General features: G+C 71.6%; 195 protein-coding genes, 2 tRNA genes, 7 pseudogenes and 2 riboswitches (2 of these 206 only partly in view). Of the genes and pseudogenes, 94 read left to right on the forward strand and 110 right to left on the reverse strand.

Features of this window, described 5'->3' with window-relative positions:
• Positions 1–241, forward strand: partial view of a TetR/AcrR family transcriptional regulator gene (locus OHA72_RS01595; RefSeq protein WP_327006088.1) — the end only. Its footprint begins 320 nt before the window's first position; the window shows 241 of its 561 coding nt (coding positions 321–561); its start codon lies off the left edge, out of view; the stop codon is at positions 239–241.
• A 53-nt stretch (positions 242–294) separates the two neighbouring features.
• Here OHA72_RS01595 and OHA72_RS01600 read toward each other — a convergent pair whose 3' ends face one another.
• Positions 295–930, reverse strand: a complete 636-nt coding sequence (locus OHA72_RS01600) for an LPXTG cell wall anchor domain-containing protein (protein ID WP_327006089.1) — start codon at positions 928–930, stop codon at positions 295–297.
• Positions 931–1132: 202 nt separating this feature from the next.
• Between OHA72_RS01600 and OHA72_RS01605 the strand changes: the two genes are divergently transcribed.
• From OHA72_RS01605 to OHA72_RS01615, 3 genes are all read left to right on the forward strand, one after another.
• Positions 1133–2038 (forward strand): CE1 family esterase, encoded by a 906-nt coding sequence (locus tag OHA72_RS01605; protein WP_327006090.1) that lies wholly within the window; start codon positions 1133–1135, stop codon positions 2036–2038.
• Positions 2039–2090: 52 nt separating this feature from the next.
• Positions 2091–4112, forward strand: coding sequence for a helicase-associated domain-containing protein (locus tag OHA72_RS01610; RefSeq protein WP_327011962.1), 2022 nt, complete (start codon positions 2091–2093; stop codon positions 4110–4112).
• Between the two features lie 163 nt (positions 4113–4275).
• Entirely contained in the window at positions 4276–5361 is a 1086-nt protein-coding gene (locus tag OHA72_RS01615) for a winged helix DNA-binding domain-containing protein (RefSeq protein ID WP_327006091.1), read from the forward strand.
• On the opposite strand, the gene OHA72_RS01620 is transcribed toward OHA72_RS01615, so the two are convergent.
• A complete protein-coding gene (locus OHA72_RS01620; protein ID WP_327006092.1) occupies positions 5325–6221 on the reverse strand; it encodes a BadF/BadG/BcrA/BcrD ATPase family protein in 897 nt (298 codons plus the stop codon). The genes OHA72_RS01615 and OHA72_RS01620 overlap by 37 nt on opposite strands.
• Positions 6222–6307: 86 nt before the next feature.
• On the opposite strand from OHA72_RS01620, the gene OHA72_RS01625 reads away from it, so the two are divergent.
• The 7 genes from OHA72_RS01625 (at position 6308) to OHA72_RS01655 (ending at position 13761) form a co-directional block, all read left to right on the forward strand.
• Positions 6308–7234 (forward strand): MurR/RpiR family transcriptional regulator, encoded by a 927-nt coding sequence (locus tag OHA72_RS01625; RefSeq protein ID WP_442788487.1) that lies wholly within the window; start codon positions 6308–6310, stop codon positions 7232–7234.
• A 29-nt stretch (positions 7235–7263) separates the two neighbouring features.
• Complete coding sequence (locus OHA72_RS01630) at positions 7264–7986, forward strand: sugar isomerase domain-containing protein (protein WP_442788812.1); 723 nt, start codon at positions 7264–7266, stop codon at positions 7984–7986.
• Between the two features lie 16 nt (positions 7987–8002).
• Positions 8003–9421 carry an N-acetylglucosamine/diacetylchitobiose ABC transporter substrate-binding protein gene (gene ngcE / locus OHA72_RS01635; protein ID WP_327006094.1) on the forward strand — a complete coding sequence of 473 codons (1419 nt, stop codon included), beginning with the start codon at positions 8003–8005 and terminating at the stop codon, positions 9419–9421.
• Complete coding sequence (locus OHA72_RS01640; RefSeq protein ID WP_327006095.1) at positions 9421–10329, forward strand: carbohydrate ABC transporter permease; 909 nt, start codon at positions 9421–9423, stop codon at positions 10327–10329. The genes ngcE and OHA72_RS01640 overlap by 1 nt, the downstream gene beginning before the upstream one ends.
• Positions 10326–11141 carry a carbohydrate ABC transporter permease gene (locus OHA72_RS01645; RefSeq protein WP_327006096.1) on the forward strand — a complete coding sequence of 272 codons (816 nt, stop codon included), beginning with the start codon at positions 10326–10328 and terminating at the stop codon, positions 11139–11141. Before OHA72_RS01640 ends, OHA72_RS01645 begins: the two co-directional genes overlap by 4 nt.
• 40 nt (positions 11142–11181) lie before the next feature.
• A complete protein-coding gene (locus OHA72_RS01650; protein ID WP_442788488.1) occupies positions 11182–12405 on the forward strand; it encodes a glycosyl hydrolase in 1224 nt (407 codons plus the stop codon).
• 63 nt (positions 12406–12468) lie between these two features.
• On the forward strand, positions 12469–13761 hold the full coding sequence (locus OHA72_RS01655) for a glycosyltransferase (RefSeq protein ID WP_327006098.1): 1293 nt from the start codon (positions 12469–12471) through the stop codon (positions 13759–13761).
• Here the strand turns inward: OHA72_RS01655 and OHA72_RS01660 are convergent.
• Genes OHA72_RS01660 through OHA72_RS01675 form a run of 3 tightly spaced genes read right to left on the reverse strand, consistent with a single transcriptional unit; the run spans position 13739 to position 19260 of the window.
• Positions 13739–14965 carry an RNA polymerase sigma factor gene (locus tag OHA72_RS01660; protein ID WP_327006099.1) on the reverse strand — a complete coding sequence of 409 codons (1227 nt, stop codon included), beginning with the start codon at positions 14963–14965 and terminating at the stop codon, positions 13739–13741. The genes OHA72_RS01655 and OHA72_RS01660 overlap by 23 nt on opposite strands.
• 16 nt (positions 14966–14981) lie before the next feature.
• A complete protein-coding gene (gene pepN, locus OHA72_RS01670) occupies positions 14982–17903 on the reverse strand; it encodes an aminopeptidase N (RefSeq protein ID WP_442788489.1) in 2922 nt (973 codons plus the stop codon).
• Positions 17904–17913: 10 nt separating this feature from the next.
• On the reverse strand, positions 17914–19260 hold the full coding sequence (locus tag OHA72_RS01675; protein WP_327006101.1) for an MFS transporter: 1347 nt from the start codon (positions 19258–19260) through the stop codon (positions 17914–17916).
• Positions 19261–19397: 137 nt separating this feature from the next.
• Here OHA72_RS01675 and OHA72_RS01680 point away from each other — a divergent pair, with 137 nt between their 5' ends.
• Positions 19398–20750, forward strand: a complete 1353-nt coding sequence (locus OHA72_RS01680) for an FAD-dependent monooxygenase (protein WP_327006102.1) — start codon at positions 19398–19400, stop codon at positions 20748–20750.
• 201 nt (positions 20751–20951) lie between these two features.
• Here OHA72_RS01680 and OHA72_RS01685 read toward each other — a convergent pair whose 3' ends face one another.
• On the reverse strand, positions 20952–22421 hold the full coding sequence (locus OHA72_RS01685) for a multicopper oxidase family protein (RefSeq protein ID WP_327006103.1): 1470 nt from the start codon (positions 22419–22421) through the stop codon (positions 20952–20954).
• A gap of 130 nt (positions 22422–22551) precedes the next feature.
• Between OHA72_RS01685 and OHA72_RS01690 the strand changes: the two genes are divergently transcribed.
• Positions 22552–23205: a permease prefix domain 1-containing protein gene (locus tag OHA72_RS01690; RefSeq protein WP_327006104.1), complete on the forward strand. Its 654-nt coding sequence runs from the start codon at positions 22552–22554 to the stop codon at positions 23203–23205.
• 20 nt (positions 23206–23225) lie between these two features.
• Here the strand turns inward: OHA72_RS01690 and OHA72_RS01695 are convergent, their stop codons facing one another.
• Complete coding sequence (locus tag OHA72_RS01695; protein ID WP_327006105.1) at positions 23226–23594, reverse strand: nuclear transport factor 2 family protein; 369 nt, start codon at positions 23592–23594, stop codon at positions 23226–23228.
• 86 nt (positions 23595–23680) lie between these two features.
• On the opposite strand from OHA72_RS01695, the gene OHA72_RS01700 reads away from it, so the two are divergent.
• The 3 genes from OHA72_RS01700 (at position 23681) to yidD (ending at position 25687) form a co-directional block, all read left to right on the forward strand.
• Entirely contained in the window at positions 23681–24442 is a 762-nt protein-coding gene (locus tag OHA72_RS01700; protein WP_327006106.1) for a helix-turn-helix domain-containing protein, read from the forward strand.
• Positions 24443–24543: 101 nt separating this feature from the next.
• Entirely contained in the window at positions 24544–24966 is a 423-nt protein-coding gene (locus tag OHA72_RS01705) for a hypothetical protein (protein ID WP_327006107.1), read from the forward strand.
• Positions 24967–25228: 262 nt separating this feature from the next.
• Positions 25229–25687 carry a membrane protein insertion efficiency factor YidD gene (gene yidD, locus OHA72_RS01710; RefSeq protein WP_327006108.1) on the forward strand — a complete coding sequence of 153 codons (459 nt, stop codon included), beginning with the start codon at positions 25229–25231 and terminating at the stop codon, positions 25685–25687.
• 46 nt (positions 25688–25733) lie between these two features.
• Here the strand turns inward: yidD and OHA72_RS01715 are convergent, their stop codons facing one another.
• Positions 25734–26336 carry a hypothetical protein gene (locus OHA72_RS01715; protein WP_327006109.1) on the reverse strand — a complete coding sequence of 201 codons (603 nt, stop codon included), beginning with the start codon at positions 26334–26336 and terminating at the stop codon, positions 25734–25736.
• Between the two features lie 149 nt (positions 26337–26485).
• Here OHA72_RS01715 and OHA72_RS01720 point away from each other — a divergent pair, with 149 nt between their 5' ends.
• Both OHA72_RS01720 and OHA72_RS01725 read left to right on the forward strand, forming a co-directional pair.
• Positions 26486–28447 (forward strand): sensor histidine kinase, encoded by a 1962-nt coding sequence (locus tag OHA72_RS01720; protein WP_327006110.1) that lies wholly within the window; start codon positions 26486–26488, stop codon positions 28445–28447.
• Positions 28444–29109 (forward strand): response regulator, encoded by a 666-nt coding sequence (locus OHA72_RS01725; protein WP_327006111.1) that lies wholly within the window; start codon positions 28444–28446, stop codon positions 29107–29109. The genes OHA72_RS01720 and OHA72_RS01725 overlap by 4 nt, the downstream gene beginning before the upstream one ends.
• Here OHA72_RS01725 and OHA72_RS01730 read toward each other — a convergent pair.
• The 10 genes and pseudogenes from OHA72_RS01730 to OHA72_RS01775 form a co-directional block, all read right to left on the reverse strand.
• A complete protein-coding gene (locus tag OHA72_RS01730) occupies positions 29088–29852 on the reverse strand; it encodes an ABC transporter ATP-binding protein (RefSeq protein ID WP_327006112.1) in 765 nt (254 codons plus the stop codon). The genes OHA72_RS01725 and OHA72_RS01730 overlap by 22 nt on opposite strands.
• The gene (locus OHA72_RS01735) at positions 29852–30694 is read right to left on the reverse strand and encodes an ABC transporter permease (RefSeq protein ID WP_327006113.1); all 843 of its coding nucleotides are present in this window, start codon (positions 30692–30694) and stop codon (positions 29852–29854) included. Before OHA72_RS01735 ends, OHA72_RS01730 begins: the two co-directional genes overlap by 1 nt.
• Before the next feature lie 2 nt (positions 30695–30696).
• Positions 30697–31686: an ABC transporter substrate-binding protein gene (locus tag OHA72_RS01740; RefSeq protein WP_327006114.1), complete on the reverse strand. Its 990-nt coding sequence runs from the start codon at positions 31684–31686 to the stop codon at positions 30697–30699.
• Positions 31683–32752, reverse strand: a pseudogene (locus OHA72_RS01745) (agmatinase family protein). Before OHA72_RS01745 ends, OHA72_RS01740 begins: the two are co-directional and overlap by 4 nt.
• A gap of 50 nt (positions 32753–32802) precedes the next feature.
• Positions 32803–32918, reverse strand: a riboswitch (guanidine-I (ykkC/yxkD leader).
• Positions 32904–33647 (reverse strand): urease accessory protein UreD, encoded by a 744-nt coding sequence (locus tag OHA72_RS01750; RefSeq protein ID WP_327006115.1) that lies wholly within the window; start codon positions 33645–33647, stop codon positions 32904–32906. It overlaps the preceding riboswitch by 15 nt.
• A gap of 7 nt (positions 33648–33654) precedes the next feature.
• The gene (ureG, locus tag OHA72_RS01755) at positions 33655–34341 is read right to left on the reverse strand and encodes an urease accessory protein UreG (RefSeq protein WP_327006116.1); all 687 of its coding nucleotides are present in this window, start codon (positions 34339–34341) and stop codon (positions 33655–33657) included.
• Positions 34331–34990, reverse strand: coding sequence for an urease accessory protein UreF (locus OHA72_RS01760; protein ID WP_327006117.1), 660 nt, complete (start codon positions 34988–34990; stop codon positions 34331–34333). Before OHA72_RS01760 ends, ureG begins: the two co-directional genes overlap by 11 nt.
• Before the next feature lie 5 nt (positions 34991–34995).
• On the reverse strand, positions 34996–36705 hold the full coding sequence (locus tag OHA72_RS01765; protein ID WP_327006118.1) for an urease subunit alpha: 1710 nt from the start codon (positions 36703–36705) through the stop codon (positions 34996–34998).
• Positions 36702–37010, reverse strand: a complete 309-nt coding sequence (locus OHA72_RS01770) for an urease subunit beta (RefSeq protein ID WP_327006119.1) — start codon at positions 37008–37010, stop codon at positions 36702–36704. Before OHA72_RS01770 ends, OHA72_RS01765 begins: the two co-directional genes overlap by 4 nt.
• Complete coding sequence (locus OHA72_RS01775) at positions 37007–37309, reverse strand: urease subunit gamma (protein WP_327006120.1); 303 nt, start codon at positions 37307–37309, stop codon at positions 37007–37009. The genes OHA72_RS01770 and OHA72_RS01775 overlap by 4 nt, the downstream gene beginning before the upstream one ends.
• Before the next feature lie 196 nt (positions 37310–37505).
• Here OHA72_RS01775 and OHA72_RS01780 point away from each other — a divergent pair, with 196 nt between their 5' ends.
• From OHA72_RS01780 to OHA72_RS01790, 3 genes are all read left to right on the forward strand, one after another.
• Positions 37506–38429: an AAA family ATPase gene (locus tag OHA72_RS01780; protein ID WP_327006121.1), complete on the forward strand. Its 924-nt coding sequence runs from the start codon at positions 37506–37508 to the stop codon at positions 38427–38429.
• A gap of 47 nt (positions 38430–38476) precedes the next feature.
• On the forward strand, positions 38477–38758 hold the full coding sequence (locus tag OHA72_RS01785) for a YiaA/YiaB family inner membrane protein (RefSeq protein ID WP_327006122.1): 282 nt from the start codon (positions 38477–38479) through the stop codon (positions 38756–38758).
• 538 nt (positions 38759–39296) lie between these two features.
• A complete protein-coding gene (locus OHA72_RS01790; RefSeq protein WP_327006123.1) occupies positions 39297–40397 on the forward strand; it encodes a hypothetical protein in 1101 nt (366 codons plus the stop codon).
• A 537-nt stretch (positions 40398–40934) separates the two neighbouring features.
• Here the strand turns inward: OHA72_RS01790 and OHA72_RS01795 are convergent.
• From OHA72_RS01795 to OHA72_RS01805, 3 genes are all read right to left on the reverse strand, one after another.
• The gene (locus tag OHA72_RS01795; protein WP_327006124.1) at positions 40935–41996 is read right to left on the reverse strand and encodes a DedA family protein; all 1062 of its coding nucleotides are present in this window, start codon (positions 41994–41996) and stop codon (positions 40935–40937) included.
• A 171-nt stretch (positions 41997–42167) separates the two neighbouring features.
• Positions 42168–42392: a UBP-type zinc finger domain-containing protein gene (locus OHA72_RS01800; RefSeq protein WP_327011412.1), complete on the reverse strand. Its 225-nt coding sequence runs from the start codon at positions 42390–42392 to the stop codon at positions 42168–42170.
• A 29-nt stretch (positions 42393–42421) separates the two neighbouring features.
• Positions 42422–43993 carry a Na+/H+ antiporter gene (locus OHA72_RS01805; protein ID WP_327006125.1) on the reverse strand — a complete coding sequence of 524 codons (1572 nt, stop codon included), beginning with the start codon at positions 43991–43993 and terminating at the stop codon, positions 42422–42424.
• A 163-nt stretch (positions 43994–44156) separates the two neighbouring features.
• Here OHA72_RS01805 and OHA72_RS01810 point away from each other — a divergent pair, with 163 nt between their 5' ends.
• From OHA72_RS01810 to OHA72_RS01820, 3 genes are read left to right on the forward strand one after another with little or no spacing between them, the layout of a single operon-like run.
• The gene (locus OHA72_RS01810; protein WP_327006126.1) at positions 44157–45371 is read left to right on the forward strand and encodes a PP2C family protein-serine/threonine phosphatase; all 1215 of its coding nucleotides are present in this window, start codon (positions 44157–44159) and stop codon (positions 45369–45371) included.
• Entirely contained in the window at positions 45368–46957 is a 1590-nt protein-coding gene (locus OHA72_RS01815; protein WP_327006127.1) for a sensor histidine kinase, read from the forward strand. The genes OHA72_RS01810 and OHA72_RS01815 overlap by 4 nt, the downstream gene beginning before the upstream one ends.
• Positions 46954–47406, forward strand: a complete 453-nt coding sequence (locus OHA72_RS01820) for a response regulator (RefSeq protein WP_327006128.1) — start codon at positions 46954–46956, stop codon at positions 47404–47406. The genes OHA72_RS01815 and OHA72_RS01820 overlap by 4 nt, the downstream gene beginning before the upstream one ends.
• A 114-nt stretch (positions 47407–47520) precedes the next feature.
• Here the strand turns inward: OHA72_RS01820 and OHA72_RS01825 are convergent, their stop codons facing one another.
• The 5 genes from OHA72_RS01825 to OHA72_RS01845 all read right to left on the reverse strand — a co-directional run bounded on the left by OHA72_RS01825 (position 47521) and on the right by OHA72_RS01845 (position 53707).
• A complete protein-coding gene (locus tag OHA72_RS01825) occupies positions 47521–48882 on the reverse strand; it encodes a dipeptidase (RefSeq protein WP_327006129.1) in 1362 nt (453 codons plus the stop codon).
• A gap of 510 nt (positions 48883–49392) precedes the next feature.
• Entirely contained in the window at positions 49393–50457 is a 1065-nt protein-coding gene (locus OHA72_RS01830; RefSeq protein WP_327006130.1) for a M48 family metallopeptidase, read from the reverse strand.
• 75 nt (positions 50458–50532) lie between these two features.
• Positions 50533–51153, reverse strand: a complete 621-nt coding sequence (locus OHA72_RS01835; RefSeq protein WP_327006131.1) for a uridine kinase family protein — start codon at positions 51151–51153, stop codon at positions 50533–50535.
• Positions 51150–52673 carry a cobyric acid synthase gene (locus tag OHA72_RS01840; RefSeq protein WP_327011413.1) on the reverse strand — a complete coding sequence of 508 codons (1524 nt, stop codon included), beginning with the start codon at positions 52671–52673 and terminating at the stop codon, positions 51150–51152. The genes OHA72_RS01835 and OHA72_RS01840 overlap by 4 nt, the downstream gene beginning before the upstream one ends.
• Before the next feature lie 44 nt (positions 52674–52717).
• Positions 52718–53707, reverse strand: coding sequence for a cobalamin biosynthesis protein (locus OHA72_RS01845; RefSeq protein ID WP_327006132.1), 990 nt, complete (start codon positions 53705–53707; stop codon positions 52718–52720).
• Positions 53708–53827: 120 nt separating this feature from the next.
• Here OHA72_RS01845 and OHA72_RS01850 point away from each other — a divergent pair, with 120 nt between their 5' ends.
• The 10 genes from OHA72_RS01850 to OHA72_RS01895 all read left to right on the forward strand — a co-directional run bounded on the left by OHA72_RS01850 (position 53828) and on the right by OHA72_RS01895 (position 63172).
• A complete protein-coding gene (locus OHA72_RS01850; protein WP_327006133.1) occupies positions 53828–54367 on the forward strand; it encodes a DUF1444 domain-containing protein in 540 nt (179 codons plus the stop codon).
• Between the two features lie 164 nt (positions 54368–54531).
• Positions 54532–55350: a single-stranded DNA-binding protein gene (gene ssb / locus OHA72_RS01855; RefSeq protein ID WP_327006134.1), complete on the forward strand. Its 819-nt coding sequence runs from the start codon at positions 54532–54534 to the stop codon at positions 55348–55350.
• A 556-nt stretch (positions 55351–55906) separates the two neighbouring features.
• Positions 55907–55982: transfer RNA gene (locus tag OHA72_RS01860), tRNA-Arg, on the forward strand.
• 463 nt (positions 55983–56445) lie between these two features.
• Entirely contained in the window at positions 56446–57453 is a 1008-nt protein-coding gene (locus OHA72_RS01865) for an NAD(P)H-dependent flavin oxidoreductase (protein ID WP_327006135.1), read from the forward strand.
• Between the two features lie 65 nt (positions 57454–57518).
• On the forward strand, positions 57519–57974 hold the full coding sequence (locus OHA72_RS01870; protein ID WP_327006136.1) for a hypothetical protein: 456 nt from the start codon (positions 57519–57521) through the stop codon (positions 57972–57974).
• Positions 57975–58077: 103 nt separating this feature from the next.
• On the forward strand, positions 58078–58995 hold the full coding sequence (locus OHA72_RS01875; protein ID WP_327006137.1) for an AraC-like ligand-binding domain-containing protein: 918 nt from the start codon (positions 58078–58080) through the stop codon (positions 58993–58995).
• Positions 58996–59040: 45 nt separating this feature from the next.
• The gene (locus OHA72_RS01880) at positions 59041–60567 is read left to right on the forward strand and encodes an alkaline phosphatase D family protein (protein WP_327006138.1); all 1527 of its coding nucleotides are present in this window, start codon (positions 59041–59043) and stop codon (positions 60565–60567) included.
• 11 nt (positions 60568–60578) lie between these two features.
• On the forward strand, positions 60579–61793 hold the full coding sequence (locus OHA72_RS01885; protein WP_327006139.1) for a hypothetical protein: 1215 nt from the start codon (positions 60579–60581) through the stop codon (positions 61791–61793).
• A gap of 68 nt (positions 61794–61861) precedes the next feature.
• Positions 61862–62554, forward strand: a complete 693-nt coding sequence (locus OHA72_RS01890) for a DsbA family oxidoreductase (protein ID WP_327006140.1) — start codon at positions 61862–61864, stop codon at positions 62552–62554.
• 141 nt (positions 62555–62695) lie between these two features.
• Positions 62696–63172, forward strand: coding sequence for a GNAT family N-acetyltransferase (locus OHA72_RS01895; RefSeq protein WP_327006141.1), 477 nt, complete (start codon positions 62696–62698; stop codon positions 63170–63172).
• 301 nt (positions 63173–63473) lie between these two features.
• Here OHA72_RS01895 and OHA72_RS01900 read toward each other — a convergent pair whose 3' ends face one another.
• A complete protein-coding gene (locus tag OHA72_RS01900; RefSeq protein WP_327006142.1) occupies positions 63474–63995 on the reverse strand; it encodes a hypothetical protein in 522 nt (173 codons plus the stop codon).
• Positions 63996–64137: 142 nt separating this feature from the next.
• On the opposite strand from OHA72_RS01900, the gene OHA72_RS01905 reads away from it, so the two are divergent.
• The 3 genes from OHA72_RS01905 to OHA72_RS01915 are packed head-to-tail and all read left to right on the forward strand — an operon-like array spanning position 64138 to position 66918.
• The gene (locus OHA72_RS01905) at positions 64138–65520 is read left to right on the forward strand and encodes a ferredoxin reductase family protein (protein WP_327006143.1); all 1383 of its coding nucleotides are present in this window, start codon (positions 64138–64140) and stop codon (positions 65518–65520) included.
• A gap of 33 nt (positions 65521–65553) precedes the next feature.
• Positions 65554–66147, forward strand: a complete 594-nt coding sequence (locus OHA72_RS01910; RefSeq protein ID WP_327006144.1) for an FMN-binding protein — start codon at positions 65554–65556, stop codon at positions 66145–66147.
• Between the two features lie 3 nt (positions 66148–66150).
• Positions 66151–66918: an FAD:protein FMN transferase gene (locus OHA72_RS01915; RefSeq protein WP_327006145.1), complete on the forward strand. Its 768-nt coding sequence runs from the start codon at positions 66151–66153 to the stop codon at positions 66916–66918.
• A gap of 3 nt (positions 66919–66921) precedes the next feature.
• On the opposite strand, the gene OHA72_RS01920 is transcribed toward OHA72_RS01915, so the two are convergent.
• From OHA72_RS01920 to OHA72_RS01930, 3 genes are all read right to left on the reverse strand, one after another.
• Positions 66922–67281: a DUF1801 domain-containing protein gene (locus tag OHA72_RS01920; protein WP_327006146.1), complete on the reverse strand. Its 360-nt coding sequence runs from the start codon at positions 67279–67281 to the stop codon at positions 66922–66924.
• Between the two features lie 44 nt (positions 67282–67325).
• Positions 67326–68912, reverse strand: coding sequence for a serine/threonine-protein kinase (locus OHA72_RS01925; RefSeq protein ID WP_327006147.1), 1587 nt, complete (start codon positions 68910–68912; stop codon positions 67326–67328).
• Between the two features lie 90 nt (positions 68913–69002).
• A complete protein-coding gene (locus OHA72_RS01930; RefSeq protein WP_327006148.1) occupies positions 69003–69578 on the reverse strand; it encodes a GNAT family N-acetyltransferase in 576 nt (191 codons plus the stop codon).
• A 39-nt stretch (positions 69579–69617) separates the two neighbouring features.
• On the opposite strand from OHA72_RS01930, the gene OHA72_RS01935 reads away from it, so the two are divergent.
• Complete coding sequence (locus OHA72_RS01935; RefSeq protein WP_327006149.1) at positions 69618–70337, forward strand: M50 family metallopeptidase; 720 nt, start codon at positions 69618–69620, stop codon at positions 70335–70337.
• Between the two features lie 341 nt (positions 70338–70678).
• On the opposite strand, the gene OHA72_RS01940 is transcribed toward OHA72_RS01935, so the two are convergent.
• A complete protein-coding gene (locus tag OHA72_RS01940) occupies positions 70679–71758 on the reverse strand; it encodes an LLM class flavin-dependent oxidoreductase (RefSeq protein WP_327006150.1) in 1080 nt (359 codons plus the stop codon).
• Between the two features lie 149 nt (positions 71759–71907).
• Between OHA72_RS01940 and OHA72_RS01945 the strand changes: the two genes are divergently transcribed.
• Positions 71908–72555 (forward strand): hypothetical protein, encoded by a 648-nt coding sequence (locus OHA72_RS01945; protein ID WP_327006151.1) that lies wholly within the window; start codon positions 71908–71910, stop codon positions 72553–72555.
• A gap of 1304 nt (positions 72556–73859) precedes the next feature.
• Here the strand turns inward: OHA72_RS01945 and OHA72_RS01950 are convergent.
• Together OHA72_RS01950 and OHA72_RS64510 are read right to left on the reverse strand one after the other, a co-directional pair.
• A complete protein-coding gene (locus OHA72_RS01950) occupies positions 73860–75362 on the reverse strand; it encodes a putative bifunctional diguanylate cyclase/phosphodiesterase (RefSeq protein ID WP_327006152.1) in 1503 nt (500 codons plus the stop codon).
• Positions 75363–75520: 158 nt separating this feature from the next.
• A pseudogene (locus OHA72_RS64510) lies at positions 75521–76633 on the reverse strand (hypothetical protein); the annotation flags it as partial.
• A 662-nt stretch (positions 76634–77295) separates the two neighbouring features.
• Between OHA72_RS64510 and OHA72_RS01960 the strand changes: the two are divergent.
• Both OHA72_RS01960 and OHA72_RS01965 read left to right on the forward strand, forming a co-directional pair.
• Positions 77296–77556: a hypothetical protein gene (locus OHA72_RS01960; RefSeq protein WP_327006154.1), complete on the forward strand. Its 261-nt coding sequence runs from the start codon at positions 77296–77298 to the stop codon at positions 77554–77556.
• A gap of 154 nt (positions 77557–77710) precedes the next feature.
• Positions 77711–78547, forward strand: a complete 837-nt coding sequence (locus tag OHA72_RS01965; protein ID WP_327006155.1) for a DUF5753 domain-containing protein — start codon at positions 77711–77713, stop codon at positions 78545–78547.
• 2 nt (positions 78548–78549) lie between these two features.
• On the opposite strand, the gene OHA72_RS01970 is transcribed toward OHA72_RS01965, so the two are convergent.
• From OHA72_RS01970 to OHA72_RS01990, 5 genes are all read right to left on the reverse strand, one after another.
• Positions 78550–82248 carry an NIDO-like domain-containing protein gene (locus tag OHA72_RS01970; RefSeq protein ID WP_327006156.1) on the reverse strand — a complete coding sequence of 1233 codons (3699 nt, stop codon included), beginning with the start codon at positions 82246–82248 and terminating at the stop codon, positions 78550–78552.
• Between the two features lie 210 nt (positions 82249–82458).
• Positions 82459–83760: an ABC transporter substrate-binding protein gene (locus tag OHA72_RS01975; RefSeq protein WP_327006157.1), complete on the reverse strand. Its 1302-nt coding sequence runs from the start codon at positions 83758–83760 to the stop codon at positions 82459–82461.
• Between the two features lie 22 nt (positions 83761–83782).
• Positions 83783–84883, reverse strand: coding sequence for a branched-chain amino acid ABC transporter permease (locus OHA72_RS01980; RefSeq protein ID WP_327006158.1), 1101 nt, complete (start codon positions 84881–84883; stop codon positions 83783–83785).
• Complete coding sequence (locus OHA72_RS01985; RefSeq protein WP_327006159.1) at positions 84880–85767, reverse strand: branched-chain amino acid ABC transporter permease; 888 nt, start codon at positions 85765–85767, stop codon at positions 84880–84882. The genes OHA72_RS01980 and OHA72_RS01985 overlap by 4 nt, the downstream gene beginning before the upstream one ends.
• Complete coding sequence (locus OHA72_RS01990; protein ID WP_327006160.1) at positions 85764–87563, reverse strand: AMP-dependent synthetase/ligase; 1800 nt, start codon at positions 87561–87563, stop codon at positions 85764–85766. The genes OHA72_RS01985 and OHA72_RS01990 overlap by 4 nt, the downstream gene beginning before the upstream one ends.
• 316 nt (positions 87564–87879) lie before the next feature.
• Between OHA72_RS01990 and OHA72_RS01995 the strand changes: the two genes are divergently transcribed.
• Positions 87880–89133, forward strand: a complete 1254-nt coding sequence (locus OHA72_RS01995) for an IS110 family RNA-guided transposase (protein ID WP_327001770.1) — start codon at positions 87880–87882, stop codon at positions 89131–89133.
• Between the two features lie 17 nt (positions 89134–89150).
• On the opposite strand, the gene OHA72_RS02000 is transcribed toward OHA72_RS01995, so the two are convergent.
• Together OHA72_RS02000 and OHA72_RS02005 are read right to left on the reverse strand one after the other, a co-directional pair.
• Positions 89151–89915, reverse strand: coding sequence for an ABC transporter ATP-binding protein (locus OHA72_RS02000; RefSeq protein ID WP_327006161.1), 765 nt, complete (start codon positions 89913–89915; stop codon positions 89151–89153).
• Between the two features lie 28 nt (positions 89916–89943).
• On the reverse strand, positions 89944–90717 hold the full coding sequence (locus OHA72_RS02005) for an ABC transporter ATP-binding protein (protein WP_327006162.1): 774 nt from the start codon (positions 90715–90717) through the stop codon (positions 89944–89946).
• Positions 90718–91008: 291 nt separating this feature from the next.
• Positions 91009–91154: riboswitch (cyclic di-AMP (ydaO/yuaA leader) on the forward strand.
• 7 nt (positions 91155–91161) lie between these two features.
• Between OHA72_RS02005 and OHA72_RS02010 the strand changes: the two genes are divergently transcribed.
• The 3 genes from OHA72_RS02010 to OHA72_RS02020 are packed head-to-tail and all read left to right on the forward strand — an operon-like array spanning position 91162 to position 93388.
• A complete protein-coding gene (locus OHA72_RS02010) occupies positions 91162–92154 on the forward strand; it encodes a C40 family peptidase (protein ID WP_327006163.1) in 993 nt (330 codons plus the stop codon).
• 45 nt (positions 92155–92199) lie between these two features.
• Positions 92200–92946 (forward strand): methyltransferase domain-containing protein, encoded by a 747-nt coding sequence (locus tag OHA72_RS02015; protein WP_327006164.1) that lies wholly within the window; start codon positions 92200–92202, stop codon positions 92944–92946.
• 10 nt (positions 92947–92956) lie between these two features.
• Positions 92957–93388, forward strand: coding sequence for an Rv0361 family membrane protein (locus OHA72_RS02020; RefSeq protein WP_327006165.1), 432 nt, complete (start codon positions 92957–92959; stop codon positions 93386–93388).
• A gap of 50 nt (positions 93389–93438) precedes the next feature.
• On the opposite strand, the gene OHA72_RS02025 is transcribed toward OHA72_RS02020, so the two are convergent.
• The 3 genes from OHA72_RS02025 to OHA72_RS02035 all read right to left on the reverse strand — a co-directional run bounded on the left by OHA72_RS02025 (position 93439) and on the right by OHA72_RS02035 (position 96800).
• Complete coding sequence (locus OHA72_RS02025; RefSeq protein ID WP_327011414.1) at positions 93439–94362, reverse strand: sigma-70 family RNA polymerase sigma factor; 924 nt, start codon at positions 94360–94362, stop codon at positions 93439–93441.
• A 436-nt stretch (positions 94363–94798) separates the two neighbouring features.
• Positions 94799–95782 carry an NAD-dependent epimerase/dehydratase family protein gene (locus tag OHA72_RS02030; RefSeq protein ID WP_327006166.1) on the reverse strand — a complete coding sequence of 328 codons (984 nt, stop codon included), beginning with the start codon at positions 95780–95782 and terminating at the stop codon, positions 94799–94801.
• Between the two features lie 73 nt (positions 95783–95855).
• Positions 95856–96800, reverse strand: coding sequence for a glycoside hydrolase family 16 protein (locus OHA72_RS02035; RefSeq protein WP_327006167.1), 945 nt, complete (start codon positions 96798–96800; stop codon positions 95856–95858).
• 211 nt (positions 96801–97011) lie between these two features.
• On the opposite strand from OHA72_RS02035, the gene OHA72_RS02040 reads away from it, so the two are divergent.
• From OHA72_RS02040 to OHA72_RS02050, 3 genes are all read left to right on the forward strand, one after another.
• Positions 97012–98859, forward strand: coding sequence for a bifunctional metallophosphatase/5'-nucleotidase (locus OHA72_RS02040; protein WP_327006168.1), 1848 nt, complete (start codon positions 97012–97014; stop codon positions 98857–98859).
• Between the two features lie 135 nt (positions 98860–98994).
• Positions 98995–99789 carry an SAM-dependent methyltransferase gene (locus OHA72_RS02045; RefSeq protein ID WP_327006169.1) on the forward strand — a complete coding sequence of 265 codons (795 nt, stop codon included), beginning with the start codon at positions 98995–98997 and terminating at the stop codon, positions 99787–99789.
• Between the two features lie 13 nt (positions 99790–99802).
• Positions 99803–101914: a putative bifunctional diguanylate cyclase/phosphodiesterase gene (locus OHA72_RS02050; RefSeq protein WP_327006170.1), complete on the forward strand. Its 2112-nt coding sequence runs from the start codon at positions 99803–99805 to the stop codon at positions 101912–101914.
• Here OHA72_RS02050 and OHA72_RS02055 read toward each other — a convergent pair whose 3' ends face one another.
• The 4 genes from OHA72_RS02055 to OHA72_RS02070 all read right to left on the reverse strand — a co-directional run bounded on the left by OHA72_RS02055 (position 101915) and on the right by OHA72_RS02070 (position 108660).
• Entirely contained in the window at positions 101915–102295 is a 381-nt protein-coding gene (locus tag OHA72_RS02055; RefSeq protein WP_327006171.1) for a hypothetical protein, read from the reverse strand.
• Between the two features lie 84 nt (positions 102296–102379).
• On the reverse strand, positions 102380–103669 hold the full coding sequence (locus OHA72_RS02060) for a CehA/McbA family metallohydrolase (protein WP_327006172.1): 1290 nt from the start codon (positions 103667–103669) through the stop codon (positions 102380–102382).
• Between the two features lie 66 nt (positions 103670–103735).
• The gene (locus OHA72_RS02065; protein ID WP_327006173.1) at positions 103736–105037 is read right to left on the reverse strand and encodes an Os1348 family NHLP clan protein; all 1302 of its coding nucleotides are present in this window, start codon (positions 105035–105037) and stop codon (positions 103736–103738) included.
• A 248-nt stretch (positions 105038–105285) separates the two neighbouring features.
• On the reverse strand, positions 105286–108660 hold the full coding sequence (locus tag OHA72_RS02070; RefSeq protein ID WP_327006174.1) for a cyclic nucleotide-binding protein: 3375 nt from the start codon (positions 108658–108660) through the stop codon (positions 105286–105288).
• A gap of 98 nt (positions 108661–108758) precedes the next feature.
• On the opposite strand from OHA72_RS02070, the gene glpK reads away from it, so the two are divergent.
• Positions 108759–110240: a glycerol kinase GlpK gene (gene glpK / locus OHA72_RS02075; protein WP_327006175.1), complete on the forward strand. Its 1482-nt coding sequence runs from the start codon at positions 108759–108761 to the stop codon at positions 110238–110240.
• A 200-nt stretch (positions 110241–110440) separates the two neighbouring features.
• On the opposite strand, the gene OHA72_RS02080 is transcribed toward glpK, so the two are convergent.
• From OHA72_RS02080 to OHA72_RS02120, 9 genes and pseudogenes are all read right to left on the reverse strand, one after another.
• The gene (locus tag OHA72_RS02080; protein WP_327006176.1) at positions 110441–112315 is read right to left on the reverse strand and encodes a S1C family serine protease; all 1875 of its coding nucleotides are present in this window, start codon (positions 112313–112315) and stop codon (positions 110441–110443) included.
• Positions 112312–113781, reverse strand: a complete 1470-nt coding sequence (locus OHA72_RS02085; RefSeq protein ID WP_327006177.1) for a sensor histidine kinase — start codon at positions 113779–113781, stop codon at positions 112312–112314. Before OHA72_RS02085 ends, OHA72_RS02080 begins: the two co-directional genes overlap by 4 nt.
• An 8-nt stretch (positions 113782–113789) precedes the next feature.
• Complete coding sequence (locus tag OHA72_RS02090) at positions 113790–114530, reverse strand: response regulator transcription factor (protein WP_203847927.1); 741 nt, start codon at positions 114528–114530, stop codon at positions 113790–113792.
• A gap of 83 nt (positions 114531–114613) precedes the next feature.
• Positions 114614–115240 carry a PadR family transcriptional regulator gene (locus OHA72_RS02095; protein ID WP_327006178.1) on the reverse strand — a complete coding sequence of 209 codons (627 nt, stop codon included), beginning with the start codon at positions 115238–115240 and terminating at the stop codon, positions 114614–114616.
• Positions 115237–116055 carry a DUF4097 family beta strand repeat-containing protein gene (locus OHA72_RS02100; RefSeq protein WP_327006179.1) on the reverse strand — a complete coding sequence of 273 codons (819 nt, stop codon included), beginning with the start codon at positions 116053–116055 and terminating at the stop codon, positions 115237–115239. Before OHA72_RS02100 ends, OHA72_RS02095 begins: the two co-directional genes overlap by 4 nt.
• Before the next feature lie 61 nt (positions 116056–116116).
• Positions 116117–116911, reverse strand: coding sequence for a lysophospholipid acyltransferase family protein (locus OHA72_RS02105; protein WP_327006180.1), 795 nt, complete (start codon positions 116909–116911; stop codon positions 116117–116119).
• 4 nt (positions 116912–116915) lie between these two features.
• A complete protein-coding gene (locus tag OHA72_RS02110) occupies positions 116916–117677 on the reverse strand; it encodes a GNAT family N-acetyltransferase (RefSeq protein WP_327006181.1) in 762 nt (253 codons plus the stop codon).
• A gap of 268 nt (positions 117678–117945) precedes the next feature.
• A complete protein-coding gene (locus OHA72_RS02115; RefSeq protein WP_327006182.1) occupies positions 117946–118608 on the reverse strand; it encodes a cadherin-like domain-containing protein in 663 nt (220 codons plus the stop codon).
• A 135-nt stretch (positions 118609–118743) separates the two neighbouring features.
• Positions 118744–119793, reverse strand: a pseudogene (locus tag OHA72_RS02120) (Ig-like domain-containing protein); the annotation flags it as partial.
• Positions 119794–119828: 35 nt separating this feature from the next.
• Here OHA72_RS02120 and OHA72_RS02125 point away from each other — a divergent pair.
• The 7 genes and pseudogenes from OHA72_RS02125 to OHA72_RS02150 all read left to right on the forward strand — a co-directional run bounded on the left by OHA72_RS02125 (position 119829) and on the right by OHA72_RS02150 (position 128878).
• Positions 119829–120740 carry an ABC transporter ATP-binding protein gene (locus tag OHA72_RS02125; protein ID WP_327006184.1) on the forward strand — a complete coding sequence of 304 codons (912 nt, stop codon included), beginning with the start codon at positions 119829–119831 and terminating at the stop codon, positions 120738–120740.
• An 85-nt stretch (positions 120741–120825) separates the two neighbouring features.
• On the forward strand, positions 120826–121752 hold the full coding sequence (locus OHA72_RS02130; RefSeq protein WP_327006185.1) for a DUF2705 family protein: 927 nt from the start codon (positions 120826–120828) through the stop codon (positions 121750–121752).
• 188 nt (positions 121753–121940) lie between these two features.
• A pseudogene (locus OHA72_RS64515) lies at positions 121941–122090 on the forward strand (2-oxoglutarate dehydrogenase E1 subunit family protein); the annotation flags it as partial.
• 90 nt (positions 122091–122180) lie between these two features.
• A pseudogene (locus OHA72_RS02135) lies at positions 122181–125713 on the forward strand (multifunctional oxoglutarate decarboxylase/oxoglutarate dehydrogenase thiamine pyrophosphate-binding subunit/dihydrolipoyllysine-residue succinyltransferase subunit); the annotation flags it as partial.
• 62 nt (positions 125714–125775) lie between these two features.
• Positions 125776–125952, forward strand: coding sequence for a DUF6104 family protein (locus OHA72_RS02140; RefSeq protein ID WP_327006186.1), 177 nt, complete (start codon positions 125776–125778; stop codon positions 125950–125952).
• 201 nt (positions 125953–126153) lie between these two features.
• Positions 126154–127155 (forward strand): alpha/beta hydrolase family protein, encoded by a 1002-nt coding sequence (locus tag OHA72_RS02145; RefSeq protein WP_327006187.1) that lies wholly within the window; start codon positions 126154–126156, stop codon positions 127153–127155.
• A gap of 151 nt (positions 127156–127306) precedes the next feature.
• Positions 127307–128878, forward strand: coding sequence for an FAD-binding oxidoreductase (locus tag OHA72_RS02150; RefSeq protein ID WP_327006188.1), 1572 nt, complete (start codon positions 127307–127309; stop codon positions 128876–128878).
• Here OHA72_RS02150 and OHA72_RS02155 read toward each other — a convergent pair.
• On the reverse strand, positions 128837–129451 hold the full coding sequence (locus OHA72_RS02155) for a Pr6Pr family membrane protein (RefSeq protein WP_327006189.1): 615 nt from the start codon (positions 129449–129451) through the stop codon (positions 128837–128839). The genes OHA72_RS02150 and OHA72_RS02155 overlap by 42 nt on opposite strands.
• Before the next feature lie 73 nt (positions 129452–129524).
• Between OHA72_RS02155 and OHA72_RS02160 the strand changes: the two genes are divergently transcribed.
• Complete coding sequence (locus tag OHA72_RS02160) at positions 129525–130430, forward strand: alpha/beta hydrolase family protein (RefSeq protein ID WP_327006190.1); 906 nt, start codon at positions 129525–129527, stop codon at positions 130428–130430.
• Positions 130431–132157: 1727 nt separating this feature from the next.
• On the opposite strand, the gene OHA72_RS02165 is transcribed toward OHA72_RS02160, so the two are convergent.
• The 3 genes from OHA72_RS02165 to OHA72_RS02175 all read right to left on the reverse strand — a co-directional run bounded on the left by OHA72_RS02165 (position 132158) and on the right by OHA72_RS02175 (position 134715).
• Positions 132158–133111, reverse strand: a complete 954-nt coding sequence (locus OHA72_RS02165) for a zinc-binding dehydrogenase (protein ID WP_327011415.1) — start codon at positions 133109–133111, stop codon at positions 132158–132160.
• Complete coding sequence (locus OHA72_RS02170; protein WP_327011416.1) at positions 133108–134226, reverse strand: NAD(P)-dependent malic enzyme; 1119 nt, start codon at positions 134224–134226, stop codon at positions 133108–133110. Before OHA72_RS02170 ends, OHA72_RS02165 begins: the two co-directional genes overlap by 4 nt.
• A gap of 174 nt (positions 134227–134400) precedes the next feature.
• A complete protein-coding gene (locus OHA72_RS02175; protein WP_327011417.1) occupies positions 134401–134715 on the reverse strand; it encodes a S24/S26 family peptidase in 315 nt (104 codons plus the stop codon).
• A 70-nt stretch (positions 134716–134785) separates the two neighbouring features.
• Between OHA72_RS02175 and sodN the strand changes: the two genes are divergently transcribed.
• The 3 genes from sodN (at position 134786) to OHA72_RS02190 (ending at position 136248) form a co-directional block, all read left to right on the forward strand.
• Positions 134786–135190 carry a superoxide dismutase, Ni gene (gene sodN, locus OHA72_RS02180; RefSeq protein WP_327006191.1) on the forward strand — a complete coding sequence of 135 codons (405 nt, stop codon included), beginning with the start codon at positions 134786–134788 and terminating at the stop codon, positions 135188–135190.
• Positions 135191–135264: 74 nt separating this feature from the next.
• Positions 135265–135744 (forward strand): GNAT family N-acetyltransferase, encoded by a 480-nt coding sequence (locus OHA72_RS02185; RefSeq protein WP_327006192.1) that lies wholly within the window; start codon positions 135265–135267, stop codon positions 135742–135744.
• Positions 135745–135819: 75 nt separating this feature from the next.
• Complete coding sequence (locus OHA72_RS02190) at positions 135820–136248, forward strand: ATP-binding protein (protein ID WP_327006193.1); 429 nt, start codon at positions 135820–135822, stop codon at positions 136246–136248.
• Between the two features lie 306 nt (positions 136249–136554).
• On the opposite strand, the gene OHA72_RS02195 is transcribed toward OHA72_RS02190, so the two are convergent.
• Both OHA72_RS02195 and OHA72_RS02200 read right to left on the reverse strand, forming a co-directional pair.
• Positions 136555–137295, reverse strand: coding sequence for a FadR/GntR family transcriptional regulator (locus tag OHA72_RS02195; protein WP_327006194.1), 741 nt, complete (start codon positions 137293–137295; stop codon positions 136555–136557).
• 107 nt (positions 137296–137402) lie between these two features.
• Positions 137403–137798: a hypothetical protein gene (locus OHA72_RS02200; RefSeq protein WP_327006195.1), complete on the reverse strand. Its 396-nt coding sequence runs from the start codon at positions 137796–137798 to the stop codon at positions 137403–137405.
• Between the two features lie 74 nt (positions 137799–137872).
• On the opposite strand from OHA72_RS02200, the gene OHA72_RS02205 reads away from it, so the two are divergent.
• Both OHA72_RS02205 and OHA72_RS02210 read left to right on the forward strand, forming a co-directional pair.
• Positions 137873–138808: a diacylglycerol/lipid kinase family protein gene (locus OHA72_RS02205; RefSeq protein WP_327006196.1), complete on the forward strand. Its 936-nt coding sequence runs from the start codon at positions 137873–137875 to the stop codon at positions 138806–138808.
• A 381-nt stretch (positions 138809–139189) separates the two neighbouring features.
• Complete coding sequence (locus OHA72_RS02210) at positions 139190–139447, forward strand: WhiB family transcriptional regulator (RefSeq protein WP_033358446.1); 258 nt, start codon at positions 139190–139192, stop codon at positions 139445–139447.
• Positions 139448–139518: 71 nt separating this feature from the next.
• Here OHA72_RS02210 and OHA72_RS02215 read toward each other — a convergent pair whose 3' ends face one another.
• The 5 genes from OHA72_RS02215 to OHA72_RS02235 all read right to left on the reverse strand — a co-directional run bounded on the left by OHA72_RS02215 (position 139519) and on the right by OHA72_RS02235 (position 145289).
• The gene (locus OHA72_RS02215) at positions 139519–139980 is read right to left on the reverse strand and encodes a TFIIB-type zinc ribbon-containing protein (protein WP_327006197.1); all 462 of its coding nucleotides are present in this window, start codon (positions 139978–139980) and stop codon (positions 139519–139521) included.
• Between the two features lie 35 nt (positions 139981–140015).
• The gene (locus OHA72_RS02220; RefSeq protein ID WP_327006198.1) at positions 140016–140729 is read right to left on the reverse strand and encodes a sirohydrochlorin chelatase; all 714 of its coding nucleotides are present in this window, start codon (positions 140727–140729) and stop codon (positions 140016–140018) included.
• A 71-nt stretch (positions 140730–140800) separates the two neighbouring features.
• On the reverse strand, positions 140801–141511 hold the full coding sequence (locus OHA72_RS02225; protein ID WP_327006199.1) for a phosphoadenylyl-sulfate reductase: 711 nt from the start codon (positions 141509–141511) through the stop codon (positions 140801–140803).
• Between the two features lie 154 nt (positions 141512–141665).
• Positions 141666–143399 (reverse strand): nitrite/sulfite reductase, encoded by a 1734-nt coding sequence (locus tag OHA72_RS02230; RefSeq protein WP_327006200.1) that lies wholly within the window; start codon positions 143397–143399, stop codon positions 141666–141668.
• 390 nt (positions 143400–143789) lie between these two features.
• A complete protein-coding gene (locus tag OHA72_RS02235) occupies positions 143790–145289 on the reverse strand; it encodes a sensor histidine kinase (protein WP_327006201.1) in 1500 nt (499 codons plus the stop codon).
• A 22-nt stretch (positions 145290–145311) separates the two neighbouring features.
• Between OHA72_RS02235 and OHA72_RS02240 the strand changes: the two genes are divergently transcribed.
• Positions 145312–145758: a hypothetical protein gene (locus OHA72_RS02240; RefSeq protein WP_327006202.1), complete on the forward strand. Its 447-nt coding sequence runs from the start codon at positions 145312–145314 to the stop codon at positions 145756–145758.
• Here the strand turns inward: OHA72_RS02240 and OHA72_RS02245 are convergent.
• The gene (locus tag OHA72_RS02245; protein ID WP_327011418.1) at positions 145733–146761 is read right to left on the reverse strand and encodes an SIS domain-containing protein; all 1029 of its coding nucleotides are present in this window, start codon (positions 146759–146761) and stop codon (positions 145733–145735) included. The two genes, OHA72_RS02240 and OHA72_RS02245, sit on opposite strands and share 26 nt — an antisense overlap.
• Before the next feature lie 130 nt (positions 146762–146891).
• Positions 146892–148433 (reverse strand): MDR family MFS transporter, encoded by a 1542-nt coding sequence (locus OHA72_RS02250; protein WP_327006203.1) that lies wholly within the window; start codon positions 148431–148433, stop codon positions 146892–146894.
• A 100-nt stretch (positions 148434–148533) separates the two neighbouring features.
• On the opposite strand from OHA72_RS02250, the gene OHA72_RS02255 reads away from it, so the two are divergent.
• On the forward strand, positions 148534–149184 hold the full coding sequence (locus OHA72_RS02255; protein WP_327006204.1) for a TetR/AcrR family transcriptional regulator: 651 nt from the start codon (positions 148534–148536) through the stop codon (positions 149182–149184).
• Between the two features lie 22 nt (positions 149185–149206).
• Here OHA72_RS02255 and OHA72_RS02260 read toward each other — a convergent pair whose 3' ends face one another.
• Entirely contained in the window at positions 149207–149704 is a 498-nt protein-coding gene (locus OHA72_RS02260; RefSeq protein WP_327006205.1) for a GNAT family N-acetyltransferase, read from the reverse strand.
• Positions 149705–149715: 11 nt separating this feature from the next.
• The gene (locus OHA72_RS02265) at positions 149716–149931 is read right to left on the reverse strand and encodes a biotin/lipoyl-binding carrier protein (RefSeq protein ID WP_327006206.1); all 216 of its coding nucleotides are present in this window, start codon (positions 149929–149931) and stop codon (positions 149716–149718) included.
• A gap of 121 nt (positions 149932–150052) precedes the next feature.
• Here OHA72_RS02265 and OHA72_RS02270 point away from each other — a divergent pair, with 121 nt between their 5' ends.
• Both OHA72_RS02270 and OHA72_RS02275 read left to right on the forward strand, forming a co-directional pair.
• Positions 150053–151108: an AAA family ATPase gene (locus OHA72_RS02270; RefSeq protein ID WP_327011419.1), complete on the forward strand. Its 1056-nt coding sequence runs from the start codon at positions 150053–150055 to the stop codon at positions 151106–151108.
• 4 nt (positions 151109–151112) lie between these two features.
• Positions 151113–152960: a vWA domain-containing protein gene (locus OHA72_RS02275; RefSeq protein WP_327006207.1), complete on the forward strand. Its 1848-nt coding sequence runs from the start codon at positions 151113–151115 to the stop codon at positions 152958–152960.
• A 999-nt stretch (positions 152961–153959) separates the two neighbouring features.
• Here the strand turns inward: OHA72_RS02275 and rsrA are convergent.
• The 5 genes from rsrA to OHA72_RS02300 form a co-directional block, all read right to left on the reverse strand.
• The gene (gene rsrA, locus OHA72_RS02280; protein WP_327006208.1) at positions 153960–154244 is read right to left on the reverse strand and encodes a mycothiol system anti-sigma-R factor; all 285 of its coding nucleotides are present in this window, start codon (positions 154242–154244) and stop codon (positions 153960–153962) included.
• Between the two features lie 5 nt (positions 154245–154249).
• Complete coding sequence (locus OHA72_RS02285) at positions 154250–154852, reverse strand: sigma-70 family RNA polymerase sigma factor (RefSeq protein WP_033358435.1); 603 nt, start codon at positions 154850–154852, stop codon at positions 154250–154252.
• 415 nt (positions 154853–155267) lie between these two features.
• The gene (locus tag OHA72_RS02290) at positions 155268–155918 is read right to left on the reverse strand and encodes an alpha/beta hydrolase family protein (protein ID WP_442788693.1); all 651 of its coding nucleotides are present in this window, start codon (positions 155916–155918) and stop codon (positions 155268–155270) included.
• Positions 155915–156361: a WhiB family transcriptional regulator gene (locus OHA72_RS02295; protein ID WP_327006210.1), complete on the reverse strand. Its 447-nt coding sequence runs from the start codon at positions 156359–156361 to the stop codon at positions 155915–155917. Before OHA72_RS02295 ends, OHA72_RS02290 begins: the two co-directional genes overlap by 4 nt.
• 167 nt (positions 156362–156528) lie before the next feature.
• The gene (locus OHA72_RS02300; protein ID WP_327006211.1) at positions 156529–157248 is read right to left on the reverse strand and encodes an SOS response-associated peptidase; all 720 of its coding nucleotides are present in this window, start codon (positions 157246–157248) and stop codon (positions 156529–156531) included.
• Between the two features lie 90 nt (positions 157249–157338).
• Here OHA72_RS02300 and aroA point away from each other — a divergent pair, with 90 nt between their 5' ends.
• Both aroA and rsgA read left to right on the forward strand, forming a co-directional pair.
• Positions 157339–158652, forward strand: a complete 1314-nt coding sequence (aroA, locus tag OHA72_RS02305) for a 3-phosphoshikimate 1-carboxyvinyltransferase (RefSeq protein WP_327006212.1) — start codon at positions 157339–157341, stop codon at positions 158650–158652.
• A pseudogene (gene rsgA / locus OHA72_RS02310) lies at positions 158604–159622 on the forward strand (ribosome small subunit-dependent GTPase A). The gene aroA and the pseudogene rsgA overlap by 49 nt, the downstream one beginning before the upstream one ends.
• 9 nt (positions 159623–159631) lie before the next feature.
• Here rsgA and OHA72_RS02315 read toward each other — a convergent pair.
• A complete protein-coding gene (locus tag OHA72_RS02315) occupies positions 159632–160264 on the reverse strand; it encodes a DUF2087 domain-containing protein (RefSeq protein ID WP_327006213.1) in 633 nt (210 codons plus the stop codon).
• A gap of 52 nt (positions 160265–160316) precedes the next feature.
• Here OHA72_RS02315 and hisN point away from each other — a divergent pair, with 52 nt between their 5' ends.
• The 8 genes from hisN to fabG all read left to right on the forward strand — a co-directional run bounded on the left by hisN (position 160317) and on the right by fabG (position 170198).
• Positions 160317–161135, forward strand: a complete 819-nt coding sequence (gene hisN / locus OHA72_RS02320) for a histidinol-phosphatase (protein WP_327006214.1) — start codon at positions 160317–160319, stop codon at positions 161133–161135.
• Between the two features lie 82 nt (positions 161136–161217).
• Entirely contained in the window at positions 161218–162093 is an 876-nt protein-coding gene (locus OHA72_RS02325; RefSeq protein WP_327011421.1) for a hypothetical protein, read from the forward strand.
• 167 nt (positions 162094–162260) lie between these two features.
• A complete protein-coding gene (locus tag OHA72_RS02330) occupies positions 162261–165269 on the forward strand; it encodes a putative bifunctional diguanylate cyclase/phosphodiesterase (RefSeq protein ID WP_327006215.1) in 3009 nt (1002 codons plus the stop codon).
• Between the two features lie 109 nt (positions 165270–165378).
• Positions 165379–166623, forward strand: a complete 1245-nt coding sequence (locus OHA72_RS02335; RefSeq protein WP_327006216.1) for an aminotransferase class I/II-fold pyridoxal phosphate-dependent enzyme — start codon at positions 165379–165381, stop codon at positions 166621–166623.
• The gene (locus OHA72_RS02340; RefSeq protein WP_327006217.1) at positions 166623–167882 is read left to right on the forward strand and encodes an MFS transporter; all 1260 of its coding nucleotides are present in this window, start codon (positions 166623–166625) and stop codon (positions 167880–167882) included. The genes OHA72_RS02335 and OHA72_RS02340 overlap by 1 nt, the downstream gene beginning before the upstream one ends.
• A complete protein-coding gene (locus tag OHA72_RS02345) occupies positions 167879–168262 on the forward strand; it encodes a YybH family protein (protein WP_327006218.1) in 384 nt (127 codons plus the stop codon). The genes OHA72_RS02340 and OHA72_RS02345 overlap by 4 nt, the downstream gene beginning before the upstream one ends.
• A 29-nt stretch (positions 168263–168291) precedes the next feature.
• Positions 168292–169452, forward strand: a complete 1161-nt coding sequence (locus tag OHA72_RS02350; protein ID WP_327006219.1) for a thiolase family protein — start codon at positions 168292–168294, stop codon at positions 169450–169452.
• Positions 169453–169460: 8 nt separating this feature from the next.
• Positions 169461–170198, forward strand: a complete 738-nt coding sequence (gene fabG, locus OHA72_RS02355) for a 3-oxoacyl-ACP reductase FabG (RefSeq protein ID WP_327006220.1) — start codon at positions 169461–169463, stop codon at positions 170196–170198.
• 2 nt (positions 170199–170200) lie between these two features.
• Here the strand turns inward: fabG and OHA72_RS02360 are convergent, their stop codons facing one another.
• The 3 genes from OHA72_RS02360 to OHA72_RS02370 are packed head-to-tail and all read right to left on the reverse strand — an operon-like array spanning position 170201 to position 173464.
• Positions 170201–171493, reverse strand: coding sequence for a hypothetical protein (locus OHA72_RS02360; RefSeq protein WP_327006221.1), 1293 nt, complete (start codon positions 171491–171493; stop codon positions 170201–170203).
• A complete protein-coding gene (locus OHA72_RS02365; protein WP_327006222.1) occupies positions 171403–172800 on the reverse strand; it encodes an Hsp70 family protein in 1398 nt (465 codons plus the stop codon). Before OHA72_RS02365 ends, OHA72_RS02360 begins: the two co-directional genes overlap by 91 nt.
• Before the next feature lie 22 nt (positions 172801–172822).
• On the reverse strand, positions 172823–173464 hold the full coding sequence (locus tag OHA72_RS02370; RefSeq protein ID WP_327006223.1) for a Dps family protein: 642 nt from the start codon (positions 173462–173464) through the stop codon (positions 172823–172825).
• Positions 173465–173545: 81 nt separating this feature from the next.
• On the opposite strand from OHA72_RS02370, the gene OHA72_RS02375 reads away from it, so the two are divergent.
• The gene (locus OHA72_RS02375; RefSeq protein WP_327006224.1) at positions 173546–174406 is read left to right on the forward strand and encodes a hypothetical protein; all 861 of its coding nucleotides are present in this window, start codon (positions 173546–173548) and stop codon (positions 174404–174406) included.
• 57 nt (positions 174407–174463) lie between these two features.
• Here the strand turns inward: OHA72_RS02375 and OHA72_RS02380 are convergent, their stop codons facing one another.
• On the reverse strand, positions 174464–176782 hold the full coding sequence (locus OHA72_RS02380) for a tetratricopeptide repeat protein (RefSeq protein WP_327006225.1): 2319 nt from the start codon (positions 176780–176782) through the stop codon (positions 174464–174466).
• A 13-nt stretch (positions 176783–176795) separates the two neighbouring features.
• Positions 176796–176948 (reverse strand): hypothetical protein, encoded by a 153-nt coding sequence (locus tag OHA72_RS02385; protein ID WP_327006226.1) that lies wholly within the window; start codon positions 176946–176948, stop codon positions 176796–176798.
• A 148-nt stretch (positions 176949–177096) separates the two neighbouring features.
• On the opposite strand from OHA72_RS02385, the gene OHA72_RS02390 reads away from it, so the two are divergent.
• On the forward strand, positions 177097–178377 hold the full coding sequence (locus tag OHA72_RS02390) for an adenosylmethionine--8-amino-7-oxononanoate transaminase (protein ID WP_327006227.1): 1281 nt from the start codon (positions 177097–177099) through the stop codon (positions 178375–178377).
• Here the strand turns inward: OHA72_RS02390 and OHA72_RS02395 are convergent.
• Positions 178374–179744 (reverse strand): carbohydrate-binding protein, encoded by a 1371-nt coding sequence (locus OHA72_RS02395; protein WP_327006228.1) that lies wholly within the window; start codon positions 179742–179744, stop codon positions 178374–178376. The two genes, OHA72_RS02390 and OHA72_RS02395, sit on opposite strands and share 4 nt — an antisense overlap.
• A 253-nt stretch (positions 179745–179997) precedes the next feature.
• Here OHA72_RS02395 and OHA72_RS02400 point away from each other — a divergent pair, with 253 nt between their 5' ends.
• Positions 179998–181038: an IS30 family transposase gene (locus tag OHA72_RS02400; protein ID WP_442788399.1), complete on the forward strand. Its 1041-nt coding sequence runs from the start codon at positions 179998–180000 to the stop codon at positions 181036–181038.
• 346 nt (positions 181039–181384) lie between these two features.
• Here OHA72_RS02400 and OHA72_RS02405 read toward each other — a convergent pair whose 3' ends face one another.
• A complete protein-coding gene (locus tag OHA72_RS02405) occupies positions 181385–182014 on the reverse strand; it encodes a DUF1349 domain-containing protein (RefSeq protein WP_327006229.1) in 630 nt (209 codons plus the stop codon).
• A gap of 179 nt (positions 182015–182193) precedes the next feature.
• Here OHA72_RS02405 and OHA72_RS02410 point away from each other — a divergent pair, with 179 nt between their 5' ends.
• Together OHA72_RS02410 and OHA72_RS02415 are read left to right on the forward strand one after the other, a co-directional pair.
• Positions 182194–184839, forward strand: a complete 2646-nt coding sequence (locus tag OHA72_RS02410; protein WP_327006230.1) for a ricin-type beta-trefoil lectin domain protein — start codon at positions 182194–182196, stop codon at positions 184837–184839.
• Between the two features lie 250 nt (positions 184840–185089).
• The gene (locus tag OHA72_RS02415) at positions 185090–188356 is read left to right on the forward strand and encodes a GH92 family glycosyl hydrolase (RefSeq protein ID WP_327006231.1); all 3267 of its coding nucleotides are present in this window, start codon (positions 185090–185092) and stop codon (positions 188354–188356) included.
• A gap of 46 nt (positions 188357–188402) precedes the next feature.
• On the opposite strand, the gene OHA72_RS02420 is transcribed toward OHA72_RS02415, so the two are convergent.
• The 4 genes from OHA72_RS02420 to OHA72_RS02435 form a co-directional block, all read right to left on the reverse strand.
• Positions 188403–189068 carry a sporulation protein gene (locus OHA72_RS02420; protein ID WP_327006232.1) on the reverse strand — a complete coding sequence of 222 codons (666 nt, stop codon included), beginning with the start codon at positions 189066–189068 and terminating at the stop codon, positions 188403–188405.
• A 252-nt stretch (positions 189069–189320) separates the two neighbouring features.
• A tRNA-Met gene (locus tag OHA72_RS02425) sits at positions 189321–189394 on the reverse strand.
• Positions 189395–189517: 123 nt separating this feature from the next.
• Complete coding sequence (locus tag OHA72_RS02430) at positions 189518–192499, reverse strand: UPF0182 family membrane protein (protein WP_327006233.1); 2982 nt, start codon at positions 192497–192499, stop codon at positions 189518–189520.
• 61 nt (positions 192500–192560) lie between these two features.
• On the reverse strand, positions 192561–193586 hold the full coding sequence (locus tag OHA72_RS02435; protein ID WP_327006234.1) for a YlbL family protein: 1026 nt from the start codon (positions 193584–193586) through the stop codon (positions 192561–192563).
• 56 nt (positions 193587–193642) lie between these two features.
• Here OHA72_RS02435 and OHA72_RS02440 point away from each other — a divergent pair, with 56 nt between their 5' ends.
• Positions 193643–195007, forward strand: coding sequence for a zinc-dependent metalloprotease (locus tag OHA72_RS02440; RefSeq protein ID WP_442788492.1), 1365 nt, complete (start codon positions 193643–193645; stop codon positions 195005–195007).
• 300 nt (positions 195008–195307) lie between these two features.
• Here the strand turns inward: OHA72_RS02440 and OHA72_RS02445 are convergent, their stop codons facing one another.
• Together OHA72_RS02445 and OHA72_RS02450 are read right to left on the reverse strand one after the other, a co-directional pair.
• A complete protein-coding gene (locus OHA72_RS02445; protein WP_327006235.1) occupies positions 195308–195910 on the reverse strand; it encodes a hypothetical protein in 603 nt (200 codons plus the stop codon).
• Complete coding sequence (locus OHA72_RS02450) at positions 195907–196431, reverse strand: M48 metallopeptidase family protein (RefSeq protein WP_327006236.1); 525 nt, start codon at positions 196429–196431, stop codon at positions 195907–195909. Before OHA72_RS02450 ends, OHA72_RS02445 begins: the two co-directional genes overlap by 4 nt.
• A gap of 374 nt (positions 196432–196805) precedes the next feature.
• Here OHA72_RS02450 and OHA72_RS02455 point away from each other — a divergent pair, with 374 nt between their 5' ends.
• From OHA72_RS02455 to OHA72_RS02465, 3 genes are all read left to right on the forward strand, one after another.
• A complete protein-coding gene (locus tag OHA72_RS02455) occupies positions 196806–196961 on the forward strand; it encodes a DUF5679 domain-containing protein (RefSeq protein WP_425516560.1) in 156 nt (51 codons plus the stop codon).
• A 244-nt stretch (positions 196962–197205) separates the two neighbouring features.
• On the forward strand, positions 197206–198273 hold the full coding sequence (locus OHA72_RS02460) for a TOMM precursor leader peptide-binding protein (RefSeq protein ID WP_327006237.1): 1068 nt from the start codon (positions 197206–197208) through the stop codon (positions 198271–198273).
• 9 nt (positions 198274–198282) lie between these two features.
• A complete protein-coding gene (locus OHA72_RS02465; protein WP_327006238.1) occupies positions 198283–199635 on the forward strand; it encodes an ABC1 kinase family protein in 1353 nt (450 codons plus the stop codon).
• A 304-nt stretch (positions 199636–199939) separates the two neighbouring features.
• On the opposite strand, the gene OHA72_RS02470 is transcribed toward OHA72_RS02465, so the two are convergent.
• The 3 genes from OHA72_RS02470 to OHA72_RS02480 form a co-directional block, all read right to left on the reverse strand.
• The gene (locus tag OHA72_RS02470; RefSeq protein ID WP_327006239.1) at positions 199940–200323 is read right to left on the reverse strand and encodes a WhiB family transcriptional regulator; all 384 of its coding nucleotides are present in this window, start codon (positions 200321–200323) and stop codon (positions 199940–199942) included.
• Between the two features lie 118 nt (positions 200324–200441).
• Complete coding sequence (locus OHA72_RS02475; RefSeq protein WP_327006240.1) at positions 200442–201068, reverse strand: hypothetical protein; 627 nt, start codon at positions 201066–201068, stop codon at positions 200442–200444.
• 130 nt (positions 201069–201198) lie between these two features.
• Positions 201199–203316, reverse strand: a complete 2118-nt coding sequence (locus tag OHA72_RS02480; protein ID WP_327006241.1) for an ATP-dependent DNA helicase UvrD2 — start codon at positions 203314–203316, stop codon at positions 201199–201201.
• A gap of 76 nt (positions 203317–203392) precedes the next feature.
• Between OHA72_RS02480 and OHA72_RS02485 the strand changes: the two genes are divergently transcribed.
• Both OHA72_RS02485 and OHA72_RS02490 read left to right on the forward strand, forming a co-directional pair.
• Positions 203393–203638 (forward strand): mycoredoxin, encoded by a 246-nt coding sequence (locus OHA72_RS02485; protein WP_327006242.1) that lies wholly within the window; start codon positions 203393–203395, stop codon positions 203636–203638.
• A 39-nt stretch (positions 203639–203677) separates the two neighbouring features.
• The gene (locus OHA72_RS02490) at positions 203678–204295 is read left to right on the forward strand and encodes a hypothetical protein (RefSeq protein ID WP_327006243.1); all 618 of its coding nucleotides are present in this window, start codon (positions 203678–203680) and stop codon (positions 204293–204295) included.
• Here OHA72_RS02490 and nudC read toward each other — a convergent pair.
• The 10 genes and pseudogenes from nudC to OHA72_RS02540 all read right to left on the reverse strand — a co-directional run bounded on the left by nudC (position 204276) and on the right by OHA72_RS02540 (position 218362).
• Positions 204276–205181, reverse strand: coding sequence for an NAD(+) diphosphatase (nudC, locus tag OHA72_RS02495; protein WP_442788694.1), 906 nt, complete (start codon positions 205179–205181; stop codon positions 204276–204278). The two genes, OHA72_RS02490 and nudC, sit on opposite strands and share 20 nt — an antisense overlap.
• 2 nt (positions 205182–205183) lie before the next feature.
• Positions 205184–206515 (reverse strand): M16 family metallopeptidase, encoded by a 1332-nt coding sequence (locus OHA72_RS02500; RefSeq protein ID WP_327006245.1) that lies wholly within the window; start codon positions 206513–206515, stop codon positions 205184–205186.
• A complete protein-coding gene (locus OHA72_RS02505; RefSeq protein ID WP_327011423.1) occupies positions 206512–207807 on the reverse strand; it encodes a M16 family metallopeptidase in 1296 nt (431 codons plus the stop codon). The genes OHA72_RS02500 and OHA72_RS02505 overlap by 4 nt, the downstream gene beginning before the upstream one ends.
• 30 nt (positions 207808–207837) lie before the next feature.
• Positions 207838–209013: a S8 family serine peptidase gene (locus OHA72_RS02510; RefSeq protein ID WP_327006246.1), complete on the reverse strand. Its 1176-nt coding sequence runs from the start codon at positions 209011–209013 to the stop codon at positions 207838–207840.
• Between the two features lie 116 nt (positions 209014–209129).
• Positions 209130–210104: a hypothetical protein gene (locus tag OHA72_RS02515; RefSeq protein WP_327006247.1), complete on the reverse strand. Its 975-nt coding sequence runs from the start codon at positions 210102–210104 to the stop codon at positions 209130–209132.
• 45 nt (positions 210105–210149) lie between these two features.
• Positions 210150–210311 carry a hypothetical protein gene (locus tag OHA72_RS02520; RefSeq protein ID WP_327006248.1) on the reverse strand — a complete coding sequence of 54 codons (162 nt, stop codon included), beginning with the start codon at positions 210309–210311 and terminating at the stop codon, positions 210150–210152.
• A 111-nt stretch (positions 210312–210422) separates the two neighbouring features.
• Positions 210423–213836, reverse strand: coding sequence for an ATP-dependent helicase (locus tag OHA72_RS02525; RefSeq protein WP_327006249.1), 3414 nt, complete (start codon positions 213834–213836; stop codon positions 210423–210425).
• A pseudogene (locus OHA72_RS02530) lies at positions 213833–216950 on the reverse strand (ATP-dependent helicase). The gene OHA72_RS02525 and the pseudogene OHA72_RS02530 overlap by 4 nt, the downstream one beginning before the upstream one ends.
• 51 nt (positions 216951–217001) lie before the next feature.
• On the reverse strand, positions 217002–217568 hold the full coding sequence (locus OHA72_RS02535; RefSeq protein WP_327006250.1) for an LOG family protein: 567 nt from the start codon (positions 217566–217568) through the stop codon (positions 217002–217004).
• The gene (locus OHA72_RS02540) at positions 217568–218362 is read right to left on the reverse strand and encodes an LOG family protein (protein ID WP_327006251.1); all 795 of its coding nucleotides are present in this window, start codon (positions 218360–218362) and stop codon (positions 217568–217570) included. Before OHA72_RS02540 ends, OHA72_RS02535 begins: the two co-directional genes overlap by 1 nt.
• A 39-nt stretch (positions 218363–218401) precedes the next feature.
• On the opposite strand from OHA72_RS02540, the gene OHA72_RS02545 reads away from it, so the two are divergent.
• Both OHA72_RS02545 and OHA72_RS02550 read left to right on the forward strand, forming a co-directional pair.
• Positions 218402–219199 (forward strand): DUF3152 domain-containing protein, encoded by a 798-nt coding sequence (locus OHA72_RS02545; RefSeq protein WP_327006252.1) that lies wholly within the window; start codon positions 218402–218404, stop codon positions 219197–219199.
• Between the two features lie 111 nt (positions 219200–219310).
• Positions 219311–219445 carry a hypothetical protein gene (locus tag OHA72_RS02550; RefSeq protein ID WP_327006253.1) on the forward strand — a complete coding sequence of 45 codons (135 nt, stop codon included), beginning with the start codon at positions 219311–219313 and terminating at the stop codon, positions 219443–219445.
• Positions 219446–219451: 6 nt separating this feature from the next.
• Here the strand turns inward: OHA72_RS02550 and dapE are convergent, their stop codons facing one another.
• Positions 219452–220519, reverse strand: coding sequence for a succinyl-diaminopimelate desuccinylase (dapE, locus tag OHA72_RS02555; RefSeq protein WP_327006254.1), 1068 nt, complete (start codon positions 220517–220519; stop codon positions 219452–219454).
• 34 nt (positions 220520–220553) lie between these two features.
• Here dapE and dapD point away from each other — a divergent pair, with 34 nt between their 5' ends.
• Entirely contained in the window at positions 220554–221492 is a 939-nt protein-coding gene (dapD, locus tag OHA72_RS02560; protein WP_327006255.1) for a 2,3,4,5-tetrahydropyridine-2,6-dicarboxylate N-succinyltransferase, read from the forward strand.
• 42 nt (positions 221493–221534) lie between these two features.
• On the opposite strand, the gene dapC is transcribed toward dapD, so the two are convergent.
• Both dapC and fdxA read right to left on the reverse strand, forming a co-directional pair.
• The gene (gene dapC, locus OHA72_RS02565) at positions 221535–222647 is read right to left on the reverse strand and encodes a succinyldiaminopimelate transaminase (protein WP_327011424.1); all 1113 of its coding nucleotides are present in this window, start codon (positions 222645–222647) and stop codon (positions 221535–221537) included.
• A complete protein-coding gene (gene fdxA / locus OHA72_RS02570) occupies positions 222644–222970 on the reverse strand; it encodes a ferredoxin (RefSeq protein ID WP_239136063.1) in 327 nt (108 codons plus the stop codon). Before fdxA ends, dapC begins: the two co-directional genes overlap by 4 nt.
• 106 nt (positions 222971–223076) lie before the next feature.
• Between fdxA and OHA72_RS02575 the strand changes: the two genes are divergently transcribed.
• Positions 223077–224072, forward strand: a complete 996-nt coding sequence (locus OHA72_RS02575) for a GNAT family N-acetyltransferase (protein ID WP_442788493.1) — start codon at positions 223077–223079, stop codon at positions 224070–224072.
• Here the strand turns inward: OHA72_RS02575 and OHA72_RS02580 are convergent.
• The 3 genes from OHA72_RS02580 to mshB form a co-directional block, all read right to left on the reverse strand.
• Positions 224069–224533, reverse strand: coding sequence for a hypothetical protein (locus OHA72_RS02580; RefSeq protein ID WP_327006256.1), 465 nt, complete (start codon positions 224531–224533; stop codon positions 224069–224071). The genes OHA72_RS02575 and OHA72_RS02580 overlap by 4 nt on opposite strands.
• A 66-nt stretch (positions 224534–224599) precedes the next feature.
• On the reverse strand, positions 224600–225325 hold the full coding sequence (locus OHA72_RS02585; RefSeq protein WP_327006257.1) for a hypothetical protein: 726 nt from the start codon (positions 225323–225325) through the stop codon (positions 224600–224602).
• A complete protein-coding gene (mshB, locus tag OHA72_RS02590; RefSeq protein WP_327011426.1) occupies positions 225322–226170 on the reverse strand; it encodes an N-acetyl-1-D-myo-inositol-2-amino-2-deoxy-alpha-D-glucopyranoside deacetylase in 849 nt (282 codons plus the stop codon). The genes OHA72_RS02585 and mshB overlap by 4 nt, the downstream gene beginning before the upstream one ends.
• A 144-nt stretch (positions 226171–226314) precedes the next feature.
• On the opposite strand from mshB, the gene OHA72_RS02595 reads away from it, so the two are divergent.
• The gene (locus OHA72_RS02595; protein ID WP_327006258.1) at positions 226315–228411 is read left to right on the forward strand and encodes a S9 family peptidase; all 2097 of its coding nucleotides are present in this window, start codon (positions 226315–226317) and stop codon (positions 228409–228411) included.
• Here OHA72_RS02595 and OHA72_RS02600 read toward each other — a convergent pair.
• Positions 228392–229231 (reverse strand): hypothetical protein, encoded by an 840-nt coding sequence (locus tag OHA72_RS02600; RefSeq protein ID WP_327006259.1) that lies wholly within the window; start codon positions 229229–229231, stop codon positions 228392–228394. The two genes, OHA72_RS02595 and OHA72_RS02600, sit on opposite strands and share 20 nt — an antisense overlap.
• 35 nt (positions 229232–229266) lie before the next feature.
• On the opposite strand from OHA72_RS02600, the gene OHA72_RS02605 reads away from it, so the two are divergent.
• The gene (locus OHA72_RS02605) at positions 229267–229551 is read left to right on the forward strand and encodes a 4a-hydroxytetrahydrobiopterin dehydratase (protein ID WP_327006260.1); all 285 of its coding nucleotides are present in this window, start codon (positions 229267–229269) and stop codon (positions 229549–229551) included.
• A 53-nt stretch (positions 229552–229604) separates the two neighbouring features.
• Positions 229605–230686, forward strand: the 5' portion of a protein-coding gene (locus tag OHA72_RS02610; RefSeq protein ID WP_327006261.1) for a TldD/PmbA family protein. The gene runs 355 nt beyond the window's last position; only the first 1082 of its 1437 coding nucleotides appear in the window; it begins with the start codon at positions 229605–229607; its stop codon lies beyond the right edge, outside the window.

Raw genomic sequence — 230686 nt, forward strand, 5'->3', positions numbered from 1 at the left:
CGCGGCGGAGCCGGGTGAGCTGCTCGCGCACGCCGCGGAGATCTTCCGTGCCTGGCGGTCCCGGCTGGCCCGGCTGTTCACCGCGGGCGGGCTGGGTGCGGACGCCGCGGCGCGGTTCGCGGCGACGCTGATCGCGTCGACCGAGGGCGCGGTCGTGATGAGCAGGGCCGAGCAGAGTATGGAGCCGTTCGACCTGGTCGCGGCGGACCTGCTGGACCAGGCCCGACGGCTGTCCACATGAGACGGCGAGGGGGAGCCCGAAGGACTCCCCCTGACCGGTGCGACCAGACGTGACTACTCGGCGGTGAAGGTCACCCGACGGCGGCGGCGCAGGGTCGCGACCAGGGCAACGCCGCCGACGACCAGCGCGGCGCCGGTGCCGACCAGCGGCATCGTGCTGCTGGTGCCGGTGACGGGCAGGCCCGGCGTGGCCGACGTGGACGGCGAGGCCGGCACCGACTTCGAGCCGGACGGCGACGGGGACGCCGACGGCGACGGGCTCGGGCACGGACCGGTCAGCGCGACCCATTCGCTGGAGCCGGGCGACCGGTAGTTGTCGGCCCACTTGGCCTTGTAGGTGAGTTTCACCTTGGTCGCCGGCTTCTCCACGACGGAGGTGAACGTGACCTCGGTGAGCGGGCTGCCCGCGGGGCGGGCCGCGATGGTGCTCGGCAGGGTCGACTTCGACAGCGTCGACTTCGCTTCCTTGTCCAGCTCCAGCTTGATGTCGCCGAGCGTGACGACCGAGTTGTAGTCGTTGGTCAGCTTCCAGGTGATCTCATACTTGCCGTCGACGGACACGCACACCGCGGAGCCGGTCGCTCCCGTTGCGTGAGCACTGGCGGGCGAAGCGAACACGGTCGATAGCCCGACGGCCGCGGTTGCGGCGGCGGCGCCGACCACAACCCTCCTGAACAGCATGTTTCCCACGACTTCTCCTACCTGACGAAACTTGACGTCCGACAACATATGACCGGACAGGGCATAGCGACAGCCGTTGCAGGGCAGGGATTTTGGGACTGATCCTGATTAGTCCGATTCATCCTGGAAAATGTTGAAGATCGACTTCGGTCGCGGTGACGCACGGCGATCGGGTGGGTGGAATCGTGCTACTGCCCTACGCTGACGGGGCATGAGACGGGGACTGACACTGCTCGTGTTGCTGGTGCTGACCGCCTGCTCGGCAGAGACCACGACGAATCCGCCCGCCGCCTCGCCCGCGGCGGGAGGGCCCGGCGAGCACAAGCTGACCGTGACCGTGGGTGGCGCCGAGCGCACGTTCCTGCTGCACGTCCCGGCCTCGTACGATCCCGCCCGCCCCATGCCCGCGGTCGTCGCGCTGCACTACCGGCCGGGCAGCGCCACCGCGATGCGGGAGCTGACGGGCTTCGACGCCAAGGCCGACGCGGCCGGGTTCCTGGTTGCGTACCCGGAGGGTGTCGGCGGGCAGTTCAACGCGTTCGGCTGCTGCGGCGTCCAGGACGACGTCGGCTTCGTCAAGGCCGTCGCCGGCCGGCTCGTCGAGCAGTGGCACGCCGACCCCGACCGGCTCTTCCTGGCCGGCGTCTCCAACGGCGGCGACCTGAGCTTCCGGGCCGCGGTCGAGGCGCCGGGCGTGTTCGCCGCGATCGGCGTGGTCAGCGGCGGGTTCGCCGGCGGGCGGACCGAGGCGGCGGACTACCGGCCGACCGCCCCGGTCTCGGTGGTGACCCTCATCGGCGCCGCCGACCCGCAGGCCGCGACCTTCCACACCGGCGTGGACGCCTGGCGTTCCCGGCTCACCTGCGCCGCACCGCCCGCAACCCCGTCGACGACAGCGGCGCCGCCCGCAACGCCGGCGGAGCCGGCCCTGGACCCCGGCGTGCACAGGACCACCACCCACTGCCAGGACGGCAGCGACGTGGACGCATACGTCGTCGACAGCGGCGGACACACGTGGTTCGGCGCGACGGGCGGCGAGCTCAAGGACGCCACCGTCAAGGTCAAGGCCACCGACGTGCTGTGGGCCTTCTTCGCGGCGCACCCGCGGCGGCGCTAACCTTCGCTGGTCCACCGGTCCGGCTGTGAACAAGGACGCTGACGTGAAGACCATGCTCGACTTCCTGTCCGGGCTGGCGGCACCGCGGCTGGCCGAGCTCGTCGCGGCCCACCTGCCCGACGGGCCGGAGCCGGTCGGGCGCAAGGCCCTCGCCAAGTTCGCGGCGCTGCTGCTGGACCCCGGCACGGTGACGGAGACGATCGCCGTGCTGAGCCTGCCGGAGCTGCAGGTCGCCGAGGCCCTGTCGCTGCGCGCGGCCGGGACCCGGCGGTCCGACCTGGCGCGCCTGCTCGGCGTGGCCGCCGACGACGCCGACCTGGGCATGGTGCTCGGCCGGCTGGAGTGGCACGCGCTGGCCTGGCCCGACGGCGAGTGGATCCGCACCGCGCCGATCCATGAGGTGATCGTCGGCGGCTACGGGTTCGGGCCGTCGGCCCGCATCGAGCTCACCCAGCTGACGATCGACCGGCTGCAACGCATCGCGTACAACCTCGACGCGCCGGTCGGCCGGGACCGCGCGTCGCTGGTCGACGGGGTCTGCGCGGCGCTCGCCGACGCCGCGACGGTCAGGGCGAAGTTCGCCGCCGCGCCCGAGGCCACCAAGGACCTGCTGCTGTCCCTCGCCGACGACGACCCGTTCTACTTCGACCCGCGGCAGATGGGTGCCCTGCGCACCAACCGGCCGACGGCGCTGCGCTGGGCCGTCGACCACGGCCTGATCATGTGGAACCCGGCCGGCATGGCCGCGGTGCTGCCCAGCGAGGTCGGCGTCGTCCTGCGCCAGGGACTCCATCTGGAGGCGGGGTTCCGGGCGGACTTCGACCCGGCGCCGCCGCTGCAGGTGCCGGTGGAGGTCAGCGTCGAGATGGTGGAGCGGGACGGCGCCGCCGCGATCCGGGCCGCGCTCGCCCACGTCACCGCCCTGCTGGAGGCGTGCGGCCGTGCGCCGGTGCCGATGCTGAAGGACGGCGGGGTCGGCATCCGTGAGCTGCGCCGGCTCAGCAAGGCCATCGGCGGCGACGACCTCGACATGCGGCTGTGGCTCACCCTCGCCGGCGTCAGCGGCCTGATCGGCGTCACGGACAACCGGATCGCGCCGTCGGCGTACTACGACGACTGGTTGAAGCTCGACCCGCCCGCGCAGTACGGCGAGCTGCTCACCGCCTGGCTCATGATGGACGCCGCCCCGCTGGACACCAGCTCCCCCGCGCTGCTGCGGACCCAGCGCGACGAGGCCGTGAGCGTGCTGCGGCGCAGCCTCGTGTCGCTGCTCAACGGCCTGCCCGACGGCTTCGCGCTGCCGTCGTTGGAGGGGATCAACGCGCTGCAGATGTACATGCGGCCGCTGCTCACCGGGGCCGACGCCGAGGAGGCGTACCCGACGACATCCATGCTGTGGCGGGAGCTGGAGCTGATGGGTCTCGGCGCTCTGCACGCGCCCACCGGCCTGTGCCGGGCCCTCGCCGCGGAGGCGGGTCTCGACGGCACGCCGCGGCGCTCCGCGCTGCTCACCGCGCTGGAGCGGCTGATCCCGGCCGCGCAGCGCACGGTGCTGCTGCAGAGCGACCTGACCGCCGTCGCGACCGGCGCCCCGGCCGCGCCGCTCGCCGCGTTCCTCGACCTGGCCGCCGACCGGGAGTCCCGCGGCGGCGGCCACACGTGGCGCTTCTCCGAGGCGTCGGTGCGCCGGGCATTCGACACCGGCTCGTCCGCCGACGAGCTCCTCGCGGCACTGCGCGAGGCGGCCACCGGCGGCCGCGTCCCGCAGCCGCTGCAGTACCTGGTCACGGACCTGGCCCGGCGGCACGGGGCGCTGCGGGTCCGCACGGTCGGGTGCGTGCTGCGCAGCGAGGACCCGACGCTGCTCGCCGAGCTGCGGCGGGTGAAGAGCCTGGCGAAGCTGGGCCTCACCGAGCTCGCCCCGACCGTCTACGCCAGCGCCCTGCCCGCCGGGGAGACCCTGGCGGCGCTGCGGTCCGCCGGGTACGCCCCGGCCGGCGAGCACGCCGACGGCACCATCGCCTTCGACCGCGTCACGAGACACCGGGTCGTCCGAGACCAGGACAAGTCCTGACGGTCCGGGTCGCCCGGGACCAGGACAAGTCCTGACGGGTCCGGATCGCCCGGGACCAGGACAAGTCCTGACGGGTCCGGATCGCCCGGGACCAGGACAAGTCCTGACGGGTCGCCCGAGATCAGGACAGGTCCTGACCGCATCGGGTCGTAGCGTCATGGGCGTGATCCTCACCAGGCGGCAGCTCAACCGCACCTACCTGCAGCGCCAGCTGCTCACCACCACCGACGCCGAGCCCGACCCCCGGCCGGTCGAGGAGGTCGTCGCGCACCTCGTCGCGGTGCAGGCCCAGGAGGTCGACGCGCCCTACGTGGGCCTGTGGACCAGGATGCGCGGCCTACGGCACGACGAGCTCACGGCCGCGCTGACCGACGGGCGGGTCGTGCGGGGCGGGCTGCTGCGCCGCACCCAGCACCTCACCGCCGGCGCCGACTACCGCTGGCTGAAGCCGATGCTGCGGCAGCGGATGAGCAACGGCGGGCTGTCGCCGTTCGCCAGTGAGTTCGCCGGGCTCGAGGTGGCCGACATCGCCGCGGCCGGCCGGGACATCCTGCGCGGCCAGAGCATGACCCGCCCGAAGCTGGCCAAGCAGCTCGCCGAGCGGTTCCCGGGCCGCAAGGGCATCCCCTTGGCCTGGGTGGTGCAGCACCAGGAGAACCTGATCCACCCGCCGCCGTCCGGGGTGTGGCGCCGCCGCGGGCATGTGACCTGCGCGCTCGCCGAGGACTGGCTGGGCGGGCCGCTGGAGGAGGACCCGCCGGTGTGGACGCTGCTGTCGCGCTACCTCGCCTCGTGCGGGCCGGCGAGCGTCGCGGACCTGCAGAACTGGTCCGGGATGAAGCGACTCCAGAACGAGGTCGAGCGGGAGCGGCACCGGCTGCGGGTCTACCGCGACGAGCGCGGGCAGGAGCTGTTCGACCTGCCGGACCTGCCGGTGGCGACCGGTGAGGAGGCGGCGCCGGTGCGGTTCCTGCCCGAGTTCGACAATCTGGTGCTCAGCCACGACGACCGGACCCGGATCATCAGCGACGAGGACCGGGCGCGGGTGTGCCCGGGCTACTCGATGGTGCACCCGACGTTCCTGGTGGACGGGTCCGTGGCGGGACTGTGGTCGGTGACCGCCACGGCGCTGACCGTGACGCCCTTCCGGCGGCTGTCCGATGTCGACGCGGCGGCGGTACTGGAGGAAGCCGGCCGGCTGCGGGAGTTCCTTCAGGTCGACGTGACCGTCCGGCTCGACCAGGTCTGAGCGGCCAGCCTCGCGGCGCCGATCGCCGGGTCGTGGGCGGTGCCGACCTCGACGCCACGCCTGCGCAGCGTGTCGAGGACGCCTTCGCGGACCGGGGTCGGGCCGACGAGCAGTCCTCCCGCCAGTACCACCGCCGCGTCGGCAGCGTCGAGGGCGTCGAGGGTCGCGACCAGCCGCTCGACCGCCGCCGCGACGATCACCGCCGCGGCGGGATCACCCTCGGCGGCGAAGTCACAGACGATCGGGGCGAGCGCCGCGAAGGAGCCGAACGGCAGCCGCTGAGCCCAGTGGACCAGGTCGTCGGCGGAGGCGGCGCCGGCGTGCAGCGCGACCCGGACGGCGAGCCCGGAGGACGACCAGTGCCGCGCCGCGTGCCGGACCGCCTGGAGGCCGAGCCAGAGGCCGGAGCCCTCGTCGCCGAGGAGCCAGCCGAGCCCGTCGGCGGTGCGCACGACCCGCCCGTCGTCGATGAGGGCCGAGACGGCACCGGTGCCGGCGATGAGCACCGCGCCGGACGTCGCGGTGGTCCCCGCGGCGAACGCCGTCACCGCGTCGGCGACGACCGCGACGGGACAGGTCAGGCCGATCGCGGCCCACTGGGCGGTGAACGCGGCGGCGACGCCGGGGTCGGTGAGGATGCTGACCCCGGCGACTCCCACCACGCCCGCGACGACCCCGCCCGGGTCGTGCGGGCCGAGCGCTCCGCGGACCGCATCGCCGATCGCCACCGCGGCCGCCGACCCGACAGCGGACGGGTTGCCGGGACCGGCCGTCCCGCGCCCCAGGACCGTCCCGTCCGGCGAGACGACGACCGCTTTGGAGGCCGTCCCGCCGGCATCGACCCCGAGGATGAGCACCATGGCGATGATGGAAACATAGAAAATGCTTATTGACTAGAAGTTGAAGTGGTCGTAATTTTCATCGCCAAGACGCAACGATGAAAAGGATGACCGGAGTGACGGGTGAGAGTGGCGGGCTGCTAGGGCGGCTGCGCATCGAGGGGCCGACCATGCCGGAGGCCCTCGCAAAGATCGCGGAGATGATCCTCAGCGATCCTGAGACGGCGGCGCACGCCAGCATCGTCGACCTCGCCGAGCGGTCGGGCACGTCCACGGCGACCGTGACCCGGTTCAGCCGCACGCTCGGCTTCAAAGGCTACGCCAACCTGCGGGTCGCCATCGCGACGGAGACCGGCCGCGCCGAGCAGGCCCGCTGGGAGACCGACATCAGCGGCGACATCGCCCCCGACGACCCCCTGGACGGGGTGCTCGACGTCATCACCGCCGCGGACACCCGGGCGATCCAGGCGACGGCGGCCGGCCTCGACGTCGCGGCCGTCGAGCGGGTCGCGGCCGCCATAGCGACCGCCGGGCGCGTCGAGATCTTCGGGCTGGGCAGCAGCGGCACCGCGGGGCGGGAGATGGCGTTCCGGCTCGAGCGCATCCGCGTCCCCGTCTGGTACCGCTCGGACACCCACACCGCACTGACCAACGCCGCGCTGCTCGGCCCCGGCGACGTCGCGATCGGCCTGTCGCACTCCGGCCGGACCCGCGAGGCGATCGAGACCCTGGCCGAGGCCGCCGACCACGGCGCGCTGACCGTCGCGGTGACCTCCTTCGGGCGCTCGCCGCTCGCGGAGGTCGCCGACGTGGTGTTCACGACGTCGGTCCACGAGACCACCTTCCGGGTCGCGGCCCTCTCCGCACTGCACTCGCAACTGCTGGTCCTGGACCTCATCTACGTGGCGGTCGCGCAGCGCACCTATGAGCGGACCGCCGAGGCCCTCGAGCTCACGGTGCGCGCCGTCGACGCGCACCGGGTGCCCGACACGACCAACAACCGCAAGCGACCACGGAGGGAAAAGCCGCTGTGACCAGCATCGGAAGTGCAAGCTATGTCGAGGTGATCCGCGCCGCGATCGACCGGGTAAGCACCACCCAGGTCGAGCAGGTGGCGCAGGCAGCCGACCTGATGACCGCCACGCTGCAGGCCGGCGGGGTGATCCAGGCGTTCGGCTGCGGGCACTCCGAGGCACTCGCGATGGAGATCGCCGGGCGCGCCGGCGGCCTGGTGCCGACGAACAGGATCGCCCTGCGCGACATCGTCCTCTACGGCGGCGACGCCTCCGGCGTCCTCGGCGACCCGCAGCTGGAGCGCACGCCCAGCGTCGCGCACCGGCTCTACGACCTCGCCCCCGTCAAGCCCGACGACACCTTCGTCATCGCCTCCAACTCCGGCGTGAACGGCGCCGTGGTGGAGATGGCGCAGCTGGTCAAGCAGCGCGGGCACGCCCTCATCGCGATCACCTCGCTGGAGCACTCCTCCCGCGTGGACTCGCGGCACGAGAGCGGCATGAAGCTCAGCGACTTCGCCGACGTGGTCCTCGACAACGGGGCACCCTACGGCGACGCGTCGCTGCCACTGCCGGGCGGCGGCGCCGTGGGCGCCGTCTCCTCGATCACCGCGGCCCTGCTGGCCCAGCAGATCGTCACCGAAGTGGTGGCGCGGCTGCTGGCACTCGGCGTCACGCCGCCGATCTACCTGTCCGACAACGTCCCAGGCGGGCGGGAGCACAACGCAGCACTCGAAGCGCGGTACGCCGGGCGCATCCGGCGTACCGCTTAGGAGAGAAGGCCCAGTCATGAACCCATCACCCTTCGTCCAACCGTACCCGACGAGACGCACCGTCCTGCGCGCGGCGGTCGCGGCCGGCGCGACGCTGCCGCTGCTCAGCGCCTGTGTGACCAGCGGCGACGACGACAAGCCGGCCGCCGCGAGCGGCGCGAAGAGCGCGACGAACCCGCTCGGCGTCAAGGAGGACGCGGCCCTGGAGGTCGTCATCTTCAAGGGCGGCTACGGCGACGACTACGCGAAGAAGGCCGAGGGCCTCTACACGCAGAAGTATCCGAAGGCGACGATCGACCACAAGGGCATCCAGAAGGTGGGCGAGGCGCTGCAGCCGCGGTTCGTCGCCAACACCCCGCCGGACGTCGTGGACAACACCGGCGCCGGGCGCCTGGACCTCGCGACGCTGGTCGGCGCGAAGCAGCTGTCCAACCTGAGCGACCTGCTCGACGCGCCGTCGTTCGACGACCCGGCGGTCAAGGTCAGGGACACGCTGCTGCCCGGCGTCATCGAGGACGGCACGTTCGACGGTGCGCCGCTGGTGCTGAACTTCACCTACACCGCGTGGGGGCTGTGGTACTCCAAGCCGCTGTTCGCGAGCAAGGGCTGGACGTACCCCAAGACGTGGGACGAGATGTTGGCCCTCTGCGCCACCATCAAGGCCGCCGGTATCGCGCCGTGGACCTACCAGGGCAAGTACCCGGAGTACATGAACGACCCGCTGCTGAGCATGGCGGCGAAGACCGGCGGCACCGACCTCATCAAGGCCGTGGACAACCTGCAGCCCAACGCCTGGAAGGCCGACGGCCTGAAGGCCGCCGCCGAGGCGTTCGCGGAGCTCGCCGCGAAGGGCTACATCATGCAGGGCTCGGAGGCGCTGTCGCACACCGAGTCGCAGGCCGCCTGGTGCCAGGGCAAGGCCGCGTTCATCCCGTGCGGCTCCTGGCTGGAGGCCGAGCAGAAGGACGTCGCGCCCAAGGGCTTCGACATGGTGATGGGCGCGGTGCCGGCGCGCACCGGGTCCGACAAGATGGGCGCCGCGGCGATCCAGGCCGCCAGCAGCGAGGCGTTCATCGTGCCGTCGAAGGCGAAGAACGCCGCCGGCGGCATGGAATACCTGCGGATCCTGTTCTCGAAGCAGTCGGCGCGCAGCTTCGCCGAGTCCGCCGGCACGCTGCCCGCCATCGTCGGCGCGACGGACGGCCTGACGCTCAGCAGCGGCCTCGGCTCGACCCGCGACGCGGTCAACGCCGCCGGCAAGGAAGCCTTCACGTTCCGCTTCCGCACCTGGTACGCGCCGCTGGCCAAGGCCGTCGACGACGCGACCGGTGAGCTGATCAACAAGCGGGCCACGCCGGCCGAGTGGGCCGACCGCATCCAGAAGGCCGCGGACGCGATCGCCAAGGACAGCTCCGTCAAGAAGTACACCCGCTGATGAAACACGGTCGGCTCCGGTTCCTCATCGGTGCGCTGACGCCCGCTCTCGTGCTGCACGTCGTCTTCGTGCTGTCGCCGTACGGGCAGGCGTTCTACCTGTCGCTCACCGACTGGACCGGCGTGGCCGGCGAGGCGCACTTCGTCGGGGCGGGCAACTACGCCCGCCTCGGCGGCGACTCCCTGTTCCTCGACGCCGTGCGCAACAACGCGGTGATGCTGGTCTGCGTGCCGCTGGTGACCATCGCGCTGGGCCTGTTCCTGGCCAGCATGCTGCACCTCGGCGGGCGCAGCGGCCGGTCGTCCATCCGCGGGGCGGGCGCCTACCAGATCGTGTACTTCTTCCCGCAGCTGCTGTCGCTGGTCGTCATCGCGGTGCTGTGGCAGTTCGTGTACAACCCGACCAACGGCCTGCTCAACGGGGCGTTGCGGGCGTTCGGCCTGGACGGCCTGGCCCGCAGCTGGCTGGGCGATCCGCAGCTGGCGCTGCCGGCGGTGATGGCGGTGCTCATCTGGTCGTCGGTGGGCTTCTACATGGTGCTGTTCAGCGCGGCGATCGACGGCATCCCGAAGGAACTGTTCGAGGCCGCGCTGCTCGACGGCGCCAGCGGCTGGGCCACGTTCCGCAAGGTAACGCTGCCGCTGGTCCGCGACACCGTGCAGGTCGCCTTCGTCTACCTGGGCATCGGCGCCCTCGACGGGTTCGCGGTGGTGCAGGTGATGACCGCCGGACCCGGCGGCCCCGACGGCGCGACCGAGGTCATCGGGCTCTCGCTGTACCGCAACGCCTTCACCTACGGCAAGTTCGGCTACGCCTCCGCGATGGGGGTCGCGCTGTTCTTCGCCACCCTCACCCTTGCGATCCTCGCCCTGCGGTCGGGTCGCAAAGAGCGGCTGGAGCTGTCATGAAGCGGTTTCCGGTACACGTGGCGATGCTGCTGTGGGCGGTCGTCACCGCGCTGCCGTTGCTGTGGGCGATCGTCAGCTCCTTCAAGAAGGACAACGACATCCTCAACGACCCCTGGTCGCTGCCCACGGATCCGCAGTGGGGCAACTGGGCCAGGGCGTGGAGCCAGGCGAACATCGGCCGGTACTTCTTCAACAGCCTGATCGTGGTGGGCGGGGGCCTGCTGCTGACGATGCTGCTCGGCTCCCTGGTCGCCTACGCGCTGGCCCGCTACGAGTTCCGTGGCAACCGGGTCATCTACTACGTGTTCGTCGCGGCCATGTTCTTCCCGGTGTTCCTGGCCCTGGTGCCGCTGTTCTTCGTCGTGCAGCAGCTCGGCCTGCTCGGCACCTACCAGGGGCTGATCCTGGTGTACGCCGCCTACGCCGTGCCCTTCACGGTCTTCTTCCTGCACGCGTTCTTCAGGACGCTCCCCACGGAGGTGGCGGAGGCCGCGTTCCTGGACGGCTGCTCGCACGGCGCGGTGTTCTTCCGCGTCATGCTGCCCATGGCCCGTCCCGGTCTCGTCGCCGTCGGCATCTTCAACTTCCTCGGGCTCTGGAACCAGTACCTGCTCCCCCTGGTTCTCAACCCCGACCCAGATCGGTATGTCCTGGCGCAGGGTTTGGCCGCCCTGTCGGTCAGTCAGGGGTATCGCAGCGACTGGAGCGGTCTGTTCGCCGGTCTCACCATCGCAATGCTGCCGGTGCTCATCGCCTACGTCGCGTTCCAACGGCACATCCGAGCCGGTATGACCGCCGGCGCGGTCAAGTAAGGTCCGTCGAACTCCTTTCCCCTCAAGGAGGACTGTGCCCATGTCCATTGGTAAACGTCGATCTCTAGCGCTCGCGGCGGGTGCCGCGGTGCTCGTCGGGGTAAGTGCCGTGGCCGTCACCGCGGCCACCGTCGGCACCGCCAGCGCCGCGGCGAACAACTGCGGCTACCTGTTCGACGACTTCAACTACAGCTCGTCCTCCGACGCTTCGCTGAGCCAGCACGGGTGGGTGCCGCGCACCTACGCCGGCGGTCCCGGCGTGCCCGGCGCGACCTGGTCGGCCAACAGCATCACCTTCCCCACCAACGGCGGGCAGAAGGTGCTGCAGCTGCAGGCGTCGACCGACGGCACCGGCGGCGGCACCAACCAGGCCGAGCTGTACTCCTCGCAGAAGCGCTACCTCGAAGGCACCTACGCGAGCAGGGTCCGCTTCACCGACACGCCCGTCAGCGGCAACGACGGCGACCACATCAACGAGACGTTCTTCACCATCAGCCCGCTCAACGGTGACCTGGACCCCACCTACAGCGAGCTGGACATCTCCGAATACCTGCCGAACGGCGGCTGGGGCGAGACCGGCCCCATCAACTACCAGACGACCTGGTACACGTACAAGGCCGACCCCTGGTTCGCCGACAACGTCCACTCGGAGCAGCGGCGCAGCTTCGACGGGTGGCACGACCTGGTGGTCACCGTCGCCAACGGGCACGTCATCTACTACATCGACGGCGTGCAGGTCGGCGACCACTCCGGCAAGTTCTACCCCCGCCAGACGATGACCATCAACTGGAACCTCTGGTTCATCGACACGGCGGCGCACACCGGCGGGCTGTCGACCTACATCCAGCAGGTCGACTGGGTCCTGTTCGCCAAGAACCAGGTCCTCACCCCGTCGCAGGTGACCACCCAGGCGGGTGCGTACCGCTCGGCGGGCAACGCGTTCACCGACACCGTCGACTCGGCCGGCCCGTGCGTGACCCCCTCGGGTTCCGCCTCGCCGTCGACGTCGGCGTCGCCGTCGAAGTCCCCGTCGGCGTCGCCGTCGGTCTCCACCCCGCCGGCCACCAGCTGCTCGGCCGCCCCGGAGTGGTCGATCACCTCGGTGTACACCACGGGTCAGACCGTGAAGCACGAGAAGAGCAAGTACGGCGACCCCAACGGCCCCGCGTCGGGCCAGGGCAAGCACCTGTGGCGCGCCAAGTGGTGGACCCAGGGCTCCGAACCCGGCTGGACCGCCAACTGGGAGGACCTCGGCCACTGCTAGGAGTGTGAAAGGCGACAGTGCCGGCACCGAACTGTGGTGCCGGCACCGTCGTGTTCTGAAGACATGGCCCGTTTTCTGTTCGCGTCCATGCCCAGCGCCGGACACACGAACCCGCTCAAGCCCATTGCCCGCGCGCTGATCGGTGCGGGGCACGCCGTCGACTGGTACGCCGGACTGCGCATGCGGGCGGGGGTGGTGGACACCGGCGCCGCGTTCGTGCCGATGCACCCCGAGCTCGACCAGCACGGCGACACGTTCAGCGACGACCACCCCGGCCGTGCCGGGCGCACCGGCCTCGCCGGCATCAAGTGGGACCTCAAGCACCTGTTCATCGACCCCGTCCCGCGACAGGTCGCCGAGCTGCACGCGCTGCACAGCGCGCAGCGCTACGACGCGCTGATCGCCGACATGGGCTTCCTCGGCGCCGCCGCCTTCCACGAGCTGACCGGCGCCCCCTGGATCTCGGTCGGGATCAGCCCGTTGCCGGTCCCCAGCCGCGACACCGCCCCGTTCGGCACCGCGCTGCCGCCGTCGGCGTCCTTCGCCGGGCGGCTGCGCAACCGGGCGCTCTACGCGCTGATGGACGGCGTGCTGCTCCGCGACGTGCAACGGCACTGGCAGAGCGTCCGCGCCCGCATCGAGCTGCCCCCGACGTCCGCGTCGCCGTTCTCCAACATCTCGCCCGCCCTGCACCTGCAGAACGGGGTGGCGTCCTTCGAGTACCCGCGCTCCGACCTGCCGCCGCAGGTGCGCTTCGTCGGCTCCCTCGACGCCGGCCCGGCCGCCGGCTTCACGCCGCCGCCGTGGTGGCCCGACGTCACCTCGGGCGGCCGCCCGGTCGTGCACGTCACCCAGGGCACCGTCGCCAACGGCGACCTGACGACCCTGGTCACCCGCACCATCCGGGTCCTCGCGGACGCCGACGTGCTGGTCGTGGCGACGACCGGCGGCCCCGACCCGTCGGTGCTCGGGCCCCTGCCGCCCAACGCGCGGGCGGCGGCGTTCGTGCCGCACGGGGCGCTGCTGCCGTACACGACCGCGATGGTGACCAACGGCGGCTACGGCGGCGTGCAGACCGCGCTCGCCCATGGCGTGCCGCTCGTCGTCGCCGGCGTCACCGAGGACAAGCCGGAGGTCGCCGCCCGGGTCGCGTGGACCGGCGCGGGCCTGCGGCTGCGCTCGGCGGCCCCGGCCGACGAGGACCTGCGCGCGGCGGTGCTGCGGGTGCTCACGGAGCCGTCGTTCGCGGCCGGCGCCGGACGGCTCCGCGACGCCTACGCCCGCCTCGACACCCGGGCCGAGCTGCTCCGGCTGATCGAGTCCACCCTCGCGCCTAGCACTGCTCCGCGCGGGTGAGCAGGAGGGCGCGCTCGCGTTCGTTGCGGGTCATCGCGGCGGCCCGTTCGAACTCCGCGCGGGCCTCGTCGCGGCGGCCGAGCTTCAGCAGGAAGTCGCCGCGGACCGTGGGCAGCAGGTGGTAGCCGCGCAGCGACGCGTCGGTGCCCAGCGGTTCGAGCACGGCCAGGCCGGCGGCGGGGCCGGCGGCCATGCACACCGCGACCGCCCGGTTGAGCTCGACGATCGGTGAGGGCGGCAGCTGGGCGTACAGGGCGGCGATGCGGTGCCAGTCGGTGTCCTCGGCGGACGCCGCGCGGGCGTGGCAGGCGGCGATCGCGGCCTGCAGCGTGTACGTGCCGCCGCCGAGCTCCTCGGCCTTCGCCAGGGCGGCCAGGCCGCGGCCGATGAGGAGCCGGTCCCACCGGCCGCGGTCCTGCTCCAGCAGCACGATCGGCTCGCCGGACGGGCCGGTGCGCGCCGCGGAGCGGGACGCCTGGATCTCCATGAGGGCGACGAGGCCGTGGACCTCCGCCTCGGCGGGCATGAGCCCGGCGAGGACCCGGCCGAGGCGCATCGCCTCCTCGCACAGGGCGGGTCGCATCCAGTCGTCGCCGGCGGTCGCCGAGTACCCCTCGTTGAAGATCAGGTAGATCACCTCGAGGACCGACGCGAGGCGCTCGGTGCGGGCCGCCGCGTCCGGCAGCTCGAAGGGGACCTTCGCGTCGGCGAGGGTCTTCTTCGCGCGGCTGATCCGCTGGCCGACGGTCGTGCTGGGCACCAGGAACGCCCGGGCGATCTCGTCGGTGGACAGCCCGCCGAGCATCCGCAGGGTCAGCGCGACCCGGGCCTCGGGCGCCAGCACGGGGTGGCAGGCGGTGAAGATGAGCCGCAGCAGGTCGTCCTCGATGGTGTCCTCGAGCACCGCGTCGAACTCCCCGTCGACGGTGTCCGGCCGCAGCAGGTCGGGCATCCGGGCCTCGAAGCGCTCCCGGCGCCTGATCTGGTCGATCGCGCGTCGCTTCGCGGTCGTCATCAGCCAGGCGCCGGGGTTGCGCGGCACGCCCTCGGCCGGCCACTGCTCCAGGGCGGCCAGGAGCGCGTCCTGGGCCAGCTCCTCGGCGAGGCCGACGTCACCGACCATGCGCGCGACCCCGGCGATGACCCTGGCCGCCTCGATCCGCCAGACGGCCTCGATCGCCCGGTGCGTGTCCGTATGCGTCACGCCGCCAAAATAGCGCTCAGCCGTGCTCGCCGACCTTGCGGACCTCGACCTCGACGTCGTCGAACAGCGCGGCGAAGCGCTGCGCCCACTCCACGGCCTCGGCGTGGTCGCGGACCTGCACGATCGCGAACCCGCCGATGACCTCCTTGGCCTCGGCGAAGGGCCCGTCGACGACGGTCTGCTGACCGTTCTTGACGGTGATCGTGGCGGCCCCGGCGGAGCTCGGCAGCAGGCCCTCGGCGGCCAGCAGCACCCCCGCCTTGCTGACCTCGGTCATGAACTCGCCCATCCGGCCGAGGAACTGCGGCGTCGGCGCCCACTGCGACGGGTCGGCGTCGTTGAGCTTGTGCATCAGCATGTACCGCATCGTGTGTCTCCCTGAAGTCGTCGTGCCGTTACCAACGCGTCGAACGGTGGCCGCCGGCTTCGACACGGTCCTGGAAGTATTTCTGCTCGTCCGCCGCGTCGCCGATCTCGCGGCGCAGGACCGGGTGGAGCCCGTCCCGTGCGAGCAGTTCCCCGGCGAGTTCGAGGGATCGCCCGGCGTACCGGGGGAAGGCCTGCCGGACCACCATCCTCGCGAACAGGTGGTAGCGCCCCGACACCATGGCGGGCGCGTCGGCGAAGAACCGCTCCACGTAGGGGTCGGTGAGCGCCTCCTGACCGGGCTGCCAGAAGCCGGTGGCGGCGGCCAGGGCGATGCGGGGCCGCTCCTCGCGCACGATCCGCTCCCAGGCCTCGGCCTTCGCCGCCGGGTCGGGCCGGGAGGCGCGGGTCGCGGCGGCGCGCTCGGTGCCCCGGGTGCTTCGCGCCGCTCCTCCGCCGCGACGTCGGACTCGCCGGCGGCGCCGAGCGCGACGAGCCTGCCGAGCACCTCCCACCGCAGGTCCTGCGTGACGACCAGCCCGGACGGGCCGGCCGAGACGTGGGTGAGGGCGCTGCCGCGGGGGCCCGAGCGGTGGGCGGCGTTGGTGAGCACGTCCACGGGGTCGACGGCGAGCCAGTCCGCCAGCTCGGCGGTCTGCGCCGGGCCGGCGACGCTGGTCAGCGCGGTGGCGAGGGCGAACTGCCGGCCGCTGCCCGGCACCGACGCCGACAGCGCCGCCGCACAGATCGCGGCGAGCGGGCCGAAGGGCACCAGGCCGCGACGGGCCAGGCTGTCCCGGGCGAAGCCGAGGACCTCGACCAGCACGCCGGTCTCCGCCTCGCCGGCCAGGCCGGCCTCCAGCAGGGCCAGGAACTCCTGCGGCGGCAGTTCGCCGTCGTGGGTCGCGTCCATCGCCGCGGTCCACAGCTGCGCCCTGGTGAGCGGGTCCGCGACCGAGGGCAGGACCGACGGCAGCGCGGCAAGGCCCGCGGCGTCGAGGCGGAGCTTCGCGTAGGTGTCGTCACCGTCGTTGACCAGCACGACCGTCCCGGCGGGCAGGTCCGCGAACCCGGCCACCGCGGCCGAGTCCCCGTCCAGGACGGCGTCACCGTGGTGGATCGCTGCGCCGGTCGGGTCGTACGCCGCGACCCGGAACCGGTGCGGGCGCAACGGGTCACCGCTCTGCTCGACGCGCAGCCCCGCCGGCCCGGCGGCGGGGCGCAGGGTGTTGACCCCGGTGGTGCGCAGCCACAGGCCGGCCCAGCCGGTGAGATCCACTGTGGACACCTCGCCGAGGACGGCGAGGAAGTCGGCGAGGGCGGCGTTGCCGAAACGGAAGCGCTCGAAGTAGACGCGCAGCCCGGCGAGGAACACGTCGTCGCCGAGCAGCACCGAGAGCTGCCGCAGCGCCGCCGCGCCCTTGGCGTAGGAGATGCCGTCGAAGTTCAGGAACGCCTCGGTGGTGTCGGCGACGTCGTCGGGTGCGACCGGGTGCGTCGAGGGCCGCTGGTCGGCGAGCATGCCCCAGCGCTTGCGCCACACGACGAAGTCGGCGGCGGCGGCCGGGTAGCGCCCGGTCTCGGCGGCGACCCGCCAGCCCATCAGCTCCGCGAACGCCTCGTTGAGCCAGATGTCGTCCCACCACCGCAGGGTGACCAGGTCGCCGAACCACATGTGCGCCATCTCGTGGGCCATGATCACGAAGCGGCGCTGCCGCTCGTAGTCCGGGGCCACGGTCCGGAACAGCAGCTCCTCGCGGAAGTTCACCATGCCGGGGTTCTCGACCGCGCCGCCGCCGAACTCGGGGACGAACGCCTGGTCGTACTTGTCGAAGGGGTACCGCACGCCGAAGAGCTCGTGGTAGCGGTCGAAGCTCGCGGCCGTGGCGGCGAACAGGTCCTCGGCGTCACCGTCGAGCTGCGGCGCGAGAGACCGACGGCACAGCAGGCCGAGCGGGATCCCGTCGTGTTCGGCGGTCCTCACGTGCCACGGGCCCGCGAGCACGGTGAAGAGGTACGGCGCGAGCGGCTGGGTCGGCGCGAAGCTCCACCGCCCGTCGTGGACCTCCCGCAGCGGCGCGTTGCCCCGCACCGTCCACTGTGGAGGAGCGATGACGGTGAGGGTGATGGGCGCCTTCAGGTCGGGCTGGTCGAAGCAGGCGAACATCCGCTGCGCCCCGTCCAGGGGTGCCTGCCCGTAGAGGTAGGTCTCGCCGTCCTCTGGGTCGACGCAGCGGTGCAGCCCCTCCCCCGTGCGGGAGTACGGCGCGCTGAACGTCACCTCGAGCCGGTTCTCGGCGAGCAGGTCCGGCAGCGGCAGGCGGTTCCCGTCCATCGTCGCCGGGTCAAGCGGCCGTCCATTGAGGACGGCCCGGTCGACCCCGGCGTCCTTCACCTCGGCGAAGGTGGTGGCGCCGGGAGCGGTGCAGCGGAACTCGATCGTGGTGCGGGACAGGAACGTCGAGGGGTCGGTGACGTCGAGGGTGACCGCGTATCCCTCGACGCGGATGAGGCCGGCGCGGGCCTCGGCCTCGGTGCGCGTCAGGCTGCGGGCGCGAATCGGGCTGGGCATGCCACCGACGCTACCCGGGCACCCCGGCCTCCTGAGGAAAGACGGCGGCGGGTGCCTGGGCGCCGGCGGTGACCCGCCCGGCGAGCACCGCGCCCGCGACGGCGGGGAGCAGCGCGATCAGGAACGCCGCCAGGTAGGCGACCGGCCCGGCGGTGACCAGCGCCGCGAACACGGACCCGCCGACCGCGAGGACGACGGTGGTCAGCAGCGAGTCGGCGACCGACAGCGCCGAGCTGTTGACGCCCTGCTCGCCCGGCGGGGACAGCTGCAGGACCAGCGCGGAGACCGTCGGGGACGCCAGGCCCATGCCGAACCCGGCGACGCACCAGCCGGCCACGACCATCGCGACGGGCACGGCCGGGGCGACCAGCGCGACCGCGGACAGCACGCCGACGGCGATGCCGGACAGGCCGACCCGCAGCCGGGCGGCGGGGCTGAACCGCTGCCCCTGCCGGGCCTGGATCCAGGAGCCGGCCGACCACAGCAGCGCCCCGGCGGTGAGGGTGAGCCCGGCGAGCGACGGGCTGAGGCCGCGCTCGCGGGTGAGCAGCAGCGGGATGAACACGTCGGCCTGCATGAACGCGGCACCGGCGAACCCGCGCACCAGGATGACGCTCGGCAGGCCGCGGCGGCCGGTGAACGTGCCCGCGGGCAGCAGCCGCGGCCCGCAGACGGCGACGACCAGCAGCCCGGCGCCGATGAACAGGATCCCGCCGGTCTGGCCACCCCAGTGCAGCAGGACGACCCCGGCCGCGACGCCGGCCGCCCACGGGAGGCGGGTGTTCGGTGCCGTGCCGGCGACGCCGGGGATCGGGCGCAGGTGCGGCTGGATCACCGCGGCGACCGGGAGGGTCGCGACGGCGATGAGCAGGAAGACCCAGCGCCAGCCGAGGTGCTCCACGATGAGGCCGGCGACGGCCGGCCCGACGACCGCGGGCAGGACCCACGCCGCGGACAGTGCCGAGAAGACCTTCGGGTGCGTGGCGGCCGGATACGCACGGCCGACGACGACGTAGAGCGCGACGGTGATGAGCCCGCCGCCGAAGCCCTGCACGAGCCGGCCGGCGATGAGGGTCCAGATGCCGGGGGCGAGACCGGCGAGGAGCAGGCCGAGGCTGAACAGCACGACGCCGGCGAGGGTGGGGCCGGCCGGGCCGCGGCGGTCGCACCAGGTGCCGGCGGCGACGGTCGCGACGATCCCGGTGGCGAACGGACCGCCGAACGCGAAGCCGTAGAGGGCGACGCCGTCCAGGGCCTGCGCGACGGTCGGCATGGCGGCCGTCACCGCCACCGCCTCGAAGGCGACGAACGTGACGAGCGTGACCATGCCTGCAGTGAGGGCGCTTCTGGGCTGCACCCGGCAACGGTCGTACCTGAACCGCACTTCAAGTCAACCGGAAGTGACGGCCGTCATTTCATCGCCCGTTGACATGCACCCTCCCGCGGGGTCAACATGTGTTGGCCAACAGTTGTTGACTTCCTGAGGGAGACGCCATGAAAACCGTTGTCGTCGGTGCCGGACCGACCGGGCTGCTGCTCGCGGGTGACCTCGCCGCCGCGGGTGTCGAGGTGACCGTCCTGGAGCGGCGCAGCACCGACTCCAACCTGACCAGAGCGTTCGGGGTGCACGCGCGGACCATGGAGCACCTCGACGCCCGCGGGCTCGCCGACGAGCTCGTCGCGACCGGGCAGCCCGTGTCGAAGCTGCGGCTGTTCAACAGCCTCAAGGTGGACCTCGGCACGCTGCCGTCCCGCTTCCCGTACCTGCTCATCACCCCGCAGTACAACGTGGAGAAGCTGCTGGAGCAGCGAGCGCTGGACCTGGGCGCCCGCATCGTGCGCGGCGTGACGGTCACCGGGCTCGAGCCGGGCGCGGTCCTGGCGGACGGCGACACCTACGAGGCCGACACCGTCGTGGGCGCCGACGGCGTGCACAGCGCGGTCCGCGAGGCGATCGGCATGCCGTTCCCCGGCAAGGCGGTGCTGCGCTCGATCATGCTGGCCGACGTGCGGCTCACCGACGCGCCCTCGGACGTCCTGGCCGTCAACTCGGTCGGCGACGCGTTCGCGTTCGTCGCGCCGTTCGGCGACGGCTGGTTCCGGGTGTTCGCCTGGGACCAGCGCTCCCAGCAGCCCGACAGCGCGCCGCTGGACCTCGACGAGGTCCGCGACGTGACCCGGCGGGCGCTGGGCACCGACTTCGGCATGAAGGAGGCGCGGTGGCTGTCGCGGTTCCACAGCGACGAGCGGCAGGTCCCGCACTACCGCCAGGGCGACGTCTTCCTCGCCGGCGACGCCGCGCACGTGCACTCCCCCGCCGGCGGGCAGGGCATGAACACCGGACTGCAGGACGCGGCGAACCTGAGCTGGAAGCTCGCGGCCGTCGCCCAGGGCTGGGCCCCCGAGGGCCTGCTCGACACGTACCAGTCCGAGCGCCACCCGGTCGGGGAGCTGGTGCTGCGCAGCAGCGGCGGGCTGATCCGCCTCGCGATGCTGCACTCACGGGCGGCGCGGGCCGGTCGCGACCTGCTCGGCGGGGCGCTGCTGCACGTGCCGACGATCATGCGCAAGGCCGCCGGCACGGTGTCCGGCATCGGCATCGACTACCCCCACGCGCCCCGGCAGCCCGACCTGACCCTGCGCGGCGGTGCGCGGCTGTACGAGCTGCTGCGGGCGGGCCGGCACGTCCTGCTCGCCCCCTCGGCGCCGGCGGGCTACGACGACCGGCTGGTGCACGCGCTGAACGACCGTTTCGTCCTCGTCCGCCCAGATGGCCACACCGCCTGGGCCGGCACAGAACGGGATCTTCCGGTCGCGCTGCGGCGCCACCTCGGCCCGCCACGGTGATCCGCGACACGGCGAGTCCATGAAGCTCTTGACATGGGAGCGGTGATCCATGTGTCATGCCGATCACAAAGCGGTTCTCGTTGGGTTGCCGCCGCCGTCAGGCCGTCACCGCGGTCCGGACGACGGCGCTACACGGGGACGACGGAGCGCTTGCGAGACGTGCCGGGCCCCGCGCCGCCACGGGGGGCCCGGCACCTCGCTTCAGCCATGACCCAGCCTCGGCTTGTCGCCCTGCTCGACCACCACGAACTGGCCCATCATCCCCTCGTCCTCGTGCCGCAGGACGTGGCAGTGGAACATGTACGCGGTCGTCGGGTCGGCGTAGTCGGCGAACCTGGCGATCACCGAGTACCGCCGCTGCGGCTCCAGGAACAGGGTGTCCTTCCAGCCGCCCAGCTCCGGCGGGGGCGCGCCGCGGTCCACCGACAGCACCTGGAACTGCACGTCGTGGATGTGGAAGCTGTGCGGTGTGTCATGGCCGTTGGCGACGTTCCAGACCTCCACGGTGTCCTTGACGACGACGGCGTCGACGCGGTCCATGTCCATCCGGTCGTCGTTGATCTCCCGCCCCTGGAACGTGAACGTCCGGTGCTGCGCCGCCTGCGCCGGGTCCAGCCTGGGCACGCTCACCAACTCCCCGGGCATGGTGCCCGGCCTGAGCGCACCCGCCGCCCGCAGCTGCAGGACGTCGAAGGCGTCCCGGCCGCCCTGGAACCTGCCGAGGCCCGTCGCCCGGCTGCGCAGCTCGACCCGCTCCCCCGGCCGCATCGCCACGACGACCTCGGCCCGCTCTCCGACCGACAGCCGCAGGTGCCGCGCGGCGTAGGGCTTCTCCAGCAGCCCGCCGTCGGACGCGATCATCGTCATCGGCCGGTCGTCGGACATGACGAAGTCGTAGACCCGCGCGGTCGAGGCGTTGAGCAGCCGCAGCCGGACCAGCTCGGTCCGCACGTCCAGGAACGGGCCGGGCGTGCCGTTGACGAGGATCTCGTCGCCGAGGACGCCGACGTCACTGAGGAACCGGTCGCTCATGCTCAGCTGGCCGCCGTCGAAGCCCTTGTCCTGCACGACGACCGGGATGTCGTCGACGCCGTACTCGCGCGGCAGCCCGGCCGGCTCCCCGCCGCCGCCCGCCTCGTCGAGGATGAACAGGCCGGCGAGCCCGCGGTACACCTGCCGCTCGGTGAGATCGCTCGGATGCGGGTGATACCACAGCGTCGCCGCCGGCTGGTCCACCGTCCACGCGGCCTGGTAGTCGCCGCCCGGCGGGATCGGGTGGTGCGGCCCGCCGTCGACCCTCGCCGGCAGGTGCATGCCGTGCCAGTGCACCGTCGTCGGTTCATTGAGCCGGTTGTGGACGTTGACCGCGACCCGCTCGCCGCGCTCCGCCCGCAGCGTCGGGCCGAGGTAGGCGCCGTTGTAGCCCCAGGTGCGGGTCTCGGGGCCGTGGCCGAGGTCGCTGGCACCCGGCTTCGCGGTGAGGTCGAAGACCCTCCGGCCGTCGGCGTCGACGGTCGACGCGGCCAGCGGCGGCACCTGGAGCGGGCGGTCGAAGGCCACCTTGCCGACGGTGTCCACGGCCGAGCGGGTCACGAGCCAGGTGACCGCCGCGACGCCGCCCCCGCAGAGCAGGAGCAGCAGTCCGAGCCCACCGAGAAGCCACCTGCGCACCGTCGTCCCCCTCGCCTCATAAGTAGCGTTGCTACATGTAGCTTCGCTGCTGAAGGCGTTTCCCACATTGGGGGTTGTCCCTGAGCTTTTCCCGGATATCGCGGCGCCCGGCCTCCGCGATACTGGGCGGGTGGTTATCGACACCTACGTGACCTCGCTCGGCGCCGCGCTGCGCGGTCCCCGCGCCGCGAAACGCGAGCTGCTGACCGAGGTGCGCGACAGCCTGCACGACGCCGCCGCCCACTACGAGTCCACCGGCCTGCCCGGCGACGACGCGGCGCGGATGGCCGTGGACGAGTTCGGCCCGGTCCGCGAGCTCGCCCCCGACTACCAGCGCGAGCTGGCCCTCTTCCAGGGCCGCCGCACGGCGCTGTTCGTCGCCGGCGCCATCGCCGTGCAGCAGGTCATCTCCGAGGTGGCGTGGCGCTCCGCCGCGACCGGCTGGCACTGGCAGCCGGGCCGCGGCTACGCCCTGCTCGCCCAGACCGTCGACTACGCCGGCTACACGGTCGTCGTGCTGGGCCTGCTCGCCGCCCTGGCCTGCGGCATCGGCAGCCGCTACGTCACGGTCGGCAGCGGCTTCGTGCGGGCCACCGGCGTCGCCGCGATCGGCACCTGCGCCTTCTTCGTGGTGGGCGGCATGACCCTGTCGCTGCTCAGCCCCGCCTGGCACACCACGACCACCGACGCCTCGCCGCTGGCCCTGGCCTCGGCCGCCATCACCGCCGTCACGCCGCTGTGGATGGTGCTGTCGGGGCTGCGCTGCCTGCGTGCCGCCGGTTAGCCCCACGGCCGTGCCGCCGGTCAGCCCTGCGGCGGCACCCGGTCCAGGAAGCCCAGGACCTGGTTGACCCGGCCGTCGCCGGCCACGGTGACCACGTCGAACCCGGCGACCGGCGCGTCCTGGCCGGGCAGGCCCATCTCCCAGCCGAAGCGCGCCTGGTCGTGGTGGCCGTCGACGGCGCCGAGCCGGCTGATCACGAAGCCGGGGAACTGCGCCTGCACGCCCCCGATCATCCAGTCGATCTCCGCCTGGCCCTTCACCGCCGACATCGGGTCGACGAACGTCACGTCCTCGGTGAACAGGGCGTCGATCGCCGCCCGGCGCGCGGCCGGGTCCGTCTCGTTCCACACCTCGATGTACCGCTCGACCAGCTTCTCGTATTCGCTCATGCCGTCGAGACTGCCGCCGCCGGCGCGGCCGGTCGATTCCCTCCGAGGTAATGGCCGGGCCGCGGCGGCCCTCCTACGATCGGATCATGACGCAACCGGTCGGGGTACTGCTGCGCGAATGGCGGGAGCGGCGCCGGCTCAGCCAGCTGGAACTGTCGATCCAGGCGGAGATCTCCACGCGACACCTGAGCTTCGTGGAGACGGGCCGTTCGAAGCCGACGAGCGCGATGATCCTGCGGCTCACGGAGCACCTGGACGTGCCGCTGCGGGAGCGCAACACGCTGCTGCTCGCCGGTGGTTACGCGCCCGCGTACCCGGAGGGCCGGCTCGACGCCCCGCAGCTGCGGGCGGTGCGGGACTCGCTGCGGCAGGTCCTGACGGGTCACGAGCCGTTCCCGGCGGTCGTGGTGGACCGGGTGTGGACGATGCTGGACGCCAACGCCCCCGTCGGGCTGCTCACCGCCGGCGTGGCACCGGCGCTGCTGGAGCCGCCGGTCAACGTGCTGCGGCTGTCGCTGCATCCCGGCGGTCTCGCGCCACGGATCGCCAACCTGGAGCAGTGGCGCGCGCACCTGCTGGGCCGCCTGCAGCGCCAGGCCCGCGCCACCGGCGACCCTGCGCTGGACGACCTGCTCGCGGAGCTGACGGCGTACCCCGGCGGCACCGGACCCGCACCGGCGCCGCACGACGTGGTGGTGCCGCTGCGGATCCGCCACGACGGCACTGAGCTGCGGTTCTTCAGCATCACGGCGGTGTTCGGCTCGCCGATGGACGTCACGGTCGCCGAGCTGGCCATCGAGTCCTTCTTCCCCGCCGACGCGGCGACCGCCGAGGCGCTGCGCGCGTAGGGACCGTGGCACGTTTCTGGGATTCGGTGGGGTGCGGCCTTCCGTAACGTCATATGCATCGCAAGGCCACACCACACACCACCCACCAGAGGGAGCACCCAATGAGCGAGTACGACGGCGGCGACACCGGCTACGACGGCGGCACCGACTACGGTCACGTCGAGACCGGCGAGAACCACGAGGCGCTGGACCAGCTGCACCAGGTCAACGCCAGCGAGGCGGACTACCAGTCGCAGTTCGGCGTGTACGAGCAGGACCACGCGTCGGCCGAGTCGACCAGCTTCGACCAGGGCCACCACGTGGAGTACTCGAACCCGTCGGGCGAGCACTACGAGGAGTCGGACTACACCTCCTACGACCACAGCGAGGCCGAGGCCGACCACGTCTTCGCGGCCGAGGGCAGCGAGTCCTCGCACACCGCGGAGTACTCCGAGATCGACGCCCTCCAGGCCCGCCTGGACAGCGCGTTCGCCTCGGCGACCGAGCTGCACACCGACGGCGGCCCGGCCATCGCGGCCAGCTGACCCGTCCGCGACATCAGCACCAGAAGCTCCTGACGGTGTGGTTGACCACGCCGGCCCGCGGTATCAGCCCCGCGGGCCGGCGACCCACCAGAGCGACCATCGACGCACCTGGTTGTTCGACTTCGTTCGGGTGTCCGGGACTGTCCGGACATTCCCGGCCGCCCGAACGAAGTCGGCCATCCGGGTGCGTTTTGTCGTGCGCCACAGTAAGAAACGCGACCGGTCCTTGATCGCACCGGCGATCGGCCACACAATGCCGCCCATGGCGCGAATCGGAATCGGCGACGTCGTGGCGATCTGGCGGCACCGCCGCCAGCGCCGGCGCAGGCAGGACCAGAACAACCCGCACAACCAGCAGCAGCGGCAGCGGCGGCGCAACCGGGACAGCGACGGCTGTGACTGCGACCCGTGCGACAGCTGCGACTGCAACCCGTTCATGCTCGGCTCGCTGCTCGGCCTGATGGCGATCGCCGCACCGCGGCGGGCCCCGCGCCGCAGCACGACGGGCCCCGGCCGGGCCGGCGTCGTGGCCATCCGCGGCTACCAGCGGTGGCTGTCGCCGCACCTGCCGACGCACTGCCGGCAGATCCCCTCGTGCAGCAACTACGGCCTGCAGGCGGTGCAGCGCTACGGCCTCGTCGAGGGCTCACGGCTGACGGCCGCGCGGATCAAGCGCTGCAACCCCTCGACCCCGCACGGCACCAAGGACCCGGTGCCGTGAACGCGTCAACGGCCGACCGGTCGCACCCGGCCGGCCGTCGCGGCCGCTACACCCGCACCGGCGGGGCGGCGGTGTCCGCGCCCACCGGTGCCGCCGTGCGCACGGCGACCGCGAGCACCAGCAGGAGCAGGTACTGCACCAGCTCACCGGCCTGCGACGCGGCCGTCGGCTCGTCGCTGCCGCCGTTGAGGAAGCCGAGCAGCAGGTACATGACGGCGAACGCGAGCACGGCCCACCGCCGCCAGCCGGGCAGCCGCCGCCGGACCGCGACCAGGACGCCGCTGACCAGCAGGCTGAGCGTGCCGAGGATGCCGCCGATCGGGAAGAAGACGGTCATCGGGCCGTCGCTCTCGTCGCCGCGGATGAGCAAGCCGATGCCGCCGAGGGTCAGCGACAGCCAGGCGACCCAGTTGAGCGCCAGGAAGGCCCGGGCGACGCGGCCGTCGCCTGCCGGGTGCAGGGCGGCGAGCCCGAACAGGAGCACCGCCGTGCCGAAGAGCGCGACGGTCGCGAGGGTCTGCCCGGCGTACCAACCGCCGCCACCGACCGGCGGGTCGACGAATGCCTCGAAGGTCCAGTTGAGAAGCCACAGCAGGCCGACGACGATGCCGGCCGTGCCTGCGGTGCGGGCCTGACGGATGCGTTCCATGGGATGCTCCAATGCCACGAGGTGTGTGCCGTCGACGGTCCGCTCCGGCTGGCCCGCCGTCATGAGCGCGTGGCCCCATCCCGCTCCCATCCCCGCCTGGGTGCACGCTCCTATGGCCCTCGGGAACCCGGCGGCCGCATGATGTCGGCATGTCCGAACGTCCCCGCGGCCCGGCCGTGCTCGTGTCCGGCGTGGCGGCCTGGACCGCCGCCGTCTGGGGCATGTGGTTCGCCGGCGGGCTGACGTTCGCCGACTCGGGCGACGCGTACCTGTTCAACAACTCGGTGATGGCGCTGGCGTTCACCGCGTTCGGCGCGCTGGTGCTCACGTACCGGCCCGGGCACCGCATCGGGCGGCTGTTCGTCGTGTACGGGCTCTGCTACGCCGCCAGCCTCGCCGCCCTCGGCCTGCTGTCCGGCTGGCTGACCCCGACGCCGGGGTGGCAGAAGGCGGTCGACGTCTTCGGCATCATGGTCTGGACCCCGGCGCCGATGATCTGCCTGCCGCTGATCCTGCAGCTCTTCCCGGACGGGACCCCGCTGACGCCGCGGTGGCGCGCGCTCGTGCCGGTGACCGTCGCGCTCGGCGTGCCGTTCCCGTTCCTGATGGTCCTCGCCCCGGACGCCCTCGCCAACGAGCCGATCGCGGACCGCCGGCCGCTCGCCGGCCCGGCGGTGACCGAGCTCGCCGGCGCGCTGCTGCCGGTCAGTGTGCTGGCCATCGCCGCCGGAGCGCTGCTCAGCGTCGTCGTGCTCGGGCTGCGGGTGCGCCGCTCGCACGGGGTCGAGCGGCTGCAGCTGCTGTGGTTGCTGTGGGCGATCGGCGTGTTCCTGGTGCTCAACCTGCAGCGGGTGGTGACCGCCGACGGTCCGATCATCTTCGTGCTGTCCCTCGTCCTGGTCCCGGCCGCGGCGACCGTCGCGATCGTGCGGCACCGCCTGTACGACATCCAGGTCATCGTCAACCGCTCCCTCGTGTACGGACTGCTGACCGCCGGTGTCGCCGGGGCGTATCTGGGCATCGTCGCCCTGCTCGGGACCATCGCCGACGAGTACGACCTGGCCGGCCCGATCGTCGCCACGGGGGCCGTCGCCCTCGCCTTCGCCCCGGCCCGCAGCCGGGTCCAGGCCGCCGTCGACCGGGTGATGTACGGCGGGCGGGCCGATCCGGCGGCGGCCGCGGCCCGGGTCGGCAGCCGCCTCACCGGCGGCCTCGACGGGGTGCTGCGGGCCGTCTGCGAGTCGCTGCGGCTGCCGTACGCGGCGGTCAGCGCCGACGGGCGGCTCGTCGCCACCTACGGCGAGCTGCCGCAGCTGCGCCACAGCGTGCCCCTCGACCTCGGCGACGGCCCGCCCGCCGACCTGCTCGTGGGGTTGCGCACCGGCGAGCGCCGCCTCGCCGGTGCCGACCGCCGGGCTTTGGAGCTGCTCGCCGCGCCGATCGGCCTGGCCGTGCGGGAGGTGCGGCTGTCCGGGGAGCTGCGCGAGTCGCGCACCCGGATCGTCGCCGCCCGCGAGGAGGAGCGCCGCCGGCTGCGCCGCGACCTGCACGACGGGCTCGGCACGGCGCTGACGGCGGTGACCCTGAAGGCGGACGCGGCGCACAACGCGCTGCGGGCAGACACCGACCGGGCCGGGGAGCTGCTGCTCGGGGTCCGGCGGGACGTCACCGCCGCGATCGCCGACATCCGGCGGCTCGTCTACGACCTGCGCCCGCCGGACCTCGACGAGCTGGGGCTGCTCGCGGCGCTGCGCCAGCGCGCCCAGCAGTCGTGGGTGCGCGAGGTCACGGTCACCGTCGACGCGCCGGACACGCTGCCGGCGCTGCCCGCCGCGGTGGAGGTGGCCGCGTATCGGATCGCCACCGAGGCCGTCACCAACACCGTGCGGCACGGCGCGGCGACCGCCTGCCGGATCCGGCTCCGGGTCGAGGGCGGATCACTGCTGATGGAGGTCAGCGACGACGGCGCCGGCCCGGGTGAGCCGTGGCGGCACGGCGTCGGCCTGCGCTCCATGCACGAACGCGCCGCCGAGCTCGGCGGTACCCTCACCGCCGGCCCCACCGACAGCGGCGGCCGGGTGCACGCCGCGCTCCCCCTGGAGGGACCGTGATCCGGATCCTGATCGTCGACGACCACCCGCTGATGCGGGAGGGGATGCGCGCCCTCGTCTCGTCCTATGTGGACATCGAGGTGGCCGGGGAGGCCGCCGACGGCGAGGAGGCCCGGCGGGAGGTGCTGCGGACCGCGCCCGACGTGGTCGTCATGGACCTGCACATGCCGGGCACCAACGGCGTCGACGCGACCCGGGCGATCCTGGCCGCCGCACCGCAGACCCGCGTGCTGGTGCTGACCATGTTCGAGGACGACGACTCGGTGTTCGCGGCGATGCGCGCCGGCGCGTCCGGGTACCTGGTCAAGGGCGCCCAGCAGGAGGAGATCATCCTCGCGGTGCGGTCCGTCGCCGCCGGTCAGGCGATCTTCGGCCCGACCGTGGCCAGGCGCATCATCACGTTCTTCTCCGGCGCGCCGGCCGCCCGCGCCGAGGCGCCGTTCCCGGAGCTGACCGGCCGCGAACGCGAGGTCCTCGACCTCATCGCGGCCGGCCGCCCCAACCACGGTATCGCCCGCGACCTGGTGATCAGCACCAAGACGGTCAGCAACCACATCTCCGCCATCTTCGCGAAGCTGCAGGTCGCCGACCGCGCCGAGGCGATCGTGCGGGCCCGGGAGGCCGGTCTCGGCAAAGGTCGTCAGGCGACCGCCCCGGCGTGACTGCGGTGGTAGGTGCGGACCAGGTCCTCGACCCGGGCGCGCAGCGCGAGGAACTCCGGCGTCCGCTTGACCCCCAGGTCACGATCGTCGGGCAGGTCGACCGTGACGTCGGCGGCGACCCGGCCGGGGTCGCTGGCCAGCACGACGACCCGCCGGCCGAGGAACACGGCCTCCTCGACGTCGTGGGTGACCATGAGCACCGTCGTGCCCGTGTCCTGCCACACGCCGCGCAGGAAGACCTGCATGTCCTCCTTGGTCTGCACGTCCAGCGCGCCGAACGGCTCGTCGAGCAGCAGGACCTCCGGCTCGCAGGCGAGCGCCCGGGCGATCGCCACCCGCTGCCGCTGCCCGCCGGACAGCTGCTTGGGCAGCGACCGGCGGAACGGCTCCAGGCCGGTCTCCGCGAGGTACCAGTCGACCCGTGCCCGGCGCTCGGCCCGGGACAGGCCGAGCAGTTCGAGGCCGAAGGCGATGTTGTGCTCGACGGTGCGCCACGGGTAGACCGCGCCGGACTGGCAGACCAGGCCGCGCTCCGGGCCGGGGCCGACGACGGGTGCGCCGTCCAGGGTGACGGTGCCGGCGGTCGGCGCGACGAGGCCGGCGACGATCGACAGCAGCGTCGACTTGCCGGAGCCGCTGGCGCCGACGACGCAGACGAACTCGCCCCGGTCGACGGAGACGGACACGTCCTGCAGGGCGACCTTCGCGCCGAAGGTCCGCCCGACGCCGTTCAGGTCGAGCATCACACCCACCGTCCGATCCTGTTGCGGGCCAGGCGGAGCAGGACGTCGGTGAGGACGCCGGCGACCGCGATGACGACCAGGATCGCGAAGATCTTGTCCGTCTGGGTGAACCGCTGCGCGAGCAGGATGCGCTTGCCCAGCCCGGTGTCGGAGTTGACCAGCTCCGCGACCACGACGAGGTTCCACGCGGCGGCGAAGTTGACCCGCACGGCGTCGAGCATGCCGGGCAGCGAGTGCGGCAGGATCACCTTCCACAGCACCTCGCGGCGCCGCGCACCCAGCGTGTAGGCGACGTCGACGAAGTCCCGGGGCACCAGCCGCACCACGTCCGCCGTCATCAACATGTTGAAGAAGACCGTGCCGATGAAGATGAGCGCGATCTTCGGCTGCTCGTCGATGCCGAGCCAGATGAGCAGCAGCGGGGTGAACGCCGCCGCCGGGAGGTAGCGCAGCAGCCCGCTCAGCGGCTCCAGCAGCGCGTTCGCCGCGGCGAAGCTGCCCATCGCGACGCCGAGCGGCACCGACACGAGCACGGCGAGGCCGAAGCCGTACACGATGCGCTGCACGGTGGCCCAGGTGTCGGTCCACAGCTGGCCGCTGGCGGCCATGTCGCTGCCCGCCCGCCAGACGCTGCCCAGGCTCGGCAGGTAGCGGGCCGGCACCGCCTCGGTGGCGCCGAGGACCAGCCACACCGCGATCGGCAGCAGCACCGACACCGCGACCAGCACGAACCGGGTGCGGGCGGGCAGCGGCGAGCGGATCGCGAACACCGCCCGCGGCGGTCGCACCGTCCGCCGCCGGGGCAACGGTCCCCAGGACTTGGTGGTCCTGGGGACGGTCATCGTCACCGCACTGCCTTCACGAACTTGGGCTCGAACAGCCCGTCGAGCGGCGGTTTGGCGTCCACCAGCTTGGTGCTCACCAGGAACTCGGCGATCTTGTCCGCCTGGAAGTCGAGGTGCTTGGCGTCGCCGCCGGGCGTGAACGCCTCGATGTTCTGTTCCTTGGTGAAGATGGTGGTGCCGGCGTCGTAGGACTTGTAGTCCTCGTCGGAGACGCCGCCCTTCTTCGCCATGATGCTCACCGCCTCCGCCGGGTTGGCCTTGATCCAGGCGGTGGTGTCGAACCAGGTCTGCACGACCTTCTGCACCTCGTCGGGGTGGTCCTTGACGAACTGCGACTGGAAGGACAGTGCGTCGGGGATCGCGCCCGGGAAGTCCTTCGACGTGCTGATCGCCGTGCTGCCGGCGCGGCCGAGCGCGGTGGTGGTGAACGGCGCGAAGACGCCGACCGCGTCGACCTGCCCGGCGACGAACGCGGCCGCGGCGGCGTCGGTGAGCAGCGGCGTGAACGTGACGTCCTTCTCCGTGAGGCCGGCCTTCTCCAGCGCGAGCAGCAGCAGGTAGTGATCGACGGTGCCCTGTTCGGCGGCGACCTTCTTGCCTTTGAGCTCCGCCACGGTACGGATGCCCGGCCCGGCGATGATCTGGTCGTTGCCGGTCGAGTTGTCGTTGAGCAGCACGATGGTCTGCTTGGACCCGCCGGACACGGACGACAGGGTGTCGTTGAGCGTCTGGCTGTTGCAGCTGAGGTTGCCGGTGGCGAGGGCGTTGAGGCTGTCGGTGTAGCTGTCGAAGTACTTCAGTTCGACCTCGACGCCGTTCTTGGTGAACAGGCCCTTCTCCTGGGCGACCTGCCACGGGAACCAGCCGGGCCAGGCGCTGAATCCGAGGGTGATCTTGGCGCCCGCGGCGCCGGTCTTGTCGTCATCTGCGCCGCATGCGGCCAGGAAGGCGGTCCCCGCGACCGCGGTGAGGAACGAACGACGCTTCATGAGGCTCTCCTAGGAAGGTGGCCGGCGCGCACCAGGCAGCCGAGGGTGTCGCAGATGACGCGGGTCGCGATGAGCGCGGTGATCTCGGCGTTGTCGTACGGCGGCGAGCACTCCACGACCTCGATGCCGGCGAGGGGCCGCTCGGCGATCAGCTGGATGAACTTGAGCACCTCGCGGGGCAGGAAGCCGCCCGGCTCGGGCCAGCCGGTGCCGGGCACGAACGCCGCGTCGAGGCGGCCTCGATGCCCATCTCGACGCAGTCGGTGACGGTCATGATGGTGGTGCCGCGCTCCCGGCCGACCTTGACGCCCGGGCGGGGCGCCTGCCAGCCGCCGATGCCGATCTGCACGAGGTTCTTCGGCGGCACGTTGGGGATGTCCGTGGCGTGGAACCACGGGGTCGTGTGCATCCGCTCGTCGAGGTCGGTCTCCTGGGTGTCGACGTGCCGGTCGAAGTGGATGATGCCGAGGTTGCCCGTCATGTGCTGGGCGACGCCGCGGACCGTGGGGTAGCCGATCGAGTGGTCGCCGCCGAGCACGACCGGGAACGCGCCCGACTCGTAGACGTGGGCGACGGCCTTGGAGATCTGGTCGAACGTCTTCTCGATGTTCGCCGGGATGGTGAAGATGTCGCCGAGGTCCGCGATGGTGATCGACTCGCGGAGGTCGACGCCGAGCTCGAAGCTGTACGGCCCGTACAGCGCGGAGATCTTCCGGATGCCCTGCGGACCGAAGCGGGTCCCGGACCGGTAGGTGGTGCCGCCGTCGAACGGGGCGCCGAGCACGGCGACGTCGTATTCGCCGCAGCGGCGCACGTCCTCCAGGTAGGGCGCCTTCAGGAACGTGTTGATGCCGGCGAAGTGCGGCAACTCGCCGCGGGAGAACGTCGGGATGCGCTTGTCGACGATGGAGTCCGCGCCCGGCAGGCCGTATTCCAGGCCGCGGGCGATCTCTTCCTCCCACTTGGTGGTGGGCAGCTCGGCCTCGCGCTCGACCGCGTAGCGCGCCTCGGGACCGTAGTTGTCGTGCAGTTCGTGCTGGTGCGGATGGTGGTGGTTGAAGCCCATGGACAGACCCCCTCGGGGTGCGTCCGGCCCACAGCCGGACTGCGACGGCTGTCTCCCGGGCTTTTGTCCCGCCGTGGAACGCCCCGTTCCTGTCGTGTCACAGGGCGCCTGCACCTCTCGGACCAGCCGCCGGTTCGCCCGGCGCGGAACCCTAGGCGCGCCTCACCAGTGGTGAGTCGATGGCAGTAGACGCCTGCGGGGTTACTGCCGCTTTGCCCGTCCGTTGCGGTGATGTAACCAGCGCATCGGTGATCCGGCGGGTCTCGGTGAGATCCCGGCCGAGCACGGTGGCCACGGTCCCGCCCTTGGCCAAGGTCATCACCGCGCTCATGGGCGTCGCCGCCGGCGGGTGCCCGTGCGTGCTCACCACGGTCGCGAGCACCCGCGCGCCGCCCAGGCTCCGCACGCTCACGTCGCTGCGGTACAGGGGGCGCTTGTCGCGCCGCAGCACGGTGGACAGTGTGACGTCGCCGGGTGTCTCCCCGTGCCGCCCGCAGACCAGCTCCTCGCGCCAGATCAGCTCGGCCGTCCCGTCCAGGTCCACTGTGGACACTGTGGTGTGCCGGCAGCGGGCGGCGGCGATGAGCGGCTCGGGCAGCCAGAGCAGCCGCCCACCCTCGGCGACGCTGACGCTGACCGAGAGCAGCGACTCCTCGCCGAACCGGCCGGGCAGGGCGATGCTCGCCGCGACCGTGCGCACCACCAGGTCAGCGCCGGGGCCGACCTCGATCTCCATGGTGAGCTCGTCCCCGCCGAGCGGGGCGGCCGCGCCGCCGACGAAGTGGACCTCGTTCGGTCCCGTCCGGCGCGGCAGCAGCGGCGCCTCGCCCTTGAGCACCCGCAGCGCGGTGCGGCCGTGGTCGAGCTCGGCGACGACCCGCGCTGTTGCCTTCATGTGGCCATCACACGAGGCTCCGGACCCACTCCTGGACGGGCTTGGCGGCCGGGTCCTCCACCAGCGACAGGAACACCGTCGGCAGGGTGCCGCGCCGGGCGGCCGCGTCGCGCTCCATCACGCCGAGGTCGGCGCCGACGAGCGGGGCGAGGTCGGTCTTGTTGATGACGAGCAGGTCGGCGGCGGTGACGCCGGGCCCGCCCTTGCGGGGCACCTTGTCGCCGCCGGCCACGTCGACGACGAAGATCTGCCGGTCGATGAGTCCCTTGCTGAACGTGGCGGTCAGGTTGTCGCCGCCGCTCTCCACGAGGATCACGTCGAGCGGGCCGAGGCTGTCCTCCAGTTCCTCGATGGCGTCGAGGTTGGCGGAGATGTCGTCGCGGATCGCGGTGTGCGGGCAGCAGCCGGTCTCCACCGCGCGGATCCGTTCGGCCGGCAGGACGCCGTTGCGCAGCAGGAAGTCGGCGTCCTCGGTGGTGTAGATGTCGTTGGTGACCACGGCGAGGCGCAGGTCCGCGGACATCGCCCGGCACAGCGCCGCGACCAGGGCGGTCTTGCCGGAGCCGACCGGCCCGCCGATGCCGATGCGCACGGCCCGCTTCCCCGCCGGCAGCGCCGCGTGCGGATCGACGTCCGGGTGCGGGTGGGTGTGTGGGGTCTCGTCCAGGCCGTGGGTGTGATCGTCAGGATGCAAAGAGTCGTACCTCCCATGAGGCGTGGTCCTCGGCGGACACGTCCAGCAGCGGCCACGACGCCGCCGGGAGGTCCGCCGCGGGACCACGCGCGGATTCGGTGGCTGTCGCCGCGACCTGGTCGATGTCGCCGCCCAGCTCGGCCAGGAGACCGTGCACCTGGTAGGGGTCCAGCCCCAGCAGCCGGATCGCGGCGCTCGCCGGACCCGAGACAGCATGGTAGGCGCTGATCGTCGCGCTCTCCGACGGTGTGCACCCGGCCGCTTCCGCGACCACGCCGAACGCCACCGGCTGGTGCAGGCCGCCCCGGTGCGCGACGGCCGCCGACACGTGCGGCCCGGGCCACACCACGGCGGCGGCCCGGCACAGTGACCGGCCCTGCCTTCGCGACGCGAGGCGCAGCGCCGGCGACGGGGTCCGGGCGTCGAGCTCGTCCTCCAGCTCGTCCATCGCCTCCGGCCTCGCGCACGCCGCGGCGGTGAAGGCCGCCCCGACCAGGCCCGCGGTGTACAGCCGCCCGACCAGGAACCCACGCAGTTCGGCGAGGTCGCGGACCCGCTCCCGGACCACGGCCACCTCCAGCCCGCCCGAGTGCGCGTGGCCCCCGGACGGGAAGCGGCCGTCGGCAAGGAGGAGCAGTTGCGTGTTCATGCCCATTAAAAGAGGAAGTACCGCTGGGCCATCGGCAGCTCGGTGACCGGGTCGGGCTCGACGACCTCGCCGTCGATGCGGACGGTGAACGTGTCGGGCTCCACCTCGATCCGCGGCAACGCGTCGTTGCCCGGCATGTCGGCCTTGCCCGTGCCGCGGGTGTCGGCGACGGCGGCGAGGCGCCGCTTGAGCCCGAGCCGGTCGGCGAGCCCGTCGTCCAGGGCCGCCTGCGCGACGAACGCGAGGCTGGTCGCCGGTGCCGCGTTGCCGTAGGCGCCGAACATCGGCCGGGACAGGATCGGCTGCGGCGTGGGGATGGAGGCGTTGGCGTCGCCCATCGCGCCCCACGCGATCGCGCCGCCCTTGATGACGGCGTGTGGGCGTACCCCGAAGAACGCCGGATCCCACAGCACCAGGTCGGCGAGCTTGCCCACCGCGACCGAGCCGACCTCGTCGGCGATGCCGGTCGCGACCGCGGGGCAGATGGTGTATTTCGCGACGTAGCGCTTGACCCGCTCGTTGTCGGCCGCGCCGTCGCCCGGCAGCGACCCCCGGCGCCGCTTCATGACGTGCGCCGTCTGCCAGGTGCGCAGCACGACCTCGCCGACCCGGCCCATCGCCTGGGAGTCCGAGCCGATGATCGAGATCGCGCCCAGGTCGTGCAGCAGGTCCTCGGCCGCCATCGTCGAGGGCCGGATCCGGCTCTCGGCGAACGCCAGGTCCTCCGGCACGCTCGGGTTGAGATGGTGGCAGACGATGAGCATGTCGAGATGTTCGCTGAGGGTGTTGCGGGTGTACGGCCGGGTCGGGTTCGTCGAGGACGGCAGCACGTTCGGGTGCGACGCGACGGTGATGATGTCGGGTGCGTGCCCGCCGCCGGCCCCCTCCGTGTGATAGGCGTGGATCGACCGGCCGCCGATCGCCCGCAGGGTCTCCTCGACGAAGCCCGCCTCGTTGAGCGTGTCGGTGTGGATGTTGACCTGCACCCCCGACGCGTCCGCGACCCGCAGGCACGCGTCGATCGCGGCGGGCGTCGTGCCCCAGTCCTCGTGCAGCTTGAAGCCGCCGGCGCCGGCGCGCAGCTGCTCCCACATCGCCGGCTCCGACACGGTGTTGCCCTTGCCGAGCAGCAGCACGTTGACCGGCCACGGGTCGAGGGCCTCGAACATCCGCGCCAGATGCCAGGCGCCCGGCGTCACGGTGGTGGCCTTGCTGCCCTCGGCCGGCCCGGTGCCGCCGCCGACGATCGTGGTGATGCCGCTGGCCAGGGCCTCCTCCAGGATCAGCGGCGCGATCAGGTGGACGTGGCAGTCGATGGCGCCGGCCGTCAGGATCCTGCCGTTGCCGGCGACGATCTCCGTGGACGGGCCGATGACCAGCGCGGGGTCGACGCCGTCCATGATGTCGGGGTTGCCGGCCCGGCCGATGCCGACGATCCGGCCGTCGCGGATGCCGACGTCGGCCTTGACGATGCCCCAGTGGTCGAGGATGACCGCGCCGGTGATCACGGTGTCGGGGGTGCCCTCGGCGCGGGTCGCGCGGGACTGGCCCATCGACTCGCGGATCACCTTGCCGCCGCCGAAGACCGCCTCGTCACCGCCGGCGCAGTCGTCGCGCTCGATCTGGATCAGCAGGTCGGTGTCGGCGAGCCGGATCCGGTCGCCGGTGGTGGGTCCGTACAGGTTGGCGTAGCGCCGGCGGTCGATCTCGGTCACAAGGCTCCTCCGCCTTCTTTGTGGCGCAACCCGGGCACGATGCGGTTGCCGGCGAGGGGCACCAGCACGACCTCACGCGAAACGCCCGGCTCGAAGCGGACCGAGGTGCCCGCGGGGACACCGAGGCGGTGCCCCCAGGCGGCCTCGCGGTCGAAGGACAGCGCGTCGTTGGCCTCGGCGAAGTGGTAGTGCGAGCCGACCTGCACCGGCCGGTCGCCGGTGTTGTCGACGGTCAGCGTCAGCTCGGGCCGACCGGCGTTGATGACCACCGGGCCGTCGCCCGGGAAGATCTCGCCGGGGATCATGGGATCGGGTGGTGGACGGTCACCAGCTTGGTGCCGTCCGGGAACGTGGCCTCCACCTGCACCTCCGCGAGCATCTCGGGCACCCCCTCCAGCACGTCGTCACGGCCGAGCACGTGCCGGCCGGCCTCCATCAGGTCGACCACCGTGCGCCCGTCGCGGGCGCCTTCCAGCAGGAACGCCGTGATGATGGCGACCGACTCCGGGTAGTTCAGCTTCAGGCCGCGATCCTTGCGGCGTTGCGCCACGTCGGCGGCGACGTGGATCAGCAGGCGCTCCTGCTCGTGGCGGGTCAGGAACAACGACGACCTCCTGGTGTTCTTCGCGCGATGCTGCCAGGCGGATGTTTCCCCAGCATTACACGCCATTCTCTCTGTTTCCCGTTGCTTTCTTGAATTCCATTCATCATGCGGTTCCAGGCGTCCTTCTTTGGGGGCAACTTCGCCGTGTTAGGCTCCTGACCTGGACTGCCCCGCGGGTCTACCTAGAGAGTTGCGCATGAGCAATCACCGGTCCGTCGTCATCAACGGCGACCTCGGCAGTGGCAAGAGCACCGTTTCCGTGGAGCTCTCCAGCCGGCTCGCACTGCGTCGCATCAGCGTCGGTGACATGTACCGGCAGATGGCCGAGGAACGCGGCATGACCGCGCTGCAGCTCAACCTCCACGCGGAGCTCGACGACGCGATCGACAGCGCGGTCGACGAGCTGCAGAGCAACATCGCCAAGTCCGGCGAGCAGCTCATCGTCGACAGCCGCCTGGCGTGGTTCTTCTTCCACGACGCGTTCAAGGTGCACCTCATCACCGAGCCCAACGAGGCCGCCCGCCGCGTCCTGGCCCGCCCGCACAGCGAGGTCGAGCGGTATGCGACGCTCGAGGAGGCCAAGGAGCGGCTGCACGGCCGCAGCGAGAGCGAGCGGGTGCGCTTCCTGACCCGCTACGGCGCCGACAAGCTCCGCCTGCGCAACTACGACCTGGTCTGCGACAGCACCCGCGCCCGGCCCGACGACATCGTCGCGATGATCGTGGACGCGTTCGAGGGCCGCCTGGGCGGCGACATCCTCCGCGAGCGCCCGCCGCTGCTGCTGCTCGACCCGATGCGGATCTACCCGACGCGTGCCGCCGATCCGGCCGATCGCGCGTTCGTGGACGAGGTCGGCGACGCGGGGCCGAAGTCCCTGGAGCCGTTGACGATCGGGCACTGCGGCCCGGACTACTACGTCATCGACGGCCACCGCCGGCTCAGCGCCGCCGTGCAGAACGAGTTCCGGCTCGTCCCGGCGAGCCTCCTGGCCGAGGGCGAGGAGCAGGTCACCGGCCGGCTGAGCGCCAACGACTACTTCCGGGTGCACGTCACCGAGCAGGTCGTCGACGCGTGGCAGCGGGCCCATAAGATCGAGCTTCCGGTACCCGCCCTGAGTTGAGTAGGCCTACTCAGGCCTTTCTTCCCGGCGCTGCCGAGACTCATGGCATGACAACACCAGTGCCCTCGAAGACCACCACCGCATTCTTCCTGCAGTCCGCGGTCTCATTCGGGGTCGCGGTGGTCGGCCTCGGTATCGGCATCGCCTATCTGCCGGTCAACCAGTGGATGCGGGCCTTTCTCGGCATCGGCCTGCTCTACACCGTCACGTCGGCGTTCACCCTTGCCAAGTGCGTCCGGGACCACCAGGAGTCCACGGCGGTGGTTCAGCGGGTCGGCCAGGCCCGCCTCGACAAGCTGCTCACCGATCACGACCCGTACCGCGCGTGATTTCGCCCTGTTTGTGACGCCCGGGAGCGCTCCCCGGGCGTTGTCGTATGGAAGATCGGCTACGTCACACCCGCCATGACTAGGCCAGACGGCTATCTGGCTGTATGGTTCAGCGCAACGCAGCGACCTTGAACACAGCGTTATGTCCGTCGCGCTCGATCGAGTGATCTAGACCACTCTCGGCGCGCGCCGATATGCCCGATCCGGGGCTATCGTGCCGCTTTCCAGTCGTGCTATTTCTTAGGCACGACTTAAGAATGCTAAAGGTAACCACGACGGCACGCCGGAGGGTTTCACTCACCCGGCGAACCGTGGCATGCTTCGACCGGAAAACAGTTACGCAAGGTTGCGGGTGACATACCGTGCGCCGATCTTGACGGCATTGCCGAGAATGAATCGCGCCCGGTTTCTCGCAGGACATTTGCAGTCGATAGTAAGGAGCGGAATCACCAACCGAGCATTCACGCCGAAAAGCTCCGACAGGCCTGAGGCCGCGTCGACTGACGGATGTCGACTGATCCGGGAGGATTCCCCGTACATGAACATGCAAGACAACTCTTCGACCCCCGTGACCCGCAGCGCGTTACGCCGCACGAGTGTGGGCATCGTCGCCGCGGCGCTGCTCGCCGGCGGCGCCCTGAGCGCCTGCAAGAACCCGACGGAGACCGGCTCGGCTCCCCGCCCGACGGCCAGTCCCGTCAGCGGCAAGCCGTCCGCCTCGACCAGCGTCTCGCCGGTCGCCTCCGCGTCGGCCTCCGCGTCGGCCTCGCCGTCCAAGAGCGCCTCGACGAGCACCAAGCCGCCCGCGCCCGGTGGTAACGGCGGAGGCGTGCCGCCGACCTACACGGTCGCCGGCTACCCGGCCGCGCACAACACCGGCTACCCGCAGGGCCTGGCCGGCGACACCCGCAAGAAGGTGACGCTGACGCCGTACACCGGCCCGATGACCATCACGGTCGCCGGCACGGTCATCGACGGCAAGGACATCAACGGCCATATCGAGATCAAGGCCAAGAACGTGACGATCCGCAACAGCCGGATCCGCGTGGCCAACGTCCAGGCCGTCACGTCCACCGACGACAACGCGAACCTGCGCATCGAGGACACCGAGATCGACGGCCAGCTCAAGGACGCCTCGACCGGTGGCATCGCCCTCATCGGCCGGACCGGCTTCACCCTCCTGCGGGTCAACGCCCACGGCTCCGGCGACATCCTGCGCATCGACGGTCGCGGCACGGTCCAGGACTCCTGGCTGCACGACCCGGGCGGCACCGGCTCCGCCCAGCACAACGACGTCATCCAGTCGACGAACGCCGTCTACATCCGGATCCTGCACAACCGCCTGGAGAACCAGCACACCCAGACGTCGTGCATCCTGCTCAAGGCCGACATCGGTTCGATCAGCGACGTCATCGTCGACAGCAACCTGATGAACGGCGGCGGCTACTCGTTCTACTGGTACGACGCCAACTACAAGATCACCAACGGCAAGGTCACGAACAACAAGTTCATGCGCCAGTCGGGCGGTGGCTTCTGGCCCAAGGGCGGCTACTACGGCACCCAGGCCTTCCAGGCGTCGCAGCTCCCCTCGTGGAGCAACAACACCTGGAACGACAGCGGCCAGCAGATCAACATGTGACGTAGCGGGACCATCAGGTAGGGGCGCGGCGCCGATCTCGGCACCGCGCCCCTACCTTTTCGCGCTCCCTTTCGCGCTCCCTTTCGCGCTCCTTTTCGCGCTCCCCGGCCCCCTCACCGTGATCACGGAAAGCGGTCTGCCACCGACCGCGCGGGAATCGCGTCACGCCCAGGGTGCTGCGGCGCACGCTTGCCACAGTGATCGCGGAACTTCGGTGGCGCCCCGGGCCCAGTCGATTTCCGTGAGCGCGGGAAGCGGTTGCGAGCGGGGCGCGTTGGAGACGTCTGCGGGGGCGGGGCGCCTGGAGACCGTCGCGCCACGGCGGGCGTGGGGCGCCACGCGTCACAGCGAGGAAGCCGGCGCCCGCACGGGGAGAAGGTTCCCCCGGGACGGCAGGGGTGGAGCGGTCAGCCGGCGCTCTGCGGGACCGTTGACCTGGACGATGACCTGGTCAGCTGTTGTTCTGCAGGCCGTTGACCTGGACGAAGACCTGGTCAGCTGGCGTTCTGGAGGCCGTTGACCTGGACGAAGACCTGGTCAGCTGGCGTTCTGGAGGCCGTTGACCTGGACGACGACCGACTCTGCGGCGGCGACGGCCTCGGCGGCGACGAGCACCTCGATCGCGGCCATCGGCTCGGCGGCGGCGAGGGTCTCCATCGCGGTGCGGCGGCAGCGGCGGCGGGCCGGTTGCGGGGCCGTGGCGACGACCGGCATGCTCCCGGCCACCCGCATCACCCTGGCGACCAGGCCGATCTTCGAAGCGAGACCCGCCCCGACGATGGACCGCCCCGACAGGCGGCGGCCGTTGAACGCGCCCTCCGTCGGGCGGCCGGCCTTCGCGTCCTCGACCGCCGCAGACCCCACGCCGACCGCGGAAACCGCGCCGACTGCGGAGGCCGCGCTCATCCCGGAACCCGCCGCAACAGACCCCATGCCCGGCGCGGGCTCGGAGGCGAACGCGACGGCGACGGCCGGCTGGGCGGCGGCGGCGAGAGCGGCGCGCTTGCGCAGCCGGCCGGCCAGGCCGAGCAGCGGGGCGCCGGCCAGGAAGAGCAGTGCGGCCGCGGCGACCAGGGTCAGCGGCAGCCACGACGAGTCGGCGATCGCCTCGCCGCCGAAGTGGCCGAGCAGTGCGCCGTAGGAGGCCCAGAGCGTGGCGGCGACCACGTCATACGTGAAGAAGCGGCGGGTCGACACGCCGTTGCGGCCGGCGTAGATCGCGGTGATCATGCGGCCCGCGGGCACGAAGCGGCACAGGAGCACGGCCAGGAAGATGTGCTTGCGCATGGCTTCGTTGAGGCGCAGCGTGATCGCCCGGGGCTTGCGGCGGCGGGTGAGGCGCTGCGGGGTGTCGGCGTCGCGGCGGGCCAGACGGCGGCCGAGCAGGAAGGCGAGCAGGTCGCCGGAGACCGCGCCGAGGGCACCCGCGGCGACGAGGAGCAGCAGCTCGACGTGGCCGGTGGTGGACAGGATGCCGCCGCCGATCATCAGGGCCTGCGCGGGGACGACCGGGATGAACGCGTCGACGGTGAGGAGGATCAGGATCGTGGCATAAAGAACCCCGGGCGCCGCCACCAGGTCCATGACCGCGTCTACCATGTCCCGCTCACCATGGTCCGCCCCCTACCCCGTTGTCAGTCGACCATTCCCCGTTGACCATGGCAACACGAATGCACCCGACTCCATGCCCAACTGGAGATGATTGTGTCCGGCGTCTCCTTAGAAACCGCTGAGAACACGCATACCCGCAGGTAGGACGTCACGGTTAGGTCAGCCGATGGTCTCGTCCAGGTAACACCAGCGCCAGAACTCGCCGGGCTCGATCGACTGCATGACCGGGTGGTGGGTGGTGAGGAAGTGCTGGGTGGCGTGCCTGCGCGGGGAGGAGTCGCAGCACGCGACATGTCCGCAGGTGAGGCACTGTCGCAGGTGGACCCAGTCGGAGAAGCCCATGGCGATGCATTCCGGACATCCCTCGACGTCGGGGGCGTCCATCTTCTCCGCCGCTTCGATGTGCGCGCAGGTCACAGATCTCCTCGCTCCAGCAGTGACTCTTCCAGGTCCATGTCCCGCTGCGCCTGGCGCAGCGTCTCCTCAGGGATCTTGCCGGTGTCGCGGGCGCTCCGGAAGACCTCCCGTTCGGCGTTCAGCATCTCGCGTCGCAGGCGGGCGTACGCGGCGGACGGCGTTTCCCGGTCGGACCGGCCGAGGCGCTCCCAGGCAAGGTTGGAGCGGCTGAGCGCGACCTGCCGCAGCCGCTCGACCACGCCGTCGGGCGCGTCCTCGGCGACCTCCTCCAGGCGGGCCTTGCCGGCGCGGCTCGCCTCGTGCTGCACCGACGCCTCCGCGAGCGCGTCCTCCTTCTCGTCGTCGCCGGGCACCTTCAGCCAGCGGGCGACGGTCGGCAGGGTGGCGCCCTGCAGGACCAGCGTCGCCACGATCACACCGAAGGCCAGGATCACGAACAGCCCGCGCGGATAGTCGTCCGCCTGGATGCTCGCCGGCAGGGACAGCGCGGCCGCGAGAGTGACCGCACCCCGCATACCCGCCCAGGAGATGACGGCGGCCGCGGCGGACGCCGGGGCGGGATCGCGGCGGCGGACACGTGGGATGAGCCGGGCGAGGTACACCGTGGGGAACAGCCACACGATCCGGGTGACGATCACGACGCCGACGACCGCGCCGAGGCAGCCCATGACGAACCAGAACGACCGCTGCTCCACCTGCTCGATGAGCGCCCGGATCTGCAGGCCGACGAGGAGGAAGACCGCCCCTTCGAGCAGGAACTTCACCATTCGCCAGAAAGCGTCCATCTGCAGCCGCGATGCGGCGGACATCAGGGTCGGCATCCTGTGGCCGAGGGCGAGCCCGCAGACGACGACCGCGACGACGCCGGACGCGTGGATCCGCTCCGCCGGCAGGAAGACGAGCCAGGGGGTGAGCAGCGACATCGCGTTGTCGATGAGCGGGTTCTCGATGCGCTTGTGTATGTAGCCCAGAACAATGCCGCCGACGACGCCGATGCCGACGCCACCGACGACCGCGATCGTGGCCGCCTGGGTGATCGACCAGGCGTCGACGGCCTCGCCGACTGCGGCGGCGACCGCGACCCGCAGGGTGACGAGCGCGGTCGCGTCGTTGACGAGGCTCTCGCCCTCCAGGACGGTGACGATCCGCCGCGGCAGGCCGATGCGCCTGGCGACCGCGGTCGCCGCGACCGCGTCCGGCGGCGCGACGACGGCACCGAGCGCGAAGCACATCGCGAGTGGCACCTTCGGCAGGAGCATGTGCAGCGTCAGGCCCACGGCGGCGGCGGTGAAGAGGACCAGTCCGACCGCGAGCAACAGGATCGGGCGCAGATTGAAGCGGAACGCGGGAACCGAGGTCTCCAGCGCTGCCACGTACAAGATGGGCGGGAGGATGCCGAGCAGCACCACCTCCGGGTCCAGCTCGACCTCCAGGACGCCGGGGATGAAGGAGATCCCGATGCCGACCAGGACCAGCAGGATGGGTGACAGCACACCGATGCGGCGGGCCACCACTGAGGTGGCGACGACGACCGCGATCAGTCCGACGATGTTCTCGAGCCCGTGCACGCGCGAAAGCCTATCCAGCGGTAGGACGCAACAGGAGTGTGGTGACGTCGACCACTGCGACTGAGACACTGCACCCGCACGTGCAGCGAGCCGTCAGGTAGGGAAGGATCGTCCCCATGTGTGCCGCGCGACAACTACCCGCATCCGTGGCAGGGGTGTGAGCATGGCCGACGTCGGCACGACGATCGACCTTCGCAACCGGCGGCTGGGCCTGCGCACCGGCGAGCGCATCCGGGTGCTGCTCATCGAGGACGATCCCGGCGACGCCTTCCTGGTCCAGGAACTGCTCGCGGAGGCGGACGCGCCGTTCGACGTGCAGGTCGCGCAGACGATGCGGGAGGCTCGCCCGCTGCTGCGTGAGGTGCACTGCGTGCTGCTCGACCTCGGGCTGCCCGACGCGAGCGGGCTGGACGGGCTGCGGCAGGTGCTGCAGGACGCGGGGCGGGTCGCGGTGTGCGTGCTCACCGGCCTGGAGGACGAGCACCTGGGCACCGCAGCGGTCGCCGAGGGCGCACAGGACTACCTGGTCAAGGGTGCGGTCGACGGCACGGGGCTGTCCCGCGCCGTGCGATACGCCGTTGAGCGCAAGCGCGCCGACGAGCAGGCCCGGCTGCTGCGCGAGTCGGAGCTGCGGCAGGCGGAGTCGGCCCGCCTCGAGCGCGGGCTGCTGCCCAAGCCGATCATGGCCGGGGTCGAGGCCGACCTGTGGTCCATCTACCGGCCCGGCCGCGACCGGGGGCTGCTCGGCGGCGACTTCTTCGACGCGATCGGCGCCGACGGCACCCACCTGCACCTGCTGATCGGCGACGTGTGCGGCCACGGCGTGGACGAGGCCCCGCTCGGGGTGGCGCTGCGGGTCGCGTGGCGGGCCCTGGTGCTGGCCGGCGTGCCCGAGGACCACATCCTGGACTCCCTGGAGCAGGTGCTGGTGAGCGAGCGGCGCTCCGACGAGCTGTTCGCCACCGTCGCGGTCGCCACGGTCAACCTGGCCGAGGGCACCGCCCGGATCCGGCTGGCCGGCCACCCGCCGCCGATCGTGATCGCCGGGGACCGCGTCGAGCCGGTCGACGTGCGGCCGGGTCTCGTGCTCGGCGTGATGCCAGGTGTACCCCGTCCCGCCACCGAGGTGCGCCTCGGCGAGCCGGGCTGGCAGCTGCTGCTGTACACCGACGGCCTGATCGAAGGCGCCGCCACTCCTGACGCGTCCGGCGGGGAGCGCCTGGGCATCGAGGGCATCGTCGAGGTCCTCAACGACCCGGGCCGCGCGCAGCCCCGCGACCTGCCGGCCTGGCTCGCGGCGCAGGCGGAGGGCCACAACGGCGGGCCGCTGTCCGATGACATCGCCGTACTGCTGCTGGACCCGAGGAGTACGGGATGAATCCCACCAAGTGGTCGCTCTGGCGCCGCATCATCGCGCTGTGCGCGGTGGTCGCCGGCCTGCTCGGGCTCATCGCGGTGAGCGCCACCGTCACGGCCGGGGCCAACCGGGCCGACACGACGAAGGTGATGGACCGGCTCACGCCGGCGCTGGTCAACACCGAGCAGCTGTACGCGCAGCTACTGCGCCAGCAGACCAGCGCCCGCACGTTCCTGCTGACCGGCAAGGAGAGCGACCTCGACACCTACAAGACCGCCCAGCAGCTGGAGACGGAGATCCTCGCCGACTCGGAGCGGCTGCTGTCCGACGAGCCCGACCTGCTCGCCACCGTCCACGACATCGCGGCGGCAACGTCCCGGTACCGGCGGGAGATCACCGAGCCGCTGATCGCGCAGACCCGCCGTGACGGGCCGAGCGCGGAGCGTGCCACGCCGACGGACACCTCCAGGGCCGTCTACACCGCCGCCTCCGACCGGATCAACGAGCTGCGCACCGCGCTGAGCACCCGGCGCAACGTCGTTGCCGCCCAGGTCCGCTCCACCGGCAACACGCTGATCCTGCTGCTCGTCTTCGCCGGCATCGTGATCATCGTCGCCGGCACGGCCCTCGCGCTGCTGTTGCGGCGGCTGGTGACGCAGCCGGTCACCGAGCTGGCCGCCGAGGTGCGCATCGTCGCGGCCGGCAACTACGACCACGAGATCACCGGCGGCGGTCCCCCGGAGCTGGCGGCCCTGGCCGCCGACGTCGACACGATGCGCCGCCGGATCAACACCGAGCTGCAGGACGTCGTGGAGGCGCGCCGGCTGGTCGAGGAGGCCAACCGGATGCTCGAGCAGCAGGCCGCCGAGCTGACCAGGTCCAACCGCGACCTCGAGCAGTTCGCCTACGTCGCGTCCCACGACCTGCAGGAGCCGCTGCGCAAGGTCGCCTCCTTCTGCCAGCTACTGCAGCGGCGGTACGCGGCGCAGCTCGACGAGCGGGCGGATCAGTACATCGCCTTCGCCGTCGACGGCGCGCAGCGCATGCAACGGCTGATCAACGACCTGCTCGCCTTCTCCCGCATCGGCAGGCTCACCAGCGGCTTCAACGACATCGACCTGAACGCGGTGGTCGTCGACGCCGCAGAGCAGTTCGAGTCGCAGCGCGAGACGACCGGCGCCGAGATCACCTTCACCGAGCTGCCCGTGGTGCGGGGCGAGGAGCCGCTGCTCGGCGCGCTGTTCGGCAACCTGATCGGCAACGCCCTGAAGTTCCGGCACCCCGACCGCACGCCGCGCATCATCATCGACAGCCAGCGCGTCGGCGACGAGTACGAGATCAGCGTGGAGGACAACGGGATCGGCATCGAACCCGAGTTCGCCGACAAGGTCTTCGTCATCTTCCAGCGGCTGCACGCGAAGGACGCCTACCCGGGGACAGGCATCGGGCTCGCGATCGCGAAGAAGATCGTCGAATACCACGGCGGCAGGATCTGGATCGACCCGTCGCAGACCGAAGGTACGCTGTTCCGGTTCACGCTCCCCGTGCCTGTACTCGAGGACGCCGACGACGCCGCCGCCCCCTTGCTTGAGGAGTCCGTTTCATGACCGCACCCCGGGAATCGTCCCTGCCGATCGAGGTGCTCCTGGTCGAGGACGACCCGGGTGACGTGCTGATGACGCAGGAGGCGTTCGAGGAGCACAAGGTCCGCAACAAGCTCAACGTCGTCTCCGACGGCGAGGAGGCGCTGTCCTACCTGCGCCGGGAGGGGCCGCACGCGGACGCGCCGCGCCCCGACCTGATCCTGCTGGACCTCAACCTGCCGCGGGTCGACGGCCGGCAGGTCCTCCAGGCCATCAAGGAGGACCCCGACCTGCGCCGCATCCCGGTCGTGGTGCTGACCACGTCGGGCGCCGACGAGGACATCCTGCGCAGCTACTCCCTGCACGCCAACGCCTATGTGACGAAGCCGGTCGACTTCGACAGCTTCATCGCCGTGGTACGGCAGATCGACGAATTCTTCGTGAGCGTGGTGAAGCTTCCCCCGCGAGGGTGAGCCTTCCCGTTTCTCCAGCACTGCTGCACTTTGCGCCGTTGAACTATTGCGCCGCTGAACTTTGCGCCGCTGACCGGCCGGGTCTGCTCGTTCACCCGGCCGGTCCTGCCGTTTTCAGGCCGTGTGGGCCACCTTGGCGACCTTGGCCAGCAGGAGCGCCTCGGCGACGCAGACCCGCTCGAACTCGCCGAGGTGCAGGCTCTCGTTGGGCCCGTGCGCCCTGGTGCTCGGGTCCTCCACGCCGGTGACCAGGATCGCCGCCTTGGGGAACAGCTCCTGGAACGTCGCGATGAACGGGATCGACCCGCCGACGCCCATGTCGACCGGCGTCACGCCGTCCCACGCCTCGGTGAACGCCTGCCGCGCCGCCTCGAACACGGGCCCGGTCGCGTCGATCACGCACGGCTCGCCGAGCTGCTCAAGGGTCACGGTGAGCTTCGCGCCCCACGGTACGTGCCGCTCCAGGTGGGCGATCATCGTGTCGTACACCCGCTGCGCCGAGTCACCGGGCGCGATCCGCACACTGAACTTGGCCTTCGCGACCGGGATCAGCGCGTTGGGCGCGCCCTCGGTCGGCGGGGCGTCGATGCCGAGGATCGAGATCGCCGGCCGGGTCCACAGCCGCTCGACCAGCCGGCCGCTGCCGATGAACTCGACGCCGTCGAGCATCCCGGCCTCCTCGCGGAACCGGTCCTCGGGGTAGTCCAGCGGCGCCGACGCCGTGCTGACGAGCCCCTCGACGGCGACATCACCCGCATCGTCGTGCAGCGTCGAGATCAGCCGCGACAACGTGATCAACGCATCTGGTACGGCGCCGCCGAACATGCCGCTGTGCACGGCCTGCTCCAGCACCCGCACCTCGAAGAACCCGTTGACGATGCCACGCAGCCCCGTCGTCAACGCCGGCTGACCGACGTCCCAGTTGCCCGAGTCGGCGATCACGATCACGTCGGACGCAAGCTCGTCACGGTGCTCGCGCAGCAGGTCCTCCAGCGACTCGGAGCCGAACTCCTCCTCGCCCTCGATGAACAGCACCACGCCGACCGGCAGATCCTCGCCGAACGCCCGCAGCGCCGCGATGTGCGCCATGACGCCGGCCTTGTCGTCGGCGGTGCCGCGCCCGTACAGGCGGCCGTCGCGCTCCTGCGGCTCGAACGGCTCACTCAGCCACTGCGAGCGGTCACCGATCGGCTGGACGTCGTGGTGCGCGTACAGCAGCACCGTCGGCGCTCCGGGCGGCGCCGGCCGGCGGCCCAGCACCGCGGGCTGCCCACCCTTACGGACCAGCCGCACGTCCGGGATCCCCGCGCCACGCAGCAGCTCCGCAACCGCCTCGGCGGAGCGCTCGACGTGGCTGTGGTCGAACCCGGTGAACGCAATCCCCGGGATACGAACCAGCCGCTCCAGGTCGGCGCGGACCCCTGGCATCTCCCGCCGGATCGCGGCGCGGAGCTCTTCGTCGGTGAGCACAGTCATACCCGGAACTTACTGCGCCGCCGACCCGTCCGTGCCGCCGGACCCGTTTCCTGCCCCGGAACTCACCGCGCCGCCGGACCGTTCCTGCCCCGGACCCGCTGCGTCGCTGGACCTGTTCCTACCCGGGGACACACTGCCCCGCCAGCCCATCCGCGCCACCGGACCCGTTTCCTGCCCCGGAACTCACCGCGCCGCCGGACCCGTCCGTGTCGCCGGGCCCGTCCCAACCTCGGGACACATTGCGCCGCCAGCCCATTTGCGTCGCCGGCCCCGTCCGTGCCGCCGGCCCGTCCCAACCCCGGGACACACTGCGCCGCCAGCCCATTCGCGCCGCCGGACCCGCCCCTGCCCGGAACCCACCGCGTCGCCGGCCCCGTCCGTGCCGCCGGCCCGTCCCAACCCCGGGACACACTGCGCCGCCAGCCCATTCGCGCCGCCGGACCCGCCCCTGCCCGGGACACACTGCGCCGCCGGCCCATTCGCGCCGCCGGACCTGTCCCTATCCCGAACTCACTGCGCCGGCGGGCTGTCCGGGCCGTCGGAGCCGTTTCCGCGCATCCAGCCACGCACTCGGCCGGCACCGGCGCCGACCCAGTCGCCGACCTCCGACGCCCCGTCGCCGAGCTTGCGCAGCAGCGCCACCAGCGGGTCCTGCGACCGCGAGAACGCCTCCCGGTATGACGCGGCCGCCGCCTTGATCTCCTCGCTGACCGAAGCGTCCCCGTCGTCGGTACGGCGCGGGTACTCCCCACCGAGGATCCGCTGATACTCCCCGCTGTCGATCCACGCCCGCACCTCGGCCGCCCGCGCCACCGGCATCGGGTGCGACCGCGCCGTCACCATCCGGATCTTGATCAGGCTGTCCCGCAGGTCACCCGCGCGCTCGAACTCGGCGGCCTGCTCCAGGAACGCGGTCGTGTCCACCTCCGACAGATCCCCGCCGCCGGCCAGCTTCATCGACAGCCGCAGCGACGCCGCCGGGTCCTGGCAGGCCAGCAGCCCGGCCCGGTCCGCGGACAGCTCCGCCTTGCGCCACCATTCCATCAGCGCGGCCACGATCGCCCGCAGCACCATCGACCCGACCGGCAGCCACGCGAGCCGCACCGCCCAGTCCGTCAGGATCATCACCATCGTCCGGTACACGGCGTGCCCGCTGACCAGGTGCCCGAGCTCGTGCCCGAGCAGGCAGCGCAGCTCCTCGTCGTCGAGCAGCTCCAGGCAGCCCCGGTTGATCACGATGAACGGCTTCGACATGCCGATGCACATGCCGTTGATCGAGCGGCTGCTGTGCACATACAGCTCCGGCAGCTCCGCGATGTCCAGCGACGCCGCGGCCTCCGCCATCAGCCGGTGCACCCGCGGGAACTGCCGGTGGTCGACGCGGATCGCGTTGCCGAGGAACTCCAGCCTCCAGGCCCGCTCATTCCACAACGCGTGCAACGACTTCAGCGCGTCGTCGAACCCGCGCAGCTCGCGCAGCGCCACCAGGGCGCCCCTGTCCGCGGGGTGCTCCCACGCCCGGGAACTGATCCCGGTCAGCACCACCCGCCGTCGTTGCACGTCGTTCGTGGTCATCCGCTCCGCCTCCCCGTCGCACCCGGATCACGTCCGGCCGCCTCCCGGATCGTCCCGCACCTGCGCAACCGCCGTCTACCCGCCCGCAAGGATGAAGTACTCATTCTGCGGATCGTGCTCCTCCCCCGGCGCCCCGTCGACGTGCACGTCGACGGCCCGCAACGCCGTGCCGTCCCCGAAGAACCGGTCCTCCTCCGCCATCCACCGCTCCCACTGCGGCCGCAACGCCTCACCGTCCCGGATCAGCCCCCGCTCCAGCCGCAGCGCCTCGGGCGCGTGCACGCACACCGCCAGCGTCAGGTCCTGCGCCCCGGCGCTGCCGACCCCCTCCACGACCAGCACGTCCGGCCGCCGCAGCGGCTCCCACTCCTCACGCAGGCGCTCCGCGGCCCAGTCATATCGCCGGTACCGCGCGTCGCCGCCCTCCTTGAACGGCCCGAACACCCACCGCTCCAACCTCGGCCGCCATGCCATCAGCTCCGCCCACCCGTCGAGGAAGTCATCGGTGTGCAGCTCGGCGACGTCCACACCGGCGTGCCGCAACGCCCGCGACAACCGCCCCGCGAACGTGGTCTTCCCCGACCCGGCCCGCCCGTCGACAGCTACGAGCCGCACGTCCCCCAGCCATGCCTCCCTGCCGAGGACCTCCTTCGCCAGCCCGTCATACGTCCCCACCCGCACCCCGCCCACGCTCATCGCACCCCCCGCACGGCTGTGGACGCCGGTGGCACCGGCGCAGCAGGACGCAGAGCGGGCACGACCGTCGGCAGCCCGGCGGGGGCGCCGCCCTCGATGAGGCGCCACAGGGCCTCCGTGTCGAGGTGCTCCTCGACCAGGTCGCCCAGCACGTCCACGGTCCGCTCCCGCAGCGCGGCGAACGACGTGTCCGGCGCGACCTCGAACCCGTGCCGCCCGGCGAGACGTGCCGCCTCGACCAGGAACGCGCGGCGGAACCCGTCGGTCTCGAACGCCCCGTGCCAGTGCGTGCCGAACACGTTGCCCACCACCGCCCCCTCCCCCGTGCCGTCGGCCAGCCGGATCAACGGCGTCAGGCCGTCCGCCGCCCGGCTCACCACTCCGTGGTGGATCTCATAACCGTGCACCGGCTGCGATCCGAGCCCGGTCCCCGTCACCCGCCCGAGTGTCTTGCGGGCGGCGAACGTGACCTCGACCGGCAGCAGCCCCAGCCCCTGCACCGCACCGCGGCGGCTCTCCACGTCGTCGAAGATCCGCTCGGACAGCATCTGGAACCCGCCGCAGATGCCGAGGACCGGCCGGCCCGCCGCCGCGTGGGCCAGCACCGCGTCCGCCAGACCACGCTCCCGCAGCCACCGCAGGTCGTCCACAGTGGACTTGCTGCCGGGCAGCACGACGAGGTCCACGTCGGCAAGGTCGGCCGGCTCGACCGTGAGCCGCACCTGGACTCCCGGCTCCGCGGCGAGCGCCTCGGCATCGGTCGCGTTGGAGACGCGGGGCAGGCGGACGACCGCGACCCGCAGCCACTGCCCGCCGCGCGGCGGGGCCGGCCGGCCGAGGACCCGCCCGTCATAGGCGAGCGAGTCCTCCCCGTCGAGCCAGAGCTCACTGGACCACGGAACCACCCCGAACGTCGGCCGCCCGGTCAGCTCGGTGAGCGAGTCGAGGCCCGGCTGCAGCAGCCCCGAGTCCCCGCGGAACTTGTTGATCACGAAGCCCGAGACGAGAGCCTGATCGTCGGCGTCCAGGAGCGCGAGTGTGCCGTACAACGCGGCGAACACCCCGCCACGGTCGATGTCACCGACCACGATCACCGGCAGGTCTGCCGCGCGGGCCAGGCCCATGTTCGCCAGGTCACCGGCCCGCAGGTTGATCTCCGCCGGGCTCCCCGCACCCTCGCAGATCACCACGTCGTGCTTGGCCTGCAGCTCACGCAGCGTCTCCAGCACCGTCCCGCGCAGCCGGTCCTTGATCTCGTGGTAGTTGCGCGCGCCGATATGCCCGGTGGCCTGCCCGAGGACGACGACCTGACTGGTGCGGTCGGAACCGGGCTTGAGCAGCACCGGGTTGAACCTGACGCTGGGCTCCAGCCCGCACGCATACGCCTGCAGCGCCTGCGCCCGGCCGATCTCACCGCCGTCGACCGCGATCGCCGAGTTGTTGGACATGTTCTGCGCCTTGAACGGTGCGACGTCGACGCCGCGCCTGCGCAGCCAGCGGCAGATCCCGGCCGTGAGCATGCTCTTGCCCGCGTCCGAGGTCGTGCCGGCAACCAGCAGCCCGCTCACTCCGCCACCTCCGCCACGCTCCGGCGCCGCCTGGCGATGCTCCGCCCGGCTCCTGCCCTTGCCGCGCAGGCGAGCCCGAGTGCCGCCGCGCCGACGACCACGGACAGGGTCGCGGCCCGGCGCACGTCACGTGGAGCCGGTGGCCCGCCGTCGCCGAGGTGTGGCCGCTCCTCCACGCGGGACCCGTACACATTGCGGCCTCCCAACCGGATGCCGAGCGCACCGGCGGCGGCCGCCTCGCACTGCCCCGAATTCGGGCTCGGATGCCGCCCTCCGTCGCGCAGCCACACCCGCAGCGCCTCACCGGGCCGCCCGCCGACGACCGGCGCGGCGGCGACCGTCAGCGCCGCCGTCACCCGCGACGGCACGAGGTTGGCCAGGTCGTCGAGGCGGGCCGACGCCGTGCCGAACCTCGCATACCGCGCGGAGCGGTGCCCGACCATCGCGTCGAGCGTGTTGACCGCCCGATACCCGACGATGCCCGGCAGGCCCGCGACCGCGCCCCAGAACAGCGGGCCGACCACGGCATCCGACGTGTTCTCCGCGACGGACTCCACCGTCGCGCGCGCCAGCTCGGGCGCTCCGAGCGCCGACGGGTCCCGCCCGCAGAGATTCGGCAATTGCGCCCGCGCGGACTCCAGGTCGCCGCCGTCGAGCCGGTCGGCCATCACCCGCCCCTCCCGGGCGAGGCTGGCGCCGCCCAGCGCGGCCCAGGTCGCACCGGCGACGAGCACGGTGCGGGCGATCGGCCTGCGCCTCGTCAGCCAGGCCGCCACCGCCGCGAGGGCCACCGGGGCACCCACAGCCACCGCGGTGAACCGCGCTCCCGCCGGCCGCTCGTCGGCATACGTGTGGCGCTCGACCGCCCCCGCGAACCGCCCGAACCCCGCGACAGGGTGCCACCTGCGCGGATCGCCGAACACCGCGTCCAGCACACCGCCCAGCACCATCCCGATCGCGTCGGCTTGGAGTCTTCGATTCACCATGGGCCGGACACTACCGACCCCCACCGACAGTTTTTTGCGACGGCCCGCGGACGCCCTAGCAAGCAGATGGTGCAAAAACAAGAGCTTGTCTCACATCCGTCACCGTCCTACTTTGCAAGCGTGCAGCTCACGCTCCTCCCCGTCCTTGCACCACTTCGCGACATCCGCCGCGACGACGTGCACGCGCCCGTGCTCGACGAGTTCATGGGCGGTCTCGGAGTGGGCTACAGCTACGGTCCGCCGTATGGGCAACGCCTCGTCACCTGGGCCGACCTGCAGCGCATGGAGCTGCCGAGGCGGATGCTGCGCCGCCAGGCCGCGCACAACCTCGACAACCGGCTCGGCGCCGCGCAGGTCCACGGCCAGCCGCCCGCGCTGATGCTCCAGTTCGACGGCATCGCCTCGACGCTGCTGCTCGCCGAGCCGTTCTGGGCGGGCCTGGAGCGTGCCGTGCCCGGTGAGCTCGTGGTCGGCGTCCCGGCCCGTGACGTGATGATCGTGACCGGTTCGCAGTCCCCACCCGGCCTCGCGAAGGTCCGGCGCGCGATCGACAGGGTCTTCTTCGCCGGCGACCCGCATCTGCTGTCGCGCAAATTGCTGGTGCGCCGTCGCGGGGCTTGGGAAGTGTTCACCCAGAACCTCGCCCACGCCGCCTTCTGAGGTGTACACCCAACAAGCCGCCCGCACGTACCAGATCATCCGACGTGGCGCGACCCTGTCCACAAGCACCCAGTTATCCACAGATCCGGCTCCACCTCCGAGCGGCGACGACCCGATCTGACCGATGCTCCGTCCCGAGTCCACAACACGGGAGGGAGACGGACATGAACGAGACGACCGTGACCATGGTCGGCAACGTGCTCACCGAGCCCGAGTGCCGGCGGCTGGAGGAGAGCCGCCAGCTGGTCACCAACTTCAGGGTCGCCGCAACATCCCGGCGCTACGACCGCCACCAGGAGCGCTGGGTCGACGGCGACACGCTCCGGCTGCGCGTCACCTGCTGGCGCCAGCTCGCGGAAAACGTGATGCGCTGTGTCCACGTCGGCGATCCGGTCGTCGTCACCGGCAGGCTGTCGAGCCGCAACTGGGAGACCGAGGACCACGTCAAGCGCGTGGCATACGAGCTCGAGGCCACCACCGTCGGTCACGACCTGTCGCGCGGCCGGGCGAAGTTCGCCCGGGTCCGGGCGAGCACGTTGACCAGCGCCATCGACGACGAGCTGTCCGACGCACGGATCGCAGGTCAGTCGAGCACTCCGGTGACGGCACTCAATGACCTGCCCCGCCACCGCGACTATGACGCGGAGCTCGGCGGCTTCGTCACGACCGTCGAGGAGCCTCCGCAGGACGCCACCCGGGACCCGTTCGCGGAGGACGTCATGGCCGAGCTGGACAACGCGGTCAACGCCGCGTTCGACGGCTCGGCGTTCGCAGCAATGGCCGGCTTCACCGCCCCGGACGACGCCGCGGAGCTCACGACGCCCGACGCCGCACCGGACGAGGAAGCCGCACCCGTCGAGGAGTCCGACAGCTCGGACGACGACACCACTTCGGGCGACGACACCACCTCGGGCGAGTCCGACGAGGTGAGCGGCGGCCGCCGCAGGCGTAACCGGGGTGGCAGGGTCCCGGTGCCCGCCTGACCGCGGCAGGTGGGTCGTGACGCCGCACCATCCGGTGTCACGACCCACCATCAGATGCGGATCGCCCGACAGCTGGGCACGGCGCCGTGCCCAGCTGTGGAGTGGCCGCGTCCCAGCCGGAACGGCCCGCCCGCAGGCCGAGACGGCAGCGTGCCCGGCCTCGGGGAGGCGCGCGATCCGACCCCGCGCAGCGGCGTGCTTCTGTCTCGAAACGGTGCGCGACCTGGGCGCCGAGGCAGCTGCCCGTCAGATTTCGAAGGGTCCGCATCCCGGCGTCGCGACGGCGCCCAGCCCAGAACCGCGCCGGCGAGCAACGCGGCATCGGGGCGACACATCGCGGCAGCCGACGAGCACGTACAGGAGCTCCAGAGAGGGCGACAGACCAAGAGCGACCCGAACGACCCGAAGCGTGATCCCACCGCCACCCGCTGCGAAACCGGCGGCACACCAACGGAACCCGCTTGTGCCCGACGGCAATGAATGCTGTCCTGAGAGCGTCGATTTGGCTCCCCACAAGCGAATCCTCCGCCCCAGGCGGTAGCCTGTCCGACGACATGCGCTCGTAGCTCAGCGGATAGAGCAGGGGACTTCTAATCCCAAGGTCGTAGGTTCGATCCCTACCGGGCGCACCAGCTTGACCAGGCCATTTGCCTGGCCTGCGGAAGACACAGGCGGCATGCCGCCGTGCTCAGCCAAGCATTCGTAGGTGATGCTGACCAGGCATGCGTCCCGGCCGTTCACCTGGCAGCCGGTGCCGAGTCCGTGGACGGAGCCGAGCCCGAACACCACGGGGTGTTCCGTCGACGGTCCGGGCGGCGGCGCCGATCCGGTTGGATGCCTCCCCGCCGCGAACCGAGGCGATCACGGCCCCCGCCAAGCAGGCAATCACCAGCAGTGGTCGCCTTCGCGCACTGCTCCTCGGCACGGCAGGGGTCGGCACAAACCTGTGACAGGTTCTGAACGAGCAGGGGCCCGTCGCCCGGGTGGCGGCGGGCCCCTGGCAAGAATGTCAATGAGCCGACGTCTGCACGGAATGCAATGCGGGATGCGCGGTGGGCAACACCGCGGCGGCGTGGGTTCGGCACCGTGGACGGTATGGCACTCAGGACCAGGTTCACCGAGGCGTTCGGCCTCACCACCCCGATCGCGCAGGCCGGCATGGCGTTCGTGGGGATGACACCGGAGCTGCCGGTGGCGGTCAGCAACGCGGGCGCGCTCGGCTCGCTCGGGGTCGGGCTCATGCCGGCGGCCGCACTGACGCAGACGATCACCACGATCCAGGCGAAGACCGACCGGCCGTTCAACGTCAACTTCATCACCGTCTTCACCGAGCAGGCGCAGATCGACGCGGTGTGCGAGGCCGGGGTGGCGGTCGTGTCGTTCCACTGGGGGCATCCGAAGCGGGAGTGGATCGACCAGTTGCATGCCTCGGGCGTGCGGGTCTTCGAGCAGCTCAGCTCCGTCGACGCGGCCAAGCGGGCGGTGGACGACGGGGTCGACGTCGTCGTCGCGCAGGGGCAGGAGGCCGGCGGTCACAACGCCGCGACGCTGCCGGTCTTCGCGCTGGTGCCGCTGGTGGTGGACGCCGTCGCGCCGGCGCTGGTGCTGGCCTCGGGCGGGATCGCCGACGGCCGCGGGGTGGCCGCCGCGCTGATGCTCGGCGCGGACGGCGCCTGGGTCGGCACGCGGTTCGTCGCCACCGGGGAGTCGGACGCGCATGACGGGTACAAGAGCCGGCTGTTGAGCTTCGACGCCACCGAGACCGTCAGCACGTCGATGTTCGGGCCGGAGATGCCGGACTTCAACCCGATGCGGGTGTTGCGCAACCGGGTGGTACGGGAATGGCTCGACACCGCAAAGGAGCACGAGGAGGAGCACGAACCGACGGTCATCGGCGAGACGGTCCTCGGCGGGGAGACGGTGACCATGCACCGGTTCTCCAACCTGGTCCCGATGCGCGGGCTCACCACCGGCGATCTGGAGGAGATGCCGCTGCTGGCCGGGCAGGGCGTCGGTCTCGTCACGTCGCTGCTGCCCGCGGCCGAGGTCATCGCGACGATGACCCGCGACGCGGTGGCGATGCTCGGCCGGTACGGGGGTTAGCCGCACCATGGATCCGGTGGGCAGGGGGCGTGCCGCCCGGTTCGCGACGGCGAACAGTGAAGGGTATGACTCTCCTGACCACCGGCCGGCCGCCCGTCGCGGTGCGCGCCGCGTCCGGGCTGTGGCTCGCCGCCGTCGCCCTGGGCGCCCTCGAAACCGTCATCGTCGTCGGCGCGGACCAGGCCGGCGACAACCCGCTGCCCGGCGTGCTGTTCCGGTGCACCGTGTACGCCGCCGCGATCCTCACCACCTTGCGCATGCGTGCCGGGCGCCGGTGGGCGCGTCTCGCCCTCGCCCTGGTGCTCGGCATCGTCGGTACCCTGTCGCTGATCATCGAGCCCATCTCGTGGCTCGTGGACGGCAACTCGCTCAGCGCCGCCACCGGCGACGCGGACCTGACGTGGTGGGCGATCGCCGCGTCCAGGGCGCTGCACGTCGCCGCCGTCTGGGCCGCGGTCCCGCTGATGTTCACCGCATCGGCGAACGCCTACTTCCGGGCCACCGGCAGGAACTCCGCCTGATCCTCGTGCCGGCACGGTGTCGGAAGGCCGTCGCAACCATGTCCGATGGAGCGGAACCCGGCGTTGCATGGCGACGGGGAACGGGGCATAGGAGACGTGCGCGATGGACCACCACGGCTACTGGACGACGTCGGCGCTGGCACCGGCCGAGCAGTTCACGCATTGGCGCGAGCTGATCTGCGAGGCGTTCCTGGCGTTGACGCCCGAGTCGGATCTGCGGGGCGGGTTCGCGGGGTCGGTGACGCAGTGGCGGCTGGGTGAGCTGAGCCTGGCGCGGATCGAGTCGCAGCGGCAGACGGTGCACCGCACCGAGGCCGGCGTGCAGCGCGACCCGATCCGCGGCTACTACGCGAACCTGCAGGTCAGCGGCACGAGCCTGATGGCGCAGCACGGCCGGGTGGCGACCCTGCGCCCGGGCGACATCGCCGTGGTCGACGCCGACGAGCCGTTCCGCTTCGAGTTCGGCGGGGACTTCCGGCAGCTGTCGCTGTTCGTACCGGCGCGGACGCTGACGACGGCGGGACCGGTGCGCACCGCCACCGCCGTCGACACCACCATCGGGGTCGGCGCGGCCGTGCGGCACTCCTTGGAGACCCTGACCCGGGGCCCGCTGCAGGAGCCGACCGCCGCCCGGCTGGCCCTGCACGCGGCCGGGATGCTGTCGATCGCGCTCGAGCCGTCCATCCTGACTCCGGTGCGTTCGCCCAGGTCGTACCAGATGTGCATCGACGACATCGCGGAGCATCTGACCGACGAGGACCTGTCACCGGCGACGACCGCGCGGCGGCTGGGGATCTCGGTGCGCACGGTGCACGGGCTGTTCGCCGGGCACGAGGCGTCCTACGCGGCCACGGCGCGGCGGTTGCGGCTGGAACGCGCGGCACGGCACCTCGCCGACCCCGCGATGCGGCACCTGCGGGTCATCGACGTCGCCACCGAGGCCGGGTTCGGCAACGTGGCGAGCTTCCACCGGGCGTTCCGGCGGCAGTTCGGCCGTACACCGAATGCAGCCCGCGGCTAGCTGCAGGACACCGCACGTTCATCGATAGTGATAAAAGTATACGGCATGAAGAGGCTCAGCCGCCGCACGTTCGTCCTCAGTGGACTGGTCACCGCCGGGGCCGTCGCACTGCCGTTGACCGGCGCCCAGGCCGCCGTCCCGTTCCCGTTCAAGCTCGGGGTCGCCTCCGGCGAACCTGCCGCAGACAGCGTCGTGCTGTGGACCCGGCTCGCCCCGTCGCCGCTGAACGCCGACGGCCAGGGCGGCATGGCGAACGTCGACGTCACCGTCGACTGGCAGGTCTCCACGACCGACACGTTCGCCTCGCTCGTCGCGTCCGGCACGGTCACGGCCCGTTACGCCGACGCGCACTCCGTCCACGTGGTCGCGGGCGGTCTCGCCCCCGACGCCGAGTACTACTATCGCTTCCGCGCGCAGGGCCACATCTCCCCCGTCGGGCGCACCCGCACCGCGCCCGCCGCCGGCACCGTCGGCCGGGACCTGGTGATGGCGTTCGCGTCGTGCGCGCACTACGAGTCGGGCTACTACACGGCGTACCGCCGCATGGCCGAGGACCGCCCCGACCTGATCCTGCACCTCGGCGACTACATCTATGAGGGCGGCACCGGCACCGGAGGGGTCCGCGCGCACGCCGGCGCCGAGATCGTCTCCCTGGCGGACTACCGCCGCCGGTACGCGCAGTACAAGTCCGACCCGGACCTGCAGGCGGCGCACGCGATCGCGCCGTGGCTGGTGGTCCCCGACGACCACGAGGTCGAGAACAACTACGCGAACATGGTGCGCAACGACAGCAGCCCCGCGCTGACCACCGCACAGTGGACGGCCCGCCGTACCGCCGCCTACCGCGCCTACTACGAGAACATGCCGCTGCGGCCGAGCGCGGCACCGGCGGGCAACAGCATCCCGCTGTTCCGGCGCGTCCGGTGGGGCACCCTGGCCACGTTCCACATGCTCGACACCCGGCAGTTCCGCGACGACCAGGCCTGCGGCGACGGCTGGAAGGTGTGCGCCGCCGCGGACTCGACCACCAGGAGCCTGACCGGCGCGGCGCAGGAGGCGTGGCTGCTCGACGGGCTCGCCCAGCACTACGGCACCTGGGACATCCTGGGCCAGCAGGTGTTCTTCGCCCGGCAGTTCGACGCGAGCGGCGCCGCGAGCATGGACGCCTGGGACGGCTACCGCGCGTCGCGGGCCCGCATCCAGCAGGGCTGGCTGGACCGTTCGGTACGCAACCCACTGGTGCTGACGGGTGACGTACACGCGGCATGGGCCAACGACCTGAAGGCCGACTACGCCAACGGCAACTCCGCGACCATCGGCACCGAACTGGTCTGCACGTCGATCACCTCCGGCGGCAACGGCTCGGCGGCGACCGCGATCCCCAACGTCGCCACGAACCCGCACCTCAAGTTCCACTCCGGGCTGCGCGGTTACGTGCGGACCACGATCAGCCCCGCGCAGGTCCGCGCCGACTTCCGTGCCGTCACGACGGTCACCGAGCACGGCGCGGCCGCCACCACCCTCAAGTCGTTCGCGATCCTCGATGGCCAGCCCGGCCTCCGGGCCCTGTAGGAGTCTTCTCAATGGTTTTTGCAACGGCAGCCACCGCTCTGGCACTCGCCGCCGCGTCGATGACGTGGACGACGGCCAACAGCGTCGCCACCGGCGACCAGGACACGCCCGCCATCGCCGCCAACCGCAACGGGCAGGTCGCCGTGGTCTGGGAGGACGACCGCGACACCACCGCACCCGAGAACAACAGCCACTCCGACGTCTGGCTGCGGCTGTTCACCGACGGCGTCGCCAAGTACGAGCTGAAGCTGTCGGCCGGCGGCACCGCCGGCACCGGCTGGAAGCACGTCAGCCCCGACGTGGGCCTCGACGACAAGGGCAACGCCGTCGTGGTCTGGGCCGAGGACCCCGACGGCAACGGCGTGTTCAACATCGTCTACCGGGTCGTCTCGCCGACCGGCAGTGTCACGGCGTCGGGCCGGGCCAACGCCGACGCCGCCGGCGACCAGATCCTGCCGAAGGTCGCCGTCGACCCGGACGGCGCGCCGGGCACCGCGGCCGTCGCGTTCAGCGTGGTCTGGGAGGACGTGCAGGGCACCGCTTACACCGTGAAGGCGGCCGGTTACACCGCGCCGACGACGAAGGCCTACGAGGTGACCGCCTCGCAGACCACCGGCGGCCATCACCGGCCCGACGTGGCCACCTCGGCGTCCGGCGACGCGCTGGTCGTGTGGGACGAGGACGCCGACGGCAACGGATTCTTCAACGTCGCCCTGGTACGGCTGGCGAAGGCGAACGGGGCAGTCAACCTGACCCGCCGCTCCGCGAACAGTCTCGGCGACGGGCAGCAGCGCCACCCCGCGATCGCGGCGTCGTTCTCGGGCGCGTTCGCGGTCGCGTGGGAGTCCGACCACACCGGCACCGCCGGGGTGTGGACCCGCTCGTTCGGCGCCGACGGCACGCCGCGGCACGTGGAGACGCTCGTGGCGGCCGGCGGGGCCACCCCTTCGATCGGCATCGACGACCAGGCGAACACCGTGGTCGGCTACTCCACAGGCGCTTCCGCTGCCGCCGACGTCCTGGTCCGCGGCTTCAACCCCGACGGCACCGGCACCGGCCGGCTGGCGGCCCAGGTCCTCAGCCAGACGGCCACGGGTCGCCAGGAGCAGCAGTCGGTCGCGGTCTCGCCGTGGGGTGAGGTCAGCGTCGCCTACACCGACGACAACGACGGCAACACGTTCGACCAGGTCATCCTCGGTACGGGAGGATCGAACTCCGACTGGTGACCGTTCCGGCCTCGGCCTGGATCATCTGCGCGCGCTATTGTTGAACCGTCAACGAGTAAGGAGTGCGCATGATCCAGGTCGAGGTCTGGTCCGACATCGTCTGCCCGTGGTGCTACATCGGCAAGCGCCGCCTCGAAGGGGCCCTGTCCCGCTTCGACGGCGCCGTCACCGTCGAGTGGCGCAGCTACCAGCTCGACCCGTCGACGCCGGTCGGCGACCCCCGCACGGTCGGCGAGTCCCTCGCCGCGCGCAAGGGGCTGTCCGCGGCGCAGGTCAAGGGCATGTTCGCGCACGTGACCCAGATCGCGGCCGACGAGGGCCTCGCGTACGACTTCGACCGCGCCCGCACCGCCAACACCCTCGACGCGCACCGGCTGCTGCACTTCGCCAAGGCCCACGGCCTCCAGGCGGCGCTGCAGGAGCGGCTCATGCAGGCGTACTTCACCGAGGGCGCCGACATCGGCGACCAGGCGGTGCTCGCGGGCCTCGCAGGCGCGGTCGGGCTGGACGAGGTGGCGGCCAAGCAGGCCCTCGCCGACGGCTCGCACGAGGCCGACGTGCGCTCTGACATCGCGACCGCCCGCGCCTACGGCATCAACGGCGTGCCGTTCTTCGTCTTCAACGAGCGCATCGGCGTCTCCGGCGCGCAGCCCGTCGAGGTGTTCGAGCAGGCGCTGCGCCAGTCGTCCCTCACCGTCCTGGGCTCGCCGTCCGGGGCTTCTGACGACGCTGCCTGCGCCGACGGCTCCTGCGAGATCTAGGCGCACGTGCACTTGCGGGTGCGGATGGTAGAACGATCGGCAGAACAGTCAAGTGTCGCGTTGACGATGCACGTGCACCGCGGACGTGAATGACTGCGTTCAGGCCGGTACAAACGGCGCCGCCGGTTCTACGCTGCATTCATGAGCGCTGACGTGCTGCACGCCTACCGTATGCAGGTCGCCCGCGGGGTGCGCCGGTTGTCCACCGACGATACCGAGCAGGTGACGACGCTGCTGGAGCTGCTGGGCTATACGCAGGAGGGCACCGACGTCGCGGGGCGCATGCGCTCCTGGGTGGACCATCCCGACGGCGGCGCGTTCGTCTGGGACGAGCGTGGCCGCCTCCTCGGCGTCATCGCCGCGCACATCATCCCGTCGTTCGAGAAGGACGGGTCGTGGCTGCGGATCGTCGCGCTCGCCGTCGCCGATTCCGCTCGGGGCCGCGGGATCGGCACCAGCCTGGTCGCGGCCGCGGAGACGTTCGGCCTCATGCGCGGCTGCCACAGCGTCGAGGTGACCAGCCTGCGTACCCGTGAGGGCGCCCACGCGTTCTACAAGGCTCTCGGCTATCAGGACCGCTCAGACGCCGCGGGCCGCTTCCTGCGCCAACTCCCCTGACATGTCCTTTTTGCCCGCTATGTGATTTTGTGCAGGGCGGGTGAGATTAGCTCTTCCGGGTCCGTTCGATCGTGTTCGCCAACCTGCCCGGCCGGGCCGCCAACCCCGGTCGGGCCTCCTGCTTTCCGGGTCTTGCGGCCTCCAGGGCCTTTCGGCCCTCCAGGGCCTTTCGGCCCTCCAGGGCATTTCGGCCCTCCGCTGGCGGCGCCGGCCACGCGGGATCCGGGTGCTTCCCCGCCGCTGCGGCACCGCGGGCCGCGTCGTGGGCGCCTCCGTGAGCGGCGCGGTGACGTGGCGGGTGTCAGCCGTTGAGCTTGGTGGCGAGGGACCTGGCGACCTCCACGAGGCCCGCGTCCGCGGCAGCGGGCAGCTCGCCGCCGCCCAGGTTGGCGACGGAGAGCACCACGATCAGGTTGCTGACCCGCATCGTGATGATCTCGGGCTGGCCGATCGCCTGCACCCGCTGACGGATCGCCTGGTCGCCGACGTCGAGACGTTCATGGTCGGTGCCACCGACCACGTCGAGATAGCGGGACGCGAGCTCGGGGCCGCCGACCGTGCCCTTCTTCGACACGACGGTGAAGCCGACGTTGAGCTGGGTCTTGCCGTCCCCTGCCGTGCAGTTGTCGCCGTCGGCTTCGATCTTCGCCGCCGGTACCACCGCGGCGACCGCTGACGCGTCCAGCACCGCGCAGTCAGGGGCGGAGCGGAAGCGCCCCGCGTCGGTGAAGACACCGAGCGTGTACGCCACGCCCAGCCCTGTCGCGCCGAACGCGGCAACCACCGCCACGACGACCAGGGCAATTCGCCAGAACCGCTGCATCGAGCCAGTCTAGGGGCGCGCCTTCCAGGGGCACGTGCGAGCATCTTGTGCGCAGGTTGAAGTCCGGCTTAAGCCTATGGCCCTTGGCCAGCGGGTTCTGATACCACCAATGGCAGTGGAACCACATGAGACAAGATCAACTATGACCGTCCCTCGGCAACAACGCGCGGCCGGCAGCCTCGCCGCGCCGGCGGCACGACCCGTCGAGCACAACAGCGCCGGACGGTTCCTGCTGCGCACCCTCTTCTGGGGTGGCTTCGCGCTGGCCCTGCTGCCGTGGTGGCTGGGCACGAAGCCCGGCTCGATCGACACCACCGCGGAGGTCTTCCAGTCGGCCGGGCGGGTGACCGGCCTGATCGCCGGCTACCTGCTGCTGGTGCAGGTCATCCTGATGAGCCGGCTGTCCGTCCTCGAGCGCTGGATCGGCGCCCGGCACCTGGGCCTGTGGCACCGCGAGCTCGGTGGCTCGGTGCTGGTCACGATCCTCGCCCATGCGTCGCTGATCACCGTCGGCTACGCCTATGCGGACCGGGTCGGTTTCGTCAGCGAGCTCGGCACGATCCTGACCGAATACCAGGACATGGTCACCGCCTTCCTGGCAGCGGGCATGCTGGTGTGCATCGGCCTGCTGAGCATCCGCCGGCTGCGGCGGGCCCTGCCATACGAGCTGTGGTATTTCCTGCACCTGACGGCATACCTGGCGTTGCTGCTGGGCTTCGCGCACCAGTTCTCCAACGGGCAGGAGCTCTTCAAGCCGGGCCTCGGGCGGACGCTGTGGACGGTCTTCTACGTCGTCATGATCTGCGCCGTGGTGTGGGGCCGGGTCGTGGCGCCGCTGACGCTGAACCTGCGGCACCGGCTGCGGGTGGCGGACGTGGTCGCCGAGGGCCCGGACATGGTGTCGATCTACATCACCGGCAACCGCCTGCACGACCTGGACGCGCAGGCCGGGCAGTTCTTCCGGTGGCGCTTCCTGTCGCGGGGCCTGTGGTGGCAGGCGCACCCCTTCTCGCTGTCCGCCGCGCCGAACGGCCGCTGGCTGCGGCTCACCGTGAAGACCGTCGGCAGCCACACCAACGCGCTGCGCAACCTGCGCCCGGGCGTGCGGATCTTCGTCGAGGGTCCGTGGGGCGACTTCACCGCGAGCCGGCGGGTCAAGTCGCGGACCGTGCTCATCGCCGCCGGCAGCGGCATCGGGCCGATCCGCGCGCTGCTCGAGGAGCTGCCGCCCGGCGCCGTGGTGATCTACCGGGCGTCGGCCGTGCACGACCTGCACCTGCGGGACGAGCTGGAGCACCTCGCGGAGCTGCGGCACGCCACGCTGTGGTTCGTCGTCGGCGACCGGCGCGACCCGGGCCCCCGGCGCCTGTTCACCCCGACCGGCATGCGCGAACTGGTGCCGGACATCACCGAGCGTGACATCTACCTGTGCGGCCCGGACGGCCTGGTCACGCAGTCCCTGCAGGTGCTCCGGCGGCTGCGGGTGCCGCGGCGGCAGGTCCACCTCGACCCCTTCGAGTTCTAGAGCTGTGCTCCCGTTCCTGAGAGTTGGTCCCTCGTGAGACGCGCGATGATCGCCCTGATCGGCACCGCGGCGGGCACGGTCCTGCTGGTGAGTGCCAAGGCCGGCTTCAGCAGCCCGACCGACCGGCCCCTGAACCCACAGGCCGCTGGCGCGACCGGCCCCGTGCCGAGCGGCTCGGTGCCGCCACCGTCCGCCGCTCCCGGCGCCGCCGGGAGCATGCCACCGGGCAACGGCGGGGCGACCACCATGACCACCACGGCGGCGCCGCCCGCCGGCGGTGCCACGAAGACGACGAGCGCGCCGAAGCCGACCACCGCTGCGCCGAAGCCGCCACGCACGACCATGAAGGACGGCACCTTCGGCGGCAGCAGCGTCTACGTCGAATACGGGTCGGTCGAGCTGTCGATCGTCGTGTCCGGCGGCAAGATCACCGACATCAAGGTGCTGGACTCGCCGAGCGACCACTCGCGGTCCGTGCAGATCAACAACAGCGCCCTGCCGAAGCTCAAGGCCCAGGCGCTGTCCGCGCAGAGCGCGAACATCGACACGGTCTCCGGTGCCACCTACACCAGCTCCGGCTACAAGCTGTCCCTGCAGTCGGCGATCGACCGCGCGCTGCAGGCGTGACCCGTGCTGGTGCGGGTCGAGCACGTGATGGGGATGGCGGTCAGCCTCGACCTCGCCGATCCCCTGCCGGTGCCGGAGCTGGAACGCCTCGCCGACGAGGTCTTCGCCTGGCTCCGGCTGGTCGACACGACCTTCAGCACCTACAAGCCCGACAGTGAGATCAGCCGCCTCGGCCGTGGCGAGCTGCGGCGGGAGGACTGCTCGCCGATGGTGGGCGAGGTCCTCGACCGGTGCACGTCGCTGTGGGACGAGACACGGGGCTACTTCGACATCATGGTGGGCGGCAGGCTCGACCCGTCGGGCTACGTCAAGGGGTGGGCGGTGCAGCGCGCCTGCGACCGGCTGCAGCTGCTCGGCTCCTCGCACCACTGCCTGAACGCCGGCGGTGACGTCTTCGTCCGTGGCGCGGCGCCGGGACGCTCGGCGTGGCGGGTGGGGGTGCGCCATCCGTGGGAGGCACTGTCGCTGGCCTGGGTCCTGGAGGTCACCGACATGGCGGTGGCGACGTCTGGCACGTATGAGCGTGGTCTGCATGTCTACGATCCCTTCACCGGTGAGCCCGCGGCCGCCCTGCGCTCGGTGACGGTCGTCGGGCCGGAGCTCGGCACGGCGGACGCCTACGCCACGGCGGCCCTGGCGATGGGCGAGGCGGGCATCGACTGGCTGGCCCAGCTGCCCGGCCACGAGTGCGCGGTCGTCACCGAGGACGGCCGTGCGATGCGGTCCGACGGTCTGCCTGTGGTCGCTGACGGTGTGGTCGCTGACAGCTGAGGGCTACGTGACCGCGAGGTCCAGATACTCGACCAGGTGCTCATGGGTCGGCGCGGATCCGTCGACGGTGAAGTGCAGGTAACGCAGCCGCTTGCCGGTGCCCTGCAGCAGCCCGTGCGGATCGGGCAGGTCGGCGCCGTGCTCGAACCCGACCGACACCGAATCGGTGCCGGGGAAGATGGCCGCCACATAGCCCTGCTCGGGGTGGTGGAAGCCCAAGCCGTGCCAGCCGCTGTAGACCCGCTCGGTCAGCTCGGGCCGGGCCTCGACAATGACGTCCCGCAGGTGGCGGGCGAGTGCGGCGATGTCCGCGCAGTGCTCGGCGAGAAGTTGGTCGAGGCCCGAGGGCTCGGTCGCTATCATGCCGACACCTCACCACATGGGTACGACAATTCCAGCGACTTTTCCTACCAGTCGAACTCGGGTCCGCTGACCTGTCCGCCGGGCAGGATCGCCCGGTTCGTGTAGACCCATTTCTGCAGCACGAAGTACCGGTGGCCGCGCGGCGGCGTGGCGTCGAACGGCCCGCAGTCGTGGTTCGGGGCGAAGTCGGTGAACATCAGTTCCGTGCACGTGTGGGGGCCGTCCACGACCGCCCCGGAGTCGGCGTCCATCAGCGAGATCGAGATGTCGGCCTGGATGGCCGGCAGTGCCTGTGCATGCCCGACCATCCGGACCGCGACCCCGCTGGTCTGATGGCACGGCTGCGCCAGGAGCGGATGGCCGATGTCCCACGTGTACTGGTCGGCGCACTGCCAGGCGCTCCACACGATGGCCTCGACCGGACCCGCTGAACGCGTCGGCGCACCCGCACCGAGTCTCGCGCCGCCGGGTGTACGACTACCGCCCGCCGACGGCAACCCGCTCGGCTGTGGCTTCGCCGCCTGACCGTCCGCGCTCGGCGGCGGCGCGTCCGGCCGCTGGACCGCGGTCTCGGCGCTCGGCCGGTGCACGATCCGCCAGGCGGGCACGGCGACAACGGTGACCGCCGCCAGCACGACCGCCAGAACTGTCATACGTGAGCGCGAAGATGTCGGCGGCCGGGGCTTCGGCAGCGGCGGCTCGAAGGAGGGCAGCTCATGGATCACGGGTTGGGGCGGCAGTGGCTGGTCGTCGGCGGTGCGCTTGGCCACGACACGCAGCGTGTGCGCCAGTTCCTTCGCCGATGGGCGGCGGCCTGGGCGCTTGTCCATGCAGGCCTCCACGACCCGCCAGACCGCCTCCGGCATGCCCTCCACGCGCTGCGGCGACTCGTCGACGTGCCGGCGCAGGATCGCCCAGGCAGGACCGCCGGCGTAGGGCGGCCGTCCTGTGACGAGCTCGAAGAGCACCACGCCGAGGGCGTAGACGTCCGCGGACGGGGCCGGCCGCCCGCCGTAGACGGCCTCGGGCGCGATGTAGTTCGCGGTGCCGACGAGCGCGCCCGGCGTGGTCATGCTCGGCGTGTCGAGCACCCGCGCGATGCCGAAGTCGGTGAGCCGCGTGTGCAGCCGGCCGTCGTCGCGGTCGAGCAGGATGTTGTCGGGCTTCAGGTCGCGGTGCACGATGCCGCGCCGGTGCGCGGCCGACAGCGCGTCGGCGACCTGGGCGAGCAGTGTCGCGGCCGCGGCGGGCGCCAGGGTGCCCTGCTCGTGCAGGTGGTCGCGGAGGCTGCCGCCCTCGACGAGGTCCATGACGAGGCCGAGCGACGTGCCGACGGTGACCAGGTCACGGACCCGCACGATGTGCGGGTGGCGCAGCATGAGCAGGATCGCGCGCTCCTGGACGAAGCGGCTGACCGCCTTCGGCTCGGCCATGAGGTCTTCGCGCAGCAGCTTGACGGCGACCTCGCCGTCGCCCTGCAGTGCCCGGGCACGCCACACGGTGCCCGTGCCACCGCCGCCGATCGGCTCGATCAGCTGGTAGGCGTCACCGATGCGGTAACCGGTGAGGTCCTCGCTGAGCGACCGGAGGTGGTCGTCGGTGTCGTCGCGTGCTTCGGGGGGAGTACGCATCGGGGTATTCGTACAGAATGCAAGATGAAGGTCACAACCGTTACCAGGCATTACTCCCCGCAAGGGGGACTCTTTGGGCGTCGGAGACCTTTACAGCTGCCGATACATGATATGGAAGTCGACCAAACCGTGCTTCGTGCTGCGGAAACCGTCGGGGATCGTGCCGACGATGATGAAGCCGAGCGAGCGCCAGAGCCTCACGGCGACGGTGTTGGTCGAGACCACCGCGTTGAACTGCATCGCGGTGAAGCCGCGCTCGCGGGCCCGCTCGAGGCAGTGCTCGCCGAGCGCGCGGCCGAGGCCGCGGCCCCGCGCACGGGTCGACACCATGAAGCTGGCGTTCGCCACGTGGTCGCCGAGGCGGCCCTTGTTGGGGCCGACCTTGTAGGTGCCGAGCACCTCGCCGTCCTCGACCGCCACCCAGATCTCGAAGGGCGGCGGGAGCAGCCAGTGCGACCGGGCGTCCTGCTCGGTGGACGCCGGGTCGTTGTCGTAGCTCTCACCTGCCGCGACGACCTCGTGCCACACGTCCCAGACGCCGTGCCCGCCGCCGTGTTCGCCGTGCCCGCTGCCGTGTTCGCCGTGCCCGCTGCCGTGTTCGCCGGGCTCACCGCGGTGCTCGCCGCCGCCGTGCCAGTCGGTGTCGACAAAGCGCCTGATCTCCACGCTGTTCATTCAACACGTCAGGTGGCAGGCTCTGCATTCGTGTTCGATGAGTTGAGCGACGCATTCAGCCGGCTGCCCGCACCTCCGCGTGAGGTCGTCATCGCCACCGCCGTGGTGGCGCTGCTCGCGGTCCTGTTGCGACCAGCGTGGCGGGTCATGCGCAACTTCGTGACCATCGCACACGAGGGCGGCCACGCCCTGGCGGCGGTGCTGAGCGGCCGGCGCCTCTCCGGGATCCGGCTGCACTCCGACACCTCGGGCCTGACCCTGTCGAAGGGCCGGCCCAAGGGGCTGGGCATGGTGGTGACCGGCCTCGCGGGCTACATCACGCCGTCGCTGCTGGGGCTCGGCGCGGCCGCGATCCTCGGCGCGGGCCGCATCACGGTCCTGCTCTGGCTCCTGCTGCTCCTGCTCGCCGCCATGCTCATCATGATCCGCAACGTCTACGGTGTGGTCTCCGTCGTCGTCGCCGGCGCGATCATCTTCGGTGTCTCATGGTTCGGGTCACCGCAGGTGCAGGGCGCGTTCGCGTATGCCTTCTCGTGGTTCATGCTGCTCGGCGGGGTCAGGGCCGTGTTCGAGCTGCAGCAGTCCCGCTTCCGCCGCCAGGCACCCAACTCCGACGCCGACCAGATCGGACGCCTGACCCGGGTGCCCGCGATCATCTTCGTCGCGTTCTTCGTCATCGTCTCGCTGGCGTCGCTGGCGTTCGGCACCCGGCTCATGCTCGGACCGGTGTCAGACCTGATCTCCGGCTGAGCCCTGCCTCACATCGCTTATGCCGCTTGGCGGAGTCGGGGCGCTCGCGCCAAGCGCGGCTGTGTTCGAGCCGCGGCAGTCCCGACGCCGATCAGATCGGACGCCTGACCCGCGTGCCGACGGCCGTCCTTGCCGCGATCTTCGTCGCCGCGTCACTGGCGTCAGTGGCGTTCGGCACCCGGCTCATGCTCGGACCGGTGTCAGACCTGATCTGCGGCCGAGCCCCCGCCTCTCGGCGCTCATCTGCTCGGCGGGTTCAGGGCTGTGGTTGAGCTGCAGCGGTCCGGGTTCCACCATCGGATCGAGTGACTGACCCGCCCGCTGACGTTCGGCGGACGGGGTCACGCTGGGACGGGTGTCAGACCTGGTCTGCGGCTGAGCACCGCCTCGCCGACCCGGTGCGCCTCCTCGAGGTGTGGCCAGCCGGAGAGGATGAACTCGTCGACGCCCTCGTACTCGGCCAGGCGCTGCCGGATCTCCTCGGGGCTGCCCACCAGTGCCGTGCCGGCGCCCTCGCGGACCAGGCCGACGCCGGCCCACAGGTTGGGTGCGATGACGAGGCCGTCGGTCGTGCCGGCGTTGAGGGCCGTCATCCGGGCCTGGCCGACGGAGTCCATCCGGGCGAACCGGGCCTGCGCCGCCTCGATCCGCGCCGGGTCCATGCCACGCAGCAGCCGGTCGGCCTCGGCCCACGCCTGGTCGGCGTCGTCGCGGACGATGACGTGCACCCGGAGCCCGAAGCGCAGCGTCCGGCCGTGCGCGGCTGCCTTGGCTCGCATCCGAGCGACCCGCTCCGCGATCGCGGCCGGCGGCTCTCCCCACATCAGGTAGACGTCGGCATGCTGGGCGGCCACGTCCTCCGCCGCCGGTGAGGCGCCACCGAAGTAGATTGGAGGGACGTCGGCGAGTGGGGTACCGAGGCCGCCGCACTCGACGTGGTAGTAGTCGCCGTGGAAGTCGAACCGCTCACCCTTCCAGGTGTTGCGCAGCACCTGGAGATACTCGGCGGTGCGTGCGTAGCGGCCGTCGTGCTCGACGAAGTCGCCGTATGCCCGCTGCTCCTGCTGGTCACCGCCGGTCACGACGTTGAGGGCGAGCCGGCCGCCGGAGATCCATTGGAAGGCCTCAGCCTGCTGTGCGAGGAGGGTCGGCAGTGTGAACCCGGCCCGGAACGCGACCAGCATCCGCAGCGTCGTGGTGTGCTGCGCGATCGCCGTGCACATGACGAGCGGGTCCAGGCAGCCGGCGCCGACGGGCGTCAGCACCGAGGCGAACCCCGCCTCCTCCGCCGCGTGTGCCACCTCCGACAGGTACGCGACGGTGGGTGTCCGGACGTGTGCGGCGGCACCCGCGGCGACGGTCGCCGCGCCGACCTGATCGCCGTCGCCGGTCGTCGGCAGGAACCAGTGGAACGTCGTCATGCCGCCACCTTACCTACTTAAACGGTGTGTTTCACAGGTTGTTCGCCGAGACTGGGAAATGTAGCGCCGATCGATTAGAATGTGTGTACGAAAGTCGCTCTTGAGCTGGGGTTCTTGAGTCGCTTTCGTTGGCTGGGAGGAGAGCGCAAGTGACCGTGTCCACCGTCACCCCGGGGTCCGTTCCGTATGCGACCCTGTTGAGTTTCACGCGCTATGTCGGCCGCACCGGCCCGCGCAAGGCGAGCTTCGTGGGCGGCCTGCGCCGTCAGCGGGAGTCGGGCTCCGGCTTCAACCCGCACGGCCAGCTCGTCAAGGCACTGAAGGCGGACATCCGGTTCCGGACCGGCGGCACCTACCTCAACGCGGTCGTCGATCAGGTCAACTCGCGGTGGCGCCCGCTGTATGAGTCCGTCGTCCCCGGCGCGCTGCGCTACATCGAGTCACTCGGCGACCTGTCGCAGGTGGAGATCACCCCGACCCGCGACGCCCTCGGCATGCTGGGCAACCTGCCGGTGAAGATCAACCCACACTTCGGCCTGCGGTATGCGGACGGTCACGGCGAGGCCGTCCGGCTGCACTTCGACGAGGACCCGCCGCAGGACGAGGCAGCGGTTGCGACCCTGCACCTGATGACCCGCCACATGGACCTCGTCCTGCCCAACGCCACCCCCGTCCTCGTCGACCTGCGCCGCGGCGACGTCCTGCGCCCGGACCCGGCCCTCAAGCAGGGCGAGGTCGAGCGCTGGCTCGCCGGCGAGGCGGCCGCCTTCGCCGCGATGTGGGGCACCACCGCCTGACCGATCCGCTCCGATCCGCTCTGCTTGACGCGGCGGGCGAGGCACGCCACCCCTCTCGGGTGTGCCTCGCCCGCCGCCACGTCGCGTTCGCCGCTCTGGCGGTGTGCCGTGCGATGCCGCCGCAGCGACCGGTTGGGCCGTCACGCCCGTGGTCGCCGGACCACGCCTGGCCCGTAGGCCGCGCCTGCCGCCGGCATGACGAGTGCACCCCATCCGCTACCGCGACCAGCGCACCGGTCCGCTGCGGTCGGCGCGCCCAGCACGGCGCCTGCCGCCACCGTGACCAGCGCACCGTCCGCCGCGTTTCGGCTCGCCCGGCACGCCACCTGTCGTCACGGCGATCAGCGCCCGTCCGCCACCGTGACCAGCGCACCGTCCGCCGCGTTTCGGCTCGCCCGGCACGCCACCTGTCGTCACGGCGATCAGCGCCCGTCCGCCACCGTGACCAGCGCACCGTCCGCCGCGTTTCGGCTCGCCCGGCACGCCACCTGTCGTCACGGCGATCAGCGCCCCGTCCGCCACCGTGACCAGCGCACCGTCCGCCGCGTTTCGGCTCGCCCGGCATGGCGCGCCTTGCTTGCCGCCACCATGACTCGCCCGTCGCAGTCCGCTGCCGCGACCAGCCCGACCAGCCCGACCGGCCCACCCGCTCGCAACGTCTTGGCATCACCGCGATCAGCCAGCTGCTGCAGCCGGCCGCTCGCTCGCATGCCGCACCTTGCCAGACCACCAACAGCCCGCCGCGCGTCGTCCGGCGCCACCACCCGGCCCACCCGCGCACCACGCCGTGCCGCCGTCACCGCGACCCGCTCCGGCCGCCGCATCCGCACGCCGCGCCTCACCACCACCGCGACCGGCCGCTGCCGCGGTCGGCTCGCCCCGCATGCCGTGGCCTGCCGACATCGCGCCCAGGCCGGCGCGCCTTGGCCTTTCCTCGACTGTTCGATCGCGGGCCGACTGGCGGTGGGCGTCCATGATTCGGATGCTCTGGATGGGCCATCGTCGCGGTTCGCGTGCGGGTTGGCATGCCCGTAATAGAAAATCCAGCGCGGCTGCGGCCTTCGTGGTTCCGCGCAGCCTCCGGCGGCGCGACCGGGTAGCGCGGTCACCGTCCGTGCCGTACCCGGGGTGATGCCACGCCAGGTCCGAACTCACATGATCCAGCGCCGTCGAGGGCATCATTCGGTGCTACAACACCGTCGCTGGTTCAACCATGACGAATCGCCATATCGCAGCGCCCGTTTCGTCCGGATTCAGCCTCGCCATCGTGATTGAGGTCGCAGGTCCTCGGCGTCGGGAAGGCATCAGGAGTGAACGTCCGCGCGGGTGGAGATCGACGTGGCGGTCAGGGATGGTTCGGGGGTGCAGAGCGGGGCGATCTCGGCGGCCGGCAGGGGGCGGGCGAAGTGGAAGCCCTGGGCCAGGTGGTAGCCGAGCTCCAGCAACCGCGCCGCCTGCGCCGCGGTTTCGACGCCCTCGGCCACCGCTTCCAGGCGCAGCGCCTGGGCGATCTCGCTGATCGAGGTGGCGATCGCCTCCTGTTCGACGGTGCCGGTGACGCCGTCGACGAAGGACTTGTCGACCTTGAGGACGTCGACGGGGCAGGTGCGGAGGAGGCCGAGGGAGGAGTGGCCGGTGCCGAAGTCGTCGAGGGCGATCTTCACCCCGAGGGCGTGCAGGTCGCGGACGGTGTCCAGGGCGCGGCCGCCGCCGAAGACGGCGGTCTCGGTGATCTCGATGGTGAGGCGGGCGGGGTCGAGGCCGGTGTCGGCGAGGGTGGTGACGACGGTGGTGACGAAGGCGGGTTCGAGGAGTTGGCGGGCGGAGGCGTTGACGCTGATCTTCCAGGGGGCGTGGTCGCCGAGGTCGAGGGCCCAGCGGGCGCCCTGCGTGCAGGCCTGGCGAAGGACCCAGGCGCCGATGGCGACGATGAGGCCGGTGCGTTCGGCGACGGGGATGAAGGTGACGGGTGAGACGAGGCCGCGGGTCGGGTGGCGCCAGCGGACGAGGGCCTCGACGCCGCGGACGTCGCCGTCGGGGAGGCCGACGATGGGCTGGTAGAGGACGAACAGTTCGTCGCGGTCGAGGGCCTGGCTGAGCTCGGCGGCGATCTGGGCGTGCTCGACCGCGTGGGCGTCCAGTTCCGGGCCGTACTCGACCCAGCGGCTCTTGCCGAGCTCCTTCGCGGCGTACATGGCCATGTCGGCGCGGCGCAGCAGGTCGCTGGCGTCGCAGTCGACGGTGTGCCGGGCGACGCCGATGCTTGCCTGGATGAGCAGTTCGTAGCCGGCGGCGCGCACCGGGGCGGCCAGCGCGTCGATGAACGTCTCGGCGATGCGGGCGCTGTCGGCTGCGGTGGCGTCGGGCAGGAGGACGGCGAACTCGTCGCCGCCGAGGCGGGCGACGGTGTCGCCGGGGCGGACGCTGGCGCGCAGGCGTTCGCTGACCTCGACGAGGAGGGCGTCGCCGACGGCGTGGCCGAGGCGGTCGTTGATGGCCTTGAAGTCGTCGAGGTCGACGAGTGCGAGCGCCAACCCGGAAGAGCCCGGAGAACCCGAAGAACCCGAAGAACCCGAAGAACCCGAAGAGCCGGAAGAGCCGGAAGAGCCGGAAGAGCCGGAAGAACCCGAGGAGAAGGACTGCGCGACCCGGACCGCGCTGGTGGTGGCGGCGTTGAACAGGGCCCTGTTGGCCAGGCCGGTGAGCGCGTCGTGGGAGGCCTGGTAGCTGAGCTGGTCCTGGTAGCGGCGGGACTCGGTGATGTCGCGGGCGTTGCTGACGATGCCCCGGACGCTGGGGTCGTGCATGAGGTTGCTGCTGACCACCTCGAACCAGCGCCAGTCGCCGTCGGCGTGGCGCAGCCGCAGTTGCAGGGTGGCGGTGCCGGAGGGGGGGTCAGCCGGCGGGACTCGATCAGGTCGTCGGGGTGGATGCGGTCGCTGACGGTGGCGCCCGGGATCTCCTCGGCGGTCACGCCCCGGAAGCGCAGCAGGCTCGGGCTGGCGTACGTGACCCGCCCCGCGGCGTCGGTGATGGCGAAGATGTCGGCGGAGTTCTGCACGAGGGAGCGGAAGCGGCGTTCGTGCCTGCGCAGCTCCAGCATGCTGGCGTCGACGCGGGCGAGCAGGGCGGTGTTCTCGTAGAAGGAGACCAGCTGGCGGGCGACGACGAGGAGGGTGAGCAGCACGGAGCCGGCGACGAGGACGCGGGTGTGGCGCTGGTCGGGGCCGATGCCGGCCAGGACGAAGCCGTCGGCGACGATGACCGCCAGGTACGGCAGGAGGCTGAACGGCCGCGCCGGCGCGCGGGGAGCCGCCGGGGAAGGCACGGCGTGGCGCTGCACGAGCGCGGCCAGGGTGATGCCGGCGGCGCAGACCGGGATCGACAGGTGGCAGTCGTTGAGGTAGGGCCTGGACGCCAGCAGCGGCGCGACGGCGCCGAGGCCCGCGCCGGTGAGGACGGTGCCGCCGAGGACCCACAGGGCGGTGCGGTCCAGGCCGCCGGTGCCGGCGAGGGCGACCTTCGCGACGGCGAGCAGGCCGGCGAAGAGCAGCACCACGATGCCGAAGACGGTCCAGGCCGTGCCGGTGACCCTGGTCAGCTCCAGCGAGCCCTGTGCGGCGAAGAACCAGGCCATGAGGCCCGCCGCGCAGACCACGACGGCCAGGTCGAGGCCGAAGGTGATCATGCGACGGCGGATCGGCAGGCGCAGCAGGGCCCAGACGAGGACCAGGACGGCACCGAGGTACAGCGTCATCGTGAGGCCGCCGGAGCGCTGCGTCGGCGCGTCGGGGCCGGTGAGGCTGTCCACGGCGCTGCTGAGGACGCCGGCGAGCAGTATGAGCATGATGACGCCGAGGTGGCGCCAGAAGCGGCCGGCGGGGCCGGCGAGGCGGGCGGTGCGGAAGCACACGGCGGCGGCCAGGCCGGCGCTGAGCGGCACGGGGAGCCAGCCGATCGCGGGGTGGACGATCACGTGCGGCCACTGCGCGGCGAGCCAGCTGGTGCTCAGCAGCGCAAGGGCCACGGCGCCGCGCAGCGCCGGGTGCGACCGCACCGCCCGCACATCGACCGACATCGACAGAGCCCTCCACCCGCTCGGACGTGCTGGACATTCGGCCGGCCGTCGGCAGATCTGAGAGATTCCAGACGAATGTGCGAATTGCGCGATCCTCAGATACCGCAAAGCGACTTGATCAATCGGTAGCCGCACGGTCACACATCGACGGTTCCCAGTGCTAGGTTGACCGCAGCGTGCTTCCTCATCCTTGCGCTGCGTAGCGGCCTCGCCGACGAGAAGGGAACTCGATGACCGAGGGCCGGCACCACAGACGTCGCGACGACGACCACACGGAGGACGGGATCTATTTCCCGCCGCCGCGTGAGGTGCCACGCTCCCGGACAGCACCGCAGGTCAGGCCGGTTGACGCCTCCCCCTGGGCACCGACCGCGCCGGACCGACCGGCACCGCAGATCCCACCGGCCCCTCCACCGGCGGCATCACCGCCCGCACGCGAGCCACCACCCCGGCAGCAGGGCGGCGACGCACATCCCCCGGAGGCACCGGTCTACTACGCGCGCGCGTCCGACTGGACCGTCCGCCCCTCCCCCTGGGCGACGGTCGAGGACGACGGGCTCGCCGGTGAGGACACGTATGCACCGGCGGAGGTCGAGCCCCCACCTCCGCCGGTGCGAAAACCCAGAAAAACCTCAAAAGCGAAAAAAGCGGCCACGGTACCGGTGGAGCTCCCGCCCGCCGAGCAGCCGCCACTGCGGCTGCCGGTCCCGGATGACCGGCAGCCGCACCTACCGGCGCGCGAACCGGCACCGCGGCAACCCGTGCCGCAACAGCCGGCGCAGCGGCCGCCACGACGGGTGCCGGCCATCGAGCCGCCCCAGGTGAGCAGCGCGACCGCCTGGTGGATCGCGGCCGGCGTGATCGTGGTCGCCCTTGCGGTGGCCGCCGGCATCCTCGTCGGACTCAGCCTCGCCCGGCGGTGACCCCGGCGTACTGGCCGAGATCTTCCTGGCCGCGCACACCCCCCGGCTGAAGTCCCCAGGCTGAAATCACGGGGCTGAAGTCACTAGGTGCATTCGCCGCGAATCGGGTAGAGACGCCGCGTTGCCATCTGGACGCGATTTGGGGGAAGAGTCCATGAGTGGACCGATCGTGGGCAAGCGTCGCCTTCGAGCCGAGTTGCGACGGCTCCGGCGGGAACGTGAACTGACCCAGGACCTGGTGGCCGCCGAAATGGAGTGGTCACTGTCGAAGCTGATCCGGATCGAGAACGGCACCGTCGCCATCTCGGTCAGCGACCTGCGCAGCCTCCTGGCCTACTACCGGCTGCACGACACCCAGCTGGTCGACGACCTGCTGGAGCTGGCCAGGGCGGCGAAACGGCGGATGTGGTGGGACGAGTACCGTGCCGCGCTGCCCGGCTCCCTGCTCACCTACGTGGGGTTCGAGGCGGAGGCGGTGTTCGTCGGCACCTTCGAGCCGATGCAGTTCCCCGAGCTCATGCAGACCCGGCGGTACGCGACCGCGACGACCGCCGAGCAGAAGGCCGGCGATCACGAGCAGCGCGTCGAGTTCCGGCTGCGGCGGCAGAGCGAGCTGTTCGAGCGGGAGTCGCCGTCACGGTTCCAGGCGCTGATCGACGAGTCGGTGCTGCGCCGGCTGCCGCTGCACGACGACGAGGCCGTCCTCGTCGATCAGATCGAGCACGCGGTCGAGTTCGCGCAGCGCCCGTACACCGACGTCCGCGTCGTGCCGTTCAACGCCGGTCATCACATCGGGTGGGACGGCGCGTTCACGGTGCTGGAGTTCGGGGCTGACGACGGGATCCTGCACAAGGGCGGTCAGCTGCTCGAGGAGCCGGAACTGATCGCCTCGCACACCGAGGGGCTGCGCGGGCTGGCCGCGATGGCCCTGCCGCATGAGGCCTCGATCGACCTCATGCGGCAGGTGGCCGCCGAGCTGAAACGCGGGTGAGGTCAGCCGGCCGGCGGGTGGAACAGCACCCCGTTGCCGCTGACCAGCACCGGCTGGTTGTTGGCGTACTGGTAGGCGACGGTCCCGGCGGCGTTCTCGATCCCGACGGTGGCGTTGCTGCCCTGCTCGAACGCGTTGTCGAGGTCCTTGTACGCGAACGCGATGTCGCCGTTCTCGTAGAAGACCGCCTCGAAGGTGAGGCGCCGCGACGTGTTGCCGTAGATGAACACGTTGCGCCACTCGATGACGTAGGCCCGGTTCGGCGCCGCACCGGTGGTCGCGGTGCGGACGCTGGACTGGCCGTCCACGACCAGGTCCGACCAGAACGGGTAGACCGTCGCGTTGGGCACGAGCGTGGTCGGCAGCGTCGTGTGGTCGGCGTTGGCCGCGCCGGGGTTGACGAAGCTCGCCTTGCCGTTGGTGTCGACCCAGACGGAGTTGTACGCGGTGCCGTACAGCTTCACCGGGAACGGCGTGGTGAGCTGCACGATGCTGTCGTCCCCGGTGAGGGTCAGCGGCGTGTCGCCGTCGATGAACGTGCGGGGGCCGTCTGCGCAGGTGTAGCCGAACGCGTCGGCGCCCTGCGTCAGTGCCAGGTTGACGGTGGTCGTCCCGGCCACCACGTTGACCGGGGCGGAGGCCCCGCCGCCGCCGCACTGCCCGCCCGAGCCGACCGCGGCGGTCACCGTGTACGCACCGGCGGGCACGCCGGTGAACGTGTAGGTGCCGTTGGCGGCGGTCGTCTTCGTCGTCCCGCCCGGGGTGAGCGTCACCGTGGCGCCGGCGACCGGCGTGCCGGTGCCCTGGTTGGTCACGGTGCCGGTGACGTTGCCGGTCACCGGCGGCGGGTCGGCGCCGCCACCCGGCGACTTGAACAGCACGCCCATGCCGTTCTGCAGCGCCGAGGTGTTGTTGGAGAACTGGATGCCGACGGTGCCGCTGGCGTTCTCGATGCCGACGGTGGAGGACGCGCCGGCCTCGGCGGTGTTGTCGATGCCGGAGTAGTTGGTGACGACGTCGCCATTCTCGTACAGGATCGCCTCGGCGTTGATCCGCCGGGACGTGAACCCGTACTGGTAGGCGTTGCGCCACTCGACCACGAACTGCCGGTTGGGCGCGGAGCCGGTCACCGCGGTCCGCACGCTGGCCGAGCCGTCGACGACGAGGTCGGTCCAGTACGCGTACACCGACGCGTTCGGCGTGGCCGCCGACGGGATCGCGCCGTGCGTGGTGTCTGAGGTGCCCTGGCTGGCGAAGCTCAGCCGGCCGTTGGTGTCGATCCACGCCGAGTTGTACGTGGTGCCGTAGAACTTGAACCCGAACGGCAGCGACACCTGGCTGAGGTTGTCGTCGCCGGTGAGCGGCAGCACGGTGCCGTCGGCCGGCACGAACGCCCGTGGCGAGGCCGAGCAGATGTAGCCGTAGGTGTCCTGGCAGGAGGACACGTAGCCGGCGGTGTAGGTGGTGTCGGTCGCCGGCGCGGTGATGACGTGGGTCTGCGCCCCGCCGTCGGACCATGTGTTGAAGGCGTGCGGCACGTTGTTGTACAGCTGCGGCGTCGGCGCGCTGACCGTGTTCGTCGAGCCCTGGATGACGGTGCGGGTGAACGGCGCCGCCTGGCTCGTCGGGCCGACCGTCAGGTTCAGCCCGGCGGGGTTGCTGACGAACGTCAGGTCGACCGTCTTGGGCTGCACGTTGACGGTGGTGGTGCTGGTCAGCCCGCCCGAGTCCGTCGCCTTGAGCCGGAACTCCAGGTATGACGGGTACTCGTGGTCGGGTGCGGTGAGCGTGCCGCCGGCGACGCCGTTGAGCGTCTGCATCGGGTGCTCGTGGCACACGCCCGGCGAGGAGCAGTGGTGCAGCACGATCGTCCAGCTGAGCCCGGACGCGGGGATGGTGCCCTGCTGCGGGTCGCCGGCGTGGCCGGTGAAGCTGATCGTGTTGCCGACCGCCCAGGTGAAGCTGGCCGCGGGCGTGTCGATGACCGCGGTCGGCGCGTCGTTGCCGGCCGTGATCGTCACCGTCTTGTCGTTGGTGACGCCGAGCGTGTCGGTGACCCGCAGCTTGGCCGTGTACGTCCCGGGCGCGGTGTACGTGTAACTGGCGGTGACGCTGGCCGCGGCGTTGGGCGTGTCGAAGGTGCCGTCGTTGGTGAAGTCCCACTGGTAGGTGAGCACGCCCTGGTCGGCGGGGTCGGCGTCGGAGGACGTCGATCCGTCGAAGGTCACCGCGAGCGGCGTGCCGCCGGAGGTGCGGTTGGTGGTGATCGACGCGACCGGCGGCTGGTTGCCGGCGTAGTAGCGGATCCGGCGCACGGTGCCGCCGAGGTCCACGTAGTACAGCTCGTTGCCGGGGCCGATCTCCAGGTCGACCGGGTTGGCGGCGCCCGCGGCGAACGTGATGATGTTCGACGTGGACGGCAGGCCACCGGCGCCGGCGGGCATCATGGCCCAGATGCAGTCGCGGCTGTAGTCGGAGAAGAACAGCGCGCCCTGGTAGGCGGCCGGGTAGGGGCCGCTGCCGGGGTAGAACGCGACGCCGGAGGACGAGGAGCCGCCGCTGGGGCAGCTCTCGCCGGCCACGACCTTCGCGTTGTGGTTCCAGGAGAAGTACGGCTGGACGTTCGGCACCGACGGGGTGGCGCCGTACATCGGCTCGCACAGGTTGAGGTTGGCGCCGTCGTAGCCGCTCTGGGCGCTCGGGCCCTCGATGCACGGCCAGCCGTAGTTGCCGATGGTGCTGGCGACCGGGTTCTGCACCCGGTTGATCTCCTCGTACGTGTTCCAGCCGACCTCGCCGCTCCACACCTCGCTGGTGCCGGGCTTGATGGTGAACCGGAACGGGTTGCGCATGCCGTAGGCCACGATCCGGCGGGCATTGGTGTCCGCCGAGGCGAAGTTGGGGTTGGTCGGCAGCGCGGCGCCGGTCGCCGGGTCGATCCGGATGACGGTCCCGTTGAGGCCGGTCGGGTCCGCGGTGGTGCGGATGTCCTGGGCACGCAGGGCGCCGCCCTCGGCGGTGGGCGGGGTGAGTGCGGTGCCGGCGGCGGACGGCGGGTCGCCGCACCGGTTGGAGAACTGACCGTAGTCGGTCGCGCTGAAGCTGGCGCCGTCACCGGAGGAGGCGTAGAGCGCGCCGTCGGCACCGAAGTGCAGATCGCCGATCGAGTGGCTGGGGTACTGCTGGCACCAGTCGGTGATCAGTACCTGCTCGGCACCGGTCATCTGGTTGCCGTTGGCCTGCAGCCGCGAGAGCCGGCCGGTGACGACGCAGGTGCCGTTGTTGGCGTCCGGGCAGGCGTCGTTCCACTTCGGCGCGGTACCGCCGGGCAGCGCGTCGTAGGTGTACAGGACGTAGACCCACGGGTTGGTCGGGAAGCCCGGCGCCAGTGCGAGGCCGAGCAGGCCCCGGTCCCACTGGTCGTGGACGTTGGTGCGCAGGTCGGCGAAGACGTCCGGGGTGGTGTCCGCAAGGCTGTCGAAGACCTTGATGATCCCGCTCTTCTCGGCGACGAAGACGCGGCCGTCAGGCGAGAACTCGATGTTGGTCGGGTTGGTGAGCCCGCCGTACACGACCTGCTCCTGGAATCCGGCGGGCATTGTCGCCGCGGCGGCCTCGGTCGCGCTGGCCAACGGGACGAACACGCTCGCCGTGAGCACGGCGGCGAGGAAGGCGCGCACGGTACGTCGACGTATCGACATGAACCGTCCTCTCCTGGTGGGGTGGGCAGAGAGGCGGGAGTCCCGCTGAAATTGCGCCAGCCTACCGAGCGGTACGTCGTGAAAAAGTGTCGCGTTGCCGACCCCATGCGGCCCGACCCGCCGCGAATCGGGCCAGGTCCGGACAAGATCGACGGAAAACGACCCGTTCGGCCAGTCAGCCGAACGGGTCGTCCTCAGATCCCTGTGCGCCTACAGCTTCTCGTAGCAGGCCTTGTCGAGCTTGTAGTCCTTCGCGACGGAGCCGGTGAAGTAGTCCTTCATCAGCTTGATGTCGTTCGGGCCGCCGCTGCCGACGGTCGGGTTGTAGATGAGCGACTGGCGGAAGGTGCCATCCGCGCCGCCGGCGTAGTTGCCGGCGCCGTCGGGCAGCATGCCCTCGTAGTCGACCTTGGTGAGCGACTTGGCGGCCTTGAGCAGGCCGGCCCGCGTCAGGTCACCGTCGGCCTGGGCCTTCTTGAGCGCGGCGAGCAGCGGGTACGACCAGACCCAGCCGGACGTGTAGCCGTCGTTCGGCGTGACGGACGAGCCGAGCGCCTCCCGCATGGCCTTGTGCCCGGGGGTGTCCGACGCCCACGACTTCCACGGCGAGGACTGCAGGTAGAGCGCCTTCAGCGCGGGTGCGGCGGCGGTGGCCAGCAGGCCCTGGTTCCACGACGGGCTGGTGCCGATGAACTTGCCGGTGAAGCCGCGCTGGGCGGCGCCGCCGACGATCGCGGCCGCGTCCGCCGGCCCGGTGGTCAGGATGACCAGGTCCGGCTTCTGCGTGACGATGGCGGTGACCGCGCCGGCCTGCTTGTCGGTGCCGGAGTCGGTCTTCACATTGACGAACGTCATGCCCAGCTTCTCCGCGGCGATCTTCGCCCCGGCTGCGGCGTCGTCGCCGTAGTCACCGGCGAGGTGCACCGCCATGACGGTCTTGGGCTTGAAGGTCTCGTTGGCGTAGTCGACGGCGTTCATCGACTCGATGCAGTAGTTGGCGCCGGACTCGAGGATGTTGTCCTCGAACGCGTACGCCGACGTCCACGCGGCGGGCGCGGCGATGATGTTGTTGGCCTTCATGTCGGGCAGGATCGCGGCCGTGGTCGGCGAGCCGAGGCTCTGGGCGAGGGCGAGGACCTTGCCCTTCATCTCCTGGTACGCCTCGTTGTGGGTCTGCGGGTTGTACTTGTTGTCGCGGACGTAGGTCTCCGCGTCGATGTCATACCCGCCGACGCCGCCCTGGGCGTTGACCCGCTTCCAGAACGCCTTCTGCGCGTCGGTGATCGGCACGGCGAGGACGTGGAAGGGTCCGACCGTCAGGTCGGAGATGATGCCGAGGTAGATGCAGCCCCGGTCCTTGTGCTCGGATTTGGGGCAGGGCTCCTTGGTGATCCCGACGTCGGACTTCGCGCCCGACGAACCCTTGTCTTCCGTGCTGTCCCCGCCACGGCATCCGGCGAGTGAGCCGACGGTCAGCACCGCGGCGAGGGCAAACATGCCCAACCTCTTCATTGAGGAGCTCCTTACGACGAGGTCAGTACGAGAACGGCCAGGCTTTCCAGTAGTTGCGGAGCCGGATCCAGATGCCGAACAGCCCGCGTGGCTCGAAGATCAGAAACACGATGATCAACACGCCGTAGAGGACGGTCTCGAGCTGGTAGGCGTTCGGGGACTCCGCGGGCGAGTTGCTGATGAACGGCAGGAACGACGGGACCTCACGGATCAGCCGCGGCAGGAGCGTGATCAGGAAGGCGCCCAGGACGGCACCACTGACCGTGCCCGCACCGCCGATGAGGACCATGGCGATGTACTGCACCGACAGCAGCAGGTTGAAGGTCGTCGGGTCGAAGTAGCCGATCCCGACGTAGAGCAGCGCACCGGCACAGCCGGCGTAGAACGACGAGACGCCGAAGGCGATCGTCTTGTATCTGGCCAGGTTCACGCCCATCACGCCGGCCGCGATGTCGCGGTCGCGGATGGCGGTGAAGGCCCGGCCCACTCGCGAGCGCGCCAGGTTGCGCGCCGCGAGAGCCGCGATGATGAGCAGCACGAGCATCAGCAGGTAGAGCTTCTGATCTCTCGTGAGGAACGCGTCACCGGTGTTGAGGTCGTAGCCGAGCAGCGTCGGCGCCGGGGGCTGCCGGCCGATGCCGGGCCCGCCGGTGAGCGAGGACCACTCGTTGATGATGTGGCCGCCGATGAAGACCAGCCCGAGCGTGACGATCGCCAGGTACAGGCCGCGCAGCCGGGTGGCCAGGGGCGCCACCAGTACACCGGCGAGCGCGGCGACGATACCGGCGGCCGGCAGCCAGATCAGGATCTCGGTGACCCCGAACCCGACGGTCCGCGCGTCGGGGTCCCCGGCGATGGCCGCCGCCGTGTAGGCGCCGATCGCGAGGAAGAACGCGTGCCCGAGCGACACCTGCCCGGCGTAGCCGGTGACGATGTTGAGGCCGATCGCGCCGATCGCGGTGACGCAGGCCAGCCCGATCAGCTGGAGCAGCTGGTCCTCGACCAGCCATGGCAGCGCCGCACCGACGGCGAGCAGGATGCCGACCGCCACCTTCTTCGAGGTGGTGTCGAGCAGCGCCAGCTCCTGGTTGTAGGAGGTGCGCAGCAGTGGACGGTTTCTCATACCCTTTCGACCTCCCGGGTGCCGAACAGGCCGTAGGGGCGCACGAGCAGGACCAGGAACATCACCACGTAGGGCGTGACGACCGAGATGTTTCCGCCCAGCCACGGGAACGAGCCCTGGTAGGTGGCGGTGAGCTCCTGGACGGTGCCGACGGCCAGGCCGCCGATGACGGCGCCGGGCAGCGAGTCGAGGCCGCCGAGGATGATCACCGGCAGGGCCGTCAGCGCGATCAGCCACAGCGACTCGCTGACGCTGCCGCCGACCGCCGCGAACGTGCCGGCGACCGCCGCGAGGGCGCCGGCCAGCGCCCACGACAGCGCGAACACAGAGCCGACGCTGACGCCCTGGGCGAGCGCCGCCTCCTGGTCGTAGGAGGCCGCCCGCATCGCCAGGCCGGTCCGGGTGTACCGGAAGAACAGGAACAGCAGGGCGATGAGCACGGCCGTGGTGAGGACCATCGCCACGTGCCGCTGCTCGACCTGGACCCCGCCGGGCAGCTTCCACACCTTCAGCCCCCACGGGTCGCCGACCTGCCGCACGTCCAGGCCGATGGCGGCGTTGACGACGACCCGGACCGCGATGTCGATGCCGAGCGTGATGATCGCGACGGTGAACACCGGCCGGCCGATCATCGGCCGGACGGCGAGCCGTTCGACGCCCAGCGCCAGGCCGCCGGTGAGCACGGCGGCCGCGGCCAGGCCGAGGAAGAAGCCGAGCGGGCCGACCAGGTAGGTCACCAGGACCGCGCCGGCCAGCATGAACGCCGGCTGGGCGAAGGAGATGACCCGCGTCGCCTTGTAGATGATCACGAACCCGAGACCCAGCAGCGCGTAGACGCTGCCCGTGCCGATGCCACGCAGGACGCTCTCGACGAAGTCCTTCACACCTTGCTCCCGTACATGTCGTCGACGAGTGCGGTGAACGTCGACGCGACGGCGCCGCGGCGGACCTTCTGCGTCGCGGTGAGCTCGCCGTCTTCGTGGTCGAGTTCCTTGGGCAGCATCCGGAACGTCTTGATCTGCTCGACCGGGTTGTGCCCTGCGTTGACCGCGTCGACGACGCCCTGGACCAACGCGAGGACCTCGGGCTTGCCGGACAGGTCGCGGTAGGTGGTGTAGCCGATGCCGCGGCGCTGCGCCCACTCCCCGACGGTGTCGAGCTCGATGCCGATGAGTGCGGTCAGGAACGCGCGCCGGTCACCGATGACGATCGCCTCCTTGACGAACGGCGAGGCCTTCAACGCGTTCTCGATCTCGCTCGGCGCGACGTTCTTGCCACCGGCCGTGATGATGATGTCCTTGGAGCGGTCGGTGATCTTCAGGTGGGTACCGTCGACGAGCACCCCGACGTCACCGGTGCGCAGCCAGCCGTCGGGCGTCATCGCCGCCTCGGTCGCCTCCGGGTTGCGGAAGTAGCCGGCGAACGTGCCCGCGTGCCGGGTCTGGATCTCCCCGTCGTCGGCGATGCGCAGCTCGACCCCGCTGTGGGTCTCGCCGACCGTGCCGAGCTTGACCCGGCCGGGCCGGTTGGCGGTGCTGATCGCGGTGTTCTCGGTCATGCCGTAGACCTCGTACATCGGCACGCCGATGCCCATGAAGAACCGCAGCACGTCCGGGGCGATCGGGGCGGCGCCGCTGGCGGCGTAGCGGACCCGGCGCATCCCGATGCGCTCCTTGAGCGCCCGGTAGCACAGCAGCCAGCCGACCGCGTAGAGCAGGCGGCTGCCGGCGGTGTGCCGGCCGCCGTTGCGCTCCAGGGTGGCGCCGAGGCGGTCCGCGACGCGCAGCCACATCCGCGCGTTGGAGCGTTTGATCAGCGACGCCCCGGCGAGCCGGATCGTCACGCCGGCCATCATCTTCTCCCAGATGCGGGGCACCCCGAACAGGATCGTCGGCTGCACCTCGCGCAGGTCGGCCTGCACCGTGGCGATCGACTCGCCGAAGTGGACGGTGACCCCGGCGGCGGCGTTGAACCAGGTGGTGAAGACCCGCTCCGCGACGTGGCACAGCGGCAGGTACGACAGGGTCAGGTCGCGCGGTCCCGGCGGCGGGTCGGAGAAGCCGCCGCCCTCCACCAGCACCCGGATCGCGAAGTCCACGTTGGCCACGGTGAGCATCGCGCCCTTGGGCCGCCCGGTGGTGCCGGACGTGTAGATCAGGGTGGCGACGTCGTCGTCGCTGGACTGCAGCTCGACCGGTTCCGCGCCTTCGTGCGAGGCCAGCAGGTCGCTCCACGAGATGAGCTTCGGGTGCTTGTACCGGCCGCGGATGCCCCTGGGCTCCAGGTAGACGATCCACTCCAGGTCGGGGCATTCGTCCAGGACCGCGAGGGCCTTGTCCACCTGCTCCTGGTCCTCGGCGAAGAGGATCCGCGCGCCGGAGTCGGCCAGCATGTGGCGCACCTCGTCGGGCGGGTTCGTCGGGTACAGCCCGACGGTCGCCGCCCGCACCGCCACGGTTGCCACGTCGACGAAGAGCCACTCGGAGCGGTTCTCCGACTGGATCGCGACCCGGTCGCCGGGCAGGATCCCGAGCGAGCGCAGGGCCCGGGCGACCGTCTCCGCGGTGCGCCAGTAGTCGCGCCAGGTGATCTCGCGCCAGATGCCGCGGTGCTTCTCCCGCATCGCGACGGCGTCCGGCGTCCGCTCGGCGCGCTGTTTGACCAGATCGGCGATGGTCATGCGTCCTCACTTCGTTCCGGGCGCGTGACCCAGGGCTGCTCTGCTGATGACCGGCCCGAGACGCTCCGCTGGCCGGTCACTAGGGCACCATCCTTCTGACAGGGCCCTCTGAGAGGGTTGTTGTTGGAACTCGGCGAGAACTGAGAGACGGCCTGTGCCGGTCGCCCTTCGAGGGCCTGCATGACACCGCCGCTCTCGGTTCTTGTCGGGGCTGCCGACCGGCAACAGGGAGAAGCGCCGTAGAGCGCCGGTTAGTGACCACCCGGCAGTCAGCCCCGTTCGTCGAGTCACATCGCTGCCAAGCTGAGGAGAACCGTTGTCGCTCAACGTTGTTGGAGCTGAGTTCTTCGTCGGGATCGATTGGGCCTCGGCCACCCACGCGGTCTGTGTCCAGAACAGCGCCGGGCGGCGGGTCGCCGCGTTCACCGTGGAGCACACCGCCGTCGGTCTTGCCGGGCTGCTGCGCCGCCTGGCCGGTCTCGGGCACCCCGAGGCCATGCCGATCGGGATCGAACGACCCGACGGTCGGCTCGTCGACATCCTCCTGGAGGCCGGACACCCTGTGGTGCCGGTCAAACCCAACGCGATCAAAACCTGGCGGGACGGCGAAGTGTTGTCCGGCGCCAAGTCCGACGCGGGCGATGCGGAAGTCATCGCCGAGTACCTGCGGTTGCGGCACCACCGGCTGCAGCTGGCCACCCCGTACACGGCGCAGACGAAGGCGCTGCGCACCGTGACCCGGACCCGCGGGGACCTGGTCGACATGCGCGTCGCGGCCACCAACCAGCTCACCGCGCTGCTGGACACGCACTGGCCCGGCGCCGTGGCCGTCTTCGCCGACGTCGAGTCCCCGATCGCCCTGGACTTCCTGACCCGTTACCCGACCGCCCGCCACGCAGCGCACCTCGGCGCGAAACGCCTCACCGCGTTCTGCGTCAAACACGGCTACTCCGGCCGGCGCACCGGCGAGCAGCTCCTCGCCCGGCTGCGCGCCGCCCCAGCGGGGACTACCGACGAAGTCCTGTGCGAGGCCGTCCGCGACGCGGTGACCGCCCTCGTCACCGTCCTGCGCGCGGTCGTGGCCGCGTTGAAAACGCTCAGCCGCAGTGTCGTCGCCACACTCGGCGAACACCCGGACGCCGAGATCTTCACATCGCTGCCAAGGTCTGGTCAGATCAACGCCGCGCAGATCCTCGCCGAGTGGGGCGACTCCCGCGAAGCCTACGCCGGACCCGACTCCATCGCCGCGCTCGCCGGTGTCACCCCGGTGACCAAGGAATCCGGCAAACACCGAGCCGTGCACTTCAGATGGGCGTGCAACAAACGCTTCCGCGTCGCGGTCACCACCTTCGCCGACAACAGCCGCCACGACAGCGACTGGGCAGCAAGGGTCTACGCCGCCGCCTGCGCCCGCGGCCTGGACCACCCACACGCCATCCGCGTCCTCGCCCGAGCCTGGATCCGCGTCATCTGGCGCTGCTGGACCGACCAGACGCCATACAACCCCGACCGGCACGGCAACGCTGTACGACTGAACCAACCCACACAAACCACGTTGGTCGCTGCCTGAGGTTGACACAGGGAGTGTCATGCCGCCTCCACCTCCCCCAGGTAGGCACGCAGGACGTCAGGGTTGTTCTGCACCTCGGCGGGCGTGCCGGTGGCGACCGGCACGCCGAAGTCGACGACCATGACCCGGTCGGCGAGGTCCATGACGAGGCCCATGTCGTGCTCGACGAGGATCATCGGGATGCCGAGCTCCTCGCGGACGTCGAGGATGAAGCGGGCCATGTCCTCGGTCTCCTCCAGGTTCATCCCGGCGACCGGCTCATCCAGCAGCAGCAGCTTCGGCTCCATCGCCAGGGCGCGGCCGAGTTCGACGCGTTTCTGCACGCCGTACGGCAGCAGCCCCACCGGCAGGCGGCGCCACTGGGCCAGTTCGAGGAAGTCCACGATGTCCTCGACCACGGCCCGGTTGGCGATCTCCTCTCGCCGGGCGCGGCCGAGCCACGCGATGGCGGCGAGGGTGCCGTAGCGGATGTGGTGGTGCCGGCCGAGCATGAGGTTCTCCAGCACGGTCAGGTGCTGGAACAGCTCGACGTTCTGGAAGGTGCGGGCCACGCCCAGCTTGGCGACCTTGTCCGGGCGCAGTCCGGTGAGCTCGAGCTCGTCGAGCATCACCCTGCCTTTCTGCGGCCGGTACACACCGGAGATCACATTGAAGATCGACGTCTTCCCGGCCCCGTTGGGGCCGATGACGGCGAACAGCTCGTCCTTGGCGACGGTGAACGAGACACCGTCGATGGCTTTGACGCCGGCAAAGCTGAGCCGGACGTCTTCGAAACGCAGCACGGCGACTCCCGAAGGGGTTGTTGCGGCTCTATGACAGCCAGCGTTTGCGACGCTTGTAGTGCTTGACGTCGCGGAAGGACCGCTCGGCCCGTCCGAGGTAGAACTCGCGGATGTCGTCGTCGGCGAGCAGTTCGGCGGCGGGTTTGTCGAGCACGACCTTGCCCGTCTCCAGCACGTATCCGTGCTCGGCGATGGACAGCGCCATGGTCGCGTTCTGCTCGACCAGCAGCACGCCGGTGCCGGCCCGGTTGATCTGCACGATCAGGTCGCGGACCTGCTCGACCAGGCGCGGCGCGAGGCCGAGGCTGGGCTCGTCGAGCAGCAGGTACGCCGGGTCGGACATCAGGGCCCGCCCCATCGCCAGCATCTGCTGCTCGCCGCCGGAGAGGTATCCGGCGATGCTGCCGCGCCGCTGGGCGAGGACGGGGAAGAGGCTGTACATGCGGTCCATCGCCTCGGCCCGTCCTTTCGGGCGGGTGTGGGCGCCGAGCCGCAGGTTCTCCTCGACGGTCAGCTCGGCGAACGTTCTTCGCCCCTCCATCACCTGCGACACGCCGCGGCGGACCACGGCGGCCGGCCGGAGCCGGTGGATGGGCTTGTCGTCGAGCGTGACGGCGCCCTTGGTGATGGCGCCGTCGTGCACGCCCAGCAGGCCCGACAGGGCCCGCAGCAGCGTGGTCTTGCCCGCACCGTTCGCGCCGAGCAGCGCGACGATGCGTCCGGGTGGCACCTGCAGGCTGACGCCGCGCAGCACCAACATCACGTCGTCGTAGACGACCTCGAGGTTCTGGACACGCAACATGGGGGTGACGCTCCTCCGGGGGTGTTCGGAGTGGGCGAACTATGTGCATCGTCGGTGAATAAAGTTACGTGTATTTAACCGGGTATCAGAGCAGAATCAAGCCCCAATTGTGTGTCCGTCAACACCATCTTCTGTGGCGCATCACCGTCCGATGTGGACCGACAACTCGCCGTGATTCGGACTTTTAGGGTAATAGATATAGAACGACACGCGTGGGTTTCGCTTCGCTGGTGATCACGTTAAGTTAGGTCCGGCCTGCCCGGCAGTCCGTCGCCCACCCCGGGCGGCGCCGTGCAAGCGCCGCCGAGTCGAGCGCCCATGGCGCTGTCGAGCCGGGGACCCAGGTTCCTTGGGGTGAATCCGCGAAGCCGCGGTAGGGCGCACTCTTCCCGCCCGAACCCGTCAGCTAACCCGGTAGGCGGTCGGTGAATGAAGGGTCATCCCTTGTCCGCTGGACACCGCGCCAAGCGGTCACTGCTGCGTTCCCTGATCATCGGGGCCGTCGCGCTGGCCGTCGTGGCGCCTGCGAGCGTCGCCAAGGCCGATCCCACAGCTGCCGAGATCCAAGCCCAGCTCGAGAAGGCGGGCGACGAGCTCGAAGTCACGATCGAGGCCTACAACAAGATCAATGAAACGCTTGCCGCCACTCAGGCGGAGGCCGCCACCGTCCAGGCGAAGATCCAGCCCCTCGCGGACAGCATGGCCGCGGCCAACTCCGACGTCGACGTCATCGCCATCGCCGCGTTCAAGGGCTCAGGCAACATGGTGAGCCTCAACGTCATGCTCAGCGCGCAGTCGTCGGACACGCTGATCGACCAGCTCACCACGCTGCGGCAGATCAGCAAGCACCAGCAGCGCGCGATCGCCGAGTATTCGGAGGCCAAGTCGAAGCTGGACGACGAGAAGAAGAAGATCGACGACACGCTCGCCGCGGAGAACGCGCAGAAGGCCGAGCTGGAGACCAAGAAGAAGAAGATCGAGGGCGACGTCAAGAAGCTCGACGCCCTCAAGCGGCGCGCCGCCGCGGCCGGCAGCACCGGATCGACCGGTGTGAAGGTGTCCCTCGGCGCCGAATGCACGAGCCCGGCGAACTCCGCCGTCGCGTTCGCCTGCGCCCAGCTCGGCGAGCCCTACAAGTGGGGCGCCGCCGGACCGGGCAGCTGGGACTGCTCGGGCCTCACCATGGGTGCCTGGAAGGCGGCCGGCATCACGCTGCCACACAACGCCAACGACCAGTGGCGCTCGAGCAGGGTCACGCACGTCTCGCGGTCCGCGCTCTCGCCGGGAGACCTGGCGTTCTTCGGAGGATCGTCGCCCAGCCACGTCGGCATCTACATCGGCAACGGCAAGATGATCCACGCACCGACCACGGGCCGCAACGTCGAGGTCGCCTCGGTCGACCGTTCCAACACGACCGGCTACGGGCGCCCTCACTAGGAACCCCTCGTCACGCGCCAGGAGGCCATGCCCGCAAGATGGGGCATGGCCTCCTGGGATCCCGAGCAGTACGCCCGCTTCGCCGACGAACGGGCCCGGCCCTTCCACGAGCTGGTCGCGCGCATCCCGACCACCTCCGCCGTGGCGGTCGTGGACCTCGGCTGCGGGCCCGGCACGCTGACCGCGACCCTCGCCGCGCGGTACCCGGACGCGGCTGTGCTCGGCATCGACTCCTCGCCGCAGATGCTCGCCGCCGCAGCGCCTTTGGCCGGCCCGCAGGTGTCCTTCCAGCTCGGCGACATCGCCGGGTGGCGGCCGCAGCGCGGGTCGGTCGACGTCATCGTCGCCAACGCGTCGCTGCAGTGGGTGCCCGATCACGCGGCGTTACTGCCGGTGCTGGCCGCGGCCCTCGACGACGGCGGGACGCTCGCCTTCCAGGTCCCGACCGGCGGCCCGATCCTCGACCCGGGCATCCTCGACCCCGGCGTCCTGGGTCCGCGCGGCGCGACGCCGGTGCAGGAGCCCGCCTGGTACGTGCGGACCCTCGCCGCGCTGGGCCTCACCGTGGACGCGTGGGAGACCACGTACTTCCACGTCCTGCCCGGCGACGACCCGGTCCTGGAGTGGTTCAGCGGCACCGGCCTGCGGCCCTACCTCGACGCGCTGTCCGGCGCGGAGCTCGACGACTTCCGCGCGCGGGTCGCCGCCCGGCTGCGCGAGCGCTACCCCCGCGAGCCGTTCGGCACGATCCTGCCGTTTCCGCGACTGTTCGTGGTGGCGCAACGATCTTAAGATCTCGCCCGTGACCCAATCTCGCAGCCGCCGCAGCTCGGTGAAGATCGTGCTGATCGTCCTTGCCGTCGTGGTCGTGCTGTGCTGCTGCGGCGGCGGCGCGGGTGCCTACTTCTTCTTCGACGACCGCACGAAGGCCGCCCGCGAGGCGACGTCGGCGTTCCTGTCCGACCTCGAGTCGGGTGACCTCGCCGCGGCCTACGAGCGGCTGTGCGACGACACCCGGGCCCGTTACGAACAGTCATCGTTCGAGGCGGCGGTCAACCGGCGCAAGCCGGTCTCGCACGACCTGCACTGGGGTGGCTGGTACGGCAACGACAACGGGCTCGAGACCGCCAGGATCACCGCCGATGTGACCTACTCCACCGGCCCGAAGGAGGCCCACGCCGTCCCGCTGCGCAAGGAGGCCGGCGCCTGGAAGGTTTGCGGCAACCCCTACTGACACGGAGCAGCCCCCGACCGGGAAGGTCAGGGGCTGCGGGTTGCTGTCGGTCAGGCCGCCTGCAGGCCTTCGGCGCGGGCCAGCTCGCGGAGCCGGCCGAGGGCCTGGATCTCCAGCTGGCGGATGCGCTCGCGGGACAGGGAGAACCGGCTCGCGACCTCGGTCAGCGAGTGCTCGCGACCGTCCTCCAGACCGTAGCGGGCGCGCATGATGCCCGCGGACCGGTCGTCGAGGTGGTTGAGCAGGCCCTCGATGCGCTGGCGCTCCAGGGCGGCGAGGACCACGTCCTCCGGCGACGGTGCGTCGGAGTCGGAGACCAGGTCGCCGAGGCTGGTGTCACCGTCGTCACCGACAGGGGTGTCGAGCGAGACGGTGTCCTGGGACCAGCGCTTGAGCTCGTGGACGCGCTCGACGGGGACGCCGAGGGCGACGGCGAGCTGCTCGGGCTCGGGGTCGTTGCCGAGCTCGCGGGTGAGCTGACGCGCGACGTTGCGCATCCGGTTGACGTCTTCGACGAGGTGGACGGGCAGCCGGACGGTGCGTTCCTGCTGCGCTATCGCCCGGCTGATCGCCTGGCGGATCCACCATGTCGCATACGTCGAGAATTTGTAGCCGCGCACGTAGTCGAACTTCTCGACGGCTCGGACCAGGCCGGTGTTGCCCTCCTGGATGAGGTCGAGCATCGGCATGCCGGACCGCACGTAGCGCCGCGCGATCGAGACCACGAGTCGCAGGTTGGCCCGGATGAACCGGTCCTTGGCACGCTCTCCCTCGTCGACGAGGCGCTGCAGCTCCGCGGCGCTCACGCCGTCGGGCAGCTCCGCCACGTCCAGCAGGTGCTCCGCGTAGAGACCAGCCTCGACCGCCTTGGAAAGCTCGACCTCAGAAGCGGCGTCGAGCAGCGGCGTGCGGGAGATCTCATGCAGGTAGACACCAACCAGGTCACGCTCTTCGGCACCTGTATCGGGTCGCATCTCCACTTTCACGTTCTCCACCTTCGGGCCCCTCCCCGTCCATCCTTCGCCTTCCCCGTTTCACCCTGCTAAAACGGGTGCCCCCCGGGTATGCCCCCTACACAACAGTCACCTGGCCTGCCGAATTCCACCCTCGCGGGCGATTCCGGTGACGACCCGTGAGAGTTGCACCACTTACCTAGACGACTCGGGAGCTGATCCGGTTCGCTTCGGTTCCAACAAGTGATACGTGGTATTCCTGCCCGTCAGACGCCTAAACTCGCTGTGAGTTCCCTGGGAACGGCACCGACTGGGACCGGGGTCACCGCTGTTCATCGGCAAGAGTCGCCCGCATGACAGGCAAATGCGCAGGTATCCGCAGGAATCGACCTTCGTATCGATCGCCGCCAGGCTGTCCGTCGTCTGTCGAAATGCTGACGGGCTCGTCACACCCCGCCTACTGAGCGTGCCATTCCCGCAACAGCGCGACTTCTTCCTCTTCCGTGAGACCAGTGATGTGGCGTGTGTCACTGAATGCGGCGAGCGTATCGGCGGCCGTTTCCCCGAGGGGCCGGGTGCGAAGTCCGGCGGCAAGGGACGGGGTGGTGTCGCGGGTGAGAAACCCGGCGTATTCGGGCAACGGCAGCCACAACGGCAGCGACCGCGGGCCGGACCAGGCCACGACGTCGTGGGCGGTGAGGAAGTCCTGTGAAACCCAGGTGAGCGTCCCGCCGCCACCGAGTCCGGCTTGCAGACCGGCATGGAACTCCCGGCGGGTGATGGGGGTGCCGATGCCGTCGAAGGTGCCGGTCAGGCTCTCCTCGGCGGCGCGCACGGTCCAGTCGGCCAGGTCGCGGACGTCCACGTACTGGACCCGCTCGCCGGGGTCGCCCGGGGCGAGGATCTCGCCGCCGCGGGCGTGGCGGGCCACCCAGTAGTCGAAGCGCCCGGTCGGGTCCTCCGGCCCGACGATCAGCCCGGCCCGGTTGACGAAGACGTCCGCGAAGGCCTCCCGCACCAGCTCCTCGCAGGTGACCTTGCACCGCCCGTACGCCTCGGGGCTGGCGGCCGGGTCGTCGAAGCCGGGTTCGGCGGCCGGGAGCACCGGCCCGGTCGCCACGGTCTGGTCGGGGGTCGCGGCGTCGGCGTAGGCCGAGCAGCTGGAGACGAACGTGTAGTGGCCCACGCGGCCGGCGAGCGCGGCGACGGCGTGCCGGACGTGGCTGGGCTTGCGGGCGACGTCCACGACCGCGTCGAAGGTGCCCTCGATCGCGCCCAGCCCGTCGGGGTCGGACCGGTCGATCATCACGAACCGGGCACCGTCGACGGGGTCGCCGGACGTGCCGCGGGCCGCGCAGGTGACGTCGTGACCGGCGGCGAGGGCCTGCCGGGCGACCGCCCGGCCGAAGAACACCGTGCCGCCGAGTACAAGGATTCTCATCCGGCGATCCTTCGCCGCCGGACCCCGGCGGCGAAGCCCTGTTCGCTCAGAGCGGCAACGCCGGGAGCTGAACCTACGCGCGGTGCGACGGTGGCGGGCGGTGCGGACGGGTCTTGTGCACCACCAGGACGAACAGGGCGGCCGCGGCCATCACCGTCGCCGCCACCGCCAGCCACAGCGACCATCGGTGCCCGCTGGGCGTGCCGGGCAGCGCATTGGGCACAGTGGACGGTGGCACGGCGACCGCCGGCAGCGACGAGCCGGGCGCGAGGGCATAGACGCGCAGGAAATCGACCTGGAACTCCGCCGGCAGCGCCGTCGACGTGCCGGGGGTGGCGGACCCGCTGGTGGTCACCGCGAAGCCGAACCAGCGCTGGGCCGTGGACACGCCCGGGTCGGCGGCGCGCTCCTTGCCGTCGACGAAGACCTTGAAGCCCGCCGGTGACCACTCGATCGCATAGGAGTGCCAGTCACTGAACGGGCCGGGCAGTGCCTGCACCGAGGTGCCGGCACCTGAGCCGTTGCGCACCAGGGCCTTCTCCTCGCCGGGCTGGGCGCTGATCTCCAGCTGCGACGTGTGCTGGGCCACCTGCTGGTCGACGGGGCGCAGCATGGCGATCGACGAGATCCCCGCGCCCACCGGCACCCTGGCCAGGAACTCATACCGCCCGTACTGCTGGGCCGCGCCGAGGCAGCGCAGCTCCCCGGTGACGAACGCCTTGCCGCCATAGGCGCGCCGGTGCAGGGCGAGGTGCAGCTTCCCGCCGGAGACCGTGACCGCCTCGGGCCGGAAGTAGCTCGCCGAGGCGCCTCCGGCGGCGCCGTCGGAGACCCCGTCGGACGTGCCGTCGGAGACCCCGTCATAGGCCGCGCAGCCGGACGGCAGGGCGCCCGGGTCGTCGAAGGAGTCGGAGAAGACCGGCTTCCAGTCGCTCGGATCGACGGCGAGGACCGGCGCGGGGGCCACCCAGATCGCGGACGCGACGACGACCATGATGGTCGCGGCTCGCCTCAACATGGTGTCAGCCCCCTTCTTTCGAAAACCTACCGGATACCTTGCGTCCGCACAGCATTGCGGAGCGTCGACGAACGTGCGTACTTGGCGGCCCGATCGGATAAGGACCCTCGCATTCACCCGCATGCAATCTGTCCGTCTCCGGCAGACGCTCGTGCGGGATCGACAGCTACGGAAGGATGTCCGTCGACGCATGTCTTCCAAAGGAGAGATCATGGCCCAGCCTCGCGCCCGCGCGTGGCGGATCGCTCAGCACCTCGCGGTGCCGACGCTCGCCGTCGCGGTTGTCGCCTTACTGCCCTTAGCCAAGTCCGGCGCACCAGAGCAGTCCGACCGCTGGACACCGCTCACGCCGGCGAACGTGTCGTTCTCGCAGAAGACCGGGCCGACCACATCCGCGCAGCTGCTCGGATTCAACGACTTCCACGGCAACATCGACCCGCCGCTCGGCAGCGGCGGCCTCATCAACGGCACCCCGGCAGGCGGCGCCGAATACCTCAGCACCTGGCTGACGAAGCTGCGCGACGCGGCGAAGGCCGACGGCGTGCGCAACAGCGACACGGTCGTGGCCGGCGACAACATCGGCGCCACCCCGCTGGTCAGCGCCGCGTTCCACGACGAGCCGGCGATCGAGGTCCTCAACAAGATGGGCGTCGACATCGCGTCGGTCGGCAACCACGAGTTCGACGAGGGCGTCGACGAGCTCAAGCGCATCCAGTTCGGCGGCTGCCACCCCGTCGACGGCTGCCAGGACGGCGACGGCTTCGCCGGCGCGGCGTTCCCCTACCTCGCCGCCAACGTGACCAACAAGTCCAACAAGCTGCCGGTCCTGCTGCCGTTCACGATCAAGCTCTACGAGGGCGTCCCGGTCGCCTACGTCGGCATGACGCTGGAGGCCACGCCGGGCATCGTGAACCCGGCCGGCATCAAGACCGTCGACTTCCGCGACGAGGTGCAGACCGCCAACCAGTACGCGACGCTGCTGGGCTGGCTCGGCATCAAGTCGATGGTCCTCGTGATCCACGAGGGTGGCCTGCAGAGCAGCCCGCCCGCGCCGCTGGACCCGTCCGGCTGCGCCAACTTCGCCGGCCCGATCACCGACATCGTCAAGGGCCTCAACCCGGCCTACGGCGTCGTCGTGTCCGGCCACACGCACCGCTTCTACACCTGCCAGCTGCCGAACTCCTCCGGCGCCAACTCGCTCGTGACGAGCGCCGGCACCGCGGGCACCCTGGTCACCGACATCCGGGTGACCCTGGACCGCAAGTCGCGCAAGTTCGTCGACGCGTCCGCGACCAACGTCATCGTCGAGAACGGCGTGAAGAACGCCGACGGCACGTGGCAGAAGGACGCGGCGGGCAACTTCGTGCGCAACCCCGCGCTCGTCGACCCGAAGATCAAGGTCATCGCCGACAAGTACCGCGTGGCGGTGGCACCCCTGGCCAACAAGATCGTCGGCAGCATCACCGCCGACATCACCAACATCGCGCTGGCCAACGGCGAGTCCGCGCTCGGTGACGTGATCGCCGACGCGCAGCTCAAGTACACGGCGTCGGCCGGTGCGCAGATCGCGCTCATGAACCCGGGCGGCATCCGCCAGTCGCTGATCTACGCGAACTCCCCCGGCGGCGAGGCGCCCGGCCAGGTCACCTACGGCGAGGCCTTCACGGTCCAGCCGTTCAACAACCTGGTCGTCACGCAGTCGTTCACCGGCGCGCAGATCAAGGACGTGCTGGAGCAGCAGTTCGTCGGCTTCGGCGGGCAGACCGTCCAGCGCATCCTGCAGCCGTCGGCGAGCCTGACCTACACCTACAGCGCGTCGGCCCCGGCCGGCTCGAAGGTCAGCAACATCGCGGTCAACGGCACGCCGATCAACCCGGCCGGGACCTACCTGGTCACCACGAACGACTTCCTGGCCAACGGCGGCGACGGGTTCACCAACCTGGCGCTGGGCACCGGCCGGGTCTACGCACCGGGCTTCGACGTCGATGCCCTCACCGCGTACCTGACGCCCGGTCCGGTCGCTCCGGGCCCGGGTACCCGGATCACGAAGATTGCCTGATCCCTGCTCATGAACGGACCGTGTGGGCGGGCGGCGGGTTTTGCTCCTGCCCGCCCACACGTATGCTCGCAGGCGCCTGGACAAGCGCGGAACGCATGCGCAATCTGCACGACTGAGGTCGAAAGGTGTTGATCGGTGGAGCGACCGAGCTGGGCACCCGCGGATGTGGACCTCGACCGGCCGAGCGTGGCCCGCGTCTATGACTACTACCTCGGCGGCTCGCACAACTTCGCCGCCGACCGGGCGTTCGCCGAGCAGATCCTCAAGGTCATGCCCTCCGTGGCGCCGCTGACCCGCAGCAACCGCGCGTTCCTGCGCCGGGCCGTGACCATGCTCGCCGCCCAGGGCGTGCAGCAGTTCATCGATCTCGGCTCCGGCATCCCGACGGTGGGCAACGTGCACGAGCTCGTGCCCGGCGGCAAGGTCGTCTACGTCGACCACGACCCGGTGGCGGTGGCGCACAGCCGCGCGATCCTCGCCGACGTGCCGGGCACCGCCGTGGTCGCCGCCGACCTGCGTGCGCCCGCCGACGTGCTCGCCACGCCGCAGGTGCGGGGCCTGCTCGACTTCACCCAGCCGATCGCGTTCCTGCTCGCCGCGGTGCTGCACTTCGTCCCCGACGAGGAGCGCCCCGCCGACATCGTCGCCGGCTACGCGGCCGCGGGCGTGCCCGGCAGCCACGTCGTGCTGTCCCACGCGGGCATGGACCGGCCGCTCACCCCCGCCGAGCAGTCGGCCCAGGAGATGTACCGCAAATCCCCCACGCCGCTGATCCTGCGTCGCAGCCAGGAGGTTGCGAAGCTGCTGGACGGCCTGACGATCCTGGAGCCCGGCGTGGTCGCGACCTTCGACTGGCGGCCGGACCCCGGCACCGAGACCGCACCCGACGGCGACGCGATCGGCTTCGCCGCCGTCGCCCGCAAGGACTAGTGCCGCACTGATCATGACCGCCCTCAGCCCCACGCCGACGTCGTGGGACCGCCCGCACCGAGCCGCCGAGCGGCTCGCCCGCAGCTGGTCGCTGGCCATCGCCGGCACCAGCTACGTGTCGATGAACGGCCTGGAGGTCCAGGACTTCCTCACCGCCCTCTCGACGCGGCTCATCCACGCCCTCACCGCGGAGACCTTCGACCCCGACGACGTCCGCGAGGTCGGCTCCACGCTCGTCGCCGCGCACTTCACCGAGCCGACCACGCTCGAGCGCACCGTCGCCGTGATCAGCGAGCAGTTCGCGAAGGCGCCGATCAAGCGGGTCGCGGAGATCCAGGGCGCGCTCGCGGCCGGGTACGCCCAGGCGCTGCGCGACCGGGTCCTCGACGAGCAGGAGGAGATCCGCACCGCGGCGCTGTGGGCCCGGGCCCGCGCCGAGGAGAGCCGCCGGGTCAGCGAGGCCCGGTTCCGGGCCATCTTCGCCGGCGCCGCCATCGGGATGAGTGTCAGCACCGTCGACGGCCAGGTCATCGAGGTCAACCAGGCGCTGTGCGACATGCTCGGCTACAGCTCCGACGAGCTGCGGCTGATGACGTTCGACGACTTCGTGCACCCGCAGGACCCGCCGGTCGCCGCCGGCATGTTCGATGAGCTGCTCGTCGGCGGGCGCGACCAGTTCCGCATCGAGAAGCCGTACACGCACAAGGACGGCCACCAGGTCTGGACCGACCTGGTCGCCTCGATCATCCGCGACGAGGACGGCGAGCCGAAGTGGCTGGTCGCGATGTTCGAGGACATCACCGAGCGGTATCTGCTCCAGCTGCGCCTGCGCCACCAGGCCCTGCACGACCCGCTGACGCAGCTGCCGAACCGGACCATGTTCTTCGACCGCCTCGCGGAGCTGCTCGCCGGCGCCGAGGACGAGCCCGACTCCCGCGTCGGCGTCTGCTACCTCGACGTCGACGGGTTCAAGGTCATCAACGACACCCTCGGCCACGACGTCGGCGACCAGCTGCTGCAGACCGTCGCCCGGCGCCTCGCCCGCTCGATCTCCGGCGACGGCCAGCTGGTCGCCCGGATGGGCGGCGACGAGTTCGTGGTGCTCATCGAGCGCTCCGACGGCACCGACGACGTGGTCGCGGTCGCCGAGCGGGCCCTGGACACGGTCCGGGCGCCGGTCCACGTCGGCGGGCACGAGATCAGCATCTCGGCCAGCATCGGCGTGGTCGAGCAGCCGCTGCGCGGCACCAGCACCGGCGAGCTGATGAAGGCCGCCGACACCACCCTCTACTGGGCGAAGGCCGACGGGCGCAACCGGCTCGCGCTCTTCGACGCCGAGCGGCACGCCCGCGAGGTGACCCGCTACGAGCTGTCGGCCAGCATGCCCGCCGCCCTGGAACGGCGCGAGTTCTTCGTCGAGTACCAGCCCCTGGTCCGGCTCAGCGACGCGGTCACGATCGGCGTCGAGGCCCTGGTCCGGTGGCGCCACCCGCGCTTCGGGGTGCTCGGGCCGGACGCGTTCATCGGCATGGCCGAGGAGACCGGCCTGATCGTGCCGCTCGGCCGGTGGGTGCTGCACGAGGCGTGCAAGCAGGCCGCGCTGTGGCACCGCGAGCACGGCGCGAAGGCGCCGCTGATGAGCGTCAACCTGGCGGTCCGGCAGATGCGTGACCGCACCATCGTGCGGGACGTGAAGGCGATCCTGGAGCAGACCGGCCTGGCGCCGGACCGGCTGCAGCTGGAGCTGACCGAGAGCGCCGTCATGGGCAGCGGCGGCGAGCCGACGGAAGCGCTCAACGCCCTGGCCGCGCTCGGGCCGCGGATCGCGATCGACGACTTCGGCACCGGGTACAGCAACTTCGCCTACCTGCGGCACCTGCCCGTGCACAGCCTGAAGCTGGCCGGCTCGTTCGTCGCCGGGCTGCGCCCGCCGGAAGGCGCCGACCCGGTCGACCAGAAGATCATCGCGGCCGTCATCGGGCTCGCACACGCGCTGAACCTGAGCGTCACAGCCGAGGGCGTCGAGACGGCGGAGCAGGCCGACCGGCTGCTGGCCCTCGGTTGTGACACCGCGCAGGGTTGGTACTACGCAAGCTCCGGCCCGCCGTCGGCGATCAAGCTCTGATCAGTTCGCCGCGTACGGGTTGACGTCCTCGTTCATGTCGACCATCAGCTGCGACCAGAGGTCCGCCTCGTGCCGGTCGGCGCCGATCAGGTCGTAGGACCCGTCGGTGAAACCCGGATCGAACTGGAACTCCGGCAGGTCGGTCTCGTCGACGTACTGCGACTCGTCGCTCACGTCGCCGAAGCTCGGCTGCTCGTCGTGGTAGTCGCCGTCGACGCCGCTGATGTCGCCGTCCAGGGTGGCGTGCTCGCCCTCCTGGCCGCCGGCGTCGAACGCGTCGTGGTGCTCTGCGAACTGCTGGTCGGAGAGCAGGTCAGCGCCACCGTCTTGGTCGACGTGGAGGCCGTCCTCCATCTCCCAGTCGATGTCAAAGTCGCTCATGGCCCGCTCCCGGTTGATTGGCTACCAGGCAACGGTAGGTTGCCGCACCGCCCGGCTGATCCCCGAAACGTGCCACGACCGCTTTCAGGGCTGCAGCCACCAGGGGCTGGAGTACGCGAGGCCGAAGTCGTTGCAGGGGTGACCGTTGGGGCCGGGGCTGGGGTTGGGCAGGGTGGGGTCGGAGACCCGCAGGACGACCCAGTTGCCCATCGCCACGTCCAGTGGCACCGTGAAGCGCACGACCTGGTTGGCGACGGTGTCGATCACGTCGGCGACCACCGGCGCCGCGACGCCCGGCCGCAGGACCTGCACGCGGATCGGCTTGCCGTTCCAGTCCGGGCCGCGGTCCAGGTCCAGGGCGAAGCGCACGTCACCCCGCGCGAGCGGCAGCACCCCGCCCATCCGCACGTCGTTGGCGGTGGCGTCGACGCGCAGGCCGGAGACCCGGGTGGCGAAGAACCGCCGGGCCCGCATCGCCTCCAGGACCCCGGCGCGTGTGTTCTGCGTCACCCACAGCCCGGTGCGGCCCTTGCCCTCGGGGAAGCCCCAGTCGGTGCCGTGCTCGTCGGAGACGCCACTGATGCCGGTCCGCCAGCCCGCGTTGAGGCACGCGTTGAGCGCGGACGTGCGACCCTCGGACCAGCCGTCGAAGAGGTAGTCGTCGCCGCGGTTGAACATCTCCAGGCTGACCATCGCGTCCCTGGCGGCGGCGGAGTAGGAGAAGTTGCCGAAGCGGGCGATCTCGCGGCCCGGATGGTTGAAGCTGGCCACCCCGCCGTTGCCGACGATCCAGTTGTACAGGCCGCCCATGTTGCTGGAGCCGCCGAGATCGGTGAAGCCGTTGGTGAACCAGACGTTGACGTGGCCGAGCAGCGGGTGCGACCACTCGAACCCGCGGATCGCCGTGTAGTTGCCCGGGTCGTCGGCCGCGTTGGCGAGGGCGCCGGTGCGGTCCCACTCCGACCTCGACAGGCCGCTGATCGAGAACAGGGTCGTGTGGTCGGTGAGGGCGGCGACGTCCAGCCCGGCCGAGCGCATCGAGGCGAGCGCCAGGTTCGGGTCGCCGTCGCCGTCGGACATGACGGTGTGGTTGTGCAGGTCGGCATGGACCAGCGCGGTGCCGGCGGTGATCGCGGACGCGCGGGCGGCGCCGGTCAGCGCGGCGGGGCCGGCGCCGACGGTCGCGGCGGTGCCGGTCTCCGCACGGGCGGTCCGGCTCGTCCCGGCGTAGGCGGTGCCGGGCGCGGCGAGGAGCAGCAGACCGCCGGCACCCGCGGTGAGCAGGCCCCGGCGGTCGATACCGCGGTCATGACGGTCGATGCCATGGTCATGACGGTCGATGCCGTGGTCATGGTGGGAGTGGTCTCCAGTCATGCCCACAGCACACGCCACCCGGCGTAACGTGTCGATACATGTTGATGTCCGCCAGGCGAATACCGACTACCGGGTGCGCCGGTCCAGCCAGCCGTCGCCGTTGAGGTCCTCGTACCGCTGGTCCATCACGCCGTCGTGGTTGGTGTCGATCTCGGAGGAGTTGATAAGCCCGTCACGGTCCGTGTCGTGCCCGACGAACTCGGCCCGGCCGTCACCGTCGACGTCCACGACGATGTCGACGCCGCCGTCGGCCCGGTTCACGTACGTGTGCTGGTCCCACGTCCCGTCGCCGTCCCAGTCGACCCTGGTGTGGTAGCCGTCGGTCGGCGCCTGCCCGGCACCGTTGGGCAGCCCGTCGCGCAGCGCGCCGCCGATACCGCCGCGGTGGCCGCCCTCGTATCCGCCCGGCGAGCCCTCCTGGGACGCCTCGATGCCGTCCAAGGCGCCACCGATGCCGTGCCGGCCGCTGCCCGCGCCGCCGTCGGCCTGCCCGAACCCTGCCGTGCCCTCGGCGGTGCCGTCGGCCTGGCCGAACCCGGCGGTGCCCTCGGCCTGGCCGAACCCGGCGGTGCTGGAGCGGTACACGGTGCCCTGGCTGCTGGAGTGGACCTCCGTGACGTGACCCTGGCCGGCGTGACCCTGGCCGGCGTACGGGTCCGCCTCGGCGATTCCGGCGCTGCCGTAGCCGGCGCCCTGCGCGTCGGGTGCCTCGGCGATCCCCGCGCTGCCGGAGCCGCCCTGCGGGTCGCCGCCGTACCCGGCCGACGCGTAGATGCGCGGCCCGTCCGGCGCCTCGGAGATCCCGGCGCTGCCGTAGCCGCTGTCCTGCGGCTCCGGCGCCTCGGCCAGCCCCGCACTGCCGTACCCACCGGCCTGGGCCTCGACGGACCCTGCCGACGCGTACGCACCGCCGGGGCCTGCGTGCGCCTCGACCCCACCGGCCGAGGCGTGCGCCCCGTGCTCGACGGCGCCGTGCAGGTGCGCGGCGATGCCACCCGGTTGTGCACCCGGCTCGGCGGCGTGCCGCCCACCGGACTGCTCCAGCGCGCCCAGCCCCCGCGCCGCGCTCTGCCCCGCGCCGGAGCCCTGCGTACCGCCACCGAGGTCCTGGGCTCCGCCGTGGCCGTGGACGACGTCGCCGATGCCCGATCCGATCGAGGAGAACAGGCCGAACATGCTGGCCTTGCTCGTGCGCTGCTCGACCCGGGACTGCCCGGCGTCCACCCCGCCGACCTGCGCCTGGAGCAGCTCCAGCTCGTCGGCGGTGAGGCGGTACCCGGCGAGCGCGCCCGCCGGGTCGGCGGCCAGGCGGGCCTGGAAGCCGGGGTCGGTCAGCAGTCTCTCCAGTACGTCGTCGAAGTCGCTCATCGGAACAGTCCCCCAGGTAAACGGTCAGTCGAGCTCGGGCATCGGTACGGGTTGCGGGCGCGGCCGGCAGGTGCCGCACTGCACCGCGTCCTCCACGACCAGGCCCTCGGCTCGGCCGCGGCTCTGCGAACGGTGCACTTCCAGCAGGTACGGGCCGAACTTCGCGTGGTCCTCACACAGCCCACGCGCGCAGAACCGGCACGACCCCCGCGCCGCTTTGGCGCAGAACCAACAAAGCACTGTCTCTCCTAGCGGGGAATCTGCTGCGGTTGGCACCCCAACAGCACTGTTGTCAGGGCACCGGATGTGGATTTGTTGCCCGCGCCGTCAACCGCGGTGATTCTGACCGTGATGGTGCCACCGTTCACGTTGCTCGAGTTCCAGGTGAACGGGCCCAACGTGCCGCGGTAGACGCCACCCCGACCAGTCATGGTCACGGTTCCATCAAACGGAATCTTGGTCGCCACATGGTAGGTAAAACTCACCGACTTGATACCGGACGGGTCAGACGTCGTGACTGTGACCGTCGTCGAGGCCGGCGAGCCACAGGACGTGTAGTCAGCTGGTGCGGTCTGAGCGAAGCGTCCCGCGCCGATGCCAGCGTCCGTCAACGTCGGCGGGGTCGTGTCGGGCGGGGGCCCGGCGGTCGTCGTGGGTGGAGGCCCGGCGGTCGTCCGTGTGGGCGTCGGGGTCTTGGTCTTCGTCGGGGTCGTGCCGGGCGACGGGGACGCTGACGCGCTGTCCGAGACCGACGGGGACGGCGACGGGGACTCCGACGGCGTGTCCGACGGGGTCGGTGCCAGGGTCGGCGTGCCGCCGGGCTTCGGCAGCGCGACGCCGTCACCGCAGGTCAGGTCGGCCGACGCGTCGGTCGTGACGGTGCTGCCGCCCTGGGTGACGACACCCGAGGCGACCGCCGGCGACGAGTCGCCCGCGGACAGGGCGAACCTGGCCCGGCCGTCGTTGCGGATCGGTTCGCCAACGCCGGACACCGTCAGCCGCAGCGGCTCGAACGCGGTCGTGGTGCTTGTCGTGTCGACCAGGGTCCGGCCGGAGCGCAGCGTGTACGCGCCGGTGGGCTGGATCGGGCGGCGGTCGATCGAGCTGATGAGCTCGCCGACGTCGAGGCGGGCGCCGGCGCACAGGACCGTGGCGCTGCCGCCGCGGAACGTCATCGTGGCCGTGGAGCGGTCCGCGATGGTGACCGAGTCGCCCTGCTCGACGTACATCTTGCCGTCGCGGCGCAGCGTGCGGTCCTCGCCGTTGATCCTGATCGTCGCCTGGCCCCGTGTGACGGTGATCAGGGCCCGGTCGGTCGGCATCTCCGCCCACACTGGCGCGGAGAAGAGGTTGCTGCCGGTCAGGAACAGCGCGAACAGCAGCAGCAGCACCAGCAGCCACCACAGTTTGCGCTCGAAGCGCTTGTCGATGGACTCGTCGGTCTTGTCGTACACCCCGGGCGGCGCCGCGAGGGGCGGGTACGCCGACGGCGGGTGGGCACCCGAGGACGGCGCGCGGCCACCGGCGATCGGGCCGTACAGCGCGGGACCGCCGATGAGCAGGGGCAGCCCGGCGATCGCGGGCAGCACCCAGACCCTGGCGGCGGAGCGTGCGGTGGCGACCTGGCCGGGCGGGCCGTCGCCGTACGGGCCGATCATCGAGCCGCGGCCGAGCTGGACGCCCTCGGGCAGCATGAGCGAGCCGGAGGCGACCACGATCGCGTCGGTGCCGCTGCCCAGGTGCACCGGCTGCCCCGGCACCAGCTGCGCCGGCTGGGCGCGGGTCATGAGCCCGAGCCGGTCCTCCGGGCCGAGCCCGGCCAGGGCCGGCGCCTCCGCCAGCAGCGCCTCCAGTTCGGCCCACTCCACCGGCGGCGGGCCGGGCAGCGGGCCGACGGCGGCGGCGACCGTCGACGGCGGGATCGCGAGCAGGGTCGTGCCGGCGGTCAGCCAGCCGAGCGCGGCGGGCGCGCCGGTGAGCGCGTTGGCGAGGCCGACGACACCGCCCTTGCCGACGCGTTCCCGCACGGTGCCGGTCGGGTCGCCGGGGCGGCGCGCCTCCAGGGCACCGTCGACCACGACGTAGACCGACTGCTGGGCGGCGCCTGCGAAGACGAGTTGCTCACCGGTCCGCGGGTGTACCCATCGCGCCTGCTCGGCGAGCTTCGCGAGCGCGGCCGGCGGCAGGTCGGCGAGGCTGGAGCCGCGCAGGGCGGCGAGGCGGCGCGGCTCGTCGCGCGACAGCTTGCGCTCCCCGAGCCGGTCGCGGACCCGGCGGCCGCGCCGGCGCAGCCATGAGAACAGCAGGTAGACCAGCGGGGCGAGCAGCCCGGCCACGATGACCGCGAGCAGCGCCCGGGCCAGCCAGCCGGCGTTCCACAGGCCGGTGACGACGCCCGCGACCCGGTCGGTGTAGATCCGGTAGATCAGGTTCACGGCGATGGCGAGCCAGACGACGGCGAGCATCCCGTACAGGGCGACGAGGCGACCCTCCCGGTCCAGCTCGCCGAAGCGGGGCGGGCGCCGGCGCAGCCGGGCGATGACCCAGGCCAGACCGCGGGCCCGCAGGTTGGGCACCTCGAGCCAGTCCATGAGCAGGTAGTAGCCGTCCAGCGCCATGAACGGGTTCAGGTTGAACAACGCGTTGAGATACCACGCGAACGCCAGCTTGAACGTCCACGGCTCCAGCTCCGGGTAGAACAGCCCGACGAGCTGGCAGGTACCGGCGAGCACCAGGCCGGTCGCCGGTCCGGCGACGGTGGTGACGATCCGGGCGCGCCGGCCGGCCATCCACACGTCGGTGGTGTCGACGAACACGGAGGGGATCCCGAAGTACACCAGAAAACCGGCGACCGGGACCTTCCTGCCAGCGTGTTTGGCCCCCAGCGCGTGGCCGAGCTCATGGCAGGCGAGCGCGACCACGTTGAGCCCGAGCAGCACCAGGGCACCGGTGAAGTAGGAGTCCTGGGTCAGGAACACCGACTGGTCGGCGCGGAACCAGTTGAAGACGAACACGCCGAGCCCGGCCAGGGCGACCAGGCCCGCGAGCACGGCGACGATCCGGGTGAAGAACAGCCGGCCGCCGGCCTTGTACAGGAACGTGACGACCGGGTCGACGCGGGCGATGACCACCCGGCGGCCCTGCGCGGTCGCCAGCAGCGCCTTGCCGAGCCTGATCGGCCACGGCCGGCGGTGGACCCGCTGCAGCCGGTGGAACGCGTCGACCGGCAGCTCGTCGAGCATGCGGTTGCCGGCGAGGTCGGCGACGATCCGGGTGACCTGGTCCGGCGCGAGCCGCCCGCTGATCCGGGCGAAGTCGGCGACCAGCCGCGCGACGGTGCGCGTGCCGTCCATCAGCTGCGCCAGGCTCCACTCGTCCGGCGTGAGCCGCAGATAGCAGGCCTCGCCACGGTCGGGCGAGCGCACCATCACGTAGTCGACGCCCCGCGCGGACGTCAGGGTGACGGCCTCGACCTCGGCACGCAGCACAGGCCGGGCACGGGCAGGATTGAGCCGGTCCGTGACCGCCTGCCACAGACCTGAGTCAGCAGGGCCCCAAGGGACCCCAGGGGCGCGCCCGGCGAGGGCCTCCCAGACACTGATGCGCGTCTCGATGACGGCCACGATCGCTCCTGATAGGGCCACTGTTCCGGCAGGCAGCGTAAGCCGCAACCGCCACCTCGGGAAGGTTCCGTCCCGAACGTGACAACTCTTCAGCGAAGATGGCAGGCGTGTACATCCTCGCCATCGACCAGGGCACGACCTCCTCCCGTGCGATCGTGTTCGACGCCGACGGCGCCATCGTGGCGCTTGACCAGCGCGAACACCATCAAAGTTTCCCCAGACCGGGCTGGGTCGAACACGATCCCGTCGAGATCTGGCACCAGGTCCAGGCCGTGTCGACCCGTGCTCTGGACCAGGCGGGTCTCTCCCGCGCCGATGTCGCCGCCATCGGCATCACCAACCAGCGCGAGACCACGATCCTGTGGGACGCCGAGACCGGCGAGCCGGTGCACCCGGCGATCGTCTGGCAGGACACCCGCACCGACGCCCTCATCCGCTCCCTCGCCGGCGACGCCGGCCCCGACCGGTTCCGCGAGCGGTGCGGGCTGCCCCTCGCCACGTACTTCGCCGGCCCGAAGGTGGTCTGGCTGCTGGACAACGTGCCGGGCCTGCGCGCCCGCGCCGAGGCCGGCGAGATCCACTTCGGCACCGTCGACACCTGGCTCATCGAGAAGCTCACCGGCCGGCACGTCACCGACGTCACCAACGCCAGCCGCACGATGCTGATGAACCTCGCCACCCTGGACTGGGACGACGAGCTGCTCTCCGCGTTCGGCATCCCCCGTGCCATGCTCCCGCAGATCGGCCCTTCCTCGCACGTCTACGGCGAGGCCACGACCATGTTGCACGGTGTACCGGTGGCCAGCGCCCTCGGCGACCAGCAGGCGGCGCTGTTCGGCCAGGCGTGCTTCGCCCCGGGCGAGGCGAAGTGCACCTACGGCACCGGCTCGTTCCTGCTGCTCAACACCGGCCACCAGCCGGTGCCGAGCACCCGTGGCCTGCTGACCACGGTCGGTTACCGCATCGGCGACGCTCCCCCGGTGTACGCCCTGGAGGGCTCCATCGCGATCACCGGCTCGCTCGTGCAGTGGCTGCGCGACAACCTGGGCCTGATCCACTCGGCACCGGAGATCAACGACCTGGCCGCCACCGTCACCGACAACGGCGGCTGCTACATCGTGCCGGCGTTCTCGGGCCTGTTCGCCCCGCACTGGCGCCCCGACGCCCGCGGCGTCATCACCGGCCTCACCGGTTACGTCACCAAGGGTCACGTCGCCCGCGCCGCCCTGGAAGCCACCGCCTGGCAGGTCAAGGACGTCGTCGACGCGATGATGGCCGAGTCCGCCGTCCCGCTGGAAACCCTCAAGGTCGACGGCGGGATGACAGCCAGCGATCTGCTCATGCAGTTCCAGGCCGACGTACTGGACGTGCCCGTGGTCCGCCCGACGGTGTCGGAGACGACGGCGCTGGGTGCGGCGTACGCGGCCGGGCTCGCTGTCGGCTTCTGGCCCGACACCGAGACCCTGCGCGAGAAGTGGCGCGCGGACCAGCAGTGGTCACCCGCCATGTCCACCGACGCCCGCGACCGCGGCCACGCCTCCTGGCTCAAGGCCGTCGAACGCTCCTTCGGCTGGGCATGACCCCACGCCCGGGCGGCATCCCCGCCCGGGCCCAACCGCACCGGTTCTCGTTTCGCTGTTTTTCGTGAAGCGGAACGGTGTTCCGTCGGAATACCGTTCCGCTTCGGGTTGGGCGCGGCGGAGATGGAGACAGAGATCCGGTGGGCGCCCCGCCAGGCGCACCACCGGATCTCTTTTCTGGAGGGAAACCAGTCTCCGGGTCAGCTCAGCAGGCGCTGGGCGACCGTCTTGGCGGTGTTGCTGCTGATGGCGAACCCGACGCCGATGTTGCCGGCGGTCTCGCCCGAGGTGGCGATGGCGGTGTTGATGCCGACCAACTGGCCCGCGGTGTTGACCAGGGCGCCGCCGGAGTTGCCGGGGTTGATCGCGGCGTCGGTCTGGATCGCGCCGGTGATCTTCGCGGCGGAGGACTGGCCGTCGTCGCCCTCGTCGATCGTGCGGTTGACCGCGCTGACGATGCCGGCGGTGACCGATCCGTCGAGGCCGAGCGGGCTGCCCACGGCGAGCACCGTGTCGCCGACCTTCACCGTGGAGCTGTCACCGAACGCGAGCGGCGTGTACGTGTCGCCGCCCACGATCTTGATCACGGCGAGGTCGCTGGTGGGCTCGGTGCCGACGATCTTCGCCTGGGCGGTCTGCCCGTTGGAGAACGTGACCTGCACCGTCGTCCCGCGCGCCGTGGCGACCACGTGGTTGTTGGTGAGGATCGCCCCGTCGGCGGTGATGACGACGCCGGACCCGACGGCGTTGCCGGTGCTGATCGACACCACGCTGGGCAGCACCTGCGCCGCCACGTCGGACAGCGTCGTCGTCGCACCCGCGCTGGAGCCGGACGAGTCCGTCGCGCTCACCACCGCGTTGGACTTCTCGGGCCGCAGCTCGAGTGCCGCCAGCCCACCACCGAACGCCGACACCGCCGACAACCCGACCGCCGCGACGATCCCCGCCACGGCCAGCCCGACCCGGCTGCGCCGCCGCACCGCCGGCGCCACGAACACCGACCCCGGCTGGGGCTGCTGCGCCCAGTGCGGCGGCCGTTGCATGTGCGGCACGTGCGGCGGCAGCTGCGCCGTCGGCAGGTGCGGCTGGTCATGCCCCGCACCCGAGGCGGCCGCCCAGGCCCGCGGGTCCTGCCCGGTGCCGGGCTGCCCGTGGGCGGCCTGCGCGGCGTACGGGCCGCCACCGGGCGCGGCGTGGAAACCGCCCTGTCCGGGGAGGTGATTGCCGTGCCCCGCGGGAAGGCCTGTGCCGTGAACGCCGCCCTGCCCGGTGAAGGGGTTGCCCTGCGCGGTGTGGGGGTTTCCGGCCTGCGGAGCTGCGTGCTGCGACGCGGGCCAGGTCTGAACGGGAGCTGCGGGCATGGAGGACTGCGCGGCGGGCCAGGTCCTGGCGGGCTCGGTCTGCAGATCGCCGGCGCCGGTGACGGGGGCGGCCGAGTTCGTCGGCCAGGCGTGCAGCGCCGGGTAGGCGGGGGTCGCGGCGGCGGCCGGTGTGGCAGGTGAGAGATCGGCCGACGAGGCGGCGGCAAGGCCGCCCGGCGTCGTGGCGGCCGGCGCGGAGCCCAGCGGCGCGGCCGGGGTGGAGTCCAGTGGCGAGGCGCTCAGCGGCGCGGCCGGCGCGGAACCCAGCGGCGCGGCCGGGGTGGAGTCCAGTGGCGAGGCGCTCAGCGGCGCGGCCGGCGCGGAACCCAGCGGCGCGGCCGGGGTGGAGTCCAGTGGCGAGGCGCTCAGCGGCGCGGCCGGCGCGGAACCCAGCGGCGCGGCCGGCGTGGAGTCCAGCGGCGTGATCGGGGCGGCGCTCAGGGGCTGGACCGGCGCGGCGGCCGGGGAGCCGGTGGGCGTGACGGGCGTGGTGCCCGGCGGCGTGACCGGCGTGGTGGTCGGCGTCGCGGCGTCGGCCGGTGTGGTGGCGGCCGGTGTGGTGGCGGCCGGTGTGGTGGCGGCCGGTGTGGTGGCGGCCGGTGTGGTGCCGGTCGTCGTGGTGTCAGCCGGCGTGGTGGTCGGCTGTGCGGCCGGGCCCGACGCCCGACCCTGCTGGTCGGCTGGGTTCGGCGCCCATCCCTGCTGTTCGCTCATGACTTGAGCTTGGCGACGGCACCTTGCAAACCACTGGCCGCCGCCTGGGAACCGCCTGTGAGAGGGAGGCGGACCTGGAAGGTGGCGCCGCCGCCGGGTGTGACGAAGACGGAGACGGTGCCGCTGTGCACTGCGACCAGGGCGGCGACGATCGCCAGGCCCAGGCCGCTGCCGCTGTGCGAGCCGCCCGCCTGGCGGCGGGTGCGGGCCTTGTCGACGCGGTAGAAGCGTTCGAAGACGCGGGCGGCCTGCTCGTCGGTGAGGCCGGGGCCATGGTCGGCGACCTCGATGAGGGCGTCGCTGCCGTCGCGGCGCAGGCGCAGCGAGACGGGGGTGCCGGCGGGTGTGTGGGTCAGCGCGTTGGTCATGAGGTTGCCGACGACCTGGCGCAGGCGGGACTCGTCGCCGTTGACCTCGATCGGCTCGTCGCGCTCGATCTCCAGCTCGACCGTGCGGTCGGGTGCGACGGCGCGGGCGGCGGCGACCGCGTCGCTGGCGATGACGCGCAGGTCCATGTCGGCGAGTGCCAGGGGGCGCTCCTGGTCGAGGCGGGCGAGCATGAGGAGGTCCTCGACGAGCAGGCCCATGCGGGCGGCCTCGTCCTCGATGCGCCGCAGCAGCGCCTCGGTCTCCCCGGGCTGGCGGGCGGCGCCCTGCCGGTACAGCTCGGCGAACCCCCGGATCGTGGTCAGCGGGGTGCGCAGCTCGTGGGAGGCGTCGGCGATGAACTGCCGCATGCGGTCCTCGGACGCCTCGCGCAGCCTGAAGGCGCCCTCGATCTGGGCGAGCATCGCATTCAGCGCGGCGGCGAGGTGGCCCATCTCCGTTTCGGGTGGGCTCTCCGGGACACGTTTACTGAGGTCGCCGGCGGCGATGGCGGCGGCGGTGCGCTCGATCTCGCGCAGCGGTTGCAGGCTGGCCCGGACGATGGCGACGCCGACGGCGGCGAGGACGACCAGGACGCCGGCGCCGACGAACAGCTCCGCGGCGACGAGCTCGTCGACGGCGCTGTCGACCATCGACAGGCTCTCCGCGACGAGCAGCAGCGTCCGGTCACGCTTGATGATGAGGATCCGCCAGCGCTCGTGGGTCTTCGCGGTCGTCGCCGTGTACGGCACGGTCAGCCGCGACGAGAGCTCCTCGACGGTGTCCGGGATGGGAGGTGCGTCGGACTCCTGCCGGGTGCCGACGACGCCGGTCTGGTAGGCGCCGGAGTTCAGCAGCGTGACCCAGGCGATGTAGTAGTTGCTCTGCAGGATCGAGTCGGTGCTGCTGGTGGTGGCCAGCCGGGTGAGGTCGACGGTCTCGGCCATGGCCCGCAGCTGCTGGTCGACCTTGTCGAACATGCTGCTCTTCATGACCAGGGCGCTGGCGACCCCGATCACCAGCAGCGCCATGGTGACGAGGGTGAGGACGGCCGCGATCAGCTTGACGCGCAGCGGCACGTCGGCGATGAACCGCACCATTGCGGGCCTCAGACTGGCAGGCGCAGGACGTAGCCCACGCCGCGCAGGGTGTGGATCAGGCGCGGCTCGGCGATATCCACCTTGCGCCGCAGGTAGGAGATGTACGACTCGACGATGCTGTCGTCGCCTCGGAAGTCGTAGTTCCACACGAAGTCGAGGATCTGCGCCTTGGACAGCACCCGGCCCGCGTTGAGCATCAGATACCGCAGGAGCTTGAACTCCGTCGGCGACAGGGCGATCGTCTGCCCGGCGCGGGACACCTCGTGGGTCTCCTCGTCGAGCTCCAGGTCCTGGAAGACCAGCCGGTTGGGCCCGGGGTCACCGGCGGTGCGGCGCAGCACGGCACGGATCCGGGCGGTGAGCTCCTCCAGGCTGAACGGCTTCGTCACGTAGTCGTCGCCGCCGAGCGTGAGACCGCGGACCTTGTCCTCGGTGCCGTCCCGGGCCGTGAGGAACACGACAGGAAGCCGGACGCCACCCTCGCGGAGCCGCCGGATGACCTCGAAACCGTCGAGGTCGGGCAGCATCACGTCGAGGACGACCAGGTCGGGCTTGCTGTCGCGGGCCGCGGTGACCGCCTCGGCACCGGTGGTCACCGCGTCAACCGCAAAACCGGCGAAACGCAGGCTGGCCGAGAGGAGCTCGCGGATGTTCGGATCGTCCTCGACCACGAGCAGTCTCGCCTCAGCCTGCGCAACGCCTGGCGACGGGGCACCCCCGGATTGTGCAACGCCGCCTCGTACCCCCATGCGCATATCTTTCCGCCTCCTGCTGGAGTGGGGCTGATGGTTGCCTGGGAAGTTCCTGAAACAACCAGCCCGACCTCTCCAAGCTAGCGCAGCAGACGCCGCACCTGGTCGATTGCGCCGTCGAGAACGACGAGAGTGGCGCGCATCGTCTCCTGGCTGGCGCGGCCGGCGCGGGCCAGCCGGCGCACCTCGGCGAGCAGCTGGGCGGCCTTCTCCTCCAGCTCGGCGACGACGTCGCCGGGTGGCGGCGCGGGCCTGGCCGTGCCCGCCGCGCCCGGGCGGGGCGGGTAGCCCCAGCCCCAGGTGGGTGCGCTGCGGGCCTGCCGGCCGGCCTCCTTCAGCTCCTTCTTCAGGTCGTGCACGGAGCCGTGCACGCCCCGCTCGACCTCGTCGGCGAGGGTCGACAGGTCGGCGAGGGAGGCGTTGATGTCGGTCTCGAGCGTCTCGAGCTCGGCGGCGCGCTGCACGAGCTCGGCCCGGCCGGCGTCGGTGATGTCGTAGACCTTGCGGCCGCCCGAGGCGGTGTGGAAGACCAGGCCGTCGGCCTCCATCCGCTGCAGGCGCGGGTAGATGGTGCCGGCGGAGGGCGCGTACAGGCCGTGGAAGCGGTTCTCCAGCAGCCGGATCAGCTCGTAGCCGTGCCGGGGGCCCTCGGCGAGGAGCTTCAGCAGGTACAACCGCAGCCGGCCGTGACTGAAGACGGCACTCACAGAATGTCCTCCTCGTCCAGGTCGACCGGCCGGTGCAACAACGTGATCGTGCCAGACGTGGCGTTGGCGGCGATGCGGCCGGTGCCGGCGCCGAGCGTGCCGATGACGGTGCTGCGGCCGACGCGGTCGAGGCCGGGGAAGGCGCAGATCACCCGCCCGGACGTGGCGTTGAGGTTGACCCGCAGGTCACTGTCCTCCCGGACCCGGGCGGTGATCTCGCCGGAGACCGTGTCCAGGCGCACGTCGGTGTCGACCGGCGGGTTGTCGAGGTCGCAGGTGATCGAGCCGGAGATCGCGCGGGCGTGGACCTTGCGGGCGGTGGTGTCGGCCACGACGATCTCGCCGGAGACGGTCTCGAGCTCGACCTCGCCGTCGAGGGTCAGCGCCTCGATGGAGCCGGAGATGACCTTGGCGGTGACGCGGCCGTCGAGGCCGAGCAGGGTGACGCGGGCGCTGGTCGCGTCGACCTGGGTGCCGGCGCGCAGCGAGGAGACGATGACGGAGCCGGAGACGACGGTGAGCTTGGCCGGGGTCCGGGGCGGGACCATGACCGAGACGTCGACCTTGAACTGGCCGTGGAAGAGCCACCAGAGGAAGCCGGGCCACTTGGGGATGGTGCCGTGCGTGACCCGCAGCACGCCGTCGTCGTCGAGGGTGACCGTGACCGGCCGCTCGCCGATCGCGGTGACCTCGACCCGGGCGGGTCCCTCGGCGCCGACGACGTTGACCCGCCCACCGACCAGCCGCACCTGGAGGTCCTTGACCTCCCCCTTCAGCTCGAGCCGGGTGGGCTCGGCAACGTTCCACGTCGTCATGCCACCGACGGTAGCAGACAAACGCGATACATCGCGACTGCCAGTCGCAAGCAACGGAGCGTCAGGCCGCGACCACCGAGGTCGCCGCGCGGGCGAGGACGCGACGGGACGAGGACGGCTGCGGGTACATCGTGGCGTGCGCCTTCAGTTCGATCGACAGCCCACGGGCGGCCACGACCCGCCGCAGCGAGGTGAGCAGCGTCTCGTCGCCGATGAACGCGGCCACCGTCGACGGCGTCCCGCCCTGCGCGAACGTCAGCCGGACCGGCACGACGGGCGCGGCCGCGTCGACCGCCGCCTGGAACATCGCCGGCCGGAACGTGCCGCCCATCCGGCCGCACCAGGTGGTGCCCTCCGGGAAGACCGCGACCACGCCGCCGGCGGCGAGCTCGGCGCGGATCCGCCCGACGGTGGCCGGCAGGGTCTTGGGCCTGGACCGGTCGACGAAGACCGTGCCGAGGGTGGCGGAGAGCCGGCCGATCAGCGGCCAGGCGCGCACCTCGCGCTTGGCGAGCAGCCGGGCCGGCGCGTGCGCCAGGATCACGACCACGTCGAGCCACGAGACGTGGTTGGCGACCAGCAGCGCGCCGTGCTGCGGGATCCGGCCGACGGCCCGGTGGGAGATGCCGAGCCCGGCGAGGACCGCGCGGGCCAGCCGGCGCTGGGCGGCGATCAGCCCGCGCTGCGGCAGCAGCGCCAGGACCGGCACGGCGAGGGCCGCGAGCAGCAGGACCGTCCCGGTCACGACGACCCGCTTGAGCATCGTCGTGGCCGGGACGTGCCCGTCGGAGCGGGCCGGCAGGCAGCTCACGTCGCAGGTCGAGCGCGGCAGCCACAGGGAGTCGACGACCGTCACGGGGTCACCCCTGGCCGAGGAAGTGCCGCATGTACCGCGGGTTGACCCGGTCCAGCGACAGCAGTACGTAGAAGTCGGCGCAGTCGAAGTCCGGGTCGTGGGCGGGTTCGCCGCCGATCCAGGCACCGAGGCGCAGGTACCCCTTGAGCAGCGACGGCACCTCGACCTTGGCCGGCACCGCCGCGGTCAGCGCGAGGGGGTTGCGCGGCCGGACCCGCCAGGCGGGCGGGACGAGGTGCTTGCGCTGGGCCAGGTCCCACACCCCGGCGGCGGTGGCGCCACCGTCGGCGAGCGGCACCGACGCGCAGCCGCCGAGCCAGCGGTGGCCGTGCAGGTGCATGTACCGGGCGATCCCGGCCCACATCAGGTTGATCACCGCACCGCTGCGGTGGTCGGGGTGCACGCAGGAGCGGCCGGTCTCGACCAGTCCCCCACGCAGCTGGTGCAGGCCGGCGAGGTCGAACTCGGTGTCGGCGTAGAGCCCGCCGGCGGCGACGGCCCGGTCCGGCGGCAGCATCCGGTACGTGCCGACGACCTCGCCGGTGCGCTCCTCACGGATGATGAGGTGGTCGCAGTGCTCGTCGAAGGCGTCGACGTCCAGGCCCGGGGTGTCGGTGTGCAGCTCAGCGCCGAGTTCCCCGGCGAAGACGTCGTGGCGGAGCCGTTGTGCGGCCCGGACCTGGTCACCGTCCGTGGCCACCAGCAGGGTGTAGCGATCGGTTTCGTCGACCCCGACCGGGTCGGCGGCGACGGCGAGAATCGTCATGCTTTCGGTGTAAGGCTCGACCCCTGCGGCTGGCTGACGGTGACTGGTTACCCGCATGGCTGGTGGGTGAACGATGACTACCGTGGTCAGGCATGGCGGGATATTCAGGGACCCCACTGCCCAAGAAGCTCGGCGTCAACGCCGGGCACCGTGTGCTGCTCGACGGTGCACCTGCCGCGTTCGACCTGCGGGAGCTGCCGTCCGATGTGGTGCTGCACCGTCGCAGCGCGCCCGGCCTCTACGACGTGATCGTCTGTTTCTGCCCTGATCAGGCCAGGTTGCGGCGGCGCTGGCAGGTGCTGCACCGGCTGACGCCGCCCGCCGGCGCGCTGTGGGTCGCTTGGCCGAAGCGCTCCTCCGGCATGGCCACCGACCTGGACGAGAACGGGGTGCGCGAGTTCGCCCTGGCGCACGGCCGGGTGGACGTCAAGGTCTGCGCGATCGACGACGTGTGGTCGGGGCTGAAGCACGTGATCCGGGTCGGTGACCGGCCGGGTCGGTGACCGGACGGAGTGACCCGCAGCAGCGCCCCAGCGAGCAGCATGAGCAGGCCGGCGAGCGCGTACGGCGCCACCGCCCCGCCGGTGATCGGCAGATCGGCCGGCAGGTCGACCGAGCCGACCATCAGCTCGACCGTGCCGGCGACGGCGGTGGTGCCGTCGGTGACGGTGTACGCGAACGAGTCCGCGCCGGCGAAGCCGCGGTCCGGGGTGTACGTGACGGTGCCGTCGGCGTTGAGCACGGCGCTGCCGTTGGCGGGCTGGGTCACGCCGACGACCTTGAGCGGGTCGCCGTCGGGGTCGGTGACGTTGTCGAGCGGGGTGATCGTCTGCGCCCCGCTGCCGGTGGGTGTCGTCACGGTCGGGGTGGTGACCACCACCGGCGGGCCCGCGGGCTCCCCGGCCGCGGGTTCGGCGGCCGTGACGGTCACCGTCACGGTCCCGGTCGCGGTGTCCGGCGGGGTGTTCGCGGCGTCCGCGCGCGGCGACGGCGGCTGGGGTGTGCCGACGTGGACGGTGACCGTGCCGGTCGAGGTGCCGCCGAGTCCGTCGCCGACCGTGTACGTGAAGGTGTCGTCCCCGGTGAAGCCGGCCGCCGGGGTGTACCGCAGTGCACCGCCGCTGTGCGTGACGGTGCCGCCGTGCGCCGATGCCGCGTCCCAGGCCGTGACGGTGAGCGTGTCGCCGGGGTCCGGGTCGCTGTCGTTGGCGAGGACCGCGACGTCGAGCGGGGTCCCGGCGGGGTGCCGCGCTCGTCGGCGGCGGCGACCGGGGCGCGGTCGGCGACGGTGACCTGCACCGTGGCGGTGGAGGAGCCGCCATGCCCGTCGCCGGCGGCCGGGTCGGGGCCGGTGTTGGTGACCGTGACCGGGTAGGTCACCGTGCCCTGCACGGCGGGCGGGCCGGCGACGGTCACGGCGAGGTCGGCGGCGGCGGTCGCGGGCAGGGTCGACGTGGCCGCGTTGGACGGTGCGCGCAGCTTCACCCCGGTGTCCGCGCCGGCGGCGGAGACGTGCGCGACGTCGAGCAGGGTGGCGGCGCCGGGCGCGGTCGCGGTGACGCGGTAGCTGACGGTCACCGAGTCGCCGACGGGCAGGCGGCCGCCCCGGGTGGCGTCGCTGCCCGTACCGACGCGGAAGCCCGCGACGCCGGCGCTGATCTCGGCGCGGTCGGTGTCTGCGGAGTCGCTCTGCGGGGCGCCGTCGATCGTCAGGCTGCCGGGGACGAACGTGGTCCCCGGTGGCACGGCGCCGACGTCGACGTTGCGCATCCGGTGGGCGGTGTTGTTCAGCGCGCCGCCGCCGGCGGTGGCGTTCCTTGCGGCCGCGCAGCCGGGGTTGACGTCGTCGCAGGTCAGGTTCGCGTTGCCGCGCAGGACGACGGAGCCGCTGCCGTTGACCGAGTACACCGGGCGGAACGGCTCGACGATCTCGGCGGCCGCCGGCCGCTGCCACACCCAGCCGATCGCCGTGGCCAGCAGCGCGATGGCGAACCCGGCCCGAACGCTCCCGAATGCCACCTTTCGTGTATACGTGGATACGGTGCGTTATGGGCGAGTTTTCCTCGCCTTGATTCACGGGCAGTCCGGCCCCCCGCTGTTTGCCGGGACGTGCCATATTGACGGCTTCACTCTCTTGGAGGGAGCGGCACGTTGTCCAACGGACAGATCGTGGTCTCCGACCTGACGAAGCGTTACAAGAACGTCACGGCCGTGGATCACCTGTCGTTCGTGGTCGAACCAGGTCGCGTCACCGGGTTCCTCGGCCCCAACGGCGCCGGCAAGACCACGACGCTACGCATGATCCTGAATCTGGTGACCCCGAGCTCCGGATCGGCGACCATCAGTGGCCTGCGCTACTCCGACGCGGCCGAGCCGCTGCGGCTGGCCGGCGCGATCCTCGAGGCGTCGGCCGCGCACAAGGGCCGCACCGCCCGCAACCACCTGCGCATCGTCGCCGCCGCGGCCGGCATCCCGGACTCGCAGGTCGACAAGATGCTGGAGCTGGTCGGGCTGACCCCGGCGGCGAAGCGCAAGTTCCGCGGCTACTCGCTGGGCATGAAGCAGCGGCTCGGCATCGCCCAGGCGATGCTCGGCGACCCGCAGGTGCTGATCCTGGACGAGCCCGCCAACGGCCTCGACCCGGAGGGCATCCGCTGGATGCGCGGACTGCTGCAGGGCCTGGCCCAGCAGGGGCGCACCGTGCTGGTCTCCAGCCACCTGCTGTCGGAGATGGAGATCCTCGCCGACGACGTGGTCATCATCGCCGCCGGCAGGCTCGTCACGCAGGGGCCCGTCGAGCAGATCGTCGGCGCCGGCTCCAGCGCGCCGCGCACCCGGGTCCGCACGCCCAACCTGCAGGAGCTGGTCACGGCGGTGCGCACCGCCGGCGCGACGATCGAGCCCAACGGCAACGACAGCCACGTGGTCACCGGCCTGGACGCCCCGGCCATCGGCCGCCTCGCTCTGCAGGGCGGGATCGAGCTGCACGAGCTGGTCAACGAACGGCCCGACCTGGAGCACGTGTTCCTCGAACTGACCCAGGGAAAGGCGGCCATCCGATGACAAACCCGCAGCGGAGCGAGGAGTTGGTCATCATGAGCGCAGTGCCTGGGTCAGGCCGGCGCCGGAGCGCAGCGGAGGTGATGGCATGACCCGGCTCATCCGCAGCGAGCTGCTGAAGCTGCGCACCACGAACATGTGGTGGATCTTCCTGCTGACGTCGCTGGTCTTCACCGCGCTCGCGCTCTGGATCAACCTCGAGCAGACCGACTCGGAGCTGACCAACAACTACACCGCGTACCCGCAGGGCGACCCGCCGCCGGGGCTGACCGACGAGCAGAAGGCCGAGTTCGAGGCCAGCCAGCGGCAGTACGAGCAGGAGGAGGCGGACCGGGTCGCCAAGGCGCACGCCGCCGGCCAGCTCGCCAAGTACGCCGCGAACGTCTACACCTCGGGCCAGTTCTTCGGCCTGCTGCTGGTGATGCTCCTGGCGATCCTGGTGATCACCAACGAGTTCTACCACCAGACGGCGACCGCCACGTTCCTCGCGACCCCGAAGCGGACCAAGGTCATCACCGCGAAGCTCATCACCTCGGCGCTCGCGGGCGTGCTCTTCTGGCTGATCACCACGGCGATCTCGATCGGGGTCGGCGTGCTGTACTTCGGCGCCAAGGACCTCACCAACAGCCTCGGGCACTGGACGGCGCAGCAGTCGATACTGCTCAACCTGCTGGTGTACGTCCTGTGGGCCGTCTTCGGCATCGGCATCGGCGTGCTGATCCGCAGCCAGATCGGCGCAACGATCACCGCGGCGGTCCTCTACACCGTCGGCACCTGGGCCGCGATCATCGTGCTCACCCTGATCCATGAGCTGGTGATCAAGGAGGACTGGGTGCTGGAGAGCGCGGTCTACATCCCGCCGCTGGCGTCGTCGCACGTCGTGGGCGGCCTGGCCGCGCAGCTCGGCGACACCGACCTGCCGCCTCGATGGGCCGGCGCGGTCGTGCTGATCGCGTGGGCGGTCATCCTCGGCACCGTCGGCACGTTGATCACACGGAAGCGTGACATCGCGTAGGCGTTATAGCAGATCTAGGACAGTTGTGGCCGCCAAATGGCGGCCACAGTTGTATGGGATGGACCCATGCCGTCGTCTACATGGTCACTTCGGGCGGCGTCGGCGACGAACGAGCGTTAGGCAGCGCGTAGCCTTGACGCGGAATTAGCAACCCCAGTGACTCCGTTTGGAAGAGGCGATCAACAGCCGTGTCGACCCAAGCGACCAACTCGCAGGAGAACCCCTTGGCGGGCTTCGGCCCGAACGAGTGGATCGTCGAGGACATGTATCAGAGGTACCTCGCCGACCCGGCCAGCGTGGACCCCGCGTGGCACGACTTCTTCGCCGACTACAAGCCTAGCGGGGACGGCGCCGAGGCCAGCTCGGCGGCGCCCGCCGAGACGGCTGAGCCGGCGACCCCTGCCACCCCCGTTGCCACCGCTCCGCGAGCCGCCGCCGTCCCCGCCGCTCCGCCGGCCCCCGCGGCGTCCACCGCGGCCGCGGCCTCCCCGCCGCCTCCGCACCCGCCGCCGCGGCGCCCGCCCCCGCGGCCAAGCCGGTGCAGAAGGCCGCGCCGGCGACCAGGCCCGCACCGACGAAGCAGGCGCCCGCCGCGTCCGGTGCCGCCAAGCACACCCCGCTGCGCGGCGTCGCCGCCCGGATCGTGCAGAACATGGACGCCTCGCTGGAGGTGCCGACGGCAACCAGCGTCCGCGCCGTGCCGGCGAAGCTGCTGTCCGACAACCGCGTCGTGATCAACAACCACCTGGCCCGCGGCCGCGGCGGCAAGGTCAGCTTCACGCACCTCATCGGCTTCGCGATGGTCCGGGCGCTCGCCGCGCACCCGGAGATGAACAACTCCTTCGCCGAGATCGACGGCAAGCCCAACCTGGTCCAGCCGGAGCACGTCAACCTCGGCATCGCGATCGACCTGGTCAAGCCGGACGGCTCGCGCAACCTGGTGGTCCCGAGCATCAAGGCCGCCGACGGCATGGACTTCCGGCAGTTCTGGTCGGCCTACGAGGACATCGTGCGCCGGGCCCGGCGCAACGAGCTGACCATGGAGGACCACAGCGGCGCCACGGTCTCGCTGACCAACCCCGGCGGCATCGGCACCGTGCACTCCATGCCGCGGCTCATGGCCGGGCAGGGCACGATCATCGGCGTCGGCGCGATGGAGTATCCCGCGCCCTATGCCGGCATGTCCGACGAGACCCTCGCCGACCTCGGCATCAGCAAGATCCTCACGCTGACCAGCACCTATGACCACCGGATCATCCAGGGCGCACAGTCCGGGGAGTTCCTGAAGGTCATGCACGAGCTGCTGCTCGGCGAGCACGGGTTCTACGACCAGATCTTCACCGCGCTGCGGATCCCCTACGAGCCGGTCCGCTGGGTCCGTGACGTCGCCCGCACCTCCGAGGGCCAGATCGACAAGGCGGCCCGGGTCGTCGAGCTGATCCACGCCTACCGGGTCCGCGGCCACCTGATGGCCGACACGGACCCGCTGGAGTTCCGCATCCGCCGCCACCCCGACCTCGACGTGCTCGAGCACGGGCTGACGCTGTGGGACCTCGACCGGGTCTTCCCCGTCGGCGGCTTCGCCGGCAAGCAGAAGATGAAGCTGCGGGCCGTCCTCGGCGTGCTGCGCGACTCCTACTGCCGCCGGGTCGGCGTCGAGTACATGCACATCATGGACCCGGAGGAGCGGCGCTGGGTCGCCGAGCGGGTCGAGAAGCCGTACGAGAAGCCCGACACCGCCGAGCAGAAGCACATCCTGAACCGGCTCAACGCCGCCGAGGCGTTCGAGACATTCCTGCAGACCAAGTACGTGGGGCAGCGCCGCTTCTCCCTGGAGGGCGGCGAGTCGCTGATCCCGCTGCTGGACGAGATCCTGCAGAACTCCGCCGAGGGCGGCCTGGACGAGGTCGTCATCGGCATGGCGCACCGCGGCCGGCTCAACGTCCTGGCCAACATCGTCGGCAAGCCCTACGAGAAGATCTTCTCGGAGTTCGAGGGGCACCTGGACCTCAAGTCGGCGCACGGCTCCGGCGACGTCAAGTACCACCTGGGCATGACCGGCAAGTTCACGCACCCCGACGGCGAGCACGCCACGACGGTCTCCGTGGTCGCGAACCCGTCGCACCTGGAGGCGGTCAACCCGGTCCTCGAGGGCATCGTGCGGGCCAAGCAGGACTCGATCGACCTCAAGCTCGAGGGCTACACGGTCCTGCCGCTGCTGATCCACGGTGACGCGGCGTTCGCCGGCCAGGGTGTGGTCGCCGAGACGCTGAACCTGTCGCAGCTGCGCGGCTACCGCACCGGCGGCACCGTCCACGTCGTGGTCAACAACCAGGTCGGGTTCACCACCGCGCCGGAGTACTCGCGCTCGTCGCTGTACTCCACCGACATCGCCCGGATGATCCAGGCGCCGATCTTCCACGTCAACGGCGACGACCCGGAGGCCGTGGTCCGCGTCGCGCGCCTGGCCTTCGAATACCGCCAGGCGTTCAACAAGGACGTCGTCATCGACCTGGTCTGCTACCGGCGCCGCGGGCACAACGAGGGCGACGACCCGTCGATGACCAACCCGCTGATGTACGCGATCATCGACCAGAAGCGATCGGTGCGCAAGATCTACACCGAGGAGCTGATCGGTCGCGGCGACATCCCGATCACCGAGGCCGAGGCCCTGCTCAAGGACTACCACGAGCAGCTGGAGACGGTGTTCAAGGCGACCCGTGACGCCTCCTCCAACCCGGCGTCGCGGCTGACCCGCCTCCGCGAGCCGGAGCCGGAGCCGGTGGTCGAGACCGCGATCGACGTCAGCGTCATGCACGCGATCGGCGAGGCGAACGTCAAGCTCCCGGAGGGCTTCACCCCGCACAAGCGCGTGCAGCAACTGCTGGACCGCCGGGCGAAGATGGCCGCCGAGGGCGACATCGACTGGGGCTTCGCGGAGATCATCACGTTCGGTTCGCTGGTCAACCAGGGCGTCACGGTCCGGCTCTCCGGTCAGGACTCCCGCCGCGGCACGTTCGTGCAGCGCCACGCCGGCATCGTCGACGCCGAGACCGGCACCGACTACATGCCGATGTCCGCGCTGATCAAGGACAACGCGAAGCTGTTCATCTACGACTCGCTGCTGTCGGAGTTCGCCGCGATGGGCTTCGAGTACGGGTACTCGGTGGAGAACCCCGACGCGCTGGTCATGTGGGAGGCCCAGTTCGGCGACTTCGTCAACGGCGCCCAGTCCATCGTCGACGAGTTCATCTCCTCCGGTGAGGTCAAGTGGGGTCAGCGCACCGCGGTGACGCTGCTGCTGCCGCACTCGCACGAGGGCCAGGGCCCCGACCACACATCGGGCCGGCTGGAGCGCTACCTGCAGCTGTGTGCCGAGGACAACATGCGGGTCGCGGTGCCGACCACCCCGGCGAACCACTTCCACCTGCTGCGCCGCCAGGCGCTGTCGCCGAAGAAGAAGCCCCTCGTCGTCTTCACGCCCAAGTCGCTGCTGCGGCACCGGCTGTGCGTGTCGCCGGTCGAGGACTTCACCACGGGCACCTTCGCCACCGTCCTGGGCGACCCCGGCATCAAGGGCACCGCCCTGGACACCGCCGGCGTCAAGCGCGTCCTGCTGTGCTCCGGCAAGGTCTTCTACGACCTGCTGCAGGCCCGCACCGAGCGTGACATCACCGACACCGCCATCATCCGGGTGGAGCAGCTGTACCCCATGCCGGTCGAGGAGCTGCGCGAGGCCCTGGCGCAGTTCCCCAACGCGGAGGACTTCGCCTGGGTGCAGGAGGAGCCGGCCAACCAGGGCGCCTGGTCCTTCATCGCCCTCAACCTGCTCGAGCACCTGCAGGGCGTCGGGCTGCGCCGCATCTCCCGCCCCGCCGCGGCCGCCCCGGCGGTCGGCTCGACGAAGCTCCACGACGCCGAGCAGCAGGCCCTGATCGAGGCGGCGCTGCCGAAGCGCTGACCGTCCGTTCGTCGTTCCGCGGGGAGGGCCCACGCCCTCCCCGCTTCCTTCTGGGGGTGCCCATGTACTTCACCGACCGTGGCATCGAGGAGCTCGCGCAGCGCCGTGGCGAGGAGGAGGTCAGCTTCGAGTGGCTGGCCGAGCGCCTGCGCGACTTCGTCGACCAGAACCCCGAGTTCGAGACGCCCGTCGAACGCCTGGCGGTCTACCTGGCCCGCCTGGACGACGACGAGGACTGACGCCGGCCAATGCCCGCATTGCTCCGATTTGCGGGCATTCACCGGAGCCGTCGTCCCGGTGCATCCACCAAATGGGTCGTTCGAGGACAACCTGGTGTAGTCCGGCAAGCCAATCGATTGTCCCCAGTCGGGTGATAACGGCATAGCGCACGCTGCACCTACATTCTGTACGTGCCCCCGAGTCGCAACCGTTCTGCAACCGTGTCGCTCCTGGCCGCCGCCCTCCTGCTCCTGGGCGGCGCTTTTTCGGCCTCAGGGGCCGACACGGCCGAGCCGTTGGTGGTCGCGGCGGGCGCCAGCCCCGCCGGCCCGAGCAACCACGCCGTCGGCGTGCGGCACTTCGACTTCGCCCGCGGCAAGGACCGCCCGCTGCCCACGACCGTGTGGTATCCGACCCGCGGGTCCGCCCGCAGGACCAAGGGGCGCGTCCAGAGCGACGCCCCGCCGCTGCCGGGGAAGCTGCCGCTGATCGTGTGGAGCCACGGCTTCTACAGCAACCCGCAGATGCAGGAGGGCATGACCAGGTTCCTGGCCGAGTCCGGGTACGTGGTCGTCGCCGCGGCGTACCCGTTCACGAAGAAGGACACGCCGAAGTTCAACAAGCTCGACGTGCCGAACCAGTCCCTGGACGCGTCGTTCGTCATCACGCAGATGCTGCAGCCGGGCAACCCCCTCGCCGGGAGCATCGACCCGGACCGCATGGCGGCCGTGGGGCACTCCGGCGGCGGCACCACCACCGACGGGCTCTTCACCGTCCACCGCGACCCGCGGCTCAAGGCGGGCGTCATCTTCGCGGGCCGGCCCGCCGGGACCTACCAGGGCAGCCCCGTGCCGCTGCTGTTCATCCACGGTGACAAGGACCCGGTGGTCGCCTACGAACAGGGCCGGACCTCCTACGGCAAGGACCCGTGGCCGAAGGCGTTCCTCACCATCGTCGGGGGCGAGCACGGCGCCGGCACCAACGACGCGGAGCGCGGGCATCACCAGGCGATGGCTACGCTGCTCGACTTCCTCACCTGGGCGCTCGACGGTGACGACACGGCCCGGCTCCGGCTGAGCGGCGACGCCGCGCTCGACGGTGTGACACGGTTCGAATCGGTCGGGATCTACAGCACGACGAGCACCACGACGACCACCAGCACGACCGCCACCACTGCGCCGGCGACGATGAAGCCGAGCTTGGAGCCGGTCGCGGCGGGCTGAGCCGCCGGATTGTTGTTGTTGTCCACCCATGCCTGGAATGCCTGAGTGTTCTGGCTTGGGTCAATGCGCTCATCGGGCATGGCCGACAGAATACCCATGACCTGACCTGCAGGCAGTGGCCGAACGTGTCGGATTGTGGCACTCTCCGTCAATGGCCGCCTTGAACCGCGCTCAGGGTGAACGGTCGTGGTGGGGCTGGGGGTGGACCGGCGACGCCCTCGACGACGAGGCGTGCCGCCGGCTCGCGGAGACGGCGTTGCGCCCGTGGATGCCGATCGACGGGTCGGTGCTGCCGATCCCCTACGACCCGGTCCTTGCCCCGCCGCGCCTGATCCCCCCGTCGATCATGGAGGAGGCGTTCACCGCCGACTCGATGAGCCGGGCCGGGCACACGTACGGCAAGGCGTTCCGCGACGTGGTCCGGGCGCTGCACGGCCGCCTCGACAACCCTCCCGACCTGGTCTGCTACCCGCGCACCGCGCACGACGTCGTCGCCACCCTCGACTGGGCCGAGGCGGTCGGCGCGGCGGTCGTGCCGTACGGCGGCGGCACCTCCGTCGTCGGCGGCGTCGAGTACCGCGGCGACGCCCCGTGGATCTCCCTCGACCTGAGCCGGCTCAACCGGGTCGGCGAGGTCGACGAGGTCAACCACGCCGTGCGGGTCCAGGCCGGCGTGTTCGGCCCGGCCCTGGAGCAGGCACTGCGACCGCACGGCCTGACGCTGCGGCACTACCCGCAGAGCTTCGAGTTCTCCACCGTCGGCGGCTGGCTCGCGACCCGCTCCGCCGGCCACTACGCGACCGGGCCGACCCGCATCGACGACTTCGTCGAGGCGCTGCGGGTGATCACGCCGCAGGGCCCGGTGGAGTCGCTGCGGGTGCCGGGCAGCGGCGCCGGCCCGTCCACCGACGGACTGTTCCTGGGGTCGGAGGGCACGCTCGGCGTGATCGTGGAGGCGTGGCTGCGGGTCACCTCGCGACCCGCGCCTTCCGAACGGGTGTCTGCGTCGGTGGCGTTCCCGGTGTACGCCCAAGCTGTCGCCGCCGTCCGGGCGATCCTGCAGGCGGGGCTGCGGCCGAGCAACTGCCGGCTGCTCGACCCGGTGGAGGCGATGCTCAACGCCGGGGCGACCGACGGCCAGGCACGGCTGCTGCTCGGCTTCGAGGGCGCCACCACGGCACTGCTGGCCGACGCCGTCACCATCTGCGCCGACCACGGCGGAGCGGCCGCCCCGGCCGCTGCCTCTGCCCCTGACGGCGATCACGGCGCCTGGCGGGCGTCGTTCCTTCGGGCGCCGTACACCAGGGACGCCCTCATCAGGCTCGGGCTCGTCGTCGAAACGGTCGAGACGGCGTGCACGTGGAGCCGGTTCGACGCGCTGCACGCCGCCGTGATCGCCGCCGCGCAGGCCGCCGCCCCGGCCAGGGTCGCCGTGGTCACCTGCCGGCTCACCCACGCCTACCCCGACGGCCCGGCGCCCTACTTCACGATCATCACCCCCGCGCGCCGCGGCGCCGAGGTGGCGATCTGGGACGAGATCAAGGCCGCGGTCAGCGAGGCCATCACCGCCAACGGCGGCACCATCACCCACCATCACGCCGTCGGCCGCGACCACCTGCCGTGGCTCGCGCAGCAGCGCGACCCGCTGTTCACCGACGTGCTCCGGGCCGCGAAACGCACCCTAGACCCCCGCGGCATCCTCAACCCGGGTGCGCTGCTGTAGCACCGCCCGGACCAGCGCACCCAGCCCGATCAGCAGCAGCCCGAGCAGGAAGAACGCCACCGTGAAGCCGAGTGCGGAGATCGTCACGCCCACATACCCGAGCTCACCGGCGTCGACGAACGGATACGGGTACTCGTGCACGATCGCGCCGCGGACCAGCGCGAACGCCAGATACGCCAACGGGTAGCCGAGCCAGACCGCCGCGTACCACCACCGCACCGGCTCCCGGTCGACGACCAGCCAGGTGACCGCCGCGAGCACCGGCGTCACCGTGTGCAGCAACAGGTTGTGCGGCGCGTGCGCCCCGGAGTCGACCACGTGGAACGGGCTGGACGGATTCGCCAGCAACGCGTGATAGACCGTCCCGGTGATGCAGCTGTACAACGTCGCCGCGCCCCGCACCCACGCCGGCACCGGCCGCACCGCCGCCACCGCCGACACGACCGCGATGATCACACTGCTCTGCACGGTGAAGTAGACGAACACACCCCCGTCACCGTGGGTGTAGTCGAGCAGCAGCACGATCCCGGCCAGCGCACTCACGGCGGTGAGCACCCGGAAGACGACGGACATGGGCCGCAACCTAGCCGGAAATCGCCCGCCGGGCCAGCCTTGGTCGCGGCGGGCGCCTCGTACGGTTGATGCCATGCGCCGCCTCGCCTCCCTGCCGGTCCTGGCCGCTCTGATGGCCGTGGCCCTCGTGTCCGGCTGCACGGGTCAGCCGGAGCCCGCCCGCTGGGTCACCCCGTCACCGTCCCCCGCCGGGACCGTCGCACCGAGGCTCGCCCAGGTCGCGCCGCTGCCGCCGCTGCCGGTGCCGCGCGCAGCGCTGGACGTGTCGCGCCAGGAGGTCACGTACCGCCGCGAAGGCCGCGTCCTGCGCACCGTCATCTGGACGCCGTCCACGCCGTCGAAGGTGCCCGCAGTCGTGTTCAGCCACGGCCTCAACGGCACCCCCGAGTCGTTCGCGCCGCTGCTCACCGCCTGGGCGTCGGCCGGCTTCGTGGTGATCGCCCCGGCCTACCCGAACACGACCCGCAGCGCCCCCCGCCTCGACGTCTACGACGTGCTCAACCAGCCGGCCGACGCAACCTTCGTGCTCACCCAGGTCCTCGCCGGCCCCCTCGGCAAACGCATCGACGGCGACCGCCTCGCCGCCGCCGGCCACTCCGCCGGCGCCATCACCACCGTCGGCCTGTTCACCGCCGGGCGCGACGCCCGCCTGCACGCCGGCATCGTCCTGGCCGGCAGCGGCCTCGGCGTCGGCACCGCCTTCACCGGCACCCCCGCGTCCCTCCTGTTCGTCCACGGCGACGCGGACCCACTCGTCTCCTACGCCTCCGGCAAGGCCACCTACGACGTCGTCCCCTGGTCGAAGGCCATGCTGACCGTCCCCGGCGGCAACCACAACGACCCCTACCTCCAGCCGGGCGCGGCATCCTTCATTGCGGTCCGCTCCCTGACCCTCGCCTTCCTGCGCCTGGAGCTGTACGGCGACACCTCCGCCCGTCAGCAACTCCCCAGCGGCCCCTCCTTCGACGACCGCCTGTGATGCTTATTCTCATATGATGATATGGGTTGGACCGGTGGGTGGGGCGCTCGGAGAATGGAGGGGTAGCGCCTACCGGGGGAGGCGGCACGTGCCACGACCGTACTTTTCGTTGGACGCACCGGGCTCCGGGGCTTGCGGGCCGCCTGGGCCTCTTGACTGGGACGCCCGCCTCGCCGCGTCGGCGGCGGCGTTCGAGCGGCGGCGCGAGGAGAAGGTGCGGGTCAGGGCGGAGTTCGCGGAGGCACGGGCGCACGGCCTGGCCGCCCGGCACGCGACGAAACTGTCCCGCCTGCGCGGCGCCCACGTCCCCGCGTCGACAGTCGCCGGCACGCGCTCTGCACCGGCCACCGGGCTCTCCGCGCCATCGGCGACGGGTGCGTTCCACCGGCCGTCGTTGGCGGGCCGGGCTCGCCGCGCGTCCCCACCAGCGGCCGTCGCGATTCCCGGCACGTCGGGGCGATCCGCCACGCCATCGACCGCCACCGACCGGCCCACGCCACCAACGGCCTCCACAGACCAGCCCACGCCACCAACCGCCACCGACCGGCCCACGCCATCGACCGCCACCGACCGGCCCACGCCACCAACGGCCGCCACACCCGCACCAACCGCCACCACGGCGGGGGCCACACCACAGCCCACGGCGGCAACCCGACCCGCACTACAAACCACCGCCACGGACCAGCCCACACGACCACCAGCTACCGATACACACGACCGCGCACCCACACCAACCACCACCACGGCTCGGCCCACACCGCTGCCCACGGAAGCAACCCGACCCGCACCACCAGCGACCGCCACAAACCCACAACCACCACGGCCCGCCCCCACACCGCAGCCGGCGGCCGTTCCACCCCGCCACACACCCACGCCGACAACTACCGCGGCTGGCCCCGCACCGCGACCGACCGCAACAAACCCGACCCACACGACCAGCCACCGCCACAAGCCAGCCCACACGACCACCAGCTGCCGATACACACCGCCGCGCACCCACACCAGCCACCACCACGGCCCGCCCCACACCGCGGCCGGCGGCCGTTCCACCCCGCCGCACACCCACGCCGACAACCACCGCGGCTGGCCCCGCACCGCGACCGACCGCAACAAACCCGACCCACACGACCAGCCACCACCAGCGGCCGCCGCACCCCGCCACGCGCCTACAACCACGACGGCCCGCCCCACAGCGCAACCGACCATCACAACCCGGCCCGTACCACCGCCAGCGACCGTCACAGACCAACCCGCACCATCACCAGCAGCCGGCACGGTTCGCTACAGCGACCAGCTGTGCGAACGCCAGCCTCAGCTCTCGGATGCCAGCACACCGCGGACCCGCCTCACGCAAACGCCGGCCCCTGCGAACGCCGCACCCTGCAGCCCGCCAAACCGCAGCCCACATCCCGCGCCCCCGCAGCCGCGAACGCGGCAGCTCGGAGACCCACAGCTCGCAGACCCCCGCCTCGGCAGCCCCGTCCGCGGGCGCCGCACCTCGCGGACCCGGGCCTGGGAGGTCGGCCCGCACGAAGTCGGCGCGCGTGCGGAATCACGTCGTGGTCGGCTGGCCGGCGGCACATCCGGAGCAGGGCGGGGCCGTGGCCGGACGACGCTCCGGCCGGCACCGTTGGGCGCCGGCCGGAGCTGGGTCGAGCGATGACCGGAGAGCGTCTGCCCGGCAACCGTCGTCGGGGCGTCTCCGGGTTGTTCCCCCGGGGGCGCCGTCAGGCGGTGTGGTCCAGGACGATCTTGCCGAAGACGTCGCCGGAGTGGAGTTTCTCGAAAGCGGATCGGGTCTCGGAGAAGGGGATGACCGAGTCGATGACGGGGCGTACGCCGGTCTTGGCGAGCAGTGTCATCAGGTCGGCGAGCTCGTCCGGGGTGCCCATGCTGCTGCCGAGGATCTCCAGTTGCAGCGCGAACATGCGGCGCAGGTTGACCTTCGGCAGGTGGCCGCTGGTGGCGCCGGAGACGACGATGCGGCCGCCGGGTTTGGCGCACTTCATCGAGTGTTCGAAGGTGGCCTCGCCGACGGTTTCGACGACCACGTCGACGCGTTCGGGCAGGCGGGCGCCGGAGTCGAGCGCGGTGGCGCCCAGCTCGGCGATGCGGGAACGCTTCGTGGCGTCGCGGCTCGTGGCGTACACCCGTGCGCCGAGGGCCCTGGCGAGCAGCACCGCGGCCGTGGCCACCCCTCCCCCGGCCCCTTGCACCAGCACCGCCCCGTCTGCCTCCAGGCGGCCCCTGGTGGTCAGCATCCGGTAAGCGGTCAGCCACGCCGTCGGCAGGCAGGCCGCCTCCGCGAAGGTGAGCTCGGCGGGCTTCGGCACCAGGTTGTACGCCGGGACCGTGACCCGTTCGGCGACGGTGCCCTGGTAGTGCTCGGACAGGATCGAGAAGTCGCCCTTGTCGGTGTAGACGACGGGGTACACCACGACCTCGGCACCGTCAGGGCCGACGCCTGCGGCGTCGCAGCCGAGGATCATCGGCAGCTGGTCCTCGCGGAGACCGACACCCCGCAACGACCACAGGTCGTGATGGTTGAGTGCGCTGGCGCGCACGTCCACCACGGCCCAGCCGTCCAGGGGTGTCGGCTCCGGCGCGTCGCCGACCGTGAGGCCGGCGAGCGGATCGGCATCGTTGAAGCTGGACGCGAAAGCGGCATGCATGACGGTTATCTCAACACACCGTCGCGGCGGGCCGCAGCGCCGACCGCCGCGGCGACCGCCGGCGCGACCCTCGGGTCGAGGGCGCTGGGCACGATCACACCGGTGGACAGTTCCTCTTCGGCGAGGACCTCGGCGATGGCCTTCGCGGCGGCGACCTTCATGCCGTCGGTGATGCGGGTCGCGCCCGCGTCGAGGGCGCCACGGAAGATACCGGGGAACGCGAGCACATTGTTGATCTGATTGGGGAAGTCGCTGCGGCCGGTCGCGACGACGGTGGCATACCGGGCGGCGATCTCCGGGTGCACCTCGGGCGTCGGGTTGGCCAGCGCGAAGATCGCTCCGCCGGGTGACATGCCGGCGAGTGCGACCTCACCGATGGTGCCGCCGGAGACCCCGATGAGGACGTCGGCGCCACGCAGGGCGTTGGTGATGTCGCCGGTGATGCCGCCGGCGTTGGTGAGGGCTGCGAGGGCCGCCTTTTCCGGGTTGAGGTCGGTACGCCCGCCGTGCAGGCAGCCACGGGAGTCGAGGACGACGATCTCGCCGGCGTCGGCGCCGCCGCTGATCAGCATCTTGGTGACCGCGACGCCCGCGGCGCCGGCGCCGCTGATGACGATGCGCAGGTCGCACAGCTGGCGGTTGAGGACCCGGGCGGCGTTGCGCAGCGCGGCGAGCACCACGATCGCGGTGCCGTGCTGGTCGTCGTGGAAGACCGGGATCGGCAGGGTCGCCTCCAGCCGGCGCTCGATGTCGAAGCAGCGCGGCGCGGAGATGTCCTCCAGGTTGATCCCGCCGAACGAAGGGGCGAGGGCGGTGACGATCGCGACGATCTCGTCCGGGTCCTGGGTGTCCAGGCAGATCGGCACCGCATCCACCCCGCCGAACTGCTTGAAGAGGACGGCCTTGCCCTCCATGACCGGCATCGCGGCGCGCGGGCCGATGTTGCCCAGGCCGAGGACCGCCGAACCGTCGGTGACCACGGCGACCGCACGGCCGACCCAGGTCAGCTGGTGGACCAGCGACTCGTCGGCGGCGATGGCCTCGCAGACCTGGGCCACGCCCGGGGTGTACGCGAGGGCGAGGTCTTCACGGGTGGCGAGCGGGACGCTGGACTGGACGGACATCTTGCCGCCCTGATGCAGGTCGAAGACTGGCCCTTCAAGGGCGTGATTGGTCACGGGTGCAGACACGGGGGCTCCTTTGCCACGTCTGACAATGCTGGTGTTTCCGCGGAGCGCGCGGGTGGTGAAAGCGCTCAAGATGCGATTCAGCGGGGGTGACCCGGTATCCGCATCACCTTACGCTGGGGTGCGCCGCAACCGCACCGGTTGTGGCCACCAGCGAAATGTCACACGTCCGATGACGTCGGCAGTGCCGTACGCACCCGAATCATCGGATCCGAAGGGGTTGTCGCCGGTCAGCCACCATCCGTCGGCGTCCGCTCGGGCGACCCGCTTCACCACCAGAAGTCCCGGCCGGCTGCGGAAACACCCGACGACGACGTCGCCCGCGCGTGCGGCGCTGGTACGGCGCACGAAAATCCGGTCGCCGTGGCGCAGTGTGGGCGCCATCGACGGGCCCTGAACCAGAGCCACGAACCACGGTAGCCGCATGAAATCCCCGGACTTGGATAGGAGTAGGGTCAGGAACTGAGGATCATCGCAAATCACCCTGGAGGGTTCGATGCGACTGTCGCGGCTATTCACCCCACGCACCGTGGTGAGCGCCCACTGCGACCTGCCGTGTGGTGTCTACGACCCGGCGCAGGCCCGAATTGAGGCCGAGTCCGTCAAAGCAATCGACGACAAGTATCAGGCCAGCAGCGACCCCGAGTTTCGCACCCGGGCCCTGCTGATCAAGGAGCAGCGCGCCGAGCTGGTCAAGCACCACCTGTGGGTGCTGTGGACCGACTACTTCAAGCCGCCGCACTTCGAGAAGTACCCGGAGCTGCACAACCTCTTCAACGAGGCGACGAAGCTCGCGGGCGCGTCCGGCGCCAAGGGCTCGGCCGACCCGGCCGTGGCCGAGAAGCTGCTGGCGAAGATCGACGAGATCGCGAAGATCTTCTGGGAGACCAAGCAGGCCTGACCTGCCATCTCACGGGTTCGCCCCCCACACCGCCGACGCGGGTGGGGGGCGTTTCTTTTACCGGAGGTACATAGATGAGCGTTGAAATCCGCCCGGCGGCGGACGAGGACGTCCAGGCGATCGTCGAGATGGTCTATGAACTCGCCGAGTTCGAGAAGGCCGTCGAGGAGTGCCACCTGACGCAGGAGCAGCTGCGGGTGGCGTTGTTCGATCCGTCGCCGTCGGTGTTCTGCCACGTCGCCCGCGTCGACGGGCAGACCATCGGGATGGCGCTGTGGTTCCGGACCTTCTCCACCTGGGAGGGCGTGCACGGCGTGTACCTGGAGGATCTCTACGTGCGGCCGGCGGCCCGCGGTACCGGTGCCGGCAAGGCCCTCGTCGCGGCGCTCGCGCGGATCTGCGTCGAGTCCGGCTACCCGCGACTGGAGTGGGCGGTCCTCGACTGGAACCCGGCACGGTCGTTCTACGAGGCATTCGGCGCACGGCACAAGTCGGACTGGCTGCCGTACCGGCTGTCCGGCGACGCACTGACGACGCTGGCAGCAACGGCGTGACGGAGCTTGCCACCGTGTCCGCCGCGCCCGCGCGTGCGGTGAGGTCGTAGAGTCGCGGGCAAGGGGGTTCATCGCGTGACTCAGGTCGTTTCGAAGAGGTCGGGCCCGGACGGCGACGACGTCGTCCTGCTGGCCGTGCCGGCGTCGCCCGCCTATCTGGGGGTGCTGCGCACCGCGACGGCGGGTCTGGCCGCGCGCCTGCAGTTCACCCTCGACGAGATCGAAGACCTGCGCATCGCCGTCGACGAGGCCTGCGCGATGCTGCTCGCGGTGGCCAGCGAGACACCTCAGCTCGGCGACACGGTCGAGCTCGCCTGCCGGTTCACGGTCACCGCCGACGCGTTGACGGTCGAGACGACGGTGCCACTGGGCTCACCGACGGAGCGACTGCCCGGCGGCGAGTCGTTCGCCTGGCAGGTGCTCAGCGCCCTGGCCGACGAGGTGTCCGCGACGGTCGACGGACACCAGGCCAGCATCCGCCTCACGAAACGCCGCCCGAAGTAGCGAAAACTCCGGACGGTGACCGCGTCGGCATCATCCCCCACGCGCGGGCACGCGGCAGGCACGCGGGCGCCGCGGCTCGGCGCGGGGTGCGGGCGTGCTGCGGCGGACCGTCCGACGGCTGGACGTTGGCTACAGCGTGCGCTCCTGGAGCGCTGCCGCACCGGGAGCCGGACGCGGGCACGCTCCGGCAAGACCGCAGACGGCCAGAGGTGTCCTAGATGGCCAGAGGTTGGCTGAAGCGAGCGTTTTATGAGGACGCCACGGTGCGCGCGGAGGTGCGGGCCGTGCTCCGGCGGCCGGAGGTGGCTACAGCGGGTGTTCCTTGAGGACTGCCACGCCGGGGACCGGGGTGCGGGCGTGCTGTGGCGGGACCTCGGAGGGGCGAACGTTGTCGATGTGGCCGCGGGCGATCTCCATCGCCAGGTCGATGTCCTGGTCGCGGATCGCCTCGAGCAGGGTCCGGTGATCGCGGTCGATGACGCGCCACATCGGGGGTGGGGCGTTGTGGGCGGCGGCCTTGCGGTCGGTGACGGTGTACAGCGGGCGGACGACCAGGCAGAGCAGGGTGTTGCCGGATGCGGCCGCCACCGCGAGGTGGAACGCGGCGTGGGTGGCGATGCGTTCATCGAGGCTGGCGGTGTCCGGGTCGAACATGGCTGACTCGAGTTCGCGCAGGTGGTGGGGTTCGCGGCGGGCGGCGGCCAGGCCGGCGGCGGGGACCTCGAGCATCCGGCGGACCTCGAGGAAATCGTCGCCCTTGACGGCGCCGCTGGCGAGCAGGAGGCCGATGCCGTCGGTGAGGGACTCGCTCAGGGCGCGGGCGTCGGGTTCGGCGACGAAGCTGCCGCCGTTGACGCCGCGGGTCGTGATGATCAGGTGCTGGCTGCTGAGCAGGCGGAGGGCCTCGCGGACGGTGGAGCGGCTCAGGCCGGACTGCTCGCACAGCTGCGGCTCCGTCGGCAGGCGGGCACCCGGCTGGAGCTGGCCGGACATGATCTCGACGCGGAGCCGGTCGGCGAGGACCTGATAGGCGGGTGCGACCGTCACGACAAATGAGCGTATGTCACGCCGGCCACCTGCGGGACATGCAACGCCTCGATCTCCTACATTTGATCGGAGATCAGCGCATGCCGAGCGCTATGCGGGTCGACGGATCAGCGGATGCCGAGCGCTATACGGGTGGACGGGGCGAAGAGCAGGATCGCGCCGGCGAGGCCGAGGGCGAACAGTGGCGCGCCGATCCATGGCTGGCCGTGGGTGAGCATGGTCCAGCCGATCGGCATCTGCAGCATCTGGGCGACGATCCCTGGGCCGCGGGCCCACCGGCGGCGGCGGTGCAGGGCGACGGCGACGCCGAGGAAGAGCGCGGTCATGAGTGCCAGATAGCCGGTCGAGGACAGGGCGATCGACGCGGCGGTCCACTCGGCGGTGACGTCGAGGTAGACGATCACCAACGTGAGCAGGGCGAGTCCTGTGCCTTCCAGGAACAGCAGCCGCACCGCCCATCGCAGGGTCGCCGGCGCCTGTTCGGGCGCTGCCGTGCCGCTCACCTGGCATTCCCTTCTGAAGCGCCGTATCGCGCGCACCAACCTTATCGCGCGGGAGAGCGGGTACAGTGCCGCCCATGCGAGCCCTCCTGGTCGTCAACCCGAACGCGACGACCACCACCGAACGCGGTCGGGACATCCTGGTGCGGGCGCTGCGCAGCCAGGTCGACCTGGAGGTGGCATACACGCAGCGCAAAGGCCACGGCGTGGAGCTGGCGCGCAACGCCGCCCGCGAGGGGTTCGACCTGGTCGTGACGCTCGGCGGGGACGGCACCGTCAACGAGGCGGTCAACGGCCTGATGACGTTCGACACGGGCGCGGCGGCGGGGCGGGCGCAGGAGCGGCCGGCGCTCGCGGTCGTCCCTGGTGGTTCGACGAACGTGTTCGCGCGGGCGCTCGGCCTGCCCAGCGACTGGGCCGAGGGCACGGGCGCGATCCTGGAGGCGCTGCGGGACCGGCGGGAGCGGATCGTGGGGCTCGGCCGCGCCGACGACCGGTATTTTACGTTCTGCGCCGGTATGGGGTTGGACGCGGAGGTCGTGCGCCGGGTTGATCAGGCCAGGCACAAGGGTTCGACGTCGACGCCGTGGCTGTACTTCAGGGCGATCGCGCAGCAGTACGTCACGACGAACCGCCGGGTGCCGCTCCTCACGCTCGAGCTACCGGGCGAACCGGCCAGGTCCGGGCTAACGTGGATGTTGGTGCAGAACACCGCACCGTGGACATACATCGGCGAGCGGCCGGTGGATCCGAATCCGCGAGCCTCGTTCGACACGGGGCTTGACGTGCTTGGCCTGCTGCAGATGCAGGTCGGGAGCACGGCCCGGACGATGGCCCAGCTTGCGCGGGGCAGTGATCCGAAGGGTAAGCAGGTGCTGCGGATGCACGATCTTGCCGGGTTCACGCTCACCGCTGCCAAACCGATCGCTTTCCAGGTCGACGGGGAGTACCTCGGAGAGTGCGACAAGTTGGATTTCGCGTCCGTGCCGGGGGCGTTACGCGTAGTGTGTTGAGTCACCCCGGGCGATCATCCACCGAAGGGGGAGAAAGTTGCAGAGAGTCGCGAGAGAGACACCGCGGCCGCATCCCGGAAACCCCTCCGGTCGTTGACCGAACCGTACTACATTGGTAACTGGCTGTTGCGATTCAGGGTCCCCAAACACAATAAACTCGGACAAACAGTGCGTGAGCTTGCTCACCGACTTGGATTTTCTTGGTTTGGACCCCTTGACATCGCGGTAGTTCGTGAAAGCATTCACAAGCGAAACGAACACTGAGCGTTGCCCGCAGGCGCGTTACGGATCTTCAGGCTCCGCCTAGCCGAGACGTTACGCGAGATGCATATAGGGAATCATTAACAACGATCCGCGAAAACAACAAGGAGTGTTGCCGCCATGTCGGACTGGCGCCACCATGCCCTCTGCCGCGACGAGGACCCGGAGCTGTTCTTCCCCATCGGGACTTCGGGCCCCGCGTTGCTGCAGGTCGAGCAGGCGAAGGCAGTCTGCCAGCGCTGCTCCGTGACCAGTGACTGCCTGCAATGGGCACTCGATTCCGGTCAGGACGCAGGTGTCTGGGGCGGAATGAGCGAAGACGAGCGTCGCTTGATGAAGCGTCGCGGTGGCCTCCGGGTCCGCGCTCACTCCGCATAGCCTTCCCATAACTGCACCGAAGACGAAAACCGCCCCGGCCGGTCGGCCGGGGCGTTTCGTATGCCTGAACTTCAGTCGAACAGTTCCTGGAAGAAGCTGTCGCGGTGGTGCTTCTTCCGCTTCTTGTGATGGCCGTAATGACCGTGGTGGCCGTAATGACCGTGCTGCTGCGGATAATGCGGCTGACCGTGCGCGGGCTGGCCGTATGCCGGCTGGCCGTAACCAGGCTGACCGTACGGCTGCTGGCCGTAAGCGGGCGGCGGCGGGTATGCCTGCGTGGAGCCGGGCGGCGGATAGCCCTGCGGCGCCCCAGGCGGCGGGAACCCGGGCGCACCCGGGGGAACACCGGGGACACCCGGCATACCGGGCTGCGGAGCACGCCCGCCGCGCCAGGCGTTCTCCGCGTCGACGAGCTTCTCCAGCTCACCACGGTCGAGGAAGATCCCACGGCACTCCAGGCACTGGTCCACCGTGACACCGCTGCGCTCGTACTGCCGCATCTCGCCGCGGCACTTCGGGCATGTCATCTGCATACGTCCAAGGTAGCCGCAGGCATCCACGGCGGCCGTCAGGCGGCGAGACCCACCGTCTCCGGCGAGACCCGGCCGATCCTGGCGACGACCAGACGGGCCAGGTCCAGGGCCCGGCCGAGCGGCGGCGCGGCGGGGCTCAGCGCGCCGGCCGACACCGCGGACGCGACGGCGGTGTCGTGCAACCGGCCGGGTGCCAGGAAATACGAGGAGATCGCCACCCTGGCGCAGCCCAGCGAGGCGACAGCGACCGCGCCGGTGACCGGCGACCCGGAGGCGAAGGCGGCCCGGCACGGCAGGCCGAGCTGCTGCCCGAGTGCGGCAGCGGCCAGGTCCACGGTGTGCCTGGCCAGGTCGTCGCGGGTACCGGCGGCGATCATGACCACCCCGTCGGCCTCCAGCGCGGGCATCTGCCGGCGCAGCGCGGCCAGCAGCAACGGCGGCACCACACCACCGACCGGTCCGAGCACGTCAGTCGTGTGCACCCGGAGGGAGAGGCCATTGGAACAGGCCCGGTCGATGACCGCCGGCAGGTCCACGCGGCCGTGGAAGGCAGCGGTCAGCAGCAGCGGGACCACCACCACAGAGCGATGCCCGAGCCGCTGCATGTCGAGCAGGACCGCGTCCGGCCGCGGCCCGGCATGGTCCAGATAGGACGTCCGGACGTCCAGCCCGGGGCGCTGGGCCGCGACCGCGCGAGCGAGGGCCCTGGTGGAGGCCGCCGCCCGCGGATCCGCGGACCCGTGCGCCACCAGGAGAACCGCTGTTACCGGCTCCCCCGGCTGCGCCACCCCACACCCCCGATGCTGCGCACCAAATGCCTTCACCCGGTGTGCAGGCCGCACTCGGTCTTGTCGAACATCGGCCAGCGCCCGCCGCGCGGGTCGCCGCCGGGAGGGGTCCGCCGGGTGCACGGCCAGCAGCCGACCGAGGCGTACCCCTGCCGCATGAGCGCGTTGACCGGCACGTTGTAGCGGGAGATGTACGCGTCGACGTCCGCCTGTGTCCACTGCGCGAGCGGCGACACCTTGAACTTGTCGCGGGCCTGCTCGAAGCCGACGATCGGCGTGTTGGCCCGGCTCGGCGACTCGTCGCGGCGCAGGCCGGCGGCCCAGGCGTCGTAGTCCGAGAGGGCCCGCTCCAGGGGCTCGATCTTGCGCATGAAGCAGCACTCGTCGGGGTCGCGGGCGTACAGCCGCGGCCCGTGCTCGGCGTCCTGCTCGGCGACGCTCTGCCGCGGGCGGATCGAGCGGACCGTCACCGGCAGGGTGCGCTGGACGACCTCGCGGACCCGCAGCGTCTCGGCGAAGTGCAGGCCGGTGTCGAGGAAGATGACCGGCACGCCGGGCACGACCTTCGACACGACGTGGGCGAGGACGGCGTCGGCGAACGAACTGGTCACACAGAACCGGTCGCCGAACTCGCCGGCGGCCCACTCCACGATCTTGTCGGCGGACTGGCCTTCGAGGCGTGCGGACGCCTCCTTGGCCAGCGCCATGGACTCTTCCCTCGTTCGTGCAACGGCTGTGCTCATCGCTTCGCCTCCAACATGTGTGCCGCAAGCCCCAGGAATTTCAGTGAGAAGACCCGTGCGCAACTGCGGCACTCCCATGCGCCGTGGGTCTCTTCGTGCGGTCGTAGGTCCTCGTCCCCGCAGTACGGGCAGTACAGGGGAGCCATGCGCTCGCTCATCGCAGCTCGTCCTCCGGCGCCCGCAGCACCCAGTGCGCGAAGGACTCGCCGGTCGAGCGGCCGGCCAGGTAGTGGTTGGTGACCCGCTCGACGTAGGCGGGCAGGTCGGCGGCGGTGGTCTTCAGGCCGCGCAGCTTGCGGCCGAAGCCGGCGTTCTGCCCCGCCGCCATGCCGAGGCCGCCGCCGAGGTGGATCTGGAAGCCCTCGACCATGTCGCCGGTGGCGTCGTCGCGCACGAGCATGCCCTTGAGGCCGATGTCGGCGACCTGGGTGCGGGCGCAGGCGTTGGGGCAGCCATTGAGGTGGATGGAGATGTCGGCGTCGAGCTCGGCGACCTTGGCCTCCAGGTGCTCCACCAGCTCGGCGGCGCGGGCCTTGGTCTCCACGATCGCCAGCTTGCAGAACTCGATGCCCGTGCAGGCCATCGTGCCGCGCCGCCAGTTGGACGGGCGGGCCTCCAGGCCGACGGCCTGCAGCCCCCGCACGACGGCCTCGGTGTCGGCCTCGGCGATGTCGAGCACGATGAGTTTCTGGTACGGGGTGAGCCGCACCCGGTCGCTGCCGTGCCGCTCGGCGAGGTCGGCGACCTTCGCCAGCTGAGTGCCGGAGCTGCGGCCCGCGAGGGGTGCCGCGCCGACGAAGTACTTGCCGTCCCACTGCTTGTGCACGCCGATGTGGTCGATCGGCTTCTCCGGCAGGTCCGGTGACGGGCCGTCGATGAGGGCGCGCTTGAGGTACTCGGTCTCAAGGATCTCGCGGAACTTCGCCACGCCCCAGTCGGCGACGAGGAACTTCAGCCGGGCGCGGGTGCGCAGCCGGCGGTAGCCGTAGTCGCGGAAGATCTGGATGACGCCGTGCCAGACGTCGACGACCTCGTGCAGCGGCACCCAGACGCCGAGCCGCTGGGCGAGCATCGGGTTGGTCGACAGGCCGCCGCCGACCCAGAGGTCGAAGCCGGGGCCGTGGTCGGGGTGGATGACACCGACGAAGGAGACGTCGTTCGCCTCGTACGGGGTGTCCGGCAGCCACGAGATCGACGTCTTGAACTTGCGTGGCAGGTTGGACAGGGACGGGTCGCCGATGAACCGCTGGGTGATCTCGGTGATCGCCTCGGTCGGGTCGAGCACCTCGCTCTCGGCGACGCCGGCGATCGGGCTGCCGAGCACGACCCGCGGGGTGTCGCCGCAGGCCTCGGTGGTGGACAGCCCGACGGCCTCGAGCTCCTGCCAGATCTGCGGGACGTCCTCGACGCGGATCCAGTGCAGCTGGATGTTCTGCCGGTCGGTGATGTCGGCGGTGTCCCGGCCGAACCGGGTGGAGATCGACGCGATGGTGCGCAGCTGCGCCAGGCTCAGCTGGCCGCCGTCGCTGCGGATGCGCAGCATGAAGTACTTGTCGTCGAGCTCCTCGGGTTCGAGGATCGCGGTGCGGCCGCCGTCGATGCCCGGCTTGCGCTGCGTGTACAGGCCGAACCAGCGGAACCGGCCGCGCAGGTCGGCGGGGTCGATCGAGTCGAAGCCGCGGTGCGCGTAGATCGATTCGATGCGGGCCCGGACGTTGAGCGGGTTGTCGTCCTTCTTGCTGCGCTCGTTGGGGTTGAGCGGCTCGCGGTGTCCGAGCGCCCACTGCCCCTCGCCACGAGGGCGCCCGCCGGCACCGGCCCGTGCGCCGCGGGACGCGGGGCGGGGAGCGGGTGCGGCGTTGCCTGCCGGGACGGTGTTCACCGTCATGTCGGCGTCCTCTCAAGGTTGAGAGCACGCGAGCCTGCGCCGGCCTATCGCGGAAGATGCGCGATGGATGACGTCGATGTCATGAAGAATCCGGCGCGAAGTCGCGCGCCCGGGAAAAGAATTAGCGGGCGGCGATCAGCAAGCCGGACACATGGCGCTGCGCACGCGACCGTAGTCAACGTGTCGGCGGCTGACGAGCCGCAGAGAAGCAGCGTGCATAGGGTGCAGTCTTCCACGTCGACCGGTCCTTACGCCACGTCGGCGTGAGGGTTGTCTCAAACCCGCGTCACCCAGACGTAACATAAACACGACTCAGCCGATAGGAAAAACAGACCCGAAAGGGCCTGGTGGCGACCGGGAAGCCGCGCCGGTCCCACACTGCGGTAGGTTTCAGCGTTTCGCCAGCGGGACGACCATCACGGCCTCGGTGCCGCCCTCGGCCCGGGTCCGCAGCTCGATCGTGCCGCGCAGCTCCCCCGTGGCGAGGGTCCGCACGATCTGCAGCCCGAGCCGCTCACTGCTGTCCAGGTCGAACCCGTCGGGCAGGCCCCGGCCGTTGTCGGCGACGGTCACGTGCAGCTGCTTGCGGAAGCGGTGCACGGAGACGACGACCTCGGGAGAGGCGGAGGACGGCGGCTCGAACGCGTGCTCGACCGCGTTCTGCAGCAGCTCGTTGAGGACCATGACCAGCGGCGTGGCGATCTCGGCGGGCAGCACCCCGAAGTCGCCCTCGCGGCGCAGCGCCACCGTGAAGTCCGAGGCGCCGACCTCGACGGCGGCGGCGGCGACCCGGTCCACGATGCCGTCGAACTCGACCGCCTCGTCCGCGGTGTCCGACGCCGACATCGACAGCGTCTCGTGGACCAGCGCGATCGAGGCGACGCGGCGTACCGACTCCTCCAGCGCGTGGCGGGCGGCCGGGACGCCGACCCGTCGGGCCTGCAGCCGCAGCAGCGCGGCGACGGTCTGCAGGTTGTTCTTGACCCGGTGGTGGATCTCGCGGATCGTCGCGTCCTTCGTCATCAGCTGCCGGTCCCGGCGGCGGACCTCGGTGATGTCGCGGACCAGGACCAGCGCGCCGATCGGTACCCCCGCCGGCATCAGCGGCAGCGCCCGCATGAGCACCGTCGCGCCGCGGGCCTCCAGCTCCTTGCGGGCGGGCGCGTCGCCGCGCAGCGCGGAGTGGACCCGGTCGGTGGCGTCCTTGCCCTCCAGGGGGTCATCGACGAGCCGGCCGGTGATCTCGGCGAGGCTCTCCCCCACCAGGTGCGCGGCCAGCCCGAGCCGCCGGTACGCCGACTGCGCGTTCGGGCTGGCGTAGGTGACCTTGCCGGACGCGTCGAGCCGGACCAGGCCGTCGCCGATGCGGGGGGCGCTGGTGGTCTCCCCCGGGTGCCGCGGCGGCGGGAACGTGCCGTCGGCGATCATCTGCGCCAGGTCGTCGGCGGTGGTCAGGTAGTTGAGCTCCAGCTGCGCCGGGGTCCGGGCGGTGCTGAGGTTGGTGTCGCGGCCGACGACGGCGATGACCTGGGCCTCACCCCGGCGGCGGACCGGGATCGCCTCGTGGCGGGCAGGCATGTCGCCGTACCAGACGGGGTCGCCCTCCCGCCAGATCCGCCCCTGCGACCGCACGATGGTCAGGTGCGCCACCTCGGGCCCGCCGGAGACCCGCCCGACCTGGTCGTCCTGGTAGGCGGTCGGCGCGGTGGTGGGCCGCACCTGCGCGACGCACAGGAACTCGCCGCGGTCCGCGATCGGCACCCACATGAGCAGGTCGGCGAAGGACAGGTCGGACACGATCTGCCAGTCGCCGGCGAGGCGGTGCAGGTGCTCGATGTCCTCGGGGGCGAGGGAGGTGTGCTCCTCGACGAGGTCACGCAGGGTCGACACCGGTACAGACTAAGGTGAACCGGTGCGCCGCCTGCTGCTTCCCCTTGCACTCGTGCTGTCCCTCGGCGGTTGTGGCTGGGTCTCGCGTGCCGATGAGACCGGCAAGCCCGACGGGTTCCTGCTGCACGGGTATGCGAGCGTGGCGGGCGCGGCGGCGGGGATCCCGGGCACGCCGTGCCTGGCGCCGGCGTCCGCCCCGGACATCGTCGCCGGGGCGACGGTGAAGGTGGCCGACACCGAGGGCAAGGTCATCGCCGTGACATCGCTGGCGTCGGGGGTACTGGCGAGCGCGCCCGACGGGTACCGCTGCAACTTCGCGTTCGAGCTGCTGAACCTGTCCGGGAGCCGGCCCGCCTACCAGATCCTGGTCGCGGACCGCCCCCCGGTGTCGTTCGAGTCGCGGGCGCTGCGCGAAGGCCGGCCCGCGGTCGTCGACGTCGCCGTTACAGCGTCGCCGTCACCTTCTTGAGCCCGCGCGGCGCGTCGGGGTTCTCGCCGCGGTGCAGGGCGAGGGACAGCGCGAGCCGCTGCAGCGGCAGGATGTCCAGCAGCGGCGCATACCGCTCGTCGACGTCGGGGGTCTGCACCCAGCCGGTGGCGCCGTCGACCGCGGACGGGCCGAAGACGACCACGTCGGCGCGGCGCTCGCCGAGGCGGCCGACGACGTCGCGCATCGAGGCGCCGGCGGGGCCGCCGCCGACGACGGCCAGGACCGGCACGTCGGGGTCGGCCATCGCCAGGGGGCCGTGCAGCAGGTCCGCGCCGGAGAACGCGAGCCCGGCCACGTAGGAGGTCTCCATGAGCTTGAGCGCGGTCTCGCGGGCGGTCGGGTACGCGTAGCCGCGGCCCGTGGTGACGATCCGGTCCGCGAACCGGTAGCGGGCGGCGAGGTCGGCGGCGCTGCCGTCGGCGAGGACGGCGGCCGCGTGATCGGGCAGCTTGCGCAGCTCGGCGAGCTCCTCGGCGGGCAGCGTGCCGCCGCCCCGGATGCTCTCCACGAGCATGAGCAGCGCGAGCAGCTCCGCGGTGTAGGTCTTGGTGGCCGCGACCGCGATCTCGTGCCCGGCGACGACGTCGACGTGCAGCTCGGCGACCTCGGCGAGGGGCGACCCGGCGTTGTTGGTCACGGCGAGGGTGTGCGCGCCCTGCTCACCGGCGACCCGCAGCACCTCGCGCAGGTCGGGTGAGCCGCCGCTCTGGCTGACCCCGACGACGAGCGTGTCGCGCAGGTCGGGGCGGGCCCCGTACAGCGTCATCGCCGACGGCGACGCGAGGCCGACGGGGATGCCGAGGCGGATCTCGGTGAGGTACGCCGCGTACAGCGCGGCGTGGTCGGAGGTGCCACGCGCCGTGAAGATCACGTTGCGCGGCTGCCATTGAGCGATCTGTGCGGCGACGGCGGCGATCCTGTCGGCCTGCTCGTCGACGAGCCTCGCGAACACCGCCGGCTGCTCGGCGATGTCCGCCTGCATTCCGGCACCGGGCTGCTCCGTCACGGCTGTCTCCCTTGCATCGTCTGGTGCGCGTTACTGCTCAAATCTTCGCAGCTTCGCGCACCAGACGCCAGTTTTCGGGGTAAATTCGCGCATCCGGTGCGCGAAACTACCCTTCCTGCGCAACGAGCGTGCTTTCCGGCTGCTCCTTCGGCGTCTCGGGGGCGCCGCGCAGCGCCACCTCGCGGATGAAGATCGCGAGGACCGGCACCAGGACGGTCGCGGCGATCGCCCACAGGAATACGCTCGAGGTGGCGCCGGCGATCGAGTCGACGACCGCGGTGCGCACCTGCGCCGGCAGCTGGCCGAGCGTCGCGGGGCCGATCGTGGCGCCGCCGCCTCCCCCGCCGGACAGCTGCTCCGCCGCCTGCTCGCCGACCTTGCCCGCGAGCAGGTCGTGCAGCCGGTGGTTGAAGATCGCACCGAACGCCGACACGCCGAACGCGCCACCGATCGAGCGGGCGAACGTCGCCGTGCTGCTGGCCACCCCGAGGTCCTTGAGCTCGACGCTGTTCTGCGCGATGAGCATCGAGGTCTGCATCAGGAAGCCCATACCCAGGCCGAGGACGGCCATGTAGATCCCGGACTCCAGCTTCGAGGTGTCGGAGTCCAGCCGCGACAGCAGCACCATCGCGACCACCATGACGAGCCCGCCGATGATCGGGAACGCCCGGTACCGGCCGGTCTTGGTGATCAGACGCCCGGCGACCAGGGACGTGATCAGCAGGCCGCCCATCATCGGCAGCAGCAGCAGGCCGGAGTTGGTCGCCGAGGCGCCCTGGACGATCTGCTGGTAGAGCGGCAGGAACGTGATCGCGCCGAACATCGCGAACCCGACCAGGAAGCCGACGCCGGAGATCAGGCTGAAGTTGCGGTTGCGGAAGATGGCCAGCGGCAGGATCGGCTCCGGGTGCCGGCGTTCGACCAGGGCGAACGCCGTGAGCGCGACCACGGCGAGGACGGCGAGGCCGAGGATCTGCGCGGAGCCCCAGGCGTACTGGGTGCCGCCCCAGGTGGTGATCAGCACCAGGCCGGTCACGCCGACGGACAGCAGCGCGGCGCCGAGCCAGTCGATGCGGTGCTCGGTGCGCCGCTTGGGCAGGTCGAGCTTCAACGCGAGCAGCGCGAGGGCCGCGCCGCCGAGCGGCAGGTTGACGAAGAACGCCCAGCGCCAGTCGGCGTGATCGGTGATGAAGCCGCCGACGAGCGGGCCGCCGACCATGGCGACAGCCATGACCGCGGCCATCTGGCCCTGGTACTTGCCGCGCTCCCGGGGCGGCACGAGGTCGCCGAGGACGGCCATCGCGCCGACCATCAGGCCACCGGCGCCGAGGCCCTGGAAGGCGCGGAAGCCGATCAGCTGCACCATGTCCTGCGCGAAGCCGCACAGCACCGAGCCGAGCAGGAACATCACGATCGAGGTCAGGAAGACCGTCTTGCGCCCGTAGAGGTCGCCGAGCTTGCCCCAGATCGGCGTCGAGACGGTGGCGCCGAGAACGTAGGCCGTGACGACCCAGGACAGGTGGTCGACGCCGCCGAGGTCACCGACGATGCGGGGCATCGCGGTGCCGACGATGACGTTGTCGAGCATGGCCAGGAGCATCGCCATGAGCAGCCCCGGCAGTACGACGCGAATGCGCTTGTCGGACATCGTGGCACACCTTACTTGTCGGCCGGCTAGTGAACTTACTAGCCGCACGGTAAGCTGACTACTAGCCGCTCGTCAAGTAGGTTCACGTAGGATGGTCCCGATGGAGCAGAACCAGACCGCCGCCCGCGTGGTGCGGGGGCGCAACCGCATCCGCACCGGTGCCACCGACGCGGAGCCCGACGACGTGCGCGCGCACATCCAGCGGGTCGCCCTGGAGCTGTTCATCGAGGAGGGCTACGACAAGACGTCGTTGCGGGAGATCGCGGAGAAGCTCGGCGTCACCAAGGCCGCGCTCTACTACCACTTCCCGACCAAGGACGACATCGTCAACAGCCTCATCGAGCACCGCATCGCCGCGGTCGACGCGCTGATGGCGTGGGCCGAGGCGCAGCCGCGCACCGAGCAGACCCGCATCGAGTTCGTGCGGCGCTATTCGGTGCTGCACGACGTCGAGAAGCACGAGCACGTGATCCGCTTCTTCGAACGCAACCAGACCCTCATCAACACGATGGCCGCCGGCAAGCTCATGCGCGGGCAGATGGAGCGGGTCTTCGAGTTCCTGATGGACCCCGAGGAGTCCACGGTGCAGCAGCTGCGCCGCGCGATGGCGATCTTCACCATCCACGCGGGCTGGTTCGTGTTCCGCGGCCGTGACCTCACCGCGCAGGACCGCCGCGACGCGACCCTGGAGGTCGCCGAGGACCTGATGCGCCTGGCGGCGCGGGGGGTTCGCCCCACCGAGGACGAGTAGCGGCGGCGGCAGCCGCCGGGCCTCAGGTGGCGGTGCTGGGCAGCTTCAGGCGCAGGCCGAGCAGCCGGACACCCGGCACCGGGGTCCAGTCCAGCGCCGGCTCGCGCACGAAGCCGAAGGTGTCGTAGAGCGCGAACGCGGCGGCGTTGCGGTCCCGGGTGGAGATCACGAGCGACCCGCAGCCCAGGGCGGCGGCCCGCTCGACGCAGGCGCGCACCAGGGCCCGCGCCACCCCGCGCCGCTGCGCGGCCGGGTCGACGGCGAGCATCCGGAACTCCGCCTCGCCCGGCTTGGACAGCTCCGCGTAGCGCGAGCCGGGCAGCACGAACGCGACCGCGCCCAGCAGCGCCGCGCCGTCGGTCGCGACCAGGATCTCGCTGTGCCCGGCGCGGGTCGCCACGTCGGCGAGCACGTCGCCGTAGCCGTGCTCCTCCTCGAGCTGGCCGTCGGCGCGATACGCCTCGACGGTCAGCCGCGCCACCTCCGCGTAGTCGTCCGGCGCCGCACGCCGGACCGTCACCGCTGCTGACGTCACCCGATCACGGCGATCAGATCGCCCTCCTGCACCACGTCGCCCTCATTGACGGCGATCTGGCTGACCGTGCCCTCGGACTCGGCGATGACGGGGATCTCCATCTTCATCGACTCGAGGATCACCAGGGTGTCACCCTCGCTGACCTCGGCACCGACCTCGGTGGTGATCTTCCATACGTTGGCCACCATCTCGGCACGGATCTCGTCGGACATCCCGGTCTCCTTTGACGTCGGATGCGTACGTCGGATTGCGTTGGGAGCATATCGGTGGGAAACCCGGTCGCGCGCGGCCATGCGGCGAACGCATCATTGCCGCGTGGAATCGACCGTCACCGTGACCCCGGCGACCCTCCCCGGCGTGCTGCTGCACGTCGCGGTGGTGCGTCCCGTGTTCGTGTGGGGTCAGCCCGGCATCGGCAAGAGCTCCCTGGTCAAGCAGTTCGCGGCGGCGCTCGGCCTGGACTGCGTCACCCTCATCGGCACCCAGCTCGCCCCCGAGGACCTCATCGGCGTGCCCGAGCTGCGCGACGGCCGTAGCCGCTTCGCGCCGCCGGAGTCGATCGCCCGCGACGAGCCCTACTGCCTGTTCCTCGACGAGCTCAACTCGGCCTCGCCCGAGGTGCAGAAGGCGTTCTACTCGCTCATCCTCGACCGGCGCATCGGCGCCTACGAGCTGCCCGCCGGCTCGATCGTGATCGGCGCCGGCAACCGGGCCTCCGACAACGCCCTCGCCCGGCCGATGGCCTCGGCGCTGCTCAACCGGCTCATCCACGTGCACCTGCGGGCCAGCGCCGACGACTGGCTGCTGTGGGCCATGGGCGCGGGCCTGCACGCCCTCGTCACCGGATACCTCACGGCCCGCCCGGACCACCTGTGGTCGAAGCCGCCGAAGACCGAGGAGCCGTTCTCGACCCCGCGGTCCTGGCACATGCTGTCCGACGCGCTGCACTCCTTCGGCAGCGATCTTGAGAAGGACGCCGGCGAGGACATCCTGCGGGTCCTCACGGCGGGCACGCTGACGCCCGCGCACGCGTCGGCGTTCTGCGCCTACGTCAAGACCGTCCGGCACCGCTATGGCCTGGACGCCATCGTCCGCGGCGACGCGCCGTGGCCCCGCGACCCGACGGACCGTGACCTGCTGTACTTCTTCGCCGAGGCGTTCCGCGCCCGGCTGGTCAAGGACCTGCCGGCCAGCCGCGAGCACGCCTCGCCGTCGGTGCGCCGCTTCGCGGTGCGGGCGAAGGGGCTGCTCGTCGAGCTCGCCGAGATCTCCCTGGAGTGCGCGCAGCTGGTCATCGCCACCGACGAGGACGGCATGCCGGCGCTGCCGGCGTGGTTCCTGGTCGAGGTGACCCGCGACCTGCCGCGCCTCGTCGCCGCCCGGGCCTGAGCCGATGGCCTCCGCCGCGAAGAAGAAGGTCGACCCGCGGCTCGAACGCGCCCAGCACGCCTGGGCCGCGGTCGCGGGCAACCCGATGTTCCGCGCCCTCGCCGACGACCCGACCGGTGCCGACCCGCGCGAGCTGCGGTGGCGGTGGGCGGAGGACACGCCGCTGATCCGGGCCCGCGGCCACGCCCGGGTCCACGCCGACGGCACCGTCGTGGCCAACAAGCACTCGCCGCTCGAGCTGGACGAGTGGCTGTGGGTGTTCGCGCACTGCGCCCTGCACCTCGGGTTCGGCCACCTCGACGACCCCGCCGAGCGCGTCGACGCCGAGCTCTCGGTGGCGCGGTGCGTGGTCGTCGCCCGCTTCCAGGCGGAGCTGCGGCTCGGGCGGGCGCCGGTACACCTGCCGGCACTGCCCACGGCACCCGAGGAGCAGCTCGCCGAACGGTGGCGGGTCTCAGGCATCCCCGACGGGATGGCCGGCTGTTCGGCCGGTGGGACCGGCGGCGACACCGACCTCACCCCGGGCGCGCCCGTCCACCCGCACCGGGCCCGCTGGATGCCGCCCACCCGGCCCGGCGTGACGGCGATGACCTGGCCGGACCGGTTCGCCCTCGGCCTCGGCCAGGCCGCGGCCGCCGCCGTCGACGAGGCCGGGACGCTGCGGCAGGTCGACCGGGGCACCGGCCGCAAGACCGACGAGGCGTGGGAGACCGCGCGCCGCTGGTTCGTGTCGTCCTACCCGCTGCTGGCCGGCCTGGCCGCCGGGTTCACCATCATCGGCGACGTCACCGTGTCCCGCGACATGTCGATCAGCATTGCCGCCGTCGACCCCGCCGCGGCCGAGATCTACGTCAACCCGTTCGCCCCGCTCACCCCCGACGAGCGGCGCTTCGTCATCGCCCACGAGATGCTGCACGCCGCCCTGCGCCACGGCGACCGCGTCGCGCACCGCGACCCGTACCTGTGGAACATCGCCACCGACTACGTCATCAACGGCTGGCTCGTCGAGATGGCCGTCGGCGACCTGCCCGAAGGGGTCCTCTACGACCCGCAGTTCCAGGGCGCCGGCGCCGAGGAGGTGTACGACCGGATCGCCACCGACCTGCGCCGGTTGCGGCGGCTCGGCACCCTGCGCGGACGCGGCCTCGGCGACATCCTCTGCGACGCCCGCCACCCGCACCGCGGCACCGAGCTCGACGAGTACTACCGCCGTGCCCTCGCCACCGGTCTCGCCTTCCACGAGTCGAACGGCCGCGGCTGGCTGCCCGCCGGCCTGGTCCAGGAGATCCGTGCGCTGGACCACCCGCCGCTGCCGTGGGACGCGCAGCTGGCCCGCTGGTTCGAGGAGCACGTGCGCGGCCCGGCGCCCCGCCGCTCCTACGCGCGCCCGTCCCGGCGGCAGAGCTCCACCCCCGGCATCCCCCGGCCCGGGTGGCTCTGGCCGGAGGAGGAGGTCGAGCGGGCCACGTTCGGCGTCGTGCTGGACACCTCCGGGTCGATGGACCGGTCCCTGCTCGGCAAGGCCCTCGGCGCGATCGCCTCCTACGCCACCGCCCGGGACGTCCCCGCCGCCCGGGTCGTGTTCTGCGACGCGGCCGCGTATGACGCCGGCTACCTAGGGGTCGCCGACATCGCCGGGCGGGTGCGGATCAAGGGTCGCGGCGGGACGATCCTCCAGCCGGGCGTGCGCCTGCTGGAGCGCGCCACGGACTTCCCCGCCGACGCCCCGATCCTGGTCATCACCGACGGCTACTGCGACCACGTCCGGGTCCGCCGCGAGCACGCGTTCCTGGTCCCGGACGCCGCCCGGCTGCCCTTCACCCCCCGCGGCCCCGTCTTCCGTCTCCGCTGACCCGACCCCACTTCGATCCCCGGCTCCGGACCGGGTGCCCGCTCAGGCGCTCCGCCTCTGCCCCCGGACCCTCGCGTTTGATCATGACGGGCCGACCGAAGCCGCCCGGGCGACCAGCCCGCGACATCGATCATGCCGGCGGCGACCCGCACCGGCATCACCGCTGCAACCACGCTTTTCGGCACGAAACAGGCACGCTCGCGACCAGCGGATGACCTTGCGACCTTGATTGGACGGCGGGCGCCGGGCGGCAGGCACGCGCACGGCAGCGTTCCTGCCGACGGCCGCGGTTCGGTGCCGACAGACGATCTGGCGACCGTGATCAAAGGACAGCACTGGCCACCCCGGCGACCACGGCCGTCCTTCGATCAAGCGGGCGAGAGAGGATCGCCGTCTGGAGCGTGGTACTCCCGGGTCCAGTCCTCGATGGTCACGACCTCCCCGCGATCCGGAGACGCCACCCCGTCAGAACCACCGATTGACACAACCCCGCACAGGTCGGCGCCGCCCGGGCGACCAACCCGCGACTTCGATCACGCCGGCGTGGCGCGCGACCACCCCGAACGGCGACCCACACACCGGCATCACCCCTGCAATCGCACCTTTCGGCACGAAGCAGACACGCCCGCGACCAGCGGGTGACCTTGCGACCTTGATTGGACGGCGGGCGTCGGGCGGCAGGCACGCGCACGGCAGCGTTCCTGCCATTGGCCGCGGTTCGGTGCCGACAGACGATCTTGCGACCGTGATCAAAGGACAGCACTGGCCGCCCCAGCGACCACGGCCGTCCTTCGATCAAGCAGCGGGGTGAAGATCGCCGTCTGGAGCGTGGCACTCCCGGTCCAGTCATCGACGGTCACGACTTCGATCATGCCGGCGTGGCGCGCCACCAACCGGACGGCGACCGCGGGAGTCGTCGACCCCGCCAGGCGGCTACTGTGCTGCCGCCGCAGCGACGGGTGGCTGCGGTGGCAGCACACCCGGCGCGGCTGCTGGCGGTCAGTCGGTGCGCAGCTCGCGGGCCTCGGCGTTGACGACCAGCTCGGAGAGCTTCAGCCGGAGGCGGTCCTTGAGCTCGGCGGGCGCCAGCTCGGAGCCGCAGCAGCGGGCGACGAGCGCCTTGACCTCCTGCTCGATGCCGAACTCGCGCAGGCAGGGCGAGCACTCGTCGAGGTGGTCGCGGATGAGGGACCGGCGGTCGTCGGCGCACTCCAGGTCGAGGTAGAGATACACCTCGGCGAGGACGTCACCGCAGTCGGTCTCGTGCGGGTCTCCACAGCTCATCGATCTCAGACCTCGCTCGGCTCAGCGGACGGGGTGCGGGTGAATCCCCGGTCGGCAGCATAAGTCTCGAGCGAGCGGCGCAGGTTGCGCCGGCCACGGTGCAGGCGGGACATCACGGTGCCGATGGGCGTGTTCATGATGTCGGCGATCTCCTTGTAGGAGAAGCCCTCGACGTCGGCGAGGTAGACGGCGAGCCGGAACTCCTCCGGCAGCGACTGCAGCGCCTCCTTGACGTCGGAGTCGGGCAGCCGGTCCAGGGCCTCGGTCTCGGCGGAGCGCAGGCCGCTGGACGTGTGCGACTCGGCCTCGGCGAGCTGCCAGTCGGTGATCTCCTCGGTCGGCGCCTGGACGGGCTGGCGCTGCCGTCGACGATAGGAGTTGATGTAGGTGTTGGTGAGGATGCGGTACAGCCAGGCCTTGAGGTTGGTGCCCGTCTCGAACTGGTGGAACGCCGCATACGCCTTGAGGAACGTCTCCTGGACGAGGTCCTCCGCGTCGGCGGGGTTGCGCGTCATGCGCAGGGCCGCCGCATACAGCTGATCGATGAAGGGCAACGCGTCGTGCTCGAACCGGATGCGCTGCTGCACCGCGCTCTCGCTGCTGACCACTCGTGCGACTCCAACCCTCGACCGTCCTGACGAGGATACGCCGAGTTGCTGAGCGACTTCTGAGTTTGTGGCGCCCGTCAACCGCTCGCGGGTGATCGGCTGCCAGGAAGGATCCGGCTCCGCGTCCGTCACCGCAGGCCACGACGGGCTGAACAGCAACTCGCGAATGCGCTGATCCTCGCGCTCAAGAATGGCCACGAGAAAGACTCCCCTGCACAGGCGGCGCCTCGGCAGCGTCGCACGGTCGGTGTAACACCCGGGGCGCTGCGGCCATTCCTACCCGCCTGCCCCGGCGGCCGGCCTTTTTGGATTGGGACCGGTCGGCCGCCGGGAACAGGAAGGGCCTGGGAGGTTGCGGAACGACATCGGTCCGCGGTGTGGAGAGTGTGTCCGGTTTGCACCGGTCACAGGCTGTTCAACGAGCGATTCCCGGGGTGGTGACGAACGCCACGGCGATCTGTGCGAGCAGTTGCGGCGCCTTCGACAGGGCGTGGGTCTCCCCGGCGAGCACCTCGACGTGGACCGTCGGCAGCGGCTCGGGCACGCCGAAGGGATCCCGGTCGCCGTTGAGCACCAGTGTCGGCACGCCGGTGCGCAGTTCATCCGCCCGGGTGACCTCCGGGCGGCCGGGCGGGTGCAGCGGGAACGCGAGCGCCAGGATCCGGTCGGCGCCGGCCTCGGCCGCGGTGCGGCACGCGACCCTGGCGCCGCTGGAGCGGCCGCCGACGACGAGCGAGTCGACCGCCACTCTGCGGCGCAACTCGGCGACGACGGCGAGCCAGGCGGCGTCGAGCTGCCTGGCGGGCGCCGGCGGGCGGCGGGCACCGGCGACCCGGTAGGGCTGGGTCACCATCGCCACCCCGGCACCAGCGGCGAGCACGGCGGCACGGACCGCCGCCAGGTCCACGGCGTCGACGTCTCCGCCGGCGCCGTGGCCCAGGACGAGCAGTGTCCCCGTGTATCCGGCGGGCACGTCGAGGGAGTATTGCGCGACCCCGTGCGGGGTCTCGCACTCCTGCCCCCTGAGTGACCGCTTCGCTCGCGACCGGCTCGGTCTGCCGGTCAGCCGGCCACTCCCACCGGATCCTTCCGGTCGGTGCGGCCCACGCGCTGGATCGGCAGCAGCGGCAGGCACACCACTGGGCCCATCCGATGCTCCGGGACCGGCGCCGGGCCGGTCAGGCTGGGATTGGGCACGTCGCTGCGCCATGCGACGAGCATCGCACGCCGCTCACGCGGCGTGGTCGCTCCCCACACCCCGTGGCAGTCGCCGACCTCCAGCGCCCAGGCGAGACAAGCGCCCTGGACGTCGCAGGTCCGGCACAACGCGACGGCAGCGTCGGCGGGTTCACTCGGGGCCGGAAAGAACGTCTCCGGATCAACGGTTTGGCACGCGCCGCGTGTCCGCCAGGCATCATCGCCCTGTTGCTCGCGAACAGCGCGCAACAGACGCGGATCGCGCTTGGCGGCAGCGACCTCATGCGGGCGTGGCATCCTCGCCCGGGTCATACACCCACCTCCCCCGTGGGTCAAACGAACACTAGGCAGGAAAACGTCGGGATGCCCCCATCCGACATTGACCTACCGGCGCTGTGTTCTATCGCACAAACACCTGCAAATACAAGAGTTTTCACGCCGATCGTCAAATTCTGCCGGGGATGAATTGGACGTAGGGCCTAAAAGAGGGTCAGATCGATCGGTTCCACATCGCCCGGCCGCAGCGCCGCCGCGGGCACCCGGTCGAGCAAATCACGGCCGTCGTTGCGCACGTCACCCACCCGCGCGCCGACGGGGCGCAGCTCCAGCCGCGCAACGTGCTCGGACGGCGTCGGCGCGAGGAGCCGCTCATCGACGGGGGCCTCCAGCCACTCCTCCCACCGCGACCGCGGCAGCACCAGGGGCATGCGGTCGTGAATGAGCGCCAGATCGTCGACGGCGGGCGCGGTGATGATGCTGCACGTGAGCACCCGGCCGTCACCTTTCCCCCAGACCGTCCAGATTCCGGCGAACACGCACGGCTCCTCGTCACCGAGCGTCATGAAATAGGCCTGCTTCGCCTTGCCCTCGCCGCGGACCCATTCGAACCAGCCGTCGGCCGGGACGAGACAGCGCCGCTTGGCGAAGGACTGGGCGAACGCCTTGGAGTCCGCGACCGTCTCCGACCGGGCGTTGATCATCCGGGCGCCGGCCTTCAGGTCGGGTGCCCACGGTGGCACGAGGCCCCAGCGCGCGGAGCTCAGCACCCGGACGCCGGCGGACTGGGAGACGCGCACCACGGGCACCTGGTCCGTCGGCGCGACGTTGTAGTCCGGCTCGAGCCCGTCCGTCTCGTCCGCCGCCTCGAACAGCGCGCTCAGGTCAACGTTGCTGCGGGATGTCGCATACCGACCACACATGCCCATTACGGTACCGAGACCGGCTGTGACTCCGCGAACGGCGCATTGTCAACCGTCGCTACCCAACGAAACGACCCGCACACTGAACGCGTGCCGAACCTGACCGCCCCCGCATACGTCCCCTGGACCGCACCGACCGCGTCGGGTCCGGTCACGGCCACCGTGCGACTGCCCGGTTCGAAGTCGATGACGGCAAGAGCCCTGGTCCTCGGCGCGCTGTCCCTCGGTGCCAGCACCCTGCGCGCACCGCTGCGGGCCCGTGACACCGAGCTCATGGCCGCCGGCCTGCGCGCCATGGGCTGCCACGTGTCCACCTCCGACGACAACCTGTGGCTGTTGCGGCCCCGTCCCCTCGGCGGGCCCGCCCGGGTCGACGTCGGGGCCGCCGGCACGGTGCTGCGGTTCCTGCCGCCGGTCGCCGGGCTCGCCGACGGTGCGGTCACGTTCGACGGCGACGAGCGCACCCGTACCCGGCCGATGGCGCCGCTGATCGGCGCGCTGCGCTACCTGGGCGCCCGGGTCGACTACGCCACGGGCCTGCCGCTGACGGTGCACGGCATCGGCCGCGTCACCGGGGGCGAGGTGACCATCGACGCGTCCGCCTCCAGTCAGCTGCTCTCGGGGCTGCTGCTGTCCGCGCCGGAGTTCGACCGGGGCGTCGTGGTGCGCCATGCCGGCCCGCCGGTGCCGCGCGCGCCGCACCTGCGCATGACGGTGCAGATGCTGCGCGCCGCCGGCGCCGGCATCGACGACAGCAGGCCAGACGTCTGGGTCGTCGAGCCGGGCCGGCTCAACGGCCGCGCCTGGGACATCGAGCCCGACCTGCTGGGCGCCGCGCCGTTCCTCGCCGCGGCGCTCATCACCGGCGGCACCGTGACCGTCGCCGGCTGGCCGCCGCGCTCCGGCGTCCAGCCCGGCGGGCGCCTGCTGGACCTGCTGCGGCAGATGGGCGGCTCACCCACGCTCACCCGGCAGGGCCTGGTGATGCGGGGGACCGGCACCGTCCACGGCCTCACCGCGGACCTGACCGACGTCGCGGAGCTGGCGCCGGTGCTCGCCGCGCTCGCCGCCGTCGCGGACTCCCCCTCGTACCTGTACGGCATCGCCCACCTGGGCACGCACGAGACCGATCGGATCGCCGCGCTCGTCACGGGCCTGACGAGCCTCGGCGCCGATGTGGCGAAGGACCACGACGGCCTGCGGATCCGGCCCCGCCCGCTGCGCGGCACCACGTTCGCCACCCACGACGACCACCGCCTCGCGCACGCCGCAGCCGTCGTCGGGCTCGCCGTCAACGGGGTGCACCTCGACGACGTGACATGCACCGCGAAGACACTGCCGGAATTTCCCCGGCTATGGTCAACGATGGTGGACGGCACGGGATCGTTTGGGGGGCAGGACTGACGCGCAAGCGCGAGTACGACGAGGATGACGTCCGGGTCCGCCCGAGCCGGTCCTCGCGACCCCGCACGCGCACCCGCCCCAAGCACAGCGACGCCGTCGAGGGGTTCGTCGTGGCGGTCGACCGCGGCCGGTACACCTGCCACGTCGCCGACACCGACGCCGTGGTCACCGCGATGCGGGCCCGCGAGCTGGGCCGCCGCGGCGTGGTCGTCGGCGACAACGTCCAGATCGTCGGCGACGTCACCGGCCGGCCCGACACCCTCGCCCGCATCGTGCGCATCGACGACCGCCGGTCGGTCCTGATGCGCACCGCGGACGACGAGGAGGGCACCACCGAGGGCCGCTTCGAGCGCGTCGTCGTCGCCAACGCCGAGCAGCTCGTCATCGTCAACTCGCTGCACGACCCGCCGCCGCGGACCGGGTTCATCGACCGGTGCCTCGTCGCCGCGTACGACGCGGAGATCGAGCCGCTGCTGTGCCTCACCAAGGGTGACCTCGCGGGGCCCGCCGCGGTGCTCGACTACTACTCCGAGCTTGACCTGCCGTATGTCCTGTGCCGCCCCGACGCGCCGCTGGACGACCTGGTCACCGCGCTGCGCGGCCGGGTCTCGGTGATGATCGGGCACTCCGGCGTCGGCAAGTCCACGCTCGTCAACCGGCTCGTGCCGGGCACGGACCGCGCGGTCGGCGTGGTCAGCGCCGTCGGCAAGGGCCGGCACACGTCCACCAGCGCTGTGGCGCTGCGCCTGCCGGCCGGCAGGGCGGAGGACGCCGGCTCGACCTGGTCGAGGCGTCGACCCGGTGCGCGCCCAACTGCGATCACACCGGCGCCGGCGGCGAGTGCGGCCTGGACATGCTGGTCGCCGAGGGCGGCGCGGACGCGCGGCGGCTCGCCTCGTTCCGCCGGCTCCTCGCCTCCAAGGAGGGCTCCCCCGACCCGCAGGAGACCGTGGAGTCCCCGGAGGCATGAAGCCCGGGGTTACAGGGTGACCGGGCCGCCGGTGCGCCAGTAGGTGCCGTCGGCGCGGGAGAGCAGGTCGCTGTCGACCAGGTAGCGGCGCAGGGCGGCGTAGTCCTCGAACCAGGCCCGCAGCACCGCGTTGACCTCGCGCTCCGGATACCGGACGCCGGGCTCGAACGCGGCGGCGATGTGCTCCAGGACCACCATGCGCTTGCCGTGCGCGGCGGGCATCTGGGCCAGGCGGCCGTCGACGATGAAGGTGCGCAGGATCTGGTCCCGCTGGCGGTCGGCGTCCATGGGCTCGACGGCGGCCGGGGCCGCGGCGTTGGCGCGGACGGAGTCCTTGAAGACCTCGACGTCGGCGCACAGGACGCCATCGACGACGGCCAGCAGGCCGCCCTGCTGGAGGCGGCGGACGGCGGCGGCGACGGTGCGGGCCGGCAGGCCGGTCGCGGACTCGATCGCGGTGGGACCCGGCGCACCGAGCACCACGGCGGCGTAGACGCGGAGCCGGTCCTCTTCGGCGAGAAGGCCGCACAGCGCGGCAGGCGACGTCGCGGTGTGCGCCGCGTGCGGCGCATCGGGGGTCCGGGGTGAGAATCCCCCGGCGGGACCCGCCGCGGAGCGGTGGGGCGGCTGGTGACTGCTCACAAACGGCGACAGTACTGCCAGAAGATGGCGATCGTCGGCTAAGTTTCCGCGCATGGCGCGTTACGCGGACGATCTGGCCCTCGCTCATATGCTTGCCGACACCGCGGACGCGATCGCCGTTCCCCGGTTCCGGGCCGTGGATCTGCACGTGTCGACGAAGCCGGACCTGACCCCGGTGACGGAGGCGGACACGGCGGTGGAGAAGGCGTTGCGGGCCACGCTGCAGCGGGCCAGGCCGCGCGACGGGGTGCTGGGCGAGGAGTACGGGGCGACGGAGGCCGCCGCCGGCCCCGGGACGCGGCAGTGGGTGATCGACCCGATCGACGGCACGAAGAACTACGTCCGCGGGGTGCCGATCTGGGCGACGCTGATCGCTCTGATGGAGGGCTCCCAGCCGGTGGTCGGCCTAGTGTCGGCGCCGGCGCTGGGCCGGCGCTGGTGGGGCGCGCTCGGTCACGGTGCGTATGCGGGGCGGCACACGGCCGCGGCGACGCCGATCCGGGTGAGCGGCGTCGACCGGCTCGCCGACGCCAGTTTCTGCTATTCGGACCTGGGCGGCTGGGAGGAGGCGGGGCGGCTCAACGGCATCCTCGACCTGACCCGCCGGACGTGGCGACAGCGGGCGTACGGCGACTTCTACGGGTACATGCTGCTCGCCGAGGGTGCCGTGGACATCATGGTCGAGCCGGAGCTGTCGCTGTGGGACCTCGCGGCGCTGGTGCCGATCGTCACGGAGGCCGGTGGCACGTTCACCGACCTGCAGGGGCAGCCGGGGCCGGGTGGCGGCAGCGCGATCGCTACGAACGGTCACCTTCACGAGGACGTTCTCACCCGTTTAGGCAATCCCAGATTGTCCGGTTTGTCAGGCTAAACCGAATAGTCCGCATGCCAGTGCCCCGAACCGGGTCTATCCTCTCCGGGTGGCATCTTGGAGTTGGTTCTTCCTCGGCGCGATGATCGCTGCCTACGGGGTGGCCAACCTGCTGCAGTCCGTCGCCGCCGCCCGCACCGACCTGCACCACGGGTTCCACCCGATGCTGCTGCTGCGGCTGGGCCGGCACAAGTCCTACCTGGTGGGGGTCGCCTGCCAGTTCGGCGGCTTCGCCCTCGCCTTCTTCGCCCGCCGGGATCTGCCGCTGTTCCTGGTGCAGTCCGCCATGGCGGCCGGGCTCGGCGTCACCGCCCTGCTCGGCGTGCTGATCCTCAAGTGGAAGCTGCCCAGGACCGAGCTCGCGCTGCTGGTGCTGCTCGCCTTCGGCATCGCCGCGCTGGTCCTCGCCGCGAAGCCCGCACCGTCCCGGCAGCTCGGCACCGCCGGCGTCGCCGGGCTCATCGCCGCGCTCGGCGTCATCGCGGTCGTGGGCTTCTTCGCCTGCCGGCTGCACGGCGCGCCCGGCTCGGTGGCGCTCGGCGCGCTGTCCGGCGTCGCGTTCGGCGCGGCGGCCGTCGCGTCGCGCCCTCTGGCCTCCGCCGACAACCTCGGCCAGTTCTTCACCGACCCGCTGTCCTACCTGCTGATCGCCCATTCGCTCGTCGGCCAGCTGCTGCTGGGCCTGGCGATGCAGCGCGGCTCGACCACCGCCGCGGTCGCCGCCATGGACGCGGCCGGTGCCGTCCCCGCCGCCCTGGTCGGCCTGCTGTTCCTCGGCGACGGCGTCTGGCCGGGCAAGGAGTGGCTGGTGGCGGCCGGCTTCGTGGTCACCCTCGGCAGCGTGATCGGCCTGAGCTTCTACGCCGAGCCCCAGCACCACCACCAGATCACCCGCGAGGCGAAGACCCTCGTGCTCAGCGGGATCCCCGTCAGCGCCAGGCGCCCCGTCGGCCGCTAGCGCCACACCGCCCCCTCCTGACGGGTGGTGTCGGCCGTTCGGGCACACCGTGCGGCAACACAGCCGACCCGACCCGCACCCCGGTATTCGTTCAGACCATCACCGCGCGACCGATCTGGTCAGTCGCGGAGTTTTGTCTGACGGCAAGCGGGACGGAGGCGGACGACTTGCTGACACGCACACTCAGCACCTGGTTCGCGGCCTGGATGGCGCTGCTCACCGTGGCGTTCTACCTGTGGCCCGGGCAGCACATGCTCTGGTGGGGCGCGATCGGCCTGTCCAGCACGGCCGGGGTCCTCGTCGGGGTGGTCGTGCACCGCCCCCGGCGGCGCTGGCCGTGGCTGCTGCTGGCCGCGGCGCTGGTCGCGTTCGGGGCCGGCGACTTCCTGTACAACCTGCTCACCGACGTGTTCGGGATGACCAACCCGTTCCCGTCGTTCTCCGACGTGCTGTACCTGGCGATGTACCCCCTCGTCGCCGGCGGCCTGCTCGGCTTCATCCGGTCCAGGACCGGCCGCAACGACCGCGACAGCCTGCTCGACGCCACGACGCTCACCATCGGCCTGGCGCTGCTGGCGTGGATCTTCCTCATCGACCCGTACGTGCGCAGCACCGAGCTGACGCTGGTGCAGAAGCTGGTCTCCATCGCCTACCCCCTCGGCGACGTGCTCACCCTGGCGGTGTTCGCGCGGCTGATCACCGGCGGCACGCGCCGCAGCGCGTCGATCGTGATCCTGGGCGTCGGCACCACCGGCCTGCTCGGCGCCGACGTCGTGTACGGCCTGATCCAGCTCAACGGCTCCTGGCACGTCGGCGGCCCGACCGACCTCGGCTGGGTGCTCTGCTACGCGGCGTGGGCCGCGGCGGCGCTGCACCCGTCGATGGTGGAGCTCACCGAACCGGCCAGGTCGCAGACCGTCGACGTCGGCGTGCGCCGCATCGCGCTGCTCGGCGCGGCGTCGCTGATCGCGCCCGGGGTGCTGCTGGTCGAGGCGAGCCTCGGCACGGTCCGCGACGCGGCCGTCATCGCCGTCATGTCCGGCGTCATGTTCGTGCTGGTGCTCGCCCGCCTCGCCGGGGTGATGGGCAACCACCGCCAGTCCATGGCCCGCGAGCGGGAGCTGCGGGAGGCCACCACCACCCTCGTCTCGGCCGCCGACGCCGCCGAGACCATGGCCGCCGTGCGCCACGCCGTGGACCGGCTGCTGCCGGACGGTGTCGCGCACACGGTCGTGCTGGTGCGGGCCGAGCGCGTCGACGACCCCGGCCTTGTCCGGGTGTCCGGGCTCGACCCGGCGGTCCGGGAGCTGCTGCGCGAGTACAGCTCGGCCCTGCGCCACCCGCTGGGCATCGAGCGCGACATGCTCTACGTCGGCGCCCCGACGGAGGCGCTGCAGGCGTTGCAGACCACGTTCGAGGTGCTCGCGTCGCAGGCGGCGATGGCCCTGGAGCGCATGACGCTGACCGCCGAGGTCAACCGGCGCAGCAGCGAGGCCTACTTCCGTACGCTGATCCACAACACCTCCGACGTGATCCTCATCGTCGACGAGCACGACCTCATCCAGTACGCGAGCCCGTCCGCGGGCGCCGTGTTCGGCGACGAGCGGCTCGCCGGCTTCGAGCTGTGGGAGTTCGTCGCCGCCGACGAGCGGCCCCGCCTCGCCGAGCTGCTCACCCAGGTCCGCGGCGGGCTGCACGCACACAACCAGATCGACCTGCGCGCCGAGCGCGTCGACGGCATCGGCCTGCTGGTCGAGGTCGACTGCCGCGACCTGCGCGACGACCAGACCGTCGGCGGCCTGGTGCTCACCGTGCGGGACGTGACGGAGCGCCGCCAGCTGGAGGAGCAGCTGATCCGCCAGGCGTTCCACGACGCCCTGACGGGCCTGGCGAACCGGGTGCTGTTCCAGGACCGGGTGGAGCAGGCGGTGGCCCGTTCCAAGCGCGACCAGCACCTCGATCAGGGCCTGGTCGGGGTCCTGTTCATCGACCTCGACGACTTCAAGATCGTCAACGACACGCTCGGCCACGCGGTCGGCGACGCGCTGCTCATCGCGGTCGGCGAGCGGATCAGCGGAGCGCTGCGCGACACCGACACGGTCGCCCGGCTCGGCGGCGACGAGTTCGCCGCGCTGATCGAGGCCGAGTCGATGACCGACCTGGAGCTCACCGCGGAACGGATCATCCTCGCGCTCGCCGAGCCGTTCGAGATCGCCGGCCAGGACGTCAACGGCATCTCCAGTGTCGGGCTGTCCACCACCGTCGACGCGAGCTCCGCCGAGGAGCTGATGCGCCAGGCCGACCTCGCGCTGTACGTGGCGAAGGGCGCCGGCAAGGGCCAGTGGCGCCGCTACCAGTCGGACCTGCACACGGCCGTGCTGGAGCGGCTGGAGCTGCGCGCCGCGCTCGACCAGGCGGTCAAGGAGCAGCAGTTCGTCCTGCAGTACCAGCCGATCGTGGACCTGGACACCGGCGCGCCGCTGGGCTTCGAGGCCCTGGTGCGGTGGAACCACCCGACCAGGGGCATGATCGCGCCCGGCCACTTCATCGAGGTGGCCGAGGAGAGCGGCCTGATCGTGCCGATGGGGCGGATGGTGCTGCAGCAGGCGCTGAACACCGTCGGGCGCTGGCAGCGCTCCACGGCGCCGGGCGCATTGCGCTACATCAGCGTCAACGTCTCCGTCAGGCAGTTCCGCACGCCAGGCTTCGTCGAGGAGGTCCGGCAGCTGCTGCGCGCCTCCGGGGTGGAGCCCGGCACGCTGCTGCTGGAGATCACCGAGAGCCTCCTGCTGCGCAACGACGAGCAGGTCAAGGCCGACTTCGACGCGCTGCGGGCGATGGGTGTCCGGCTCGCGATCGACGACTTCGGCACCGGGTACTCGTCGCTGTCATACCTGCAGCACATGCCGATCGACGTGCTCAAGATCGACAAATCGTTCATCGACGACATGCTGGGGTCCAAGCAGCAGCGGGCGGTCGTCACCGCCATCGTCACCCTCGCCCAGACGCTCAACCTGGCGGTCGTCGCCGAGGGCGTCGAGGAGTCCGCGCAGGCCGAGGCGCTGCGCGACATGGGCTGCCCGTACGGCCAGGGCTACCTCTTCGCGCGACCGCTGTCCGAGCCGGACGCGTTCGCCCTGATCCCCAAGGCGGCGCCCTTCGCCGCAATGGCCTGAATCACCTGACCGGACCGCAACCGGAACGGACCCACCGCGGCTCCGCGCGTCCATTGCAATGGATTGCATCACCCTTCGACGAAAGGCAGCAGGAATGACCGTCAGCCCGATGCACAGCACCAAGGCCAGCTACATCCGCCGTGACGGGCGATGGGCCGACCTGGAGCGACTGCGCACGAGCAGCCCGATGTACGACGCGACGATCGAGGAGATCGCCGGCCGCCGCATCCGGGTCGGCCAGCACTGGCTGTCTGACTTCGCCTCGTGCAACTACCTCGGCTTCGACCTCGAGCCGGAGATCATGGACGCGGTCGACCCGTACATCCGCACCTGGGGCACCCACCCCAGCTGGTCGCGGCTGCTGGGCAACCCCCGGCCGTACGTCGAGATCGAGGAGCGCCTCACCGAGCTGCTCGGCGCCCCCGACACGCTGCTGCTGCCGACGATCACGCACATCCACATGTCGGTGATCCCGATCCTCGCCGGCCAGGGCATGATCTTCCTGGACTCGCAGTCGCACAAGACGATCTACGACGGCTGCATGTACGCCAAGGGCCTCGGCGCGACCGTCACCCGCTTCCGCGCCAACGACCCCGAGCACCTCGAGGAGCTGCTGAAGGCCGCCCCAGCCGGGGTCACCCGCCTGGTCGCCATGGACGGCGTCAACAGCATGACCGGCCTCGCGCCGGACCTGGCCCGCTTCGCCCAGGTCTGCCGCGAGAACGACGCGCTGCTCTACGTCGACGAGGCGCACGGCTTCGGCGTCATCGGCGAGCGCACCGAGACCGAGACCTCGCCCTACGGCTCCCGCGGCAACGCGATCGTCAGGTACGCCGGCGAGACCTACGACAACATCGTGCTCGTCGGCGGCTTCTCCAAGTCGTACTCGTCGCTGATGGCGTTCCTGGCGCTGCCGACCTGGCTGAAGAACCACCTGAAGGTCGCCGCCCCGCCGTACCTGTACTCCGGCCCGTCGCCGACGGCGTCGCTCGCCACCGTCATGGCCGGTCTCGACGTCAACGAGAAGCGCGGCGACGAGATCCGCGCCGACCTGTACCGCAAGACGATGAAGGTGCTCGACCATGTCCGGGCGCTCGGCCTGTACACGCCGAACACCGGGACCACACCGATCATCGAGCTGCCCCTCGCGGCCGGTCAGGACGTCCAGGAGATCGGTCAGTTCCTGTGGGACCGGGGCATCTACGTCACCCTCGCCGCATACCCCCTGGTCCCGCGTGACCAGGTCGGGTTCCGGGTGCAGGTGACCGCCGCGAACACCGACGAGGAGCTCGACCAGCTCAACACCGTGCTCACCGAGCTGGCGGGCAGTTCTCAGCTGCGAGACGCCGCCTGATGGCCAGGCACCGCGCCCCGCGCGAGCTTCCCGGGCTGCTCGTCCCCCTCCGGCAGCGGGACTTCCGCCTGCTGTGGACGGGGATGAGCACCTCCCTGATCGGCGACGGCATCCTGCTCGTCGCGCTGGCCTGGCAGGTGTACGCGCTGTCCGGCGCGCCCGCGGCGATGTCGGTCGTCGGGTTCGCCCTCTCGCTGCCCCAGGTCGCCACGCTGCTGTTCGGCGGGGTGATCAGCGACCGGTTCGACCGGCGGAAGATCATGCTGTGCACCGACCTGGTGCGGGGGGCGGTGCTCACGGTCCTGACGGTGCTGAGCCTGACCGGCGTGGTGCAGGTGTGGCACATCGTGGCGCTCGTGGCGGTCTACGGGGCCGCCTCGGGCTTCTTCGGCCCGGCCTTCGACTCGATCGTGCCGCAGCTGGTGCCCGAGCGGGACCTGGTCAAGGCCAACGCCCTCGACCAGTTCGTGCGGCCGGCGGCGCTGCAGATGGCCGGGCCCTCGATCGGCGGCATCCTGATCGCGATCGGGGGTAGCGGGTTGGCGTTCGCGCTGGACGCTGCCACGTTCGCAGTCTCCGCCACCTGCCTGTGGCTGATGCGGCCGGTGGCCTCCTCGCAGGGGGAGGATGCCGGCTCGGTGTGGGAGGAGTTCAAGGAGGGCATGAACTACGTCCGCGGCAACGTGTGGCTGTGGGGCACCTTCCTCGCCGCGACCTTCGCCTACCTGCTCTTCATCGGCCCGACCGAGGTCCTGCTGCCGTTCGTGGTGAAGAACGAGCTGCACGGCAGCGCCGGCGACCTCGGCCTGGTCCTCGCCAGCGGCGGCATCGGCGCCATCGCGGCGGCCCTGATCGTCAGCCAGCGTGGCGTACCGCGGCGCTACATGCCCTTCATCTACGTCACGTGGACCCTGGCGACCCTAGCGGTCGCGGGGTACGGCATGGCCACCGCATCGTGGCACCTCGCCATCGCGTGCGCCCTGGTCAACGGCCTCGAAGCGGCCGGCACCATCGCCTGGGCGACGGCGAAGCAGAAGCTCGTGCCGGAGGAGCTGCTCGGCCGGGTCTCCAGCGTCGACTGGTTCATCTCGATCGCGCTGGTCCCGCTGTCCTACGCCATGGCCGCGCCGGTGGCCTCCGCGATCGGCGTGCAGAACACCCTCGTCGGCGCGGGCGTCCTCGGCGCGATCGTCACGTTCGCGTTCCTCTTCCTGCCGGGCATGCGCTCACCCGGGCGACTGGCGGTGAACCCTACGTGAGTGACCCCATCGAGATGGTGGACCGGCTCGGCATGGCGTTCCTGTCGCGGGACGTGTCCGCGGTGCTGGCGTGCTTCGTGCCCGACGACGACATCACCTACGTCGGCAGCGAGGCCGGCGAGTCGGCCACCGGCCGGGTATCGATCGAGAAGCTCCTCGGGAGCCTCTTCGCCCGGCCGCAGTCCTACAGCTGGCAGGCCACCGCCGCGACCGTGCACACCGTGCCCGGCGGGGCGTTCGTCCTGGCCGAGGCCGACGGGGAGGAGCACCACGGGAACGGGTCGGTGACCCCGTTCCCCTACCGGGTGACGGGGTTGCTGTCGCGCCGCGCGTCGGGGGTCTGGCTGTGGCGGGCCGTACAGGGCGCGGAGCCTACCTAAGGCCAGACTAACAGTGTTAGTTTCAGGGTATGCGTGCCGTCTACTTCGCCGCCGCCAGGCGCACCCCCATCGGGAAGCTGCGCGGCGGCCTCTCGCACATCCGGCCCGACGACCTCGCCGCCACCGTGATCCGGACCCTGGTCGAGGGCATCGATCCCGCCCGCGTCGACGAGGTCTACTGGGGCGCGGCCAACCAGGCCGGCGAGGACAACCGCAACGTCGCCCGGATGGCGGTCCTGCTCGCCGGGCTGCCCGAGTCGGTGCCCGGCGCCACCGTCAACCGGCTCTGCGCGTCCGGCATGGAGGCGGTCACCGTCGCCGCCCGCACCATCGCCGCGGGCGAGGCCGACGTGGTCGTCGCCGGCGGGTCCGAGTCGATGAGCCGCGCGCCGTTCGTGCTGCCCCGCCCCGACGACGCCCTGCCCAACGCGATGGCGATCGCCGACACCCGGCTCGGCTGGCGCCTGGTCAACCCGCTGATGAAGGACCTGCACGGGCTGCTGTCGATGGGTGAGACCGCCGAGGAGGTCGCCGCCCGCTACGACGTGTCCCGCGACCGGCAGGACGCGTTCGCGCTGCGCAGCCACCAGCTCGCCGCCGCGGCCCGCGACGCCGGTGACTTCGCCGATGAGATCATCCCGGTGGACGGCGTCACCGCCGACGAGGGCATCCGCGCCGACACCAGCCTCGCCAAGCTCGGCAACCTCAAACCGGTCTTCAAGGCCGGCGGCACCGTCACCGCCGGCAACTCCTCCCCGCTCAACGACGGCGCCGCCGGCCTGCTCCTGGTCAGCGAGGACGCGCTGCGCGAGCTCGACCTGGAGCCGCTGGGCCGCTACGTCGCCGGCGCCTCCGCCGGCGTGCACCCCGACGTGATGGGCATCGGCCCGGTCCCCGCCACCGGCCGGGTCCTGGCCCGCAGCGGCTGGAAGCTCGGCGACGTGCAGTCCGCCGAGCTCAACGAGGCCTTCGCCGCGCAGGCGATCGCCGTCACCGACCAGCTCGGCCTGGACCCCGCGATCGTCAACCCGTCCGGCGGCGCGATCGCGCTCGGGCACCCCCTGGGCTGCTCCGGCGCCCGCATCCTGACCACCCTGCTGCACCGCATGCGCCGCACCGGCGCGACCCGCGGCCTCGCCACCATGTGCGTCGGTGTCGGGCAGGGCACCGCCGTCCTCGTCGAAAGGTGATTCGAACCGTGACACCGCCCAGATTCGCCGGCAAGACCGCCGTCGTCACCGGCGCGGCGCAGGGCATCGGCCTCGCGACCGCCCGCCTGCTCGCGTCCCAGGGCGCCCGCGTCGCGCTGCTCGACCTCGACGCGGCCCGGGTGCCGGACGGGGTCGGCACCGCGTACTCCTGCGACGTCACCGACCAGAGCGCCGTCGACCGCACCTTCGACGCCGTCGTCGAAGACCTCGGCTCGCTCGACATCCTCGTCAACAACGCCGGCATCACCCGCGACAACCTGCTGTTCAAGATGCCGGTCGAGGAGTGGAGCTCGGTCCTGACCACCAACCTGACCAGCATGTTCCTGTGCTGCCACGCCGCGCAGCGGCACATGGTGCCGGCCCGCTCGGGTCGCATCGTCAACCTCAGCAGCCGCTCCGCGCTCGGCAACCGCGGCCAGGTCAACTACGCCGCGGCGAAGGCCGGCGTGCAGGGCCTCACCGCGACGCTCGCCATCGAGCTCGGCCCGTACGGCATCACCGTCAACGCCGTCGCGCCCGGCTACATCGCCACACCGATGACCGCCGCCACCGCGTCACGGGTCGGCAGCACCCCGGAGGACCACCAGAAGGAGGTCGCGGCGCGCACGCCGCTGCGCCGGGTCGGCCGGCCCGAGGAGGTCGCCGCCGTCATCGCGTTCCTGGCCAGCGACGAGGCCTCCTACGTCTCCGGCCAGACCCTCTACGTCAACGGCGGCGCCCGCTAGCCCTACTTGACGGTGACGTCCAGCTCGGCGACGTCAGAGGGTTTCCTGGCGTCGCCCGCGATGTCGACCACGCGCAGCTTGTACGTGCCGGGCACGTACTTGAACTGGAAGCCGAGGTTGCGGGCCGGCGCCAGGTTCTCCGAGCCGGACGACATCGCCTCGTTCGGCGCGGTCTTCGGGGCGACCTCGGTGCCGTCGGGCAGCCCCAGCCGGAAGTGCTCGGCCCCGACGTATTCGCTGCTCTTGCCGTTGTAGCGGATGTCGAGCTTGCAGGTGAACACCCGGTTCTCCTTGAGCGCCTGGCCGTTGTAGTCCAGGAAGCCGCCGCGCACGTCGCAGGTGGTGAACGTGACCTCGAGGTCGTGGATGGTGACCTTCTTGTCCTTGAGCACGTTGACCGGCTCGTAGGCGACGACCTCGCCGCCGCCGAGCGGGATCTTGGCCTGTGCCTCCTTGCCGTCGCCGATCAGCAGCGTCCCGGCGCCGATGCTGACCTTCAGCGGGTCGTACACCGCGAAGGAGACGTGGAAGTTGCTCTTCTGCCCGCCGGAGACCTGCGAGGACTCCTTGAACGAGCCCGAGTACTCCTGGCCGTCGAGCTGGAACGACATCCGCACGCCGTAGGACTGCACGGTGTCGTCGCCGAGGTTCTCCATCTGCACCTCGGCGACCAGCGGGTCGTCGTCGGCCTCGGCGTCGTACACCATCTTGCCGAAGATGAGCTTGACCTGGCCGTACCAGACCGCCTTGTTGATCTCGACGGTCTGCTGCTTCGCGCCCGGCTTGGCGTCCTTGGTGGAGGCAGGACCGGCCGCGTTGCCGGTGGCGCCGCTGCCGCCGCCCCGGTTGCCGGTGGCGCTGGTGGTCGGGTTGTCGGTGGCCTTGTCGTCGCTGACGGCGCGGTAGGTGGCGACGCCGCCGATGCCGAGCAGCAGGACCAGGACCAGCGCGACGCCGACGACGATCGCCGTCTTGCCGCCGCCGCTGCTGTTCGGCCTTCTGGGCGGCGGCGGGCCGAACGGCGGCAGGCCCGTCCCCGGCGGGGCGCCCGGCGTCGCGGGGGCGCCGACGTGACCGAACTGGGCCGTCGGTGCCGACGGCGGCTGGGCACCGAAGCCCGCGGTGGGCCCGCCGGGCGGCGTGAACGCACCGGCGGGCGGGAAACCACCCGGTGCCGCGGTCGGGAAACCGCCGGGGGCCGCCGTCAGGAAGCCCGGACCGGCCGCCGGGGAGACCGGCGGCCCGCTGGCCGGGGGTGCGCTGTGCGGCATGCCGCTGGTCGGCGGCGCCGACACGGGGACACCGGATGACGGCGGAGGCCGCCGATCCACGTGGGCGGGGACGACGCCGACCCGGCCGGCGACATCGGACCGGGCACCGGCGCGGACACGGGCGCCGCCGCACCCATCCCGGCGGCCGCGGCGACGGCACCGGCCGGACCGGAGACCGGGACTCCCATCGGGGCGCCCATGCCCGGCGGGCGCGGCCCGGACTGCGGCCCTGCCATGGGCGCCGGGCGGCTCGGCATCGCGGCGATCGCGCTGCCGAGGGCCACCACCAGCTCCGGCTGCTCGATGATCGTGGGGGCGACGCCGAGTCGCTGGTGCAGCAGGGTGCTGACCATCGGGATGCGGCTCGACCCGCCGACCAGGAACATCCCGGCGATCTGGTCGGGGCGCACGCCCGCGCGCTGCAGCGTGTTGGCGGTCAGGTCGACGGTGCGCTGCAGGTACGGCCGGGAGACCTGCTCGAACTCCGCGCGCGTGACGTGCAGATCGACCTCGAACAGCGGCACGTGCACCCCCGCGGACGAGGTGCGCGACAGCTGCTCCTTCGCGGTGCGCACGTCCTCGCGCAGCAGGAAGCTGCGGCGGCGGGAGATGTCGTCGGCGGGGTCGGTGAGCTGCCGCCACCGGTCGGCGTCGCCCATCGCGAGACTGCGGCCGACGTCGGTGAGCAGCGCCGCGTCGAGGTCGACCCCGCCCACGTCGGGCAGGCCGTCGCTGGCGAGGACGTCCCACCCGCCGTCCGGGCGTCGCCGCAGGACGGAGGTGTCGAAGGTGCCGCCGCCGAAGTCGTACACCACCAGGACCCCGCCGGGCGGGATCTGCCGCCCCATGACGGTGGTGAAGTAGGCGGCGGCCGCGATCGGCTCGGGCACCAGGATCGGCGCCGGCATGCCCGCGCGGGCCGCGGCGTCGGCGAGGACGGACCGGCGGTGGGTCGCCCAGTTGGCCGGGTAGGTCAGCACCGTGCGCACGGGCATGATGCCGAGCACCCGCGACGCCTCGTCGGCGGTGCGCCGCAGGACGGCCGCGAGCAGGTCCGACACCGGATACTCGCGGGCGCCGAGCAGCACCGTGCCGTCGTCGATGCGGCGCTTCGGGTTGGGCTCGAAGCGGCTCGGGTCGAGCCGGGCGCTGCGCTCCGCGTCCTTGCCGGTGAGCAGGTGCCCGTCGGCCTCCGCGAACACCGACGACGGCAGCAGGAAGCTCGCATCGAACAACAGGGGCTGGCTGCGACCGTCGGCAGAGGTCAGCGCCGCAACCGTGTGGGTGGTCCCCAGGTCGACGCCCAACTGCGAGTCGGATTGCCTCGTCACGCCGACACGGTAACCCCTGCCATCAACGCCTGCCGCTACCTCCCGTCTTTGTGACCTCCTTGATGGTCTCGTCGGTCTGCACGAGCGGGGTGTCGACGAGGTGCTCGGCCAGGAACCACGCCTGCAGCTCACCGGTGCGGATCACCTGGGAGACCAGCAGGTCACTGGTGCCGTCATCGCCCATCGTGACCGTCTTCGCCGCGGCGTCGTGCGCCTCGACCAGGATCATCTCGTGCGCCTCCAGCAGCCGCGACAGCATCGCCGGCACCTCCTCGGCACCGTCCGGCGGCCGCGGTACCCGCGTGAGCTCCGCGACGTGCCGGGGGTCGCCGACCGCGATCCCGCCCAGGGTCTGCACCCGCTCGGCGACCGCGTCGACCAGCTCCAGCTGCTCGCCCGCGTGCTTGTCGAGCAGCAGGTGCAGCTGGTAGAAGGTCGGGCCGCGCATCAGCCAATGGTGCTTCTTGTACAGCGCGTAGAGGATCTGGGTGTCGGCGAGGACCTGGTTGAGCCGCTCGCAGGAGTACATCCGGGCGTCCGCGGGCAGCGCTATCGGGAACTGGCGGATCGAGCCAAACCGCTGGATCTCCCGGCCCTGCTGGTGCAGCCACGGCTGGCTGCCCTTCTTCTTCGCCGCTGGCGCGGCGCTCTTCGCTGGTGGCATGGTGGCGCTCTGCCCTCCTCCGCCGGGGCGAACCTCACCCGGGGGCGGAACCGGCGGGTGGGTCGCACCGTCAGAACGGGTATGACTCAGCTGCGCGTGCTCGCCGCCACCCTGGTCCTCCTGGTCGCCGGCTGCGCCGCCGAATCGACCGGCGGCGCCACGTCGGGATCCGTGTCCTACGGCCCCGACGACCTCGTCGTGCGCGTCGACGTGTCCGGGGGGCTGGTCCCGGTCGCCATGACGGTCACCGAGGTGCCGGCCCTGAGCGTCTACGGCGACGGCCGGGTCGTCACCAACGGCCCCGTGATCGAGATCTTCCCCGGGCCGGCGCTGCCGAACGTCCAGGTGCAGCAGATCAGCACCGCCGACGTGGCGAAGCTGGCCGACCGGGCGGTCGACGCCGGCGTCGGGAAGCAGGCCGACTTCGGCATGCCCAACGTCGCCGACGCGCCGACCACCCACGTCATGGTCCGCACCGCCGCCGGCGAGCAGGTCACGGACGTTCCCGCACTGGGCATCGGCGAGGAGTCCCTGAACAACTCGCAGCGCGCCGCCCGCCAGCGCATCCAGCGTCTCGTCGAGGCGCTGACGGACCTGCCGTCGACGCTGGGCAAGGGCGCGGTGTCGGAGTCGAAGGCGTTCCCTGCGGCGGGGGTCGCGGCCGTCGCCGTGCAGTGGGCCGAGATGGGCGGCGACCAGGGCATGCAGCCGCAGGCACCGGTGGCGTGGCCGGGTCCGGCGCTGCCGGGCGAGGCGTTCGCCGACCGGCCGAGCGTGCACTGCGTGAGCGCGACGGGCGAGCAGGGCAAGCAGATCCTCGCCGCGGCCGGCAAGGCCAACTCCCGCACCCCGTGGTTGTCGGCCGGGTCGTCGTGGCAGGTCACGTTCCGCCCGTTCCTGCCCGGCGAGTCGACCTGCGCCGACCTGGCCCACCGCAGCTAAGGCCGGGCGCACCGCAGCTAGGCCCGGCGCACCGCGGTCAGGCCCGGCGCACCGAGGTCAGGGCTGGGCGACCCGTTGGCGGACCTGGTCGGCGTCGGGGTGGCCGAGGTCCTCGAGGATGGTGAGCGCGGCGAGCCAGCAGGCGCGGGCCTCCTCCGGCGCGCCCGCCGCCCGGTGCAGGTCGCCGAGGTGGGTCTGGGTCTCCGACTCGCCGTAGCGGTCGCCGATCTCCCGCCACAGCTCAAGGGCCTGCCGGTAGCACTCGGCGGCCGGCTCGTGCTCGCCGAGCTGGTGGTGGATGAAGCCGATGCTGTCCCAGCTGTAGGCCTCGCCGGTGCGGTCCCCGATGCGCTGCTGCAGCTCCAGGGCCTGATGGCAGTAGTCCAGCGCCTCGCGATGCTCGCCCGAGGCGGCGTAGGACCAGCCGAGGTTCGCCAGCGCCGCGCCCTGCCCGGCCTGGTCGCCGGTGGCGCGGAGCAGGTCCAGGGACCGCAGCAGGTGCTCGATCGCGTCGCGCGGGCGGGCCTGCCGATCGGCGATGAACCCGAGGTTGCCGTGCACCCTGGCCCGGCCGGCGTCGTCGCCGATCCGCCCGTAGCGGTCCAGGGCCAGCTCCAGGTGGGTGGCGGCGTCGTCGTAGTCGCGCATCCGGATGCAGGCCCGGCCGAGCTGGTGCGCGCTGACCGCCTCGCCCGCGGCGTCGCCGGCCCGCTGCGCGGCGGTGAGCGCGATCCGCTGCGCGGCGAGCAGGTCCGGCCAGTGGCCGCGCCGGTCGAGGTGGTCCACGAGGGTCCACGCAAGCCGCCACGCGTGCGCGTCGTGGCCCGTCGCGGCCGCCTGCCGCACGGCGGCGAGCAGGGTGTGATGCTCCATGGCGTACCAGGCGAGCGCCTGCGCCTCGGTGTCCAGCGCCCCGGCGGCGCCGATGCCCGGCAGCGGCGTGCGGTGGGGGTCGAGCAGCAGCGCCGCGGTGTGCGCGGTGCGCAGGTAGTGCTCCAGCAGCCGCAGCGTCGCGGCGTCCCGCTCGGCAGGGCAGTCGAGGGTGCCGGACAGTTCCGCCGCGTACGCGCGGAGCAGGTCGTGCGCGACGAACCGGCCCGGTGCGTGCTCGGTCAGCAGGCTGGCGTGGGTCAGCTCGGCGAGGGCCCGCCGCGCGTCGGCCGGCTCGCCGAGGAGTGCGGCCGCGGCGGCCCTGCCGACGTCGGGGCCGGGCGCGAGGGCGAGCAGCCGGAAGAGGCTCGCGGCGGGTGCGCTCAGCCGCTGGTACGACCAGAAGAACACCGACCGGACGTCGGTCGCCGCGACGGCGTCGCGCAGCACCGCGAGCCGCCCGCGCTCGGCCCGCAGCTCCTGGGCGAGCACCCCGAGCGGCAGGTCCGGGTGCGCGGCCCCGCGGGCGGCGACGATGACCAGCGCGAGCGGCAGCCGGGCGCACGCGTCGATGATCGCGTCGGCCGCAGCCGGGTCCGCGTCGAGACGGGCCTGCCCGACCCGGGTGGCGAGCAGCCGCCGGGCCTCGCCGGCGGTGAGCAGGTCCAGCGTGACCGGCACGGCGCCGTCGGTGGCGACCAGGCCGGTGAGCTGGTTGCGGCTGGTGACGAGCACGAGGCTGCCGGACCCGCCGGGCAGCAGCGGCCGGACCTGCTCGGCGTGCGCGGCGTTGTCGAGCACGACCAGGACCCGCCGCCCGGTCAGCAGGCTGCGGTACAGCCCGATCCTGGCGTCGAGCTCCGCAGGGACCTGGTCGGGTGCGACCCCGAGCGCGGTGAGGAACGCCCGGAGGGTCTCGTCGGCGGTCACCTCCGCCGTGCCCTCGGTGCCGCCGGGTCCGAAGCCGCGCAGGTTCACGTACAGCTGTCCGTCGGGGAACCGGTCCGTGACCCGGTGCGCCCAGTGCACGGCGAGGGCGGTCTTGCCGACCCCGGCGGTGCCGATGACGATGACGGTGCCCGCGTCGGCGGCCGCGTCGAGGCGGGCGATCGCCGTGCCCCGCCCCGTGAAGGCCGCCGGCTCCGCCGGCAGTTGCCGCGGCACGCCGTCGCCGCGCGACTCGGCCCGGCTGCGGTCCTCGGCCCGGCTGTGCTCCTCGGCCCGGTCGCGGGCGTCGGCGAGACCGCCCAGCTCGTCCGGCGACGCGTCGAGCAGCTGGACGAGGACGTCGAAGCGATCGGTCGGCGGCAGGATCTTGCCGGTGAAGTAACCGCCGATGCTGCCGTGCGACCAGCCGGTGCGACCGGCCAGCTCCCGGTAGGTCAGCGGAGGGTCGCCGCGCCGCCGCGCCTGCCGCCGGCGCAGGTGCCGCAGCAGCTCGGCGAGGTCGTCGAGGCTCGAGACGGTGGCCGCGATCTTCAGGATCGCCGCGCTGTCGCTGTCCACGATGGACGGCGGATCAGCTTCGCACGGGTGGGCCCGAGTCCATCAGCCGGTAGTTGGAGATCTCCTCGGGCTCGCGGACCACGTCCGGCGGCCCCGGGTTGACGACCAGGACCGCGCCGAGCAGCAGGCCGATGACGACAAAGAGTACGGATCTGCGCGCCGACACCTTGACTCCCTACGGGATCAGCATATTGAGGCCGCAGGATACCAACCCGCCACCAGTCATCCAGCTACCTGGATGGGCCGATTCCAGCGCCGTGCCGGGCCGGACCGGTCGCGTCCGGGCGGATCCCGGCCACGGATAGGGTCTGGGCATGCACGTGGACGAGCTGCTGGCGTTGGACCGCGCCCATGTCTGGCACCCGTACGGGCCGATGCCCGGCCGCAGTGCCCCGCTCGTCGTGACCTCAGCGCAGGGCGTGCGGATCCGTCTCGCCGAGCCGTTCGAGGGCCACGACGAGCTGGTCGACGGGATGGCGTCGTGGTGGTCGGCGATCCACGGCTACCGCCACCCGGCCCTCGACGCGGCCGCCGCCGAGCAGCTCGGCCGGATGAGCCACGTGATGTTCGGCGGGCTCACCCACGAGCCGGCGGTGTCCCTGGCGGCGCGGCTGGTCGAGCTGACCCCGCAGCCGTTGCAGCACGTGTTCTTCAGCGACTCCGGATCGGTGTCGGTCGAGGTCGCGGTCAAGATGTGCCTGCAGTACCAGCGCTCCCTGGGCCGGCCGGCGAAGCGCCGACTGTTGACCTGGCGCGGGGGGTACCACGGCGACACCTTCCACCCGATGTCGGTGTGCGACCCCGACGGTGGCATGCACAGCCTGTGGTCCGGGGTCCTTCCGGCGCAGGTGTTCGCGCCGGAGCCGCCGGCCGCGTTCGATCCCGCCTACGCCGCGGCGCTCACGGCGCTCATCCACGAGCACGCGCACGAGCTCGCGGCGGTCATCGTCGAGCCGGTCGTGCAGGGCGCCGGCGGGATGCGCTTCCACGCCCCGGAGTACCTGCGGGTGCTGCGCGACGCCACCCGCGCCGCGGACGTCCTGCTCGTGTTCGACGAGATCGCGACCGGGTTCGGGCGCACCGGCGCCCTGTTCGCCGCCGACCACGCCGGCGTCAGCCCCGACGTCATGTGCCTCGGCAAGGCGCTCACCGGGGGGTACCTGTCGCTCGCGGCCGCCCTGTGCACCGCCGAGGTCGCCGACGGCATCTCCCAGGGCGGCGTCCCGGTCCTGGCGCACGGCCCCACGTTCATGGCCAACCCCCTGGCCTGCGCGGTCGCCGGGGCGTCGATCGACCTGCTCCTGGCCGGCGACTGGCAGGGCGACGTCAAACGGATCTCGTCCGTCCTGGACACCGGCCTGGATCCGGCCCGCGGCGCGCCGGGGGTTCGTGACGTACGGGTCCTCGGCGGCATCGGCGTCGTCCAGCTCGACCACGAGGTCGACGTCGCGGCGGCGACGCGGGCGGCCGCAGCGCACGGGGTGTGGCTGCGGCCGTTCCGCGATCTGGTCTACACGATGCCGCCGTACGTGACGTCCGCCGACGATCTGGGGCTGATCTCGTCGGCGGTCGTCGCGGCGGCCCTCGCGGGCTAGCGTCCCTGCAGTGACTTCACGTTGTCGCCGAAGGTCCAGCTCTTCGAGCCGTCCCAGTTGATCGACCAGGTCATCAGACCCTTGAGCTGGGTGTTGTACGCCTGCGACACCAGCGACGGCGTCATGTAGCCGCCACCCGCGCCGGACTGGGCGGGCAGGCCCGGGACCTGCTTGTCGTAGGGCACCCGGATCGTGACGCCCTGGATCGTCAGGCCGCTGTTGAGGCAGTTCGTCTGCACCTGGAAGCCCTGCACCGTGCCGGCCGAGTAGGAGTCACCCGCGCACCCGTACATGCTGCCGTTGTAGTACTGCATGTTCAGCCACCACAGCCGGCCGTTGTCGACGTACTTCTTGATGATCGGCAGGTAGGAGCCCCAGATCGAGCCGTAGGTGACGCTGCCACCGGTCACGTACGCCGTCTCCGGCGCCATCGTCAGCCCGAAGTTCGACGGCATCTGCGCGAGCACCCCGTCGATGATCCTGATCAGGTTCGCCTGCGACGTCGACAGCGTGCTGATGTTGCCGCTACCGGTCAGCCCGGTCTCGATGTCGATGTCGATGCCGTCGAAGTTGTACGTCTTGAGGATCGGCACGATCGTCGCGACGAACTTGTCCGCGACGGTGCTGGAGCTCAGGTCGATGCCGGCCGCCGCACCACCGATCGACATCAGGATCGTCGCGCCGGCCGCCTTCGCCGCACACATCTCCGCGGGTGTGGACACCTTGACCCCGGCGTCCATGCCGTTCTCCCACAGCACCGTGCCGTCGGACCGGATCACCGGGAACGCCGCGTTGATCACGTTGTACCCGTGCTGCTTGATCCGCGAGTCGGTGATCGGGATCCAGCCGAGCCCCGGGTGGACGCCGTTCGACGCGCCGTCCCAGTTCTCCCAGTACCCCTGCAGGACCTTCCCGGCGGGCCGCGACTTCACCGCGCAGGTGTTCCCACCCGGCGACGTCGACGTGGTCGGGCTGCTGCTGGGGCTGCGGCTCGGGCTCGGGCTGGTGCTCCTGCTCGGGCTCACGCTCGGCGACGGGCTCACCGACCGCGACGGGGACGGCGACGCGGTCGGCGACCCGCCGGTGCACGCGCCGAGGTCCTTCCACAGCGACGGGGTCGCTGCGGGGTTCCAGCCGGCACCGACGTACGCGGTGTGGGTGACGAGCGCCTGGTACAGCTTGCCGCCGTAGGTGACCTGCGTCCCGGCGGTGTACGTGTTGCCCTCCGCCCAGGTGGGCGCCGTGCACGCGACGGCGGCGGCGTTGCTGGCGGCCTCGGCCTGGGTGACGGTGGCCATGACCAGGCCCGCCACGAGCGTCACCGCGGCGCCGGCGATCAGGGCAAATGTTCGACGTTGCGCTCTCATGGGCGCGCCCTCCACATCGATGGATCGATGGGCAGGGAGCGTATCAGTTAACTTTCTTTAACAAAAGAGGTGTCTCTATGTGGGGAGGTGGCGACCCTGCCGCCGATGCGCTGGCTACCCAGCACCGACGTCGCCCGCGCCAAGATCTACGATCTTGGCGCTTGATCAAAGGATCCGAGTGGCCGTCCGGGGCGGGCTCAAGAGGTGGTTGCAACACTCCGAGTCATGATCGATAGATGGGTGTGTGCAGCTAGTGGCGTCTCGGTTGTCGTTCGCGGAACGGGAAGAGATCTCGGTGGGGCTGGCCCGGGGTGAGTCGAGGCGGGTGATCGCGGCCCGGTTGGGCCGGGCGGCGTCGACGGTGTCCCGGGAGATCTTCCACCATTCCAACCACCGCTGGTCCGGGCTGGGTCAGCCGGGTCTGGTGTACCGGGCGACGCGGGCGCAGGTGTCTTCGGACGCGTTCAAAGCGAGGTCGAAAGCGGGGAAACTCACCGCGGCGTCGCCGTTGCGGGACGCGGTGATCGCCCGGCTCGAGGACCGGCATTCCCCGCAGCAGATCGCTCTACGGTTGCGGGAGGACTTCCCGGACGACAGGACGATGTGGGTGTCACACGAGACGATCTACCACGCCATCTACCTGCAGGCCCGCGGCGGTCTGCGCGCGGAACTGACCCGGCAGAAGGCACTGCGGTCCGGGCGCGTCAACCGGCGCCCCCGTGCGGCCGAGGCCGGCGCGGTCCGCTCCAACCGGCCCTGGCTCGGGCTGCGCATCAGCGACCGACCGGCCGAAGCAGCGGACCGGGCCGTGCCCGGGCACTGGGAAGGTGACCTCCTCATCGGCAAGCACGGCACCACCGCGATCGCGACCCTCGTCGAACGCACCACCCGGTTCGTGATCCTCGTCGCCCTGCCCGACAGCCGCGTCAGCGAACACGTCATCGCCCAGCTGACCGCGAAAATGACGCAGCTGCCCGAGGAACTCCTGCGGTCGCTGACCTGGGACCAGGGCACCGAAATGGCCCTGCACGCCCGGTTCAGCATCGCGACCGGCTGCCCCGTGTTCTTCTGCGACCCGCACAGCCCCTGGCAACGCGGCTCGAACGAGAACACCAACGGACTGCTCCGCGAGTACTACCCCAAAGGCATCCACACCTTCACCACCACCAGCCAGGCCGACCTGGACGCCACCGCCGCCCAACTCAACCGCCGACCCCGTGAAACACTCGGATGGCGAACCCCCGCAGAAAAACTCGCAGAACTCCTGACCAGCAACGTTGCAACCACCTCCTGAAACCGCCCGGACGATCACGGGGCGCCTTCGATCATGAGCCAGAACAGAAGATCGCCGTCCGGGCGCTGGCACTACCCGGTCCAGTGATCGATGTTCTTCGTTCTTCCGACCAGCGACGGTGTTGTAGCACCGAATGACGCGCCCGACGGCGCTGGATCATGTGAGTTCGGACCTGACTTGGCATCACCGCAACTACGGCACGGACGGCGACCGCGCTACCCGTTCGCGCCGCCGCAGGCCGCGCGGAACCACCAAGGCCGCAGCCGTGATGGCTCTTCTATTACGGGCATGACGGACACGCACGCGGAGAGCAACCGCAAGGTAGCCAGCGAATCGGCAAAGGCCGTCACGAGCCGTCGCGCAGATCCCCCAGCGGCGCAGAAGTGAAGGAAACCAGCGAGAACACCGCAGTCGTCCCCGGACCCCGCGGCGACTGGACCAGCACCCCGATCTCCACAGCCCTCTCCGCAGGCAGCCCCGTCGCAAACACACGAGCCAACCGCCACGTCACGCCGCCGTCGCCACCGTCGGCATCGGCGGCATGCAGGGCGAACACCCGCCCCCGCCGGCTGATCCGCAGGTGGACGCCACCGCCCGGGTAGGGCCAGCCGTTGGCGTCGTCCGAGGCGCCGGCGCGGGTGACCACGGTGACGATGCGGGCGATGCCCTCCGGGTCCAGCTCGGCGCAGATCTTGAACCAGTTGTCGTCGTCGATCCAGCCGAGCAGCACGCCGGAGTCGAACGTGTCGCGCAGTTCGACCGCGACGTGCGCGCTGAACTGGAAGTCGCCGGTGACGGGGGCGGTGAAGCGTTCGGCGTCGGGGCGGTCCGGCGCGCCTGCCGGGTCCAGGAACAGGTCGGCGCGCGGGCCGCAGAAAAGGCGCATGCCGCCCGGGACCGGCAAGGGCCGCGCCGCGGTCCGGGGCCCTGAGGCCCGCAGCGGCAACGGCACGCCGTCGAACTCGAGCTCGGTCATCCGGTCTCCCCCGGTCGGCGGATCTACGTCCGTTCACCCTAAGAGGTCACTGATAGTCATTTTAGAATCACTATCGGTAACCCTATCCCTGAATGCATGACATCGTTAGCATGCGCATCAATACCTGCCGATGCCTGCCCGCCAGCGGCGTCGGTCTCCGTCCGCCAAGGAGAACCCTCATGCCCGCATCACCTCACCGGCGGAGGCTGCTCGGCGCGGCCCTCGCCGCGCTGCTCGGCCTCGGGACGGCGCTCTCCGCCGCACCGCCGGTCGCCGCGGCGCCCGCCCAGCCGGCACCGCTGAACACGCCCTGGACGAGCCAGGCGCTCGCCGGGCAGCCGCTGCCGGAGTACCCGCGGCCACAGATGACCCGCCCCGACTGGCTCAACCTCAACGGTGAGTGGCAGCTGCGCCAGTCGACCACCAACGACAACCCCGTCTTCGGGCAGACCCTGCCGGAGCGGGTCAACGTCCCGTTCCCCGTGGAGTCGGCGCTCTCCGGGATCAAGCGGGCCGCGAACGACAACCGGCTGTACCTGTTCTACCGGCGCACGTTCACCGTGCCGGCCGGCTGGGCCGGGCGGCGCGTCCAGCTGCACTTCGGCGCGGTCGACTGGCAGGCCACCGTGTGGGTCAACGGCGTACAGGTCGGCGGGCACACCGGCGGCTACGACCGCTTCGAGTTCGACATCACGCCGCAGCTCAACGGCGGCACCAACGAGCTGATCGTGCGGGTTTACGACCCGACGGACACCCCCGGGCTGAACATCGCCAGGGGCAAGCAGGTGCGCAACCCAGGCGGCATCATGTACACGCCGTCGTCCGGGATCTGGCAGACCGTGTGGATGGAGCCCACCCCCACGTCGTCGATCTTCAGCGCCGACCTGTACCCCAACCTCGCCAGCAACACGCTGCGGATCAGGGTCTTCACACGGGGCGACGTCACCGGGCACTCCGTGCTCGCGGAGGCGCTCGACGGCACCACCGTGGTCGGCACCGCGACCGGAGGCTTCACCGAGTTCAGCGTCCCGGTGCCCAACGCGCGCCGCTGGTCGCCGGACGATCCGTTCCTGTACAACCTGCGGATCTCGCTGCGCAACGGCGCCGGCGCGACCGTCGACCAGACCACGCACTACTTCGGTATGCGCGAGGTCGGCAAGGCCGTGGTCAACGGGCGGCTCGTGCCGACGCTCAACGGGCAGTTCGTGCTCCAGACCGGCGTGCTCGACCAGGGCTTCTGGCCCGACGGGCTCTACACGGCGCCGACCGACGCCGCTCTCGCCGGTGACCTGCAGAAGATCAAGGACCTCGGGTTCAACATGGTCCGCAAGCACATCAAGGTCGAGCCGCAGCGCTGGTTCTACCACGCGGACCGGCTCGGGCTGCTGGTGTGGCAGGACATGCCGAGCATGGGCGAGGCGCCCGGCACCGCGGCGCAGCACGCACAGTGGGAGACCGAGGTCGGGCAGATCGTCGACGAGCACCGGTCGTCACCGGCGGTCATCGTGTACGTGCCGTTCAACGAGGGCTGGGGCGAGTGGAACCTCGCCGACACGACCCGGGTCGTGCAGAACGTCAAGAACCAGGATCCGACCCGTCTCGTCAACGCGCACAGCGGCTACAACTGCTGCTCGTCCAAGGGCGACCCCGGCAACGGCGACATCCAGGACTGGCACTGGTACGTGGGCCCGAACTCCCCCACCCCGACGAGCACCCGGACCGCGGTGCTCGGCGAGTACGGCGGGCTCGGCGTGCGCTCGGCGGGCCACGAGTACAGCCCGAACGGCGGGTACTTCATCTACGAGACGCACCCGAACGGCACGTCGGCGACCGACCGGTTCGTGAGCCTCCAGCAACAGGCGCTCGGCCTCATCTACACACGGGGGCTCGCCGGGCTGGTCTACACGCAGCCCTTCGACGTCGAGGGCGAGGTCAACGGCTTCTGGACCTATGACCGGCAGGTGCTGAAGTTCGACCAGACGAAGGTCCGCAACGCCAACCAGCAGCTCATCGCCGCGTCGAAGCGGCTCAACACCGCCGGCCCGCCGCCCGGGCGCAACGTCACCGGGCCCGGCGGCAAGTGCGTGGACGTGGCCGCCGACGACACCGCCGAGCTCGGCGCCGCGGCGCAGCTGTGGGACTGCCAGCTCAACGCCGTCGACCAGCGCTGGTCGTGGGACGGCACGGCGCTGCGCACCCTCGGCCGCTGCCTGGACGCGACCGGCAACGGTACCGCCAACGGCACGCTGATCCAGTTGTGGGACTGCAACGGCGGCGGGGCGCAGCAGTGGGTGCCGCAGGCCAACGGCTCGCTGCGCAACCCGCAGTCGGGCCGCTGCCTGGACTCGCCGAGCGGCTCCACCGCCAACGGGGCCCGGCTGCAACTGTGGGACTGCAACGGCAGCGGCGCGCAGGGCTTCCGCCTCGGTGGCGGCTCCCCCGGCGCGACGTTCGTCAACGGCCCGGCCGGCCAGTGCGTCGACGTCGCGGCCGACGACACCGGCGGCAACGGCGCCGCCGTGCAGCTGTGGGGCTGCCAGCCGCACGCGGTGGACCAGCACTGGGCGTGGGACGGCACGGCGCTGCGCACCCTGAACCGGTGCATGGACGCCACCGCGAACGGCACCGCCAACGGCACCCTGATCGAGCTGTGGGACTGCAACGGCGGCGGGGCGCAGCAGTGGGTGCCGCAGCCCGACGGCTCGCTGCGCAACCCGCAGTCGGGCCGCTGCCTGGACTCGCCGAACGGCTCCGTCGCCAACGGCGCCAGGCTCCAGCTGTGGGACTGCAACGGCAGCGCCGCACAGACCTTCCTGAAGCAGTAACCGACGGCGCGGGGGCCGCGAGCGGCGGCCCCCGCGAACCGCGATTTGTCAAGAGTTGACAAAACTCGATATGGGCGCGAATCTCCGTATGGACGTCCGCACCCCCACCCCATCAAGGCGCCGCCCCGCCAGGCGCGCTCGCGTCACCCACCTCGGCATATATCGACAGGTGGTGATGACACGTGTGCTGACAACGTTGACAATGCTGGCAGGCGGCGAGACAACCCTCACCGAAACGGCAGGTTGCCGCATGACCATCCGCCACCCCCGCAGCAGACCCCGCAGACGCACCTGGTTCGCGGCGGCCGCCCTCGTCGCCGGCCTGATCGGCGCCACCGTGTTCACCGAGCCCGCGGCCGCCGCCGCCGGCGACTGGTCGACCGGCTTCGAGTCCGGCGAACCGCAGCCGACCTGGACCAACAGCGTCGAGAACAGTAACGGCATCGGCGGTTACTGCTGCGCACTGACCGGCATGGAGAGCACCCCGGGCACTGGGACGGCCCACGGCGGGACGACCGCGCTGCTGTACTCCGGCAACGACCTGAGCGCGACGACGTCCTTCTCGTACAACCGGGTCTTCGATGTCGACATTCCGGTCGGTGCGGCCAGCACGCTGTCCTACTGGGTGTACCCCCAGTCCGGCGGCCACCTCGACGTCGCCGTCGACCTGATGTTCACCGACGGCACCAACCTGCGCGACTCCGGCGCGGTGGACCAGTACGGCGTCCGGGTCCACCCGACGTTCCAGGGCAACGGCTCGACCCTCGGCTTCGACCGCTGGAACTTCGTCACGTCGAACATCGGCGCGGTCCGGGCCGGCAAGACGATCGACCGGATCATGGTCGCCTACGACCAGCCCCTCAACACCGGGCTGTTCCGCGGCTGGTTCGACGACATCCAGATCCGCGCCGACGGCGGCACTGCCGGCCGGCTGTCGGACTACGTCGACACGCGGCGCGGCTCCAACTCGACCTTCAGCTACTCGCGCGGCAACACGTTCCCCGGCACCACGGTCCCGAACGGCTTCAACTTCTGGACGCCGGTGACCAACGGCAACAGCGACGGCTGGCTGTACGAGTACTCCAAGACGACCGTGCAGGGCTTCGCGATCAGCCACCAGCCCAGCCCGTGGATCGGCGACTACGCCCAGCTGCAGATCATGCCGATGACCGGCGCGGTCAAGTCGACCCCGGACGCGCGCAAGTCGAACTTCAGCCACGCCAACGAGGTCGCGAAGGCGCACTACTACAAGACCCAGCTCGACACGTACGGGATCACCGCCGAGATCGCGCCGACCGACCACGCCGGCGTGATGCGCTTCCGCTTCCCGTCCGCCGCCGAGTCGGTGATCCTCTTCGACACCGTCGACAGCGCCAGTGGCTCGCTGACGGTCAACACCGGCGCGCAGACCATCTCCGGCTCGATCAACCACCGCGGCCAGCAGCTGTACATCTCCGCGACCGTGGACAAGGCGATCGCCGCGTCCGGCACGATCACCGGCCAGGGTGCGACGAGCTGGATCCGCTTCGCGACCGCCGCCAACGAGCAGGTGACCCTGAAGATCGGCACCTCGTTCATCAGCGTCGCCCAGGCCGCCGCGAACCTCAGCCAGGAGGTGGGTTCCAAGAGCTTCGACACGGTGCGCGAGGAGGCCGCGACGCTGTGGGACAACACGCTCGGCCGGGTACGGATCGAGGGTGCCACCAGCGACAGCCAGACCACGTTCTACTCGAACATGTACCGGTCGTTCATGTACCCGAACAACCGCTCGGAGATGGTCGGCGGGGTCCGCAGGTACCAGAGCCCCTACGACAACACGGTCCACGACGGGCAGATGTACGTGAACAACGGCTTCTGGGACACCTCCCGCGCGGTGTGGCCGCTGTACACGCTGCTCGCGCCGACGAAGACCGGCGAGATGCTCGACGGGATCGTCAACGCGTACAAGAACTTCGGCTGGACGCCGCGCTGGACCGGGCCGGGCTCGATCGACATCATGGTCGGCACCAACCAGGACCTGGCCTTCGCCGACGCGTACATGAAGGGCGTGCGCAACTTCGACTACCAGGCGGCGTACGCGTCGATGGTGAAGAACGCCAGCACCTACTCCGGCGCCGGCAACAAGGGACGCAAGGGCATCCAGACGTCGGTGTTCAAGGGGTACGTGGCGACCGACGTCCTCGGTGAGTCGGCGGCGTGGACGCTGGAGGACGCGACCAACAACTTCGGTATCGCGCAGATGGGCCAGGCACTCGGGTACACCGAGGACGCGGCGTACTTCCGCAACCAGGCCCTCGACTACACGAACCTGTTCTCACAGTCGGTCGGGTTCTTCCGCGGCAAGCAGAGCAACGGCTCGTGGCGCACCACCGACGCGAACTTCAAGCCCAACGAGTGGGGCTGCGAGTTCACCGAGGGCGCGCCGTGGCACTACGCGACCGCGGCGCCGCAGGACCCGAACGGCATGGCCAACCTCTACGGCGGCAAGGCCCAGCTGTCGGCGAAGATCGACTCGGTGCTCGCCGCGTCCCGGGACTTCCTGCCCGGCTGCTACGGCGGGACGATCCACGAGATGTCCGAGGCGTACGACACCAACATGGGCCAGTACGCGCACTCCAACGAGCCCATCCATCACATGCTGTACATGTACAACTACGCCGGCACCCCCGCCAAGACGCAGAACCAGGTCCGGCGGGTGCTGACCACGCTGTACAACTCGGGCGCCGGCACCGGCAACGGGTACCTCGGTGACGAGGACAACGGCGAGATGTCCGCCTGGTACGTCTTCTCCGCGGCGGGCTTCTACCCGGCGCGGATGGGCTCGACCGACTACACGATCGGCGCGCCGCTGCACCCGAAGACGACGCTGACCCTGGAGAACGGCACGATCTTCACGGTCAACGCGCCCGGGGTCAGCGACACCAACCGGTACATCCAGAGCGCCACCCTCAACGGCGTCGCCTACACGAAGAACTACCTGACGCACGCCGACCTCACCGCCGGCGGCACGCTCAGCTTCGTGATGGGCCCGAACCCGTCGTCGTGGGGCACCGGCGCCTCGGACATCCCGGGCTCGCTGACGGCCGGCACCGCGGCACCGGTGCAGCTCAAGGACCGGGCCACCGGCAGCACCGTCACCGCCACCGCGGAGAACGGCACCGCCGAGGGCCGCGCCATGCTCGTCGACGACACGTCGATGACGAAGTGGCTGGCGTTCGCGAACACGGCCACGATCACCTGCCAGCTGACGGCGTCGGCGACGCTCAAGCAGTACACGCTGACGTCCGCCGACGACGTCCCCGGCCGGGACCCGAAGAACTGGGTCGTGCAGGGCTCCAACGACGGGGTCACCTGGACGACGGTCGACACCCGCACCAACATCGACTTCGTCGACCGGCGGCAGACCAGGGCCTTCGTCATCCCGAACACGACCGCCTACAGCCGCTACCGGATCCAGGTGACCGCCAACCACGGCGCCGCCGAGACGCAGCTGGCGGAGTTCGAACTGCTCGCCTGATGTTCCTTGGTTGCTGAGGGCGGTCACCGGCTTCCGGTGGCCGCCCTCAGCGCACCTGGGTCGGGCTGAGCCGGTCCTCGATCAGCGCGGCGAGGTCGGTGGTCTCGTCGTCGTGCCGCACCGCGAACCGGTGCTGCCCGTCGGGGCCGGCGTCGAGCAGCACGTCGGCGCCGACCGGGTTGGCGACGCACGTCAGCCGCACCGTCCCGGCCTTGTCGGCGGCCACGCAGTCGAACCACTGCAGGAACGGGTCGCTCTGCCGCACGCCGGGCACGGTGCCCTGGCGCACCTCACAGTGCGGGAAGGTCCAGCCGAGCCGCCGCAGCGCGTCCAGCACCCGCCACTGCCCGGCCGTGGGGTGCACGGTCACCGGATCCACGCCCACGTCGTGCGCCTGTCCCGCGACGGTGACCGTGGTCCGCAGCCGCACCGAGACCGCCGGCAGGTGCGAGCCCGCGACCTGCGTGAACGGCGTCTCCCACGGCAGCGGCTGCTCGATCGGGATCGACCGGCTCCGCCCCGCCGCGAGGGTGAACCCCGCCGACACCGGGCACCGCAGGAAGTCGACCTCGACCCCGCTGACGACGGTCATGAGCGTCACGGTGACCCCGTCGACGGCGAGGTCCTCCCCGGCGCCGCCGAGGTGGACGTGCCCCGCCGCCATCGTCCCCGGCCGCACTCCGCGCTCGTCGAGCATCGCTGATCCGAACATACCGATGCTCCTCGCACGTGCCGTAACAGGATCCGACACTAACACGTGCCACTGTACGGTTGCTCGGCCAAGCGTCCGATCGTGGCAGCTCAGCGGCCTGGGCGCAGCCCAGAAGCGCGCCCACCGACGCAATTGAGGGGGTGTGGGTGTAGCGAAGCTCCCCCACCGGGGAGCGAGCGAAGCGAGCGCGAAGAACGCGGAAACCTCAACGGCAAGAGGCCCCCGCCGCGAAGCAGGGGCCTCTCAAGGTTGTAGCGGGGACAGGATTTGAACCTGCGACCTCTGGGTTATGAGCCCAGCGAGCTACCGAGCTGCTCCACCCCGCGTCGGCTCGTTCAGGTTAGCGCACGGTTGTCACGAGTTCCAAATCGCTTACGGGTGACCGTGTTGGGCGTCACTCCGGTGGTACGGGGGGCCGCCGCACGCTGGGTGCGGCGGCCCTCCGTCGGTCAACCGGAAGGGGCGGGCGAGACCGTCACCGATGGCGACGGATTGGCGCTCGTCGACGTGCTGGGTTGTGCGCTCGGTGAGCCGCTCGTCGACGGGGACGGCGTCGCCGCCTTCACCGCCGCCTCATAGCGCCCGATCGCGTCCTGCAGGGCCTTGAGCGCCCGGCCGTACGCCTCGAAGTCCCCGGAGACCTGAGCGGCCTTCAGGTCGGCGATCGCCTTGTTCATGGCGTTGATCGCCTCTTGTACCTGCGGCGAGCCGGTCGGGTTGCTGGTCCCCGTCGAGGTGCCGGGATCGGTGTTGTCGCCGCTGCCGGGGACCGGAGCCTGGCCCGTCGCCTGTTTCACCAGCTCGGCGAGCCCGTCGGCGAGGTTGTTGGCGTAGGCCTTGTAGTTCGGCCCGTAGGCGACCAGGACCTTCTGCAGGGTCGGGAACGTCTTGTCGCTCTTCGTCCGCAGATAGATCGGCTCGACGTACAACATGCCCTCGGCGACCGGCAGCGTGAGCAGGTTGCCGTAGATCACCTCGGAGTTGTTCGAGCTGAACTGGGTGATCTCACGTCTGGCCTCGGCGATGCCCGTCATGGCGCTGTGCATCTGCGCCGGGCCGAGGGTCGCCGTGTCCGGTGGCAGCTCCAGGATCTCGAACACCGGCTTGCCGTCCACGTAGGACGCCGACATCAGCGCCGCCAGGTTGCCCCGGCTGCGCGGCGCGAGCGCCGTGGTGAGCTGGAACCGGGACTGGTCCTGGTTGGGCAGCTTCGCCACGATGTAGTACGGCGGCTGGTCCGCGGTCGGGTTCGCCGGGTTCTTCGGCACCTCCCAGAAGTCCTGGCCGGAGAAGAAGCCGTTGGGCGTGGTGACGTGGAAGCGGCTGAGCAGGTCACGCTGGACCTTGAACTGGTCCTCCGGGTAGCGCAGGTGGTCCATCAGCGACGGCGTGATGGCCGAGCGCGGCTTGACCAGCTTGTTGTCGAACGCCTTGTTCCACGCCTTCAGGATCGGGTCGCTCTCGTCGAACGCGTAGAGGCTGACCTCACCGGTGTACGCGTCGACGGTCGCCTTCACCGAGTTGCGCAGGTAGGACACGTCCTGGCGCGGCTCGGGGAACATCCGGCTGTTGGTCGAGGAGTCCTGGATCGCGGTGTTCCAGTCGATGCGCTGCGCGTACGGGTAGGTCGCCGACGTGGTGTAACCGTCGACGATCCACTGGATCCTGCCGTCGACGACCGCGGGATACGGGTCGCTGTCCAGCGTCAGGAACGGCGCGACCTTGCGGACCCGGTCCTCGGGGTCGCGCACGTACAGCACCTTGGAGTTGTCGTTGAACACACCCGAGAGCAGGAAGTTCGTCTCACGGAAGTAGGCGGCGTAGAGCAGCCGGCGCCAGTACGAGCCGACCTTGACCCCGCCGGAGCCGTCGTAGCTGGAGTACTGGTCGCCGGCGTTGGCGGTGGGACGGTCGAACTCGGCGCCGCTGCCGCCGGCCAGCCGGCCGGTGACCGCGTAGACGTCACCCATCTGCTCGCCGTAGTAGATCCGCGGCTCCTTCACCGGGATCTGGTCGCTGGAGGACGCACACTGCTGACCCTGGTCACCCACCGGCTTGGTCTGCTCGGTGAGGAAGCCCGAGACGTAGAACGGCTGGCCGTTGCAGACGATCTGGTTGGCCGGCGCGGCGACGAACCCGAAGCCGTGGGTGTAGACCGAGTGCCGGTTCTGCCAGTTGTTCTGCTGCAGCTGCGCGTAGTTGATCTCGCGGACGCCGACCACGTAGTCCTGCGTCTTGCCGCCGATGGTGTACCGGTCGATGTCGAGCTTCGGGTTGAACTCGTAGAAGCCGCGGACCTGCTGCTGCTGCGTGTACGTCTCGCCGACGACCGTCGGGTCGAGCAGGCGGATGTTGGTGACCGTCTCGTCGACCGAGGGCAGGTTGGTGGGCGGTTTCTCCGCCTTCGACGCATAAGGTTTGACCTGGACGGTATTCAGCCCGTACGCCAGCCTCGTGGCGTCGATGCTGCGCTGGAAGTACTCGGCTTCCTTCTGCAGCTGGCTCGGCTTCACCGTGAACGACTGCACGGCGGCCGGGTAGATGCCGCCGACCGCGACCGCGGACAGCGCCAGCAGGCCGAGCGCCAGGCCCGGCCAGACGAGGTTGCGCATGAACGCGTTGGAGAACACCAGGATCGCGATCGCCACGACGATCGAGATCCAGGCGAGGATCTCCTTCGCCGGCAGCAGCGCGTTGACGTTGGTGTACCCGGCGCCGTAGAGATCCTGCGTGGGGAACTTGTCCAGCAGGAGCCCACGCCGGTCCAGGTAGTACGCGGCGGCCTTGAGCAGCACGAACGTGGCGACCAGCGCGGTCAGGTGGGCACGCGCCGCGGTCGTCATCCGCTCCCCGGCGCCCTGCAGCCTGACCCCGCCGAACAGGTAGTGCAGGGCGAGGGCACCCAGCAGCGAGAAGACCACCGCGGTGAAGGCGACGCCCAGCAGGTACCGCCAGAACGGATATTCGAACACGTAGAAGCTCAGGTCCACGTGGAACTGCGCGTCGGTCTGCCCGAACGGCGTGCTGTTGCTGAACAGCAGCCACTCCTGCCAGTGCCCCTGCGCGGACAGCCCGGAGAACAGCCCGATGAGCCCGGCGACGGCCACGACCCAGATCGTCATGTGCGGCAGCAGGAAGAGCCGGTAGCGGTCCAGCGCGTGCTGCTCGGCGGAGTGCGGCCGCAGCAGCGGACGGGTCCGGTACGCCAGGTAGAGGTTGCCGGCGATGACGAGCCCGACCGCCGACCCGAAGATCAGGAACATCCACAGGCGGGTCGTGAGCACGGTGGAGAAGACGCTGGTGTATTTGACCTCGGAGAACCACAGATAGTCGGCCCAGGCCCCGACGACCCGGTCGAAGAGGGTGAAGAGCAGGAAGACGACCGCCAGCACGACGATCGTGACCCGACCGCGTCGGCTCACCCTGGTCATCGGATTACGCATTACCACGGTCGGCTCCGCCCGTTCGCGTATGGAAACCCGTTCAGCGTAGTCATGGACTGCACACGGGTGGTGTACGACCGGCCCGCAACTGCTCGAGCGCGGCGAGCGCCTCGTCGGCGGTGCTGACCTTGATCAATGGCAGGCCCGGCTGGGCATTGGCGACGGCCTCCGCACAGTTGGCCGCCGGGGTGAGGAAGACCTTGGCCTTCGCGGCCTTCGCCGCGACCAGCTTCTGCGGGATCCCGCCGATCGGCCCGACGTTGCCCTCTTCGTCGATGGTGCCCGTGCCGGCGATGACGATCCCGCCGGTCAGGTCCTCTTCCTTGATGGTGTCGATGATGCCGAGCGTGAACATCAGCCCGGCCGACGGCCCGCCGATGCGGTCCAGCTGGATCGACAGCTGGAACGGGTGCGGCTGCGACGTCTTGGCCACGACGCCGAGGCGCGGGGTGCCGTCGTCGGCGGCCTTCGTCGCCACGGTGGCGGTGCGCTTCTCGGTGCCGCGGGTGATGTCGACCTGACGAGAGGTCCCGGCCGGCTTGGCCCGCACGAGCTCGGTGAGCTTCGCCAGCGACGTCACCGGCGTGCCGTCGATCGCGGTGATCACATCGCCCTTCTCCAGCTGCCCCTCGGCCGGGAAGCCGGCGGACACCTCGTCGACGGCCACCAGGACGGGATAGCCGAGCTTGCGCAGCGCGACCGTCTCCGCCGAGGACTGCGACGCCTGGAAGTCCTTCTTGTTGTCTTCCTCGACCTGCTGCTCCGTGCGGTTCGGCGGGTAGATCAACTCACGCGGCACCACCGCGCGGTCATCCTGCCACCAGCCGATCATCGCCTCGAGCAGCGTCATCTGCGGCTGCACCGACACCGTGGTCATCCGCAGCTGCCCCGCCGACTTCGTGACCGGCGCGCCACTGACGTTGATGATCGGCTTTCCGTCGTCGCCGGCGCCGAGCGTGTTGTAGGTCGGACCGGGCCCCATCTCGACATAGGGCACCGTCAGCTCGGCCGTCTGCCAGGACAGCAACAGCAGCAGCAACGCGCCGACCAACACGGTCACGCCACGACGTCTCATGGCGGCGAGCCTAGCGCTCTCAGTTTTCAAGCATGGGAAGCGAGTACCTTTGGGACATGCCCGCAGACATCCCGTTCGGCTTCGGTCCGCCCGGCGGCGAGGTGCCGGATCCCAACGATCCGCGCCAGATGCAGCAATTTCTGAGCCAGCTGCAGCAAATGTTCGCCACGCCCGGCGGCGGCCCGGTCAACTGGGATCTGGCACGCCAGCTCGCCCAGGCCCACCTGACCGGTGGCGGACCCGCCGGCGGCATGGCCCAGTTCCCGGTCGGCTTCGCGATGCCCGGCGTCGCGGTTACGCCACCAGCGAACACGACCGACCCCGACGCCGCGAAGCCGGTCGGTGACCCGTCGGTCACACCGGCCGAGCGGGCCGCGGTCATCGAGGCGCTCCGCCTGGCGGACCTGTGGCTGGACCCGGAGTCGGCGCTGCCCTCCGGCGTGCGCTCGACCGCCGCCTGGAGCCGCGGCGAGTGGCTCAACACCACGCTGCCCGTCTGGCGCAAGCTCTGCGACCCGGTCGCCGCCCGCATGGTCTCGGCGATGACGGAGCTGGTGCCGGAGGAGATGCGCGCCCAGATGGGCCCCATGACCTCCATGGTCGCCTCCCTCGGCAGCGCCCTGCTCGGCGGCCAGTTGGGCACGGCCCTGGGCTCCCTCGCCGCCGAGGTCCTCTCCGCCGGCGACATCGGCCTGCCCCTCGGCACCGCCGGCACCGCCGCGCTCGTCCCGGCCAACATCGCCGAATACGGCCGCGGCCTGGAGATCCCCGACGACCAGGTCCGCCTCTACGTCGCCCTGCGCGAGGCCGCCCACCAGCGCCTCTTCGGCCACGTCCCGTGGCTGCGCGGCCACGTCTTCGCCGCCGTCGAGGCCTACGCGGCCGGCATCCACGTCGACCGCGAGGCGATCGAGGAGGCGATGAGCCGCATCGACCCCGCGACCCTCGGCAACGACCCGCAGGAGCTCGTCCTGGAGGGCATCTTCACGCCCGAGGACACGCCGCAGCAGCGTGCCGCCCTCGCCCGCCTGGAGACCGCCCTCGCCCTCATCGAGGGCTGGGTCTGCCACGTCGTCGACCGCGCCGCCGGTGACCGCCTCCCCGACGTGATCCGCCTCTCCGAGGCCTTCCGGCGCCGCCGGGCCGCGGGCGGGCCCGCCGAGCAGACCTTCGCCGCCCTGGTCGGCCTGGAGCTGCGCCCCCGCCGCCTCCGCGAGGCGACGGCCCTGTGGGCGGCCCTGGCCGAGCACCGCGGCGTCGCGGGCCGCGACGCGCTCTGGGACCACCCCGACCTCCTGCCCGACGAGGAGGCGTTCGCGGACCCTGACCTGTTCGCCCGGACGCAGCTGGACCTGAGCGACCTCGGCTTCAGCGACGAGACCGGCGACCCGCCGAAGGAAGGCGACACTCCGACGGAGTAGCAACTTCCCCGCATCAACCGTGCAGCGGACCCGGCCACCCTGGCGACCCGGTCCGCTGTTCGCGTTCCACCCCCTGCCTGATCACGGAACTTCCGCGGTCCCCCGCACCCACGAAAGTTCCACGATCACGAGCCGACCCCGCGCTGCCGCCGGCAGTGCGCAGACGCCCAGCGTGCGCAGACGGGGCCACCGGGCGCGGCGCGGAGCACCGAGGCGGGTCGACGGCCGGATCCTTCTCTGGATCACGACCGGGGCATTCGGCACGGGGGACGGATCGGGCGTCGCCGGGCGCTGAGGGGGTCAGGAGAGCAGGGAGCGGGTGGCATCCCAGCCGTCGAGGCCCATGTCCAGGTGGCGCAGGTCCTCGGGGCTGCGAAGGCGGTGCCAGCCCGGCGCCGCGGCGACCATCGTCGGCTCGGGGGCGGGGCGGCGGGCCGTCACCACGTCGCCGGTCTCCGGGTCGAGATCGGGCAGCCAGGAGGGCACCGGCAGGCGGGTCGCCACGCCCAGCAGGCCACCGCCGGCGGCCGGGGCGACGGCGACCGTGCGGGTGGACAGGGGGCGGATCATCTTGCCGATCAGCATCGCCGGGAGGTCGGGGGCGTCGGCCATGAGGACGACGGCGCGCTCGTGACCGTCGGCGGCCGCGGCGGCGAGGGCGGCGCGGATCGACAGGGAGGGCAGCTCGTAGAGCGGCATGCTCGGCCATGCGATCTTCGCCGCGAGCGGCAGGTCGGCGGCGAGCGCGGCGATGGCCGGCTGGACGAGCGGCAGCGGGGCGACCAGGTCGACGACGTCCTCAGCCAGGGCGGCGCGCCACGAGGACGGGTCGATGCCGGGTGGTGACCACGGGGTGGGCACGAGCAGCACGATCACCGCCGCGGAGACAGCCGGGACGGTCATTCAGTGATCCCGAGACCTGCCGCCGCTGACACCCCCTCAAGATACCCCCGCGCCCGCTCCGACTTCGGGTAGCGGCCGACGAGCGCCCAGAAGGCGGCGCTGTGGTTGGCGATGACCAGGTGTGACAGCTCGTGCAGCAGCACGTAGTCGATCACCCAGTCCGGCATCTCCTGGACCCGGTGCGAGATCCGGATGGTACCGTCTGCCGGCGTGCACGACCCCCAGCGGCCGTTCTGGTTCTGCACCCAGCGCACGCTGGTCGGACGGGCCGCGCTGGGGTGATCGGGCAGGTAGCGGGCGGCGAGGCGCTGCGCGCGGGCCGTCAGCTCGCTGTCGGTGCGCCTGGCCCGCTGCTCGCGGACGGCGAGCCGCTCCAGCATTCGATCGACCCACTCGCGCTCCTCCGCCCGGGAGAACTGCGCGGGGATCAGCACGACGACCCGCTCACCATCACGGTAGGCAGACACCGTGCGACGGCGGCGCTTGCTGCGCCGCACCTCGATGACCGGCTTGCGTGTCATGCCGGCCCCCTCAGGGTACCGCTCACGGAGGAACGCTAGCTGGAAACGGCCATCCCTCCGCAAGGCCCAATCTCGCGGAGGGCGCCCGTATGTCACCCATTCGTGGCGGCTCGCCGGAAAGATTCCACCGGTTGTCGGCCTGGTGAGGCCACTCGGAGGCATTTCATCCACAGCAACCCACACCGTTGCCCACACAGTTATCCCCAGCCTGTGCATAGTGTGTAGCGTGCGGTTAGAGGAAGATCTTCCGATTACGCTCGGCGTGTCCCGTCTTACCGCACTTTCCCCGAGTGTCCGACAAGGCACACTCACCACGTCGACCTAGCTGGTCAGCACCGGTGCGCGCAAGGGCACCGGACCGAGATGAGGAGGGCATCGTGGCCGAGACGTACAACGGCTACTGCGTCAAGTGCAAGGAGAAGCGGGACTTCGAGGGCGAGATCGCGATCTCGAAGACGGGCATGAAGATGGCCAAGGGCGCCTGCCCGGTCTGTGGCACGACGGTCAACCGGATCCTCGGCAAGGCCTGACGCAGGTAGGCACGGCCGCCGTCAACGGGCCGTACACATCCGGCTCCTCGCCGCCCCCCGCCCGGCGCGTGAGCCCCGAGATCGTCGCGCTAGAGCAGCAAGGTTGGCCCGCGCGGTATGAAGCGTTTGCGCCTTTCGCTGTGGACAACTCGGCGGCTGGCTGTGGACAAGTCCGGCCGGCGGTGGATATCCCTGTGGACAACCACCCCGGCCGGAGTCCGCGCCGGTGGCAGTCTCGCCGGTCATGCGACCGACACTCCTGCCGAACCTGCGCCGCCTGTGGCGGGACGCGTCCACCGTCCAGCTCGGCACCGACCCCGCCGGTGCCGTCGTGCTGCACCTGCGGCGCCCGGAGCTGGCCCGCGTGCTCGACCTGCTGGACGGCGCGCACACCGAGCCCGCCGTCCTCGCCGCCGGTGAGGCGCTCGGGCTCGCCGCGGCGGAGGTGCTTGGCCTCGTGCAGACCCTGCGGGAGGTCGGGCTGGTCGTCGCCGCGCACGCGCTCGTCCCGGTGGGCCTGCCGGAGCGGGTGCACCGCCGGCTGAGCGTCGAGGCCGCCGCGATCGCGCTGCGGCTGCGCACCGAGGTCCCGGGCGGCCAGGGTGTCCCCGCGGACGTGCTGCGCCGCCGGTACGCCTCCCGCGTCGTCATCGCCGGGGACGGTCCGCTGCTGGCTCCGCTCGCCGCCCTGCTCGCCGCAAGTGGGGTCGGTCACGTCGACCCGGTCGTCGACGGTGTCACCGGCGTCCCGGACGTGCTGGTCGGCGGCCTGCGCGCCGACGACGTGGGAGTTTCACGGGCGGTCGCGACCGGCAACGCCGTAGCGAGGTTCGCCCCGGGAGCGGACCTGTCCGCCACCCGGATGGACACCGTCGACCTGGTGGTGCGCGTCGGCGACCGGCACCCGCCCGCGCTCGCCAGGCGGGGGCTGCGGCTGGCGGGCCTGCCACGGCTGGAGCTGACCGTGCGGCTCGGCACGGTGCTCGTCGGTCCGCTGGTACGCCCCAGCGGCTCCCCGTGCAGGGCGTGCCTGGAGCTGCACCGGCGTGACCGTGACCCGATCTGGCCGGTGCTCGCCGCGCAACTGGCCACGGCGCCACCCGGCGACGGCGAGCCGTGCGCGTCGGCGACCGCGCTCGCGGGGGTCGCGTTCGCCGCCGACGAGGTGCTCGCGTTCCTCGACGGGACGGTGCCGCGGACCGAGGCGGCGATCGTCGAGATCCCCCGCGCCGGTGAGCTGAGACGGCGGGAATGGGTGGCGCATCCCCGCTGTGACTGTCGTCGCCGTCGTCGTACCGCCATGAACGGGTAAGAATGACGTGTGACCGAGATCCCCAGGGGCGCCGTCGCCCGCACCGCACGACTGGCGTCACTCCCTCTCGGGCTGGCCGGGCGGGCCGCGCTCGGCCTCGGCAAGCGTGTGACGGGTATGGCCGCCGACGTGGTGTCCGCCGATGTCCAGCGCCGCACCGCCGAGCACCTGTTCAGCGTCCTCGGGCAGCTCAAGGGCGGTGCGATGAAGATGGGGCAGGCGTTGTCCGTCTTCGAGGCCGCGCTGCCGGAGGACCTCGCCGGGCCGTATCGGGCGGCGCTGACGAAGCTGCAGGAGGCCGCGCCGCCGCTGCCGGCCGCCAGCGTGCACAAGGTGCTGCATGAGTCGCTGGGCGAGGACTGGCGGGAGCTGTTCAAGGAGTTCGACGACAAGCCGGCCGCCGCGGCCAGCATCGGCCAGGTCCACCGCGCGATCTGGGCTGACGGCCGCGACGTGGCGGTGAAGGTGCAGTATCCGGGCGCCGGTGAGGCGTTGCGGTCCGACCTCAACCAGATGGCCCGGTTCGCCGGGCTGTTCAAGGCGATCCAGCCGGGCCTCGACGTGAAGCCCCTCGTCCAGGAGATCCGTGACCGGGTCACCGAGGAGCTGGACTACGAGCTGGAGGCGGCCTCGCAGCGGGCGTTCGCGGCCGCTTTCGACGGCGACCCCGACATCTGCGTGCCGCAGGTGCTCGCGTCCTCGCCGCGGGTCCTCGTCACCGAGTGGATCGACGGCGTGCCGCTGTCGACGATCATCGCGTCCGGCACGGTCGAGGAGCGCGACGCCGCCGGGACCCGGATGGCGCTGCTGCACTTCTCCGCGCCCGCCAGGGTGGAGCTGCTGCACGCCGACCCGCACCCGGGCAACTTCCGGATGCTGCCCGACGGGCGGCTGGGGGTCCTCGACTTCGGTGCGGTCGCCCGGCTCCCCGGCGGGCACCCCGAAGTGATCGGCCGGCTGACCCGGCTCGCCCTCGCCGGCGACGCCGACGCGGTCCTGACCGGCCTGCAGGACGAGGGGTTCGTCAAGCGCGACGCGAAGATCGACGCGGCGGCGGTGCTGGGGTACATCAGGCCGATGCTGGACCCGGTCGCCGAGCCGAGGTTCCGCTTCAGCCGGGCATGGCTGCGCGCGGAGGCGGGCCGGCTCGCCAACCCGAAGAGCCCCGCCTATGCGATGAGCCGCCAGCTCAACCTGCCGCCGTCCTACATGCTGACCCACCGGGTGACGCTCGGCTCGATCGGCGTGCTGTGCCAGCTGGAGGCGGAGGCGCCCTACCGGGAGATCATCGAGCGGTGGCTGCCGGGCTTCGCGGAGCCGAAGGAACTGGCGAAGAAACCGCGCAGGCGCAAGGCGGAATGACGCAGAGGGCGGGCCTCCCGATCGGGAGGCCCGCCCTCCTTGCTGCGGGTCGGATCAGTGTCGGCTCAGCTGACGCTCCTGCTCACGGCGGGCGCGCATCGCGATCTGACGGGCGGACGAAGAAGCCTCAGAGTGACGGACAGCCTGAGGCTGACGCATTCGCGCTCGTGATAGTGCTTCGTGGAGTAGTTGCAAAGACACGGCCATGCTCCTCATAGGAATGGTGCGAACTTCGGTGAGTTGAAGCCGGGTCGGCTGCGCGGCGCGCAGACCTCGGCTGGCTGGCAACGGATGTGCACTCATGTCAGGCCGCCATACTTGCGGCGACGGCAGCAGTACGAGCGGCAACCTCGACCCGCAGGACGGCGTCGCGAGCGACGTCCTCCTTGCGCGGACGACCCCGCGGACGCTTCCGCGGAACCACCGCACCGCGCTCGAAGATCTCGCCACCCCAGACACCCCAGGGCTCGGCGCGCTCGATCGCACCGGCAAGGCACTCGACGCGCAGAGGGCACTCCACGCAGAGCGACTTGGCCAGCTCGAGCTCGGCCGGCGAGTCAGCGAACCACAGGTCCGGGTCGAAGGTGCGGCACGGCAGGTCGGACTTCACGCCTCGCGCAGCGACAAGGAGACGCTCGTCGACACCCGACTCAACGCGCACATCGCGCGATGCCAAGGCCAGGCTCATCCCGGTCACCCCTTTCTGTTTCTCGATCGTTTGGTGGTGATCGTCGGTGCAAAAAACTGAGGCCGCGGATCCCGGTGTCGGGTTCCGCGGCCTCGAGGTGAGCCGGTTGGTCGGTCTGCTAGACCGGCCTGCCTCGAGGTGGTGTGCCGCGGACTCCGCCGTTGGGCTTCGGAGCCGTCAGGTCGTGCTTGTCGTTCGCGGTGAGCCCACTGGTCCCCTGAACCTGGACTTCCCGCCGGTCGAGCAGCGCCACGCCAACGGCGGGGACCTGCTCAACGATGCGGACGCGCTCGGTGGTGCCGTGTTCGGTGGTGCCGTGCTCGGTGGTGTCGACTCGATCGGCGTCCATGTCGACCCTCAGGTCGACCTGGAACGCACCGGTCGCGCAGACACCGGCCATGGAACCGCCGGTCGCCGTGCCGCCCTGGACTCCGACGCCGCCCGGAACCTCGACGCCGCCCAGGGCCGCGACGCCACCCGTGACCGCGAAGGACGCGATCGGGGCAGCAGCCGGAGCGGAGGCAACGGTCGGGATCAAGGAAGCGGTCGGCATCTGAGCGGCGGACAGTTTGCGGGCCGGGGCAGACGCGGCAGTGACGCCCGCGAAGGCGCCTCTGACGGCAGACTCCTGCCACAGGGCCGAAACTGACGGCGGGACACGGCGTGCCGACACCGGGGACGGGGCGCGGAGGGCGCGCAACGCCGGCTGTAGCTCGGCTGAGATATAGAGCTTCACGGGTCGCACCTTCTCTCCACACTCGTCATGGGCCGACTGCCGGGGCTCCGGCGTTCGTGTTCGCAGGCTATGTCGCCTCTTCAGGCTAGTGCAATCGAATTTCCGGGAAAAGTTCTTGTCACTTTTCCGCGCATCGAAATCAGTCGCTGCCGACGAGGTCCTCCACGGTCGTGCCGGACACCAGCGCGAGGACGTCGTCGCCATAGAGCCCCAGCTTACGGGGGCCGATGCCGGCGATCACGGCGAGCTCCTCGCGGCGGCCCGGGCGCCGCTCCGCGATCGCGGCGAGGGTGACATCGGTGAATACGACGAACGCCGGAACCTTCTGCACGGCGGCGAGCCGGGCCCGCCAGTCGAGCAGCCGGGCCAGCAGCTCCTCGTCACGGTCGGCCGGGCAGCCGGTGCACCGGCCCAGCTTGCGCTCCGGGCCGCTGAGCAGCCCGGCGCCGCAGACCCGGCACGACACGGCGACGGTGCGCCGCACCCTGGCCACCACCTCGCCCTTGCCGATGCCCGGCCGCGCGTTGCCCGACGACGACCGGCGGCCGGGCTCATAGCCACGGCCGGGCTCCAGGAACGGCACGAACCGGCTGGCCCGCCGGGGACGCCCGCCGGGCGCTCGGGCCCCCGCATAGGACAGCCACAGGGTGTGCCGGGCCCGGGTGACGCCGACATAGAGCAGCCGCCGCTCCTCCTCGACCGCGTCGGGCGTGCGGGCGTGGATGACGGGCATCGTGCCCTCGGCGAGGCCGACCAGGAACACCGCGTCCCACTCCAGGCCCTTGGCGGAGTGCAGCGACGACAAGGTGACCCCGGCGACCGTCGGCACGTGCTGCAGCGCGGCGCGGCGGGCCAGCTCCTCGTTGAACGCCTCCAGGGTCAGCGCCGGCATGCTCTCGGCGAGCGCGACGAGCGCCGCCACCGCCTCCCACTTCTCCCGGGCGGCACCGCCGGCGGGGATCTCGGCGGGCCGCCAGCCGACGCCTTCCAGGGCCAGGCCGACCGACTCCGCGAGGGGCGCGTCCGCCTGGAGGGACCGGGTCGCCACCCGCAGCGCGATCATCGCCTGCCGGACCTCGGCCCGCTCGAAGAACCGCTCGGCGCCGTGCACCACATAGGGCACCCCGGCCTCCGCGAGGGCCTCCTGGTAGACCTCGGACTGGGCGTTGACCCGGAACAGCACCGCGATCTCCTCGGCCGGCGTGCCCCCGGCGATGAGCTCGCCGCAGCGGGCGGCGACCGCGGCGGCCTCCTGCGCCTCGTCGGGGAACGATCGCGCGGTCGGCTCCGGGCCCGGCGGGCGCTGGCCGATCAGCTCCAGGCGCAGCCGGGCCAGCTCGCCACGGGCCTGGCCGATCACGGAGTTGGCCAGGCCGACGACCTGCGGGGTGGACCGGTAGTCACGGATCAGCCGCACGATCGTGGCGTCGGGGTGGCGGCGCTTGAAGTCGACGAGATAGGACGCGCTGGCGCCGGTGAACGAGTAGATCGTCTGGCTCGCGTCGCCGACGACGGTCAGGTCGTCGCGGTCGCCGAGCCATGACTCCAGCAGCCGCTGCTGCATCGGGTTGACGTCCTGATACTCGTCGACGACGAAGTGCCGATACTGCGAGCGGATCTGCTGCGCGACGTCCTCGTGCTCCTCCATGGCCCAGATCGCGGCCCGGATCATGTCCTCGAAGTCGATCACACCCTGCGCCCGCTTGACCCGCTCATAGGCGGCGTAGACCTCGCCGACCTTGGCCGCGTCGAACGGCGGCTCGCGCAGCGCCTTGGCCGCGGCGACCGCATAGTCGGCGGGCTCGATCAGCGACGACTTGGCCCACTCGATCTCGCCGGCGAGGTCCCGGGCGCCGGTGCCGTCGACCTTGATGCCGACCCGGGTGGCGGCCAGGCCGACCATGCGGGCCTTGCTGTCCAGCAGCTCGGGCATCTCACGGCCGGAGAAGAGCCGCGGGGCGAAATAGCGGACCTGGCGCAGCGCCGCGGCGTGGAACGTGCGGGCCTGCACCCCGCCCGCGCCGAGCTGGCCGATGCGGGCCCGCATCTCCGCGGCGGCCCGGGCCGTGAACGTGACGGCGAGGACGTGCTGGGCCCGGACGTGCCCGGAGCGGACCCGATGGGCGATGCGATGGGTGATCGCCCTGGTCTTGCCCGTGCCGGCGCCCGCGAGGATGCACAGGGGCCCGGCCGGAGCAGTGACCACGGCCGCCTGCTCCGGGTCAAGTCCGGTGAGTGGGTTTGAGGAGTCCGCCACAGGTAGGCATCATTCCAGCCGGGTACGACGTTTCCGCCGAAGTACCTACCGAGAGCCCGACGGAGGAGACGACCCGATGCTGACGATGTACTCGACCACGTGGTGTGGCTACTGCCACCGCCTGAAGTCGCAGATGGACCGCGAAGGCATCCAGTACCAGGTCGTCGACATCGAGCGGGACCCCGCCGCGGCGAAGTTCGTCGAGAGCGTCAACGGCGGCAACCAGACCGTCCCGACCTTGAAGTTCGACGACGGCACCGCCCTGACGAACCCGACGATCGTCCAGGTGAAGGCCCAGCTGGCCAACGCGGTCCGTAGCTGACCCTTCACACGGCGCCGCCGGCTCACTACGGTGACCGGCATGCGGGTGGCTCGCGACTTCGCCGTCGCCGGCGCCCGGGGACCACGGACCTACCACGCGCCCGAGCGGCCGAGGGTGGCCGACCCGGGACGCCGGCAGCGCATCGCCGACTATCTGTCCGGCGGCACCGTGATCGGCCGCGGGCAGGGCCCGGGTGTGCTGCACACCGACGGGTTGTGGCTGTGGCCGGAGCGTTTCGTCGCCGAGGTCCTCGACCAGGGGCTCGCCCCTGAGCAGGACTTCCTCGGGCAGATGCAGCGCAGCGACTTCCGCGCGCCCGCGCCCGAGCCGGACGCCAGGCTGACCGACGACGCACTGACGGCCTGGCGGTCCGGTCCGCCGCCCGCGCCGCGGCTGCTCATCACGTACTTCGTCCGGCTCGACGGCGACTCCACGCCCGAGGCGCCGCTGTCGCTGCTGCGCCGGTGCGTCGACCCGGCCGGCGGGGTGAGCGAGGAGGCGCTGTGGCGCGACCTGGGCTGGCACCCGACGCAGGCCTTCGGGGCGCACAAGATCGACCATGACATCCGCGAGGTGACCCCGGCGCACGCCGCCGGGGTCCTCGACCGCTGGTGCGGCCAGTGGCACCGCGAGGCGGTCAGCCGAGCCACTCCGTGATCAGGTAGTACGCGATCGACGCGGGGAACGGCAGGCCGAAGGCGCGGGAGTCGCCCCGCAGGACACCGGCGATCTCCGAGCGGGAGAACCAGCGGCCTTCGAGGATCTCCTCGGTGTCGACCTCGATCGCCGCGCCGACCTTCGCCGTGGCGTGGAAGCCCAGCATCAGCGAGCCGGGGAACGGCCAGGGCTGGCTCGCCACGTACGTGACCTCGCCGACGACGACGCCGACCTCTTCCAGGACCTCACGGGCGACCGCCATCTCCGCGGACTCCCCCGGCTCGACGAATCCGGCGAGTGTGGAGTACCGCCGGATCCCGCCGGCGGCGGGCCACTGTGCGTTGCACCCGAGCAGGCAGCACCCGCCGGGTCCCTCGACACCGTCGTGCACCAGCATGATCACCGCGGGGTCGGTGCGCGGCCAGAGCGTCTCCGTGCCGTCCTCGGTGGTCCGCACCCACCCCGCGTGCGCCGGGACCGTCAGCTTGCCGCTGAGGGGGCTGTACGGGTGCCGCGAGTGCCAGTTGGCCAGCCCGACGGCGGTGATGAACAACCCGGCCGGCAGGTCCGGCAGGGAGTGCCCGATCTGGCGCAGGTTGACCCGCCGCGTGCCGGGCAGCACCGTCACGTCGGCGGCGACCGCGAAGTAGACGCTGCCGTCGGTGTCCTCGCCGAGGAAGAACCGCTCGCCCTGCGGCGCGTCGGCGGGGTCGATCAGTACCAGGTCCGGCGGGTCGTCGCCGCGGACCAGGACGTGCCCGTCGTCGACGACGAGCACGCGGGAGCGGGTCCAGGCCTCGGCGAGCCAGTCGGCGTCGGTGCGGCGGTGGGCCGCCCGGTCCAGCGCACCCCGCGCGAGCGGCGGTCCGGACCGGGCTTCTCCGATGGTCATGATGCGGCTCGGGTGACCGCCGTCAGGGCCGCGAGGGGCTTCTCGATCTGCTCCGCGTCGCCGAGGACCACGGCCGCGACCCGGGACGGCGCGAGGTACTGCGCGGCCGTGGCCGCCACGTCGTCCCGGCTGACCCGGGCCAGCCGGGTGGCATGCTCGGCCAGGTAGTCCAGGCGCAGCCCGAAACCGGCGTAGGTGGAGACCAGCCCGGCCAGCCCCGCCTGCGTGGACATGCCCAGCTGGAGGGTGCCGAGCGCATACTGACGGGCCTGCTCCAGCTCGTCCTCCTTCGGCGGGAGGCTGGCGAGGCGGCCGAGCTCGTACAGCGTCTCCAGCAGCGCCGGGCCGGTCACGCCGGTGGCCACCTCGGCGGCGACGACCAGCGCCGAACCGGCGACGGCGTGCTCGACGAGGGAGTGCGGCCCGTACGTGTAGCCCTTGTCCTCACGGATGTTCTCCACCCAGCGGGAGGAGAAGTAGCCGCCGAACACGAGGTTGGCCAGCTGCAGCGCGGCGTGGTCGGGGTGCCGGCGGGACACCGCGGGCAGCGCCAGGCGCAGCGAGGACTGCACGGAGCCGGGCCGGTCGACCAGCGTCAGCGGCCCCGGCTTCAGCTCCGGGGTCGGCGGCAGCTCCACCGCCGAGCCCGCGCCGTCCCACTTCGACAGCATCCGCTCGGCGGCGGCGATCGCCTTCTCCGGCGCGATGTCGCCGACGATGACCAGCGTCGCCCCGGCCGGGTGCAGCCGCTCGGCGTGCAGGGTCCGCAGCGTGCCGGGGGTGACGGCCTCGACCTGCTCCGGTGCCGGGGTCTGGATGGCGTACGGGTGTTTGCCGTACATCCGCTTGAGCAGGGCGGCCCGCGCCAGGTGGCTCGGCTGGCTCTGCGCGACCCGGATCCGGTCGACCAGGCGGGCCCGCTCGGTGCCGACCTCCTCCGCCGGGTAGTTGGCGTCGGTGAGCACCTCGGCGAGCAGGTCCAGCAGCCGGTCCAGGCCACCCACGAGGGCGTTGCCGGAGATCAGCAGCCGGTCGGGGTCGGCGCCGGCGGACAGCCCGCCGCCGACCTTCTGCAGCTCGGCGGCGATGTCGACGGTCGACATCGCGGTGGTGCCCGACAGCACCGTCTGGGTCAGCAGCGCGGCACGGGCGAGGTGCGCCTTCGCGAACGGCACCCGCAGCCGGACCTCGACCAGCGGCACCGACGAGCGGCGCAGCGCGATCACGGTCAGGCCGTTGTCCAGGGTCCGCTCGACGGTCTTGGGCAGCTTCAGCGGGCGGTTCGGCCCCAGCACCGGCACGGTGCGGACCAGGGTTTCGGCAGTCACTTGGCTCCTCCGGCAATGACCTCGACCGCGGCGCGGCGCGACGGGACCAGCTCGGCCGCCGCGGCGATGATCTGCTCCTCGGTGACCCCACCGATCAGCGTGTGGAGCTGGTTGAGCAGCTCGGGCTCGCCGCGCTGCTGCTCCAGCACCGCCATCTGCAGCGCCCGCCCGAGCACCGCATCGGTGTCGCGCAGCAGGTGCGTGGCCATGCGGGCCTGGGTGCGGCTGAGCTCGTCGGGTGCGAGGCCGTCGGTGGCGATGCGCTGGCACTCCTCCTCGACGGTGCGCAGGACCTTGTCGACGTCGCCGCCCGGGGGCAGGTGCGCCTGCAGGACCAGGGCGGTGGGGTCGCGCACCGCGAACGGCTCACCCATGAAGCCGACGTAGCCGCCGACGCTGGTCACCGTCCGGTCCCGCAGCACGAGGCGCTCCACCAGCCGGGACGCGTCGCCGTCGGTGAGGACCTCGGCCAGGACCACGTACGGCAGGTACGCCTCGAGGTCGTTGATCGGATCCGGCACCCGCCACGCCGCCGCGACCGCCGGCAGCGGGGCCAGCCGGTCCTCGTAGGACGAGCGGCGCTCCGCGGTCAGGTCCGGCTCGGTGAAGTCGGGGCGGGCCGGCGCCGGGCGGGACGGCACGTCACCGAAGTGCCGCTCGATCAGCGCGGTCGCCGTCGCCACGTCGAAGTCGCCGGACACCGCGAGGACCGCGTTGCCGCAGGCGTAGTACCGGTCGAAGAAGTCGGCTGCGTCGGCGACGGTCGCGGACTCCAGGTCGTCGAAGGAGCCGTAGCCGTCATGGGCGTTGGCGAACGTGTCGAACATGACCGGCGGCAGCCGCAGCCACGGGAACCCGCCGTAGGGCCGGTTGAGCACGTTGACCCGGATCTCCTCCTTGACCACGTCGACCTGGTTGCGCAGGTTCTCCTCGGTCAGACGGGGCGAGCGCATCCGATCGGCCTCGAGGAACAGTGCCCGCTCCAACGCGTTGGACGGCAGCGTCTCGAAGTAGTCGGTGTAGTCGAAGTGCGTCGAACCGTTGAACGTGCCGCCGGAGCCCTGCACGTAACGGAAGTGGGCCAGCTTCTCCAGGCTCTCCGAACCCTGGAACATCAGATGCTCGAACAGGTGGGCGAAGCCGGTGCGGCCCTGCGGCTCGGAACGGATGCCGACGTCGTAGACGACCGCGACGCCGACGACGGGTGCGGCCCGGTCGGGCGTGAGCACCACCCGCAAGCCGTTGGGGAGGGTGAGGCGCTCGACGGGATACTTGGACGCGGGGATCCGCACAGCGGGACTACGACGAGGCACCCACCGAATCTATCCCGTCGCGCGCTGTTCGCCCGAGGCGACCGTCGACTCGGATCGGCGGAGGCGGTGTTCGGCACGCAGCGCGTACCACAGCAGCACGCCGATGAACGCGATCAGCGGCAGGCTCAGCACCCACCCCAGCCGGCCCCGCGACCGGGCCACGACCGGCCCGGCGGCCGGGGGCGCGGCCGTCGCCGACGCGGCGGCGGAGGGTGACGGCACGGCCGACGGCGTCGGCGGGTGGGCGAGGGGGATCACCCTGGTCAGCGCCGGCACCAGGTCGACGCGACCGACGCCGAACTCCGGGTCGACGCCCTTCGCGCCGGCGTCCACGGCGGTGACCGACAGCCGGTTGACGATCTCGTCGGCGGGCAGCTTCGGGTACGCCGCGCGCACCAGCGCCACGACCGCCGCGAGCTCACCGGCCGCCGCGCTGCCGGCATCGACGCGGTACCCGCCGCCGGTGTTGGTGGTCATGATCTCCTCGCCGGGCACCCCGAACCCGAGCCGGCGGCCGCTGTCGGAGGTGACGAGCACGTCCCCGGTGCGCGACAGCGGGACGGCCGCCAGGACCCCGTCGTACGCCGCGGGGTAGGGCTCGAACGCCTCCCCGGCGCGGTTGCCGTCGGCGGCGACGATGATCGCGTCCGCCGCCTGCGCCTCCCGCACCGCCTGCGCGAGCCGCTCGCTGCCACCCACCGAGTAACCCACCACGATGATCTTCGCACCGCGCACGACCGCCAGCTCGATGCCCTCGGCCAGTTGGTCGGGGGTGACGGTGCGCGCGCCGGTCGGGTCGGGCGTGGCCGGGCTGCCGAGGACCACCGGCAGGATGTCCGCGCCCGGCGCGATGCCCAGCACGCCGTGCTGCCGGTTGGCGCCGTGCCCCTGACCGGCGATGAGCCCGGCGAGCGCGGTGCCGTGACCGTCGGGGTCACCCGGCGCGGTGAGCGCGCCGTTGGTGTAGATCGCCGGGAGCACGCTGGCGGTCAGGTCGATGTGGTTGCGGTCCACGCCGTTGTCGACGATCGCGACGGTGACACCCTCGCCGCGGGTCTTGTCGTTGGCTTCGCTCACCCGCAGGTACTGCAGGTGCCACTGATCGTCACGGATGCCGTCCGCGAACGCCGGGCTCACCGGGACGAGCGCGAGCACGACTCCGACAACCAGTGCGGCCTTTTTCATCGCGCTAGCGTGACGGATCGACGCAAGCGACGCCAGTCAGGCTGTTCCCAGCTTCGGGCGGCTTCCGCCGCCGGACGGCCAGGGGGTCCCACCGTTCATCTGGCCGCCGTGTTCCGTTACAGGGGGCGGACGGACTCGGGGGCCTCGTCGGCGATGTAGTCGAACTGGCGGTGGGTGTCGGGGATCGACACGTACAGGATGGCGGCCTCGGGTTTGCCGAGGTCGATCAGGGCGATCGACACCAGTTCGCTCTTCGCCTTCAGGCCGGGCTGGGAGAAGTGCAGGCGGAACTTGAGCAGGCGGGCCGGGCGGCCGCCGAGGGTGAGGTCCTTGGCGGAGATCTGCTCGAGCTGGTTGCTCTTGGGGTAGAAGCTGATCCGCACGTCGGCGGCTATCTGGTCGCCGACGCACTTGAGGTCCAGCACCATGCCGTCGTTGACCGCGGCCGGGACGTGGCCGGACAGGATCGTTGCGTGGTAGTCGCTGTTGCCGCTGTAGTTCGGCTCGGTGATGAAGTGCTGGCCGATGCGGTAGGTGACCTTCAGCTCACCCAGGTCGACCCAGGCGGCGTCCCACGGCTGCCAGGGGTCGCCGTACTCCTTGTAGGAGATCCCGGCCTCCGGGTCGGTGGTCCGCGGGCCGGCCGGCACCTCCGCGCCGCCGGGGGGAAGCTCGGGCGGGATGGTCGGTGGCGGGCAGCGGCGGGCCAGCTCGGGGCGGGTGTCGCTCGGGCCCTCCGCCCTGCGGTCGAACAGGCCGCCGGGCGTCGTGGCGTTGCCGGTCATCAGTGACACGAGGATGACGATCAGGCCGATCGCGACGACCGCGACGGCACCACCGCTGAGCAGCTTCAGGATCCGTTTGTTGCGCTTGACCGGGTCGTCGTCATCCTCGCCGCCACCACCGCCACCGGACGGCCAGGACGGCGGCGGCACGATCGGCGGCACACCGATCCCGGAGACCCTGCCCGACCTGTAGCCGGGCGCGGCGCGCGGCGGCTCGGCCGTGCGCTGAATGGTCGGCGCCGGCCCGACGGGCGCCAGCACGACCTGCGTGTCCGGCTGAGCCCACGGTGAATGCTGCTCGGTCATCTCAGGAGCAAGTGTCGCAGCCCGGAGCCAGTCTGCCAAAAACCGCTACGGCTGCGGCTGGACCGGCGTGCGGACGTCGGTGACCTGCGGATACCTCGGGGCGTCGGCGGCGGCCACCGGGCCGATGACGATCAGGGCCGCGGTCAGCACCCCTGCGGTCGCCACCCCGACCACCAGCGCGACCTCGCGCGTCGGCGATGTCTGCATCCTGCGCACTTCCCCTCGCATGCCCGTCCGCATGCCCTTTGGACAGCTTCGGGGACGGCGTGGTTCCGTGGACAGCGAGGTGTCGGAAGCTTGACGCGACCTTGCTGTTGATCAGACGGTCGCCGCGCCGGGCAGCGTGGCGATCAGTGCCAGGAGACCGTCCTGGTCAAGCAGGTCGGCCGGGCGGACGGTGACGCCGTCGCGCACGTAGAAGAACGCCGCACCGACCCGCTCCAGCGGCACGCCTCGCAGTTCCGACCAGGCCAGCCGGTACGCGGCGAGCTGCACCGCGGCGGCAACGGCGTCGGTGCCGGCGGGCCGGGCGCCGGTCTTCCAGTCCACGACGTCGAACCGGCCGTCAGGGTACGCATACACGGCGTCCATCCGGCCACGCACCACCACTCCGGCGACGACGGACGCGAACGGCACCTCGACGTCCAGGGGCACCCGGTCGGCCCACTCCCCCGCGAGGAACCGTGCCTGCAGGTCGGCCAGGGCCTCGTCGGGTGCGGCGCCCTCGTCGGCGGCGCCGGGCAGCTCGTCGAGGTCGATCAGGCGCTCGGCCTTGAACCGCTGCTCCAGCCAGTGGTGGAACGCGGTCCCGCGGCGGGCGTACGGATCCGGGCGCGACGGCAGCGGCCTGCGCAGCGACCGCGCCAGCCGCTGCGGGTCGCGGCGCAACGCGACCAGCTGCGACACCGACAGGTGCCCCGGCAGCGCGACCTCGACCGGGGCGTTGAGCTGCGGGGTGAGGCGGGCCCGCTCGGCGAGGAGCAGGTCGGCCTCGGCGGCCCACCGCCGCCCGGAGCCGTCCTGCAGCACCTCGTCGGGCCACTCGATCCGCGCGCCGGCCACGCCCGGCACCCCGGCCCCGACCGGCGCGGACGGTGCCGCCGGCTCATCCAGAACGGCCGGCTCATCCGGGACGGGCAGCTCATCCGGGACGGGCAGCTCATCCGGGGCGGCCAGTTCGTCCAGGGCGGCCAGTTCGTCGAGGGGGGCGGTCGGCGGCGCGAGGGCGGCGGCGGCAGCGCGGACCATCGCGGCGGCGGACTCCAGCAGCGGGCGGCGCGAGCCGAGCGGGTCGGCGGGCCAGCTCGCACTCGGCACGTTCTCCGCCGTCGGGTTCTGCGCGTCGTGGGCGGGCGCGTCGGCCCACGCGTCGACCACGCCGGCGCCGGACGCGCAGCGGTCGCGGATCTCCTCCAGGAAGACCGACGGGCCGCGGGCGCGCTTGACGCCGTCGCCCCACCAGTACCCGCTGGCCAGCAGCAGCCGGCGGGGGCGGGTGACCGCGACGTACGCCAGCCGCCGCTCCTCACGCACGTCGTGGGCGCGCCAGTCGTCGGTGAAGACCTCCAGCCGCCGGACCACGCCCTTGACGTCGGCGGCGGCGGAGAGGTCCAGGACCGGCAGGCCGTCGCTGTCGCCGCGCAACGGGAAGGGCAGGACCCCGAGGCCGCGCAGCCAGTGATCGCCGGCGTTGCTCGCGCCGGGGAACATGTCGACGCAGAGGCCGGCGACCGACACCACGTCCCATTCGAGGCCCTTGGCGGCGTGCGCGGTGAGGATCTGCACCGCGCCCGAGACGACCTCGACCTCACCCGGTGCGAGGCCGCGCTCCTCGTTCTCCGCGGCGGCGAGGAACGCCAGGAAGGCGCCGAGGGTCGCGCCCTCGGACTCGGTGGCGAAGCGGGCCGCGATGTTGCTGAACGCGTCGAGATGCCCCCGGGCCAGGCCGGCGTCGCCGGGGCGGGCGGCGACCTCGACGTCCAGGCCGGTGGCCCGTTCGATGTCGGCGACCAGGTCCGGCAGCGGCTGGTCCAGGCGCCACCGCAGCCGGCGCAGCTCCGTGCCGAGCGCGGCGAAACGGGCGAAGCCGGGCTCCGAGTACGCCGCCGGGTCGCCGAGGTCGTCGAGGGCCTCGACCAGAACGGCCTCGTCGAGCCGGTCGGCGAGGGCGGGCTCGTCGTCCTGCGGGCCGGCCCGGCGGGCAGCGGCGAGGGAGCGGGCCCGGCGATAGAGGGCGACCAGGTCACGCGGCCCGATCCGCCACCGCGGGCCGGTCAGGATGCGCAGCAGCGCCGCGCCCTCGGCCGGATCGGCGAGGACCCGCAGGACGCTGACGACGTCACGGACCTCGGGCGTGTCCAGCAGGCCGCCCAGGCCGACGACCTCGACCGGCAGGCCGCGGGAGCGCAGCGCGTTCTCCAGGGCGGGGATCTGGGCGCGGGTGCGCACGAGGACCGCGGTCGTGGGCCGGTCGTCGACGGGGATGTCGAGCGGGAACGTCTCCGGTGCCGCCTTCGCCGCGAGCCGCCACGACGCGACGATCCGGTCGGCGATCCAGGCGGCCTCGTCGGCGTACGTGTCCAGCAGTGCACAGTGGATGGTCGCGGTGGACGCCGGCTCGGCGAGGACATCGGCGGGGGCGAGCTCGGCGACGCGGGCGCCGTGCGCGCGCAGCGGCGCGGAGATGGTGTTGGCGACGTCGAGGATCTCGGGGCGGTTGCGCCAGCTGGTGGTGAGGGTCAGCTCGGCGGCGGGCACACCCGCCACGGTCGGGAACTCGGTGGGGAACCGTTCGAGGGTCCCGGCGGACGCGCCGCGCCAGCCGTAGATGGACTGGCACGGGTCGCCGACGGCGGTCACGGGGTGCCCGCCGCCGAACAGCGACCGCAGCAGCACCACCTGGGCGTGGCTGGTGTCCTGGTACTCGTCCAGCAGCACCACCCGGAAGCGGTCCCGCTCGACCACGCCCACCTCGGGATGCGCGAGCGCCACGCGGGCCGCCCGGGACAGCTGATCGCCGAAGTCCATCGCCTCCAGCAGCGCCTTCTTCTCCTGGTACTGGCGGATCAGCGGCAACAACTGCAGCCTGGCCTGCTGGCGGGACAGCAGGTCACGCACCGGCTTGGCCATCTTGCCGGTCTTGGCGCTCACCTCGGCGAAGAACCGGCCGGTCCACGCGGCGACGTCCTCGGGCGCGCGCAGGTGCTCGGCGAGGTCACCGGCGAGGTGCAGGACCGCGTCGACGACGGTCGACGGCGCCGACGACACGGCCGTCATGTCGCCGTCGTAGCCGCGGACGACGGCGTCGGCGAGCTGCCAGCACGCTGCCTCGGTGAGCAGCCGGGTGGAGGGTTCGAAGCCGGCCCGCACACCGTGCTCGCGGACGACCCGGGCGGCATAGGAGTGGTAGGTGGCCACCGTCGGCTCGCCCGCGATCAGGTCGTCCCGGCCGAGCCGGCGGACCAACTGCCCGAGCCGCTGCCGGATGCGGTGCGACAGCTCGCCGGCGGCCTTGCGGGTGAAGGTGAGGCCGAGGATCTGCTCCGGCCGGGCGTGCCCGTTGGCGACGAGCCAGACCACCCTGGCCGCCATCGTCTCGGTCTTGCCGGACCCGGCGCCGGCCACCACGAGCAGCGGCTCGACGGGGGCGGCGATGACGTCGGCCTGCTGGTGGGTCGGTGCCGCCTGCCGGAGCAGCTGGGCCAGCTCGACCGGGGTGTATCGCACGGTCATGTGACGTGCCGCCCCTTGCCCGACACCGGGCAGGAGGTCTTGACCGGGCAGACCCGGCACTTGTTGTTGACGACGGCGTTGAACGTCGAGGCCGCCATCGTCTTGGCGGTCTTCTTCACCAGGGCCTGCGCCCAGTTGGGGTCGCCGGCCTCGCCGAGCGGCGGCTGGACCTGCTCGCGGGCGGAGGTGGTCTCGCCGCCGAGCTGCACCAGCGACGCTCCGCCGGAGACCGTCGACTCGTCGAACGCGCCGAGCTCGATCGCCGCCTGGTAGGCCGCCAGCTGCGGGTGCTCGGCCAGGTTGGCGTTGGCGGGGATGGACTTGCCGGTCTTGAGGTCCACGACGACGAGCCGGCCCTGCTCGTCGAGCTCGAGCCGGTCGACGCGGCCCTTGATCTCGACGGGGGCCTCGGGGTCGGCGAGCTCCACGAGGAAGTCCTGCTCGATCGCGACGAGCCGGCGGGGGTTGCCGGCGAGCCAGCCGATGAGCTTGTCCAGCATGGTCTCGGCCCGGTCCCGCTCGCGGCCGGCCAGCCACCGCGCGGACAGCTCGATCGCGTCGAACCGGTCGGCGACGTAGGCGACGAGCTGGGCCCGGTCGGCGGTCGCGTCGGAGGCGAGCATCGCCGCGGCGTGCACGAGGTTGCCGATGGACTGCTCCGGCGACGGGGTCAGCTGCCCGCCGTGCCGCTCCAGGAGCCAGCGCAGGCTGCACCGGTCGACGCTCTCGACCGTGGACGGGGTCACGGTCACCGCCTCGCCGGGGTCGACGAGGGGGCGGTCGTCCGACAGCGGCGGCAGCCCCCACCAGCTGTCCGGGTCGGCGCCGGGCACGCCGGCGGCGGCGAGCCGGGCGAGGATCGCGGCGGCCGCGGTGCGGCGCCGGTCGGTGGCGTCGGGGTCGATGAGCGCGACCCGCAGCTCGGCGACCAGTGTCGGCAGGGTCAGCGCGCGGGGCGGCTCGAACACGACGGCGCCGTCGAGCTCGGCGCCCGAGTCCGGGTCGGGGTCGGCGTTGCTCAGCTCCAGCAGGAACCGGCTCGGCTGCTCCTCGCCGTCGCCGGAGGCGACCGCGGTGACGAGGACCTGCTCGCGGGCCCTGCTGACGGCGACGTAGAAGAGGCGGCGCTCCTCGTCCAGCAGCGCCGACAGCCGGCCGATCGTCTCCATGGTGCGACCGGCGAGGACCTCGACGAGCAGCTCCGAGCCCAGCACGCTGCCGCGCAGCCGCAGGTCGGGCCAGACGCCCTCCTGCACGCCGGCGACGGCGACGACGTCCCACTCCAGGCCCTTGGCGGCGTGCGCGGTCAGGATGCGGACCGCCTCGCCGCGGTCGGCGGACGGGGCGAGGGAGTCGGCGGGCAGATCCTGGCCCTCGACGTGGTCGAGGAAGACGGCGGTGCCGGCGCCGGGGAGCCGGTCGGTGAAGCGGGCCGCCGCGTCGAACAGCGACACGACCGCGTCCAGGTCGCGGTCGGCGGCGGCGCCGCGGTGACCGCCCCGGGTGCTCAGCGCCGTCCACCGCTCGGCCAGTCCGCTGCCCTGCCAGGCGGCCCACAGCACCTCCTCGGCGGTGGCGCCGGGCCGGGCCGCGGCGTCGCGGACGGCCTGCAGCAGCTGCCCGACGGTGCGGGCCGGCGCCGCCCACCGGCGCTCGACCGTGGCCAGCTCGGCGGGGCGGCGCAGCGCCTGCAGGAGCAGCGTCCCGGACGGGCGGCGGTCCCCGGCCGCGAGCGCCAGGGCCCGCAGGCCCTGCCGGAGGCGCCGCTCCGCGAGGGGGTCGGCGCCGCCGAGCGGGGAGTGCAGCAGCGCGATCGCGGCGTCCTCGTCGAGGCGGGCGTCGTCGAGGGCGCAGCGCAGGAGCAGCAGCAGCGGCGCGATCGCCGGCTGGAGATGCAGCGGCAGGTCCTCTGCCTCGGTCACGGTCGGCACGCCCGCCGAGTGCAGCGCCCGCTGCAGCGGGGCCAGCTGCCGGGCGGTGGAGCGCACCACGACCGCCATCCGGGACCACGGCACGCCGCGCAGCAGGTGCGCCTCGCGCAGCCGGTGCGCCAGGAACGCCGCCTCGGTGGTCTCGGAGCCGAACGTCGCGGTCTCCACGGTGCCGCCGGGGTGCTGCGGCTCCAGCAGCCGGTGCCGCGCGGGGCCGCGCAGCCGTGCGGCGACCCGGCGGGTCGGCGCGAGCAGCCCCTCGCCGAGTCGGCGCGAGTGCGGCAGGATCACCTGCGGCGCGGGGCGTCCGCCGACGGTGCGGAACCGGTCGGGGAAGTCGCCGACGATGCCGGGGTCGGCGCCGCGGAACGCGAACGTCGAGGAGTCCGGGTCGGCGAACGCGACGAGGTGCGATCCCGACCCGGCGATCAGGTCCAGCAGCTCGATCTGGGCGGGGTCGGTGTCGGGCAGCTCGTCGAGGTAGACGCACTCGATCCGGCGCCGCTCCGCGGCCAGGACGTCGGGCTCGTCGACCAGCAGCCCGGCGGCGGCCCGCACCAGCTCGGCGTAGTCATAGGCGACCGCACCCCGGCTGGTGGCGTCGCGCAGCGCAAGGACCTGCAGATACTCCTCGAAGAACCGGGCCGCCGCGGCCCAGTCGGGTCGCTGGTGCACGACCGCGAGCCGGGCCAGGCCCTGCGGGCCGACGCCCCGCTCCACGGCCCGCAGCAGCAGGTCGCGCAGCTCGGTCGCGAACGCCCGGGTGCCGAGCGCGCCGCGCAGCGCCTCCGGCCACGGCGCCTGCGAACCCTGCAGCAGCTCGCGGATGACGAGGTCCTGCTCGGGCCCCGTGAGCAGCCGGGGCGACGCCTCGCCGCGCTCGACGGCGGCGCGGCGCAGCAGGCCGAACGCATAGCCGTGGAAGGTGCGCAGCCGCGCGGCCCAGCCGGGCCTCGATGCGGTCGCGCAACCGCACCGCGCCACGCCGGCCGAACGTCAGGACCAGGATCCGCTCCGGGTCGACCCCATCGGCGACCCGCGCGGCGACCGCCTCGACCAGCGTGGTCGTCTTGCCGGTGCCGGGTCCGCCGACGACGAGCAGAGGCCCCGAGCGGTGCTCCACGACGAGCCGCTGCCACGGGTCCGTGTCGATCGGGACCGCCGCGGGGCCCGGCCGCCGCACCAAGCGATACGTGCGGCGGGGGGAAGCGGTCGCGGTCACGCCGCTATGCAATCACGACCGTCCGACAGTTCCTCCGAGGAGGCTCGCTTCCAGCAGGTCGAGTGACTCCGCCACGTCGCGGGACACCAGCAGCATCGAGATCGCCGACGGGCGGACGAACTCCTGGGCGGCGAGGCCGCGCAGCCAGTCGAGCAGCCCGGCGTAGAAGCCGTCCGCGTCGAACAGCAGCACCGGCTTGCGGTGCAGGTCGAGCGTGGCCGTGGTCCACACCTCGAACAGCTCGTCGAGGGTGCCGAGCCCGCCGGGCAGGACCACGAACGCGTCCGCCCTCTCGATCATCAGGGTCTTGCGCGAGGCCATGCCGTCGGTGACGACGAGCTCGTCGGACTTGGTGTCGGCGACCTCCAGGTCGACCAGCAGCTGCGGGATCACGCCGTACGTGCGGCCACCGCCGTCGCGGGTGCCGTCGGCGACGGCGCCCATCATGCCGACGCAGCCGCCGCCGGAGACCAGCTCGTGGCCGCGGCGGCCGATCTCGAGCCCCAGGTCGTGCGCGAGGTCGAGCCAGCGCCGGTCGAGCCGCTGTGAGGAGGCGCAGAACACGCCGATCGACGCCATCAGCCGCTCGCCCCGCGGGCGGTGCGGCGGGCGGAGGCGGCCTCGAGGTCTTCCGCGCCGGCCTCGATGATGTGCCGGACCGCCTCGTCGACGTCGTCGGTGAGGAACAGCAGGCTGAGGTCCTCGGGGCCGATCTTGCCGTCGGCCTGCATGGTGTCGCGGATCCAGTCGACCAGGCCCCGCCAGTACGCGGTGCCCATCAGCACCACCGGGAAGCGGGTGACCTTCTTGGTCTGCACCAGGGTCACCGCCTCGAACAGCTCGTCCAGGGTGCCGAAGCCGCCGGGCAGCACCACGAACGCCTGCGCGTACTTGACGAACATCGTCTTGCGGGCGAAGAAGTACCGGAAGTCGATGCCGAGCTCGACCCACTCGTTGAGGCCCTGCTCGAACGGCAGCTCGATACCGAGCCCGACCGACAGCCCGCCGGCCTCCGCGGCGCCCTTGTTGGCCGCCTCCATGACCCCGGGACCGCCGCCGGTGATGACCGCGTAGCCGGCCCGCGCGAGCGCCCCGCCGAGGTCCTCGCCGAGCTTCCACTCGGGGCTGTCGGCCTTGCTGCGCGCCGAGCCGAAGACGCTCACGGACGGCGGCAGGTCGGCGAGGGTGTCGAAGCCCTCGACGAACTCGCTCAGGATCCGCAGCGCCCGCCAGGCGTCCTTCGTCTTCCACTCGCTGCGCAGGTGCGAGTCGAGGAGCCGCTGGTCTGCGGTACTCAGCGGAATCGAGTCGCGGCGCAGCGTCACCGGCCCGCGGTGCCGCTCGGGGGGCTGGCTGGTCCTACCCTCGGTCATGGCCCCCACGGTACGTGGATCTCATGATGCAATGCAGCGATGGGGCGGCGCTGGGGGCTGGTGGCCGCGCTGGCGGCGCTCTTCGCCACCGGCGCTGCCGGGGTCTGGCTCGGCTCGGGCGCCCCCACCGCGACGAGCAGCTCGCAGGCGGCACCCCCGTCCGGCACGCCGTCGCCCTCCCCGCCGGCCTCGGCCTCCCCGTCGCCGTCACCTTCGCCGTCGTTGTTCCCGTCGCCGGTGCCGACCTCGCCGGCGGTCACCGCGGTCCCGGCCCGCGGCAACGGGCAGTTCACCTACAGCGGCACCGGCGGCGAGCGGGCCGGCACCGCCGGGCGCCTGGTGCGGTACACCGTCGCGGCCGAGCAGGGATCGGGGGTCGACGCGGAGGAGTTCGCGGTGGCCGTACACCGGACCCTGGCGGACCCGAGAAGCTGGATCGCGGGCGGGCGGGTCTCCTTCCAGCGGGTGCCCGCCGGGCAGCAGAGCGAGCTGACGGTGCACCTGGCGACCCCGGGCACGACCGACACGATGTGCGCGAAGCGGGGCGTGCGCACCCGCGGCGAGGTCTCCTGCCGCGGCGGGCGGGACGTGATCATCAACCTGAAGCGATGGCAGCTCGGCGTCGCGTGGTACCCGCAGCTGGCCGACTACCGCGACATGGTCGTCAACCACGAGGTCGGGCACTTCCTCGGCAACGGTCACGTGGTCTGCCCCCGCAAGGGCGCCCCGGCGCCGGTCATGGCGCGGCAGACGTTCGGCCTGGAGGGGTGCGCGCGCAACCCGTGGCCGTATCCGGACGGGCGCACCTACGTGACCGGCCCGCCCGCCCCGCGGTGATTAGGCCGAACGTCGCGCTTCGGTGAGAAATCAGGTGCAGACGGCAACGTTTGCCGGTGTCATCGCGTCGTACCCGATATACCGGACGGCAAGGTGTAGGGGGTGACCGGTATGACACGTGCGGATCACGATCGTCGCAAGCGGCAGATGAACCGGCGGATCCGTGAGGTCCTCGCGGTGCGCCGCATGCTGGCCGCGATGGACCCGCAGGTCGAGCCCCCGGAGTCGTCAACGTGCGACCGCTGACGGAAGTTACGGCCTCGCGGTGAGCCAGCGCCGGACCACGTCGGCACCCTCGACGATCTTGTCGATCTCGACGTGCTCGTCCTGCTTGTGCGCGAGGTTCGGGTCGCCGGGGCCGTAGTTGAGCGCCGGGACGCCGAGGGTGGCGAACCTGGCGACGTCGGTCCAGCCGAGCTTCGCGCGCGGCGGCCGGCCGATCGCGGCGAGGAACTCCCTGGCGGGCGGCGCGTCCAGGCCCGGCAGCGCACCCGGCGCCGAGTCGACGACCTCCAGATCGAAGCCCGCGAGCACGTCCCGCACGTGCGCCGCGGCCTGCTCCTCCGAGCGGTCCGGCGCGAACCTGAAGTTGACCTCGACCACGCACTCGTCGGGGATGACGTTGCCGGCGACGCCGCCGCTCACCCTGACCGCGTTGAGCCCCTCACGGAACTCACACCCGTCGATGATGACCGTGCGCGGCTCGTACGCCAGCAGCCGCTGCAGCACAGGGGCGGCCTTGTGGATCGCGTTGTCGCCGAGCCACGAGCGTGCCGAGTGCGCCCGCCTGCCGCTGGTGCGGGCGAGGACCCGCAGGGTGCCCTGGCAGCCGGCCTCGACGAGGCCGTGCGTCGGCTCCAGCAGCAACGCGAACGACGCGTCCGTCAGCAGCCCCGGCCGGCTGTCGGCGAGGATCTTCAGCCCGTTGCGCGCCGAGTCGACCTCCTCGCATTCGTAGAAGACGTAGGTGACGTCGTGCCGCGGCTCGGCCTCGGTGACGGCCAGGTGCAGCGCGATCGCCGTGCCCGCCTTCATGTCCGACGTGCCGCAGCCGTGCAGCAGGTTGCCCTCGGTCCGCGACGGCCAGTTGTCGTTGAGCGGCACCGTGTCCAGGTGCCCGGCGAGCACGACCCGCTCCGCGCGGCCCAGCTCGGTGCGCGCGACGATCGTGTGCCCGAAGCGCTCCACCTTCAGCGCCGTGTCGCTCAGCGCGTGCTGCACCTGGTCGGCGATGTCCGCCTCGTTGCCGGACACCGACTCGATGTCGACGAGGGCGCGGGTCAGGGCGACGGGGTCGGCGAGCACGTCACGGGAAAGCATGCCCCATACCCTAGATGCGGTAGCGTTCGACCACGTGACGACCGCCTACATCGACTCCCCCGCCTGGGGACTTGGCCTGGCCACCGTGACCGGATCCGGGCAGGTGCTGGACACCTGGTTCCCCGCCGGTCAGCTCGGCCTCGGCGCGCTGCCGGACCTGCCGCCCGTTGTCGAGCTTCCCACCGCCGGGCCGCTTCCCTCGCTGTCCGTCGAGGTGGTCCGGGTCGTGATCGGCTCGCTCGGCGACGCCCCGGCCTCCACCGCCGACGCGTATCTGCGGCTGCACCTGCTCTCCCACCGGCTGATCCAGCCGCACCAGGCCAACCTGGACGGGCAGTTCGGCCTGCTGGCCAACGTCGCGTGGACGTCGGCCGGCCCGTGCCTGCCGGAGCAGGTCGACGAGCTGCGCCTCGCCGAGCGCCTCGCCGGGCGGCGGCTCAACGTCTTCGGCATCGACAAGTTCCCGCGGATGGTCGACTACGTCACCCCGTCCGGTGTCCGCATCGCCGACGCCGACCGGGTCCGGCTCGGCGCCCACCTGGCACCCGGCACGACCGTCATGCACGAGGGCTTCGTGAACTTCAACGCCGGCACCCTCGGCACCTCGATGGTCGAGGGGCGCATCTCCGCGGGCGTGGTCGTCGGCGACGGCACCGACGTCGGCGGCGGCTCCTCGATCATGGGCACCCTCTCGGGCGGCGGCAAGGAGATCATCCGCCTCGGCGAGCGCTGCCTGCTGGGCGCCAACGCGGGCATCGGCATCTCGCTCGGCGACGACTGCGTCGTGGAGGCGGGCTGCTACATCACGGCGGGCTCGAAGCTCACCCTGCCCGACGGCACCGTGGTCAAGGCCCGCGAGCTGTCCGGCGTGCCCAACCTGCTGTTCATCCGCAACTCGGTCTCCGGCCGCCTGGAGGTCCGCGAGCGGGCGGGCCGCGGCATCGAGCTCAACGCCGCGCTGCACGCCAACTGAGGTTCCTGGCCTTCGGGCGGCGGGCTTGCACCCGCCGCCCGCTCAGCTCAGGCGTTTGGCGGCTTCGGTGATGCGTCCGTCCGTCGCGGTCAGGGCTGCCCTGACGTGCCGGTGGCCGTCGGGGCCGTAGAACGCGCCGGGGGCGGTCAGGATGCCACGCTCGGCGAGCCAGGCGACCGTGTCCCAGGAGTCCTCGCCGCGGGTCAGCCACAGATACAGGCCGGCCTCGGAGTGCTCGACGGTGAAGCCCGCGCCCTCGAACGCCTCACGCAGGATCGCCCTGCGGGATGCATACCGGTCGCGCTGCTCCTGCACGTGGTCCTCGTCGCCGAGCGCGGCCACCATCGCGGCCTGGACCGGGGCGGGGACGATCATGCCGGCGTGCTTGCGCACGGCGAGCAGCTCGTCGACCAGTGCCGGGTCGCCGGCGACGAACCCGGCGCGGTATCCGGCCAGGTTGGAACGCTTCGACAGCGAGTGCACCGCGAGCACGTTGTCGAAGCGGCCGTCGCAGACCGACAGGATCGAGACCGGCTCGGCCTCCCACGGCAGCGGCAGGTAGCACTCGTCGCTGGCCACGACCGCGCCGCGCTCGCGGGCCCAGTCGACGACCTTGCGCAGGTGGGCGGGGGGCAGCACGCGACCCGTCGGGTTGGACGGCGAGTTGACCCACACCAGGCGGACCCGGGCCGGGCCGAGCGACGTCAGCGAGTCGGAGCGGACCACGGTCGCGCCGCTGAGCTGCACGCCGACCTCATACGTCGGGTAGCAGACCGGCGGGATGACCACGGTGTCACCGGGACCGAGCCCGAGCAGCGTCGGCAGCCACGCGACCAGCTCCTTCGAGCCGATCGTGGGCAGCACCCCGAAGCCGTCGCCCGCGGGCGCGCACCAGCGGGTCACCCAGGCGCGGATCGCGGCCCGCAGCTCGGGCGTGCCCGCCGTCAGCGGATAGCCGGGCGAGTCCGACGCCGCCGAGAGGGCAGCACGGATCGCCGCGGGCACCGGGTCGACGGGCGTGCCGATCGACAGGTCGACGAGGCCGCCGGGGTGGCCGGCAGCCCTGGCTTTGGCCGGCTCCAGCCGGTCCCACGGGAAATCCGGGAGCCCGGCAGCGAGCGCACGCCGGGCTCCGGGCGGGACGGTGCCGGTCAGTGGTCGTGCTCCTGCGGCGGCAGGCCCGCGACGAACGTCGCGTCCTTCTCGACCTTGCCGACCTTCGAGGCGCCACCGGGCGAGCCCAGCTCGTCGAAGAACGTGTAGTTGGCGCCGACGAAGTCCTTCCACTTCTCCGGGACGTCGTCCTCGTAGAAGATCGCTTCGACCGGGCACACCGGCTCGCAGGCACCACAGTCGACGCACTCATCCGGGTGGATGTAGAGCATGCGGTTGCCCTCGTAGATGCAGTCGACAGGGCACTCCTCGATGCACGCCTTGTCGAGCAGGTCCACGCAAGGTTCGGCGATGATGTATGTCACGGGTCGCCCTCTTTCGCGCCTGAGGCTGCCAACGTGGTTGGCGAACCCCGCCGCATCCCTACCGCGGCGGTACGAGCCTAGTATCCCGTCCGACTGGAGGTGCAGCGTGCTCGGTCCACTGCACGTGGGAAGTCGGGTCGTGGTGCGCCGCATCGTGGGACATCGCGGCGATCGGCCCGTCTACTCGGACATTCTGGGCCACCTTGTCGAGTCTACCGAGACACATCTCACAGTGCGTACCCGAAACGGCGCCGTCCGCGTTCCAACCGCTGAGATCCACCGGGCCAAGGAGGTGCCGGACCGGCGCCGCCTGACCCCGACCGAGGCGCTCGAGGTGGCCGCGGCGGCCGGCTGGCCCGCCGGGGAACGCGACCAGCTCGGCGACTGGCTCCTGCGCGCCACCGACGGCTGGACCATGCGGGGCAACTCCGCGCTGGCGGTCGGCGACCCGGACCTGCCGCTCCCCGCCGCCGTCGACGCGGTCACGCGCTGGTACCAGGAGCGCGGCCTGCTGCCGGCGATGAGCGTGCCGCTGCCGCTCTTCCAGCGCGTCGACGCCGAGCTGGAGCGCCGCGGCTGGACGGCGATGCCGCTGACGCTGCTCATGACGGCCCGGCTGGCCGACCTGGCCGCCGCCGTGGACGAGCGGGTCACCCTCGCCACCGCGCCGTCGGCGCAGTGGCTGACCGCGGTCGCCGGCCGGAAGGGCCCGCTGCCCGAGTCCGCGCTCGGCGTCCTCACCGGCGTGCCCCAGGTGCGCTTCGCCACCCTCCGCGAAGCCGACCCACGCTTCGCCACCCATCGCGACGCCGGCGGTGCGCACGACGCGGGCGGGGCGTTGCTGGCGACCGGCCGGGGCTGTATCGCCGACCCCGAGGGCCGCTGGCTGGGGCTGGCGCTGATCGGCACCGAGGAGCACGCCCGGCGCCGGGGGCTCGCCCAGCGGGTCATCGCGACGCTCGTCGCGTGGGGCGCCGAGGCGGGCGCCACCGACGCGTACCTGCAGGTCGAGCAGCGCAACACGGGAGCCGTCGCCCTCTACGAGAAGCTCGGCTTCACCACGCACCACGTCTACCAGACGCGATACCTGGCCGCCGGCTAGCGGCGCACGACGCGGCGGGGCTTGGTGCTGGTCCGGTCGATGTACCGCTTCCAGGACTGCGACCGGTAGTCCAGCCCGAACGTCATCAGCGCGAGAACGCCCAGGACCGCGCCGATCGCGGACAGGCCGACGAAGTAGAAGAACTGGCGGAAGACCAGGCCCACCCCGTTGCCGAACGGGGTCGCGCCCGACACGAACGGGCCGACCAGCACCGCGAGGACGCACGCGGCGACGACGGCGATGCCGAGGTCGGCCACGACGCGGAGCATCGGGTGGCGTCGCCCATACCAGAACGCGACGGGGATCATCACCGCGCCGACCGCGAACAGCGCCCACAGGCCGATCGTGATCTGCTTGTCGTCGTCACCGTCGGCGGCGAACCGCACGACGAGCCGGGCCACGATGTTGACGAGGAAGAGTGCCCCCGCGACGAGGCCGACCGGCAGCCACCGCTCCTTCATGCCACGCCTCCGCTGGTGCTCGTCCGTCGCGCGCCGCCCAGGGTCACGGACGGTGCGGGAACGTGTCTACCTGTCCACGCTCCGTGGCGCAAGAGGAGTTGCCTTGGAGTTCGCTGTGGCGGCGGTCCGGTGGCGCAGCGCGGACACATAGATGCCGATGGCGAAAGCGAGCGGACCGGTGAACAGGGTCAGCAGCCCGACCCAGTTGTCGTCGGTGATGAGCAGGTCACCTTCGGTGGTGCGGCCGGCGGCGAGGATCCACACGACGCACCAGGCGCCGGCGGGCAGCAGCGCCGCGAACCGCCGTCCGGTCGTCGTGAACGCGAACCAGCCGAGCAGCGGGTTGGTCACCAGCGCCAGGATCAGCGAGAGGGGAACCCGCATGTTGCCCTTGCCGGGGCCGGACAGCCCGAAGTCGGAGACGTGCAGCGGGGCGAGGAACGCCTCGAAGACGGCCAGGACGACCGCCAGGAGGACGGCGACGACCAGCCCACCGATCGTGATCGTGATGTCGAGCGGGCCGCCGGGCCGGTGCGACCTACCCGCGTCGGCCGCCACTCCAGGCACGGTGAACCCACCGTCGGGCGCGTGGGGATCGGCACCGTCAACCGTCACCGCGTCAGGCCCCGCGTCAGGCCCGGCGTCCGCCGATCCGCCGGCGAACCCGGCCGAGGGCACGTCGGCCACGGCCGGCGGCAAGCTCTCAGACTGATCCACCACCGCGGCGCCGTCCGCGGCCTCCACCGGCGGCTGCCCGGTCCGCGCCGCGGTCCCTGCCTTGCGCTTCGTCACGATGCCGCGGTCTCCAGCTGCGGGACGACCGCTTCGACGTCGAGGCCGGCGAAGAGGTCCTCCTCCCAGCCGTGCGGACCCACGCCGGGCCCCTTGACCCCGCGGGCGAGCTGGTAATACTCCACGCCCATGAACTCGGCGCCGAAGTTGCCCGCGATCGCGAACAGCCACGACGACGGCGGGATCTGCGTGGCGTGGGCACGCAGTGCGGCGGTCTTCTCCTCGGCGAACTCGTGCCCGTCCAGCCGCGCCGCGATCTCGTGGTCCGGGGTGCCGAACGGCAGGTCCTCGGGCTTCTCCACGTCGGCGAACGGGTTGTCGGACGAGTCGCGGAACTCCGCCATGCCCGCCTCCAGGACACTGCGCGGCACCGCGGTCCAATAGACCTTCGCCGGCGCGATCCTCTCGGCGTCGGCCAGCTCGACCGCCCGCATCAGCACCCGGTGCGCCTGGATGTGGTCGGGGTGACCGTAGAAGCCGTTGGGGTCATAGGTGACCGCGACCTGCGGGCGGACCTCGCGGATCACGTCGAGCAGCTCGGCCGCGGCGACGTCCAGGTCGGCGCCCCAGAAGGCGCGGGGGTGCTCGTTGGGCGGGGTGTCCATCATCCCGGAGTCGCGGTAGCGCCCCGCGCCGCCGAGGAACCGGTGGTCGGTGACGCCGAGGCGGCGGCACGCCTCCTCCAGCTCCGCGATGCGGTAGCCGCCGAGCTGGTCGGCGGCGCCCGCGGCGAGCCCGGCGAGCTCGGGCCGGTGGATCTCGCCCTCCTCGCCGAGGGTGCACGTGACCAGGGTCACGTGCGCGCCGACGGCCGCATAATGGGCCATCGTCGCGCCGGTCCCCATCGACTCGTCGTCGGGGTGCGCGTGGACGAAAAGGATGCTCCGAGCACTCACAGCGCCAACTCTACGACGTGCGTATGACACTTCCCCCGCGGCGCGGCGCCCGTGGAGCATGACAATTGCGCCGCTTCGGGTAAACATTCACCGGTGGACTATCCGGAGTTGGCCGCGCGCACCAGACGCTTCTCCTACGGCGCACCCCGCGCCGTGACGGTGACCTCCGACGGTGCGCGGGTGGTGTTCCTGCGCTCGTCCGGGCCCGAGGACAGCAGTGACGCGCTGTGGGTGTACGACGTGGCGACCCGCTCCGAGCGCCGCCTGGCGGACCCGGCGGCGCTGCTGGGCGACGACGTCGACCTGCCCCCGGCGGAGCGGGCGCTGCGTGAGCGGCTGCGGCTCTCGGCGGGCGGGATCGGGTCCTACGCGATGGACGGCGCCGGTGTGATGGCCGTCTTCCCGCTCGGTGGCCGGTTGTTCCGCGTCGACCTGCTGACCGGCGACCTCACCGAGCTGCGCACGGCCGGCCCCGCCGTCGACCCGCGTCCGGACCCGGCGGGGCGCCGGGTGGCGTACGTGACCGGCGGTGCGCTGCGGGTCATCGAGCCCGACGGCACCGACGCGGTCCTCGCCGGCGAGGAGGGTGTGACCTGGGGTCTGGCGGAGTTCATCGGCGCCGAGGAGTTCCACCGCTTCCGGGGGTACTGGTGGGCGCCTGACGGCCGCAGCATCCTCACCGCGCGGATCGACGAGTCGAGGGTGCCCCGCTGGCACCTGCACGACCCGTCGCAGCCGGACCAGCCGCCGACCACGGTGGCGTATCCGCACGCCGGCGCCTCCAACGCGAAGGTCACGCTGCACGTGCTCGACCTGGACGGCGGCTGGGTGGATGTGCACTGGGACCGGGAGACGTACCCGTACCTGGTGGACGCCTCCTGGACGGAGCAGGGCGGCCCGCTGCTCACCGTGCTGCGCCGCCTGCAGCAGCACGGCCTGGTGATCGCGGTCGACCCGCGCACCGGTGAGACACAGGTGCACGCGGAGCTCGCCGACCCGCGCTGGGTCGAGCCGGTCCCCGGCACCCCGCAGCACCTGGCCGACGGCCGGGTCCTCGTCGGCGGTGAGCTGGCCCACGACGGCTACGACTCGCGCTGCCTGTTCGCCGACGGCAGCCTGCTGACCCCGCCCAGCCTGTACGTGCGGCGGGTCGCCGGACGGCTCGGCGCCGACCTGGTCGTGGAGGCCAGCGAGGGCGAGCCCAGTGAGCAGCACATCTTCCGCATCCCGGTCTCGCACGCCGGCGCGCAGGCGCAGCGGCTGACGACCGAGCCCGGCTGGCACGTCGCCCACGCCGCCGGCCGCACGGTGGTGATCGGGTCGCAGACCCTCGAGCACGCCGGCTGGCAGTACACCGTCCGCCATGACGACGCGGTGATCGGGACCATCCCGTCGCTGGCCGCGACCCCGCCCTTCGCGCCGAGACCCGTCCTGGAGCGGGTCACGGACCGGCAGCTGCCGACCGCCGTGCTCTACCCGCGCGGCCACGTCGCGGGGCGCAAGCTGCCGGTGCTCGTGGCGATCTACGGCGGCCCCGGCCATCAGGAGGTCATCGCGGCGCGCGCCCGCTGGCTGGAGAAGCAGTGGTGGGCCGACGGCGGGTTCGCGGTCGTCACGATCGACAACCGGGGCACGCCGGGCGTGTCACCGAGCTTCGAGAAGGCGATCCACCGCCGCTTTTCCGACGTGATCCTCACCGACCAGGTCGACGCACTGCAGGCCCTCGCGGAGAAGCACCCGGACCTGGACCTGGACCGGGTCGCGATCCGCGGCTGGTCCTTCGGCGGCTGGCTGTCCGCGCTCGCGGTCCTGCGCCGCCCGGACGTCTACCACTGTGCGGTCGTCGGCGCCCCGGTGACCGACTGGACGCTGTATGACACCGCGTACACCGAGCGGTATCTGGGGCTGCCCTCGGACGCGCCGGAGGTGTACGGCCACAACTCGCTGGTCGAGCTGGCGGCGGAGCCGCCCGTGCGCCCGGAGGAGGCCCGCCCGATGCTGCTCGTGCACGGTCTCGTCGACGACAACGTGGTCGCGGCGCACACCCTGCGGCTGTCGGCGGCGCTGCTGGGCTCCGGCCGGCCGCACTCGATGATCCCGCTGACCGGCGCGACCCACATGGCCGCCGGTGGCCTCGCCGAGAAGCTGCTGCGCATCGAGCTGGACTTCATCAGGCGATCCGTACCGTGACGTCGCCGCCGAGGCGCCCGTCCCTCGGGTGCCTGGTCACCGCGCCGCTCTGCAGCAGCGCGGTGATCACCTTGACCGCGTCGGCGGCGCGGTAGACCGTCTCCGTGAGCGCGTAGCGCTTCAGCTCGGTGACGGTGCGCTCCCCGTCGCGCAGGTGTGCCAGCAGTTCCCGCCGCAGCGCGCCCGGGTTCGGCTCGAGGGTGATGTCCATCAGGTGACCTTCGGGGTCGTTCGGGTCGCGGTACCGCACGCCCGCGTACTCGTCCAGCGCCCACATCTCGTTCTTGAACGCCTCGAGGCTCTTCGCCGACCGGGTGCCGAACCCGATCGTGCGCTCGGCGTCGCCTTCCACCAGCGTCACCGCGGCGGTGAGGTCGAAGACGCGCATCCGCTCCCGGGGGACGTCGACGGTGAGCGCCTCGGCGGGCTTGCCGGTCGCGACGACCGCCGGGTCGATCCCGTCGATCATCGACAGCAGCGGGCCGGAGTGGGCGCCGAGTGCCTTCAGCATCACCGCCGCCGATCCGGCCATCACGTGCAGCGACAGCTCCGGTGGCGTCCGCAGCTCCCGCTGTACGGCGTCGAGCCGCCGCTGCAGGTCGCCGACCTCCGGCGCCACGAACAGCAGCGTGAGCCGGCGCCGCTTCAGCCGGTCGCCGAACTCGGCGCATGCGCGCACCGCCGCCTCCGCGACGTCACCGTCCAGGTCCGTCGCCGACGCCTGCAGGAACGTCGCCCCGTGCGGCGAGTGCACCGCACCCGGCACCCACAGGTCGAGGTGACGCACGAGCAGCTCACGGGTGACACCTGCGATGGACATGCTCCCTTTGTACTGGAAGCGGTAGCGTTTCCGGCATGACTGCAGTGCTCGGCAGCGACGAGGTGGCGACCGCCCTGGCTCATCTGAGCGGGTGGGCCGGCGACGTCGAGGGGATCGAACGGTCCGTGACCGCGGAGACCTTCCTCGACGGGATCCGCCTGGTGGCGGAGGTGGCGCACGTGGCCGAACAGGCCGACCACCACCCCGACATCGACATCCGCTGGCGGACGGTGACGTTCCGCCTCAGCACCCACAGCGCCGGCGGCGTGACTCAGAAGGACATCACCCTCGCCCGGCAGATCAACGAGTTGATCGGGTAGGTCACGCCCGGACAAAGGGTCCGAATGTCGTACCCGGTCGGTAGGGTCCAACCATGACCCACTTCGACGTGGCGAGCGCGGCCGTCGAGGCGGCCCTTGCCGCCGGCGCCCGGTATGCCGACGCGCGCGTGATGCACCGGCGGTCCGAATCGATGAGCGCGCGCAACGGTGAGATCGAGGACCTGAGCCAGTCCGAGGACGCCGGGGTCGGCGTGCGGGCGCTGGTCGGGTCGAGCTGGGGCTTCTTCGCGGTGCCCGACCTGGGGCGCGACGCGGCGCGGCGGGCGGGCGAGCGGGCCACCGCGATCGCGCGGGCGTCCGCGTCGGTGCCGGCGCCCGCCGTCGACCTGGTCGAGGTGGAGGCGCGCACGGACTCGTGGGCGAGCGCCTGCGAGGTCGACCCGCTCGGCGTGGCCCTGTCGACCAAGGGTGACCTGCTCACGGGCGCGACGGCGGAGGCGCACAAGGGCGGCGCCGACATCGCCGAGGGGATCTACCAGATCTGGGACACGCGCAAGTGGTTCGTGTCGTCCCAGGGGCACCGCATCGACCAGCACATCCGCGAGTCGGGTGCGGGGATCTCCGCGACGGTGATCGGCGACGGCGAGACCCAGCGGCGCTCCTATCCGTCCTATCGCGGGCAGTATGGGACCAGGGGCTGGGAGCTGGTCGACGAGCTGGACCTGACGGCGCACGCGGCGCGCATCGCCGACGAGGCGCGGGCGCTACTCACGGCGCCGCAGTGCCCGGCGGGCGAGACGACGCTGATCCTGGGCAGCGAGCAGATGGCGCTGCAGATCCACGAGTCGGTGGGGCACGCGATCGAGCTGGACCGGATCCTCGGCTGGGAGGCGGCGTTCGCCGGCACCAGCTGGCTCGACCTGGCGAAGCTCAACCAGCTGCGCTACGGCTCCGAGCTCATGAACATCACGATCGACCCGACGATCCCCGGCGCGCTGGGGTCGTTCGGGTATGACGACGAGGGCACGCCGGCGCGGCCGCGGCACGCGGTGCGCGACGGGATCTGGGTCGGCACCCTCGCGGGGCGTGACTCGGCCGCGGTCGCCGGCCTGGACTATGCGGGCAGCGTGCGGTCCGACGGCTGGGCACGGCTGCCGATGGTGCGGATGACCAA

Source organism: Dactylosporangium sp. NBC_01737, from assembly GCF_035963215.1.
Lineage (GTDB): Bacteria > Actinomycetota > Actinomycetes > Mycobacteriales > Micromonosporaceae > Dactylosporangium.

Excerpts from the sequence above, each read along its gene's own strand:
- OHA72_RS01605 (WP_327006090.1), top strand. The coding sequence starts at position 1,133 with ATGAGACGGGGACTGACACTGCTCGTGTTGCTGGTGCTGACCGCCTGC.
- OHA72_RS01610 (WP_327011962.1), top strand. The coding sequence starts at position 2,091 with ATGCTCGACTTCCTGTCCGGGCTGGCGGCACCGCGGCTGGCCGAGCTC.
- OHA72_RS01620 (WP_327006092.1), bottom strand. The coding sequence starts at position 6,221 with ATGGTGCTCATCCTCGGGGTCGATGCCGGCGGGACGGCCTCCAAAGCG.
- OHA72_RS01625 (WP_442788487.1), top strand. The coding sequence starts at position 6,308 with ATGACCGGAGTGACGGGTGAGAGTGGCGGGCTGCTAGGGCGGCTGCGC.
- ngcE (WP_327006094.1), top strand. The coding sequence starts at position 8,003 with ATGAACCCATCACCCTTCGTCCAACCGTACCCGACGAGACGCACCGTC.
- OHA72_RS01640 (WP_327006095.1), top strand. The coding sequence starts at position 9,421 with ATGAAACACGGTCGGCTCCGGTTCCTCATCGGTGCGCTGACGCCCGCT.
- OHA72_RS01645 (WP_327006096.1), top strand. The coding sequence starts at position 10,326 with ATGAAGCGGTTTCCGGTACACGTGGCGATGCTGCTGTGGGCGGTCGTC.
- OHA72_RS01650 (WP_442788488.1), top strand. The coding sequence starts at position 11,182 with ATGTCCATTGGTAAACGTCGATCTCTAGCGCTCGCGGCGGGTGCCGCG.
- OHA72_RS01655 (WP_327006098.1), top strand. The coding sequence starts at position 12,469 with ATGGCCCGTTTTCTGTTCGCGTCCATGCCCAGCGCCGGACACACGAAC.
- pepN (WP_442788489.1), bottom strand. The coding sequence starts at position 17,903 with ATGCCCAGCCCGATTCGCGCCCGCAGCCTGACGCGCACCGAGGCCGAG.
- OHA72_RS01680 (WP_327006102.1), top strand. The coding sequence starts at position 19,398 with ATGAAAACCGTTGTCGTCGGTGCCGGACCGACCGGGCTGCTGCTCGCG.
- OHA72_RS01695 (WP_327006105.1), bottom strand. The coding sequence starts at position 23,594 with ATGAGCGAATACGAGAAGCTGGTCGAGCGGTACATCGAGGTGTGGAAC.
- OHA72_RS01700 (WP_327006106.1), top strand. The coding sequence starts at position 23,681 with ATGACGCAACCGGTCGGGGTACTGCTGCGCGAATGGCGGGAGCGGCGC.
- OHA72_RS01705 (WP_327006107.1), top strand. The coding sequence starts at position 24,544 with ATGAGCGAGTACGACGGCGGCGACACCGGCTACGACGGCGGCACCGAC.
- yidD (WP_327006108.1), top strand. The coding sequence starts at position 25,229 with ATGGCGCGAATCGGAATCGGCGACGTCGTGGCGATCTGGCGGCACCGC.
- OHA72_RS01715 (WP_327006109.1), bottom strand. The coding sequence starts at position 26,336 with ATGGAACGCATCCGTCAGGCCCGCACCGCAGGCACGGCCGGCATCGTC.
- OHA72_RS01720 (WP_327006110.1), top strand. The coding sequence starts at position 26,486 with ATGTCCGAACGTCCCCGCGGCCCGGCCGTGCTCGTGTCCGGCGTGGCG.
- OHA72_RS01730 (WP_327006112.1), bottom strand. The coding sequence starts at position 29,852 with ATGCTCGACCTGAACGGCGTCGGGCGGACCTTCGGCGCGAAGGTCGCC.
- OHA72_RS01735 (WP_327006113.1), bottom strand. The coding sequence starts at position 30,694 with ATGACCGTCCCCAGGACCACCAAGTCCTGGGGACCGTTGCCCCGGCGG.
- OHA72_RS01740 (WP_327006114.1), bottom strand. The coding sequence starts at position 31,686 with ATGAAGCGTCGTTCGTTCCTCACCGCGGTCGCGGGGACCGCCTTCCTG.
- OHA72_RS01750 (WP_327006115.1), bottom strand. The coding sequence starts at position 33,647 with ATGAAGGCAACAGCGCGGGTCGTCGCCGAGCTCGACCACGGCCGCACC.
- OHA72_RS01760 (WP_327006117.1), bottom strand. The coding sequence starts at position 34,990 with ATGAACACGCAACTGCTCCTCCTTGCCGACGGCCGCTTCCCGTCCGGG.
- OHA72_RS01770 (WP_327006119.1), bottom strand. The coding sequence starts at position 37,010 with ATGATCCCCGGCGAGATCTTCCCGGGCGACGGCCCGGTGGTCATCAAC.
- OHA72_RS01780 (WP_327006121.1), top strand. The coding sequence starts at position 37,506 with ATGAGCAATCACCGGTCCGTCGTCATCAACGGCGACCTCGGCAGTGGC.
- OHA72_RS01785 (WP_327006122.1), top strand. The coding sequence starts at position 38,477 with ATGACAACACCAGTGCCCTCGAAGACCACCACCGCATTCTTCCTGCAG.
- OHA72_RS01790 (WP_327006123.1), top strand. The coding sequence starts at position 39,297 with ATGAACATGCAAGACAACTCTTCGACCCCCGTGACCCGCAGCGCGTTA.
- OHA72_RS01795 (WP_327006124.1), bottom strand. The coding sequence starts at position 41,996 with ATGGTAGACGCGGTCATGGACCTGGTGGCGGCGCCCGGGGTTCTTTAT.
- OHA72_RS01800 (WP_327011412.1), bottom strand. The coding sequence starts at position 42,392 with ATGGACGCCCCCGACGTCGAGGGATGTCCGGAATGCATCGCCATGGGC.
- OHA72_RS01810 (WP_327006126.1), top strand. The coding sequence starts at position 44,157 with ATGGCCGACGTCGGCACGACGATCGACCTTCGCAACCGGCGGCTGGGC.
- OHA72_RS01815 (WP_327006127.1), top strand. The coding sequence starts at position 45,368 with ATGAATCCCACCAAGTGGTCGCTCTGGCGCCGCATCATCGCGCTGTGC.
- OHA72_RS01820 (WP_327006128.1), top strand. The coding sequence starts at position 46,954 with ATGACCGCACCCCGGGAATCGTCCCTGCCGATCGAGGTGCTCCTGGTC.
- OHA72_RS01825 (WP_327006129.1), bottom strand. The coding sequence starts at position 48,882 with ATGACTGTGCTCACCGACGAAGAGCTCCGCGCCGCGATCCGGCGGGAG.
- OHA72_RS01830 (WP_327006130.1), bottom strand. The coding sequence starts at position 50,457 with ATGACCACGAACGACGTGCAACGACGGCGGGTGGTGCTGACCGGGATC.
- OHA72_RS01835 (WP_327006131.1), bottom strand. The coding sequence starts at position 51,153 with ATGAGCGTGGGCGGGGTGCGGGTGGGGACGTATGACGGGCTGGCGAAG.
- OHA72_RS01840 (WP_327011413.1), bottom strand. The coding sequence starts at position 52,673 with ATGCTCACGGCCGGGATCTGCCGCTGGCTGCGCAGGCGCGGCGTCGAC.
- OHA72_RS01845 (WP_327006132.1), bottom strand. The coding sequence starts at position 53,707 with ATGGTGAATCGAAGACTCCAAGCCGACGCGATCGGGATGGTGCTGGGC.
- ssb (WP_327006134.1), top strand. The coding sequence starts at position 54,532 with ATGAACGAGACGACCGTGACCATGGTCGGCAACGTGCTCACCGAGCCC.
- OHA72_RS01865 (WP_327006135.1), top strand. The coding sequence starts at position 56,446 with ATGGCACTCAGGACCAGGTTCACCGAGGCGTTCGGCCTCACCACCCCG.
- OHA72_RS01870 (WP_327006136.1), top strand. The coding sequence starts at position 57,519 with ATGACTCTCCTGACCACCGGCCGGCCGCCCGTCGCGGTGCGCGCCGCG.
- OHA72_RS01875 (WP_327006137.1), top strand. The coding sequence starts at position 58,078 with ATGGACCACCACGGCTACTGGACGACGTCGGCGCTGGCACCGGCCGAG.
- OHA72_RS01880 (WP_327006138.1), top strand. The coding sequence starts at position 59,041 with ATGAAGAGGCTCAGCCGCCGCACGTTCGTCCTCAGTGGACTGGTCACC.
- OHA72_RS01885 (WP_327006139.1), top strand. The coding sequence starts at position 60,579 with ATGGTTTTTGCAACGGCAGCCACCGCTCTGGCACTCGCCGCCGCGTCG.
- OHA72_RS01890 (WP_327006140.1), top strand. The coding sequence starts at position 61,862 with ATGATCCAGGTCGAGGTCTGGTCCGACATCGTCTGCCCGTGGTGCTAC.
- OHA72_RS01895 (WP_327006141.1), top strand. The coding sequence starts at position 62,696 with ATGAGCGCTGACGTGCTGCACGCCTACCGTATGCAGGTCGCCCGCGGG.
- OHA72_RS01900 (WP_327006142.1), bottom strand. The coding sequence starts at position 63,995 with ATGCAGCGGTTCTGGCGAATTGCCCTGGTCGTCGTGGCGGTGGTTGCC.
- OHA72_RS01905 (WP_327006143.1), top strand. The coding sequence starts at position 64,138 with ATGACCGTCCCTCGGCAACAACGCGCGGCCGGCAGCCTCGCCGCGCCG.
- OHA72_RS01920 (WP_327006146.1), bottom strand. The coding sequence starts at position 67,281 with ATGATAGCGACCGAGCCCTCGGGCCTCGACCAACTTCTCGCCGAGCAC.
- OHA72_RS01925 (WP_327006147.1), bottom strand. The coding sequence starts at position 68,912 with ATGCGTACTCCCCCCGAAGCACGCGACGACACCGACGACCACCTCCGG.
- OHA72_RS01940 (WP_327006150.1), bottom strand. The coding sequence starts at position 71,758 with ATGACGACGTTCCACTGGTTCCTGCCGACGACCGGCGACGGCGATCAG.
- OHA72_RS01950 (WP_327006152.1), bottom strand. The coding sequence starts at position 75,362 with ATGCACGACCCCAGCGTCCGGGGCATCGTCAGCAACGCCCGCGACATC.
- OHA72_RS01965 (WP_327006155.1), top strand. The coding sequence starts at position 77,711 with ATGAGTGGACCGATCGTGGGCAAGCGTCGCCTTCGAGCCGAGTTGCGA.
- OHA72_RS01970 (WP_327006156.1), bottom strand. The coding sequence starts at position 82,248 with ATGTCGATACGTCGACGTACCGTGCGCGCCTTCCTCGCCGCCGTGCTC.
- OHA72_RS01975 (WP_327006157.1), bottom strand. The coding sequence starts at position 83,760 with ATGAAGAGGTTGGGCATGTTTGCCCTCGCCGCGGTGCTGACCGTCGGC.
- OHA72_RS01980 (WP_327006158.1), bottom strand. The coding sequence starts at position 84,883 with ATGAGAAACCGTCCACTGCTGCGCACCTCCTACAACCAGGAGCTGGCG.
- OHA72_RS01990 (WP_327006160.1), bottom strand. The coding sequence starts at position 87,563 with ATGACCATCGCCGATCTGGTCAAACAGCGCGCCGAGCGGACGCCGGAC.
- OHA72_RS02005 (WP_327006162.1), bottom strand. The coding sequence starts at position 90,717 with ATGTTGCGTGTCCAGAACCTCGAGGTCGTCTACGACGACGTGATGTTG.
- OHA72_RS02015 (WP_327006164.1), top strand. The coding sequence starts at position 92,200 with ATGGCCTCCTGGGATCCCGAGCAGTACGCCCGCTTCGCCGACGAACGG.
- OHA72_RS02025 (WP_327011414.1), bottom strand. The coding sequence starts at position 94,362 with ATGCGACCCGATACAGGTGCCGAAGAGCGTGACCTGGTTGGTGTCTAC.
- OHA72_RS02030 (WP_327006166.1), bottom strand. The coding sequence starts at position 95,782 with ATGAGAATCCTTGTACTCGGCGGCACGGTGTTCTTCGGCCGGGCGGTC.
- OHA72_RS02035 (WP_327006167.1), bottom strand. The coding sequence starts at position 96,800 with ATGTTGAGGCGAGCCGCGACCATCATGGTCGTCGTCGCGTCCGCGATC.
- OHA72_RS02040 (WP_327006168.1), top strand. The coding sequence starts at position 97,012 with ATGGCCCAGCCTCGCGCCCGCGCGTGGCGGATCGCTCAGCACCTCGCG.
- OHA72_RS02050 (WP_327006170.1), top strand. The coding sequence starts at position 99,803 with ATGACCGCCCTCAGCCCCACGCCGACGTCGTGGGACCGCCCGCACCGA.
- OHA72_RS02055 (WP_327006171.1), bottom strand. The coding sequence starts at position 102,295 with ATGAGCGACTTTGACATCGACTGGGAGATGGAGGACGGCCTCCACGTC.
- OHA72_RS02060 (WP_327006172.1), bottom strand. The coding sequence starts at position 103,669 with ATGACTGGAGACCACTCCCACCATGACCACGGCATCGACCGTCATGAC.
- OHA72_RS02065 (WP_327006173.1), bottom strand. The coding sequence starts at position 105,037 with ATGAGCGACTTCGACGACGTACTGGAGAGACTGCTGACCGACCCCGGC.
- glpK (WP_327006175.1), top strand. The coding sequence starts at position 108,759 with ATGGCAGGCGTGTACATCCTCGCCATCGACCAGGGCACGACCTCCTCC.
- OHA72_RS02080 (WP_327006176.1), bottom strand. The coding sequence starts at position 112,315 with ATGAGCGAACAGCAGGGATGGGCGCCGAACCCAGCCGACCAGCAGGGT.
- OHA72_RS02085 (WP_327006177.1), bottom strand. The coding sequence starts at position 113,781 with ATGGTGCGGTTCATCGCCGACGTGCCGCTGCGCGTCAAGCTGATCGCG.
- OHA72_RS02090 (WP_203847927.1), bottom strand. The coding sequence starts at position 114,530 with ATGGGGGTACGAGGCGGCGTTGCACAATCCGGGGGTGCCCCGTCGCCA.
- OHA72_RS02100 (WP_327006179.1), bottom strand. The coding sequence starts at position 116,055 with ATGACGACGTGGAACGTTGCCGAGCCCACCCGGCTCGAGCTGAAGGGG.
- OHA72_RS02110 (WP_327006181.1), bottom strand. The coding sequence starts at position 117,677 with ATGACGATTCTCGCCGTCGCCGCCGACCCGGTCGGGGTCGACGAAACC.
- OHA72_RS02130 (WP_327006185.1), top strand. The coding sequence starts at position 120,826 with ATGACCCGGCTCATCCGCAGCGAGCTGCTGAAGCTGCGCACCACGAAC.
- OHA72_RS02140 (WP_327006186.1), top strand. The coding sequence starts at position 125,776 with ATGTACTTCACCGACCGTGGCATCGAGGAGCTCGCGCAGCGCCGTGGC.
- OHA72_RS02150 (WP_327006188.1), top strand. The coding sequence starts at position 127,307 with ATGGCCGCCTTGAACCGCGCTCAGGGTGAACGGTCGTGGTGGGGCTGG.
- OHA72_RS02155 (WP_327006189.1), bottom strand. The coding sequence starts at position 129,451 with ATGTCCGTCGTCTTCCGGGTGCTCACCGCCGTGAGTGCGCTGGCCGGG.
- OHA72_RS02160 (WP_327006190.1), top strand. The coding sequence starts at position 129,525 with ATGCGCCGCCTCGCCTCCCTGCCGGTCCTGGCCGCTCTGATGGCCGTG.
- OHA72_RS02170 (WP_327011416.1), bottom strand. The coding sequence starts at position 134,226 with ATGTCCGTCCAGTCCAGCGTCCCGCTCGCCACCCGTGAAGACCTCGCC.
- OHA72_RS02175 (WP_327011417.1), bottom strand. The coding sequence starts at position 134,715 with ATGCGGCTACCGTGGTTCGTGGCTCTGGTTCAGGGCCCGTCGATGGCG.
- sodN (WP_327006191.1), top strand. The coding sequence starts at position 134,786 with ATGCGACTGTCGCGGCTATTCACCCCACGCACCGTGGTGAGCGCCCAC.
- OHA72_RS02185 (WP_327006192.1), top strand. The coding sequence starts at position 135,265 with ATGAGCGTTGAAATCCGCCCGGCGGCGGACGAGGACGTCCAGGCGATC.
- OHA72_RS02205 (WP_327006196.1), top strand. The coding sequence starts at position 137,873 with ATGCGAGCCCTCCTGGTCGTCAACCCGAACGCGACGACCACCACCGAA.
- OHA72_RS02210 (WP_033358446.1), top strand. The coding sequence starts at position 139,190 with ATGTCGGACTGGCGCCACCATGCCCTCTGCCGCGACGAGGACCCGGAG.
- OHA72_RS02215 (WP_327006197.1), bottom strand. The coding sequence starts at position 139,980 with ATGCAGATGACATGCCCGAAGTGCCGCGGCGAGATGCGGCAGTACGAG.
- OHA72_RS02225 (WP_327006199.1), bottom strand. The coding sequence starts at position 141,511 with ATGAGCACAGCCGTTGCACGAACGAGGGAAGAGTCCATGGCGCTGGCC.
- OHA72_RS02230 (WP_327006200.1), bottom strand. The coding sequence starts at position 143,399 with ATGACGGTGAACACCGTCCCGGCAGGCAACGCCGCACCCGCTCCCCGC.
- OHA72_RS02245 (WP_327011418.1), bottom strand. The coding sequence starts at position 146,761 with ATGCAGGCGGACATCGCCGAGCAGCCGGCGGTGTTCGCGAGGCTCGTC.
- OHA72_RS02250 (WP_327006203.1), bottom strand. The coding sequence starts at position 148,433 with ATGTCCGACAAGCGCATTCGCGTCGTACTGCCGGGGCTGCTCATGGCG.
- OHA72_RS02255 (WP_327006204.1), top strand. The coding sequence starts at position 148,534 with ATGGAGCAGAACCAGACCGCCGCCCGCGTGGTGCGGGGGCGCAACCGC.
- OHA72_RS02265 (WP_327006206.1), bottom strand. The coding sequence starts at position 149,931 with ATGTCCGACGAGATCCGTGCCGAGATGGTGGCCAACGTATGGAAGATC.
- OHA72_RS02275 (WP_327006207.1), top strand. The coding sequence starts at position 151,113 with ATGGCCTCCGCCGCGAAGAAGAAGGTCGACCCGCGGCTCGAACGCGCC.
- rsrA (WP_327006208.1), bottom strand. The coding sequence starts at position 154,244 with ATGAGCTGTGGAGACCCGCACGAGACCGACTGCGGTGACGTCCTCGCC.
- OHA72_RS02295 (WP_327006210.1), bottom strand. The coding sequence starts at position 156,361 with ATGACCCGGGCGAGGATGCCACGCCCGCATGAGGTCGCTGCCGCCAAG.
- OHA72_RS02300 (WP_327006211.1), bottom strand. The coding sequence starts at position 157,248 with ATGTGTGGTCGGTATGCGACATCCCGCAGCAACGTTGACCTGAGCGCG.
- hisN (WP_327006214.1), top strand. The coding sequence starts at position 160,317 with ATGGCGCGTTACGCGGACGATCTGGCCCTCGCTCATATGCTTGCCGAC.
- OHA72_RS02325 (WP_327011421.1), top strand. The coding sequence starts at position 161,218 with ATGATCGCTGCCTACGGGGTGGCCAACCTGCTGCAGTCCGTCGCCGCC.
- OHA72_RS02335 (WP_327006216.1), top strand. The coding sequence starts at position 165,379 with ATGCACAGCACCAAGGCCAGCTACATCCGCCGTGACGGGCGATGGGCC.
- OHA72_RS02340 (WP_327006217.1), top strand. The coding sequence starts at position 166,623 with ATGGCCAGGCACCGCGCCCCGCGCGAGCTTCCCGGGCTGCTCGTCCCC.
- OHA72_RS02350 (WP_327006219.1), top strand. The coding sequence starts at position 168,292 with ATGCGTGCCGTCTACTTCGCCGCCGCCAGGCGCACCCCCATCGGGAAG.
- OHA72_RS02370 (WP_327006223.1), bottom strand. The coding sequence starts at position 173,464 with ATGCCACCAGCGAAGAGCGCCGCGCCAGCGGCGAAGAAGAAGGGCAGC.
- OHA72_RS02375 (WP_327006224.1), top strand. The coding sequence starts at position 173,546 with ATGACTCAGCTGCGCGTGCTCGCCGCCACCCTGGTCCTCCTGGTCGCC.
- OHA72_RS02390 (WP_327006227.1), top strand. The coding sequence starts at position 177,097 with ATGCACGTGGACGAGCTGCTGGCGTTGGACCGCGCCCATGTCTGGCAC.
- OHA72_RS02395 (WP_327006228.1), bottom strand. The coding sequence starts at position 179,744 with ATGAGAGCGCAACGTCGAACATTTGCCCTGATCGCCGGCGCCGCGGTG.
- OHA72_RS02405 (WP_327006229.1), bottom strand. The coding sequence starts at position 182,014 with ATGACCGAGCTCGAGTTCGACGGCGTGCCGTTGCCGCTGCGGGCCTCA.
- OHA72_RS02410 (WP_327006230.1), top strand. The coding sequence starts at position 182,194 with ATGCCCGCATCACCTCACCGGCGGAGGCTGCTCGGCGCGGCCCTCGCC.
- OHA72_RS02415 (WP_327006231.1), top strand. The coding sequence starts at position 185,090 with ATGACCATCCGCCACCCCCGCAGCAGACCCCGCAGACGCACCTGGTTC.
- OHA72_RS02420 (WP_327006232.1), bottom strand. The coding sequence starts at position 189,068 with ATGTTCGGATCAGCGATGCTCGACGAGCGCGGAGTGCGGCCGGGGACG.
- OHA72_RS02430 (WP_327006233.1), bottom strand. The coding sequence starts at position 192,499 with ATGACCAGGGTGAGCCGACGCGGTCGGGTCACGATCGTCGTGCTGGCG.
- OHA72_RS02435 (WP_327006234.1), bottom strand. The coding sequence starts at position 193,586 with ATGAGACGTCGTGGCGTGACCGTGTTGGTCGGCGCGTTGCTGCTGCTG.
- OHA72_RS02440 (WP_442788492.1), top strand. The coding sequence starts at position 193,643 with ATGCCCGCAGACATCCCGTTCGGCTTCGGTCCGCCCGGCGGCGAGGTG.
- OHA72_RS02445 (WP_327006235.1), bottom strand. The coding sequence starts at position 195,910 with ATGACCGTCCCGGCTGTCTCCGCGGCGGTGATCGTGCTGCTCGTGCCC.
- OHA72_RS02450 (WP_327006236.1), bottom strand. The coding sequence starts at position 196,431 with ATGACACGCAAGCCGGTCATCGAGGTGCGGCGCAGCAAGCGCCGCCGT.
- OHA72_RS02460 (WP_327006237.1), top strand. The coding sequence starts at position 197,206 with ATGCGACCGACACTCCTGCCGAACCTGCGCCGCCTGTGGCGGGACGCG.
- OHA72_RS02470 (WP_327006239.1), bottom strand. The coding sequence starts at position 200,323 with ATGAGCCTGGCCTTGGCATCGCGCGATGTGCGCGTTGAGTCGGGTGTC.
- OHA72_RS02485 (WP_327006242.1), top strand. The coding sequence starts at position 203,393 with ATGCTGACGATGTACTCGACCACGTGGTGTGGCTACTGCCACCGCCTG.
- OHA72_RS02490 (WP_327006243.1), top strand. The coding sequence starts at position 203,678 with ATGCGGGTGGCTCGCGACTTCGCCGTCGCCGGCGCCCGGGGACCACGG.
- OHA72_RS02510 (WP_327006246.1), bottom strand. The coding sequence starts at position 209,013 with ATGAAAAAGGCCGCACTGGTTGTCGGAGTCGTGCTCGCGCTCGTCCCG.
- OHA72_RS02515 (WP_327006247.1), bottom strand. The coding sequence starts at position 210,104 with ATGACCGAGCAGCATTCACCGTGGGCTCAGCCGGACACGCAGGTCGTG.
- OHA72_RS02520 (WP_327006248.1), bottom strand. The coding sequence starts at position 210,311 with ATGCAGACATCGCCGACGCGCGAGGTCGCGCTGGTGGTCGGGGTGGCG.
- OHA72_RS02525 (WP_327006249.1), bottom strand. The coding sequence starts at position 213,836 with ATGACCGTGCGATACACCCCGGTCGAGCTGGCCCAGCTGCTCCGGCAG.
- OHA72_RS02535 (WP_327006250.1), bottom strand. The coding sequence starts at position 217,568 with ATGGCGTCGATCGGCGTGTTCTGCGCCTCCTCACAGCGGCTCGACCGG.
- OHA72_RS02540 (WP_327006251.1), bottom strand. The coding sequence starts at position 218,362 with ATGACCGAGGGTAGGACCAGCCAGCCCCCCGAGCGGCACCGCGGGCCG.
- OHA72_RS02545 (WP_327006252.1), top strand. The coding sequence starts at position 218,402 with ATGGGGCGGCGCTGGGGGCTGGTGGCCGCGCTGGCGGCGCTCTTCGCC.
- OHA72_RS02550 (WP_327006253.1), top strand. The coding sequence starts at position 219,311 with ATGACACGTGCGGATCACGATCGTCGCAAGCGGCAGATGAACCGGCGG.
- dapE (WP_327006254.1), bottom strand. The coding sequence starts at position 220,519 with ATGCTTTCCCGTGACGTGCTCGCCGACCCCGTCGCCCTGACCCGCGCC.
- OHA72_RS02580 (WP_327006256.1), bottom strand. The coding sequence starts at position 224,533 with ATGAAGGAGCGGTGGCTGCCGGTCGGCCTCGTCGCGGGGGCACTCTTC.
- mshB (WP_327011426.1), bottom strand. The coding sequence starts at position 226,170 with ATGGGGACCGGCGCGACGATGGCCCATTATGCGGCCGTCGGCGCGCAC.
- OHA72_RS02600 (WP_327006259.1), bottom strand. The coding sequence starts at position 229,231 with ATGTCCATCGCAGGTGTCACCCGTGAGCTGCTCGTGCGTCACCTCGAC.
- OHA72_RS02605 (WP_327006260.1), top strand. The coding sequence starts at position 229,267 with ATGACTGCAGTGCTCGGCAGCGACGAGGTGGCGACCGCCCTGGCTCAT.